Source organism: Sporosarcina sp. P7, from assembly GCF_002743425.1.
Lineage (GTDB): Bacteria > Bacillota > Bacilli > Bacillales_A > Planococcaceae > Sporosarcina.
The window spans coordinates 1-230,686 of the sequence record NZ_PDZF01000002.1 but is presented as its reverse complement, the minus strand read 5'-3'; the positions used below and the strand labels follow the sequence as shown (position 1 = coordinate 230,686).

227 protein-coding genes, 2 riboswitches and 1 other annotated feature (1 of these 230 cut by a window edge) are annotated in these 230,686 nt (G+C 40.9%); of the genes, 16 read left to right on the top strand and 211 right to left on the bottom strand.

Annotated features, from left to right (window positions below; genetic code table 11):
• The 5 genes from CSV60_RS03745 to CSV60_RS03725 form a co-directional block, all read right to left on the bottom strand.
• Positions 1–437: the 5' portion of a YpdA family putative bacillithiol disulfide reductase gene (locus CSV60_RS03745; protein ID WP_099631547.1), read on the bottom strand. It extends 526 nt beyond the left edge of the window; only the first 437 of its 963 coding nucleotides appear in the window; it begins with the start codon at positions 435–437; its stop codon lies off the left edge, out of view.
• A gap of 28 nt (positions 438–465) precedes the next feature.
• Positions 466–1,230, bottom strand: a complete 765-nt coding sequence (locus CSV60_RS03740; protein ID WP_099631546.1) for a metallophosphoesterase — start codon at positions 1,228–1,230, stop codon at positions 466–468.
• A 107-nt stretch (positions 1,231–1,337) separates the two neighbouring features.
• Complete coding sequence (locus tag CSV60_RS03735) at positions 1,338–1,643, bottom strand: hypothetical protein (RefSeq protein WP_099631545.1); 306 nt, start codon at positions 1,641–1,643, stop codon at positions 1,338–1,340.
• Positions 1,644–1,791: 148 nt separating this feature from the next.
• On the bottom strand, positions 1,792–3,231 hold the full coding sequence (locus CSV60_RS03730) for a RecQ family ATP-dependent DNA helicase (protein WP_158232922.1): 1,440 nt from the start codon (positions 3,229–3,231) through the stop codon (positions 1,792–1,794).
• Entirely contained in the window at positions 3,231–4,259 is a 1,029-nt protein-coding gene (locus CSV60_RS03725; protein WP_099631543.1) for a YpbB family protein, read from the bottom strand. Before CSV60_RS03725 ends, CSV60_RS03730 begins: the two co-directional genes overlap by 1 nt.
• Positions 4,260–4,372: 113 nt before the next feature.
• Between CSV60_RS03725 and CSV60_RS03720 the strand changes: the two genes are divergently transcribed.
• Positions 4,373–4,630, top strand: a complete 258-nt coding sequence (locus CSV60_RS03720) for a ferredoxin (RefSeq protein ID WP_099631542.1) — start codon at positions 4,373–4,375, stop codon at positions 4,628–4,630.
• Positions 4,631–5,002: 372 nt separating this feature from the next.
• On the opposite strand, the gene CSV60_RS03715 is transcribed toward CSV60_RS03720, so the two are convergent.
• The 12 genes from CSV60_RS03715 to CSV60_RS03660 form a co-directional block, all read right to left on the bottom strand.
• Positions 5,003–5,584: an ECF transporter S component gene (locus CSV60_RS03715; RefSeq protein ID WP_099636008.1), complete on the bottom strand. Its 582-nt coding sequence runs from the start codon at positions 5,582–5,584 to the stop codon at positions 5,003–5,005.
• Between the two features lie 190 nt (positions 5,585–5,774).
• Positions 5,775–5,909: riboswitch (FMN riboswitch) on the bottom strand.
• Between the two features lie 72 nt (positions 5,910–5,981).
• Complete coding sequence (locus CSV60_RS03710; protein WP_099636007.1) at positions 5,982–7,181, bottom strand: GerMN domain-containing protein; 1,200 nt, start codon at positions 7,179–7,181, stop codon at positions 5,982–5,984.
• 1 nt (position 7,182) lies between these two features.
• A complete protein-coding gene (locus tag CSV60_RS03705; RefSeq protein ID WP_099636006.1) occupies positions 7,183–7,710 on the bottom strand; it encodes an RNA polymerase sigma factor SigX in 528 nt (175 codons plus the stop codon).
• A gap of 45 nt (positions 7,711–7,755) precedes the next feature.
• Positions 7,756–9,546 (bottom strand): ATP-binding protein, encoded by a 1,791-nt coding sequence (locus CSV60_RS03700; RefSeq protein WP_099636005.1) that lies wholly within the window; start codon positions 9,544–9,546, stop codon positions 7,756–7,758.
• Entirely contained in the window at positions 9,543–10,262 is a 720-nt protein-coding gene (locus tag CSV60_RS03695) for a response regulator transcription factor (protein WP_085133365.1), read from the bottom strand. The genes CSV60_RS03700 and CSV60_RS03695 overlap by 4 nt, the downstream gene beginning before the upstream one ends.
• 104 nt (positions 10,263–10,366) lie before the next feature.
• Positions 10,367–11,551: a c-type cytochrome biogenesis protein CcsB gene (gene ccsB, locus CSV60_RS03690; protein WP_099631537.1), complete on the bottom strand. Its 1,185-nt coding sequence runs from the start codon at positions 11,549–11,551 to the stop codon at positions 10,367–10,369.
• The gene (gene resB / locus CSV60_RS03685; RefSeq protein ID WP_099636004.1) at positions 11,542–13,200 is read right to left on the bottom strand and encodes a cytochrome c biogenesis protein ResB; all 1,659 of its coding nucleotides are present in this window, start codon (positions 13,198–13,200) and stop codon (positions 11,542–11,544) included. The genes ccsB and resB overlap by 10 nt, the downstream gene beginning before the upstream one ends.
• 15 nt (positions 13,201–13,215) lie before the next feature.
• Positions 13,216–13,746 (bottom strand): thiol-disulfide oxidoreductase ResA, encoded by a 531-nt coding sequence (gene resA / locus CSV60_RS03680; protein ID WP_099636003.1) that lies wholly within the window; start codon positions 13,744–13,746, stop codon positions 13,216–13,218.
• A gap of 104 nt (positions 13,747–13,850) precedes the next feature.
• On the bottom strand, positions 13,851–14,582 hold the full coding sequence (locus CSV60_RS03675) for a pseudouridine synthase (RefSeq protein ID WP_099636002.1): 732 nt from the start codon (positions 14,580–14,582) through the stop codon (positions 13,851–13,853).
• Between the two features lie 107 nt (positions 14,583–14,689).
• Positions 14,690–15,694: a D-alanyl-D-alanine carboxypeptidase family protein gene (locus CSV60_RS03670; RefSeq protein WP_233189527.1), complete on the bottom strand. Its 1,005-nt coding sequence runs from the start codon at positions 15,692–15,694 to the stop codon at positions 14,690–14,692.
• Positions 15,691–16,302 carry an SMC-Scp complex subunit ScpB gene (gene scpB / locus CSV60_RS03665; RefSeq protein ID WP_369802714.1) on the bottom strand — a complete coding sequence of 204 codons (612 nt, stop codon included), beginning with the start codon at positions 16,300–16,302 and terminating at the stop codon, positions 15,691–15,693. Before scpB ends, CSV60_RS03670 begins: the two co-directional genes overlap by 4 nt.
• 13 nt (positions 16,303–16,315) lie before the next feature.
• Positions 16,316–17,047: a segregation/condensation protein A gene (locus tag CSV60_RS03660; RefSeq protein WP_099631532.1), complete on the bottom strand. Its 732-nt coding sequence runs from the start codon at positions 17,045–17,047 to the stop codon at positions 16,316–16,318.
• A 37-nt stretch (positions 17,048–17,084) separates the two neighbouring features.
• Here CSV60_RS03660 and CSV60_RS03655 point away from each other — a divergent pair, with 37 nt between their 5' ends.
• The gene (locus CSV60_RS03655; RefSeq protein WP_099631531.1) at positions 17,085–17,594 is read left to right on the top strand and encodes a DUF309 domain-containing protein; all 510 of its coding nucleotides are present in this window, start codon (positions 17,085–17,087) and stop codon (positions 17,592–17,594) included.
• Here CSV60_RS03655 and CSV60_RS03650 read toward each other — a convergent pair.
• From CSV60_RS03650 to CSV60_RS03595, 12 genes are all read right to left on the bottom strand, one after another.
• Complete coding sequence (locus CSV60_RS03650) at positions 17,591–17,965, bottom strand: GNAT family N-acetyltransferase (RefSeq protein WP_233189526.1); 375 nt, start codon at positions 17,963–17,965, stop codon at positions 17,591–17,593. The genes CSV60_RS03655 and CSV60_RS03650 overlap by 4 nt on opposite strands.
• A gap of 180 nt (positions 17,966–18,145) precedes the next feature.
• On the bottom strand, positions 18,146–19,471 hold the full coding sequence (gene lysA, locus CSV60_RS03645) for a diaminopimelate decarboxylase (protein ID WP_099636001.1): 1,326 nt from the start codon (positions 19,469–19,471) through the stop codon (positions 18,146–18,148).
• 86 nt (positions 19,472–19,557) lie between these two features.
• Positions 19,558–21,015: a spore germination protein gene (locus CSV60_RS03640; RefSeq protein WP_099631529.1), complete on the bottom strand. Its 1,458-nt coding sequence runs from the start codon at positions 21,013–21,015 to the stop codon at positions 19,558–19,560.
• Position 21,016: 1 nt separating this feature from the next.
• Positions 21,017–21,805 carry a SigF/SigG family RNA polymerase sporulation sigma factor gene (locus tag CSV60_RS03635; protein ID WP_099631528.1) on the bottom strand — a complete coding sequence of 263 codons (789 nt, stop codon included), beginning with the start codon at positions 21,803–21,805 and terminating at the stop codon, positions 21,017–21,019.
• Between the two features lie 3 nt (positions 21,806–21,808).
• Entirely contained in the window at positions 21,809–22,255 is a 447-nt protein-coding gene (spoIIAB, locus tag CSV60_RS03630; RefSeq protein WP_099631527.1) for an anti-sigma F factor, read from the bottom strand.
• Entirely contained in the window at positions 22,245–22,598 is a 354-nt protein-coding gene (locus tag CSV60_RS03625) for an STAS domain-containing protein (protein ID WP_233189525.1), read from the bottom strand. Before CSV60_RS03625 ends, spoIIAB begins: the two co-directional genes overlap by 11 nt.
• Positions 22,599–23,103: 505 nt before the next feature.
• Complete coding sequence (locus tag CSV60_RS03620) at positions 23,104–24,402, bottom strand: pyrimidine-nucleoside phosphorylase (protein ID WP_099636077.1); 1,299 nt, start codon at positions 24,400–24,402, stop codon at positions 23,104–23,106.
• A gap of 7 nt (positions 24,403–24,409) precedes the next feature.
• A complete protein-coding gene (gene deoB / locus CSV60_RS03615) occupies positions 24,410–25,603 on the bottom strand; it encodes a phosphopentomutase (protein ID WP_099636000.1) in 1,194 nt (397 codons plus the stop codon).
• 24 nt (positions 25,604–25,627) lie between these two features.
• Positions 25,628–26,518, bottom strand: a complete 891-nt coding sequence (gene xerD, locus CSV60_RS03610) for a site-specific tyrosine recombinase XerD (RefSeq protein WP_099635999.1) — start codon at positions 26,516–26,518, stop codon at positions 25,628–25,630.
• Between the two features lie 44 nt (positions 26,519–26,562).
• Positions 26,563–27,039 (bottom strand): ferric iron uptake transcriptional regulator, encoded by a 477-nt coding sequence (fur, locus tag CSV60_RS03605; protein WP_099631523.1) that lies wholly within the window; start codon positions 27,037–27,039, stop codon positions 26,563–26,565.
• A 96-nt stretch (positions 27,040–27,135) separates the two neighbouring features.
• Complete coding sequence (locus CSV60_RS03600) at positions 27,136–27,648, bottom strand: hypothetical protein (RefSeq protein ID WP_099635998.1); 513 nt, start codon at positions 27,646–27,648, stop codon at positions 27,136–27,138.
• A 64-nt stretch (positions 27,649–27,712) separates the two neighbouring features.
• Complete coding sequence (locus tag CSV60_RS03595) at positions 27,713–28,246, bottom strand: NUDIX hydrolase (RefSeq protein WP_099631521.1); 534 nt, start codon at positions 28,244–28,246, stop codon at positions 27,713–27,715.
• A gap of 72 nt (positions 28,247–28,318) precedes the next feature.
• On the opposite strand from CSV60_RS03595, the gene CSV60_RS03590 reads away from it, so the two are divergent.
• Positions 28,319–29,218: an aldo/keto reductase gene (locus CSV60_RS03590; protein WP_099635997.1), complete on the top strand. Its 900-nt coding sequence runs from the start codon at positions 28,319–28,321 to the stop codon at positions 29,216–29,218.
• 46 nt (positions 29,219–29,264) lie between these two features.
• Here CSV60_RS03590 and CSV60_RS03585 read toward each other — a convergent pair whose 3' ends face one another.
• The 3 genes from CSV60_RS03585 to CSV60_RS03575 all read right to left on the bottom strand — a co-directional run bounded on the left by CSV60_RS03585 (position 29,265) and on the right by CSV60_RS03575 (position 32,593).
• Positions 29,265–30,620, bottom strand: coding sequence for a nucleobase:cation symporter-2 family protein (locus CSV60_RS03585; protein ID WP_099635996.1), 1,356 nt, complete (start codon positions 30,618–30,620; stop codon positions 29,265–29,267).
• Positions 30,617–31,204: a xanthine phosphoribosyltransferase gene (locus CSV60_RS03580; protein ID WP_099635995.1), complete on the bottom strand. Its 588-nt coding sequence runs from the start codon at positions 31,202–31,204 to the stop codon at positions 30,617–30,619. Before CSV60_RS03580 ends, CSV60_RS03585 begins: the two co-directional genes overlap by 4 nt.
• Positions 31,205–31,334: 130 nt before the next feature.
• Positions 31,335–31,436: riboswitch (purine riboswitch) on the bottom strand.
• Between the two features lie 227 nt (positions 31,437–31,663).
• Positions 31,664–32,593 (bottom strand): AEC family transporter, encoded by a 930-nt coding sequence (locus tag CSV60_RS03575; RefSeq protein WP_099631518.1) that lies wholly within the window; start codon positions 32,591–32,593, stop codon positions 31,664–31,666.
• A gap of 74 nt (positions 32,594–32,667) precedes the next feature.
• On the opposite strand from CSV60_RS03575, the gene CSV60_RS03570 reads away from it, so the two are divergent.
• A complete protein-coding gene (locus tag CSV60_RS03570; RefSeq protein WP_099631517.1) occupies positions 32,668–33,888 on the top strand; it encodes a CynX/NimT family MFS transporter in 1,221 nt (406 codons plus the stop codon).
• A 139-nt stretch (positions 33,889–34,027) separates the two neighbouring features.
• Here the strand turns inward: CSV60_RS03570 and CSV60_RS03565 are convergent, their stop codons facing one another.
• Entirely contained in the window at positions 34,028–34,873 is an 846-nt protein-coding gene (locus tag CSV60_RS03565; protein ID WP_099635994.1) for a VOC family protein, read from the bottom strand.
• Positions 34,874–35,377: 504 nt separating this feature from the next.
• Here CSV60_RS03565 and CSV60_RS03560 point away from each other — a divergent pair.
• Entirely contained in the window at positions 35,378–35,908 is a 531-nt protein-coding gene (locus CSV60_RS03560) for a helix-turn-helix domain-containing protein (RefSeq protein ID WP_099635993.1), read from the top strand.
• Positions 35,909–36,076: 168 nt separating this feature from the next.
• Here the strand turns inward: CSV60_RS03560 and CSV60_RS03555 are convergent, their stop codons facing one another.
• The 3 genes from CSV60_RS03555 to CSV60_RS03545 form a co-directional block, all read right to left on the bottom strand.
• Entirely contained in the window at positions 36,077–36,835 is a 759-nt protein-coding gene (locus tag CSV60_RS03555) for an exodeoxyribonuclease III (RefSeq protein WP_099631021.1), read from the bottom strand.
• 20 nt (positions 36,836–36,855) lie between these two features.
• The gene (locus tag CSV60_RS03550; RefSeq protein ID WP_099635992.1) at positions 36,856–37,767 is read right to left on the bottom strand and encodes a pseudouridine-5'-phosphate glycosidase; all 912 of its coding nucleotides are present in this window, start codon (positions 37,765–37,767) and stop codon (positions 36,856–36,858) included.
• 64 nt (positions 37,768–37,831) lie between these two features.
• A complete protein-coding gene (locus CSV60_RS03545; protein WP_099635991.1) occupies positions 37,832–38,956 on the bottom strand; it encodes an NAD(P)/FAD-dependent oxidoreductase in 1,125 nt (374 codons plus the stop codon).
• A 130-nt stretch (positions 38,957–39,086) separates the two neighbouring features.
• Between CSV60_RS03545 and CSV60_RS03540 the strand changes: the two genes are divergently transcribed.
• Positions 39,087–40,187, top strand: a complete 1,101-nt coding sequence (locus CSV60_RS03540; protein ID WP_369823573.1) for a branched-chain amino acid aminotransferase — start codon at positions 39,087–39,089, stop codon at positions 40,185–40,187.
• A gap of 49 nt (positions 40,188–40,236) precedes the next feature.
• On the opposite strand, the gene CSV60_RS03535 is transcribed toward CSV60_RS03540, so the two are convergent.
• The 9 genes from CSV60_RS03535 to CSV60_RS03495 all read right to left on the bottom strand — a co-directional run bounded on the left by CSV60_RS03535 (position 40,237) and on the right by CSV60_RS03495 (position 50,645).
• On the bottom strand, positions 40,237–41,034 hold the full coding sequence (locus tag CSV60_RS03535) for an ABC transporter ATP-binding protein (RefSeq protein ID WP_099631017.1): 798 nt from the start codon (positions 41,032–41,034) through the stop codon (positions 40,237–40,239).
• Entirely contained in the window at positions 41,009–42,052 is a 1,044-nt protein-coding gene (locus tag CSV60_RS03530; protein WP_099631016.1) for an ABC transporter permease, read from the bottom strand. Before CSV60_RS03530 ends, CSV60_RS03535 begins: the two co-directional genes overlap by 26 nt.
• A gap of 23 nt (positions 42,053–42,075) precedes the next feature.
• The gene (locus tag CSV60_RS03525; protein ID WP_099631015.1) at positions 42,076–43,086 is read right to left on the bottom strand and encodes an ABC transporter substrate-binding protein; all 1,011 of its coding nucleotides are present in this window, start codon (positions 43,084–43,086) and stop codon (positions 42,076–42,078) included.
• 243 nt (positions 43,087–43,329) lie between these two features.
• Entirely contained in the window at positions 43,330–44,079 is a 750-nt protein-coding gene (locus CSV60_RS03520) for an amino acid ABC transporter ATP-binding protein (protein WP_099631014.1), read from the bottom strand.
• 12 nt (positions 44,080–44,091) lie between these two features.
• Complete coding sequence (locus tag CSV60_RS03515; RefSeq protein ID WP_099635989.1) at positions 44,092–44,751, bottom strand: amino acid ABC transporter permease; 660 nt, start codon at positions 44,749–44,751, stop codon at positions 44,092–44,094.
• Between the two features lie 109 nt (positions 44,752–44,860).
• On the bottom strand, positions 44,861–45,664 hold the full coding sequence (locus CSV60_RS03510; RefSeq protein WP_099635988.1) for an amino acid ABC transporter substrate-binding protein: 804 nt from the start codon (positions 45,662–45,664) through the stop codon (positions 44,861–44,863).
• A gap of 165 nt (positions 45,665–45,829) precedes the next feature.
• Entirely contained in the window at positions 45,830–47,221 is a 1,392-nt protein-coding gene (locus CSV60_RS03505) for a SpoVR family protein (RefSeq protein WP_099631011.1), read from the bottom strand.
• On the bottom strand, positions 47,218–48,378 hold the full coding sequence (yhbH, locus tag CSV60_RS03500; RefSeq protein WP_099635987.1) for a sporulation protein YhbH: 1,161 nt from the start codon (positions 48,376–48,378) through the stop codon (positions 47,218–47,220). Before yhbH ends, CSV60_RS03505 begins: the two co-directional genes overlap by 4 nt.
• A gap of 368 nt (positions 48,379–48,746) precedes the next feature.
• Positions 48,747–50,645 carry a PrkA family serine protein kinase gene (locus CSV60_RS03495; protein WP_369803158.1) on the bottom strand — a complete coding sequence of 633 codons (1,899 nt, stop codon included), beginning with the start codon at positions 50,643–50,645 and terminating at the stop codon, positions 48,747–48,749.
• A gap of 160 nt (positions 50,646–50,805) precedes the next feature.
• On the opposite strand from CSV60_RS03495, the gene CSV60_RS03490 reads away from it, so the two are divergent.
• Positions 50,806–51,669, top strand: coding sequence for a YitT family protein (locus CSV60_RS03490; protein WP_099635986.1), 864 nt, complete (start codon positions 50,806–50,808; stop codon positions 51,667–51,669).
• Positions 51,670–51,707: 38 nt separating this feature from the next.
• Here CSV60_RS03490 and purU read toward each other — a convergent pair whose 3' ends face one another.
• The 3 genes from purU to fdhF form a co-directional block, all read right to left on the bottom strand.
• Entirely contained in the window at positions 51,708–52,616 is a 909-nt protein-coding gene (purU, locus tag CSV60_RS03485) for a formyltetrahydrofolate deformylase (protein WP_099631007.1), read from the bottom strand.
• 118 nt (positions 52,617–52,734) lie between these two features.
• Positions 52,735–53,223, bottom strand: a complete 489-nt coding sequence (locus CSV60_RS03480; protein WP_099631006.1) for a helical membrane plugin domain-containing protein — start codon at positions 53,221–53,223, stop codon at positions 52,735–52,737.
• Between the two features lie 18 nt (positions 53,224–53,241).
• Positions 53,242–56,166, bottom strand: a complete 2,925-nt coding sequence (gene fdhF, locus CSV60_RS03475) for a formate dehydrogenase subunit alpha (RefSeq protein WP_099635985.1) — start codon at positions 56,164–56,166, stop codon at positions 53,242–53,244.
• A 261-nt stretch (positions 56,167–56,427) separates the two neighbouring features.
• On the opposite strand from fdhF, the gene CSV60_RS03470 reads away from it, so the two are divergent.
• The 3 genes from CSV60_RS03470 (at position 56,428) to CSV60_RS03460 (ending at position 59,085) form a co-directional block, all read left to right on the top strand.
• Positions 56,428–56,769, top strand: a complete 342-nt coding sequence (locus tag CSV60_RS03470) for a Na-translocating system protein MpsC family protein (RefSeq protein ID WP_099631004.1) — start codon at positions 56,428–56,430, stop codon at positions 56,767–56,769.
• A 14-nt stretch (positions 56,770–56,783) separates the two neighbouring features.
• Positions 56,784–57,599: a formate dehydrogenase accessory sulfurtransferase FdhD gene (gene fdhD / locus CSV60_RS03465; protein WP_099631003.1), complete on the top strand. Its 816-nt coding sequence runs from the start codon at positions 56,784–56,786 to the stop codon at positions 57,597–57,599.
• A 205-nt stretch (positions 57,600–57,804) separates the two neighbouring features.
• A complete protein-coding gene (locus tag CSV60_RS03460; RefSeq protein ID WP_099631002.1) occupies positions 57,805–59,085 on the top strand; it encodes an L-lactate MFS transporter in 1,281 nt (426 codons plus the stop codon).
• A gap of 43 nt (positions 59,086–59,128) precedes the next feature.
• On the opposite strand, the gene ypfJ is transcribed toward CSV60_RS03460, so the two are convergent.
• Positions 59,129–59,971, bottom strand: a complete 843-nt coding sequence (gene ypfJ / locus CSV60_RS03455; protein WP_099635984.1) for a KPN_02809 family neutral zinc metallopeptidase — start codon at positions 59,969–59,971, stop codon at positions 59,129–59,131.
• Positions 59,972–60,188: 217 nt separating this feature from the next.
• On the opposite strand from ypfJ, the gene serC reads away from it, so the two are divergent.
• Positions 60,189–61,283 carry a 3-phosphoserine/phosphohydroxythreonine transaminase gene (gene serC / locus CSV60_RS03450; protein ID WP_099631000.1) on the top strand — a complete coding sequence of 365 codons (1,095 nt, stop codon included), beginning with the start codon at positions 60,189–60,191 and terminating at the stop codon, positions 61,281–61,283.
• A 40-nt stretch (positions 61,284–61,323) separates the two neighbouring features.
• Here the strand turns inward: serC and CSV60_RS03445 are convergent, their stop codons facing one another.
• From CSV60_RS03445 to CSV60_RS03435, 3 genes are all read right to left on the bottom strand, one after another.
• Positions 61,324–62,175 carry an STAS domain-containing protein gene (locus CSV60_RS03445; protein WP_099635983.1) on the bottom strand — a complete coding sequence of 284 codons (852 nt, stop codon included), beginning with the start codon at positions 62,173–62,175 and terminating at the stop codon, positions 61,324–61,326.
• Between the two features lie 30 nt (positions 62,176–62,205).
• The gene (locus CSV60_RS03440) at positions 62,206–62,631 is read right to left on the bottom strand and encodes a hypothetical protein (protein WP_099635982.1); all 426 of its coding nucleotides are present in this window, start codon (positions 62,629–62,631) and stop codon (positions 62,206–62,208) included.
• 85 nt (positions 62,632–62,716) lie between these two features.
• A complete protein-coding gene (locus CSV60_RS03435) occupies positions 62,717–62,974 on the bottom strand; it encodes a YqkE family protein (RefSeq protein ID WP_099630997.1) in 258 nt (85 codons plus the stop codon).
• Positions 62,975–63,172: 198 nt separating this feature from the next.
• Between CSV60_RS03435 and CSV60_RS03430 the strand changes: the two genes are divergently transcribed.
• Both CSV60_RS03430 and CSV60_RS03425 read left to right on the top strand, forming a co-directional pair.
• On the top strand, positions 63,173–63,871 hold the full coding sequence (locus CSV60_RS03430; protein WP_369823576.1) for a beta/alpha barrel domain-containing protein: 699 nt from the start codon (positions 63,173–63,175) through the stop codon (positions 63,869–63,871).
• Positions 63,872–63,892: 21 nt separating this feature from the next.
• On the top strand, positions 63,893–64,819 hold the full coding sequence (locus tag CSV60_RS03425; RefSeq protein WP_099630996.1) for an alpha/beta hydrolase: 927 nt from the start codon (positions 63,893–63,895) through the stop codon (positions 64,817–64,819).
• Between the two features lie 61 nt (positions 64,820–64,880).
• On the opposite strand, the gene CSV60_RS03420 is transcribed toward CSV60_RS03425, so the two are convergent.
• The 6 genes from CSV60_RS03420 to yneA form a co-directional block, all read right to left on the bottom strand.
• Positions 64,881–65,117 (bottom strand): YneF family protein, encoded by a 237-nt coding sequence (locus CSV60_RS03420; RefSeq protein WP_029053123.1) that lies wholly within the window; start codon positions 65,115–65,117, stop codon positions 64,881–64,883.
• Between the two features lie 110 nt (positions 65,118–65,227).
• Positions 65,228–65,668 carry a sporulation inhibitor of replication protein SirA gene (gene sirA / locus CSV60_RS03415; protein WP_099630995.1) on the bottom strand — a complete coding sequence of 147 codons (441 nt, stop codon included), beginning with the start codon at positions 65,666–65,668 and terminating at the stop codon, positions 65,228–65,230.
• A 141-nt stretch (positions 65,669–65,809) separates the two neighbouring features.
• Complete coding sequence (tkt, locus tag CSV60_RS03410; RefSeq protein ID WP_099635981.1) at positions 65,810–67,816, bottom strand: transketolase; 2,007 nt, start codon at positions 67,814–67,816, stop codon at positions 65,810–65,812.
• Between the two features lie 108 nt (positions 67,817–67,924).
• Positions 67,925–68,161, bottom strand: a complete 237-nt coding sequence (locus CSV60_RS03405) for a DUF896 domain-containing protein (protein ID WP_099630993.1) — start codon at positions 68,159–68,161, stop codon at positions 67,925–67,927.
• 67 nt (positions 68,162–68,228) lie between these two features.
• Positions 68,229–68,882, bottom strand: coding sequence for a YneB family resolvase-like protein (locus CSV60_RS03400; RefSeq protein WP_199175229.1), 654 nt, complete (start codon positions 68,880–68,882; stop codon positions 68,229–68,231).
• Positions 68,879–69,208 (bottom strand): cell division suppressor protein YneA, encoded by a 330-nt coding sequence (gene yneA / locus CSV60_RS03395; RefSeq protein ID WP_143565314.1) that lies wholly within the window; start codon positions 69,206–69,208, stop codon positions 68,879–68,881. The genes CSV60_RS03400 and yneA overlap by 4 nt, the downstream gene beginning before the upstream one ends.
• A 192-nt stretch (positions 69,209–69,400) precedes the next feature.
• Here yneA and lexA point away from each other — a divergent pair, with 192 nt between their 5' ends.
• A complete protein-coding gene (gene lexA / locus CSV60_RS03390) occupies positions 69,401–70,021 on the top strand; it encodes a transcriptional repressor LexA (protein WP_099630991.1) in 621 nt (206 codons plus the stop codon).
• Positions 70,022–70,075: 54 nt separating this feature from the next.
• On the opposite strand, the gene CSV60_RS03385 is transcribed toward lexA, so the two are convergent.
• From CSV60_RS03385 to CSV60_RS02785, 121 genes are all read right to left on the bottom strand, one after another.
• On the bottom strand, positions 70,076–71,335 hold the full coding sequence (locus CSV60_RS03385) for a methionine gamma-lyase family protein (protein WP_099630990.1): 1,260 nt from the start codon (positions 71,333–71,335) through the stop codon (positions 70,076–70,078).
• A 94-nt stretch (positions 71,336–71,429) separates the two neighbouring features.
• Positions 71,430–71,654 (bottom strand): RNA chaperone Hfq, encoded by a 225-nt coding sequence (gene hfq, locus CSV60_RS03380; protein ID WP_099630989.1) that lies wholly within the window; start codon positions 71,652–71,654, stop codon positions 71,430–71,432.
• A gap of 40 nt (positions 71,655–71,694) precedes the next feature.
• The gene (miaA, locus tag CSV60_RS03375) at positions 71,695–72,627 is read right to left on the bottom strand and encodes a tRNA (adenosine(37)-N6)-dimethylallyltransferase MiaA (protein ID WP_099635979.1); all 933 of its coding nucleotides are present in this window, start codon (positions 72,625–72,627) and stop codon (positions 71,695–71,697) included.
• Positions 72,611–73,537, bottom strand: coding sequence for an alpha/beta hydrolase (locus tag CSV60_RS03370; protein WP_099635978.1), 927 nt, complete (start codon positions 73,535–73,537; stop codon positions 72,611–72,613). Before CSV60_RS03370 ends, miaA begins: the two co-directional genes overlap by 17 nt.
• Positions 73,534–75,174: a glycerol-3-phosphate dehydrogenase/oxidase gene (locus CSV60_RS03365; protein ID WP_099630986.1), complete on the bottom strand. Its 1,641-nt coding sequence runs from the start codon at positions 75,172–75,174 to the stop codon at positions 73,534–73,536. Before CSV60_RS03365 ends, CSV60_RS03370 begins: the two co-directional genes overlap by 4 nt.
• Positions 75,175–75,201: 27 nt before the next feature.
• Entirely contained in the window at positions 75,202–77,025 is a 1,824-nt protein-coding gene (mutL, locus tag CSV60_RS03360; protein WP_099635977.1) for a DNA mismatch repair endonuclease MutL, read from the bottom strand.
• A 5-nt stretch (positions 77,026–77,030) separates the two neighbouring features.
• Positions 77,031–79,598 (bottom strand): DNA mismatch repair protein MutS, encoded by a 2,568-nt coding sequence (gene mutS / locus CSV60_RS03355; RefSeq protein ID WP_099635976.1) that lies wholly within the window; start codon positions 79,596–79,598, stop codon positions 77,031–77,033.
• Between the two features lie 190 nt (positions 79,599–79,788).
• Positions 79,789–80,289, bottom strand: a complete 501-nt coding sequence (locus CSV60_RS03350) for an immunoglobulin-like domain-containing protein (RefSeq protein ID WP_099635975.1) — start codon at positions 80,287–80,289, stop codon at positions 79,789–79,791.
• A gap of 116 nt (positions 80,290–80,405) precedes the next feature.
• Positions 80,406–80,966, bottom strand: coding sequence for an outer spore coat protein CotE (gene cotE / locus CSV60_RS03345; protein WP_255397300.1), 561 nt, complete (start codon positions 80,964–80,966; stop codon positions 80,406–80,408).
• 117 nt (positions 80,967–81,083) lie between these two features.
• Positions 81,084–81,518, bottom strand: a complete 435-nt coding sequence (locus CSV60_RS03340) for a YlbF/YmcA family competence regulator (protein WP_029053137.1) — start codon at positions 81,516–81,518, stop codon at positions 81,084–81,086.
• Positions 81,518–83,065 carry a tRNA (N6-isopentenyl adenosine(37)-C2)-methylthiotransferase MiaB gene (miaB, locus tag CSV60_RS03335; RefSeq protein WP_099635974.1) on the bottom strand — a complete coding sequence of 516 codons (1,548 nt, stop codon included), beginning with the start codon at positions 83,063–83,065 and terminating at the stop codon, positions 81,518–81,520. The genes CSV60_RS03340 and miaB overlap by 1 nt, the downstream gene beginning before the upstream one ends.
• Positions 83,066–83,215: 150 nt before the next feature.
• On the bottom strand, positions 83,216–83,485 hold the full coding sequence (locus CSV60_RS03330; RefSeq protein ID WP_099630978.1) for a stage V sporulation protein S: 270 nt from the start codon (positions 83,483–83,485) through the stop codon (positions 83,216–83,218).
• Between the two features lie 92 nt (positions 83,486–83,577).
• Positions 83,578–84,375 carry a TIGR00282 family metallophosphoesterase gene (locus tag CSV60_RS03325; RefSeq protein ID WP_099630977.1) on the bottom strand — a complete coding sequence of 266 codons (798 nt, stop codon included), beginning with the start codon at positions 84,373–84,375 and terminating at the stop codon, positions 83,578–83,580.
• Positions 84,376–84,442: 67 nt separating this feature from the next.
• A complete protein-coding gene (gene rny / locus CSV60_RS03320) occupies positions 84,443–86,002 on the bottom strand; it encodes a ribonuclease Y (protein ID WP_099630976.1) in 1,560 nt (519 codons plus the stop codon).
• Positions 86,003–86,555: 553 nt separating this feature from the next.
• Entirely contained in the window at positions 86,556–87,617 is a 1,062-nt protein-coding gene (recA, locus tag CSV60_RS03315) for a recombinase RecA (RefSeq protein ID WP_085133293.1), read from the bottom strand.
• A gap of 166 nt (positions 87,618–87,783) precedes the next feature.
• Entirely contained in the window at positions 87,784–89,040 is a 1,257-nt protein-coding gene (locus CSV60_RS03310; RefSeq protein ID WP_099630975.1) for a competence/damage-inducible protein A, read from the bottom strand.
• A 16-nt stretch (positions 89,041–89,056) separates the two neighbouring features.
• Positions 89,057–89,635 carry a CDP-diacylglycerol--glycerol-3-phosphate 3-phosphatidyltransferase gene (gene pgsA, locus CSV60_RS03305; protein ID WP_099630974.1) on the bottom strand — a complete coding sequence of 193 codons (579 nt, stop codon included), beginning with the start codon at positions 89,633–89,635 and terminating at the stop codon, positions 89,057–89,059.
• Between the two features lie 74 nt (positions 89,636–89,709).
• Positions 89,710–90,519, bottom strand: a complete 810-nt coding sequence (locus CSV60_RS03300; protein ID WP_158233147.1) for a helix-turn-helix domain-containing protein — start codon at positions 90,517–90,519, stop codon at positions 89,710–89,712.
• 27 nt (positions 90,520–90,546) lie between these two features.
• Positions 90,547–91,341: a DUF3388 domain-containing protein gene (locus CSV60_RS03295; protein WP_099630972.1), complete on the bottom strand. Its 795-nt coding sequence runs from the start codon at positions 91,339–91,341 to the stop codon at positions 90,547–90,549.
• A 132-nt stretch (positions 91,342–91,473) separates the two neighbouring features.
• On the bottom strand, positions 91,474–92,202 hold the full coding sequence (ymfI, locus tag CSV60_RS03290) for an elongation factor P 5-aminopentanone reductase (protein ID WP_099635972.1): 729 nt from the start codon (positions 92,200–92,202) through the stop codon (positions 91,474–91,476).
• Between the two features lie 2 nt (positions 92,203–92,204).
• Positions 92,205–93,500, bottom strand: a complete 1,296-nt coding sequence (gene yfmH / locus CSV60_RS03285; protein WP_099635971.1) for an EF-P 5-aminopentanol modification-associated protein YfmH — start codon at positions 93,498–93,500, stop codon at positions 92,205–92,207.
• Entirely contained in the window at positions 93,497–94,771 is a 1,275-nt protein-coding gene (gene yfmF, locus CSV60_RS03280; RefSeq protein ID WP_099630969.1) for an EF-P 5-aminopentanol modification-associated protein YfmF, read from the bottom strand. The genes yfmH and yfmF overlap by 4 nt, the downstream gene beginning before the upstream one ends.
• A gap of 207 nt (positions 94,772–94,978) precedes the next feature.
• The gene (locus CSV60_RS03275) at positions 94,979–95,932 is read right to left on the bottom strand and encodes an ABC transporter permease (RefSeq protein ID WP_099630968.1); all 954 of its coding nucleotides are present in this window, start codon (positions 95,930–95,932) and stop codon (positions 94,979–94,981) included.
• 1 nt (position 95,933) lies between these two features.
• The gene (locus tag CSV60_RS03270; RefSeq protein WP_099635970.1) at positions 95,934–96,980 is read right to left on the bottom strand and encodes an ABC transporter permease; all 1,047 of its coding nucleotides are present in this window, start codon (positions 96,978–96,980) and stop codon (positions 95,934–95,936) included.
• Entirely contained in the window at positions 96,970–98,538 is a 1,569-nt protein-coding gene (locus CSV60_RS03265) for an ABC transporter ATP-binding protein (protein ID WP_099635969.1), read from the bottom strand. The genes CSV60_RS03270 and CSV60_RS03265 overlap by 11 nt, the downstream gene beginning before the upstream one ends.
• Positions 98,539–98,798: 260 nt before the next feature.
• Positions 98,799–99,887, bottom strand: coding sequence for a BMP family lipoprotein (locus tag CSV60_RS03260; RefSeq protein ID WP_099630965.1), 1,089 nt, complete (start codon positions 99,885–99,887; stop codon positions 98,799–98,801).
• Positions 99,888–100,226: 339 nt separating this feature from the next.
• Positions 100,227–102,569 carry a DNA translocase FtsK gene (locus tag CSV60_RS03255; RefSeq protein ID WP_099635968.1) on the bottom strand — a complete coding sequence of 781 codons (2,343 nt, stop codon included), beginning with the start codon at positions 102,567–102,569 and terminating at the stop codon, positions 100,227–100,229.
• Positions 102,570–102,657: 88 nt separating this feature from the next.
• Positions 102,658–104,325 (bottom strand): ribonuclease J, encoded by a 1,668-nt coding sequence (locus CSV60_RS03250; RefSeq protein WP_099635967.1) that lies wholly within the window; start codon positions 104,323–104,325, stop codon positions 102,658–102,660.
• A 113-nt stretch (positions 104,326–104,438) separates the two neighbouring features.
• Positions 104,439–105,329: a 4-hydroxy-tetrahydrodipicolinate synthase gene (gene dapA / locus CSV60_RS03245; protein ID WP_483315700.1), complete on the bottom strand. Its 891-nt coding sequence runs from the start codon at positions 105,327–105,329 to the stop codon at positions 104,439–104,441.
• A gap of 46 nt (positions 105,330–105,375) precedes the next feature.
• Positions 105,376–106,401 (bottom strand): aspartate-semialdehyde dehydrogenase, encoded by a 1,026-nt coding sequence (asd, locus tag CSV60_RS03240; RefSeq protein ID WP_099630961.1) that lies wholly within the window; start codon positions 106,399–106,401, stop codon positions 105,376–105,378.
• Positions 106,402–106,518: 117 nt separating this feature from the next.
• A complete protein-coding gene (locus CSV60_RS03235) occupies positions 106,519–107,109 on the bottom strand; it encodes a dipicolinate synthase subunit B (RefSeq protein WP_099635965.1) in 591 nt (196 codons plus the stop codon).
• Positions 107,082–107,888 carry a hypothetical protein gene (locus CSV60_RS03230; protein ID WP_099635964.1) on the bottom strand — a complete coding sequence of 269 codons (807 nt, stop codon included), beginning with the start codon at positions 107,886–107,888 and terminating at the stop codon, positions 107,082–107,084. Before CSV60_RS03230 ends, CSV60_RS03235 begins: the two co-directional genes overlap by 28 nt.
• On the bottom strand, positions 107,881–108,159 hold the full coding sequence (locus CSV60_RS03225) for a YlmC/YmxH family sporulation protein (RefSeq protein WP_099630958.1): 279 nt from the start codon (positions 108,157–108,159) through the stop codon (positions 107,881–107,883). The genes CSV60_RS03230 and CSV60_RS03225 overlap by 8 nt, the downstream gene beginning before the upstream one ends.
• A 57-nt stretch (positions 108,160–108,216) precedes the next feature.
• Positions 108,217–109,476 carry a M16 family metallopeptidase gene (locus tag CSV60_RS03220; protein WP_099635963.1) on the bottom strand — a complete coding sequence of 420 codons (1,260 nt, stop codon included), beginning with the start codon at positions 109,474–109,476 and terminating at the stop codon, positions 108,217–108,219.
• A 79-nt stretch (positions 109,477–109,555) separates the two neighbouring features.
• Complete coding sequence (pnp, locus tag CSV60_RS03215; RefSeq protein WP_099635962.1) at positions 109,556–111,670, bottom strand: polyribonucleotide nucleotidyltransferase; 2,115 nt, start codon at positions 111,668–111,670, stop codon at positions 109,556–109,558.
• A 140-nt stretch (positions 111,671–111,810) separates the two neighbouring features.
• The gene (rpsO, locus tag CSV60_RS03210; RefSeq protein WP_083035469.1) at positions 111,811–112,080 is read right to left on the bottom strand and encodes a 30S ribosomal protein S15; all 270 of its coding nucleotides are present in this window, start codon (positions 112,078–112,080) and stop codon (positions 111,811–111,813) included.
• 131 nt (positions 112,081–112,211) lie between these two features.
• Positions 112,212–113,150: a riboflavin biosynthesis protein RibF gene (ribF, locus tag CSV60_RS03205; RefSeq protein ID WP_099630955.1), complete on the bottom strand. Its 939-nt coding sequence runs from the start codon at positions 113,148–113,150 to the stop codon at positions 112,212–112,214.
• Positions 113,151–113,162: 12 nt separating this feature from the next.
• The gene (gene truB / locus CSV60_RS03200; RefSeq protein WP_099630954.1) at positions 113,163–114,074 is read right to left on the bottom strand and encodes a tRNA pseudouridine(55) synthase TruB; all 912 of its coding nucleotides are present in this window, start codon (positions 114,072–114,074) and stop codon (positions 113,163–113,165) included.
• A 97-nt stretch (positions 114,075–114,171) separates the two neighbouring features.
• The gene (gene rbfA / locus CSV60_RS03195) at positions 114,172–114,522 is read right to left on the bottom strand and encodes a 30S ribosome-binding factor RbfA (protein ID WP_099630953.1); all 351 of its coding nucleotides are present in this window, start codon (positions 114,520–114,522) and stop codon (positions 114,172–114,174) included.
• Between the two features lie 22 nt (positions 114,523–114,544).
• A complete protein-coding gene (locus CSV60_RS03190) occupies positions 114,545–114,823 on the bottom strand; it encodes a DUF503 domain-containing protein (protein ID WP_099630952.1) in 279 nt (92 codons plus the stop codon).
• Entirely contained in the window at positions 114,820–117,105 is a 2,286-nt protein-coding gene (gene infB / locus CSV60_RS03185; protein WP_099630951.1) for a translation initiation factor IF-2, read from the bottom strand. The genes CSV60_RS03190 and infB overlap by 4 nt, the downstream gene beginning before the upstream one ends.
• A complete protein-coding gene (locus CSV60_RS03180; protein ID WP_099630950.1) occupies positions 117,083–117,433 on the bottom strand; it encodes a YlxQ family RNA-binding protein in 351 nt (116 codons plus the stop codon). Before CSV60_RS03180 ends, infB begins: the two co-directional genes overlap by 23 nt.
• Positions 117,430–117,708: an RNase P modulator RnpM gene (gene rnpM, locus CSV60_RS03175; RefSeq protein ID WP_099631034.1), complete on the bottom strand. Its 279-nt coding sequence runs from the start codon at positions 117,706–117,708 to the stop codon at positions 117,430–117,432. The genes CSV60_RS03180 and rnpM overlap by 4 nt, the downstream gene beginning before the upstream one ends.
• A gap of 21 nt (positions 117,709–117,729) precedes the next feature.
• Positions 117,730–118,923 carry a transcription termination factor NusA gene (gene nusA, locus CSV60_RS03170; RefSeq protein WP_099630949.1) on the bottom strand — a complete coding sequence of 398 codons (1,194 nt, stop codon included), beginning with the start codon at positions 118,921–118,923 and terminating at the stop codon, positions 117,730–117,732.
• An 83-nt stretch (positions 118,924–119,006) separates the two neighbouring features.
• Positions 119,007–119,477 carry a ribosome maturation factor RimP gene (gene rimP / locus CSV60_RS03165; RefSeq protein ID WP_099630948.1) on the bottom strand — a complete coding sequence of 157 codons (471 nt, stop codon included), beginning with the start codon at positions 119,475–119,477 and terminating at the stop codon, positions 119,007–119,009.
• A 141-nt stretch (positions 119,478–119,618) separates the two neighbouring features.
• Positions 119,619–123,926: a PolC-type DNA polymerase III gene (locus CSV60_RS03160; protein WP_099635961.1), complete on the bottom strand. Its 4,308-nt coding sequence runs from the start codon at positions 123,924–123,926 to the stop codon at positions 119,619–119,621.
• A gap of 64 nt (positions 123,927–123,990) precedes the next feature.
• Positions 123,991–125,685 (bottom strand): proline--tRNA ligase, encoded by a 1,695-nt coding sequence (locus tag CSV60_RS03155; protein ID WP_099636075.1) that lies wholly within the window; start codon positions 125,683–125,685, stop codon positions 123,991–123,993.
• 18 nt (positions 125,686–125,703) lie between these two features.
• Positions 125,704–126,963, bottom strand: coding sequence for an RIP metalloprotease RseP (rseP, locus tag CSV60_RS03150; RefSeq protein ID WP_099630946.1), 1,260 nt, complete (start codon positions 126,961–126,963; stop codon positions 125,704–125,706).
• Positions 126,964–126,999: 36 nt separating this feature from the next.
• Positions 127,000–128,154, bottom strand: a complete 1,155-nt coding sequence (gene dxr / locus CSV60_RS03145) for a 1-deoxy-D-xylulose-5-phosphate reductoisomerase (RefSeq protein ID WP_099630945.1) — start codon at positions 128,152–128,154, stop codon at positions 127,000–127,002.
• A gap of 19 nt (positions 128,155–128,173) precedes the next feature.
• Positions 128,174–128,968 carry a phosphatidate cytidylyltransferase gene (locus CSV60_RS03140; protein ID WP_099630944.1) on the bottom strand — a complete coding sequence of 265 codons (795 nt, stop codon included), beginning with the start codon at positions 128,966–128,968 and terminating at the stop codon, positions 128,174–128,176.
• Positions 128,965–129,756: an undecaprenyl pyrophosphate synthase gene (locus tag CSV60_RS03135; protein WP_099630943.1), complete on the bottom strand. Its 792-nt coding sequence runs from the start codon at positions 129,754–129,756 to the stop codon at positions 128,965–128,967. Before CSV60_RS03135 ends, CSV60_RS03140 begins: the two co-directional genes overlap by 4 nt.
• Before the next feature lie 132 nt (positions 129,757–129,888).
• A complete protein-coding gene (frr, locus tag CSV60_RS03130; RefSeq protein WP_099628101.1) occupies positions 129,889–130,446 on the bottom strand; it encodes a ribosome recycling factor in 558 nt (185 codons plus the stop codon).
• A complete protein-coding gene (gene pyrH / locus CSV60_RS03125) occupies positions 130,443–131,171 on the bottom strand; it encodes a UMP kinase (protein WP_099630942.1) in 729 nt (242 codons plus the stop codon). Before pyrH ends, frr begins: the two co-directional genes overlap by 4 nt.
• A gap of 79 nt (positions 131,172–131,250) precedes the next feature.
• A complete protein-coding gene (tsf, locus tag CSV60_RS03120; RefSeq protein WP_099630941.1) occupies positions 131,251–132,138 on the bottom strand; it encodes a translation elongation factor Ts in 888 nt (295 codons plus the stop codon).
• Between the two features lie 98 nt (positions 132,139–132,236).
• Positions 132,237–132,974 (bottom strand): 30S ribosomal protein S2, encoded by a 738-nt coding sequence (gene rpsB / locus CSV60_RS03115; RefSeq protein ID WP_099630940.1) that lies wholly within the window; start codon positions 132,972–132,974, stop codon positions 132,237–132,239.
• Between the two features lie 153 nt (positions 132,975–133,127).
• Complete coding sequence (locus tag CSV60_RS03110) at positions 133,128–133,640, bottom strand: hypothetical protein (RefSeq protein WP_099635960.1); 513 nt, start codon at positions 133,638–133,640, stop codon at positions 133,128–133,130.
• A 4-nt stretch (positions 133,641–133,644) separates the two neighbouring features.
• Complete coding sequence (locus CSV60_RS03105; RefSeq protein WP_099635959.1) at positions 133,645–133,941, bottom strand: RNA polymerase subunit sigma; 297 nt, start codon at positions 133,939–133,941, stop codon at positions 133,645–133,647.
• A complete protein-coding gene (locus CSV60_RS03100) occupies positions 133,938–134,714 on the bottom strand; it encodes a FliA/WhiG family RNA polymerase sigma factor (protein ID WP_099630937.1) in 777 nt (258 codons plus the stop codon). Before CSV60_RS03100 ends, CSV60_RS03105 begins: the two co-directional genes overlap by 4 nt.
• Before the next feature lie 115 nt (positions 134,715–134,829).
• On the bottom strand, positions 134,830–135,324 hold the full coding sequence (locus tag CSV60_RS03095; RefSeq protein WP_099635958.1) for a chemotaxis protein CheD: 495 nt from the start codon (positions 135,322–135,324) through the stop codon (positions 134,830–134,832).
• Positions 135,325–135,957: a chemotaxis protein CheC gene (locus CSV60_RS03090; protein ID WP_099630935.1), complete on the bottom strand. Its 633-nt coding sequence runs from the start codon at positions 135,955–135,957 to the stop codon at positions 135,325–135,327.
• Complete coding sequence (locus tag CSV60_RS03085) at positions 135,947–136,414, bottom strand: chemotaxis protein CheW (protein WP_099635957.1); 468 nt, start codon at positions 136,412–136,414, stop codon at positions 135,947–135,949. The genes CSV60_RS03090 and CSV60_RS03085 overlap by 11 nt, the downstream gene beginning before the upstream one ends.
• A gap of 13 nt (positions 136,415–136,427) precedes the next feature.
• Complete coding sequence (locus tag CSV60_RS03080; protein WP_099635956.1) at positions 136,428–138,497, bottom strand: chemotaxis protein CheA; 2,070 nt, start codon at positions 138,495–138,497, stop codon at positions 136,428–136,430.
• Positions 138,498–138,512: 15 nt separating this feature from the next.
• A complete protein-coding gene (locus tag CSV60_RS03075; protein ID WP_233189528.1) occupies positions 138,513–139,592 on the bottom strand; it encodes a protein-glutamate methylesterase/protein-glutamine glutaminase in 1,080 nt (359 codons plus the stop codon).
• A 52-nt stretch (positions 139,593–139,644) separates the two neighbouring features.
• Entirely contained in the window at positions 139,645–140,511 is an 867-nt protein-coding gene (locus CSV60_RS03070) for a MinD/ParA family protein (RefSeq protein ID WP_099635954.1), read from the bottom strand.
• Positions 140,504–141,616, bottom strand: a complete 1,113-nt coding sequence (gene flhF, locus CSV60_RS03065; protein WP_099630930.1) for a flagellar biosynthesis GTPase FlhF — start codon at positions 141,614–141,616, stop codon at positions 140,504–140,506. The genes CSV60_RS03070 and flhF overlap by 8 nt, the downstream gene beginning before the upstream one ends.
• Positions 141,616–143,646 (bottom strand): flagellar biosynthesis protein FlhA, encoded by a 2,031-nt coding sequence (flhA, locus tag CSV60_RS03060; protein WP_099635953.1) that lies wholly within the window; start codon positions 143,644–143,646, stop codon positions 141,616–141,618. Before flhA ends, flhF begins: the two co-directional genes overlap by 1 nt.
• 24 nt (positions 143,647–143,670) lie before the next feature.
• On the bottom strand, positions 143,671–144,762 hold the full coding sequence (gene flhB / locus CSV60_RS03055) for a flagellar biosynthesis protein FlhB (protein ID WP_099635952.1): 1,092 nt from the start codon (positions 144,760–144,762) through the stop codon (positions 143,671–143,673).
• A complete protein-coding gene (fliR, locus tag CSV60_RS03050; RefSeq protein ID WP_099630927.1) occupies positions 144,755–145,531 on the bottom strand; it encodes a flagellar biosynthetic protein FliR in 777 nt (258 codons plus the stop codon). Before fliR ends, flhB begins: the two co-directional genes overlap by 8 nt.
• 4 nt (positions 145,532–145,535) lie before the next feature.
• On the bottom strand, positions 145,536–145,805 hold the full coding sequence (gene fliQ / locus CSV60_RS03045; protein ID WP_099630926.1) for a flagellar biosynthesis protein FliQ: 270 nt from the start codon (positions 145,803–145,805) through the stop codon (positions 145,536–145,538).
• 11 nt (positions 145,806–145,816) lie between these two features.
• Positions 145,817–146,482 carry a flagellar type III secretion system pore protein FliP gene (gene fliP, locus CSV60_RS03040; protein ID WP_099635951.1) on the bottom strand — a complete coding sequence of 222 codons (666 nt, stop codon included), beginning with the start codon at positions 146,480–146,482 and terminating at the stop codon, positions 145,817–145,819.
• On the bottom strand, positions 146,475–147,140 hold the full coding sequence (locus CSV60_RS03035) for a flagellar biosynthetic protein FliO (protein ID WP_099635950.1): 666 nt from the start codon (positions 147,138–147,140) through the stop codon (positions 146,475–146,477). The genes fliP and CSV60_RS03035 overlap by 8 nt, the downstream gene beginning before the upstream one ends.
• Positions 147,141–147,149: 9 nt before the next feature.
• Positions 147,150–147,512, bottom strand: coding sequence for a response regulator (locus CSV60_RS03030; protein WP_099630924.1), 363 nt, complete (start codon positions 147,510–147,512; stop codon positions 147,150–147,152).
• Between the two features lie 22 nt (positions 147,513–147,534).
• The gene (fliY, locus tag CSV60_RS03025; protein WP_099636074.1) at positions 147,535–148,713 is read right to left on the bottom strand and encodes a flagellar motor switch phosphatase FliY; all 1,179 of its coding nucleotides are present in this window, start codon (positions 148,711–148,713) and stop codon (positions 147,535–147,537) included.
• A complete protein-coding gene (fliM, locus tag CSV60_RS03020) occupies positions 148,706–149,707 on the bottom strand; it encodes a flagellar motor switch protein FliM (RefSeq protein WP_099630923.1) in 1,002 nt (333 codons plus the stop codon). Before fliM ends, fliY begins: the two co-directional genes overlap by 8 nt.
• 48 nt (positions 149,708–149,755) lie before the next feature.
• Entirely contained in the window at positions 149,756–150,187 is a 432-nt protein-coding gene (gene fliL / locus CSV60_RS03015; protein WP_099630922.1) for a flagellar basal body-associated protein FliL, read from the bottom strand.
• Positions 150,177–150,401 carry a flagellar FlbD family protein gene (locus CSV60_RS03010; protein WP_085133241.1) on the bottom strand — a complete coding sequence of 75 codons (225 nt, stop codon included), beginning with the start codon at positions 150,399–150,401 and terminating at the stop codon, positions 150,177–150,179. The genes fliL and CSV60_RS03010 overlap by 11 nt, the downstream gene beginning before the upstream one ends.
• A gap of 54 nt (positions 150,402–150,455) precedes the next feature.
• Complete coding sequence (gene flgG, locus CSV60_RS03005; protein WP_099635949.1) at positions 150,456–151,247, bottom strand: flagellar basal body rod protein FlgG; 792 nt, start codon at positions 151,245–151,247, stop codon at positions 150,456–150,458.
• Between the two features lie 83 nt (positions 151,248–151,330).
• Entirely contained in the window at positions 151,331–151,702 is a 372-nt protein-coding gene (locus CSV60_RS03000; protein ID WP_099635948.1) for a TIGR02530 family flagellar biosynthesis protein, read from the bottom strand.
• Between the two features lie 17 nt (positions 151,703–151,719).
• A complete protein-coding gene (gene flgD, locus CSV60_RS02995) occupies positions 151,720–152,409 on the bottom strand; it encodes a flagellar hook assembly protein FlgD (protein WP_233189524.1) in 690 nt (229 codons plus the stop codon).
• Between the two features lie 3 nt (positions 152,410–152,412).
• On the bottom strand, positions 152,413–153,819 hold the full coding sequence (locus CSV60_RS02990) for a flagellar hook-length control protein FliK (RefSeq protein WP_099635947.1): 1,407 nt from the start codon (positions 153,817–153,819) through the stop codon (positions 152,413–152,415).
• A gap of 29 nt (positions 153,820–153,848) precedes the next feature.
• Positions 153,849–154,460 carry a MotE family protein gene (locus CSV60_RS02985; protein ID WP_099635946.1) on the bottom strand — a complete coding sequence of 204 codons (612 nt, stop codon included), beginning with the start codon at positions 154,458–154,460 and terminating at the stop codon, positions 153,849–153,851.
• 1 nt (position 154,461) lies between these two features.
• The gene (fliJ, locus tag CSV60_RS02980; RefSeq protein ID WP_099635945.1) at positions 154,462–154,914 is read right to left on the bottom strand and encodes a flagellar export protein FliJ; all 453 of its coding nucleotides are present in this window, start codon (positions 154,912–154,914) and stop codon (positions 154,462–154,464) included.
• The gene (gene fliI / locus CSV60_RS02975; protein ID WP_099630916.1) at positions 154,911–156,251 is read right to left on the bottom strand and encodes a flagellar protein export ATPase FliI; all 1,341 of its coding nucleotides are present in this window, start codon (positions 156,249–156,251) and stop codon (positions 154,911–154,913) included. Before fliI ends, fliJ begins: the two co-directional genes overlap by 4 nt.
• Entirely contained in the window at positions 156,248–157,021 is a 774-nt protein-coding gene (gene fliH, locus CSV60_RS02970; RefSeq protein ID WP_158233146.1) for a flagellar assembly protein FliH, read from the bottom strand. The genes fliI and fliH overlap by 4 nt, the downstream gene beginning before the upstream one ends.
• Complete coding sequence (gene fliG, locus CSV60_RS02965) at positions 157,014–158,027, bottom strand: flagellar motor switch protein FliG (protein WP_085133234.1); 1,014 nt, start codon at positions 158,025–158,027, stop codon at positions 157,014–157,016. Before fliG ends, fliH begins: the two co-directional genes overlap by 8 nt.
• A gap of 13 nt (positions 158,028–158,040) precedes the next feature.
• A complete protein-coding gene (gene fliF, locus CSV60_RS02960; RefSeq protein WP_099635943.1) occupies positions 158,041–159,642 on the bottom strand; it encodes a flagellar basal-body MS-ring/collar protein FliF in 1,602 nt (533 codons plus the stop codon).
• A 61-nt stretch (positions 159,643–159,703) separates the two neighbouring features.
• The gene (gene fliE / locus CSV60_RS02955) at positions 159,704–160,012 is read right to left on the bottom strand and encodes a flagellar hook-basal body complex protein FliE (protein WP_099630913.1); all 309 of its coding nucleotides are present in this window, start codon (positions 160,010–160,012) and stop codon (positions 159,704–159,706) included.
• 30 nt (positions 160,013–160,042) lie between these two features.
• A complete protein-coding gene (flgC, locus tag CSV60_RS02950; protein ID WP_099631030.1) occupies positions 160,043–160,504 on the bottom strand; it encodes a flagellar basal body rod protein FlgC in 462 nt (153 codons plus the stop codon).
• Between the two features lie 2 nt (positions 160,505–160,506).
• Positions 160,507–160,896 (bottom strand): flagellar basal body rod protein FlgB, encoded by a 390-nt coding sequence (flgB, locus tag CSV60_RS02945; protein ID WP_099630912.1) that lies wholly within the window; start codon positions 160,894–160,896, stop codon positions 160,507–160,509.
• A 542-nt stretch (positions 160,897–161,438) separates the two neighbouring features.
• Positions 161,439–162,215, bottom strand: coding sequence for a GTP-sensing pleiotropic transcriptional regulator CodY (gene codY / locus CSV60_RS02940; RefSeq protein ID WP_099635942.1), 777 nt, complete (start codon positions 162,213–162,215; stop codon positions 161,439–161,441).
• Positions 162,216–162,301: 86 nt separating this feature from the next.
• Positions 162,302–163,690, bottom strand: a complete 1,389-nt coding sequence (hslU, locus tag CSV60_RS02935; protein ID WP_099636072.1) for an ATP-dependent protease ATPase subunit HslU — start codon at positions 163,688–163,690, stop codon at positions 162,302–162,304.
• A gap of 3 nt (positions 163,691–163,693) precedes the next feature.
• The gene (gene hslV, locus CSV60_RS02930; RefSeq protein WP_099635941.1) at positions 163,694–164,233 is read right to left on the bottom strand and encodes an ATP-dependent protease subunit HslV; all 540 of its coding nucleotides are present in this window, start codon (positions 164,231–164,233) and stop codon (positions 163,694–163,696) included.
• Positions 164,234–164,241: 8 nt separating this feature from the next.
• Complete coding sequence (xerC, locus tag CSV60_RS02925; protein ID WP_099630909.1) at positions 164,242–165,141, bottom strand: tyrosine recombinase XerC; 900 nt, start codon at positions 165,139–165,141, stop codon at positions 164,242–164,244.
• 381 nt (positions 165,142–165,522) lie between these two features.
• Positions 165,523–166,833 (bottom strand): FADH(2)-oxidizing methylenetetrahydrofolate--tRNA-(uracil(54)-C(5))-methyltransferase TrmFO, encoded by a 1,311-nt coding sequence (gene trmFO / locus CSV60_RS02920; RefSeq protein WP_099630908.1) that lies wholly within the window; start codon positions 166,831–166,833, stop codon positions 165,523–165,525.
• 43 nt (positions 166,834–166,876) lie between these two features.
• The gene (gene topA, locus CSV60_RS02915) at positions 166,877–168,952 is read right to left on the bottom strand and encodes a type I DNA topoisomerase (RefSeq protein ID WP_099630907.1); all 2,076 of its coding nucleotides are present in this window, start codon (positions 168,950–168,952) and stop codon (positions 166,877–166,879) included.
• 125 nt (positions 168,953–169,077) lie between these two features.
• The gene (gene dprA, locus CSV60_RS02910) at positions 169,078–169,956 is read right to left on the bottom strand and encodes a DNA-processing protein DprA (protein ID WP_099630906.1); all 879 of its coding nucleotides are present in this window, start codon (positions 169,954–169,956) and stop codon (positions 169,078–169,080) included.
• A 73-nt stretch (positions 169,957–170,029) separates the two neighbouring features.
• Positions 170,030–170,932 (bottom strand): succinate--CoA ligase subunit alpha, encoded by a 903-nt coding sequence (gene sucD / locus CSV60_RS02905; RefSeq protein ID WP_099635940.1) that lies wholly within the window; start codon positions 170,930–170,932, stop codon positions 170,030–170,032.
• 18 nt (positions 170,933–170,950) lie between these two features.
• Positions 170,951–172,111: an ADP-forming succinate--CoA ligase subunit beta gene (gene sucC, locus CSV60_RS02900; protein ID WP_099630904.1), complete on the bottom strand. Its 1,161-nt coding sequence runs from the start codon at positions 172,109–172,111 to the stop codon at positions 170,951–170,953.
• Positions 172,112–172,245: 134 nt separating this feature from the next.
• Positions 172,246–172,533 (bottom strand): EscU/YscU/HrcU family type III secretion system export apparatus switch protein, encoded by a 288-nt coding sequence (locus CSV60_RS02895; protein WP_099630903.1) that lies wholly within the window; start codon positions 172,531–172,533, stop codon positions 172,246–172,248.
• Positions 172,530–174,746 carry a hypothetical protein gene (locus CSV60_RS02890; protein WP_099635939.1) on the bottom strand — a complete coding sequence of 739 codons (2,217 nt, stop codon included), beginning with the start codon at positions 174,744–174,746 and terminating at the stop codon, positions 172,530–172,532. The genes CSV60_RS02895 and CSV60_RS02890 overlap by 4 nt, the downstream gene beginning before the upstream one ends.
• On the bottom strand, positions 174,746–175,516 hold the full coding sequence (locus tag CSV60_RS02885; protein ID WP_099635938.1) for a ribonuclease HII: 771 nt from the start codon (positions 175,514–175,516) through the stop codon (positions 174,746–174,748). The genes CSV60_RS02890 and CSV60_RS02885 overlap by 1 nt, the downstream gene beginning before the upstream one ends.
• A gap of 115 nt (positions 175,517–175,631) precedes the next feature.
• Positions 175,632–176,486, bottom strand: coding sequence for a ribosome biogenesis GTPase YlqF (gene ylqF, locus CSV60_RS02880; RefSeq protein WP_099635937.1), 855 nt, complete (start codon positions 176,484–176,486; stop codon positions 175,632–175,634).
• A gap of 18 nt (positions 176,487–176,504) precedes the next feature.
• Positions 176,505–177,071: a signal peptidase I gene (gene lepB / locus CSV60_RS02875; protein ID WP_369802711.1), complete on the bottom strand. Its 567-nt coding sequence runs from the start codon at positions 177,069–177,071 to the stop codon at positions 176,505–176,507.
• 103 nt (positions 177,072–177,174) lie between these two features.
• Positions 177,175–177,519, bottom strand: a complete 345-nt coding sequence (rplS, locus tag CSV60_RS02870) for a 50S ribosomal protein L19 (RefSeq protein ID WP_099630898.1) — start codon at positions 177,517–177,519, stop codon at positions 177,175–177,177.
• Between the two features lie 127 nt (positions 177,520–177,646).
• The gene (gene trmD / locus CSV60_RS02865) at positions 177,647–178,384 is read right to left on the bottom strand and encodes a tRNA (guanosine(37)-N1)-methyltransferase TrmD (protein WP_143560695.1); all 738 of its coding nucleotides are present in this window, start codon (positions 178,382–178,384) and stop codon (positions 177,647–177,649) included.
• Positions 178,384–178,899 carry a ribosome maturation factor RimM gene (gene rimM, locus CSV60_RS02860; protein WP_099630896.1) on the bottom strand — a complete coding sequence of 172 codons (516 nt, stop codon included), beginning with the start codon at positions 178,897–178,899 and terminating at the stop codon, positions 178,384–178,386. The genes trmD and rimM overlap by 1 nt, the downstream gene beginning before the upstream one ends.
• Before the next feature lie 76 nt (positions 178,900–178,975).
• On the bottom strand, positions 178,976–179,209 hold the full coding sequence (locus tag CSV60_RS02855) for a KH domain-containing protein (protein ID WP_099630895.1): 234 nt from the start codon (positions 179,207–179,209) through the stop codon (positions 178,976–178,978).
• Positions 179,210–179,224: 15 nt separating this feature from the next.
• A complete protein-coding gene (rpsP, locus tag CSV60_RS02850; protein ID WP_029052320.1) occupies positions 179,225–179,497 on the bottom strand; it encodes a 30S ribosomal protein S16 in 273 nt (90 codons plus the stop codon).
• A 92-nt stretch (positions 179,498–179,589) separates the two neighbouring features.
• Positions 179,590–180,945, bottom strand: coding sequence for a signal recognition particle protein (gene ffh / locus CSV60_RS02845; protein ID WP_099630894.1), 1,356 nt, complete (start codon positions 180,943–180,945; stop codon positions 179,590–179,592).
• A 12-nt stretch (positions 180,946–180,957) separates the two neighbouring features.
• A complete protein-coding gene (locus CSV60_RS02840; protein WP_085133213.1) occupies positions 180,958–181,284 on the bottom strand; it encodes a putative DNA-binding protein in 327 nt (108 codons plus the stop codon).
• A 63-nt stretch (positions 181,285–181,347) separates the two neighbouring features.
• Positions 181,348–182,370 carry a signal recognition particle-docking protein FtsY gene (gene ftsY, locus CSV60_RS02835; protein WP_099635936.1) on the bottom strand — a complete coding sequence of 341 codons (1,023 nt, stop codon included), beginning with the start codon at positions 182,368–182,370 and terminating at the stop codon, positions 181,348–181,350.
• Between the two features lie 12 nt (positions 182,371–182,382).
• Positions 182,383–185,940 (bottom strand): chromosome segregation protein SMC, encoded by a 3,558-nt coding sequence (gene smc / locus CSV60_RS02830; RefSeq protein ID WP_158233145.1) that lies wholly within the window; start codon positions 185,938–185,940, stop codon positions 182,383–182,385.
• A 2-nt stretch (positions 185,941–185,942) separates the two neighbouring features.
• Complete coding sequence (gene rnc / locus CSV60_RS02825) at positions 185,943–186,710, bottom strand: ribonuclease III (protein WP_099635934.1); 768 nt, start codon at positions 186,708–186,710, stop codon at positions 185,943–185,945.
• Between the two features lie 106 nt (positions 186,711–186,816).
• Positions 186,817–187,056 (bottom strand): acyl carrier protein, encoded by a 240-nt coding sequence (locus tag CSV60_RS02820; protein WP_085133672.1) that lies wholly within the window; start codon positions 187,054–187,056, stop codon positions 186,817–186,819.
• A 111-nt stretch (positions 187,057–187,167) separates the two neighbouring features.
• The gene (gene fabG, locus CSV60_RS02815; protein ID WP_099631028.1) at positions 187,168–187,914 is read right to left on the bottom strand and encodes a 3-oxoacyl-[acyl-carrier-protein] reductase; all 747 of its coding nucleotides are present in this window, start codon (positions 187,912–187,914) and stop codon (positions 187,168–187,170) included.
• Positions 187,914–188,858 carry an ACP S-malonyltransferase gene (fabD, locus tag CSV60_RS02810; RefSeq protein WP_099635933.1) on the bottom strand — a complete coding sequence of 315 codons (945 nt, stop codon included), beginning with the start codon at positions 188,856–188,858 and terminating at the stop codon, positions 187,914–187,916. The genes fabG and fabD overlap by 1 nt, the downstream gene beginning before the upstream one ends.
• On the bottom strand, positions 188,855–189,847 hold the full coding sequence (plsX, locus tag CSV60_RS02805; RefSeq protein WP_099630889.1) for a phosphate acyltransferase PlsX: 993 nt from the start codon (positions 189,845–189,847) through the stop codon (positions 188,855–188,857). The genes fabD and plsX overlap by 4 nt, the downstream gene beginning before the upstream one ends.
• A 6-nt stretch (positions 189,848–189,853) precedes the next feature.
• Complete coding sequence (fapR, locus tag CSV60_RS02800; RefSeq protein WP_099630888.1) at positions 189,854–190,426, bottom strand: transcription factor FapR; 573 nt, start codon at positions 190,424–190,426, stop codon at positions 189,854–189,856.
• 100 nt (positions 190,427–190,526) lie between these two features.
• Complete coding sequence (recG, locus tag CSV60_RS02795) at positions 190,527–192,566, bottom strand: ATP-dependent DNA helicase RecG (RefSeq protein WP_099635932.1); 2,040 nt, start codon at positions 192,564–192,566, stop codon at positions 190,527–190,529.
• A 118-nt stretch (positions 192,567–192,684) separates the two neighbouring features.
• Positions 192,685–194,340, bottom strand: coding sequence for a DAK2 domain-containing protein (locus tag CSV60_RS02790; protein ID WP_099630886.1), 1,656 nt, complete (start codon positions 194,338–194,340; stop codon positions 192,685–192,687).
• An 18-nt stretch (positions 194,341–194,358) separates the two neighbouring features.
• A complete protein-coding gene (locus CSV60_RS02785) occupies positions 194,359–194,721 on the bottom strand; it encodes an Asp23/Gls24 family envelope stress response protein (RefSeq protein ID WP_099630885.1) in 363 nt (120 codons plus the stop codon).
• Between the two features lie 214 nt (positions 194,722–194,935).
• Between CSV60_RS02785 and rpmB the strand changes: the two genes are divergently transcribed.
• Positions 194,936–195,124, top strand: a complete 189-nt coding sequence (gene rpmB, locus CSV60_RS02780) for a 50S ribosomal protein L28 (protein ID WP_029052334.1) — start codon at positions 194,936–194,938, stop codon at positions 195,122–195,124.
• A gap of 106 nt (positions 195,125–195,230) precedes the next feature.
• Here rpmB and spoVM read toward each other — a convergent pair whose 3' ends face one another.
• The 13 genes from spoVM to gmk all read right to left on the bottom strand — a co-directional run bounded on the left by spoVM (position 195,231) and on the right by gmk (position 207,735).
• Entirely contained in the window at positions 195,231–195,392 is a 162-nt protein-coding gene (gene spoVM, locus CSV60_RS02775; protein ID WP_099630884.1) for a stage V sporulation protein SpoVM, read from the bottom strand.
• A gap of 15 nt (positions 195,393–195,407) precedes the next feature.
• Positions 195,408–196,061, bottom strand: coding sequence for a thiamine diphosphokinase (locus tag CSV60_RS02770; RefSeq protein ID WP_099635931.1), 654 nt, complete (start codon positions 196,059–196,061; stop codon positions 195,408–195,410).
• Positions 196,058–196,726, bottom strand: coding sequence for a ribulose-phosphate 3-epimerase (gene rpe, locus CSV60_RS02765; protein ID WP_099635930.1), 669 nt, complete (start codon positions 196,724–196,726; stop codon positions 196,058–196,060). Before rpe ends, CSV60_RS02770 begins: the two co-directional genes overlap by 4 nt.
• Positions 196,727–196,728: 2 nt before the next feature.
• Entirely contained in the window at positions 196,729–197,610 is an 882-nt protein-coding gene (gene rsgA / locus CSV60_RS02760; RefSeq protein ID WP_099630882.1) for a ribosome small subunit-dependent GTPase A, read from the bottom strand.
• A gap of 12 nt (positions 197,611–197,622) precedes the next feature.
• Positions 197,623–199,617, bottom strand: a complete 1,995-nt coding sequence (gene pknB, locus CSV60_RS02755) for a Stk1 family PASTA domain-containing Ser/Thr kinase (RefSeq protein ID WP_099630881.1) — start codon at positions 199,615–199,617, stop codon at positions 197,623–197,625.
• The gene (locus CSV60_RS02750; protein WP_099635929.1) at positions 199,614–200,372 is read right to left on the bottom strand and encodes a Stp1/IreP family PP2C-type Ser/Thr phosphatase; all 759 of its coding nucleotides are present in this window, start codon (positions 200,370–200,372) and stop codon (positions 199,614–199,616) included. Before CSV60_RS02750 ends, pknB begins: the two co-directional genes overlap by 4 nt.
• A gap of 28 nt (positions 200,373–200,400) precedes the next feature.
• Complete coding sequence (gene rsmB / locus CSV60_RS02745; RefSeq protein ID WP_099635928.1) at positions 200,401–201,741, bottom strand: 16S rRNA (cytosine(967)-C(5))-methyltransferase RsmB; 1,341 nt, start codon at positions 201,739–201,741, stop codon at positions 200,401–200,403.
• Positions 201,738–202,676, bottom strand: coding sequence for a methionyl-tRNA formyltransferase (fmt, locus tag CSV60_RS02740; RefSeq protein WP_099635927.1), 939 nt, complete (start codon positions 202,674–202,676; stop codon positions 201,738–201,740). The genes rsmB and fmt overlap by 4 nt, the downstream gene beginning before the upstream one ends.
• A complete protein-coding gene (gene def, locus CSV60_RS02735; protein ID WP_099635926.1) occupies positions 202,673–203,164 on the bottom strand; it encodes a peptide deformylase in 492 nt (163 codons plus the stop codon). Before def ends, fmt begins: the two co-directional genes overlap by 4 nt.
• A gap of 29 nt (positions 203,165–203,193) precedes the next feature.
• Positions 203,194–205,602, bottom strand: a complete 2,409-nt coding sequence (gene priA / locus CSV60_RS02730) for a primosomal protein N' (RefSeq protein ID WP_099635925.1) — start codon at positions 205,600–205,602, stop codon at positions 203,194–203,196.
• Complete coding sequence (coaBC, locus tag CSV60_RS02725) at positions 205,592–206,812, bottom strand: bifunctional phosphopantothenoylcysteine decarboxylase/phosphopantothenate--cysteine ligase CoaBC (protein WP_099635924.1); 1,221 nt, start codon at positions 206,810–206,812, stop codon at positions 205,592–205,594. Before coaBC ends, priA begins: the two co-directional genes overlap by 11 nt.
• A 77-nt stretch (positions 206,813–206,889) precedes the next feature.
• Positions 206,890–207,114, bottom strand: a complete 225-nt coding sequence (gene rpoZ / locus CSV60_RS02720; RefSeq protein WP_099635923.1) for a DNA-directed RNA polymerase subunit omega — start codon at positions 207,112–207,114, stop codon at positions 206,890–206,892.
• Positions 207,115–207,117: 3 nt separating this feature from the next.
• Positions 207,118–207,735 carry a guanylate kinase gene (gene gmk / locus CSV60_RS02715; protein WP_099635922.1) on the bottom strand — a complete coding sequence of 206 codons (618 nt, stop codon included), beginning with the start codon at positions 207,733–207,735 and terminating at the stop codon, positions 207,118–207,120.
• A 400-nt stretch (positions 207,736–208,135) separates the two neighbouring features.
• On the opposite strand from gmk, the gene CSV60_RS02710 reads away from it, so the two are divergent.
• Positions 208,136–209,821, top strand: a complete 1,686-nt coding sequence (locus CSV60_RS02710; protein WP_099635921.1) for an Rqc2 family fibronectin-binding protein — start codon at positions 208,136–208,138, stop codon at positions 209,819–209,821.
• Between the two features lie 401 nt (positions 209,822–210,222).
• On the opposite strand, the gene pyrE is transcribed toward CSV60_RS02710, so the two are convergent.
• The 19 genes from pyrE to CSV60_RS02615 all read right to left on the bottom strand — a co-directional run bounded on the left by pyrE (position 210,223) and on the right by CSV60_RS02615 (position 229,844).
• Positions 210,223–210,852 carry an orotate phosphoribosyltransferase gene (gene pyrE, locus CSV60_RS02705; protein WP_099635920.1) on the bottom strand — a complete coding sequence of 210 codons (630 nt, stop codon included), beginning with the start codon at positions 210,850–210,852 and terminating at the stop codon, positions 210,223–210,225.
• Entirely contained in the window at positions 210,849–211,562 is a 714-nt protein-coding gene (pyrF, locus tag CSV60_RS02700) for an orotidine-5'-phosphate decarboxylase (RefSeq protein WP_099635919.1), read from the bottom strand. Before pyrF ends, pyrE begins: the two co-directional genes overlap by 4 nt.
• Entirely contained in the window at positions 211,559–212,473 is a 915-nt protein-coding gene (locus CSV60_RS02695) for a dihydroorotate dehydrogenase (protein WP_099635918.1), read from the bottom strand. The genes pyrF and CSV60_RS02695 overlap by 4 nt, the downstream gene beginning before the upstream one ends.
• Positions 212,470–213,249: a dihydroorotate dehydrogenase electron transfer subunit gene (locus tag CSV60_RS02690; protein WP_099635917.1), complete on the bottom strand. Its 780-nt coding sequence runs from the start codon at positions 213,247–213,249 to the stop codon at positions 212,470–212,472. Before CSV60_RS02690 ends, CSV60_RS02695 begins: the two co-directional genes overlap by 4 nt.
• Positions 213,246–216,443 (bottom strand): carbamoyl-phosphate synthase large subunit, encoded by a 3,198-nt coding sequence (gene carB, locus CSV60_RS02685; RefSeq protein WP_099635916.1) that lies wholly within the window; start codon positions 216,441–216,443, stop codon positions 213,246–213,248. Before carB ends, CSV60_RS02690 begins: the two co-directional genes overlap by 4 nt.
• Complete coding sequence (locus tag CSV60_RS02680; RefSeq protein ID WP_099636071.1) at positions 216,436–217,536, bottom strand: carbamoyl phosphate synthase small subunit; 1,101 nt, start codon at positions 217,534–217,536, stop codon at positions 216,436–216,438. Before CSV60_RS02680 ends, carB begins: the two co-directional genes overlap by 8 nt.
• Entirely contained in the window at positions 217,536–218,813 is a 1,278-nt protein-coding gene (locus tag CSV60_RS02675; RefSeq protein WP_099635915.1) for a dihydroorotase, read from the bottom strand. The genes CSV60_RS02680 and CSV60_RS02675 overlap by 1 nt, the downstream gene beginning before the upstream one ends.
• A 1-nt stretch (position 218,814) precedes the next feature.
• Positions 218,815–219,693: an aspartate carbamoyltransferase catalytic subunit gene (locus tag CSV60_RS02670; RefSeq protein WP_099630864.1), complete on the bottom strand. Its 879-nt coding sequence runs from the start codon at positions 219,691–219,693 to the stop codon at positions 218,815–218,817.
• A gap of 54 nt (positions 219,694–219,747) precedes the next feature.
• On the bottom strand, positions 219,748–221,034 hold the full coding sequence (locus CSV60_RS02665; protein WP_099630863.1) for a uracil-xanthine permease family protein: 1,287 nt from the start codon (positions 221,032–221,034) through the stop codon (positions 219,748–219,750).
• 20 nt (positions 221,035–221,054) lie between these two features.
• Positions 221,055–221,603: a bifunctional pyr operon transcriptional regulator/uracil phosphoribosyltransferase PyrR gene (pyrR, locus tag CSV60_RS02660; protein WP_099631026.1), complete on the bottom strand. Its 549-nt coding sequence runs from the start codon at positions 221,601–221,603 to the stop codon at positions 221,055–221,057.
• Positions 221,604–221,829: 226 nt separating this feature from the next.
• Positions 221,830–222,735, bottom strand: a complete 906-nt coding sequence (locus tag CSV60_RS02655) for an RluA family pseudouridine synthase (RefSeq protein WP_099635914.1) — start codon at positions 222,733–222,735, stop codon at positions 221,830–221,832.
• On the bottom strand, positions 222,735–223,211 hold the full coding sequence (lspA, locus tag CSV60_RS02650; RefSeq protein ID WP_099630861.1) for a signal peptidase II: 477 nt from the start codon (positions 223,209–223,211) through the stop codon (positions 222,735–222,737). Before lspA ends, CSV60_RS02655 begins: the two co-directional genes overlap by 1 nt.
• Before the next feature lie 138 nt (positions 223,212–223,349).
• Positions 223,350–226,109, bottom strand: coding sequence for an isoleucine--tRNA ligase (gene ileS, locus CSV60_RS02645; protein WP_099635913.1), 2,760 nt, complete (start codon positions 226,107–226,109; stop codon positions 223,350–223,352).
• A gap of 105 nt (positions 226,110–226,214) precedes the next feature.
• Positions 226,215–226,435, bottom strand: a binding site (T-box leader).
• Between the two features lie 42 nt (positions 226,436–226,477).
• Entirely contained in the window at positions 226,478–227,044 is a 567-nt protein-coding gene (locus tag CSV60_RS02640; protein ID WP_099635912.1) for a DivIVA domain-containing protein, read from the bottom strand.
• Positions 227,045–227,143: 99 nt separating this feature from the next.
• Positions 227,144–227,920, bottom strand: coding sequence for a YlmH family RNA-binding protein (locus CSV60_RS02635; RefSeq protein ID WP_099635911.1), 777 nt, complete (start codon positions 227,918–227,920; stop codon positions 227,144–227,146).
• 69 nt (positions 227,921–227,989) lie between these two features.
• Positions 227,990–228,280, bottom strand: a complete 291-nt coding sequence (locus CSV60_RS02630; RefSeq protein WP_099635910.1) for a YggT family protein — start codon at positions 228,278–228,280, stop codon at positions 227,990–227,992.
• Between the two features lie 65 nt (positions 228,281–228,345).
• Positions 228,346–228,843, bottom strand: coding sequence for a cell division protein SepF (locus CSV60_RS02625; protein WP_143565313.1), 498 nt, complete (start codon positions 228,841–228,843; stop codon positions 228,346–228,348).
• Positions 228,840–229,532, bottom strand: a complete 693-nt coding sequence (locus tag CSV60_RS02620; protein WP_233189523.1) for a YggS family pyridoxal phosphate-dependent enzyme — start codon at positions 229,530–229,532, stop codon at positions 228,840–228,842. Before CSV60_RS02620 ends, CSV60_RS02625 begins: the two co-directional genes overlap by 4 nt.
• Before the next feature lie 66 nt (positions 229,533–229,598).
• The gene (locus CSV60_RS02615) at positions 229,599–229,844 is read right to left on the bottom strand and encodes a PRC-barrel domain-containing protein (protein ID WP_099675178.1); all 246 of its coding nucleotides are present in this window, start codon (positions 229,842–229,844) and stop codon (positions 229,599–229,601) included.
• Between the last annotated feature and the right edge of the window lie 842 nt (positions 229,845–230,686).

The window sequence follows — 230,686 nt, the reverse complement described above, 5'->3', positions numbered from 1 at the left end:
TGATAGACAGTAGGCAAATTCTCTCCTTCGACATGTAAACGATTAGGTTGATCATAATAACCTGTTGCCACCACGACATATTGCGCATCATAGACCGCTTTATTCGTCGTCACGATAAATTTATCATGCTGCTTATTTATATCTTCCACTCGCTCATGACTGTTGATCCGCAAGTTTTCGATTTGTGCAACGGTTCTATAATACACGAGTGCATCATTACGTTTTGGTTTATCTACAGCTGTAATGAATGGCGTCTTGCCTATCGATAATTTCATGCTGGAACTAAAAAAAGTTTGGTGGGTCGGATAATTATAAATCGAATGCACGATATTTCCTTTTTCGATCACTACTACCGACAAACCGATATTTTGCAATTCAATTGCCGCTGACAAGCCACATGGACCGCCCCCGACAATTACTGCATCTACAGAATTCATGACATCTACTCTCCTAATTTCTTGCGTTCTAGTAATGAACTTCCACTACATGACATTCAGGTTTCGCACCGAAACGCAACGGCACCATTGTCGTTCCATAGCCGTTACTAATTAATTTCGCGCAGTTTCCCACCGTCTCGAAGCAACCAAGGTCTTGCATCCCAAAAGGTCCAAGTCTAATCTGACCTCCATGTGTATGGCCGGCAACAGATAAATCCGGTTGTCGATTCTCTTCAAACTTTCGGACAAAAGATGGATTATGTACAGCTAGGATCAGGTGATCATAACCGCTTGCAGAATCCACCGCCTTATCGATCTCTACTTTTCCGTTATTCGGATCTTGCAATCCACATATGCCGAAAGCTGGATGATTCGGTATCGATGTAGTACTGTTGACCAACACTTTGCCACCAACTTGTTTCATCACACGTAGTATATTTTCTGTGCCTACTTCTTGGTCATTATTTCCAAAAATATAGAAAATCGGTCCTATTGAAGCGAGTAATCGCATATTGCGTTCAATTCGCTCAATCGGCACGCCCCCTTCCGCCACATCCCCACCTACGATAACTGCGTCAATAGAACGCGTACGCAAATCATCTATTAGTCGCTTTGGAATACTGCGTTTATGGATATCTGAAATAAAGAACACGTTCAATTTATTAGTTGGGGTCGATGTACTATATAATGTATGGGTAAGCACACGATTCCGATGGGCCAAGGCGTACATATAAGTCAGCATAGTCATCGCTGATAATAAAACTGATAATCCTGCTATTCGAACCTTTTTCATTAGTCAACTCCCATAAAAAAAAGCAAAGCGTTTACTTTGCTTTTGTGTAGTAATTTTCATTAATAGTATAGCAAGATTTCAAGAAAATCCCCACTATTGTACTGCGCTTAGGAAACGGCATGTATGAAATGTGTTGCAGACGGATAAAACCCAACCGACAACTCGACTTTTTCAACAGGTACTTGATCTGGAACATCAGGGGAATAAAGATCCGATAATACATAGAGTAGTATAATAATAGGTATTAAAGTGAAAATTGCCAGAAAAATATTGATGACTTTCACACGACCATATTTTTCTTCTTTCTTCTTTCCATGTACTTCTGCACGGGAAGGAAGTTTATCGACCGTCACTTTTTCTTTAATCTCTTTTCGCTGCTGTTCAAAATCCACTTTATACTGATCGTTTAACATATTTAATTTCTCCTTCACACCGCATAATGTCTGTTGCTATTATATGATGCAATTCCTCTATTCATCCGTGAAAAGTACGTCCGTTCACAAACTCATCTTCTTCTATTATGCCGAATTTTGTCTAGAATGTAAATACACACAGCCTTCTTCAACCTAATAACTGGTGCAGACGTTCATGCCATTGTAACGTTTCAGTTTCTTGTTTAGTTGATGCTTCTGACTTAATCAGCCAGTCATCATCAAGATTTTGACAGTTTGAACAGCAATCCTTTTCTGCCGGCAAAATATTTTCACCGAAAAACTGTACCAATCTTTCACGCAAACAACTATCACTTTTTACATAGCTCTCCATTTCCGCAATTTGCTTCTCTTTCACTTGATATATTTGTTGGATTTGTCGAATAACATTTTCCACATCATATTGTTCCAAATAATAATCAAGTAAACGACTAGCTATTTCCGATAGTCCAGCTTGCTCGGCAGCCAATTGACTCCCCGTGCCTGATTGCAGTAAAGAATGATAATACAAGATTTGCTGTTCATCTGGCAGATCCTCATAAACTATGAACTTTACTTTCTGACTATCACGCTCACTATACAAAAGAGTGACCGCAGCTTTATCCCCGTCACGTCCTGCACGTCCTACTTCTTGAATGTATGCGCTTGGCGTAGCAGGTAGATGTTCATGAATAACTTGCCGGATATCATCTTTATGGATTCCCATACCAAATGCATTGGTAGCACAAATCCACTCGAGCTCACCTTGTATAAATTGTTCTTGAATAATGGATCGTTCATCCTGTTCTTTGCCGCCATGATAACTTGCTGTTGGGATTCCTCTCTCTCGAATTATGGCCGAAAGTTCATCCGCACGTTTTCGTGACGCCACATAAATAACGCCAGGCCCAATCGTCGTAGCTAGTCTTTCACTAATCCACTCAGTCTTTGCCGATTCATTATCCACATGCACAATACGATAGGATATAGCAGGACGATCCATCGGCTGTCGTTGTATGTGAGGATTTCTTAAGCGTAAGTAAGTGATGATGTCCTCTACTACCTTTTTATTCGCAGTAGCAGTTAATGCCAATACAGGTGCTCTTTCTGTGAATGAGAACAGTTCTTTTAGCCGTAAATAGTCGGGCCGAAAGTCAAACCCCCACTCTGAAATACAATGAGCTTCATCTACTACAAAAAAAGCAATATGCAGTTGTTGAACTAGCTGCCGGACATGTTGTTGCATCATCATTTCAGGCGATAAGAAAATAAACTTATACTGCGCCATAGTAGAGAGCGCCAACTCCTTTTCCTTCCTAGATAAAAATGAATTGATAGCGACCACACGTTTTTCTTTATGTTTTCTCAAATTGGCCACTTGATCTTCCATCAACGCAACGAGCGGAGAGATGATGATCACTACTCCTTCAAGCATGTAGGCGGGTAATTGATAGCAAAGTGACTTCCCCATACCCGTTGGAAATATTGCCACAGTATCTCGTCCAGCCAATAACTCCGTAATCACTTCTTGTTGGCCAGGTCGAAATGATTCATAACCAAACTTTTGATGCAATACTTTCTGAAGTTCCATCAGCTCTCTCTCCCTTCCATGATGATGATTAATCGCAGTTGAAAATACGACAATTCCGGGCATTGCTGTTTCAACAAACGCAATCGTTTAGTCTGCAACTGTTCAACATGACGCCAAACCGTAACCATTTGTTCTTTCGTTACAAATTCTTCATATGGAAAGTTATCCATATTGGCCGCTAATTCAATGAAATGATCCTCTATAGTACTCAATTTTAAATTTCGTAGTGAGGCAATTTGCTCCAGCGAATAGCCTCGCTCGTATAGTTTCCGTGTCCGTTCAGCAGATTGCGTCAAATATGTGTCCACTCTGCAGTCCGTTGCTAATTCTGTCAGCAAAGGCATGTTCGGTTGCTGGAGTAGGAAATCGAGCAAGATATGTAATGCTTCTAAATAGTAAAGTTGTATAGTCTTAGCCGATACGTTTAGACTAGCCGCCAGCTGTTCCCAAGTAGACGCGGTAAGCCCGTATCCCGTCAATCGACTAGTCACTATCGTACGTTGCAAATCTGATAATGAGGAATGAATTAGCGCGTGTTCCAATTCTTTTCGCAATGATATGGATAGATTAGTCATGCTATTTGATTGATTACGTAAAAGTCCTTTGATAAATTGCTGGGTAGGCAACTCCTTTTGGATTGGCATGAACATCGTCTCACCGCTGCGTAAATTGGACAACGTCTGTACTAGCAAGGCCAACCGTCTTCCAAACTCTCTTTCACGTCCTCGGTAATTCCAGCCATTAAATCGCCAAATTTCACTACCCGTCGCCATCTGACCTTTTGCTGTCACATAGACGAGTTCATTTATTAAGATCAGTCCGTCAGCCTGCATTCGCTCTAACGCTTGCTGGAATTCGCTTGCCGTCAATTGTGGCAACAATGCATAGTATGATTTAACTTGATAATATTCAACGTCTTGTAACGTCTGCCCTGACCGTTTTCCGCGAAGTATATGATAGACACCTTGCGCTGAACGCTCACCATGGAGGCGTTGAAAGATCGTTAATAAGATTGAATCCAAACTCATTTGCGCGCCCTCCTTGAAGAAATTGCGTATTTTTGTTGAAAAGTGATGAAAACAGCTTTAGAATAGAGTAGATACAAAATAGGTTGAGTGAATGGAAGAAGGGAGAAAGACAAATGTCTAGCAAAAAGTTTACGATTGTCGATCAGGATACGTGTATAGCCTGCGGGGCCTGCGGAGCTGCTGCGCCGGATATCTATGATTATGACGATGAGGGAATTGCATTTGTTATTTTAGATGATAACATGGGAAACACTGAAGTTCCAGAAGAACTGATGGAGGATCTCGAGGATGCATACGATGGCTGCCCTACAGATTCAATTAAAATTGCGGATGAAGCCTTCGAAGGCGATCCATTAAAATATGAAGATTGATTCAGTCCTCACAACACTTCCTCCCATATGGAAGTGTTGTTTTTTATTTGTTGAATAAAATATAGCCGCAACTAGTAAGCGAGTGCATAACAAATTCCCGTATATAGAATAAACTGACGGGATGTTGGGATCAGGATTTTCACTGAAATACGTTCAAAGAGCACAATGCGTAACCCACCGCAGAAAGTGAGTGCACTATGTCCATCCACTACAAACGTAAGTTTCGGTCAAAAAACTCGGTCGACCCCAGCTTGCTCTTTCGGAAAGCGTCTTCAGGTGGCGCTTTCACTCCTTCGTACTCACTTGCCAATCCTCTATTTACAGTAAAAACGCCAGCCTCCCGTATATTCAGGATGACTGGCGTTTATTTGTTTAGAACGATAATTTCTTTTGTTGCTGATTAATCCACTTCTCCATGCTTCTATATAACATCAACGTGATGACTAATAGCATTACGCCTTTGATTAAGTTGAACGGTAAGATCCCCAATACGATCATCTGATACAGCGAATCTCCTGTGACTGCTGGCATACCTAGGAAATATGTGTACATCGGCAAGAACACTAAGTAATTTAATATGCTCATACCTACTGCCATCGCTACTGTACCTGCGATCAAACCTGATGCAAGACCTTTAGCTGAACGATACTTCATAAAGATCCAGTAGATTGGCATAATAAATAATACACCTGTCACAAAGTTTGCGACTTCCCCTACCGGTACGCCTGTTGGACTTCCTGATAAGAACCAATGCATGACGTTTTTCAATAACTCTACGCCTATACCTGCAACAGGTCCCATTGTCATGATAGCCAGTACAGCAGGAATATCACTGAAATCGATCTTCAAAAATCCAGGCATTGCCGGGATTGGAAAGTTGAACTGCATTAACACAGTTGAAATACTTCCCAAAATAGCCACCAAAATTAGCTTACGTAACTTCTTATTATTCATTTGTTCCTCTCTCCTTTTGCGATTCACTTCAAAAGAGGAAAGGCTGGCTCATCCATTGTTCCGCTAAAAATCCCTAAAGCAAATTATGCTTTAGGGAGAATAAAATGCACTGTTAAGAACAGATAAATCACACAAACTTATCCGTCAGGTAACAAGCACCACTTTTGCGTACACAAAAAGATGGCTGCACCTTCACCTTCTCCCATCCAGACTATACTGTCGGCTCCGGAATCTCACCAGAATCAGCTGTTAAGCTCGCGGGCTAAAAGTAGTATTCTACTTCATTTCCGCCGGTCGGGAATTACACCCTGCCCCGAAGATGAATCAATATTTAGTTATGAACCTATTATAACGCAAAAAAACTGTTTTGTAAACTTCACAAGTTTACAAAACAGAATTATTCGTTAATTAAATACTTTGGATTTACACCAATGGGTTTTTCCAATGGCTGAGTGAAATCAAATCCCATCCATTGTTCTTGTGCGACTCGTTCGAATTTTACGTAGTTATCGAAACTTGCCGCTGTCATCAAAATGCCTTCTATCAATTGCAGCGCTTCTTCTTGTTGCATCTTTTCTAAATTAAGTACTTCAGTGAATTTCACGTTAACCATATCTTTTTCTACTTTAACCGTGAAGTCAATTCCTTCAGGGACCAAAGTCGAATACATATCATTCGGTGACTTTTTCATGTCAATCAATGCTTGCTCTACCGTAGGGGAAGTTTTGCCGAAATTAGTGGACAGTACTACTTCCCCATCTGACTTCATGTATCGATAGTATGCTTGATGCGAAACCGTACCTAACAAAGTGATCGGTTCCTCTACTTGACCTACTTGATCCAATGTAATTGCAGAAGCATCTTCTTGTAGCCACACGACTTCATCATACCCTTGAAACGTATCTAGTAGAGACAAATTTAACATCTCAAGTGTCGCACTCGACACGTCATAAGTATGATCTGTGGCAAACTTCATTTGAACTTGATGACCATGTGAAGAAATGATCGCTTTATAAGGATGATATTCTATAAATCCAAGCGCCTCTTCATCTATTTTATTTGCATACTCGTTATAAAGTGTCACTGCATCCGAAGAGCCTCCTAAGCGTTCATGCAAGCTTTCATTCGGTAGTAGGAACGTAACTGGAACAACGGTCGCCTGATCGGTAACAAGGCCAATATGAAACGCTGTGTGATCCACGACATTAGCAGGATAGGCCGCGTACGACAGTGGTGCTGTGACCTGTCTTGTAAACACAGATGCATCACTTGCTTCGCTCGATTGCATTTCTTCATTACTCTCCATCTTGATAGCATCAGCTGAATCTTCCGTCGTTGCTTTATCCATTGATACTTCATTATTCTGTTGAATGAATATCGGCAGGATGATGGTGAGCAATAAAATCGCTGCAACAATTGCAATAAGTGAAGACCATTTAGGTTTGAAAGGCTTTTTTATAGGCTGATTCGCTCCAGAAAGTCTTGAATCACTTTTTAACCGCTGCATAATCTCATCTTTAGAACGCTGATCTTTCACGACCGGCATGTCACGTAAACGTTTCTCGAGATTGTCTTCATTCCATTTATCTCTGCTCATGTCATCTATCCTCCCTGACCGAACCTGCTTCCAATTTCGCCTTTAATGCTTTGATTGCCCGATGTTGTGTCGTTTTCACTTTGCTTTCGGTCCAGCTTAAAACCTCAGCCGTTTCAGCAATCGATAGATCCTGGAAGAACCGCATAAGGATGACCATTTTCTGATCACCCGTACATGTGTGTAACGCTTCAAGCACTTGTTTCTGCTCTTCGCCCGCTTCAACTAAATGTTCGGGCGAGTGGTCTATTGAAATTAATTGCTCTGTTTCCCAATTGAAATGAATATTTGTATGTTTCATGCTGGTCGATTGTTTTCGGAAAAAGTCGATTGAGACATTTTTCGCAATCGCAAATAACCAAGTTTTCTCAGAACTCTTCCCTTCAAAACGGCCGTATGATTTGAGAACACGCACATATACCTCGTGCATCAAATCTTCCGCTACCTCCCGATTGCGAGTCAAATAAGTGAGGAAGTTGAATACGTCACGGTTATAGTCTTCATATAATCGTTGAAAAACGGAGTCATCCATTCAATCCCCTCGCTCTATAGTAGTCGTTTCAATCTAAGAGAAGTTTCATGTGTTTAGTGCATCAAATGGTAGTGAACAAATAAAGATTGTTCCTTTTTCATCTCCACGTGACGCTAAAATTGAACCATTATGGGCTTCCATAATATTTTTTGCGATTGCCAAACCAAGTCCTGTACCGCCTTTTCCTCTTGTTCTAGCTTTATCCGCCTTATAGAAACGCTCAAAAACAAATGGCAAATCTTTTTCAGGAATACCGACACCTGTATCAGCTACTGTTATATCAAGCATTCCGGTAGACCGGTAGACGGATAGTGTCACGGCTCCACCGTCCGGAGTATGACGAATGGCATTGTCAATCAAATTAGTGAATACTTGCTCTAGACGATCTTCATCAGCCGTTATCATTAGGGTATTCAACTCATCTGTTTTCAAAGACAAGTCCACTTTCGCGTCTTTTGCCACTTGTGAGAACTTTGTCACTATACGTTCTAAAAACTCCACAATTGATAGGGGGCTTTTATTCAGTTGAATATAGCCTGACTCCATTCTTGCTAAATTCAACAAGTCCGTGACGAGGCGGCTCATACGCTTGGATTCATCATGAATAATCTGGACCATTTCCATACGTTCTTCTTCAGTGCTCACTACATCATCTATGATGGCTTCACTGTATCCTTGCAACATCGAAATGGGTGTTCGTAATTCATGCGATACGTTTGCGATGAAATCCGAACGTAATTTATCCAGTTTATGTTGTTCCGTCATATCACGAAATACTGCCACCGCTCCACGGATACTATTTTCACTATATAAAGGACTGATAGAGATCACATAAAACTGTCCGCCTAATTCCAACTCGTCTTCCACTTCCTCTGCGAATGAAATGGCATGCTCAAGCATATGGAAAACTTCTTTAGGCAATGGATGATGATTTTTTTGATTGTACCCATACCATTTCTTCAACAGTAACTCAGCTTGCGGGTTTTTCAAAAGAATTGAATAATCTTGATTAAACGTCACGACTGCATCTGTCATAGACGTAAGAATGCTAGAAAGCTGTTCTTTCTCCTGTTTAATCAATTCAATATTATATTTCAGTTGACGTCCCATTTGATTGAAAGCAGTTGCTAACTGACCAATTTCATCATTTTGCGCAACAGGTAAATGCGTATCAAAGTTTCCTTTAGACAACTCAAACGCCGCTTGCTTCATCTTACGCAATGGCAATGTAATCCGTGTAGATAAGAAAAATGCAAAGAACGTAGTCAAAATAAACGCGATGAATGCGGATAGGAAGACGATATTAGTTGTACTTTTCGTCGTACGGTGCACAGCATCGAGGCTTTGGTACATGAGTACACTCGCTTGTTCACCGCTAGCTTGTTCGAATGGATAGGATAGAATCAAAAATTGCTCCATGACGTCTTGCTCAGTCAATGAAGGCAGTATCATTTCTTTCACTTTTTGCTTCCCCGGTTCCGGCGACTCGTATAAACTGCTTTCGGACAGCAATTTATCTTCAATCTCCTCTTTACTTGGGGACGTATGAAATGAATACAAAATATCACCTTGTTGATCCACTACAATGGCATTCGTCTCCATGTCGAGAATATCCTCTATAATTTGGTGCATGGAATCGGCCGTTTGTCCGCTCTGATCATTGACAATTTTACTGATGGTGGCTGCTTCCCTTTGCAAGGATTCTTCTGCTTGTTTCGTATGGAAATTATCTAGAAACTCGAGTAGGAACAGTGTCACGATAAACAAGACAAAGGAAACGAGAAGCAATATGGTGGCCCATAGCTTCCCGACAATTGAATTCCATATTCTCATCATTCGTTTGGAACCTCGAACTTATATCCGACACCCCAAACGGTGACAATCATTTTCGCTGCTCTTTCTGAAACACGGCTCAATTTTTCACGTAGCCGTTTGACGTGTGTATCCACTGTACGCAAATCTCCAAAGAATTCGTAATGCCATACTTCTTTTAGCAATTGTTCACGATCGAATACTTTGTCCGGTGATTTCGCTAGGAAATATAATAACTCATATTCTTTCGGTGTTAAATTAACTTCTTTACCTTCAGCTGTTACACGGTGTGCGTCATGATCAATCGTCAGCTGCGGGAAGACGACTAAATCTTTCGATGTTGTGTTAGACGATACATTCGGAAATGCAACTGAACGTCTGAGCATAGCTTTTACGCGTAAGACTACTTCTCTTGGGCTGAATGGTTTCACGATGTAATCATCTGCACCGCTTTCAAACCCGCTTACACGGTCTGCTTCCTCACCTTTTGCTGTCAATAAAATAACAGGTGTCATAATTTTATTTTCACGCAGTTCAGCTAATACTTCCATGCCATCTTTCTCAGGCATCATAACGTCGAGCAGTATACAATCGTATTGTCCAGCAAACACTTTTTCTAACGCATCGGCTCCATCGACCGCTTCTTCAATTTCATAACCTTCCCTAGATAAATACATATTCAACAGGCGACGAATGCGATCCTCGTCATCCACCACTAAGAGCTTCACAGTTTCTTCCACAATTCATTACCCCTTTCGACAACCTTCTAACACCATTGTACAATTACTGACCTATAAAAAGAAATAAAAAGACTGCATGACAATGAATGTCATGCAGTCGAAGATTATGCGTATGAGTGTAAACCTGCAATAATTAAATTTACAGCAATTAAGTTGAACATGATGATAACAAATCCGATGACAGCAAGCCATGCAGACTTTTTACCTTCCCAACCTTTTGATAAACGCAAGTGAAGGAATGCAGCATAGAACAACCATGTAATGAGTGCCCACACTTCTTTCGGATCCCAACCCCAGAATCGTGACCAGGCTTCATGTGCCCAAATCATGGCGAATATCAACGCACCGAGCGTAAAGACTGGAAAACCAATCAATACAGCACGATAGCCAATTTCATCCATCAGTTGAGAATTCGCCTTCTTCGCTAACGGTTGGAATACCGCGGCAAGAGGCTTGCGTGCAATTAGGCGTAATAATACGTAAAGCACTGACCCTACAGCTATAGACCAAACAAGAGAAGACAGTTTTTGTGCATTGATAATCGGAGGCAACTCAACCCAAGGTGTCATTTTCTCCGGTGTCATAGCTTCATACTCATTCATTCCGAATAATGGAGGTATGTGATACGTAATTTCCGCTGGTGCCTCATCTTTATCTATATACGTGAATTCTGCTTCATAGTTCATGACGTTGAAAGTCGTAGAAGATACAACAAAACCAAGAACTAGAACTAACGTATACATAACCGCTTCTATCCAAAAGCGTGATTTAGATTTTTTTGTCATATCGATATTCTTCACTAAGAATACAAGACCCGCTATCGCACTGATCGCCAGGATCGATTCACCAATAACCGTCGTAATTACGTGAATGAACAACCATTTACTTTGAAGCGCGGGAATTAGTGGAGTGACTTCCGTTGGGAACATCGTTGCATATGAAATAATAATAATCGCAACTGGCAACGCAAATAATCCAAGTGATGGTGTTCGGTAAATAATATATAACATGATGAAAGCCCCTACGAGCATCATGCCGAACGCAGTTGTAAACTCGAACATATTACTAAGCGGTGCATGACCTGACGCAGCCCATCTTGTAAAGAAATAGCCCAAGTGAGAAAGGAACCCGATGATAGTAATAACTAAACCGATCGTTCCCCACTTACTATTATGATAAGCTTTTTCTGATTTCGACTTTTTTATAGCGCCCCCAAAAAAGAGCGTCGCTACTAAATAAGCAACAAATGAAACAAATAATAAGTTACTACTAATGGTAACTAAGTCCATATTTCCTCGTCCCCTTCCTGTTCTGGCTTGTCCAACTCAGGATCCTGACGATCTATATAAGCAGGCAAGTCTGCTGTTTCTCGTAATGTATCCAGCTCTTTACGCAATGAGAACCAGTTTTTGTTCGTATGTGCAGCAATCAATAGATGTCCTTCTGTATCTTCTTGGATCCATACTCTACGGTGTTGCCAGTACATACCTTGAATAACACCAATCATAAATACTAGACCACCGAGTAAGAGGATATATAAAGTTTTATCTTTGCGAATTGTTAAACCGGAAATGTTTCGAGTCTCTGCAGCTGCAAACTTAATCGCATAGTCGTTCTCTTCTACTTCTAGCGTTTGACGAATTGCAACGAAACTCTTTTCACCTTCTGGCTTATCCGGTGTGTTCATTTGAAAAATGAATGCTGGATTATTTGGAACAGGTGACTTTGAATAGGGTTCCCCGTCTTTAATTCCATCATAATCCGGATAAAAACCGAGCATATTGACAGTAGATCCATTTCCAAGATCATATACTTTCGCCGGATCACTTAAATTTACCGTGAATTCTCCCAGAGATTCTTCAGAAGATTTCTTCACCAAATGAAATGTCATGTTTTTAAGCTCGTCCAGTTTATAATCCATCTGGAAAACATTGTATCCATCAAATTTCAATGGTTTGTTGACATTGATAGCGTAATCTTTCACTTTTTTAAGGCTTTCACTACCAGGAAGTGCTCCCTCATCTTGTTTATACAACGTAACATCTGTTGTATACGATTTAGCAATCATACCGTTTTTCTCCAACGCCTCACCGAATACTTCAGCTGCTTCTTCTTTTGTATAATTCTCTAACGTGAATTTTTTATTTTCCAGCACATATCCCGGTGCTCCGACGATATTACGTGTTTCCCCTTCACGAAGCCACATCGCTTCATCAACATAAAAACCCGGAATTCCTCTTAGCAAAACACCAGAAATGAAAATAATTAATCCGACGTGGTTAACATATGGGCCCCAGCGTGAAAAACGATTTTTTTCAGCTAAAATTGCACCATTTTCCCTCTTCACATTGTAACGCATTGCTTGTAGTTTCTCTTCTGCTTTTGCAAGGGATTCCTTCGTATTTCGGACATCGCCTTCCCCGAAAATTCGCTGACGCTTCATAAAGGAAGGATGACGCCGTGTACGTTGCTTTTTAAGTGATTTATAAAGCGGAACCACACGGTCAATACTTGCGATGATAATAGACGTTGCAAGCATACCGACTAGGACTTTAAACCACCAGCTATTATACATATCATAAAATCCTAGCTCATAATAAAGCTTTCCTACCGTACCATACAGACGCTCATAGTATTCCAAATAGCCTTCCGGCGTAGTGGCAGGTACATAGAACTTCTGCGGAAAGATGGTTCCAATTGCTGACGCGATTAATACCGCTGCAATAATACTGACACCAATCTTCACACTGGAGAAGAAGTTCCAAATTTTATCGATAATGGAACTCTTATAGGTTTGGGATCTCCTAGAAGATCCCTCGTAGCGCATATCTACAATATCACTTTTCTTTGCTTTTTCAGATAAGGGACGACCACACTTCTCACAAAGCTCTGTACCATAAGGATTTTCATGCCCGCATTGGCATTTGATTTTGCTCATTGAGTAACAATCTCCTTACTTTGGTTGAATGCTTTCTAAATACTCGTAAATTTGTTGCTCTGTCATTCCCTGTTTAATGACTTTCGTAATCTTTCCTTCTGGATTGATGAGGAAAGTTGTAGGTAATGGTTTGATATTATACAAATCCATAACGGTTTTGTTCTTATCCCATAACATCGGGAATGAAAGGTCCATGTCGTCTCTAAAAAGTTCAATTTTCACTTTCGGTTCTCCTACGTTGACAGTCAGGATATGTACACCCTTCGCTTCAAATTCTTTATAGAGATCCTCCATGTGAGGCATTTCCTTTTTACAAGGTGGACACCATGTGCCCCAGAAGTTCAGGAATACGCCTTGCCCTTTGTAATCCGACAACTGATGTTTATTTCCTTCTAAATCTATAAGCTCGAAATCAGGCGCTGTATCTCCTTCCGCCAAGACTTTTACTTTATCTTTTGAAGTAATTGCGTAGATCATAATCGCAGCTAAAATTAATAGAAGGGCTGTTCTGCTAATTAGCCTGACAGTCTTTTTATTTTTGGCCAATCATGTAACCTCCTGTCTAATTTATATTCCAACTGCTATTATAGCAAAACATAAAATCAGTTGGTCCGGCACTAGTGATAGGTTTGTGAACTTTTGACACTTTCTTAGCCGATCTTCCCTGTTTCTGCTAACACGCGTAGTTGTTTCAATTCATGCCTTGTTAGTTCACGCGCTTCTCCGGCATTCAATCCGCGAGTTGTCAAGTTAGCAAACTCTTCACGCTTTAATTTTTGCACAGGACAATTAATTGCATCGAACATTCTTCGGACTTGACGGTTACGCCCTTCATGGATTGTGATCTCGACAATCGCAGAATTCGTTTTTTTATCTGAGCTCGTCATTTTCACACGCGCAGGAGCAGTACTACCGTCTTCTAGTTCAATTCCCGTCTCCAACTTCTTAAGATCATCACGAGAAGGGATTCCTTTTACTTTAGCCACATATTTCTTTTTAATTTCGAATTTTGGATGAGTCATTAAATACGAGAAATCTCCATCGTTCGTCATCAGCAATACGCCTGATGTATCATAGTCCAGTCTACCGACAGGGAATATTCTCTGGCTGACTTCAGGTATTAGATCCATTACAGTTTTACGACCTTTTTCATCATCTACAGTCGAGATATAACCGCGTGGTTTATAAAGTAGATAATAGACAGGTGTTTCTTTTGTCAGTTGAACGCCTTCTACTTCAATTGTGTCCATTCTGCTAACTTTTGTACCTAGTTCCGTTATGACTTTACCATTCACTTTAACTAAACCGTCCAATATTAGTTTTTCTGACTTTCTTCTTGATGCTACGCCGGCTTGTGCCAATACCTTTTGTAATCTTTCCATGGGTTCCTCCTTGATGTTACATACTGAAAAAATTATGTCACACTTTGGGTCAAATGAAAAGAAGACTGACCTGTGTAGGACAATCTTCGAAATAGTGTGTTTTCTATTCATTTTTCGGTCATGATATCTACCGCTACCGTCTTAATGGGTTCTGTACCTAAATAAATAGACCAATAACCTTTTTTTTGTTGTTCATCTGCTTGTGGAATCTGTAACACATTGGACAACATTTTTTTCTCTTTTTTCGTTAGAAGTACTTTAACAGATTGATCCAACTTTGCAGTCATATGAGGAAATACTTGATACTTCCCTTTTTTCACTGCTGTATACGATTGATATTCGGAAAATACTTGCTGAGATAACTGTTTATGGACTTGCCAATCGTCTCCATTATTTAGCGTAACGACAATGACAGACTTGCCATCCTTTTCAAAATAAGTAGCCAATGTACGTCCCGCTGCTTTTGTGAAACCTGTTTTGCCTGCAACAGCAGTAGGTTCAGATAGCACTAGGCGATGTTTGTTCTGCCAACTGTTTTTACCATGTTCCGTTTCAAAAGGATAGTTCTTTGTTGAAGCTATTTTACGGAATTCCGGATTCTTCATGGCAAAGTACAACATTTTAGCCGTGTCATATGCAGACGCCAGATGATGCTCACCGTGCAAACCGGACGGATTCATAAAATGCGTCTGCTCCAATCCGTGACTTTGCGCCAATTCATTCATTAAATAGACGAATCCTTCAAGTGACCCACCTGCATGTTCAGCCAGTGCCGACGCTGCATCATTACCTGAACGAAGCATGAGGCCGTATAACAGATCTTTCGTCTTCATTACTTGACCCGTTTCGAGATAAATAGATGACCCTTCTGCCGTTGCGGCATCTGAGGAAATGACCGTCTCTTCTTCATGGGGCTTTAACTCCAAAAAAGTATAAGCCGTCCACATTTTAGTTAAACTTGCGATGGGTAGTGGTTCATGTTCATTTGATCCCATCAACAACCTACCATTCTCTCCATCTATTACTGCAAAAGACGAACCTGCCGCCTGACTACTTACGGGATTCATCAATAATCCAACTATCAGTAGAACGATGACCAAAATCTTTCTCAAGCATCATGTCCTCCTTCTTCTGTAATGGAAAATGCCTCTTGGAATTTTGTCATGAATAAATCCGTTTCCTCCGATGTTTCCTGTTCTTCGTCAAGTGACAGCGGGGGCATATCTTCGAGCGATGTCAGTCCAAAACGATCTAGGAAAAAAGTTGTCGTACCATATAAGATAGGCCGGCCAGGTCCATCCATGCGCCCTACTTCCTCTACGAAGCCTTTACCTGCCAATGAAGACAATGCACGCTCAGACTTTACACCACGCAAGTCATCGATCTCTACGCGCGTTACAGGTTGCTTGTAAGCAATGATGGCAAGCACCTCGAGTGCCGCTTGTGTAAACGTAGACGGTTTTGGATCTTCTAACATTCTTTTGATGTCATCTGCCCATTCACTCTTCGTCATTAAGCGGAAACTTCCGCCATAACTTTTTAACGTTATGCCACGTGTGTCATCTTCGTCATATGCCTCTTGTAACAAATTCAGTACTTGTTCTGCTTTTTGCTCTCCGCATTTTAACAATGTGGCTAACTGTGCAAGAGTTAACCCCTCTTCACCTGCAACGAATAAAAAACTTTCCGTCATCCCAATGAAACGGGTTTCGATGTCCATTCCTATCATCCCTTCAGATCAACGAGATTCGTAATTCTTCAAAATTATTACTTTGTCGTACTTTCACTTCTTGCAATTTCATTAGTTCGAGCAATGATAAAAATGTTAATACGAGCTCAGGTACAGTTGTCGTTTCAAAAAGTGCATGGAAATCACATTCTCCACCACATAGTTCTAACTTACTCATGATCGATGACATCTTATCCCCGACAGATTGTTCAGATTTTGTTATACTCGCTGTAAGAGGCAGCTTGAGTTTCTTTCTGTGTAGCATTTTCTGAAATGCACCAATCAAGTCAAAAACATTTAGCTGATCTTCCGTCTCGGTTACAAGCGGTTCACCATAATCCGTTAAGTCTTCAGGCTCCTTGGTGAAATGCTCATCGCGATATGCTGCGGATTCACGAAGAGAGTTGGCCGCTTCTTTAAACTTTCGATATTCCATTAATCGAGCAATCAATTCTTCACGCGGGTCTTCCTCATAACCGAATTCTTCGATGAACGCTTCTTCTTCATTGACCGGCAACAGCATTTTGCTTTTTACTTCAAGCAACGTCGCTGCCAGTACAAGGTATTCACTTAATTCATCCAATCGAAGAACGCGCATGGCATGCAAATGTTCTATGTACTGCTGTGTTAGCTCCGCCATGGGGATGTCATAAATATCAATTTCGAGCCGATTGATCAAATGCAATAACAGATCAAGCGGTCCTTCGAAGACTTCGAGTTTTACACTATAACTCATTTTCACCAACCTACCTAACCAGAAAGGAATGATTCGGATGCACCCTTACTACCATCCTCTTTTTCTACAGTTTATTGTGTATTTCAATGACAATCAAGATTATTTCGAGTGCCATGAAGTGCTGGAGGAATATTGGAAAGAACAAGAGAACTTTTCAAAAGACCATCCGCTAACAGGCTATATTCTTATGGCTACTGGATTATATCATTGGCGCAGAGGAAATACAGCAGGTGCTTCGCGTACTTTGAACAAAGCCATCACACGCTTCCGCGAGATGCCTGTACAATTTGATGACTATCTTAAAGAAGTGTCTATTGCTGAAATCATCATGCAGCTAGAGCATTGTCTTACACGCATTGAAACAGGTGAAGATTTCTATTCATTCCAGCTTCCAATCTCTCCAGGGTTGCAAGTGGAAGCAGAGAAATCCAAGCCACGGATGGTATTACTACCTAAAAACAGCACGTCTGTTATTCATAAGCATATGCAACGAGACAGGTCAGATATTCTTTTACAACGTGAAGAAAAGAAGAAGGGCAGCCGTTAAAGATCTGCGCCTTCTTCTTTTCTTAAACAACTTTGTATAAATGGCTCTGTAAAGTCCGTGCTTTTACAGCCGTATCCTGGATAGATCTCCTGCAATTCCTTCACCATCTTAAAGGCAATTCCTTCTCCACGAAAAGATGGGTTGACCGAAATATGCTGAATAGTGTACACCTTGTCGCTGTCGTTGACTTCTACCCCTATTAATCCGATGTAATCTTCTGCTTCTTTGTAAAGAAATAGCTGCCACTGTTCGTCACACAGATATTGCTGAACAGTCTCTTGTAATTTGCATAACATCTTCTCACTAGGGATATAAGATAAAAAGCCCATAGCAATTTTCTCTTGTGCCTTCTTAAATCGAATAAGATTCAATAGTAACCCCTTCTTTTCAGAAATCCTTTGTACAGTTTACACCATTACACCGTTTTCTTCAACTCGCGCATTATTTATAACGCGGATCAATTACAGGAACAACAAAATACCAATAGATGACTCCCCAAATTATAGCCATCGCAACAATTGAAACGAAAAGAATGACATTTTTCTTTTTCATCAGAAACTCTCCTTCTCATCTGATTGCAACGGAAGGTCTAATTTAATGATGTCTTCGTAAGTTTCGCGTCTTACCACTAACTGATGTTGCCCTTTTTCTACAAAGACAACGGCAGGTCGAGGCAAACGGTTATAATTGCTGGCCATGGAGTACGTGTAGGCTCCTGTACAAAAGACAGCTAGTAAATCACCGGTTTCCACTTTGGGCAAATGGGCTTTTTCAATTAACTTATCACCTGACTCACAGCACTTCCCTGCAACTGTCCATTGCTGGTCATGTGGTTCGTTCATCCGGTTTGCAAGTGCACTAGAATAGTGCGCGTCATATAAAGCCGGGCGAATATTATCAGACATTCCGCCATCTACTGCTACGTATGTACGGACACCCGGCACAACTTTCGTGCTGCCAGCAGAATAAATGGTCGTTCCTGCATCTCCGACAAGCGAGCGGCCGGGTTCAATCCAAATTTCAGGAATTGGATATTCATATTCCTCTGCCATCTTTTTCACTACATCTGCCATTTCCTCTACATAGACAGCTGGCTCAAGCGGCGTATCTTCTTCAGTATAGCGAATACCAAATCCTCCACCCAGATTTAAGACCGGACAGATAAATTGATAATTCTTTCGCCACTCAACCATTCTTTCCATCAACACTTCTGCTGCAAATTTGAATGCATCGGTTTCAAAAATCTGCGAGCCTATATGACAATGCATGCCAAGGAAATAAATGTATTGATGATCGTGCAAAGCTAGGAATGCTTGATTCGTTTGACCATTTTTCAAATCAAAACCAAACTTTGAATCTTCCTGACCTGTCGTAATATAGTCGTGTGTATGTGCTTCAATGCCCGGTGTTACACGGATTAAGACATTCATTGTTTGCTTTCGCTCGTCCGCAATTTCTTTGATCATGTCGATTTCCAAGAAATTGTCGACTACGATGCATCCAATTTTCTCTTCAAATGCATATACTAGTTCTTCTCTGCTTTTATTATTGCCATGGAAATGAATCCGCTCACGTGGGAATCCTGCGGCTACAGCCGTATACAATTCTCCACCTGAAACAACATCAAGAGACAATCCTTGCTGTTCTGCCAGTTGATAAATCGCGATTGAAGAAAAGGCTTTACTCGCATACGCAACTTGTGCTTTAATATCTTTTTTCTCAAAAGTTTCTTTAAATGCCTGCGCACGCTCTTTGAATAACTCTGTATCATAGACCATAACTGGTGTTCCGTATTGTGTAGCCAGTTCTGAAACGTCCACTCCACCGATTGTCAGATGACCGTTTTCATTCACTGCCTGTGTTCCATAAAGATGCATGTCCCATACCCCTCCCGAATTCTCTCAGATAACTTTATCACAAAAAGACGGGAAGTGGCAACGACATGCGGAATGTCTAAATCGTCCTATGACATTCTATCACGGTTCGGCGATTCCGTGATAAACGGCCGTGGATCGTCGATTGTCATAGGGAAACGAATCAACACACGCAACAAAGCTTTCGGGAAGAATGGAGTGAACGGCCACAAATATGGCACATCCATCGGTTTTAATGAACATAAATAATAGTAAATTACAGCAAGTGCTATGAAAAAGCCCGGGGCCCCTAGTAACGCTGTGGAAACTAACAAGAAAACCCTGAACACTTTTGTCGTAATACTTAATTCAAATGACGGAATGGCAAATGTTAAAATAGCACTGACCGCCACGTATAAAACCACTTCCGAAGAGAACAAGCCTACGTCAATCGCCACTTGCCCAATGACGATAGCAGCAACGAGTCCCATCGCGGTCGACAGCGGTGTAGGTGTATGGATTGCGGCCATCCGCAACACTTCTATACCGACATCAGCTATTAACAATTGGACAAATAACGGAACTTCTCCCCATTCATTCGGACCGATATACTTGATTGCTTCTGGAACGAATTGATTTTCGACTGACATCAAATACCAAAACGGCAACATCACTAGACTTAAAAATGTCCCTATGAAGCGTACCATCCGGATGAAAGTACCTATCAAAGGCGCTTGTCTATATTCTTCCGCATGTTGCAGATGATGCACAAGCGTAACAGGTACTAAAATGACGGAAGGAGACGTATCCACGATGATCGCAATATGTCCTTCAAGTAAATGTGCCGCACATATATCCGCACGTTCCGTATACCGAACGAACGGCATCGGATGAAATCCTTGTTTAAATAGAAATTCCTCGAGTGATTTATCGGTCATCGTCAAGCCATCAGTTTTCAATGCATCCAGTCGCTCCCGCACAAAATTTAAATGCCCTTCATTAGCGGCGCCTTTCATGAAGGCAATGGCAATGTCCGTTTTGCCTTTTACGGACGTCTCATGCATTTCAAATCGTAGTTCCGTTGTACGTAAACGTCTTCGAACTAATGCGGTGTTCGTCAGGATGTTTTCCGTAAAACCGTCTCTTGAGCCTCGTATGACTTTTTCCGTATCAGGTTCTTCAGGATTTCTGCCTGGGTATGACCGCACATCAAGTGCGAATGTGAAACCATCTTTCATAATGAATACAGCTAACCCACTTAAAATAACTTTCGCGAGTTGATCTTCATCCTTGACGATTTCCACCGAATGATACGGAAAATAATCCATCATTGCACGGTCAATGTTTTCCACATCTTCACTAGTATATAAATCATTACGATACTGCATTTCTGTCATTAAGGTTGTTAAGACCACTCCATCCACTAAACCGTTCATATACAGAAGAAGTATTTCTTTATCCCATAGGTGGATCAACCGTTTAGTCGCATCATATGTTTCGTCTTTGCCAAACTGGTTGATGAACCACCTTTCCCCTTCTCGTATGGACGTAAATAGTGTATCGGTCAAATTACGGTCTCCTCACCTTCTCGAGCGCTTCTTCGGCATCTGCGCCCATCCATGTTTTCATTTGAGCTAGAATTTTCTTTTCCAACCGTGATACTTGTACTTGTGATATTCCAATACGTTTCGCAATATCACTTTGTGTGTAATCTAAATAATAGCGCATATAAATGATCGTCTGATCACGTTTATTCAACCGAGTAATGACATCCCGTAACGGAATATGGTCGAATACCCTCTCTGATCTATCGTCTCGCAGTTGATCCATTAACGTCAGGCTGTCTCCGTCACTCTCATACAATTGTTCATGCAACGAGGCAGGATCACGGAGCGCATCAGAGGCTAGGATAATATCTTCTTGTTTTACTTCTAATATTTCCGCCATTTCTGAAATGGAGGGTGAACGTCCATTTTTCTTAAAGAAATCATCGGTTGCATGACGAATTTTATAACTTAACTCACGAATGGTACGGCCTACTTTCACCATTCCATCATCACGTAAATAACGTTGTATTTCTCCCACAATCATCGGTACAGCATACGTTGAAAACTTCACCTCATAGGATAAATCGAACTTATCTATTGATTTCATCAAGCCAATACAGCCTATTTGAAATAAATCTTCTAAATCCGCACCACGCGAAGCAAAGCGTTGAACGATGGACCACACAAGTCTTGTATTGCCTTCTACCATCATTCGCCTAGCTTCTTTGTCACCCGCTTGTGATTCTTTGATGAGTTCTCGCATTTTTTCTTGTGACAACAGAGCGTGTTGCTTCTCAACAGATGCTTCCATACGTCACCTCATTCTACTTACTTCTGTGACCGGAGAAAAATTCTTCTCAAATGTCACGATTGTCCCATTTCCAAGGGTAGAATCTACACGGATACCGTCCGAGAAACTTTCCATAATCGTAAAGCCCATACCAGAGCGCTCCATTTGTGGTTTGGTCGTAAACATCGGCTCCATTGCTTGCTCAATGTCAAAGATACCCATTCCCTCATCTGTGACCGTCATTTTAACTGAGCGGTCATCAATTGACGCATGGATCTTCACCATACTTTTACCATCGCATTCGTAACCGTGGATAATAGCATTCGTAACAGCTTCCGAAACAATTGTTTTAAATTCCGAAATTTCTTCCAGTGTCGGATCCAATGGTGCAATAAAACAGGTGAGTGCCATTCTGGCAAGTGCTTCATTTTGTTCTATCGCTAGAAACGACAAGGTCATTTCATTTTTCATGTACAACCCCTCCGATTTCGTCGATTGCTTCTTCGACTGTACATATTCTGACGACATCACCAAGACCCGAAAATTGAAATAGTTTCTGCATTGTCGGAGATGGATTCAATATGAGCGTTTCTCCGTTAACAGGAACTAGATCGCGCATTCTTCCAAGAATAAGTCCGATCCCTGCGCTGTCCATGAAGCCTAGTTGGTAGAGGTCCCAGATGATTGCACGCGTCTTTCCCGTGAATATAGCGGTAGATACTTCTTCTCTAATTTGATTGGCTTCGTGGTTATCGAGTTCTCCTGCTAGCGTGATTAAGACAATGCCATTTTCCAGTTGTGTAATAGTTGACATGTGTAGATACGCCTCCTTCATGAAGGCATTGTCGCACATTTAGAACGGTCATCCTTTAGTTTTGACAAAACTAGTCAGCTGTCCCTAAAACTTCTTACGTTGTGACAGAAATTAAATGGGTTGGTAAGTATTAATCAACGTTCCAAGCGGACCCTTCCATAGGTTCACAGCGTTCAAGCTAACCTCTCTAAAACGCTGCCACAAAGAACGGCATTTTGGAGAAAGTGCGAAGCAGTTAGATCTCTTCTATGCACTCGCTGTCTTTCACTTACTAGCAACTGAAGTGCCGCGTTTAATTGGAATAACACGAATATACATTCTTCACTGACTAGCTAAAGATACCCGTTAGCCTTGCACTGAATTCACAGCGAGCCTCTCCTACGCTCCTACCTCGAGCTACACAAGAGTATGTACAGTTGAATTTGTTTTTACACATGAACGACAAAAAAGCCATGTGCCCTGGAAGAACCAATTTCTTGGTGTGCTTCAGGCACATGGCTTTTATTCAGTATAAGGAATGTATAAGCGGTGGTGCTTCAGTTTTTTCCTTTGTGATATGCATATGAGTTTGCAGTAATTTGATCGAGTCATCCACTTGTTCCGTGTTTGCATGGAGAATAGCAAGTGTCTCCCCAACTTCTACAAAGTCACCTATTTTCTTACGTAGTACAATCCCGACCGCAAGATCTATGACGTCTTCTTTTGTTGCACGACCGGCGCCAAGAAGCATGGCAGATACGCCTATTTCATCGGCATCGATCATGGATACATAGCCACTTTTACTAGCCGGAACTTCAATTTGATACTGTGCTTGCGGCAATAGATTGGTATTCTCTATAATTTTTTCGTTGCCGCCTTGTGCTTTGATTAACTCGCCGAACAAGCGCAGTGCGTCACCATTTTCTACGACGTTCTGCAGTTGTTTGCGTGCGTCTTCTTCAGTTTCTGCTTTGTTCGCTGCAAGCAACATCTTGCTACCAAGAACTAGACACAACTCCGTTAGATCAGCTGGACCTTTTCCTTGTAGTGTATCAATAGCTTCCCTTACTTCAAGTGCATTACCTATAGCAAATCCTAGTGGTTGGCTCATATCCGAAATAACAGCACTTGTGTTTCTTCCCACTTCATTTCCGATCGCAGTCATGGCATCTGCCAGTCGTTTTGATTCTTCTACTGTTTTCATAAAGGCTCCCGCGCCTGTCTTGACGTCTAATACGATAGCATCTGCGCCCGCCGCTAGCTTTTTACTCATGATAGAGCTTGCAATCAGCGGAATGCTATTGACGGTCGCTGTGACATCCCTCAACGCATATAGTTTTTTATCAGCTGGCGTCAAATTACCACTTTGGCCAATTACAGCGATCTTCAAATCATTGACCTGTTGAATAAATTGTTCCGTTGAAATCTCTACGTGGAAGCCGTCTATTGCTTCTAGCTTATCCAGTGTGCCACCTGTATGGCCTAGTCCTCGACCACTCATTTTAGCAACCGGTACACCGCACGCTGCGACAAGTGGTGCTAAGATCAGTGTCGTAGTATCTCCTACTCCGCCCGTTGAGTGTTTGTCTACCTTCACTCCTTCAATTGCAGATAAATCGATTTGATCACCAGACTCCGCCATGGCCATCGTTAAATAGCCTTGTTCTTCTGTAGTCATCCCCTTAAAGTAAATGGCCATCAAGAAAGCACTCGCCTGATAATCAGGGATTGAGCCATCTGTATAACCCGTCACAAAAAACTCAATCTGTTCTTTAGTTAGTTCTTCTCCGTCTCGCTTGTTTTCAATGATATCTACCATGCGCAGCATACAATTAGTCCTCCTTCACCAATGCAGACAAGAAACTCTCACCATGTTCAGGCATTTCTACTTGGAAGTTCTCAGCAATTGTCGCTCCGACGTCAGAGAACGTTTTACGGATGGGCAATTGCCCTGCTCCTTTATTTGAAGGGGAATAGACGAGTAACGGTACATATTCTCTTGTATGATCCGTTCCTTCATGAACTGGGTCATTCCCGTGGTCTGCTGTGATGATCAGTAAATCGTCTGGTTGCATGGCATCGATAATTTCAGGCAAACGTGCATCAAATTCTTCAAGTGCCTTACCGTAACCAATCGGATCGCGACGGTGACCATATAATGCATCGAAGTCTACGAGATTAACGAAACTGAGGCCTTCAAACTCTTTTTCCATCACCGCAACTAACTTATCTACACCGTCCATGTTTCCTGTTGTCCGGACTGCTTCCGTCACGCCCTCACCATTGTAAATATCGGCAATTTTACCGATGGCGATTACGTCAAAACCTTTATCCTGCAATTCATTCATTACCGTTTTCCCAAATGGCTTCAATGCATAATCATGACGATTTGTAGTTCGTGTGAATGTACCCGGTTCCCCAATAAACGGACGCGCAATCACGCGACCTACTAAAAATTCGGGTTGCAACGTAAGTTCTCTTGCGATTTCACAAATACGATATTGCTCTTCAATTGGAATAATTTCTTCATGTGCTGCAATTTGCAGTACAGGGTCACCAGACGTGTAAACGATGAGAGCGCCCGTCTTCATATGCTCTTCGCCTAGTTCTTCGATAATTTCCGTACCGCTTGCCGGTTTATTTCCGATAACTTTTCTACCCGTTTTCAATTCCAATTCATCTATTAATTCTTTTGGAAAACCATTCGGATACACTTTGAATGCATCATCGATACGCAAGCCCATGATTTCCCAGTGGCCTGTCATCGTATCTTTACCGACAGATGCTTCTTGCATTTTTGTGTAATATCCTTGCGCTTCTTTTTGAGGTGCAAGTCCTTTAATCGGTGCAATATTCGCCAGACCGAGACGTTCCAAGTTGGGTAGTTTCAGTCCGTTCATCTCTTCACCGATATGTCCAAGCGTATTAGATCCAACATCACCAAAAGCTTCAGCATCAGGTGCTTCGCCGATTCCTACTGAGTCAAGTACGATTAAATGAATACGATTATAACGAAATTTTTCCATATGAAAACCTCCAGTAATAGTAGTTTACGCTCTCGGATGATATTGACTGTAGACATCTTTCAAGCGTTTTTTGCTGACATGCGTGTAAAGTTGCGTTGTGGAAATATCGGCATGTCCGAGCATTTCCTGAACGGCGCGCAAGTCAGCCCCATTTTCAATCAAATGTGTGGCAAATGAGTGACGCAATAAATGCGGTGAAATGACTTTCTGAATTCCCGCCTTTACTCCTGCTTCTTTCAAGATCTTCCAACAGCCTTGTCTCGTCAGCCGTCTGCCATGCATGTTGAGGAACAAGGCTTCCGTATCACTGATGAACTTGGGACGCCCTTCATTTAAATACAACGTACAGGCGTCGATTGCAGAACGTCCAAGTGGTACTATTCGTTCTTTGCTACCTTTTCCAAATACCCGCACAAAACCCATGGTCAAATGAAGATCAGCCAAATCAATCGCTATCAATTCACTTACCCGCATTCCAGTCCCATATAACAATTCAAGCAATGCAATATCGCGCATACCTTGTGAAGTATTGCCATCAACGGCCTGGATCAATCGGTCAATTTCAGGTATAGAGAGGACATCCGGCAACTTTTGTTCGATTTTAGGCAATTCGATATGAATCGTGCAATCATGTGTCGTGACTTGTTCTCTCACTAAAAATTGATGAAATGAACGAATGGAGGAAATGTGTCGGGAAAGGGTACGACTAGATTTACCACTATCTTTCAACTTCTGCAGATACTGTAGAACCATCGCGCGTTCGATAGAATTAACTGTTTCTAAATTTAAACTTGCGATGAAACGAATATAGGCTATCAGGTCGCGTTGATACGACTTCACCGTATTTTGGGCTAATTGTCTTTCAACTGTTAAAAAGTGCACATAATCTTCTAACGCAAACTGCGCATCTTTCATAGACTTTCCTCCTTTCTTTTGTAAAAAGTAAAAAAGGACAGCGCTTAGGCCATCCCATTGTCTTCTTGTTCTTTCTCTTCGTCTTTCGTTTTACAACGTTTACAAATTCCATGGAACGTCAACCAATGATCTTTGACTGTAAAACCATAACGACCTTCTACGACCTTTTCTACTTCGCCAAGCAAGTCTTCCTGAATTTCATCAACCGTACCACATTCCAGACAAATTAAGTGATGGTGGAACCTCGCAGCACCTTCTTCTCGTAAATCATAACGTGCTACCCCATCGCCAAAATTAATTTTATCGACAACTTTTAGTTCAGTTAATAATTCTAATGTACGATATACAGTCGCCAGACCAATATCTGGAGCTTTTTCTTTTACTAGCAAAAATACATCTTCTGCACTTAAATGGTCTTCTTCATTTTCCAGAAGAACTGCTACAGTCGCTTCACGCTGAGGCGTCAACTTGTAGCTGGCCCCGTGCAATTGCTTCTTGATTCGTTCGATTCGGCTTTCCATACGACGCCCCCCTCAAATTGTTTCCATTATACCAAACTGTCGTTCCAGATGACAATAGAAAGGAAAGGTTCAGTTCATTATAGTGTGTAGTGGATATTACTTAATAAAATGATAGATCGATAGTTCCAGTATCTGTGTGATTAATAATAATGCAATTAATGGAGGCACAGCAGTTAATGGACGATCTTTCTTGCTGGCCGGTGTAGCGAAAAATGGCGGGTTCAACACCGAACATAAAATCAAAAACAACAAACAGCTGATTAATTGAAATGGAAACCACCAAATCGTATAGGATACCATTTTTAAGCCTGTCGACAATAAATATGTGGATGATAGACCAAAAAAAGCACATTTAATTGCACCGAGAAACATAGTGATAAAACGGACTCTTTTATATTTAGACAGAATGATGGCTAACAGAATAAAGCTCAATGTCACCACAACAGGCGACCACAAAGCCGCTTCGGATCCCTTCACTACACGTTGATCATATAACCCAATGATCTGCTCTAGTGACGTGATCGGCCACTCTCTAAATAATAAAGCCCCTCCTATATAACTAATTGCGAGTATAACGAATAAATATACAAAAGACAATGATCGAGCCATAAATAGGACACCTCCGCATCGTTTCTATAACATATGCTTGTCCGTCCAGAAATAGCTCAATCCTTTATAGGTTTTTTACATACCAGACAGCCGCAACCGTCTTGGCATCATAAATCCGTTCATTCGCAATCAATTCCTCTGCCTCTTCAACGGTTACTTCCAGTACTTCAATGAATTCATCTTCATCCCCTGTCGCAGGCTGTTCCACTTTCTCAAGCTCTTTTGCCACATATAAATGAATGATTTCATCCGCGAAGCCTGGTGAAGTTGAGAAAGTCTGCAAATATTCGAATGAATTAGCACGGTAACCTGTCTCTTCTTCCAGTTCACGAATTGCCGTCAGTTTAGGTTCTTCCCCAAGCTCAATCTTTCCCGCAGGTATTTCTAGCATCGTTCGTTCCAAAGGCTTTCTGTACTGTTCAACTAACACGAGCTTTTTATCTTCAGTCAAGGCGATAATCGCCACGGCTCCTGGATGTTTTACTAATTCTCTTTTTGCTAGTTTTCCATCAGGCAATTCTACTTCGTCTACTTGCACCGAAATGATTTTACCTGTAAAAATTTGTTCTGTTGAGAGGGTAATTTCTTCAAACTTCATCCAGCACTCAACCCTTTCCATTGGTTTTATATCCCGTTTTCATTGTACCATGAAACCAAAGGAGTGAAGCACATGAAGAAGCGTACAATAGGTTCTAGTAATTTACTTGTTTCCGAACTTGGATTAGGGTGCATGTCATTACCGACTGAACTTGAAGCGGCTCGTTCCGTACTCGATGAAGCAGTGGATCATGGCATCAACTATTTCGATACAGCCGATCTGTATGATAGAGGAATAAATGAAGAACTTATAGGAAAAGTATTGAAGGAAAAACGTCAAGAGTTGATCATCGCGACGAAAGTCGGTAACAAGTGGAATGGGGAAGATTCCTGGACATGGGATCCTTCAAAAGCCTATATAATGAACGCTGTAAAACAAAGTTTACGACGATTACAACTCGATTATCTCGATTTGTACCAACTTCACGGTGGTACGATGGAAGATGATGCTGAAGAAACAATCGAGGCGTTTGAAACATTAAAGAAAGAAGGCATCATACGTGAATACGGTATCTCAAGTATCCGCCCCACTGTCATCGAACGTTTCCTGAATACTAGCCATGCAGTTTCTGTCATGATGCAGTATAGCTTGCTCGATCGACGTCCTGAAGAATATTTTTCTATGATTACGGAAAAAGGTGCATCTGTTGTCACGAGAGGAATACTAGCAAAAGGCCTACTGACGAATGAAGGCATGGACCGTGCGAAGAAAATGAGTGGCTTCGTTTCTTACACATCGTCTGAGTTACAGCAGACAATTCAATCGCTTTCGGAGGGAACAAACGACTTACATGCATACGCTCTTGCCTTTGCACTTAAAGAGCCTGCTGTGGCCTCTGCTTTGATTGGTGCTAGGACACAACAACAGCTTCGGGAGTCATTAAGAGCTTATGACACGCCAATCGATCCACAATTGCTGACGATGGTAACAAACAAAACAGAGCAACATCTATATGATCAGCATCGCGTATAAGATAACAAAAAGAGCAACTGCAAAAAAGCAGTTGCTCTTTTTGTTGTTATTTATGATTAGCTGTTGCACTAACCAAGACAGAAGATGATCCTTCTTTAATGCTACGTGACGTAGACTCCGCTTGACGTGCTTGTTCGACCGCTTGCTTCTTTTTTGAAGGCAGCATATTGAAAATGATATTTAAGAAGATAGCCGTAATACTTCCGAGTACAATCCCATTACTTGTTAAGATCTGTACACTTTCTGGCAATTCCTTGAATAGATCCGGTACAACCGAAACGCCAAGTCCGATCCCGATAGAACACGCTACGATCATTGCATTATCTTGAGTTTTTGAAATAACAGGACTCAACATCTTAATTCCTTGAGAAACAACCATTCCGAACATAGCAACCATAGCCCCCCCAAGTACTGCCGCAGGAACAATCGTTGCAAGAGCGGCTACTTTCGGCAAGAATCCTAAAGAAATCAGCATGATCGCGGTAACCAATATTACACGGCGTGACTTCACACCAGATAATTGCATTAAACCCACGTTTTGTGAAAATGTCGTGTAAGGAAATGCGTTGAAAATACCTCCAATAATGGAAGCTAAACCTTCTGCACGATAGCCGCTTTCCAACATTTTTTGATCGATTTCTTTTTCACAAATATCACCGAGCGCAAAGTATACTCCGGTGGATTCTACGAGTGACACCATCGCAACCAATGTCATAATGGCAATCGGTAGCAAATGGAACGTAGGTGTTGCTAGATAAAACGGCATGACCATATGAACATAAGAAGCATCTTGTACGTTGGAAAAATCTACGATGCCGAGGAATATCGCCGCGATCGTACCCACGACTAATCCCAACAAAATAGCAATAGACTGCATAAAACCTGAAGTGAATCGGAACAGTAAGACAATGAATAATAACGTTCCAAATGAAAGTAAAATATTTGTCATTGAGCCAAAGTCTTCAGCCCCTTGTCCGCCACCCATATTATTGATCGCAACAGGAATCAATGTGATTCCAATAATTGTTACGACAGAACCCGTAACGATTGGAGGGAAGAATTTCACAAGACTTCCGAAGAAGCGGCTAATGAAGAAAATGATTACGCCCGAAGCAATAACTGCACCGTAAATGGCCGAAATTCCATAATCATTGCCGATCAAAATCATAGGGCCTACAGCTGTGAACGTACACCCAAGGACGACAGGTAGACCAACACCAAAATATTTATTACGTGAAATTTGCAACAACGTAGCGATACCACACATTAAAATATCAATTGAAACAAGATATGTCAGCTGTGTGGGAGTTAACCCTATGGCATTCCCCACAATAAGCGGTACCAATACCGCGCCTGCATACATAGCTAGTAAATGCTGAAAACCTAGCAGTGTTGTTTTCATCCGTTATTTTCCTCCCCGACGAATTGGACTTGACCGTTTTTCAGTGACTGAAGCTCAGCCAGTGACTCTAAACGTACGCCTTCTTTACGAATCAAATCTCCACCTGGTTGGAAGCATTTTTCGATGACAATTCCAACACCAGCGATAGTCGCACCTGCTTGTTTGGCGATATCTATGAGTCCGAGTGCAGCTTGTCCATTCGCAAGGAAATCATCAATGAGTAAAACCGTATCTTCATTTGAAATAAAATCTTTAGAAACCGAAATATCATTCGATTCTTTCTTAGTGAAAGAATACACTTTCGCGGAGTATAAATGATCCGTCAATGTAAGTGATTTACGTTTTCTGGCAAACACTACCGGAACGCCCAATATCATTCCTGCCATTGTCGCTGGAGCAATACCTGAAGATTCAATCGTGATTATTCTCGTGATGTTTTGATCGCTAAATCGTATAACAAACTCTTTTCCGATTTCCTGCATCAGTAATGGATCAATTTGATGATTCAAAAAAGAATCTACTTTTAATACCTCTTCCGATAATACTTTACCTTCTTGTCGAATCTTGTTTTTTAACAACTCCACACCGTTGTGCTCCCTTCATTTTTCCGAATAAAAAAAGCGTATATGCCATACTCCCATATAACAACTATGAGAGAGCGGCATGTACGCTTTTAAAAATGAAAAAGCAATTTCTTGTCGAACGACAAAGAAAGCTGCTTTTCATTCTCCCCATAGTCGGTCTATTTTCGGTAAACCGGTAGAAACTTACGGGCCATATCCCCGTGATTATATGAGTCTTATTTAACTGAATGCTAACAGTATAGCATGATTCGACAAATTTTCAATACGAATATTTGCCAATTAGTTTGATAGCTTCAAGCTGGCAAGCACATGGACATATTATTGACAAAAAGGTGGCGTAAATTGGGATAAATAGTAATTTCAAGAGAAGGCATTGCATTGAAGCGTCTCCTCAGTAGTGCCAATCGCTTACCAACACCCACGCCAGACTCTCTTTGTAATAAACTCCCCGTTTTTTACTTACCCGAAAAATAGTGAGGAAAGATAAATTACTACGCCTACTGTAAAGCTACTAGCTACGGTATTGAACAGGACGATCTGGGCTGCTAGCTCAGACTCTACATCATATTCCAATGCCAGCGTTGAGCTGTTTCTTGACGTTGGAAATGAGCTGGCGATCCAGAGTGACTGGGCCGTGACACCGTCTATTCTTAACAGTAAAATCAACAGCAACGCCACAGTTGGTGAAATAATGAGTCTGCCGATAGCGCTTAGGTAGATCAAACGGTTCCATAGCGTTTTCACCTTAATCTGCGCTAACTGCGCGCCTAGTGTAATGAGCGCAATGGCGATGAAAGCATCCGATAAATGACTAATCGGCAACTCGATAAATTGTGGCAGGTGGATATTTGTTAAATTAAGCACAGCACCTAGCCACAATGCATGAATAATCGGCATTCGAAGAAACTGCTTCACGATGTCTTTTCCCGATTGCGTGGAAGACACGAGATTATACAATCCATACGAGTACGTCAGTAAGTTCTGATAGACAATCAACACGATCTGAATGGACACTCCGAGTGGATTGGCATGAAAGACTAGCTGACTGACGGGTAATCCATAGTTTCCAGAATTGATCAACACAATACTGTTTTTCATTACGGCGGTTTGCTGGCGGTTTAAACGCAAGAATTTACTAAATATATGGCCAGTAATTATTAAAGCGGATGTGAATAATACGACAAACATTAATACATCGAGTAGGATGTCTATATCAATAACAGTATGATATAAGTTCATAAACACAGCGGCAGGTATTAGACAGTATGTAAGAATATTCCCTAACGCCTTAACATTAAAAGTAAACTTTATTTGTAAAAACACGCCAATTGCTAATAAAATGAGCATCGGTGTGATAACATTTACAAAGACTATGAGTAAGTACTCCATAAAGGAATCTCCTTTCTGCTGATTCAGCGATATACTTCTCAGAACAATCTTCAAGGAATACAGGAGGCTTCATGATGGAAACAGAACGACCAAGCAAACATTTACATTTCCCTAAAAGTCAGTGGGTGCTGTTAGTGGGTATTTTATTTTTAGCTGCTACCATCCGTTCTCCACTAACTTCTGTCGGACCTATTATTGGAAACATTCGCGATCAACTGCAAATCTCCAATTCATTGGCTGGATTTCTAACGACAATCCCACTACTGGCATTTGCCATTGTATCACCTTTTACACCACGCATTGCAAAACGGTTTGGCATGTCGCGAACACTTTTCTATGCAATGATTATTTTACTAATAGGAATTGTCATGCGTTCTGTCGGCAATAGTATCTTGCTACTGATCGGCACATTTTTAATTGGTGTCGGAATTGCCTTTGCAAACGTCTTATTACCAAGCCTTCTTAAACTGAGCTTTCCCTTCCATATTGGATTAATGACAGGGTTGTACTCTGTTTCTATGAGTATATCTGCAACGCTAGCTTCTGGTATCGCTTCTCCAATCGCCAATGAAACTGTCTACGGCTGGCAAGGTGCTCTAGGAATTTGGGGAGTCATTACATTGTTAGCTATTATCGTATGGATTCCTCAAATACGTAAAAAGAAAGAGGTTATCAAAACAGTTCAGAAAAACAAGAAGACGGGACCTGCTCGGCCTATTTGGCGCTCGCCACTAGCCTGGAGCATCACAGTTTTCATGGGACTGCAATCGTTCCTATTTTATACGACAGCTTCATGGATTCCAGTTGTGTTGCAAACAAATGGCATGACTGCTGATGCTGCTGGATGGATGTTAGCCCTTGTCCAACTCGCACAATTGCCTATGATGTTTATCATACCAGTGGTTGCGGATAAAGTACGTGATCAACGTGTTCTGGTCGTAGCTGTTTTCGCTTGTTATGTAATTGGCTATGGTGGTGTACAATTCGGAAGCGAAAGCCTGACTGCACTTTGGATGATTTTCATCGGACTAGGAGGCGGTTCAGCATTCGGCCTCGCTATGATGTTCTTCACTTTACGTACCCATACACCAGACCAGGCAGCTTCAATTTCCGGAATGGCGCAGTCGATTGGCTATTTACTCGCGTCTATTGGTCCTGTGTTGTTCGGTATTCTTCATGACTTTACGGGTTCATGGACAGCGCCACTATATACCTTCATAGTTGTCGCAACCATACTATTTATAAGTGGAATGTACGCAGGCAAAAAGCGTTTGATTTCGCTTGAACCAAAATAACATGCGTAAAAAAAGCAAGTGCTTTCGAGGTTAATGTCTTAGGTTACTAGTACAAAACGCATTTCAATAATAAATACGAAGAGCCCCAATTCATCTGCGAATTGGGGCTCTTCGTTTGAGGCGGGATAAGTGTGGAAATTTACACGGTTAATTGAATTTTATTTCCTGATGGATCTTCAATCACAAACAACTCACCTTCAACCGTATACGAAATACCTAGGTTCTGTAATTGTTCCATTACATTCGATCTTTCAGCTTCGTCTGGGAAAACAAGCGAGTACCAATTTATACCCACACTATTTTTCTGTGGTTTGGGAGCACCTACTCCTTGCCATGTATTTAAGGCAATATGATGATGATAATCGCCCGTTGAAATAAAAATAGCTTGAGGATAATGGCTTACAACTGTAAAACCTAGTCCCCTCGTGTAAAATTCTTCTGCCTTTTGAAGATCGGCTACATGCAAATGAATGTGGCCCATTATCGTATCAGCCGGCAACCCGTTCCATTCCAAATCACTTACTGCCAGAAGACTTTCCCCATCCAATGGGTCAGACACCATCTTGACTTCTCCATTAGACCAACTCCATTCAGAAGATGGCCGATCTATATACACTTCAATACCATTTCCGTCTGGATCCGAAATGTAGAGTGCTTCACTTACCAGGTGATCCGATGCTCCGAATCGAGAACCTGTCTTAGATAAATGGCGTAAAAAGGCGGATAAGTCAGCCCTTGTCGGTAACAAAAGTGCAAAGTGGAATAAACCAGATCTCCTTTCCTCCTTGGGCAGTACATCAACCGGCTGTTCAATCGTTAATAATCCTGTTTTTCCGTCTGCTGTTAAAACCGCTTTTCGATTTGTTTGCTCCAGTACTTGAAATCCGATAACCTGTTGGTAAAATTCAAGAGCTACATCCAAATTCATTACATTTATATTAACTTGTCCAACAAATGTATTAGGTTTATTATGAAAGTTTTTCATTTTTATAATCTCCCTCTTCTATCTTGTATCGTTTCTAATGTGCGTAATCTAAATTTTTATCCGCTTCCTATTACATATCACTCGATCAATACCAAAGTTTACTTCTATGAGTTTGGACTTTGAAGATCATATTTAAACTGGTTGGCATCATTTCAAGTTACTATTATATCTCTTTAAGGATATTATATCTCTATAGGTGAACATTAATTGTAAAAAAAATAATTATTTATCCTATTTCATCTGATTTTCAGCATCGTAAAATACTTGGTTTACACATACCTCCTCGCTTCTCTAAAACAAATATATCTATAAACATATATTTACTTCATAACACTTACTATTCTTTCTTGCATCACGTCAATATATTTATTGTGAGTATTTAACTCATTTTTTAATATTCGCATGTGAATATTAATTCTCTATAGGATAACATCAAATGAAAGATAGCGTCAAGATAGTTGTGCTATTATATACATACATAACAATACTCTTGGAGGGATCCATGTGGAAATCGGCTCAAAAATACGAGATATACGGAAAAGAAAGAAAATAACCATCGCACAGATGAGCGAACAAATAGGACTTTCAAAAGGGTTTATAAGCAACATCGAAAATGATAATACATCCCCCTCCCTTAATACGTTGCAAGAAATCGCTCGCTTTCTAGACGTCCCGCTTCCTTATTTGCTGCTAGAGAAAAAGAAGCATATGAAAGTCATTAGGAAAGCTGATCGGGTATACACAACGTTTAACGGTATAAAAATTGAACATATTACTACGCAAAGTGGTCTGCGAATGATGCACGTTGAATTACCACCCGGTACATCGACCGGTGAAGCGATCGCCCACGAAGGTGAAGAGAGCCATGTCGTACTAAAAGGCACGGTTCTTGCTGCACAAGGCGAAGATTCTGTTATTGCAGAGGAAGGCGATTCATTTAGTTGGAATGCTAGCGTACCTCACTTTGTAAAAAACATCGGAGAAGATGAGGCAGTCTTACTTATCGCCGTCTACTCCGAGGATAAAAGTACATGACACCTTTCTGTTCCTTCTCCGGCACACTATTCCAAATTCAATCTTGTACCGGCAACTGGAATGGATTCAATTAATAAATCGCACCACAAGGTAAACTTGTGATGCGATTTATTATTTTCAGCTATTGTACCTCTCAACTGAACAACTTAACCCGAGAGGTACTTGCTCTCATTTTAGTTCTAATTCTGTAGAAATCGGACAATGATCACTGCCCATAATTTCTGAATGAATAGCTGTTGTTTGCAAGGCTGACTGGAGACGCTCTGAAATAATAATGTAATCGATACGCCAGCCGATATTTCGTGCCCGTACATCGCGCATATAAGACCACCATGTATAGTTATCTTTTAGATCGGGATACATAAAGCGAAACGTATCAATGAATCCGGCATCTAACAGCCGCGTCATTTTCCCGCGTTCTTCATTCGTAAATCCCGAATTGCCAATATTAGATTTAACGTTACGAATATCAATTTCTTCATGTGCCACGTTCAAATCTCCACAATAGATAACGGGCTTGATGGCATCCAATGACTGCAAATGCTCAAGTAATTCATCTTCCCACGCCAGTCGAAATGATAATCGCGCTAAGTCCCGTTGTGAATTGGGCGTATAACAATTAACGAGAAAGAACTCTTCAAATTCTAGCGTTAGCACTCGTCCTTCTACTTCGTGGTCTAGATCATTCAATCCATAGCGTACAGAAAGAGGGGATTTCTTCGTAAAGACTGCGGTACCTGAATATCCCTTTTTCGCTGCATAGTTCCAGTAGGATTCATACCCATCGAAAGAAAGGTCGATTTGTCCTTCTTGACATTTGATCTCTTGGACACAAAATATATCTGCCTGTACTTGTTCAAAAAAGTCACTAAAACCTTTTTTTACGCATGCCCTAATACCGTTCACGTTCCAAGATACTACTTTCAATTTTACACAACCCGTCTAAATTAATTGCCGTTAAAACTCACTGCTAGTTTTGCTGCAAGTTCAGCGTTTGACTTCACTAAGGCGATATTGGCCTCCAGACTTTTACCGCCTGTCATTTCCTGAACCTTTTTTAACATATGTGGTGTAAGATACTTTCCGCTAATGCCCATTTGTTCAGCTTCTTTAAGTGCATCTGAAACCAATCCATCCATATACTCCTGATCCATTGCATATTCTTCAGGAATCGGATTCGCGATAATCGCGCTACCCTCCAAGCCTAAATTCCATTTAACGCGCAACATCTCTGCCATCATATCGATTTCATCTATCCGGTAGTCTACATGATGTGCGCTGCTTCTTGCGTAAAAGGCGGGGAATATGTCTGTTTTATACCCCATGACTGGAACACCTTTTGTTTCCAAATACTCAAGTGTTTTACCGAGATCCAAAATAGATTTCGCTCCTGAACAAACAACAGCTACATTTGTACGTGCGAACTCTTCAAGATCTGCAGAAATATCCATCGTTTGTTCCACACCTCTATGCACACCGCCAATGGCCCCAGTCGTGAATACGCGTATTCTCGCTAAGTCAGCAAAGAACATCGATGCAGCAACCGTCGTTGCACCTGGTTTTTTAGTAGCAATTAAGTAACTAATATCGCGTCTAGAAGCTTTGACAACACCTTTGCTATCTCCGAACCGTTCTAGCTCTTCATCAGATAGACCTATTTTTATTTTACCGTCCATAATTGCAATTGTTGCCGGAACCGCACCATGATCGCGCACAATCTGCTGAACTTCCCGTGCAGCTTTCACATTTTCAGGATATGGCATGCCATACGTAATAATTGTGGATTCCAATGCGACTAGCGGCTTGCCATATTTCATCGCTTCTTTCACTTCTTCTGAATACGAAACATATCTTCTCATTATGAATCTTCCCCTTTACCGTTCAATCGCTATATATTCATAATAATCATTATACGCACTTTATTCAATGTTCATCGGCAATTATTTGGTTAATAGAGTAGCTTTCTAAGTCCCATCCAGTCTCCTCGCCTAGTACTAGCTGGGATAAAAGCTTGCCGAGAAGAGGTCCTACTGTTAAACCAGATGAACCAAGACCGTTAGCCATCCAAACTTGCGGGTGATCAGGTAGTTGACCGATGACCGGCATAAAATTCGGTGTATGTGGACGAATACCCACACGGACTTCAGCCAGTACTGCTTCGCTCAGTAAAGGTGCAATGGGTAGAGCATTCGACAACACCTGCAGTATCCCACCAGTGGTCGGTTGAATATTGAAATCATCTGTATCCTCATGTGTTGCGCCCGCAACGAATCTGCCATCTCGGAATGGCACGAGGTACTGAGTACCAGGTGGCATGATGACTGGCCATTCCCCTGACGCTACATGATTTGATTGTAAATGGAGTATTTGTGCTTTCTGTCCTGTCACTTGCAGCTTCTTACCTAAGGGCTCTGTAAATTCACTAGCCCAGGCACCTGACGCTACGATGATTTGATCTCCCTCAATAATTTGCCCCCCGACCATAACACCACAGACTTTTCCTTCTTTTATGTACGGCGATGCAGAGCCTTTTATACTTTGAACACCACGTTGAACTGCCACACGCTCCATTGCTTTAAGTAGTTGATCCCCTTCTACTTTGGCAGCACCTGAAATACGAACAGCTGAATATTCCTCAGATAAAATCGGAAAATAGCTAGCGAGCTGTATTGTATCCAGTAATTCCACTTCCCCGATCTCAGGAGATTGTTCTTTCCTTATATTTAACAACTCGACTTTCTTCTCCAAACGATCTAACTCAGTATGAATCGCCAAGGCACCCACTTTCTTATATCCTGTTTCCACTTCGCCATGCTTTTCTAATGACCGAATGAATTCAGGATAATACGCAGCACCAGCTGATGCTAGGGCATACCATGCTTTGTTTCGTCTTTGAGATGCCCACGGACAAATAATGCCTGCCGCGGCTTTTGTAGCCTGTCCTGGCTCTTGCCTATCGATTAGTACGACTTCTGCTTGTTGGTCGGATAAATGATAAGCAGCGGAAGCACCAACGATACCCCCGCCTATAATTAATACTTTTCTCATGAAAATTTGCTCCTTTATATAATAGTTTTTAAAATCGACAAACTTTTCACTTTATTTTTTCTGAAAAAGCAGTATAATTACACTATTCGGAATTGAACTTTCGGAATATTCTATATCTTGAGGAGTTTTGATGATTATGACGAGATTACCTATGCAAATTCAACTAGCACAAAATAAAAAAGAAAAGCCAGATCCTAGCACTTTAGTTTTTGGGAAAACATTTACAGACCACATGCTCATTATAGACTATGAGGAAGGCAAAGGTTGGCATAATCATCGCATTACTCCTTACGCACCTTTAACACTCGATCCAGCTGCAATCGTTTTACATTACGGTCAAACGGTTTTTGAAGGAATGAAGGCATATCGTTCAGAAGATGGAACCATCCGTTTGTTCCGTCCAGATCAAAATATGAAGCGTTTGAATTATTCGCTCGATCGTCTATGTATGCCACGGATTGATGAAAAGAACGCATTGTACGCGCTGAACCAATTGTTGCAAATCGAGCAGGATTGGATTCCTACACTAGAAGGAACATCATTATATATCCGCCCATTTGTCATTGCAACAGAAGCCTTCCTAGGTGTAGCGCCAGCTAAAAAATATCAATTTTTCATGATTCTGTCCCCTGTTGGCTCTTACTATAAAGAAGGGATTCATCCAGTTAAAATCCTCGTCGAAAATGAATTCGTCCGTGCTGCAAAAGGCGGAACGGGTAGCGCTAAAACTGCTGGCAACTACGCAGCGGCTTTAAAGGCACAGGAGACAGCAGACAAACAAGGCTACTCACAAGTTTTATGGCTCGATAGTGTCGAGCGTAAATACGTGGAAGAAGTAGGAAGTATGAATATTTTTTTCAAGATCAACGGTGAAATTGTAACGCCTGCAATCAACGGCAGTATTCTTGAGGGAATTACACGAAAATCCATTTTACAGTTGCTAAGACATTGGAATATGCCAGTTGCAGAGCGTCAAATCTCAATGGATGAAATCCGATCTGCCTATGAAAGCGGTGAACTTGAAGAAGTATTCGGTACAGGCACAGCTGCTGTTATTTCTCCAGTCGGCGAACTGAATTGGGATGGTTATAAAATGATCATTGGCAACGGTGAAACAGGGGAACTATCTACCCGTCTATATAACACGTTAACGAATATCCAAACAGGCAAAGAAATAGATCCATTTGGTTGGGTATATGAAATTAAGAAACGTATGGCACGGCTTGCTTAAGACATTGAAAAGCCCCCGTTTTCCACAACTGGAAAGCGGGGGCTGTTGTTTATACAGAAAGTAAAGCTGCATCATTCGTAAGTTGTTCTCCACGAATACGCTGAAATTCATCCATCAATTTCGCAATAGTTAAATGCTGTTTCTGTTCTTCTTCTACCTCAAGAATAATTTGGCCTTTATCCATCATAATTAAGCGATTTCCAAGGTCAAGTGCCTGTTGCATGTTATGCGTTACCATTAACGTCGTCAGCCGATCCTTCTCAACTAATCGTTTCGTTAAATCGGTGATTAACTCTGCGCGGGACGGATCGAGTGCTGCGGTATGCTCATCCAACAACAAAATAGAAGGTTGCGTAAAGGTCGCCATCAATAATGACAACGCTTGACGTTCACCACCGGACAATAGTCCAACATTCGCTGTCATCCGATTTTCAAGATTCAAATGCAATGTTTCCAGTGAGGTTCGGAATAAGTCTTTCCGTTTCTTATCTACTCCACGATGCAATGAACGCCGTCGATTGCGAGAATAAGCCATCGCCAAATTTTCTTCAATCGTCATCGTCGGTGCTGTACCTGACATCGGATCTTGGAATACTCGTCCTATCATTTTGGATCGTTTGAACTCTGCCAAACGTGTAACATCTTTGTTATTGATATAAATAGAACCAAAATCCGGTGTCAATGCGCCGGATATCATATTCATCATGGTAGATTTTCCTGCACCGTTACTCCCTATGACTGTTACGAAATCACCCGGTTGTAAATGTAAGTTAATTTGGTCCAGCGCTACTTTCTCATCCGGAGTCGATTCATTAAATACTTTATTGACTTGATCCAGTTTCAACAACGCTATGACCTCCTTGTGATGATTTCATCGCCATTCGTTCAGATTGTCTTTTCGCTTTACGCGCTTTTTCCCGTCTTTTTTCGAGAATCTGCGGAATAATTAATGCCGCAATTACGATGACTGCAGTAATTAATTTCATATCACCTGAATCGAGAATCTTCACTTTCAATGACAGTCCGAGTACGATTCTATAGATTACGGCACCAATGACGACGGCCATTGTTGTACGGAAAATGGTTTTCGTCCCGAATATCGCTTCACCGATAATAACAGAAGCTAATCCGATGATGATCATACCAATTCCCATTCCATTATCAGCGAATTTTCCATACTGTGCAATCAATGAACCTGCGAAAGCAACTAGTGCATTGGAAATTCCTAATCCGAGAATAACAAGAGTATCTGTATTGGCAGAGAAACTACGAATCATTTTTTTATTATCACCAGTTGCACGGATGGCTAAACCAACTTCGGTTTGCAAAAACCAGTCCGCTATGAATTTAATGAGAACCACAACTAGGATCATCAAAACTAATGTTCCCCAAGTCGATGGTAAATGTTCCAAACCAAGTCCCATTAGGAAACCATTGATGGTTTCATCAACTCCAAGAGTACTCCAGAAACCTTGGAACTTACTGAAAATCGTTTCTGAATTTAAAAGCGGAATATTCGGACGACCCACTGAATTTTCTGTCGTCAGTCCCATTATCCGAAGGTTTATCGAGTAAAGAGCTATCATCATGAGGATTCCGGATAGAAGTGGATTGATTTTTCCTTTGGTATGTAATAAACCAGTTATACACCCAGCAAAAAAGCCAACCAGGATTGCGGTAAGTGTTGCAACAAGTGGATGATAATCAAATACAATCATCGTAGCCGCTACTGCTGCGCCTGTTACAAAACTTCCGTCCACTGTTAAATCTGGAAAATCAAGCACCCGGAATGTTAGATACACTCCGAGTGCCATGATCGCATAGATGATACCCTGCTCAACTGAGCCAAATACAGCTGAAAACATGCAAGATCATCTCCTAATTTTATTTATTTTGCAATCTCGGCATTCCACTCATCTTGAATCTTCAAACCGATTGCGTCTGCAGTCTCTTCATTCATCACTAGCTTCAAGTTCTGTGGTAATTGGACAGGTAATGATTCAGGCGTTTCTTCACCTTTTAGAATCTTTACTGCCATTTCACCCGCTTCATATCCGATATCGTAATACTCAAAGCCGTATGCTCCAAGTCCACCACGTTTCACAGAATCAAATTCACCCACCATCATCGGAATCTTATTGTCATTCGCAACAGAGATGACTGATTCAAGTGCTGATACTACAGTGTTATCCGTAATGATATAAAATGAATCTACTGAACCAATCAAAGATTCGGCTGCTTGCTTTACATCTGCTGAAGTTGCAACGGATGCTTCTACAACTTCCATATCCATATCTGCAAGAATTCCTTTTACATGATCCACTTGTAGGCGAGAGTTTTGCTCCCCTGAGTTAAATATCATTCCTACTTTTTTTGCACCCACGTTTTCTTTCAAGAACTTCATTGTGTTTGGAATGGCATCAGGATGATTATCAGTAGTGCCTGTAACATTGCCGCCTGGCTCTTCATTGGATGCAACAAGTTCCGCTGCTACTGCATCTGTAACTGATGTGAAGATGATCGGAATGTCTTGTGTCGCGCTAGCTGCCGCTTGTGCACTTGGTGTAGAGTTAGCAAATATTAAATCGACGCCTGCGCCTGCCAAGTTGTTTGCAATGGTTGAGTTGGAACTATTATCATTTTGCGCATTTTGCTTATCGTATTCTACATTCAATCCAGCATCTTCAATTGCCTTTTGAAACCCTTCAAACGCCGCATCTAAAGACGGGTGTTCAACAATTTGTGTCACACCAATTATGTATTTTTCTTCAGTGCTTGCTTTATCATTATTCTTATCATCTGCTACAGGATCAGATGACTCCCCTTTTCCACCACACGCAGCAAGAATGAGCACAATACTAAATAGTGCTACTGCATAAGTCACCCAATGTTTCTTCATGTAAATCCCCCTCGACTATGATCTATTACCCTTTCGATGTATGTAGAAAAGATAATAATTATACGTAATCGTACCCTTTACAATGTTATTCGTCAATGCATTATTCAATATTTTGTGTTAATTCTCAAAAGTTAATGAACTACCTGATATAATTCTCCATATATTAAGATAACTTACAGGAAAACAAATTAATCTACATAAAAAATAGTGACGCGATTATACCATTCGCATCACTATTTTTGGTTATTTATTTAACTCGTAATTCAGGAATCTCTTTGTACGTAATTCTTTCGGTGATTTGATTACTTCATCTGGAGTACCCGCTTCAACAATCTTTCCATCGTCCATAAAGATCACATGATTAGCCACATTGCTTGCGAATTCCATCTCATGCGTCACCACAATCATCGTCATATGCTCTTCCGCAAGATTTCTCATCACTTCCAATACTTCTTTCGTCAATTGCGGATCTAAAGCGGAAGTCGGTTCATCGAATAATAAAATATCCGGATTCATCATCAACGCTCTCGCAATCGCAACACGTTGTTTCTGACCACCCGAAAGTCTCGAAGGTAATTCATCAGCCTTTGAAGCCAACCCCACTTTTTCTAGCAATTCGATACTTCTATGCCCATAATCTTCGACTTTTTCTTTCTTCACCAGTTTCGGTGCTAGTTCCAAGTTCTGCTTTACAGTTAAATGAGGAAATAGGTTAAATTGTTGAAATACCATTCCCATTTTGGAGTTGATCATTTTACTATCGGTAGGATTTGTGTAAATGCCATCTTTAACTAGGTAATCTCCATCCACGATAATACTACCGCCACCAACTTGCTCCAATTGAATTAGACTTCTTAACATTGTACTCTTTCCAGAACCCGAAGGTCCGATAATTGCCATGACATCATTTTTTTGAACATCAAACGATATATCCTTCAATACTTCCAATGGACCGAATGATTTCTGTAAGTTGCGTACTTCTATGAAAGACATAATTTCCTCTCCTCATTCGTATTGCAGCTTTCTTTCTAAATACTTGAAGACTATAGTCAATCCGAATGCAATCAGCAGGTAGATCCCAGCTGCAATGAAGAACGGTATGATTGTGAAGTCTCTGTTTACGACTGTTTGCGCATAGTGTAGAAGTTCTGGAACTGCTACCGCATATAATAGCGCCGTATCCTTTACTAACGATACCGATTCATTTGCAATAGGTGGTAGCGTTACACGAAACATCTGTGGTAGGATGACGCGCACAGTCGTTTGCCATTTCGATAATCCAAGTACTTGCGAAGCTTCGTATTGCCCTTTATCAATGGAGATCAAACCACCTCGGAATATTTCAGCAAAGTACGCTGAATAGTTCAAAATGAACGCTAGTGTAGCTGCTACAAAACGATCAAGAACTAAATACTCACCAATTACCGGCAGAAGTGGTAAACCAAATACAAAGAACAATAGCTGTAATAACAAAGGAGTCCCACGCATGACGTATATAAAAGTCTGCGCCAAATAAGAAATTGGTTTAATACTACTTCTTACGGCAAGTGTCAGCAAGAATCCGAGTGGAATAGATAAGACGATCGCTATTACAAATAATAGTACAGTCGCTTTCGCTCCTTCCAACATAGGAATCAGCATAGACATAAAATATTCATAACTCATTAGTTAATTCCTCCAAAAAACCATTCAAGATTTTATGTACTTCTCTTACAATACGCATACCAACGGAAGTCGCAAATGCAACTTCCGTTGACATAACTTATTCTACAACTCAACGAAGAACTTTGTCTTCTCCGAACCATTTTGTGGAGATTTCAGCTGAAGTACCATCTTCATTCATCGTATCCAATGCTTTTTGAAGATTTTCAAGCAATTCTTCATTGCCTTTCTTCACTCCAACGCCATATTCTTCCACTGCCAATGATCCGTCAAGTTTCGTAAAGACCCCTTCTTCAGTTGTCATATAGTAATCAATGACGACTTCATCAAGTACTACTGCATCTAGACGACCTGTTTTCAAATCTGTTAACGCTAGAACATTGTCTGCAAATTCTGTGATGTTTTTTATTTTTTCGTGGATTGGGTGACTTTCTAATGCTGGTCCGGCAGATGATAATGCTTGGACACCTACAGTTTTTCCATCTAGGTCTTCAATTGTTTTCACATCAGAATCTACTAACGTCACAACGACTTGATTATTATCCAAATAAGGCTTCGTGAATAATACTTTTTCTTGACGTTCTTTTGTGATGGTATAGCCGTTCCAAATTAAATCGATTCTTCCACTGCTAAGTTCTGTTTCCTTCGTTTTCCAGTCAATAGGCTGGAATTTTGCAGTAGCACCCATATGCTCAGCCGCTGCTGTTGCCATGTCAATATCGAAACCTACTAAATTATTTTTATCGTCACGGAATCCCATAGGTGCAAATTTGTCATCTACACCGATGATAATTTCTTTCGTTTCTTTGTTATCTGCATCCGCGGGTGATTTGCCCCCCTCAGACGACTTGCCCGAACATCCAGCCAGCAGTAGGAATAATGCTGCAAATAATAAAGCAATGGTTGTCTTTTTCATTATTTTTCCTCTTTTCTTAATTCTTTAGTACGTTAATGAGTTAGTATACTATAAAAATAACATTAGATGCACGAAATGAAAAGTAGTAAAATGAAAAAACTGAAGGTAATCTCCATATGTCTGGAGTTATCTTCAGTCTACGAATAATCTGTGTCTATTTTTTTGTTATTTACTTCTCCTAAACACTTTGTGCCCATCGTATGAAAAGACCAAAGGTTTGTTCTCAAGTATTGTTTCGATATGCACGATACGTCCCCACAGTTGATGAATATGCGGTAAAACATGTTCCAAGTACGGGAGATCAAGTTCAGTGTCTTCATAGCGGTGAACAAGATACAATTCCCCATTTCGCATATAATCTCCATCGTCTACTACTATATAAGGAAAGCCACCGTTCACTCTCTGTCCAATTAGTTGATTCCGAACAGCATCGGTCTGTTTATCAGAGATTTTGTATTGGTCTTCCTGCTTTTGAAACACGTACAGATCTTCTTGTTTAATTAGGTCATCGGTCAAATAATTTCGAATGAACGATGTGTCATTTTCAATTTCACGCGCTTCAAATATTTTTTCGCGTCCCGTCACCATCTCTTCACCACGTGAAGTAGCTTCCTTAGCTAGTATATCGTACCGTTTCTCTATATCTTCATATATTTTGACACCGAGGTAATATGGATTAATTGAAGTCTTGGAAGGCTGCAGAACACTAGCATTAAGTTTTGCGAACTCAATTGTCTCTGAAGGCGTTAAATCCATTTGTCGAAGAATCGTTTGATGCCAATAAGATGCCCAACCTTCATTCATGATTTTCGTTTCCAACTGTGGCCAAAAATAAAGCATCTCTTCACGTAACATCGTCAGAATGTCCGCTTGCCATTCCGTTAGATTACGACTGTTTTCAAGAATAAATAATAGGATGTCTTTTTCTGGTTCTTTCGGATTCTTTTTGTGCATTTCAATCGCTTGTTGTCCAGGTATTTTCCGTTGATCAAGGTCCCATAAATCTTCATATGCGCTTCTTCGGGGTTGTTGGTCAATAAAAGATGACGGAATGATGTCCCGCATCATACTTGGATCCACATGTTCTTGAATGGCTAATACCGCGTCAAGAAATGTTTCCACACATTTCTTACCATAGCGTACTTCATAGTCCGCAATTCGTTCGGCTGTAGCTGCCATGCTTTCAACCATGTCTTTACGCGTTTTTGAAAAATAGGTATTATTTTTGAAGAAATCACAATGCGCCAATACATGCGCAATGATTAATTTATTTTGAATTAAACTATTCGTATTCAATAAAAATGCGTAACACGGATTTGAATTGATAACGAGCTCATATATCTTGCTTAATCCGATATCATATTGCAACTTCATCTTATGGAATTGCTTACCAAAACTCCAATGTGTAAAACGCGTAGGCATTCCATAGGCACCAAATGTATACAGTATATCTGCTGGACAAATCTCATACCTCATCGGATAAAAGTCGAGTCCAAATCCACTGGCAATCTCCGTGATCTCATCTATTGCATAATATAATGCCTGTTGATCAGTCAGCGTAATCCCTCCGTTCGCTTTTCGAAGAACTTCTTGAGCGCATAGTAGACATCGCGGTTTTTTTGCAAAATATAATAATTGAATTTGGGATGTTCAATTGATTTATACGCGGACATCAACGTGGACATTCTACGATGCTCATTGACTTCGGCATAACCAAACATATTCGATATCGCCAATAATTCATCCACGTGTTCCAAACATTTCTTATTGTCACTTGTCATATTTTCCCCGTCCGAAAAGTGGACAGGATAGATATTATAACTAGTGGGTGGATAAAATTCTTTAATAACTTCCAATGCTTTACTATAAGCTGATGAACATCTGGTTCCGCCACTTTCCCCTTTGTTGAAGAAATTTTCCTCAGATACTACTTTCGCTTCCGTATGGTGCGCAATGAATTCGATTTCTACCGTCTCATACTTTGTCCGTAAAAACTTCGTCATCCAAAAGAAGAAACTTCGTGCCATATATTTCTCAAATTTGCCCATTGAACCACTCGTGTCCATCATGGCGATGACAACCGCTTTAGACTGTGGTTTCTCTACGGGATTCCATGTTTTAAATCGTAGATCGTCTTCCAGAATCGGTGCGACCTCAGCTTTCCCATTTATCGCATTACGTTTAATGGCAGATAACAATGTTCGTTTTTTATCAATATTACCGATTAATCCTTTTTTACGAATGTCTGTGAAATCAATGTCTTCAAGCGTTGTTACCGATTGTTCTTTCTGCTCTAAGTCCGGTAGCTCCAATTCTTTAAAGAACATCTCTTCCAACTCTTCTATCGAGACCTCTGTTTCATAGATATCTTGCCCTGGTTGATCACCCGCTTCTTTTCCTTCACCTGGCTGTGCTTTCTTTTCTCCTTGCGCCACTACGTCCCCTACCGCACTGTCGCCATCACCTTGACCAACATGCTTGGACTTGTCGTGGTTGTAGCGAATTTTAAATTCATCTAATGAGCGAATTGGTATTTTGACCATGTCTTTTCCATTTGATAGTATAATGTTCTCTTCACTGATTAAGTCAGGTAAGTTACTTTTTAGTACTTCATTTATTTTATCTAGGTGGCGTTGCTGATCTTGGTGGCCTTTGCGATGGAGAGACCAATTTTCTTCAGTGACAACGAATCGACTTTTCTGGTTTTCTTCCACTCGTATCCCCGCCTATCTCTCGAACAATTTGTTTCCTTATCATATGCGGCAGCTGATTGAATATTTACAAAACGGCAACAAAACTAAAAAGAGACCTCGTGTATTGAGGTCTCTGAATTCAAGATTCACTAGCTGGAATTAGACTTAGGCAGTGGATTTGGGTAATAATTTATTGACGTGTATTAAAGCTAGGCTTGTGTTCGTTTTCCGACTTGAACTTAGACATGACTTGAAATAAGTATAGTCACAACAAAAATACACACTACCTATGATGACTAGTTTAAGTCATTACGCCGAGCGGCAAGCTTTTCAAGCTGTAGTTGCAACCCCAACGTAGACATTAATTCTATTCATATTTCCTAATCGGCTTACCGATTTAACAAACTTCCAACGTAACGCAGAAGATCGTTTGCTGAGACGGAATTGTAGCCATGTTCGTCTACTAGGCGCGCTACGACTTCATTCATCTTCTTCAATTGTGTCTCGTCGGGTGTAGTAGATGTTGTAGTAATCTTCACGACGTCCTTTAGATCGGTGAATAATTTTTTCTGAATTGCTTCACGCAAGCGGTCATGGGAACGGTAGTCGAAGCGCTGGTGTTTTCTAGCGTATGCGGAGATACGAATAAGGATTTCTTCACGGAATGCCTTTTTCGCATTTTCCGAAATTCCTATCTGCTCTTCTAACGAACGCATCAACTTTTCATCAGGGTTAATTTCCTCTCCCGTCAGCGTGTCGCGTAGTTTATTTTTATTGCAGTATGCTTCGACGTTATCCAAGTAATTATCCATTAAAGTTTTTGCAGACTCTTCATAAGAATAAACAAAAGCTTTCTGAACTTCTTTTTTCGCGATTTCGTCATACTCTTTACGCGCCATTGAAATATAATTCATATACGTGTCACGGTCCTCACTTGAAATGGAGGCGTGTTGATCGAAGCCATCTTTTAACGCACGTAATACGTCTAGTGCATTGATACTTGGGACTTCTTTTCGGATAATCGCTGAAGAAATACGATTGATGACGTAGCGTGGATCGATTCCGTCCATACCTTCATCTATAAATTCGTTCTTCAGTTCTTCCGCATCTGCATCGTTAAACCCTTCAACATTCTGTCCATCATACAGGCGCAATTTCTTTAATCGATCGATGCCTTGTTTTTTCGACGCTTTCAAACGTGTCAAAACAGAAAAAATAGCAGCCACTCGCAATGCATGCGGCGCAATGTGGACGTGAGCCATATCACTGTCACGAATCATTTTTTCATAGATCTTTTCTTCCGCACTTACTTTCAGATTGTATGGAACAGGAATGACGATTAATCTTGAATGAAGTGCTTCGTTCTTTTTATTACTAATAAATGAACGATATTCCGTTTCATTAGTATGAGCAACGATTAGTTCATCTGCACTAATCAGCGCAAACCTTCCTGCTTTAAAGTTTCCTTCTTGTGTTAAGGATAATAAATGCCAAAGAAACTTTTCATCGAGTTTCAGCATCTCTTGGAATTCCATCATGCCACGATTCGCTTTATTCAATTCCCCATCAAATCGGTACGCACGTGGATCTGACTCTGAACCATATTCAGCAATTGTGGAGAAGTCTATACTTCCGGTTAAATCAGCAATGTCTTGTGACTTCGGATCGGATGGTGTAAATGTTCCAATCCCAACACGGCGATCTTCCGAGAACAGAATGCGTTCCACTAGTACATTTTCAATTTTACCTTCAAATTCTTCTTCCAGTCGCAATTGATTTAAAGGAGATAAACTACCTTCGATTCGTATACCATACTCTTCAAAAAATGACTTCCTTAAAGATTCCGGAATCAAGTGTAAAGGGTCTTCATGCATCGGACACCCCTTAATAGCATAAACCGCTCCTTCATCCGTTCGAGAATAGGCTTCTAGCCCACGTTTTAACATCGTCACAATAGTAGATTTACCACCACTAACAGGTCCCATCAATAACAATACACGCTTCTTTACATCCAAACGCTTTGCTGCTGGATGAAAATATTCTTCTACTAAACGTTCGATAGACTCTTCCAGACCAAATAACTCTTCATCAAAGAAATTATAAATTTTCTTGCCGTCTCTTTTTTCAATTCCTGCACTTTTTATCATTTCATAAATACGAGAATGAGCGGTCTGTGCAACTTCTTTCCGCTCTTTTATTAATTCCAGATATTCCAAAAATGTACCTTCCCACTTCAACTGATTTTCTTCTTTGCGATAATTATGCAACTGACGAATGATATCCAACATATCTCCTCCAATTAGGCTATGATGTATTATCTTATGTTCATGAAGTGTAAAAGATTCATCACGTACATTGGAAGAAAAATTGAAAAGCTTATATTGCCACTACTTTCTTTTTTAAAATTCCGTTAAGATAGAATAAACACGTTTGAAAAAGGGGAGTTTTATGAGCAAACAACATAAAAAGGAAACTGTAGGACATATACTTAGACGCTACTTATTCATCTCAATTGGTGTCGTAATTACAGCAGTTGCGTTAGATTTATTTTTAATCCCTAACTCCGTAATTGACGGTGGCATCATCGGCATCGCACTCATATTGAATTTCATCTCTGGAGTACCTTTTGGGATTTTGATTTTGATCTTAAACTTGCCCTTCTTATTTTTCGGGTATAAACATATCGGCAAGAACTTCTTCTTCTCCTCTTCCTATTCGATTGCTTTGCTTGCCATTGTGGAATTCCCACTTAAAACTCTAGGTCCATTTGTAACAGACTCACTGTTAGCTACAGTCTTTGGAGGATTATTGCTAGGGGCGGGTGTCGGAACCATCATACGGAATGGCGGGGCGCTTGACGGAACGGAGATTCTCGGCATTTTACTTACAAAAAAAATCCCCTACAGTGTTGGGGAATTCGTGATGTTCTTCAACCTCTTCATATTTGGATGGGCAGGCTTTGTACTCGGACCAGAAAAAGCGATGTACTCGATCATTACATACTATATCGCTTCAAAAGCGATCGACATTGTGATCCAAGGCTTAGACGAAACCAAGGCTGTCTTTATTATTTCCGATGAATACCATGAGCTTAAGGAGGCGATTCGTCTGCGACTCGGCCGCAGCGTTACCATGTTGCACGGTCGCGGCGGCTATACAGACAATGAAAAAGACGTGATCTATGTAGTCGTGACAAGGCTAGAAATTTCCAAGCTTAAACAAATCACTACTGATATAGACCCTAATGCTTTTCTGACCATCATGAATACACATGAAACGCATGGAGCGACCTTCAAATCACCTATACATTAAAGAAACCGCCACTCATTCAAGTGGCGGTTTCGTGTCTCTTAATGGAAGACAATGGTTTTATTGTTCTCTACAATTACTCGATCTTCAAGATGCCACTTTACTGCACGCGCAAGAACACGTCGTTCGATAGTGCGGCCAATCTTCTTCAATTGAACAATATCGTCCCGGTGATCCACACGCTCGATATCTTGTTCAATGATTGGACCTTCATCTAAGTCATTCGTTACATAATGTGACGTTGCCCCAATCAGTTTTACACCGCGTCCAAATGCTCTTTCATAAGGACGTGCACCGATGAAGGCTGGTAAGAAGGAATGATGGATATTGATAATCTGATTCGGGAAGTGACGGACGAATTCAGGTGTAAGTATTTGCATATAGCGTGCTAACACGAGTACATCTACGTCGTATTCTTCCATTAACTTCACTTGCTGTCTCTCTACATCTTGACGTATGTCCTTGTTCGCCGGGATGTAATGGAAAGGTATACCAAGTGCTTCAACCATTCCGCGCGCATCTTCATGGTTACTGATCACTACAACGATATCAGTATTTAAATCACCATTCTGCCATTCCCATAGTAATTCCATTAAACAATACGGTTCTTTGGAAACGAAAATGGCCGTTCGCTTTAGTTCCACTGCGTATGAAAAGCGATAGTCCATCTCATGTTGTTTCGCAATGTACTTGAAATCCTCTTCTATTTCTTCTTTTTTATCCAATAAATTGTCTAAATGGAAGGCGATACGTAGATAGAACGTGCCACCCTCCGGATCCGTTGAGTATTGGCTAGATTCTACGATATTGGCTTCGTATTGCAGCAAAAATGTTGAGACTGCGGATACAATTCCTGGTTTATCGGGGCATTGTATAAGCAGTCTACCGATGTTTTTCTGTGCTGTTGATTGTTCTTCTAAATGTGTTGCAATTTTACTTTGGGCTGACATGTTTTCATCTCCTACAAATAATGTTACTGAAAGAATAAGTTCCCCAGCCAGAATGGCCAGGGATCGGGTGAACTCTTCTAATACAGTATGAAGCAAAGTGACGCTTTTCGCAAAAATCTTATTCCACTGGTTTTTCTAAACCTCTGCCCATCCCTTTTAGGAAGTTCATACCGAATGTTAACGCCCGATTGATATCAGGATCGTTAATGGATTTCATCAGTTGTAAAACACCTGTTTTCTGACCTTCTTCATTTGCTTGCTCAGCTTCAGATAATCCGTTTTGAACACTTTTTGAGAGTTGCTGAATTGTAGCTGGATCTAATGCCGTCAGAATTCCTGCACCCGCCATTAAATTATTGAGCATGTTTGTAACAGGTTCTCTTGATACTTGTTCTAACGCTATGCCTGTAATCTTTTCCTTTGAATGAAGCATTGCTTGTAGTGCGTCTAACGCACCAATCTTATGCAACTCACCCGTGATCTCCATAATTTTCTGCAAAGACTCTTCCTGTTCAGCAATTTTTTTCTGCAGTTCATCCAACTTATCTTGCTGTATTTCCAGTTCGGATCGTTCTTTTCTTTTAATCGAAGTTATGGGTGCCGCCATTGATCTTCACCTCACTAATCATTGATCTGTTAATTGGACATATCCTGGTCGATTCCACTTCCGCTCCACTTCTACACCGTTTTGCGGATGACGTTTCTTATCACGGTGGTTACTCTTAGGTAGTGGATTATCCCCTTGCTTTTCAAGTACTTCCATGCGAACCTTTGTCTGCTTGTAAGCCGGTGTATTCGTGCGTTCATCTGTAGCAGGCCCTGTTAGGAAATTGATTGCAGATTGCTTCTCTACTGAGTTCATCGGTAAGAATAATTCATTTTTTCGTACTCTGTCCGTGACAAGTGCGGGCAGTTTCAACGCACCATATGGAGAAATGAGTCTTACATAAGTACCTGTGACTACACCACGTTCTTTTGCTAATTCAGGAGAAATCTCTACAAATATATTGGGAACTTTCTCTTGAATACCATCTGATTTGTTCGTCATATTTCCTTCATGGAAATGTTCAAGCATACGACCATTATTGATATGAAGATCAAACTCTTCAGGGAATTTTACTGGTTCAACCCAATCCGATAATGCAAAGCGAGCTTTCTTATCTGGGAAATTAAAGCCGTCTGTATAAAGAAGTGGCGTACTAACCCCCTCTAGACTTCCCCAAAGGAAACTACCCCAACCTTCCAACATGTCGTAAGAAGCTTCTTTGAAAATAGGACTCAAACTTGCCATCTCAGCAAAGATGTCCCCTGGGTGTGTGTAATTCCAATCAGCGCCTAAGCGATTTGCAACTTCTTGGATGATCCACCAATCTTGACGGGAGTCACCTTTATTCGGTAATGCCTTATAAAGTCGTTGAACACGACGTTCTGTATTTGTAAATGTACCATCTTTTTCAAGTGAAGGCACTGCAGGTAAAATGACGTCTGCGTATTGTGCTGTACGTGAGAAGAAAATATCTTGGACAACAAGGAAATCGAGCTTCGACAGTACATCATGTACATAGTTTGCATTCGAGTCCACTAGTGCCATATCTTCCCCTACAATATACATCCCCTTCATAACCCCATCATCAATCGAATGAAGCATTTGAATATTATCAAGACCCGGCTTACCCTCTATCTCTACACCATAAGCGCGTTCAAATTTTTCGCGTGCGGCATCGTCTGTAATATGTTGATAGCCAGGCAACCACCCCGGCAAACTTCCCATATCGCATGCACCTTGTACGTTGTTATGACCACGTAACGGATAAGCACCAGCGCCTGGACGGCGGTAATTTCCTGATGCCAGTAATAAATTGGATATGGCAGCTGAAGTGTCTGAACCTCCTGTATTTTGTGTAACTCCCATTCCCCATAAGATACATGTACCATCCGCATCACGAATCATTTCAGCTGTTTGAATCAATACTTCTTTTGAAACGCCTGTTACTTGTTCTGCATATTCGAGTGTATAGCGTTTCAATACTTCATTAAAGTCATCAAAATGAAGGACATTTTCCTCAATAAACTGCTGATCATGCCAACCTTGGTCGATTAAGTATTTGGTCACTGCCATAAGCCATACTTGATCGGTTCCTTGTTGTGGTGTCATAAAGATATCTGCACGTTCAGCCATTTCATGCTTTCTGAGATCAGCTACGATTAACTTTTGACCGTGTAGCTTATGTGCGCGCTTTACACGCGTCGCGAGAACGGGATGACCTTCTGCAGGATTGGCACCTACAATGATGACCAATCCTGCTTCAGCAATATCTTTAATAGTTCCAGCGTCACCACCCATTCCAACTGTACGGAATAACCCATCTGTCGCAGGTGACTGGCAATAGCGGGAACAATTGTCCACGTTATTTGTACCGAACACTTGTCGAGCAAATTTTTGAATGACATAGTTCTCTTCATTGGTAATTTTGGATGAGGAGATGACACCAATTCCATCTTTGCCATGCTCGTCACGGATTTGACCTAGATTTTTCGCGACTAGATCTAACGCTTCTTGCCATGATGCTTCAACAAAATCGTCACCTTTACGAATAAGAGGCGTTGTAATGCGTTCTTCACTGTTCACGAAATCCCAACCGAACTTCCCTTTGACACAAGTAGAAATCTGGTTGACAGGTGCCTCGGAAACCGGTTGAATTTTTAATATCGTACGATCTTTCGTCCAGACTTCGAAAGAACAACCTACTCCACAAAATGTGCAGACTGTTTTGGTTTTATTGATTGTGGATTCTCTCATCGCGGATTCAACATCGGAAATCGCCATGATACTGCTATAACCTGGTTCTACATCCTTAATCAAATCAATCATAGGCTCCATCAACTCGTCACTCATCTTCGTCATAAATCCAGCTTCACCTAGCATCGTTTTTTCCATCAAGGCATTGCATGGACAAACCGTAATACAATGACCGCAGCCTACGCAAGAAGAATCATTAATCTTCGCACCGCCATCCCATAGAACAATCGGACGATCCCGTTCCCAGTCGATTGAAAGTGTCTCATTTACTTGTAAGTTTTGACATACTTCCACGCACTGTCCGCATGCGATACATTGATTTGGATCGTAACGATAGAACGGATGTGTGAAATCCACCGCATCTTTTGAACATTTCGGTTCGTAGGGATATTTTTGTTCTTCCACTTCCAAAAGTGCCACGGTATTATGTACTTTACAGTTTCCATTATTGTTATCGCAAACCGTACAATATAGTAAATGATTTTCTAATATCCGATCCATTGCTTCCGTCTGCGCTTCCTTTGCACGCGGAGACGCTAATTTGACATCCATGCCGTCGACGGCTTGTGTTGAACAAGCACGTGTTAATTGGCCATTCACTTCGACGATGCACGTATCACACGTTTGTATCGGATCGACTTCCGGCAAATAACATATTTGAGGGTGCTCAATCTTATTTGCATTGATGATTTGAATGAGCGTCGACCCTGGTTCGAAATTATACATCTTATTATTGATTGAAATTGACATACAGGCGTCCTCCTTCTCAAATAAAAAAATCCACCATAAAAAAACCGTTAAGACGGTATTTTCTATGGTGGAATAGTTTCTTAACAGGACTTGCTAAAGAACCAATCCATACTTACTATTACATGTAGGTTGATGAACATCTAGCAATCACATACTAGATTTCCATCTATTATGTATTTAGTATAAAGTAATAAAGCGTATAATACAATGACCACATTAAAACAATTTGACTATTCTGCAAACGAAAAGAGGAAGTGCCCTATGAAGAAAGTTCATGAATTTAATGATATCATCCGTAAATTACGAAAAGACTTATTCGGAAAAGGTCCCGAACGAATTCATACAATATTTATAGATAATATGGTGGTTTCTACTCTCTATGGTAATTTGACTCCCACTGAAAAGTTCATAGCGGGAACGCCAGAGGGAAAAGAGATGGTGCATCGTGCACGAACTAGCATGATTCAGGCAGTATATGCAAAAGAACCACCTGTAGCATTGGAAGAATTAGTCGAGGCGAAGTTTCTGCATTTATTCAGCGATTTTAAAATTGATGATGATATTGCAGTTTCAGTATTTTTATTCGATCGATCGATTGACTGAAGGGAGAAAAGATTATGAAACAGCAACAACAACGATCCATTATTCGATTTCAGGATGGAAAAGTTTTTGAAAAAGCAGATCAGGTCGCTGTTGAATATGCAATCACAATTAAACTAAACCACAAAGAATTTGCGACGATCGTATGTACTCCGGAATATATTGAGGATATGACTGTGGGCTTCTTGGCTTCAGAAGGAATCGTACCTAAGTGGGAACAAATCAAAGATATTCGACTTGATCTTGAAAATGGCTTCATTTACATCGATACGGATAAAGTCTACCCTTTCTTTGAACAATTGCAGAATAAACGGTATATCACATCTTGTTGCGGCATGAGCAGACAAGGCTATATCTTTGCAAATGATGCACTGACAGCGAAAAAGATGGATAGTATTTCTGTTCAACTGATACCTGCACAAATATTTTCCTTGATGAATCAATTGGAAGAACAGGCAGAAATGTTCCGCCATACTGGTGGTGTACACAATGCTGCTTTGTGCGCTCCAGATCAATTATTATTATCCCGTATGGATATCGGCCGCCATAATGCGTTAGATAAAATTTATGGACACTGTCTGAGGAACGATATTTCTGTGCGAGATAAAATCATTGTGTTCAGCGGACGAATCTCCTCCGAAATATTACTTAAAGTCGCTAAAATTGGTTGTGAAATTGTATTATCAAAGTCTGCACCTACTGAATTAGCTTTGAGTTTAGCTGACGATTTAGGAATAACGACGGTTGGATTCATTCGTGGAAGATCTTTTAATGTGTACACACATCCTGAAAGAATCGTCATGGATACCACTAATCTTTTTTCGATTCCATGAAAATGTAATATTGACAATTTTGTGAATTACTAATATTATACTCCTTAATCACTTCTTACATTCCAGTAATTGTTTAATTATATTCCTTTTATTGTAATTTTATGACCAGGTAGTGTGTCAACTATTCTTTTACAATACCGATTAGACAAATTTTTGTTACTGGAATTGGAGCTGTGGAAGAATATTGTTAAAAGGAGGACTACGAATGAGAAAAACGAAGAACAGATGGCTGATCGCGTTATCTGCAGTAGGTATTCACATTTCTATCGGATCTGTTTATGCCTGGAGTAACTTCACTAATCCACTCATTGAAGAATTTGGATGGACCACAAGCCAAGTACAGCTGACGTTTAGTATAGCTATTTTATTTCTTGGTTTATCAGCTGCTTTTTTAGGCCATTTTGTAGAGAAATATGGTCCAAGAAAAGCAGGGTTACTTGCAGCTGTGTTCTTCGGAGTGGGCGTGACAGGTTCCGGACTCGCGGTAGGAATGTCTTCATTACCGTTGCTGTATATTTTTTACGGTATGCTAGGCGGAATTGGCTTAGGGGTAGGCTATATTGCACCCGTTTCTACACTCGTCAAATGGTTCCCTGATCGCAGGGGGCTCGCTACGGGACTGGCCATCATGGGATTTGGGTTTGCTGCAGCCATCAGTAGTCCGATCATGGAATACTTGATCAGCAATGTCGGATTACAGAACACTTTTTATATTCTCGGTGTATCGTACTTCTTAATTATGTTACTTTCTTCCCTGTATCTAGAAAAACCAGAAGAAGGATGGGCACCGCCTGGATTTATTGAAAAAGTTCGTTTAGGTAAAACGGAAGTTAAAGAAGATCTTTCTCAGTTAACAGCAAATCAAGCAGTTAAAACAAAACGCTTTTATTATTTATGGCTAATGTTGTTTATTAATGTGACTTGCGGTATCGCCATTCTCTCGGCTGCCAAACCAATGGCGATTGATAGTATTGGCATGACGACTATTCAGGCAGCCGCATTAGTTGGTGTGCTAGGCATCTTTAACGGGGCCGGCAGACTTGGCTGGGCTGCGATTTCGGATTATATCGGTCGTCCCAATACGTATACCACGTTCTTTGTCATTCAACTTGTCCTATTTGCCATTTTACCATTCACCACGAACGCAATTATATTCCAAGTGATTCTAGCCGTGATCTATACATGCTACGGAGGGGGGTTCGCCTCTATCCCGGCATATATTGGTGATATTTTTGGAACGAGACAACTTGGGGCCATCCACGGTTATATTTTAACTGCATGGTCTGCGGCTGGAGTGGCTGGACCGATGTTTGCTGCATGGATGAAAGATACAACAGGCAGTTACGAAAGCAGCTTATTATTTTTCGCCGGCTTGTTCGCAGTGGCTCTACTAATTTCCTTACTCATTCGAGTGGATATTAAAAGACTACGCAATGAAAGAGAAGGAATTATGCCAGTTGAACCCGCTATAGCCGCAACAAAATAAAAACTCGCGAACGTCACTTCGAAAGGAATGACGTTCGCGAGATTTATTTTTCCGTTTGATTAAAGGTGTCTCCACCCTCAATAGTGCCTAATTCAAAACCCCGTTCGAACCAGTACATTCGTTGTTTTGCTGTACCGTGTGTGAAACTCTCTGGAACAACATACCCTCTCGCGCGTTTTTGAATCGTATCGTCACCAACCGCACTCGCGGCAGTAATTGCTTCCTGTAAATCTCCTTGCTCCAAGTATCCTCGTCCTTTTGCATGATGTGCCCAGACTCCCGCAAAATAATCTGCTTGCAATTCAAATCTTACTAAATATTTATTAAATTCCTTTTCACTCATTTTTTGACGTAGCGGCATCACTTGATCTGAAATTCCAAGGAGCGTTTGCACATGGTGCCCTACTTCATGGGCTACTACATAGGCCATGGCAAAATCACCGGGTGCTTTAAATGAACTCTGTAATTCATTATAAAATGCTAAGTCAATATACAGTTTTTGATCACCCGGGCAATAAAATGGCCCTGCAGCTGCACTTCCGTAGCCACAAGCTGTATCCACTTGTCCTGAATAAAGAACTAACTTAGGGTTCTCATATTGAATTCCTTGTTGAGCGAATAACTCCGACCAAATATCTTCTGTATCTGCAAGCACAACCGAAACAAAATCCGCCAATTCTTTATCTTGTGCAGTTTCCACGTATGGTTGTTCAGGGACTGCTGAACTATTATCTAATAAGTCTGTTGGATTTCCACCCAAAATGAGAAATAATATAATACCAACAATTCCAAGACCACCCCCGCCTAATGCAATCGCACCGCCTCCGCCACTCCTTCCTCTTCGATCCTCTACATTTGAACTTTTTCTGCGTCCATCTGTTTTCATACTCTCTCCCTCGTTTCGGCTTTATGTGAGCTGAACTTTACATCACTATGTAGTAGCTACTTGACTTCAATTTACCCTATTTCTCACCGAAACAAACAAGACAACCCTCTTAATTGATTGGACGAATTGTTGCGAATTGGCAGTTAGCTATTCCCCATGTATGATTTTTCATATATACTTTACTTTAGAGTTGTAAACTAATGAAGGAGTGATTTTTTTGATTGAGCAAAAGTCCGTCTATAATTTTAACGCGGGTCCATCCGCACTTCCACGCGAAGTTCTTGAAAAAGCACAAGCTGAACTAGTGGATTTCGAAGAATCTGGAATGTCTATTATGGAAATGAGTCACCGCAGTGCTACCTATGAACAAGTACATAATCAAGCAATTGAGCGTTTACGTTCTTTATTCTCAATTCCTGAAAACTATGAAGTACTATTCTTGCAAGGCGGAGCTAGTCTACAATTTGCAATGGTGCCAATGAATTTCTTATCAGAAGGGAAAAAAGCTAGCTACATTATGTCTGGTGCATGGTCAGATAAAGCACTTAAAGAAGCAAAGACAATCGGTGAAGTATACGAAGCAGCTTCTACAAAAAATACAAATTATAATCGCGTCCCATCTTCTGATGAAATTACATTTAAAGAGACGGATGCCTACGTGCACATCACTTCAAATAACACGATATTCGGCACCCAATTCCATGAGTTCCCTTCTACTGGAAATGTTCCGTTAATAGCAGATATGTCTAGTGATATTCTGTCAAGACCACTTGACGTCAGTCAATTCGGAATGATTTATGCAGGTGCACAAAAAAACCTCGGACCTTCGGGCGTTACAGTTGCGATTATCCGCAAAGACTTGTTGGACAAAGCGAATAGTGAAATTCCAACTATATTGAAATACCAAACACATTCATCAAGTAATTCTTTATATAACACTCCCCCATCTTTCGGTATTTACATGTTGGGTGAAGTTCTTGGTTGGATGCAACAACAAGGCGGCATTGAGAAGATTGCAGAGCGCAATGAAGAAAAAGCGAATCTGATCTATGACGCGATCGATAACAGCAACGGTTTCTATACAGGACATGCTGAAAAAGGAAGTCGTTCATTAATGAACATCACGTTCCGTGTAGCGGATGAAGAGTTGGAAAAACAATTCTTAGAAGAGGCTAAAGAGGCGGGATTCGTTGGGCTGAATGGTCACCGTTCCGTAGGCGGATGTCGTGCTTCTACTTACAACGCAGTACCATTTGAAGCTTGTCTGGCTTTACAGAAATTCATGCTGGATTTTCAAGAAAAACATAAATAAAACCTAAAAAGCCAAGTCACTTTATAAGTGACTTGGCTTTTTACTGCTCCACAATTAAAAATTCTTTTTGAAATGCTAATTGTAAAGAACTAAATGTTTGGATATTTTTAAAGTCTAAACCAAGCTCTGTCGATGCTTGAGCAATTGCCGGTAAAATCCCCGTAATTGTGCATCTCGTCCCTAATAGAGATAACACTTTTGTCACTTGAAAAATCTGCTGGGCTACATGTGTATCAATAACGGTCACACCCGATAAATCAATGAATAAGTGTTCAATACCAGACTCTAAACTTTTCTCTGGAATGCTTTCCAACATACTTTGTGCACGCAGTTCATCCAACTCTCCAATTAGCGGTACCACGCCAATTTCGTCAGTAATTTTGATGACGGGAGAGCTTAATTCATTAATTAAGCTTTGTTGGATATCGAACTTGCCACTAATATATTCATTGTAGGCTTCTGCGAAACTAAAGTAGATCTGATCAAATGCATTATTAATGGTTTCACTCCAGCGCATATAATCATCAATTGTAATTTCGTCTTTATGGACCAAATAAAATTCTTTTACGAAGCGCCAATATGTTAAACGAACATTACTCAAAGCTTGAATTACATCTTCTATAGGTGTATTACTTTTCACTCTGCTACGGGCGACAACCGCTGCCCATTTTATTTTATTCTTCTCAAAGATTTCAGGATCATCAAGTAAACTGCTGATGACTGTTAAATTTGTGAGTTTATTTTGTTCCCGAAGTGTTTGTTCCATTTCTGGATGTGCAGTTATCGAATAAATAGAGTTTTTTTCCACTTTTCTCATTGCTAGCCAAGAAGTTGTAATTTCAGGTAGCTTTGCTAGTAAATACTCATAAAGCTTAACATCGAGCTGTTTCATCTTACATCCCCCTGGATACATTCCTCTATGTTATCGAATGTATATAATTAATTGATTAGATTCAAAGTCAAATATATTTAATATGACCCCGAGAACCGTTATGTATTTGTATATAGATTCATAATACGTGATTCCGTATTCTTTTTCATATTGCGCAATTGGAAACATATACTGTTCGTCAGTTGGGTTCGGCAAAAATTTCCAGGGTCTTGGAGACTCCTTGGATTTTTCCGCATACACATCTAATAATGTAGTATAAAAACTTTCTACCATTTCCTTAGGTAAATCATAAGATATAATAGAATCTACTGTTTCAACAGTTTCTAGATTTTTTTGCAACCAATAAACAATTGCATGCTCAATAGGTGCTGAATGAACACGTTTCAAAAGGCTTTCAGATATAAGTTCTTTTTGAAGATGTAGTTTCTTATGATACGTAATATACAAAAACTTCATTTCTTCATCTCCTGTGTAAAAGACCTTTTTATCAAACATTTATATGACAAGTATACCAATTCCCACACCTACTGTTCTAGTATTCTTAATACTTTGTTCCGTCATATCCGTATTCCTCCAGTAATTCTTCAAAACTTTTATTTTTTTCACGTTCTTTTCGCTCTTGAATGCGTTTTTCTTTTTCTTGTTCTAGTTTTATTTCTTCTTCCACTTTCATCTCTCGTTTCATTCCTTTTAATTTAGCTAACATATCATCACTTACTAAATCTGAAAGTGAAGTTGCAGAATCATCTATGATATGGTTGCTCCGATTATTTGATACTTTTCGTTGTTTTTTTGACATACTAATCACTACTTTCTATTTGATAAAGAGTTGCACATTATTGTTATATCAAGTTAATTGGCAAGGTTTTTACATTGCCCTTATTCACTTATTTTACGTACAATAGATTGAAGGAGGGATGTTTATGTATAGTTTACCAAAGAACGTAACGTTAATCGAGGTTGGACCACGCGATGGTTTACAAAATGAAAACACAGTATCCCAACTGATCAAAAATTAGCTTTTATACACGCTTTACAGCGGGCAGATATACATGAAATGGAAGTTACTTCTTTTGTATCGCCTAAGTGGGTTTCTCAAATGTCAGACTCCAAAGAAATTATGAATCGGGTAAGCAAACAAGGCAGGCAACTTGTTCTCACACCGAATGCACATGGTGTGGAGAATGCCCTAAAAGCTGGTGCAGATAGTATGGCGGTGTTTTTAGGCGTAAGTGACACATTCAACCAACATAATATCAATCAATCCACTACAGAAAGCACGGAGACACTACGACCAATTATCAATCGGCTCAAAAATAATCATCAGTTTGTGAGAGCCTGTCTTTCTACAGCATTTCACTGTCCGTATGAAGGTTTCATTCCACTTGAAAAAACTCTAGCTCTTTGTAAGAAGTTTGTCGATATGGGTGTAGATGAATTAAGTGTGGCAGATACTGATAGTATGGCAAATCCTTTAGCCAGTTTTACACTGTTTCATGAACTGAAAAAGCAATTTCCAGACATTTTGCTCACAGCACATTTCCATGATACCTATAAATTTGGGTTGGCTAATAATTACGCCTCTATGCAAGCAGGGATTGATATAGACAAAATACGTGCAGCAGTGGATGAAGTTGCACCTTATCTATCACGTCCTATTGAAACAACCATGTATAACTTATATAGGAGAAAATAGTAAATAGGAAGGAGGATTTTGTTGAGACGTAGAGTAATGTATATTTTCGGTATCACGTCAAGTGTTTTTACGGCGCTTCTAACATTTTTCGGGATACTTGTCACTAATCGTCTAATGTATTTAAAAACCAAAGACTCAGAAGTTATTTTGCAGCGCGAGATGATTGCTAAACGCTTTGATCGTCAGTGGTTTGAAACTATTAGAAAAGATGACATTTGGATCCCTTCACCTAACGGCTATAACTTACGCGCGATTTTCTTGCGGCCTTTGGATACAACGCGAACGGTTGTCATTTGCCATGGCGTAACAGAAAACAAAGTGAATTCCATCAAATATGCACGTCTGTTTGAACGTTTAGGATTTAATTCTGTTATTTTTGATCATCGGCGGCATGGTGACTCTGGTGGAAAAACAACAAGTTTTGGATTCTATGAAAAAATGGACCTGAAAGAAGTTGTAACAGCTGTTCGTAAACGTGTAGGTAAGCGCGCTTTAATTGGCATACACGGTGAATCCATGGGAGCCGCCACTACGCTTTTGTACGCAGGTACCTATGAAGATGAGGCAGATTTCTATATAGCCGATTGTCCATTCTCGGATTTCTCAGAGCAACTATTGCATATCATTCGTACGGAGATGCCGTTTAAGACTTCTATGAGTTTGCGAATCGCCAATTTATTTTTAAAAATTCGTGATGGCTATACTTCAGCGGCGGTTTCCCCCCGCGAAGTAATGAAGTTTATTGATAAACCCGTGTTATTCATCCACAGCATGGAAGACACGTTCATTTTGCCGCAAATGACGGAAGAGTTATACGAATTAAAAGAAGGCGATAAAATGATGAAGCTTTTTGCGAAAGGAGCACATGCCAAATCGTATAATGATAACCCCGATGAATATTTACAAACGGTTCAAAGGTTTTTGAATCGCTTCCGTTTATATTCATGACAATATAATAGAAAATAAAAAATCTCCGTGTCAGCGAACTTGCTAATCACGGAGTTTTACTTTATTTTTTTTTGGCTGGCTTGTCTTGAACCTTGTTCATTTGAGCCATCATTTGATTAATTTTCTTTTGAGAAGGTTTCTGTCCCATTTGCATCATCATCATACGTAACATTTGTTCATTAATTGGCGGATTGTCCTTCAAATAATTCATCATATATTTACGTGCTATGAAAAAGCCGAGAGCTACTCCGCCGATCAAAGCGACGACGATCAATAAAATTGCTATCCATAAAGTCATTACTGCCAAACCTCCCTCATAAAAATAGTTCGATTACATACTACCAAGAAGGATTATACAACATAGCAGCAGTGAATAGCAATGACTGTATGCAAATTGTGCGGAAGTTTTTACATCATCGAATTTTCTAGTATCATGCGTTCAGAGTGTTTAAGTGGTTTGAGCCACCCACATTCTTCCTGTTCATTCATCACGGCAAAAAAACGATCTGTTGAAGAGGATAGCGCTACAAATAGATCTAGATCCAACATCCGTGATCCTTGACAATACACTTGTATACTATGCGTACCCATTTTGATGAAGACTTCTCCTTTGATTAAGTGTGTCAAACGGTATTCATTATGATATGAATCCAGTTCATCAAAACTTTTCGCCAAGTTATTCTGAATGATATGATCAAGTTCTCTTTGATTTAATTGATCACATAAATATTCAATTTCATGATAGTTCGTAGAAGGACCTACTGTTAGTAGCTCAAATAATAAACGTTCACGCCCCATTATGAAGGATTGATACGCTGACTTAATTTTAAAAATTTCATACTTCCTCATAAAGAACACCTCCTACTATCTATCATAGAACTTGTCCTTAGTAAATCGTGTCAGTTTGCGGAAAACTTCCTCACTATTATTGTCGTAAAGCTGCGCAAAAAAACACACGGCTCTTTAATAAAAGCCGCGCGTTAGGTCAGTTTATTTATTTACTAGATTTGTCATTTCCTTCACGACATTTTCAACCGTAAAGCCATACTTTTCAATGACTAAGTCGCCTGGTGCACTTGCACCGAATGTATCAATTGCCATGACAGTTCCTTCATCGCCTGAGTATTTATGCCACCCGAGAGAAGCGCCCATCTCAATCGCCACTCTTTTCTTGATGTTCTTTGGCAGAACAGAATCTTTATATGCTTGATCCTGCTTCTCAAATAGATCCCAAGAAGGCATGGAGATAACACTAACGTCGATACCTTGCTCTTTAAGAGCTTTCTGTGCCTCAACCGCAAGACTTACTTCCGAGCCACTTGCAAGTAGTAAACCGTCTGCTTGCTCTTTAGTAGCAGATGATATGACATACGCACCTTTTGGTACATATTCCATCGCAAGTTCTTGTGATTTAGGCAATACTTCAAGGTTTTGTCTAGACAATACTAGGACAGTTGGCGTGTCTTTTGAAGTGGTAGCAATATGCCATGCCGCAGATGTTTCATTTCCATCAGCAGGGCGGATGATAGACAATCCAGGCATCGCACGTAATGAAGCCAATTGCTCCACAGGTTCATGAGTAGGTCCGTCTTCACCGACAGCCACGCTGTCATGTGTGAAGACATAAGTCACAGGTAAGCCCATCAATGCGGACAGACGAATAGCAGGACGTACATAATCACTAAACACGAAGAATGTTCCGCCAAACACTTTCACCCCGCCATGGAGAGCCATGCCGTTTAAAGCCGTCCCCATCGCGAATTCACGAACACCAAACCATATATTACGGCCCGCATAGTTGTCTACAGTAAAATCACCTGCATTCTTAATCGTCGTCTTGTTTGAACCTGCAAGGTCCGCACTACCGCCGAATAAAGCTGGAACTGCTTTCGCTAATGCATTGATTGACTCACCGGATGCTGAACGAGTCGCTACAGAAGCACCCGCTTCATAAACTGGCATTTGTTCTTTCAAATCAGTTGGCAGTTCATTTGCAATCGCTTGTTTGAACTGTGCCGCCAATTCTTTATGCTCGTTTTCGTAGCTTGCGAATAAATCATTCCATTGTTGCTCTGACTGAACACCCAGTTGATCCGTTGCTGAATTAAAACGGTCATAGACTTCTTCAGGAACGTGGAAGTCCTCTTCGAATGTCCACTTGTAATACTCTTTCGTAAGTGCCATTTCATCTTCACCTAATGGCGCACCGTGTGCATCTGCTTTACCAGATTTGTTTGGTGAACCATAGCCGATCACAGTTTTCACTTCAATGATTGTTGGCCCACCGGTATTGCCTTTTGCTTTTTCGATTGCATCAGAAACTGATTTTGTATCATTGCCGTCTTCTACTCGTGCGTAGTTCCAGCCATATGATTCAAAGCGTTTTCTAATGTTCTCAGAGAATGACATATCCAAATCGCCATCTAAAGAAATATCGTTACTGTCATAAAGTACGATTAGTTTGTTTAACTGAAGGTGACCTGCCATCGAGATTGCCTCTGCTGCTACACCTTCCATCAAATCACCATCTCCACACAGTGCATATGTGTAGTGATCTACAATATCGAAACCTGGCTTGTTATAAGTTGCTGCAAGATGTTTTTCAGCCATTGCCATACCTACAGACATACCAATTCCTTGTCCAAGTGGTCCAGTAGTTGCTTCAACTCCCACTGTATGTCCATATTCCGGATGTCCTGGTGTCTTTGAATCCCATTGTCTGAAATTTTTCAAGTCATCAATCGTCAGACCATAGCCACTTAAATGCAACAAGCTATAGAGTAACATCGAGCCGTGTCCTGCCGAAAGTACAAAGCGATCACGATTGAACCATTGTGGATTTGATGGATTGTGGTGTAAATGTTGCGTCCATAGTGTATAAGCCATTGGCGCTGCGCCCATCGGTAATCCGGGGTGACCAGAATTTGCTTTTTCAATCGCATCGATTGATAATGTTCGGATTGTCGTTATTGCCAGTTGATCGATTTTTTCGGTCATGCTGTACATCCTTTCCGTCCTGTCTCATATGAGTGTTTTATAGTAGATATTCCTTCTCTAGTGTAGTCAATTCCACGGTTAATTACAATGTTAATCCTTTACCTATCATCAATTTAGTGGTTTTTGATTCGCTCTAGCTTGTTTGACTTTTTCAGGTGTTACGTCATTTCCTTCTGGGTCCATTACTTTGACCGATTCGATAGTTTCACGCATACTGGAACGGAATGTTTCCAAGTATTCCTTTCTGAGCTGGGTCTGTTCTTTTGCTTCCTCGATCGATAATCCTGTTGTTTTCTTTTTATTTGCTAATTCATTAATACGTTTTATTTTTTTTTCTGAGAGCATCTTTAAAAACCTCCATAAGTTAGTCGTTTAATAAAATGTAAACAACCTGGAGGAAAAGTGCAACCTATTAGTGTTCTTGTGCCACAAACTCTTTATATCTTCTATGAACCGTGGCCTTGCTGACAGCATGACCTAATCCATTTAACACGTTTGCAATTTCTTCATATGTAAGACCTTTGTTACGAAGCGAGACAATTTCTTCTATCGGAAGCTCAAGTCTTTCACGCCCCACTCCTTGGTCAATATTTCGCAAATTCTTCGATGGATCATAGCCCCTGTCAACAGCACGCTTCATCCCTCTACGTATTTTTGCATTATGTAGTTTGCGTTGGTATTCTTCTACGATTGCCAGAATTTCCAACAACATCGAGTCCATTTCATTCAATTCTATCGTACCGTTTGAATGATTGGTAATCACGATCGTTTCACTTTTGGCAATTACATGCAATATCGCGACTCTTGCATTGCCCCGCCCTAATCGTGTTTCGTCTTGAATGAATACTGCATCCACTGAACCGTTTTGAATTCGATCCAACATGGACAGAAGACCTTCACGATCCATGTCATATCCACTCTGACGATCTGTATAGATTCCAACGCAATCATATGATAATTCAGCAGCTAATTTTTCTAGTTCTTCTTGCTGCCTTACAATAGATTGTTCTTGTGTTTCTTTTTCCGTACTCACTCGGCAGTATATTACACATTTCTTTTCCATCATTTAGATCCCACTCCTATTTCAGCTACTCGAATATCTGTTTGTTTATTAATTTTAACAGGCACACGCAGTAATTCACCTGAAACGATTTGATCCGTAGGTAATTCATTTAAAGAACGTACCTGTTCGATCCAGTGGGTAGTTGGTATATCTTCCGAGTAATTGGAAGCCAACTGCCACAGTGTATCTCCTTCATTAATAACGATCTCCATATAGTGATCTTCCTCAGCCATTTTATCGAATTGAACCCAAGCAAATGATACACAAATTACTAATAATACTGCAAAATAATAATTATTTTTAATAAATTCTTTAATAATCTCCATCATAACTCCTCCTCTAATTTACGCTTTTAGAATACATGTTCGGAATACCTGTTCTTAATTATAAGAGAACATATGATTCTATGTCAAGTAAAATTAGAACCTTTGTTTGATTAGTAATCGAACACATGTTATACTATATTCAAAATAGTGGTTCAGTATTCCATTGCTTGCAAACTAGTAGAAGAGGTGAATCTGTTGAAGAAAATATCAAAGAGACAAGAAGAAATACTTGCGTTTATAAAAGAAGAAGTACGTTTAAAAGGGTATCCCCCTTCCGTTCGTGAAATTGGAGAAGCTGTCGGTCTTGCATCAAGTTCAACGGTCCACGGTCATTTATCACGACTCGAAAGTAAAGGTTTCATACGGAGAGACCCTACAAAACCTCGCGCCATTGAAATATTGGATCCAGAGGGATTGGACGAGTTAAAAAGTGGTGTTATGCATGTACCGTTGATCGGTAAAGTTACAGCAGGTAATCCAATTACGACGATTGAAAATATTGAAGAGTACTTTCCTTTGCCGGATACATTCGGTTCATCTGAGGATGAAGTCTTCATGTTGGAGATTGTAGGGGATAGCATGATCGAAGCGGGCATCCTAAACGGAGACCGCGTGATTGTCAGGCAAACGCATTCCGCAAGTAATGGTGAAATTGTCGTGGCTATGACAGAAGAAGATGAGGCAACAGTCAAACGTTTCTTTAAAGAGAAAGACTATTTCCGACTCCAACCGGAAAACTCCTCTATGGAGCCAATCATTGTAGATCAAGTTTCTATACTAGGAAAAGTGATCGGTGTATTCCGTATGATTCATTAATGATCAAAAAAGTGTATCGAGAAACCTCAATAGGTTTTCGATACACTTTTTTCTTTATACCAATTTCTTTTCAAGTAATTGTTCCATAGAATCTAGTACTGCGGATTTTATATGCTCGTAAGTCAATCCTCCTTGAATATATGCCGTATATGGTGGCCTAATCGGACCGTCAGCTGTCAATTCAATACTAGAGCCTTGAATGAACGTTCCCGCGGCCATGATGACGTCATCAGCATAACCAGGCATATAGGAAGGCTCCGGTGCATATTGGGCATTGATTGGTGAATTTTGCTGAATCATTTGGCAGAATGCAATCATTTGTTTAGCGTTCTTAAAATTCACGGATTGAATTAAATCTGTTCGAAGCTCACTGTAATGCGGAGTCGTGTCCATACCAAAGCTGCCTAAAAATGCGGATGTGAATAGCGCACCTTTAACGGCCTGACTGACTACGTGTGGTGCCAAGAAGAAACCTTGATACATCTCCAGTAACGTATCGAGAGAGGCTCCTGCTTCAGCCCCTAGACCGGGAGATGTCATACGATATGCACACTTCTCAACCAAGTCTTTCTTACCGGCTATATAACCACCTGTTCTGGCAAGTCCACCACCTGGATTTTTAATGAGTGAGCCCGCCATAAGATCTGCTCCAACCTCAACAGGCTCTTTCATTTCCACGAATTCTCCATAGCAATTATCTACAAAGATTACAACGTCCTCTTTCATGTTACGGATTTCCTTAATAATCGCTTCAATTTCATGGATTCTGAATGATGGATTGCTTGAATAGCCTTTAGAACGTTGAATCGCCACGATTTTCGTCTTCGATGAAATCATTTCTTTTGCTTTTTCAAAATCAACTGAGCCATCTTCTTTCAAATCAATATGCCGATAAGAAATTTGAAAATCCTCTAGTGAACCTGTGTCTTTGCCATTTCCCGAAACGATAGACTCCAACGTATCGTATGGTTTACCTGTGATATATAGAAGTTCATCACCCGGGCGCAATATTCCAAACAAGCTAATCGTAATTGCATGTGTACCGGAAATGATTTGATTTCTTACGAGACAGTCTTCCGCACCGAATACATCTGAGTATACTTTTTCCAATACATCACGACCGCTGTCATCATAGCCATACCCAGTTGAGCCCGATAAATGAAAGTCGCTTACATGATTTTGTTTGAATGCTTGTAAGACTTTTCTTTGGTTAAAAAACGCAATTTCTTCTACCGTCTTCACATACGGAGCGATTAGTTCTTCCGCTTCTTGTGATCTAGTTAGTAATTCTTCATTAATGGGGGTAATTTGCATGTGTAGTACCTCATTTCATTTTGTCATATCCTATTTTAGCAGATGGAGTCTATATACCAAACGAAAGACAACAAAAAAACAGGCAAGCGCCTGTTTATAGTTCATCTTTTAAAATTACTGGTTTTGCAGGAGAATATGTGGAAATTGCATGCTTATAAATAAGTTGTTGCTTACCTTCCGTTTCCAGTAAAACCGTATAATTATCATACGACTTAATTAGACCTTTTAACTGAAAACCATTCAATAAAAAAATCGTAACAAATGTGTTATTCTTCCGTAAAGTATTTAAAAACGTATCTTGCATATTTCCTTGTGCCATTCAATTGCCTCCTTGTCACTGTTATGTAGTTATTCCATACTCACTTCTCAAAATCCTTTATTATCTTACAGGTTGTTTGAAAAATTTCTTCCTCTGACTGATTAGCATCTACCCACTGAACAGGCAACTTATTCCGAAAGTATGTCAGCTGCCTCTTTGCGTAATTACGTGTGTTTTTCATTACCGCCTCTATTGCCTGCTCTTTTGTCAATTGGCCGTTAAAGTAGGAAATGAGTTCTTTATAACCTATCGCTTGTACTGATTGGGTTTGACGAATACCTTTATTCCAGAGTTGCTTTACTTCATTGAACAATCCCACCTGAATCATTTGTTCCACACGCAGATCGATTCGTTTATACAGTAATTCTCGCGGAAGATCTAATCCAATAATTAAGGAATGATACATGGGTTGATTTCCTTGCTGCTGTTCATGATCTTGTTTTGTTTGACCCGTCACTTCAAGGATTTCTAGCGCACGTACTAGACGTCTATGATTATTTGGGTGTATTTTTTCCGAACTTTTCGGATCCAATTCTGCAAGTCGTGCATGTAATACATCCGCGCCTTCTGATTCAAGTTCCTGTTCTAAGCGCGCTCGCACTGCAGGATCAGCCGCTTGTTCTGTAAATCGATAATCAAACAAAACGGACTGAACATACATTCCACTACCTCCGACAATAATAGGTAGTTTTCCGCGAGATTGAATATCCGCTATCCATTGTCTGACTGCTTGTTGATATTCCGCTACAGAAAACGATTCAGTTGGTTCTTTTACATCAAAGAAATGGTGCGGGATTCCTTGCATTTCAGAACGATGTATTTTTGCTGTACCGATATTTAATTCTTTGTATACTTGCATGGCATCTCCATTAATGATTTCCCCATTAAATGAATTTGCAAGTGCTATGCTAAGTGCTGTCTTCCCTGAAGCAGTCGGTCCTACGACTGCTAGTACATCAACGGGTAGGTTCATGTCGTTTCATCCATTCTACGATAGTCGTATACACATGTTTATAGTTGGTTTCCTGAAGCATTTCATGTCTTCCGCCTTCATAGAGCACGACAGTGACTTGCTGTTGATTCGCTTTATCAAATTGTTTGGCTACTTTCCAAACACCTTTCGCACGGTCTCCTACTAAATCATCTGTACCTGAGAGTAATAATATCGGCAGTTCATCTGGAATGTTCAATAAGAATTCGGGCGCTTCCAAAGAATTTAATCCTTCTAGCAATACACGAAACATTTGTGCTGTAGGCACGAATCCACATGCTTCGTCTGCTTGATATTCCGTTACACTTTCTACATTGCGTGATAACCATGCAAATTCCCCTTCATCAGGAAATTGTTTGGAGTAATTGCCAAAGACCAAACCATTTAAAAACTCATCCGGTTGCTCTTTAGGTAATGTATTTTCTCTGTACGTAGCTAGTGCAATCGCAGCATGTGCCATGAGTTCGGAATTGGTCCCAGTACCCAATAAGACCACTTTACTAACCGTTGAACCGTATAGCTGTATATAACGTCTTGCAACGAACGAACCCATACTATGTCCGATTAGTACTACAGGAAGCTCGGGGTATTGCTGTTTATAGGATTGATTCACTTCAAACGCATCGTCTACCAATTGGTCGAATGAAGTAGAGTCACCGAGATAGCCGTATACATAGCCATTTTCTACAGCTGTCTTCCCGTGACCCCTCTGGTCATGTAACGTCACGACATACCCTTGTGATCGCAAGTACTGTGCGAATCTTTCATAGCGACGGCTATGTTCAGCCAGTCCGTGAATGATATGCACACGGCCAATCGGATTTGTTTTAGGTATATAACTTATACTATACACTTTAATGCCGTCACGCATTTCTATCCATTGATCTGTCATGAACTTGCACTTCCTTTCGCTTCCGCAACCGCATTTTTTAAATCATTTTCATAGATGGTTTTCTCGCTTTCCGTATAGTGCAGTAACTTTGCCATGTAGTTTGTTACTTGTGTCGCCAATGATTCCACCACATCAATTTGGAAATATAAATCCCCTTTTCTACGGATAAAGAAATCACTTGGCGATGTGACCATTTCGCAATGAATACTATATAAAATCTCTGCACGTAAACTTATTGGCAAATTATTCTTTTCCGCTGAAATCGCATGAGCGAATTGGAACACTTGGTCACTATTTCTTCCATAAAATGAAGCAAGACGCGCTCCTTGCTGTGAAGTTAAGCCGAACAATGGTGCTCTTTTAGCTTGCAGATCAATAAATTGCTTTAAAGCTTCATCGTCTATGAAATCGCTTCCTGAAACGGTGATATTCTTTGTTTCACATCGCTTAATAGATGGTTTTTCTAGCTGTTCATCAATTCGATCCACTACGACTTCCGCCATCTGTCGGTAGCCTGTTAACTTTCCTCCTGCAATCGTCAGCATTCCAGGAACTGTTTCCCACAATTCATCTCTTCGTGATATTTCAGATGCATTCTTGCCTTCTTGTGCAATCAATGGGCGGATTCCAGCCCATGTAGATTCCACATGTTGACGTTGCAGATGAATACTTGGAAAGGTTTCGCGAACCGCATCGATGATGTAGCGTATATCATCTTCTGTCGCTATCGGATGCTGTTTATCATCCGTATAAAATGTATCCGTCGTACCAATATACGTTTTATTATCGCGTGGAATGGCGAATAACATCCGGCCATCTGAGTTATCAAAATATACTGCTTGCTGTAACGGGAAAATAGATTGATCTACTACGATATGGACGCCTTTTGTGCTATGCAATTGTTTCGTTTGCTTGCTGTTGATTTTCTTCTGCAACTCGTCAACCCATGGACCTGCTGCGTTGATCACCATAGAAGCCGCTACGGAGAATCGTTCACCGGTTAGTTGATCACTTAAGACCGCTCCCACGACACGATCCTTCTCAAAGTTGAATTGTTCGCACTTCATATAATTCAGGCATAGCGCACCTTTTTCTGCCGCTTTCTTTAGTACCTCAATCGTCAAACGCGCATCATCAGTCTGATACTCCACATAATGCCCGCCACCTTTTAACTGTTCCTTTTTCAGTAATGGTTCAAGTTCGGCCGTTTCTTCTTTCGTTAGCATTTCACGTCGTTCAGTGGGCTTAACACCTGCTAGTAAATCATAAACGAGAAGTCCAGCAGAAGTAGAGTACTTGCCATACGTTCCTTTTTGATAGATCGGCAATAGCATCGGTCTGGCCTTCGTGATATTACGAGAATTACGGAAGACGATTTCCCGTTCCCTTCCCGTTTCTGCTACTATTTTCACTTCTAGTTGTTTTAAATAACGCAAACCACCATGTATCAGCTTTGTTGAACGGCTAGATGTACCCGCCGCAAAATCTTGCATATCAATTAGGGCAACCGAAAATCCTCTAGCAGCCGCATCCAATGCGATACCCGCACCTGTAATTCCTCCACCGATAACTAATACATCGAATGAAAAGGTTCTCAAGTCCTGAATTCTGCTTGATCTTTCTAATGTAGAAAACATACAATCGCTCCTCTCTGATACGCACTGTTACATCACTCTTTTAAACATTTTCTCTAGTTCATACGTTGTAAAATGAATCAATACCGGACGACCATGTGGACATGTATAGGGATTATGACAAGCCCCTAGATCAGTGAGCAGTCGTTCCATGTCTTCTTGTCTTAAGTAATAATTTGCTTTGATAGATTTTTTACAACTCATCATAATTGCACTTTCTTCACGCAATTTCTCGACATCTACTTTGCGTTTCTCGAGTACTTGCTCAATCATTTCTTCTATAATCGAAGTAGCTTGTCCTTCAGGGAACCATGAGGGATACTCTTTCACTGTATATGTCGCTGGACCGAACGCTTCCAAAAACACCCCGACTTCTTCTAGTGCACTCTTACACTCTTCGATCTTCACTTGCTCATCAGCCGAGTAGTGAAAAACAAGTGGCAAAAGTAATTGCTGACGTTCACCCGCATCCACCTGACCAAGCTTCACTTTAAAATATTCATATTTGATTCGCTCTTGCGCTGCATGCTGATCAATCAAATAAAATCCATCTTCATTTTGTGCCACTATATATGTCCCATGAACTTGTCCTACAGGTACAATGAAAGGAAAATGATTCATGTCCTGCTGTTTCTGCTCAACGACAGGCTCTTCGGGCACCGATTCTTCCTGCGACTCAAAAACGGCTTCAGGGAAGACAGGTGAAGGTTGTTCTATAGTAGGTTCTTCCACAGGCGTAATGGTTGGCTGAGTTTCATGTTCATGTAACGGAATCGTTACTTCCGGCCGGCGATAAGGTGGCGTCCAAATTGTCTGCTGCTCTGAGTCTCTTTTTATAGGCTTTTCTTTTTTTACTGCGTCGGGAATAATAGTGACTCCTTGAATAGCCTCTTTGATGGCTTCCTTTATCAAAGAAAATAATTCGCCTTCTTTACTGATACGGATATGGCGCTTCGCAGGATGAACGTTGACATCTGTTAAAATGGGATCTGCTGTAATATCAATGACTGCAATCGGAAACCTTCCAATCGGCAAGTACGTATGCATTGCATCAATAGCTGCCTGAGTCCCTGCATAGCTTTTAACCCAACGGCCATTCATTAGAAGTGAAATATAATTTTTTGATGCGCGTGTCATCTCAGGAAGTGTAATAAAACCCTTCACTTTGAAATCAGCATCTTCTTTTTGAAACGGTATCATTTTACGTGCAACCGCGACACCATATATATCTGATAATACCCGTAATAAGTCTCCTGAACCTGATGTTCTAAGAATTTCATGATGATCGTGAGTTAACGTAAAAGATATAGTAGGATGACTTAGTGCTAATCGATTTAATAAATCTATCGTATGTCCAAGTTCCGTCTGAATTGTTTTCATATATTTCAAACGTGCCGGTGTATTAAAGAATACATGTTGTATGTGAAAGTCTGTACCTTTTCGTAATGCTCCTGGTTCGTATTTCAGAACTTTACCGCCTTCAATTTCCACTACAGCCCCTTCAACACCATCCGAGGTCCATAACGATACTTTTGATACTGCAGCGATACTTGCTAATGCTTCTCCACGGAAGCCTAGTGTACGGATTCGAAATAGATCATGCTCATTAGATATTTTACTGGTAGCATGCCTTTCAAAACAGCGGATCGCGTCTTCTTCAGACATCCCTTTGCCGTTATCGGTCACACGAATCGAAGTTAAACCTGCCTCAATAAGAGATACTTCTATCTTGGTACTTTGCGCATCAATCGCATTCTCCACTAACTCCTTGACGATAGAAGCAGGACGTTCCACCACTTCCCCCGCCGCAATTTTATTGGCCAGTGTGTCTTCCATGATGTGAATTTGATTCATCCGCTTCACCCCTTCTTCTCTGTTGTCAAGCGTTCTTTCCACTCCATTATTTTTTGCATAGTTTGCATAGGTGTCATATTCATCAAATCGACTGCTTCAATTTCATTAAGTAATTTTTGAGTTTCCACTGAAAATGTCGGTTCACTATCAGTCTCAAACAAAGCCAACTGCTCCGAAACCGAAGACACACCTTTTGTTGAGCTGTCTTCCTCAAATCGTTGTAATAAGGTTTTTGCACGTCCAACCACGTCTGCAGGGAGACCCGCAAGTTCGGCTACATGAATCCCGTAGCTTCGATCAGCAGCACCTGGTAGTACTTTGTGCAAAAACACGACTTTACCATTTTGCTCTTTCGCCGCGACATGGACATTCAACAACCGATCCAAAACGTTTTCTAGTTGTGTCAGTTCATGATAATGCGTGGAAAACAATGTGTTAGCACCGATTTCTTCGTGAATATACTCCATCATCGCTTGTGCGAGAGCCATCCCGTCATACGTGGACGTTCCGCGCCCAATCTCGTCAAACAACAAAAGGCTGTGGGACGACGCATGGGCCAATGCATATTGAGACTCCATCATTTCCATCATGAATGTACTCTGTCCAGACGCTACATCATCTGCGGCCCCAATTCGTGTAAAGATTTGATCTGTAATAGGCAGTATAGCCTTTTCACAAGGGACGAAACAACCGATTTGAGCCATCACTACAGTCAAAGCGACTTGGCGCATATACGTACTTTTACCGGACATATTCGGACCTGTAATCAGTAACATATTTTCATCTTCAGCTAGCGTACAAGAATTCGGTGTATATAATGAATGGCTCATCATTTTCTCAACAACAGGATGTCGACCATTTTGAATGTCAACAGCCTTTCCTGTATGAAATTCTGGTCGGACATATTGATTCTTTTCGGATACTTTAGCAAATGACAGCAAAACATCTAGTTCACTAATAACAGAGGCTAGTTGTTGAATTCTTTGCACATCGCCCTTCACTTGGTCACGAATCGACTGAAATAAGTCAAGTTCCAATGTCTGGCTATCTGCTTCCGCATTTAGAATCAGTTCTTCTTTTTCTTTTAGCTCCGTTGTTATATATCGCTCCGCATTTGCGAGTGTCTGCTTACGTTCATAGCGTGATAAGTCAGCTAAATGAATATTGGACTTGGTAATTTCAATATAATATCCAAAAATCCGATTATAACCGATCTTCAACGTTTTAATTCCTGTTAGCTGCCGCTCTTTTTGCTCCAGCTGCGCTAGCCATGTCTTTCCGTTACGAGATGCATTACGAAGTTCGTCCAGCTTTTCATGATAGCCGTCTAGAATGAGTCCACCTTCTTTACTGGATATCGGTGGGTTTACTGCAATAGCATCCGTCAACAATTGGAATGTTTCCCCGCAAGGATCCATTCGATCAGCAAATCGCTGTAACATCGGTCGCTTTGATTCTTCAAGCAATTGTTTTAGTTTAGGTATATGTGACAATGAGTTTCGTAACTGTGCAAGATCACGTGCACTTGCACTGCCCATGGAAATTCTTCCCGCAAGACGTTCTACATCATATACATCCTGCAATTCTTCCAGTAATTCTTCACGCAAGAAATACTCATCCAGTAAGTTGTTTACCGTTTCTAGACGTTCTTCAATCGCTTGGCGCTGCGCCAAAGGCTGGTGAATCCACATCCGTAATTTCCTCGCACCCATCGCAGTAACGGTTTCATCAAGCACCCAGAACAACGTGCCTTCTTTTTTACCCGAACGAATAGTTTGCACGAGTTCCAAATTCCGCATGGAGTTCGCATCAATCGATAACTTTGCATCTTTCTCTATATAGATGAAAGGTCGAATATGACCAAAAACCATCTTTTGCATACGGAGTAGATATGATTGCAACTTACGGCAGACTTCCTGCAACTCTTCTGGCAGATGCTCATATGTATCGTGAGCAATGGATCCTGAATGCTCCGTATCTTCTATTGAAAGCATGATTTCGCGACTTTCAAACAGTTCCGCCAGCATCACATGAAGTTGTTGATCCACAACAATTTCCTTCATGCTAAGGGCTTCTATTTCTGCTAGTAACGTGCGCTCGCTTCCTTCAATCAACTCTACTTTTCCTTCTCCAGTGCCAACATCAAGGTAAGCTAATGCATAACATTGATTTCCCAAGCTATCGATGGCACCGATAAAATGATTGGCTTCGACATCAATTGTTTTACCTTCTGTTAATGTCCCAGGTGTAATCACTTTCACGACTTCACGTTTCACAATTCCCTTTACGTTGCGCGGATCTTCCATTTGTTCACATATCGCTACTTTATGACCCTTGTGGATTAATGTTTCAATATATCCTGTTGCGGAGTGATAAGGTATGCCGCACATTGGTATACGTTCCTTTGCGCCAGAGTCCCTACTCGTTAATGTGATTTCTAATAATGCAGATGCGTTGACGGCATCCTCAAAAAACATTTCATAGAAGTCCCCTAAACGGAAGAATAAAAATGCGTCTGTATGTTGTTCTTTAATTTTCAAATATTGTTTCATCATTGGTGTATGTTCAGACATGGTAAACCCTCTTTTTCTCGCTCATTTTCTATACATTATACCAAACACCCTAGGAGTTAACGAATCAAAAGGGGTTGAAGTAATTTTAAAAGGAGAATAGACATAGGTCATCAACTAAATATATCTTTTAATGAAAACTATCTTAGCTTTTGATTAGCTGAGATAGTTCATGATTATCTATATTCCACAATCATTCTGTTTCGTGTTTAGAAGTCACTATAAATGGTACAGCAAGTGTGACTGTAAAATAGGGAGCGACAGGTTTCAAAAAGATTTTCACTAAGCGATACTGACCAGGTACGAGTGTCACTCCAATAGTTTCTACAGAAAAAGAATGTTGAGTTCCTTCTCCTGGCGCAAGCAATTTACCCAAATTAGTAAATTTAGAATCTTCATAGAATACGGAATCAGAATGTGTCAGAGTGTACCATTTGTCATTTTTCCGTACTTCTATTTGATAGTATTCACCATACTCATAAATGGTTTGACTGTCATTCTTTAATATCGTGCGGAACAACGGCGTTCCTTCCTCGTATTGATGTTCTACCATTAGGAATGTCAGACCTTGCTCATTCGCCATTAATGTCTGTTCGGGTGAAGGAGCAGTAAGAGTTTGAATTTCATTTCCTTTCGCGCATCCTGTCAGCAGTATCAAGACAGATAGAAGTGTAAGCCATTTTATCTTTACCATAGGATCTCCTCCTATCTATAGACTACATTTATTGTTACAAAACTCACTTGACCTGCATCATATTCTTCTACTCAACGTAAAAAAACAAATAAAAAAAGCCGGTGAATACCCGGCTTTTAGAATGGTGAATCTTTACGTTGTGGCGGTTGGTGTGGTCTCTCTTTATTCGGCACTTCATTATTCTTTTTTTCCTCCATCACAATAGACGAAGATTCTGATTCTAGTATCGGCCAATCCTCATCATATGGATGAGGATGGATGGTTACAGAGACTTTTGTTTCACCAATCATCTCAACCAATAATTCTCTTTCAATGGAAATTGAGAAGTTTTGACCACATTCAGAAATACTTGCCTCTGTACAATTCGGATGCTGTAATACCGTGACAATCGTTTCTTCTTTAGCAGATGTCGGCTCATCGCGGTAATGCAATGCGATTTTATCCTTATAAGGAATCGATTCAGTAAAGACGGACGTTTTGGAATGATCATGATGTGAGTACCAAACATTGACATCAAAACTACCTGTTACTTCCACATGCGAGCCGACTTTCTTTGCTTGTTGCGTGTGATTGATCACCCAGCAACCCAATATGCTGGAAGGACGATTAGGTGGCTTCAGCAGCTCAGTTGTTTCCGATCGATGCTTCCCTTTGGCAATAACAGCTTTCGTTACAATTTGTCGTAAGTTTTTCAGTTTTCTTCCTCCTTCTTTGGCTTCTATCCATCCTATGCAACAGCTGCCCAGAAATTGAAAAAAATCGGCAAGGAATTTTATCCTTAACCGATTTTTTATTTAAGAAAGTGATTTTTTTTGAGTATTCTCTACGTATGATCCTGTTTCTCCACGTAATAGATCGCCGCCAGTAGACTCGATAATCTCATCCGTCACGCTGTTTGCAATCGTATTCGAAACCAATTGAAGCAAGTTATTCACTTCATCTTGTGACTGTTTAAATTCTTGTACCAATGGAATCGCATCAATTTCACCTTGAACTTGTTCGATTTTCTTTTCAATCGCTTTTAACGCTCGTTCTTTTTCGTAGTTTTGGAAATTCACTGCTTGGGTTTGAAGAGATTTCATACTAGCAATTTTTTCACGTACTTTTTGGTTTTCATTGATTTGCGCTTCTGCACGTTTATAAAACTCTACTTCTTCCGTGTTTGCCAACATATGTGCCAAATCGCGTGCTTTTTCTATAATTTCGTCTTTCGTAAACTTCTTCTCCATTATCCCATCACCTTTTCTTGTCGGACTACTCCAATGAATTCACCATTGAGTGACCAAGATTTTGCTTCTTTAATACGAACTTCTACAATTTCACCAATTACAGAACGCGGCGCTACAAAATTCACTAGTTTACTTTTTTCTGTATAGCCCGCAAGTACATCGGGATTTCTTTTACTTTCCCCTTCAACTAGCACTTTAACAATTTGTCCTTCGTAAGGCTTCATTGCTTCAGCAGACATATCGTTCACTAGCTTGTTAAGACGTTGCAGGCGTTCCTTCTTCACTTCCATTGGTATATTATCTTGCATCTTAGCTGCTGGCGTACCTTCGCGTGGTGAATAAATGTATGTAAACGCCATATCAAAACCAACTTCACGATACAGAGACATCGTTTCCTGAAATTGTTCTTCTGTTTCATTTGGGAAGCCTACGATAATATCCGTTGTGAGTGATAGATTAGGTATTGCGGTTCTAATTTTATCCACCAGTTCCAAATAACTTTCCCGCGTGTATTTACGAGCCATAATCTTCAGCATTTCAGATGAGCCCGATTGTACAGGCAAATGAATATGATCTACCAAGTTCCCACCCTTTGCTAGGACTTCAATCAAATGGTCGTCGAAGTCGCGAGGATGACTTGTAGTAAAGCGAATTCTTGGGATATCAATTAACCGTAACTCATCCATCAGATCACCTAGACGATACGTAATATCACCGAAATCTTTTCCGTATGCATTTACATTTTGCCCTAGTAAGGTAACTTCTTTATACCCTTGTGCGGCTAATTGGCGAACTTCTTGAATGATATCTGCTGGGCGTCTGCTACGCTCTTTACCGCGCGTATATGGCACGATACAGTACGTACAGAACTTATCGCATCCATACATGATATTCACCCATGCTTTAATCTTACCGTGACGGACTTTTGGCAAATCCTCGATCACGTCGCCTTCTTTGGACCACACTTCAATGACCATCTCTTTAGACATATACGCTTCATGTAAGATATTTGGCAAGCGATGGATGTTATGTGTTCCGAAAATCAAATCCACTTGATCATACGTTTTTAAGATTTTATTTACAACAGATTCTTCTTGTGACATGCAGCCACATACTCCGATTAGTAAGTCTGGGTTTGTCAGTTTGAGTGGTTTATAATGCCCTAATTCTCCAAACACTTTGTTTTCCGCATTTTCACGGATTGCACATGTATTGAGTAGTATGACATCAGCTTCTTTTACATTTTCAGTAGCATCATATCCTAATGCCATGAGAATACCAGCTATTACTTCCGTATCATGTTCGTTCATTTGACAACCAAATGTTCGAATAAAGAATTTACGACCTTGTCCCATTCCTTTAAAGCGCTGATCTATTTGAAAGTTATCGTGATATTCCACTTCTTCTTTCCCGCGTTTTTTTGCGTCTTTTAGAGAAGGCCCGCTATACACAGACTCGAAATATTTGCTATAGTCTTTTTCTATAATGTCTCGTTTCGATTTGTCATTTGTTACGAGTCCAGCTTGCAAGCGCTGTTCTTCATTCATTGCAGAAGCCCCTTTCTATTACTTATCGGGAAATAAGCATACCTGATGTTATTATACTGAACTTTTGTATGATATGACAGCAAAGCGGATAAAATGTCGCTGGTTTGTCATGAAAAAAAGACCACAGATGGATTCGTGGTCTTTTGTATTCTACTTACGTTCCTTTTTTTCAACGAAAAGTTTGAGCGCTGTTCTAGCTTCTCCGTTGATTTCGATATCGGTAAAGGCAGGTGCGCAAACTAGATCGCCTCCACTTGGTGCTACGAATCCTCTTGCGATAGCAATTGCTTTTACTGCTTGATTTAATGCACCAGCACCGACCGCTTGGATCTCGGCAAAGCCTTGTTCACGGATAACTGCAACCAATGCTCCTGCTACTGAGTTCGGATTTGAGCGAGATGATACTTTCAAGGGACTCACGATATTTCCTCCTTATTTTGCAATGTCTATGGAACGCGTATATTCCATACGACATCCTATGATAGGCAAGGAGGATTTAGACACCTAGATAATTAGTTTTTGAACGGATGATCTTCGTTAATTCGGATTCTTTCAATCTTGAGCGCTTTACCGGTTTTGTCATCCAATTCCACAAACATGCCGTTTAGCTGTGGTCTTCCACTTTTCGGTACTTCAAAGCGGGTTGGCAAGTTGGTATAGAAGCGGTACAATACATCCTCTTTTTTCATTCCTAAAATTTCATCATACGGGCCGGTCATCCCTGCATCTGTTAAATATGCAGTACCCCCTGGCAAAATTCGTTCGTCTGCAGTTTGGACATGTGTATGTGTCCCCACAACGACAGATACTTTTCCGTCCAAGTGCCATCCCATTGCAATCTTTTCACTTGTTGCTTCTGCATGAAAGTCTACAAAAACCAATGGTGATGTTTGCAAGGCTTCTTCTACTAGTTCATCTGCTTTAGCAAATGGGTCATCATGTGGCGGTAAAAATGTGCGACCATGTAAATTAATTACGGATAGTGTAACCCCATTTTTCGTAATGGACGTCATGCCTTTACCAGGTGCTTGTTCTGAGAAGTTGGCAGGACGAATCAAGTAATCCACTTCGTCAATGAAATCATAAATTTCACGTTGATCCCATGTATGGTTTCCCATCGTAATGACATCTACTCCCGAATGCAATAAATCATGATAAATGGATTTTGTAATCCCTCTGCCTGAAGCTGCATTTTCACCATTCGCAATAATTACGTCCGCTTGATATTTTCGCTTCAAACGCGATACATAATCCATTACCATTTCTCTTCCCATAGATCCTACAATATCTCCAATAAATAGTACTTTCATTTGTAATAACCTCTTTCCAAAATGAAAACAGCTTCCAAACGAATCGGAAGCTGTTTTGTGTTAGGTATTATTTTGCATACTCTACTGCGCGGGTCTCCCGTATGACCGTCACTTTGATATGCCCTGGGTAGTTTAATTCTTCCTCGATTTGTTTTCGTATATCACGCGCTAAGCGATGTGCGGTAATATCATCAATCTGTTCAGGACGAACAATGATTCGTACTTCCCGTCCAGCCTGAATGGCAAATGATTTCTCCACACCTTCGTATGATTCCGAAATTTCTTCGAGCTTTTGCAGACGTTTAATATAGTTTTCCAATGTTTCACTGCGAGCACCTGGTCTTGCTGCAGATAATGCATCTGCCGCAGCTACAAGCACTGCAATAACAGAGGTAGCCTCTTCATCACCGTGATGGGAAGCTATACTGTTAATAACAACTGGATGTTCCTTATATTTCACTGCCAACTCTTTACCGATCTGCACGTGACTGCCTTCCACTTCATGGTCAATCGCTTTACCGATATCATGTAGTAAACCAGCACGTCTAGCAAGTGTTACGTCTTCGCCAAGCTCTGCTGCCAGTAAACCTGTTAAATAGGCTACTTCAATAGAGTGTTTCAAGACGTTCTGTCCGTAACTCGTACGGAAGTGCAAACGACCAAGAATTTTAATCATATCTGGATGCAAGTTGTGGACACCTACATCAAATGTAGTTTGTTCTCCTTTTTCCCGGATTAACTCGTCCACTTCTCTTCTGGATTTGTCGACCATTTCTTCGATACGTGCAGGATGAATTCGTCCATCCTGAACCAATTTCTCCAAGGCCAATCTTGCCGTTTCTCTTCGAACTGGATCAAAACCAGACAGAATAACGGCTTCTGGCGTATCGTCAATAATCAAATCAATGCCTGTTAGCGTCTCAAGTGTACGAATATTTCGTCCTTCACGACCAATGATGCGACCTTTCATCTCATCATTCGGCAAATTAACAACGGAAACTGTAGTTTCTGCCACATGATCTGCCGCAAATCGTTGCAATGCCAGTGATAGAATTTCACGTGCTTTACGCTCAGATTCCTCTTTAGCCCGTTGCTCAGATTCTTTTGTCATAACAGCAATATCCGTAGAAAGCTCTTCTTCTACATCTTCCAAGATGATTCGCTTTGCCTCATCTTTTGTTAAAGAAGAAATTCTTTCCAATTCGGTCTTCTGTGTAGTAACGAGTTGTTCCGCTTTGCGTTCCATCTCTTCAATATGCTGTTGTCTTTCTAATAGCGCATCTTCTTTGCGCTCTAGACCTGCTTCTCTTTTATTGAGCGCATCATCCTTGCGATCAAGGTTTTCTTCACGCTGTAAGAGACGGTTTTCCTGTTTCTGTAATTCCGTCCTTCTCTCACGGACTTCTGTTTCTGCTTCAATCCGCAGTTCGTGAGTTTCATCTTTCGCTTCTAACAGTGCCTCTTTCTTTACTGACTCCGCTTCACGCTTCGCCTCTTCGACGAGTTGGTTGGCAGTATGTTTGGCACCAGTTACTTTTGAATCATTCACATTTTTCAATATAAAAAAGCTAACAACTGCACCGACGATGAGACTTAGCAAAACGGAGATGAGTATTTCAATACCCATTGAGGTCACCTCCTCCTGCTTATTCTTTTCTTTTCAGTCGGCTCGTATAATCAATTTTGCCACGGCGAATACATTCACTTTACTAGTTACCGAAGCTTCCCGGTAATGTCCCGATGATCTGTGAAAACGCCTAAGGCTTAACTTAATCCAACGGGTAGTAGAAAACCTGCTGTTTCGGGACTAATTTTCTATTGATGTCACTACTTTTTACTTATTCTTTTCATTTTGCTGAATTAAGTTAAAATCAACATACCGCCAAAAACAATTGATTGGTTTGTTAAATATAGGACGTATATAATACGCCACTTTAATTGTATAGTTGTATTTTTATTGTGTCAAGGAATGATGAAGGAAAATTCATTCCTATAGATGCTTTTTGTTTTGTTTGCAAGAGTCTTTCCACTTTATATTTCACTTATTCATTCAAAAAATATTTTAGTTCCATAAAGGCAAAAAGTATGTCATTCCCAAGCTCATGATCTAAACAGGTCGACAAGAATAATTTTTATAAAAAAACCGCCAATAAATTGGCGGCTTTGCTAACATATACGACTTACTTCTCTTCTGAAAGTGTAAGTAAATCATCAAGCTCGTCTTCTTCATCATGGGCTGCAATCACATAGTTTGTTGCATTCAAACCGTATGATTCACGAATCTTGGACGCAATTTCATCACGCATTTTCAAGTTTTCCTTCAAGAATTGTTTTGCGTTTTCACGACCTTGACCTAAGCGCTCGCCTTCATAAGAATACCAAGCACCACTCTTTTGGACTACTTCCAATTCAGATCCCAAATCTAGAATTTCACCTTCTTTTGAAATCCCTTCACCATACATGATGTCTACTTCCGCTGTACGGAAAGGTGGAGCTACTTTGTTTTTGACGACGCGAATCCTTGTTTTATTCCCCATAATATCGTTGGCTTGCTTGATCGCCTCACCTCTACGTACTTCCAGACGAACAGACGCATAGAACTTCAATGCTCGTCCACCTGGCGTTACTTCCGGATTACCAAACATGACGCCTACTTTTTCACGAATCTGGTTAATGAAGACCGCAATAGTATTTGACTTATTAATAGCACCAGAAAGTTTACGCAATGCTTGAGACATCAAACGAGCTTGCAAACCAACGTGCGCGTCACCCATCTCGCCTTCGATTTCAGCTTTTGGTACAAGTGCTGCTACCGAGTCCACTACCACGATATCTACAGCACCTGAACGAACAAGTGCCTCCGCAATTTCCAATGCTTGCTCACCTGTATCCGGCTGTGATAATAGCAACTCGTCAATATTGACACCTAGCTTTTGTGCATAGACAGGATCTAGTGCGTGTTCTGCATCAATAAATGCCGCAGTACCACCGCTTGCTTGCACTTCTGCAATTGCATGCAATGAAACGGTTGTTTTACCGGAACTTTCCGGTCCATATATTTCAATTACTCGTCCACGTGGATATCCGCCTATTCCTAGCGCTGCATCCAAAGCTAATGAACCTGATGATGATGTATCAATTTGAAGATCTGTTTTTTCTCCCATTTTCATGACAGAACCTTTACCGAATTGTTTCTCTATTTGTTTTAATGCCATATCTAATGCCGCTTTACGATTGCTCAATTACAATTCCTCCTCAAACTCTTTTTCTACTCTTATTATACCTTTTCCCGACAGAATACACAAGAATTAAACGAACGGGCATTCGATAAATTGGTTATAGAAATTGAAAAACAAGCGTAAAAAGCTAGGAAGAATGAATTTTTGCTAGCTAATTCAATAGCAAAATTCAATACTTCAGTTCTTTCTTCTCTTTGATTGTCTGAATGAGATAATGTAAAGCAAATTGAACAGAACGTTTACGATTTACATTACGGGAACCTGACAGCTGAAGTCTATAGGATGTTGTCTTCACACCTTCTGCTGCAATGCCAATCCAAACTGTACCGGCTGGTTGACCATCATGTGGTTCAGGGCCTGCAGCGCCAGTCAGACTCACTCCAAATGTTGTTGTGAATCTTTCTCTAACGCTTTCAGCCATCGATTCCGCACACTCTGCACTGACAATGCCATGGTAATCAAGTAATGATGGTAGAATACCCAATTGCTCAATCTTCATCTCTTTATTATACACCACAAGGCCACCTTTAAGTGCATTGCCTATTCCCGCTTCTGAACCAAGCTCCGCCATAAACATTCCGGTTGTGAGGCTTTCTGCCGCAGAGATAGTCCAGTCATTTTGAAGCAATAATTCAGTCGTTTTGGAAGCCAGCGTATCATCATCCACACCATAGATAAACTCCCCTACAATAGAACGGATTTCCTGTTCCACAGGTGCTATCAATTTCTGCGCTTCTTCTTCTGTTTTGGCTTTTGCGGTAATACGTAGGTTAACCATACCCGGTGAAGCAAGTGGTGCAATTGTTGGATTGGTCTGCTTCTCAAGAATAGACTGGATACGGACTTCCAATTCCGACTCGCCAATTCCTTGCAACTTCAATACCTTTGAAGAGATTACATCTTGTTTACCGTATACACCAAGTAAGTATGGAATCGCCTCTTGTTCAAACATGGGCTCCATTTCGTGAGGTGGCCCCGGTAGCAAAATATACTGCTTACCGTCTTTGCCTATCGCTATACCTGGTGCCATACCATTTCGATTTGGCAATACTGTAGAACCTTTTAAAACAAGAGCTTGCTGTTTATTATTTTCAGTCATCACTTTTCCCACACGGGTAAAATAATCTTCGATCGTTTTCATCGCATCGTCATCAGATATAAGCGTACAACCCAATTCACTTGCAATAGTTTGCTTTGTTAAGTCATCCTTTGTCGGCCCGAGACCGCCACTAAAGATCAGGATGTCTGCACGTTGCTGAGCTAACTGAATGGCTTGTGACAAGCGTTTAGGATTATCCCCTACAACCGTGTGGCAATATACATCTATTCCAGCTTCAGCTAATTTAGCCGATATGAACCTAGCGTTGGTATTCGTGATTTGTCCCAGAAGAAGTTCAGATCCTACCGCAATAATTTCTGCTTTCATGAATACACTCCACTCCTCACATTGACTCCACTAAAATTTTACGATTTTTAACAAAGTAATCGACACCTGACCATACTGTAAATACTAATGCGATGTACAACATGATGTTTCCGAATGGAATACCAATAACTTCGAAGAAAATATTATGCAATAAAAGAAATGATATCGCTAGTAGTTGCGTAACTGTTTTAATTTTACCTAACTGGTTCGCTGCTACTACTTCCCCACCACCCGCTAAAATCAAACGTAATCCTGTAACCGCAAATTCTCTACTAATGATAACGATGACTATCCATGCAGGAGCCGCCCCCATCTCCACTAATAAAATAAAAGCAGCCGAGACTAGTAGCTTATCTGCTAACGGATCCAAAAATTTCCCCATATTTGTTACTAAGTTGTTTTTCCTTGCTAAGTATCCATCTAGCCAGTCAGTTGTAGAAGCTATGATGAAGATAATCGCGCCCACCAAATGTTCAACAGGCATTTCTACTCCACCTAGCCGAATCATTCCCCATCCAAAATCCACTGTAAGAAACAGGATGAAGACAGGGATCATAAATACTCTAGAGAGTGTAATTTTATTTGGTAAATTCATTACTTGTCCGCCTTTCTAACGGTAAAATCTATTTATAAAGAATAAAATAGCCACCTTTTTAGATGACTATTTTATTATGGTTTTTTTAACACAATGTTTTGTGGTACAAGGTCTGTTGGGTAATCTACACGTTGTCCATTAACAGTCAGTTCCGCGTTTTCGTAATTACCAACTCGGATTCTCAAACTTTCCGCATCGTTCGCTTGTATTTCGATTGTTTCGCCTTCTTGTACTACTCGGGCACCACTTGGTTTCGGCATTCGTTCGTTGCCATCTTGATCCGTTACTGAAATCCAAGATCTCCCCGTAGTCTTGATAACGACTGTGATATTTTCGGAGTCTGATAATTTGAATGTAGACGTTTCACCTATAGTAGAAGCGTGTTCAAATGGTTGCTTAGATTGCCCAATTTCACCTGAATCCCCTTGTGGATCAGCTATTACCGAAGAACCGGGCTCTGTTGATTCATTACCTATCTCCGGATCTGTTGCCTTGTCTCTTAGTAAAGTATAAACAATTACAAAAATCATAATAATTAATAGTGCTACAAGTATTTTTGGCATTGCTTCTTTTAATTGGTCACTCTGCTTTGAAACCGCACTACGTTGCATAGTCGCCGGCACAACTTTTTCCTGTTTTTCTTGCACTGCTGGTTCATACTCATCCTGATAAAGACTCAGAATTTCATCCGCATCCAAGTCAACCGCTTCCGCATACTCTTTAATAAAAACACGTACGTAAAAAGCACCCGGAATAATTTGAAAATCCTCATTTTCAATTGCTGACAGATAACGTTGTTGGATTTTCGTACTGTCTTGCAGATCTTCTAGAGTCAATCCTTTTAAAATCCTCGCTTCTTTTAAGCGAGCACCTATTCCGATCAAATTCAACACCCACCTAACTCATTTCAATCAATTAAACATATTAAAGCCACCCATAGGGTTACGGTTGGATAGCGGATCATTTTTCTCTAAAATCTCATAAGTAATTTCTTGGTCTACTGTTGTCCGCAACTCTATGATAATATCAAAATCTTCAATTGTATATTCGGATTGTTTCACAAACATATCCGGATGCTCAACCACTTTAATTGTCGGCAAGCCCATAATTTCACGCACTAATTGCATATGACGTTCGTCGGAAGTTTTTCGTGTCACGATCCCATCAAGTATGAAGATGTTATCGTCCGAGAATTCATCCCCCATCATACTCGTCCTAATTGTTTGTTTAATCATCGTAGAAGATAAAAATACCCATTTTTTATTGGCACAAACACTCGCCGCTACTACGGATTCTGTTTTTCCTACGCGCGGCATTCCACGGACACCGATTAGTTTATGACCATCTTGTTTGAAGATCTCTGCTAAAAAGTCCACTAAGATTCCAAGCTCACTTCTTATAAACTGATACGTTCTCCGGTCATCGGTACCGCGCTGAATATAATGTCCATGCCGAACAGCCAATACATCACGCAATTTAGGTTCTCTGATCTTATGGATGACAATCGCATCCATAGTAGAAGCGATCAGCTCAAAACGTTTAATCTGCTGGTCATGATCGGTGTGAACGAGCATACCACGGTATCTGCCATCTACCCCATTAATCGTCACAATATCTACACGCAACATACCAAGTAAGGAAGCAATATCTCCTAGTAATCCAGGCCGATTGACTTGCAACTCATATTCGACATACCATTGTCCCATTCAACACACTCCTTCATAAAAATACTTTTTCCAGAATGCACAAGTATGCACTTAGTTCTATAATAGCGGATAGCCAAAGTGAATAAAAGAAAAAAAGAAAAGGACAACAGGCATTGTCCTTCTCCAAAGGCTTTACATATACCAACCACCATTGATTTGAATTATTTCACCTGTCATATAATCTGCTTTGCCACTCAACATAAATTCGACCATATTCGCTATTTCCTGCGGTGTCCCCACTGACAAAAGCGGAATTTGTTCAAGCACCATCTGACGTTCCTCCGCGGAAAACTCTTGATTCATGCGGGTGTCGATCCAACCTGGGGCAATTGCATTTACCCGTATGCCAGAAAAGGCGGATTCCTTTGCATATGCTTTGACAAAGGCATGCTGGGCACCTTTAACTGCAGAATACATTACTTCACCTGCTGCGCCTGTACTACCCCATATCGATCCGATGAATACAATATAGGAGACATCTTGCTTGCGCAGTTTTTCAGATAACAGTGCAATTAAACGAGCCGGATTCTGCACATGGACTTGCCATAATTCCGACATTTCCAGTTCGCTTGTCTCCGATAACAGTTTGACAACTGCCTGACCGTTGGCTACAATAATTGCTTGAACGCTTTGAATGCTACCCGCCAATTTCTCTGCCGCTAATTCTACTCTAAAATCAGCTTGCACACTACGGAATTGCTGGTTGGGATAATTCTCTTCTAACTCATAACGCAATAGATCGAGCTGGTTTTCATTTGCATTATAGTGCATATACAAAGACCAGCCCGCTTTTGCTAGTTGTTTGCAGATCACTTCCCCAATTCCTCCGGAAGCCCCTAAAACGAGTGCGAAACGCGTCATACTCATTGCGTCTTCGGTGGCATGACTTTAAAGATTGTATAGCTATTGTCATCGGAAAACATTGCAAATGCTTCTTTTAGTTTATCCATCGATAACTTCTCTAAAGTCGGTACGACATCGAATAAATTCATTTCGTTAAATTCATATCGCGTGTATTGATTGGCGATAAATTCAATGGAATTCAATGAACGCATAAATTGACCAATTTTTTTCCTACGCATTCTATTCAAATCTTCTTCAAGCACAGGCCAATTTGATTTTGCGTCTTTAATCGTATGACGAATCAGTTTTTCTAAGCGCTCCGGCTCATCTGTATCGGAACCGACCATCGCAAAACCGTAGCCTTCTTCCATGGTAAATTCATATGAGTACGATTCATCAACTAAGCCTTCCGCATTTGCTTTTTCATAAAATGCAGACGTGCGACCGAATAGACTATCTAATACGAGGTTTGCTGACAATTCCGCTTCAAGCATCTCTTGCCCCTGTAAATCTACCTTGTTACATTTCATACCGATATTCAATTTCGGTTTTGAAACGTCCATCGTCAATGTACGTTCAGATACATCAACCTCTGTTGACTCGGTCGGAAATTGGCGTTCAATCGCCTCTGGTTTATCGAATGATTTCTTTGCTTGATCCTCTTTGATAAATTCCATCATTTCCTCCGGCTTTACTGCTCCGACGATAAACAGTAACATGTTGGACGGATGGTAGAACGTCTCATAACATGTATATAAATGTTCCGCTGTGATGTCCTGAATCGACTCAACAGTTCCCGCAATGTCAATCTTCACTGGGTGGTTTTCATAGAGATTTTCAATTGTGCCGAAATATAGGCGCCAGTCAGGCTGGTCGTCATACATGGTAATTTCCTGGGCAATGATGCCTTTCTCTTTATCAACAGTTTGCTTGGTGAAATATGGTTGTTGAACAAAATCGAGTAATATTTTGGTGTTTTCTTTTAGTTTATTGGTTGCAGAAAAAAGATAAGCCGTTCTTCCAAATGTTGTATAAGCATTGGCAGAAGCACCATTTAAACTAAACTTCTGAAAAACATCTCCATCTTCTTTCTCAAACATTTTGTGCTCTAGAAAATGGGCAATCCCATCAGGTACTGTAATAAGTTCATCTTTGCCATGTGGTTTGAACGTACGATCAATAGACCCGTATTTCGTCGTAAACGTTACAAATGTTTTAGAAAATCCACGTTTCGGTAATATAACCACTTTCAACCCATTATCAAGTGTTTCAGTATAAATCTTCTCTTGTAGTTGATCAAAATTTACTTCTTTCATTCGGAAACATCCTCCTTACCTGACAGCAAATACACAATTTCCAATTGAATGGTCTTTGCCATCTCCTTTACGTCTTCCAATGTGACCGATTCCCACTTTTCGATTAATCGTTCAGCCGAGAAGTTCTCGTCTAATTCTTTATATTGATCAAAAATTTCAATCTGACTGCGGGCCGAATCGTTTGCACTCAAGATACTGTTTTCTAGAAGTGCGACTGTCTGACTTAACTCAACTTCTGTACTTTCACCATTTTGTAATGCCGTAAGTTGCTCAAGAATTAGCTTGACAGCTTTTTCTTCCAAGTCCGCATCAATACCTGCTGTGACGTAGACGATACCGTAATGCGAAGCAAATGCACTATTCGCATAGTATGCCATACTTTCCTTTTCTCGCACATTCATGAATAGTTTACTGTGGGCAAAGCCTCCGAAAACCCCATTGGTTACTTGCATCTTATGGTAATCCGGATGATGGAAAGATACCGGTGTATGGAAACCAAGATGAAGTTTACCTTGTTTCATGTCTTGTTTTTCTCTCACTGTATTCACGGAATCTGACACTTTCACATCCGGTAATTCATTTTGTTTCACTGCATCTCTAGCCGCAAACGGTAGGAACTGCTTAATTTGCTTAATGATATCATTTTCATCTATATCGCCTACTACATAAATATCAATCAAATCATTATTCATCATATCTTCGTATGTAGCATAAAGACTTTCATTAGTAATTTCCGACACCGCAGTTTCTGTACCATAAGCCGAAATGGATGCTGGGTGATCTGGTCTCATGATTTCAAGCATACGTTTCTGTGCAAAACGTGTTTTGTCGTCATAAATAGAACGAATCCGATCACGGACATTACGTTTTTCCCTTTCTGTAACGTCAGGATCAAATGCTTTATTCGATACATTCGGATCAAACACTACAGAACGAATCAATTGCCATAACTGTTTAAAGATATCTTCCCCTGCAAAAAATTCATCATTTACACATTCCGTATAAAGTGAAACCATGTGTTGAGAACTTCTCTTGGAGACGTCCGTAAATAATACCGTACCGTATAACTCGTCAAGCGCCTTGCGCATGGAACCTACTGTTGGATACTGCTTCGTTGAATCCTCCATTACATTCGCCAACACCGCACGTTCAGAGGCTTTCTTTTGATCCAGTGGTGCTTTCCACTTAATTGTCACATTAACTGTTTTAAACTGTTCCGTTTTACGTATATACAAATGTACACCATTTTGTAATTTTGTTTTATTGAACATACAAACACCTCGTTTACCTTATTATATGTATTCCTAGTCTCACTATACATTTTAGCCTGTCATTTGGAAAATGATACAACTTTCGCGCACTGAAGATCGTGTTTAGCTAAGACTGAAACGGAAGTTGAAAGAAATTCCGAGTAATTTTCCTACAACCTTAGAAAAGCTACCTGAAGAATTCGTATCTCCAGATAGCTTTTCTAACATTTATCTATTTCCTTTAACGTAAGGTTTACCAAGTGCTTTTGGTGCTTTCGCTTTTCCAAGGAATCCAGCAAGAGCTAGGATAGTTAAAACGTAAGGGAATATATGGAAGTATACTGATGGGATATCTGCTAGTAACTTAATACTGGAAGAACTGATTGCTAGCGCCTGCGCGAATCCGAAGAATAGCGCAGCACCTAAAGCTCCCAGTGGATGCCATTTCCCAAAGATCATTGCTGCTAAAGCCATAAATCCTTGTCCATTAATTGTTGCATGCCCGAAATCATTCGTGATGGTCTGTGAATAAACTGCCCCACCAATTCCAGCTAGGCCGCCAGAAATTAGTACTGCAATATAGCGGATTTTTGTTACTTTGATGCCCATTGTGTCTGCCGCCATCGGATGTTCTCCTACTGAGCGAAGACGCAAACCAAATGGTGTCTTATAAATAACAAACCATGCGATAAACGCTACGACGATCGCCATAATTGAAGAGCCATAAACTAACTTAAAGAACATGGGGCCAATGATTGGAATATCTTCTAAAAACGGCACGTTGAATCTCGGGATTTTTTGTTGAATAAAATCTGTTTGACCTTTGCCGAAAATCATTTTTACCGAAAATAATGCGATAGCCAGACCTAACATGTTAATTGCAACACCTGACACTACTTGATCCGCCCGGAACGAGATAGACGCTACAGCGTGAAGTGTTGCAAATAGAGCTGAAACGAGCATTGCCACAAGTAACGCAATCCAAGGTGTCCAGGCGCCAAAGGTATCCGCAAAAAACAAGTTGAATAAGATACCAATGAATGCCCCCATAATCATAAGGCCTTCCAATCCGATATTGATCACTCCGGATCGTTCAGAGAATACACCGCCAATTGCTGTGAAAATAAGAGGAGCTGCAGAAGCAATTGTTATAGGTATGATAAAGTATAATACATCTAACATGTTACTTCTCCTCCTTCTTATTACGCAAACGTATGAGTCCTACACGGATGATGTATCCACAGGCAACAAAGAAAATCACCAATGCTATAATAATTGAAACAATTTCTACTGGAATTCCTGCTTCGTTCGGCATATTATTCGCACCATATTTCAATGAGCCGAATAATGTGGCTCCGAAGATGACACCAAGTGGCGTATTCGCACCAAGCAAGGCTACGGCGATTCCATCAAAACCGATTCCTGTAAAGCCACCCATGGAGGACATATTACCAAACGTACCAAGCGCCTCCATTGCGCCTCCAAGTCCAGCAAAAGCACCCGAAATGACCATTGCAAAAACAATATTCTTGTTTGCGCTCATACCCGCATAGCGAGCAGCATTATCGTTATATCCAACAGACTTTAACTCAAATCCAGTCTTTGTTTTCTCTAAAATGAACCACATGACAACAACCATAGCCAATGCTACGAATATTCCGTAGTGCAATGTAGAATAGTCCGTTAGATTAGATAAGAACTCTGACCGAAGCGAAGCCGATTGATGGATACGCTCCAATTTGAATCCACCACCGGAGAGTGTTTTAATTAATGCGTTCACCACGTGTAAGGCAATATAGTTCATCATGATGGTGACAATAACCTCATGCACTTTCAATGTCGCCTTTAAAATACCCGGCACAAGCCCCCACAGCGCTCCAGCGGCAGCTGCTGCTATCAGTGCGAAAGGTAAATGAATAATTTTTGGTAGATCGAATGCCATCCCTACATAAGCTGCAGCAAACCAGCCAACGATCAATTGTCCTTCAACACCAATATTGAAAAGTCCAGTTCTGAATGCAAATGCCACTGCAAGTCCGGCAAGTATGTATGGACTAATTTGACGAATGGTTTCACCAATTGCATAAGAATCACCAAAAATACCATTCCATAATGCTATATAGCCTGTGATTGGATTATAGTCACTGATCAACATCACGACAGCGCCTACTAAGAGTCCTAGAAGGATCGAAATTATTGGGACAAGTATATTGATCATTCTATTCGACATGATGTTCATCACCATCTTTCTCAGCGGCTAGCACCTTTTTCTCAGCAACATCTTTTGAATGACCTGCCATCATTAATCCTAGGGCTTGTTCCGTTGTCTCTTGAGGTATTACGGTACCTACAATAGTCCCATCATAAATAACGGCGATTTTATCAGAAACGTTCATGACTTCATCTAACTCAAACGTAATGAGTAAAACTGCTTTTCCCTTATCACGTTGTTCAATCAAACGGCGATGAATAAACTCGATTGCTCCCACATCCAAACCACGTGTAGGTAATGCGGCAATTAGTAAATCCGGATTTCTCATAATTTCCCGTCCGATGATGAGCTTTTGCTGATTTCCTCCGGATAACGCCCTCGCTAATTCGTGTGCTCCTTGGGTTCTGACATCATACTCTTTGATCAGTTCTCCTGCTCTTTCATTGATCTCTTTATAATTCATGATTCCGCCTTTAGATAATGGTTCATGATAATACGATTGCAACGCGCTATTATACGCTACCGAAAAGTCTAATATAAGTCCATGCTTGTGGCGGTCTTGCGGAATATGTCCAATACCGGTTTCGGTGATTTTTCGCGGTTTTTTATTTGTGACATCTTCATCATTGATAAAAATCTTACCGCTCTTCACTTTAGTTAAGCCCGTGATTGCTTCGATTAACTCCGATTGACCGTTACCATCAATGCCAGCAATCCCAACAATTTCACCGCGTCGTACTGAAAGGTTAAGGCCTTTTAATTTAGCAACACCACGATAGTCATTCACTTGAAGATTTTCTATCTTCAATACTTCTTCAGTCGGTTGGGATGGACCTTTTTCTGTTTTAAATGTGACTTGACGTCCTACCATCAACGTCGCCAACTCTTCGGGATTCGTTTCCGATGTAATAACAGTACCAATTCCTTTACCTTTGCGGATGACAGTAACTTTGTCTGAGACGTTCATGATTTCCGCCAGTTTATGGGTGATCAAGATGATGGATTTTCCTTCTGCTACGAGCTTTTTCATGATATTCAATAATTCATCAATTTCCTGAGGCGTTAGTGATGCAGTAGGTTCATCAAATATTAGAATATCTGCTCCACGATAAAGTGTCTTAAGAATTTCGACACGTTGTTGCATACCAACTGAAATATCCTCGATTTTGGCGTAAGGATCCACATCGAGACCATACATCCTAGAAATTTCTGCAACTTTTTTTGCAGAATCCTTAATGTTAATAACTCCAGATTTAGTTGGCTCACTACCTAAAATAATGTTTTCGGTTACAGTTAAATTCTCCACCAACATAAAGTGTTGATGCACCATCCCAATTCCGAGATCGTTCGCCACGTTCGGATCAGTGATTGCTACATTTTCGCCACGGACACGGATTTCTCCACCATCCGGTTGATACAAACCAAACAACACATTCATTAAGGTAGATTTCCCCGCACCGTTTTCACCCAGCAATGCGTGAATTTCGCCTTTCTCCAGTTGTAATGTAATATGATCATTTGCATAGAAATTTCCAAACCTTTTTGAAACATCTAGCATCTCAATTACATAATTCATCCCCATCACTTCCTTGCCTATAATTGAATTCAATAGAATTAAGTAGCACAACTCTTATCTTTAATAATACGTGATAAAGCCCCTATATGAAAAGTTGAAAGCTTTGCCATTTTTTATAAGTAGCCTGCCGATATTTTATTTTATTAATCTTAAAAATTAATAAAATAAAAGTTCCAGAACAAATATCAAGGAGCCTTTATTTTATTAACTCAATGAAATGAAGGCCGGATATTAAATCGGCCTTCAGTTATTTAATGACCTTATTTCTTCTTTTCTACAAACTCTGGTACTTCAATTTCACCATTTGCAATCTTTTGTGCATGTTCATCAATTTGATCCAAAACGTCCTGTGGAATAGCGCCACGTGAATCAGCAAGACCTAAACCATTATCTGAAAGGCCGTAGACTTTTGTTTCACCACCAGGGAAGTTACCAGCCATCGATAAATCAGCAATGTCTTTAACTGCTACGTCTACACGCTTCAACATAGATGTAAGTGTAACGTTGGCATCTCCCACTTTTCCTTCTTCATACTGGTCAGAGTCAACACCGATTACCCAAACGTATGCATCTTTATCTGCTTGCTTACGTTCTTTCGCTTCTGAGAATACACCGTTACCTGTTCCGCCTGCAGCGTGGAAAATAATGTCTACGCCTGAAGAATACATACGGCCCGCCTCAGCTTTACCAAGTTCTGCTTTATCAAATGCACCTACATATTTTGAATCTACTTTGATTTCAGGCTTAACTGATTTGACACCTTCAAGGAATCCAGCTTCAAAACGCTCGATTACAGGATTGTCCATGCCACCAATGAAACCAATCTTATTTGATTTTGTCATTAATCCAGCTGCGACACCAGCTAAGTATCCGCCTTCTTGTTCTTTAAAGAGGATGCTAGCTACGTTTGGAGCATCTACTTCACCATCAATAATTGAGAACTGAGTATCTTTTTGTTGCGCTGCAATATCTTCAATTGCATCTTCCATTAAGAAACCTACTCCGTAAATGAGGTTAAAGTCACGACGAGCCAAGTTGTTAAGGTTTGTTGTATAATCTTCTGGGCCAGTTGACTGAAGGTAATCGTAGCCGCCAGTCCCCTTTTCCCATCCTTGTTCTTCTCCAAACTCTTTAACGCCTTTCCATGCAGATTGGTTGAATGATTTATCATCAATTCCTCCAACATCAGTTACCATAGCAATTGAAAATTCGCTTTTCTCACCGTTGTCCCCTGTTGCCGGCTTTTCACCCGCATTGTTTTTGCCTTTATCGTCAGAGCCACATGCTGCTAACATTGTACCTGCGGCTAACACTAAAGACATCGCTAGACCAAATTTTCTTTTTTTCATCAATAATGACCTCCCCTGGCTAATTTTGGTATTATGTTAGGACGTTGTACGTCTTATACCCCTATCGACATTACTTTTTACTTGAAAACTGAATATTGTTAGTGAAATATTCGGGAATTTTTTACCCCGCCCGTATATGATGTTCATGATAACAGTGATGAAGTTACATTACATGGTAGCGCTTTCGGTTCTACTAAATATCGGATGACGGACTCTATTTCAATAGCCTGCAATGATAATTTCCTTCTGCCTTCACTATAACATTTACTTAGGTAGAAGGAAATATCTAGCCAAAATCACGAATAACTTTGACTTATCAAAATAAGAACGAAAGAAGACTTACATTTCCAGCTCAGATTTATTGAGTAGTACATGTCTTGGCTTACTGCCTTCAGGCGGCCCAACCACACCCCGTGCTTCCATTTGATCCACTATACGTGCAGCTCTAGCATAACCGACTCGGAAACGACGCTGGATCATCGATACGGACGCGGTTTGCATCTCCACTACCATTTGTACCGCTTCATCATATAACTCATCGGTTTCTTCATGGGGTGCTAATACTTCAACCTCCGTCGGAATCATCTCTTCTTGATACTGAGCTTTTTGCTGTTCGATAACAAAATCTACTACAGCTTCGACCTCTTCATCCGAGACAAATGCGCCTTGAATACGCGTAGGTTTTGAAGCGCCCGCAGGCAGGAATAACATATCTCCCCGTCCCAATAACTTCTCGGCACCGCCACCGTCCAAAATAGTTCGAGAATCGATGGCTGAAGAGACAGCAAATGCAATTCGTGACGGAATGTTTGCCTTAATGATTCCTGTAATGACATCAACACTTGGTCGTTGAGTAGCGATAATTAAGTGAATCCCGGCGGCCCTCGCCATCTGTGCGAGACGTGTAATGGAATCTTCTACGTCACTTGATGCCACCATCATTAAGTCTGCCAGTTCATCGACGATAACAACAATATATGGCATGCGAGGATGTTTCTCATCATGTTCTTCATTCCACTGTTCAATATGGTTATTATACCCTTCAATGTTCCGTGTGCCGGTATGGGAGAATAACTCATATCTGCGCTCCATCTCCGATACAACACGTTGCAACGCTTGCGCCGCTTTTCTCGGATCCGTAACGACAGGCGCCAACAAATGTGGAATACCATTAAATACGTTCAACTCTACCATTTTCGGATCGATCATCATCATTTTCACTTCATGTGGTTTCGCCCGCATGATAATACTCATAATGATGCCGTTGACACAAACACTTTTACCACTGCCCGTGGCACCCGCAATTAATACGTGGGGCATTTTATTGAGTTCTGTCATCATGGCTTGTCCTGTCACATCACGGCCTAAACCTACTAGCAACTTGGATTCATGAGAATTATTTTCTTTAGATTCCAACACTTCACGTAAACTTACCATCGCCACTGCATTGTTCGGTACTTCGATTCCAACTGCTGACTTACCAGGGATTGGTGCTTCAATACGAATACCACTAGCTGCCAATGCCAATGCAATATCATCCGCCAAACTAACAATGCGACTTACTTTTACACCTGTATCAGGTAGGATTTCATATTTAGTGACTGCTGGTCCTAAGTGGACTTGTGTCACTCGTGCTTTGACGCCAAAGCTTAGGAACGTTTTCTCTAGTTTCTTGGCGTTTGCCTGAATTAAATTATATTCTCCAGACTGATCACTTGCTACAGGTGGTTCCAATAGATTGGTGGATGGCAAAATATACGATTCGTTTTCTTGTTCTCCGCCCATTACTGGATAATCAACCGTAGGATCTTTAGGATCAAGGGTTGTGTCTACTTTATCTATCGATTCCCTTTCTTGTACAACTTCTGGTTGTACAGCCTGTTCGATTTTTGCCGTGAAGCTAGAGATAATTGGTTCACTGACCGGTTCTGGATGTTCTTGTACTGATTCCATTTCAGCAGTGTTTACTAGTTTTGGCTTACTCTTTCTATTACTGCGCGCACTTTCTTTACGTTTTTCTTCAGGTGACTTGACAGGTTTCTTTTCTCTCGCCATCCATTTGTTCTTGATACTATTCATCAAGATAGGTGTTTGTTCGACCAAGATGGGAATCAAAGCCTTTCCCGTCAATAAGATCATGCCAATGAGCAGTAACAATACACCAGCCACTGTAGCGCCTGATGAATCAACCAGTGAATAAAACATCGCGAATAGTACAGCGCCTATCATACCGCCACCTAGCGTCCCCGTTTGGTCATGTATACCATCATTGGTGATGAGAACTTTCCATGTTTCCTTCAGTGCGGAATTTGACATCAGAACCTTGCTTTCATACAATGTCTGAAATAAATGAACATGACTGAACAACAGCATACTACCTAAAATGAATAAACAACCGATGACGATTCGGTGCTTATATCCGCCGATTTGTCTCTTGATCATGAAAATCAATGCTTGCACAATAATCAAAAATGGCAATGCAACATACCAATTACCAAATAAGAATCTAGAGAAAGCCGATAACCCTCGACCGATTACGCCGTATTCAAAGATCATGATAATTGCGATACCGATTAAAATGACCCCTAAAATTTCAAACCAGAGCGGTTGCATTTGACTTTGCTGTTTTTTCTGTTGTCTTTTCTTCGCTGGTGCTCTCTTTTTAGCACGTTTCTTCGCCATTTGCTAACCCCCTTTCTGAAAAAAAGATTTCCAGCCATAAAGGCATGGAAATCCAATTGTTCTTTAATTAGTCAACAAACAATATGGATCAGTATTCCATGATAATTGGGATAATCATCGGGCGACGTTTTGTTTGCTGATATAAATACGAACTCAATGTCTCACGGATCTCTTGTTTAATGTTTGTCCATTCAAATGTTTCTTTATTCACGTACTTCTCGACAATTTTAGTAATCAGTTTTGTCGCTTCTTCAAATAATTCCTCTGACTCACGTACATAGACAAACCCTCGTGAGACGACTTCAGGACCTGCAGCGATTCGTTTTTGCTTTCTGTTCAATGTCACCACGACTGTAAAGATCCCGTCCTGCGATAACAGCTTACGGTCACGCAACACGATGTTTCCTACATCTCCTACACCAATACCATCGATCAAGACGTTACCAGCCTGGACTCTACCCGCCATGCGAAGCTTTTCATTCTTGAATTCAACAATGTCGCCTTTATCCGCAATGAAGATACGGCTCTTAGGTAGACCAACTTCTTGAGCGAGCTTGGAGTGTGCAATCAGCATACGATATTCCCCTTGAATCGGAATAAAATATTGAGGTCGCATTAAGTTTAACATCATTTTCAAATCTTCAGCAGAACCGTGACCGGAGACGTGTACATTTCGTGTGGACGTCAGTACAGTCGCTCCAGCCTTTGCTAATTCATTCATCATCTTGTACATGGAAATTTCCATAACGGGTGACGGCGTGAATGTAATCAAGACCGTATCTGAACTTTTGATATTAATTTCTCTATGATGTTTACGGACGATTTTTTCCAATGCTTCTAGTGGCTCACCTTGGTTACCTGTTACAATGATTACGATATCCTGATCATCATAGCGCTCCATGTCTTTAACTGGAATTACAATATCTTCTTCCACTTGTAAATAACCTAATTTTAACCCGACCTCAAAGTAGCTTTCTAAACTTTTACCAACAACTGCAACTTTCTTTTTCTGTGCTGCTGCCTGATCTAGTACTTGCTGAATACGAATGAAGTTTGATGCATACAACGCTACTAAAATTCTTCCTTGTGCTTCGTGGAATGTTTTAAAAAGACGTTTTTCGATTACAGACTCAGATGTCGTATAACCTGGACGCTCTGCTTCTGTAGAGTCGGACATCAAGATAAAGACTCCTTCTTCACCAAGTGTAGCCATTTTCGCAATATCAGGGCGATATTTGCCTTTTGCTGCTTGGTCGAATTTGAATTCCCCTGTATTGACGATTGCACCTTCACTTGTATGGAAGACAATTCCTAAAGAATCCGGAATACTATGCGTTGTGTAAAAGAATGTCACATGCGTACGCTTGAAGTTCATTCGGCTTTTGCTTGTCACTTCGAAGAAGCGGACATTAGATGGTGCCGGCATTTTTTTCAAATGTTCTTTCGCCAAAGCCAATGTCAACTTTGTACCGTAGACAGGAGCTTGTACTTTCTGTAATAAATACGCAATAGACCCAATTGCATCTTCATGACCATGAGTTAAGAATATTCCTTTGATCCGATCTTTATTCTCTTCAAGATACGTCATGTCAGGTATTACAAAGTCAATACCTAGCATTTCCGTTTCTGGGAACATTAACCCCGAATCCATAACAAATAGTTCGTCGTCGATTTCAACGACATACATAGACTTTCCAATTTCCCCTACTCCACCTAGTGGAATCACTCTAATTAATTCATTTTGTATTTTCGTCACATTGTTTCCTCCTATATTCTATTCCCGCCCACAACGACTAAACACCATTATACGAGATAGTAGGCGTTCAGTACAAACAAAAAAAGCCGGAATGGTCGTCCGGCTTTTATTTATTACAGAATCCGTGTTCTTTTTTCAAATTTTTCAAGCGCTTCGTCGATGATCGCGACTTCATTTTCATCCATTGCCACAAGTGGTAAACGAACGCCACCTGTTGGTACACCTGCTTTTTCCAGCGCATATTTCACAGGCACAGGATTCGGCATCGAGAACAATGCTCTGAATACCGGTAATAATGAACGATGAAGTTCCGCGGCTTCTTTTATGTTGCCATTTTGGAAAGCTTGAATCATTTCTTGCATTTCATTTCCTACTATGTGTGCAGAAACTGAAATAATTCCTCTACCGCCAATTGCAAGCAATGGCAAAGTTAATCCGTCGTCACCACTGTACACTTCAAAATCGTCCGCGGTTCCTTCAATGATTTCTGCCATCTGCTCCAAATTTCCACTTGCTTCTTTGATTGCTTTAATATTATCGATTTTCGATAATGCAATAACGGTTTCTGGAAGCAAATTGACGATGGAACGACTTGGAATATTATATAACAATACAGGCAATGTTGTAACGTTAGCAATTTTTGAAAAGTGTGCATACATACCTTTTTGGTCTGGCTTATTATAATAAGGTGTCACGAGCATGATTCCGTCAGCCCCTGATCGCTCGGCAGCCTTAGTCAGCTCTATGGATTCCGCAGTATTGTTTGTCCCTGTACCTGCAATCACTGGAATACGCTTATTCACAACCTTTACTACAAAATCCAGTAATTCCTTCTTCTCCGTAACAGTTAGCGTCGGTGATTCACCAGTTGTACCGCTTACGATGACAGAATCTGTCCCATTTGCGATCAAATGCTCAAGCAAGCTGGTTGTTTGGGCGTAATCAATCGTACCGTCAGGAGAAAAAGGAGTGACCATTGCTGTCCCTACATTTCCAAGTTGCACATTGACCATTCCTTTTCGTTATCATTCTTAATTCTACTTACACAATTTATTTTATAAGTGCCTCGGCGATTTGCACGGAGTTTAATGCAGCACCTTTTAATAAGTTATCCGATACAATCCATAGGTGGAATCCTTTGCTGTTATCTAAATCTTTACGGATTCTTCCTACAAATACTTCATCTTTATCCTCTGCATAAAGTGGCATTGGATAGAGCTGTGAAGCCGGATCATCTTGCAAGACAATTCCTGGGGCATTTTCGATCAATGCCTGGATATCTTTCACTGTGACGTCGTCTTGATCAATTTCAATGTAAACGGATTCTGAATGTCCGGATACAACTGGTAATCTGACACACGTTGCTGCTACTGCCATGTTTTGATCGCCGAATATTTTCTTTGTTTCATTGATCATTTTCAGTTCTTCCAATGTATAGCCCGACTCATCAAATGAATCAATTTGTGGAATCGCATTGAATGCGATTGGATAATGACGTTTTGCAGAAGCGGATGGTAATACTTCTGCTTCAATTTCACTACGATCCGTGAATTGCTTGCTTTGTTCCGCTAGTTCATCAATCGCTTCCACACCGGCACCTGAGACTGCCTGGTAAGTAGATACGATGAGCTTGCTCAGTCCATATTGATCTTTAATAGGCTTAAGCGCTGCTACCATCTGAATGGTAGAACAATTTGGATTCGCAATGATTCCTGAATGGTTTTTCAACTCTTGTGGATTCACTTCTGGAACGACAAGTGGCGTATTAGGGTCCATGCGGAATGCGCTTGTGTTATCAATTACAACCGCTCCGCTTTTCACTGCGTCTTGTGCAAACTTCTCGGAAATACTTCCACCGGCACTAAAGAATGCAATGTCGATACCTTCAAAAGCTTCCGGCGTTGTTTCTTGTACAACGTACGTTTTTCCACCCGCTATGATTTCATTGCCCGCTGAACGTTTAGATGCTAGTAACTTAATGGAAGTGGCAGGGAAATTACGTTCCACCAATTTCTCAAGTATTTTTGTACCTACCGCTCCGGTCGCGCCAACAATTGCAACAGTAACACTCTTCATCTATATCTTCCTTTCAATTATTAACAAGCAATAGTAGGGACAGATTGTCATGTCCTCGTCTCGTTAATTGTGATTGAACGAATTATAACATATATTGAAGAATTTAAAAATCTATTTTCATGCATTATTATGAATTATTAGTAACGGTTGTAATTGTTTACTTTCTATCGCGGATGCAACAGTAGCAGGTAATAATGAGAAATCCGATATTAAGGAGTTCGGTTTTTTTATGCAATCATCCTGACCGAATGGAATAAAAAAGACGTGTTTCATATTCAATAACTTCATGAGATTCATTCCGTTAAGTCCTAGTGCGTCATTTGTAGAAATACCAAGTACTACCGGTTTACCATTACGCAATGTTGCTTTAGCTGCCATCAAAACAGGTGAATCAGTAGCAGCATTTGCTAACCTACTCATGGAATTACCCGTAAGCGGTGAAATTACCATGCAGTCAAGCGGATTGGATGGTCCGAATGGTTCTGCTTCAACAATACTTGTCACTACCTTCTCGCCTGTCGCTTCTTCTATTCGTTTAATCCACTCTTCACCTGTACCAAAACGCGTTGCAGCATGAAGAACTGAATGTGTAATAATTGGAACGACAATCGCTCCCTCTTTTTGCAACGAAGCGATCATCGGAAGCAGTTGGTCGTATGTGCAGTGTGAAGCAGTGATGCCTAATCCGATTCGTTTTCCTTTGAGCATTTAGTTCCCCTTTCGTCTATACTTATTCTCAAAATCGCGTCAACTAATACAGCAGCCGCATCCTCAGGAAAATGCTTCCCGGGCAATTTGAGGTGTATCGTATAGTATTCAGCGGAATTGGAATGCTTTAGGCACCCAGGTGTTGAAGAGACATCAAATACATGAACAGTACCGCTTTGATTTGTATCGAGCCATGGAGCTGGAATAGTGTTAACTAAGTATCCATGTGTGAATGTTGTGGCATCATGGAGTTTTAGAGTGTTATATCCAAACACCTCTGCTTCCGCCAATTGTCCGTCAGCACGTGCAACGATGGTGACAGTGGCCTGCAATTGATACAATGTATGGGCAATTGCTTTTCCTACTCTGCCAAATCCAGCAATATAAAAATGCTTACCTGCAATCTGTCGTTTGGTATGTTCATAAAAGACATGAACGAATGCTTCTGCAGTCAATTGAGCATTTCTCCAAATGAATTGCTCATTTTCTAGATAATTCGTATGCGTTATACCTTTCTCAGCAAGCTCTTGTCTCCATTTCGCTGAAGTATTACCGGAATAAACAGAAGAGCCTTTTTTCAAATAGTCTACGGGTATGCTTTGTTCCATCATCAACAAAGGAAGTAGAAGATGATCAGGCTTTGTATCTATCAAAGTTTGCTTTAACTGTTCATCAAACGTATCAGAACATATATACTCACTGTCAATTCCTGATTTTACCAATAGTTCATTCGCAATGCGCAAACGTTGATCGGTGCCTACTACAAGCCATTTAGTCATATTCTTCCACTTCCTTTCTATTCAGTTCATGCGTTTTGCCAAATAAAATCCGATCTTCGCCCACCAACACAATTTCATGCCAAGGAATATATTCAATTATATCTTGATCTTTTTGCCTAAAAAGAGTTTTTCCTAATTTTTTCCGTATTTCAAATCCGATGATTGCTCCTGTTTTGCGGTCGAACAGCAAATCTGTTTCTGCCAAGAAGCCATACCTCATGCCTTCTTCTACTTGAATCAGCTCTTTTTGTGCCAGTTCTGATAATTTCATGAAAGCCCTCCCCTATAAAGATCTCTTTCATCATATGTATCAGAGGCGAGAAGTCGACTAGTTCTGCAATTTTTTTAATTGCTGAATACTTGATTTAGGCGCGATAATGGATAGTGCACGATCACTTTCTAACATTTGCTGTCCCAGTCGATAGACATTTCGTTTTTCAACATTCTCAATATGTTCAACGACTTCATTGATCGTCTGATGTTTGCCAAGCACTAATTCATTGCGTCCATTCCTATACATACGCGATTCAGAGCTTTCCAAACCAAGAACAAAACTACCTTTAAGTTGTTCTTTGGCATTTCGCAATTCTTTATCTGTTAGACCATCATGGAGTACTTCCGCAATGACCTGATCAATTGTGCGATACGTCTCTAAAATGTTTTCCGGAGAGGTTCCGCAATAAATCACAAAGGAGCCAGCATTTTTATATGCGGCATAATATGTGTGAATCGAATAGGCTAGACCGCGATTCTCTCGAACTTCCTGAAATAACCTAGATGACATCGTTCCGCCGAGGATACTATCAAATAAGCTTAACTCGTAAATTTTATCGTGAGTCGAAGGCAGAGAAGGATAACCAAAGCATACATGAGCTTGTTCAATATTTTTTGTTTTGATGATTTGTTGTGCTGTAAAATTCGGTACTTTTTCGTCTTTTATCGAAACAGAAGCCTGGTCTTTACTTTGATAGCTTCCGAAGTTTGCTTCAATCAGCTTGATTAAACGCTCATCATAATTTCCTGCAATGGAAATTACCAAGTTTTCGGGACCATAATGTTTCACCATGAATTCTTCAACCATTTCTTTCGTAAATGACTTTATTGTTTCAATCCTTCCACCTACAGGCTTTCCAATTGCATCCTCTGAGAACATTCCGGCCCATAATCTTTCGTCCACATCTTCATCAGGCATGTCTTCAACAGAAGATATTTCATCCAGAATGACAGATTTTTCTTTTTCCATCTCTTCTTCTTTGAATTGAGAATGGAAAAACATATCAGATAAAACAGTTAATGCGTATGAAGCATGATGACTTAAGACTGTAGTGTAATAGCAAGTCATTTCTTTAGAAGTAAAGGCATTTAGATCGCCCCCAATCTGATCAAACTGCTCAGCAATCATTCGTGCACTTCTTGTGTCCGTTCCCTTGAACAACATATGTTCAATAAAATGGGCAATGCCCTCTTGCTCTTTAGTTTCATTGGCTGAACCTGCATGCACCCAGACACCGATTGCCACGGACTGTAAATGCGGCATTTTTTCATGGATAATGCGTACACCATTTGAACAATTATATTTTTGAATCACAGACTTCACTCCTTATTGTAAGAACAAAAAGCCTCCTTCGCCGCAACTTGTGCAGGAAGAGGCTTTTTTCACGAATTGATTACTCTTTGTTAGCTTGTTCTTGTTCTTTTTCTTCCTGAATGACTACTTTTCGTGAAAGATTCACTCGACCTTGTCTGTCGATTTCAATTACCTTTACAAATAGTTCATCATCCAATTTTAATACATCTTCTACTTCTTTCGTACGTGCTTCCTGAATCTCAGAAATATGAAGTAAGCCGTCTTTGCCCGGGAAGATTTCCAAGAATGCACCGAACTTCTCAATACGCTTAACTTTCGCCAAGTAGTACTCGCCTACTTTTGCTTCACGCACAATATTTTCGATCATATTCTTAGCTTTTTCATTCATTTCAGAGTTTGGCGACGAAATATAAATCGTTCCATCTTGCTCTGTATCGATTTTCACTTGAGTTTCTTCAATAATTTTATTAATGACTTTTCCACCTGGTCCGATCACATCACGAATCTTATCGGGTTTGATATGGATGACTATAATCTTCGGTGCGTACTCAGATAATTCTTCACGAGTTGAAGATATTGTCGTCAACATATGATCAAGAATTTTGATACGACCAATTTTCGCTTGCTCAAGAGATTCTTCCAAAATCTGACGGGATAAACCATCAATTTTGATATCCATTTGAAGAGCAGTAATACCATTATTAGTACCTGCTACTTTAAAGTCCATATCGCCTAAATGGTCTTCCATTCCTTGAATATCTGACAGAATGGAATAGTCTTCTTCTTTTTTGATCAATCCCATAGCAATTCCAGCTACAGGTGCTTTGAGTGGTACACCAGCGTCCATCATAGCCATTGTAGAGGCACAAATTGATGCTTGTGAAGAGGAACCATTAGACTCCAATACTTCTGCAACTAGACGCATTGTGTAAGGGAATTCCACTTCATCGGGAAGCATAGGCTGTAATGCCCGCTCTCCCAATGCACCGTGACCAATTTCACGACGACCTGGACCACGAATCGGACCTGTTTCACCGACACTAAAGTTCGGGAAATTATAATGATGCATGAAGCGCTTAGACTCATCTGAACCTAGACCATCAATAATCTGATTTTCACCGAGCGCCCCTAATGTACATACACTTAGTACTTGTGTTTGTCCACGTGTGAATAATGCAGAACCATGAGTGCGAGGTAAGATCCCAGTTTCGGATGATAGTGGACGAATTTCGTCAAGCGAACGACCATCTGGACGAACTTTGTCGACTGTAATTAGACGACGTACTTCATCTTTCACCATTTGCTCAAGAACCGCTTTCACTTGCTTGATAGTCTCTTCGTCAGCTTCTGTGTAATGCTCAAGTACAGCTGCCTTCACTTCATTGATCGCTTCCTCACGTGCATGCTTTTCTTCAGTTTGGATTGCTGTCATTAGTTCGTTTTCACAACGATCTTTTACTTCTTTACTGATGTCTGCATCCAATGTGAACAATTCGATTTCGAACTTTGGTTTGCCAATTTCAGCTACAATTTTCTCTTGGAATTCGACTAATTTCTTAATTTGATCGTGACCAAACATAATTGCTTCTAACATGATCTCTTCAGAAACTTCTTTAGCTCCTGCTTCGACCATATTGATTGCATGTTTTGTTCCCGCAACGACTAAATCAAGTTCTGATGTTTCAAGCTGACTCGGTGTAGGATTGATGATGAATTCTCCATCTATACGACCTATTTGAACGCCTGCGATTGGTCCATCAAATGGAATATCTGAGATAGATAAAGCCAAAGAAGAACCAATCATAGCTGAAATTTCAGATGAACAATCCTGATCCACTGACATAACAAGTGAAATTACTTGGACGTCGTTACGGAAGCCTTCAGGGAATAATGGTCTTATCGGACGGTCAATCAACCGACTAGTCAATACTGCATTTTCTGAAGGACGTCCTTCGCGCTTGATAAATCCTCCTGGGATTTTACCAACCGAGTACATGCGTTCTTCATAATTCACTGTAAGTGGGAAGAAATCTAGAGGTTTTGGTTTCTTAGAAGCTGTTACCGTGGAAAGTACTGTTGTTTCGCCATAGCGAACGAGCACCGCACCGTTAGCTTGCTTTGCAAGTTGGCCGGCTTCGATTGTAAGCGTACGTCCTGCCCAATCGAGTGTATAAACTTTTTTCTGTTCTGACATTGTAGAACTCCTCTCTATTGTAAAACTGTATACATCCTTGTATGTAATTATTCATAGTGTATCAAACGTGATACATATATGCGAAATATTTCATCTTAATTCCATAGAAAAAAGCGGGCAAAGCCCGCTTCTCAGTCTTATTAACGGCGTAAGCCAAGTGATGCAATAAGATCACGGTAACGTTGAACGTTAGTTTCACGTAGATATCTCAATAGACGACGACGTGTACCAACCATTTTGTACAAACCACGACGTGAGTGGTGATCTTTCTTGTGAGTACGTAAGTGGCTGTTCAGGTTATTGATCTCTTCAGTAAGGATAGCAATCTGAACATCAGCAGATCCAGTATCATTTTCATGAGTCTTGAATTCGTTAATCAATTCAGCTTTGCGCTCTTGTGTAATAGCCATCCTTTTCACCTCCTAAATAAAAGTATCCCCGTCCCCCGAGCAAACGTTGGTGACTCGTGTTGCCAAGAAGAGGTTCGTGTAATGAACACTATTGTATCATATCACGGCATTATGTCAGTTGCAACAACCAACTAGTCGGTTAATAAGTCCTTTGCCGTTTGCTTATCTTTTCCAATTTGCATTTTTAATGCATCAAGTGAATCGAATTTTTGTTCCGAACGTATACGGTACAACCATTCAATTGCCATTTTTTGTCCGTACAGATCCATATTGACGTCCAGCAGATGTACTTCAGCTGTAGGAATTCGATGTTCTGGATCATGAAAGGTTGGCTTTACACCCATATTGCAGACACCGCGGTACCATGTATCTCCTATCAGGCAACGCACGGCATACACACCACTAGCGGGAACTACATGTTCTTCGGCAGTTTGGATATTAGCTGTAGGGAAACCTAACTGACGTCCCCGTTTTTCTCCATGTATTACTTCACCCATTGTACGGAATGGACGACCGAGAAGTACCGCTGCCGCTTCTACATCACCATTAGATAATAGTTGGCGAATTTCCGTGGAAGATACTTTGTTGTCTTGATTGAAAGTCACTTTAGAAATGACTGTTGTCCCAAACTCACCTTCCGATAGCTCCTGCATATCTTTCATCGTCCCAGAACCCTTTGAACCAAATGTAAAATCGAAGCCGGCCGTAACATGTTTAACACCAAGTCCTTTGATAAAGATATCGATAAATCTTTGCGGTGAAAGACTAGCCAATTCCCAATCAAAACTGACGATGAATAGAGTATCCACACCAAGAGATTCAAGCACCCTGATTTTTTCTTCAATCGGTGTAATATATCCAACATTTTTTCCTGAAAACAACTGTGATGGATGGGGGTCGAACGTCATGACAGCTGTCTCGATCGATAAATCATCTGCAACTTTTTTAGCACTGCGAATGACTTCCTGATGTCCTTTATGTACACCATCAAAAAATCCAATAGCTAACGAAGAAGCAAGATGTTGTCGAATATTTATCGAATCCGGATACCGTAATCTATAGATTTTCATTTCTATCTCTCCTTACTCACTAGCTAGCAGCATTTTTTCCGGTTTCATTAAACCGGGCTTTGTTGGATGTTTTTGATAGATTGCCAACACACGACCTTCGAACATCATCATGATAGAAGGGTGATCAGTTAGCAGTGGTACTGCGGGAAGCACTTGACCATTTCGTATAGATTCCAATGATGCTGCATCGATTTCAAGTTGTGGAAAATCAGTCAATACATCTTCGATAGGACGCAAAATTGTCTGTAATTGATCTAACTCCATCACTTGTGCTACTTCTTCGAGAGTTTTACAATGTGATTCGTCAAAATTACCTGAAATAGTTCGGACTAAGGAATCCATATGTGCTGGATATCCAAGCAGTTCGCCAATTTGCACAGCTAACGTTCGGATATAAGTTCCTTTACCACAACGTACTCTAATGGAAAACATTACTTCTTCGCCACTAAAAAGTTGATCTTCATTCAATAAATCCATTTGATAGATCTGCACTTTACGAACAGGACGTTCTACATCAATGCCTTTCCTCGCATATTCATACAGACGTCTGCCGTTTACTTTTACCGCTGAATACATAGGTGGGATTTGAGTGATTTCACCTGTTAGTTGCTCTAATGCTTCTACAATTTGATTCCTGGTGAATTCTTTTTGTGTTAAATCACTTATTACAGTCTCGCCTTGCGCGTCTTCTGTTTCCGTTGAGCGCCCTATAGAAACGGTTGCGATATACTCTTTACCTGCATCTGTAATATATGAAGCGACTTTTGTGGCTCTTCCTATACATATAGGCAAGACACCTTCTACTTCAGGATCCAACGTGCCTGTATGTCCGACTTTTTTTGTCCGTAATATCTTTCGTAACTTAAAGACACAGTCATGCGACGTCATACCTTTCTCTTTCCATAAAGGTAGAATACCGTTCATCTTACCCCTTCTTCCTAAATTCATTCAGAAAAACTTGCTCTATGTAAGAAGGGAGGAAGTCATGCCGCCTAAGCGACTATGAACTTCCTCCTCGTGTTTATTGTTCATTTTCGTCTTTTACTTTGCGGATCAAACTTTCAATCCGATTACCGTAAGCGACTGATTCATCGATTTCGAATTCAATTTCGGGTGTTTTGCGAAGGCGGATTCTCTGACCAATTTCTGATCGAATGAAACCTTTTGCTTTGGAAAGCCCAAGTAACGAATCTTCCTTTTCTTTATCTGTTCCTAGAACAGAAATAAAGATTTTCGCTTGTTGTAAATCTCCAGTTACATCAACACCGGTCACCGTCACAAATCCGATACGTGGATCTTTCAGTTTTTGGCCGATAATATCGCCCAATTCCTTCTTCATTTGCTCTGCTATACGATTAGCACGCACTGACATGGCAATTCACCTCGTTCTTTGCTCATAAGTAGTCAACTGTACACGTAGTCATTTCCCAATCAGGATTGGATTCAAACAGACGAATCGCACGTCTCACTTCCCGTTCCGCGGCGTCTTTGGAAGATGCCACGGCAACTAATGCGAATGTAGTACGTTGCCATAGATCTTGATGATCGATTTCTGCAACCGATACATTATAGGAGTTTTTCACCCGATCCCTCATCCTATTCAGAACGGCTCGCTTTTCTTTTAAAGAAGCCGCTGCTGGGATGTAGAAAGAACATTCCGCGTAAACAATCATACTCTTTTAATTTCTTCCATAACGTACGCTTCGATGATATCTCCTTCTTTGACATCATTGAATTTTTTAATTGTAATACCACATTCATAGCCTTTTGCAACTTCTTTCGCATCATCTTTGAAACGCTTCAATGTATCCAATTCGCCTTCAAAGACTACAATGTTATCGCGCAAAACACGAACGCCAGCATCTCTTGTGATTTTGCCATCGATTACATAGCTTCCTGCAATCGTTCCGATCTTAGATACTTTAAATGTTTCACGAACTTCTGCCTGACCTATTACTTTCTCCTCATACTCCGGATCAAGTAGGCCTGTCATAGCTGATTCGATTTCTTCAATTACTTTATAAATAACACGGTGCAGACGAATATCTACGCCTTCTGCTTCAGCGGCACGTTTTGCATTGGTATCAGGACGTACGTTAAATCCAATAACGATCGCGTTAGATGCAGCTGCCAAAGATATATCGGACTCATTGATCGCCCCTGCGCCAGTGTGAATAATTTTTACATTAACGCCTTCTACTTCAATCTTCATTAGAGAAGCCGCCATTGCCTCAACCGCACCTTGTACGTCTGCTTTAACAATTAAGTTCAATTCTTTCATTTCGCCTTGTTTCATTTGATCAAACAAGTTATCGAGTGTTACACGTGTTTTCTCCACACGCTGTTCTTGAAGCGCTTCTCCAGCACGTGATTCAGCGATTTGACGAGCCGTTTTTTCATCCTTAAATACGACGAAACGGTCTCCTGCAAATGGAACATCACTCAACCCAGTAATTTCTACTGGTGTTGAAGGACCTGCCTCTTTTACGCGACGACCAAGGTCACTGACCATTGCACGAACACGGCCGTACGTATTCCCGACAACAATTGGATCTCCTACATGCAATGTACCATTTTGCACAAGCAAAGTAGCTACAGAACCTTTTCCTTTGTCGAGTTGCGCTTCAATTACAGTACCTCTAGCTCTAATGGAAGTATCAGCAGTAAATTCGCCTACTTCTGCAACTAATAGAACCATTTCGAGTAACTGATCAATTCCCTCACCTTTTAGTGCAGAAATTGGTACGAAAATCGTATCGCCGCCCCAGTCTTCTGCGACTAAACCGTGTTCAGTTAATTCCTGCATAACGCGGTCAGGATTTGCAGAAGGTTTATCCATTTTGTTAACTGCAACAATGATTGGAACTTCTGCTGCTTTTGCATGGTTGATCGCTTCAATTGTTTGTGGCATAACACCGTCATCGGCTGCTACAACTAAGATTGTCAAGTCCGTAACTTTCGCACCGCGCGCTCTCATCGTTGTGAAAGCTTCGTGGCCTGGTGTATCAAGGAATGTGATTTTCTTGTCGTTAGCTGTAATTTGGTATGCACCAATATGCTGAGTAATGCCACCCGCTTCACCTTGCGTTACTTTAGTGTTACGAATAGAGTCAAGCAACGTCGTTTTACCATGGTCAACGTGACCCATAATTGTGACAACTGGTGGTCTTTCTGTTAGTTCACCTTGTACTTCTTCTTCCTCTTCAGGATCTTCGAAGTAGATCTCCAAGTCTGTTACGTCAATGCGGATCTCTTCTTCTACTTCAACGTCGTATTCCGCACAAATTAACTCAATTGCATCTTTATCTAATTCTTGGTTAATGGTTGCCATTACACCAAGCATGAACAACTTTTTGATGATTTCAGAAGGTTCTTTACCTAATTTTTTAGCTAGCTCACCCACTGATAATGACTCATAAAAAGTAATTTTATCCGGTAATGGTATTTCAATCTTTTGTGCAGGTACCGCCGGACGGTATCTACGGCGACCTTGATTAATCCCGCGTGCTGGTGGTCTACCACCGCGCCCCCCGCCTGGACGTCCGCCTCCGCCAGCTGGACGTGCTGAACCTGCACCCTGCTGACGTGGTGGTTGCGAGCTACCCGCTTTCGGTGCGGATGTAGATTGTCCTTGAGGACGAGTGGAAGCTGGACGGTTAGATCCGCCTTGGCTACTTGCAGGTCGGTTAGTACCTTGCGCGCCAGTTGGTTTATTTGTGTTGTTTGGACGATCTGTTCTCTGGTTTGCTGGTTTGCTCGCTGGCTTAACTGTAGCAGTTTTCGCCTCCGGCTTTTTAAGATCACCAAACTTCTCATCTAATTTTGCAATAGATACTGGATCCAGTTCTTCCATATGGCTCTTTATTACAATATTACTTTTACTTAATTCAGCAGCAATATCTCGACTTGTTTTGCCTATTGATCTGGCATATTCATGTACTTTCATTTTCGTCATTAGCCCACCTCCGATTATATTCATTGAGAAGCTCGGATAACTTTTTTGCGAATCCTTTATCTGTTAGTGCCAAAACGACTCGAGCTTCTTTTCCAATTGCATGCCCGAGTTCTTCACGGCTTCCAAATACATGCTTCTCAACGTTGTACGTATTACATTTATTCGTTAATTTTTTCATTGTGTTCTTTGATGCATCATCAGATAGGATAACCAGATGCGCTTCGCCTGCACGAACTGACTGTACGACTAAATCTTCACCCGTTACAATTTTACGTGCACGTGCCGCCATACCAAGCAATTGATAAATAGGTATCGAATCTTTTGTCATTTAATCGCCTCTCGACGAATTGCATGCAAAAGGTCTTCGTATACTTCTTCCGGTACTTTGACATTCAATTGATGTTCAATCGAGTGTTGCTTACGTGCTTTTTCTACGGCATCCTCCGTTTTGGAAACGTATGTACCGCGGCCTGACTTCTTTCCTGTCAAATCCACGGATACTTCGCCTTCTTTCGTACGGACAATTCGAATCATTTCTTTTTTAGGTAACATGTCACCAGTCGCTGCACATTTACGCAAAGGGATTTTTCGATTGTTCGCCATCAGCATGCAATCCTTTCCAAATCAATCTTCTTTGTCTTCATCTGCGTATAAATCAAAATCTTCAGCTGATTCAGCTGGCGTTTCATCTTCATACTCATAAGCTTCTAGGAACTCATCTGCACTACCATCTACCTCTTCTACTGGCACTGCAAGAGATTCCTCACGGGGATAGATCCCTAATTCTCTGGCATCCGTTTCACTTTTGATATCAATTTTCCAACCCGTTAATTTAGCAGCCAATCTTGCATTCTGGCCTCTTTTCCCGATTGCCAAGGAGAGTTGGTAATCTGGTACAACAACAGTAGTAGAACGCTCTTCTTCATTTACTTGTACATCAATAACTTTTGAAGGGCTTAAAGCATTTGCGACGAAGATGACCGGATCTTCAGACCACTCTACGATATCTACTTTTTCGCCATTCAATTCGTTCGAAATAGTTTGGACACGTGCTCCTCTTGAACCTACACAGGAACCTACTGGATCCACTTCTTCGTTTGTTGTATAGACAGAGATTTTTGAGCGATCGCCCGCTTCACGTGCAATCGATTTGATTTCTACTGTACCATCATATATTTCAGGCACTTCAAGTTCAAATAAACGCCGTAATAGACCTGGATGTGTTCTGGAAACAAAGACTTGAGGTCCACGTGCTGTTCTTTCTACTTTTGTAATGTATACTTTGATGCGATCGTGGGGTGCATATGATTCTGTTTGAATTTGTTCGCTTGACGGTAACACCGCTTCCACTTTCCCTAATCCAACGAATAGGTTTTTCGGATCCATACGCTCTACGATTCCGTTGACGATATCTTCTTCACGATCGATATACTCTTCATAGATCAAACCGCGTTCAGCTTCACGAACACGCTGGGTTACAACTTGCTTAGCAGTCTGGGCAGCAATTCGTCCAAAGTCACGCGGTGTGACTTCTTCCTCAACGACATCATGTAGTTCATATACTGGATTGATGAGTTGTGCATCTTCCAATGAAATTTGTAATCGCTCGTCTTCTACTTCTTCTACTACATCTTTACGTGAATAGACAGCCATTGTGCCTTTGTTTAAATTCAAGTCCACACGCACGTTTTGTGCTTGGTTAAAATTTCGTTTGTACGCTGTCACAAGCGCTGCTTCAATTGCATCGACTATTACGTCTCTTGAAATACCTTTTTGCTGTTCAAGAGCTGTCAGTGCGTCGAGTAGCTCACTACTCATGTTCATCACTCCTACATTCCAATTGTTGTTGCCCTTGGTTCCTCAGTCACTAGCGCAAGGCTAGACAGAGGTTGTTTTTCGCTTTAAAAATCAATTGCCAGTCGTGCGAATGCAATTTTTGTTTTGTCAATTTCCACTAGTACTTTTCTCGTCTTGATCCGTATTTCCACTTTTGCATGTTCCGGTCCGTACCCGAGTAAATACCCCTCGAATTCTTTCATTCCATCAATCGGTTCATACGTTTTGATGAACACGTATTGGCCCACGGATTTTTCAAAATCTTCATCTTTTTTCAAAGGTCTTTCCGCCCCGGGAGAAGACACTTCAAGGAAGTAATTTTGCGAAATCGGATCCACAACGTCTAGTTCCTCGCTAAGTTTATTACTAACAGCCGCACACTGATCTATGTCAATATTACCTTCAGGTGTATCGATGTAGACGCGTAAAAACCAATCGCGACCTTCTTTCAAGAACTCAACATCAACCAGTTCAAGACCCAATTCTTCAACGATCGGCCTTGCTAACTGTTCGACTTCCTCTATAATTTTACTCATATGGTATCCCTCCCGAAATTCAAAATAACAACAGAAAAGAGCGGGAAGCCCCACTCTTTTCCGCAAGACGTATAGCAAAAGTTGTTTTAATCGTATCACAAGGCCATTTACAATGCAACTGAAGCAACCGCTGCAAGCCCATTAGAATAGGGATAGTTGGTTCGCTTCAGGCATCCCTTCCAAGCAACCGAGGTTATCCAAATACTCCACAACCGTTTTAGAAACTCGACCTCTCTTCTGGAAGTCTTCTTTCGATAAAAATTCACCGTCTTTTCTCGCCTCAACAATCGTCTTTGCAACGTTAGTTCCTAGTGAAGGAATCGAGTTAAATGGCGGAATCAGTTTATTGTCTTCAATAAGAAACTGTGTCGCATCCGATTTATAGAGATCAGGTTTCGCAAATGTAAATCCTCGTTCAACCATTTCCAACGCTATTTCCAAAACAACTACTAAGCTCTTCTCTTTCGGAAGTGCGTCCAATCCTTTGGCGTTGATCTCTTTAACTTTCGCTCGAATACTTGCAGAACCTTTACACATCGTCACCAAATCGAAGTCGGTCGCTCGAACGGTGAAGTACGTCGCATAATACATAATTGGATGATGCACTTTGAAGTATGCGATTCGTAGTGCCATTAATACATATGCTGCGGCGTGAGCTTTCGGGAACATGTACTTGATTTTTTTACACGATCCGATATACCAACCTGGAACTTTATTCTCTTTCATTGCTTCTTCAAATTCGGGAGTCAATCCTTTTCCTTTACGTACAGATTCCATAATCTTAAATGCAAGTGAAGGTTCAAGTCCCTGATAGATCAAATAAACCATAATATCGTCACGACAGCCAATCACTTCTGATAGCTGACAAGTTTTATTCTGGATTAATTCCTGTGCATTACCAAGCCAAACATCCGTACCGTGTGACAAACCGGATATCTGTATTAATTCAGAGAAAGTAGACGGCTTCGTTTCTTCTAACATTTGTCGCACAAATCGTGTTCCAAATTCCGGCACGCCAAGAGTTCCTGTTTTGCAATCAATTTGTTCTTCTGTTACGCCAAGAGAAGACGTACCACTAAACAATTCCATAACGCCTTTATCGTCGGGCGGAATAGTCATCGCATCGATGCCTGATAAATCTTCCAACATTTTAATCATCGTCGGATCATCATGCCCTAGAATATCTAATTTCAATAAATTATTATCGATGGAGTGGAAATCAAAGTGTGTTGTCTTCCAGCTTGATTCTAGATCATTCGCTGGGAATTGAATCGGTGTAAAATCAAAAATGTCCATTGTATCAGGCACTACAATAATCCCACCAGGGTGTTGTCCTGTATTTCGTTTCACGCCTGAGCACCCTTGTACAAGCCGGTCAATTTCCGCACCACGCATTTGGATATCGTTATCATTCATATACCCTCGAACATATCCATATGCAGTTTTTTCAGCTACTGTACCTATTGTTCCTGCACGAAACACATAATCTTCTCCGAACAGCTCTTTTGTATAGTTATGCGCATGCGCCTGATACTCACCACTGAAGTTCAAATCGATATCTGGAACCTTATCACCCGCGAACCCAAGGAAGGTTTCGAACGGGATATCCTGACCATCTTTTTTGAACATCGTCTGGCAATTTGGGCATGCTTTATCTGGCAAATCATATCCTGAACCAACTGAACCATCATCAAAAAATTCATATGTTTTACATGACGGACAAACATAATGTGGCGCCAACGGATTCACTTCAGTGATTTCCATCATGGTTGCAACAAATGAGGAGCCGACAGATCCCCGCGAACCAACTAGATAGCCATCGTCTAATGACTTTTTCACCAGCTTATGCGAAATTAGATAAATAACTGAGAAACCATTATCAATAATAGACGTTAATTCCTTTATGATTCGCGCTTCAACGATCTCTGGCAATGTTTCACCGTATATTTGATGTGCCATAGAATACGTCAGATCACGTACTTCGTCTTCCGCCCCTTCAATGGTAGGTGTATACAGGTCATCTTTAATTGGTTTCACATCACCAATACGTTCTACAATTTTCAATGGATTGTCTACTACAATCTCTTTTGCTACGTCTTCACCTAAAAACTCAAATTCTTTCAACATTTCGTCTGTCGTACGGAAGTGAACTTCAGGTAGCGAGTGTCGATTTAACGGATTTGCTCCACCTTGTGAACGAACAAGAACTTTCCGGTAGGTCGCATCCGTCTCATTTAAGTAATGCACATTCCCTGTTGCACAAACTGGCAATCCCGTTTTTTTACCAAGCTTGATCATCTTCCGCATAATATCCTCGAGGTTCCACTCATCTCGTATTAAATCGAGTTCGAGTAAATGCGAGTAGACGGGCTTTGGATGAAGTTCCAAATAGTCATAAAAGCTTGCAATTTCTTCTACTTCTTCCATCGGCTTTTGCATTAACCCTTCAAATACTTCACCTTTATCACAGCCTGAACCCACGATTATCCCTTTTCTATATTTCACAAGTAACGAACGCGGTATACGGGGCACGCGATAGAAAAAGTCCATATGCGAAATAGATACGAGCTTAAATAAGTTTTTCAGCCCTTCATCATCTGTCGCAAGTAAAGTACAATGTGAAGGTCGTGAGCGTTTATAAGCATCCCCTTCACCAATATTCTTATTTAGATCATCCAGCCACTTGATACCTTTTTCTTGTGTCTCCGATAGCAGGCGTAAAAACAGATACGCAGTAGCTTCTGTATCGTAAATGGCGCGGTGATGCTGTGTTAATTCAATATCGAATTTTTTAGCCAATGTGTTCAAACGGTGATTTCGCAGTTCGGGATAAAGGAAACGAGATAGCTCCAATGTATCGATGACCGGATAAGCGATTGTTTCTATTTTTGCGCGCTTACATGAAGCATAAAAGAAGCCCATATCAAACGAAGCATTATGTGCAATCAACACTGCATCCCCGATAAACTCTATAAACTCTGCCATTACATCTTCAACTTCTGGTGCATTTTCTACCATGTCATCTGTAATGCCCGTCAGATTCGTCGTCACGGACGACAACGGATGATGCGGATTGGCAAAGCGTTCAAACCGATCAATGATTTCTCCATCTTTCACTCGTACAGCTGCAAGCTCGATAATCGTGTCGTACACAGCTGATAAGCCTGTAGTCTCGACGTCAAATACAACGTACGTATCTGTTTCAAGCAGACGGTGTTGCTCTTCATAGACAATCGGAACACCGTCATCCACCAGATTGATTTCCAAGCCAAACAACACTTTAATACCATGTTTTTTACCAGCGTTATAAGCATCAGGGAAAGACTGAACGTTCGCATGATCAGTTATCGCAATCGCTGGATGTCCCCATTTAGCTGCTTGTGCCACTAATGCTGGCGCTGAAACGACTGCATCCATTTGACTCATGGATGTGTGCGCATGTAATTCCACACGTTTCTGTCCATCAGGCGCTTTGTCTATTCGTTCAATAGTGGGAATAACGGCAATATCTTGCGCCATCATGATTAAGTCACGTACGAATGTATCGTTCTGTATACCACCGCGAGCTCTTACCCACATACCCTTTTTAAAGGAATTCATAATTTCTGCATCTTCATTATCACGCGAAAACATTTTGACTAAGATTGAATCGGTGTAGTCTGTTACTTTCAGTGTCAATAATGAACGGCCACTTCGCAACTCTCGTACTTCCGCATCAAATACAAAACCTTCAATAATCAAACGTCTTTCTTCATCTTGTATTTCATGGATCGGAATAACTGGCTCGCCTGCTTTGATCGGTGTACCAAGAGATAATACTCTGTCAGAATCACCTTGCTCGCTTTTCATCGTTTCACGTTGTTGCAACTGATGGTACGCTTGCTTGGATAACAGGTCTTCTTCCTGCTGCTTTTGCGAAAGAAATTGCTGACGTTCTTCTTCTGCGTTATGGCATTCAACAATCGATACATCGAACATATACTTTGGAAAACCGAATTGCTGATAGAGTGACGATAATATATCCACATATTTATTTTTTAATGTTTGACACTCTAAATCGTTTGAGCAAGTAAGCAATAATTTCTCGCCGTGTATCTTAGGCTTTTGTTCCACTAAACATTGACGTATAGGAGGAGATATATCAGCTAGCTCATCTACGATTAGTGGCCAATAATCTATGATTAATTGTTCATTCACTTCATTTTTTCTAACTTCCATTTCAATATGGACATTCGCAATAGCTGCGAACGATTCATGAACACGTTGTTGCATAATTTGGAATACTTCGATAGGTAACACTTCATCGAGTGTTATATTGAATTTCCACACTCTTGTTTTCTTCTGTATAGTTACACGATTTAACTCACCGTTTTGAAAATAGGTCATGAACTGATCATCTGTCAGTCCGGTCTGTTGCAGCAAAGTTAAAAACTTTTGAGCGGCATCCATCTAAATTTCCTCCATTCTATCGCGAAAAGAAGGGAAGTTCCGTTAACGGACTCCCCTTCTTGGATTAATCTGCACTAAAGAAGGATTGTAACTTTTCCAACACTTCTTCTTTTTGCCAATCTATTGACTCGCCACTATGGCGGTACATAACCTCCACAATGCCCTCATTTGCTCTTTTACCAATTATAATGCGTACTGGCAAACCAATCAAGTCAGCATCAGCGAATTTCACACCCGCACGTTCAGCACGATCATCATATAACACATCGTATCGATACGATTCTAGAACAGCATATAACTCATCCGCCAGCTGCGTTTGTACTTCATCCTTAACATTCGTTGTAATCAAATGAATATCAAAAGGTGCTAAATGCTTCGGCCACTTCAATCCTTTTTCATCATTGAACTGCTCGGCAATTGTAGCCAGTAACCGAGAGATTCCGAGACTATAACTTCCCATAATGAAAGGCTTTTTTCTGCCATGTTCATTGAGGAATGTTCCTTTCATCTGTTCACTGAAGACGGTGCCTAATTTTCGTAAATGTCCCACGCCTATTCCTTCAGTGAATTTAATCGTACCTATTCCATCAGGAGAACTGTCCCCTTCTTGAACGAAACGAATATCTACATAATCATCAATAGCAAAATCACGTTCAGGATTGACATTCAATAAGTGATAGTCGTCCATATTCGCTCCGGCTACTACGTTCACCATTGCTTTGACTGCATGATCGGCATATACCCTTACACCAATCGGTAGTTTCACAGGCCCAATCGAACCGGCATGACAGCCTAATAATTCTTCAATCTGTTGTTCTGTTGCCAGCTCCATATGTTTCACATGTAGAAACCGCTTCAATTTATATTCATTGACGCTATGATCGCCTCGACAAATGACCATAACAAAATCATTGTCCACTTTATACACCAATGATTTGATTATACGCTCCGTACTAACTGATAAAAATGAAGCGAGATCTTCAATCGTTCGTTGATTCGGAGTCGAAATTTTTATCATCTCTAACTGCTTTTCATCGGACGGCTCGTATTCTACGTGGACTTCGGCAAACTCCATATTCGCAGCGTAGGAAGAACTATCGCTATATGCTATTTGATCTTCTCCGTTTTCGGTTAACGCTATGAACTCATGGGAACCTGTTCCACCATCCGATATTACCATGCGGAAATGCATACCAAGACGGGTTAGCATATTGGTGTATGCCTGCATGACTTCTAAATACTTTTCATCCAAACTCTCTTGCGTTGAATGGAATGAATAGGCATCTTTTCTAATGAATTCTCTGCTATGAAGTAAACCCGCACGTGGCTTTATTTCATCACGGAATTTTGTTTTGATTTGAAAAATTGTTAATGGTAACTTTTTATACGATTGAACTTCATCACGCAGTAGGTCAATGATTGCTTCTTCATCGCTTGAGCTCAAAGCCAATTGATTGGTCTGTCTGTCAGCGACATGGAACATTTCCCTGCCGTATGAATCCCATCGTTCAGTTTCCTTTAGAATACTTGAGCTTTGCAACGCAGGCAAAGAAATTTCCACGCCTTCAATAGCTTCCATTTCCTGCCGGATAATCGATTCGATTTTTCTAAATACTTTTTGTGCAAGAGTTAAATATGTGTAAACACCATTGGCATTCTGTCTAATATAACCTGCCCGCAGTAATAACTGATGCGAACGCATCTCTATTTCAGATGGATTTTCACGCATTGTGGGTATAAACGTTTTCGATTGTTTCATCATATACTTCCACCTTTTTTAGAAGAAAAATCGTTGGATGTCATTCCATGTCACAACAAGCATCAACACCATTAATAACATGATACCTACAAAATGCACCATACCTTCTTTTTGTTTATCAATCGGTTTACCCCTTAAGCCTTCAAACAAGAAGAACAATAGTCTTCCGCCGTCCAACGCAGGTAATGGCAGTAAGTTCATGATCCCTAGATTGATACTTAGCACAGCGCCCCAATTCATTAAATTGAAAATACCGTGTTGAGCCACTTCTTCTGTCGCTTTATAGATTCCTACTGGACCCGACAGTGCGTCTATTGTGAACTGACCCGTAATGAGCATACCTAATAATTCAAAGATCTTCACAGTCCATGAATAAGTCTGCTCGGCTCCGAACACTATGGATTTAATAAATCCTTTTTCTAATGGACTTGAATACATAACACCAATTTGACCAAATTCCTGTCCAGCATCTTCCACCGTATCAGGTACTACATCCAAAACCACTTGCTTACCCGCCCGATCTACTTCAATTGACATCGGGACTCCGGCGCTTTTTTGGATTGCTTCGGAAAACTTCATCCAGGAATCAATCGACTTACCGTCGACTCCTGTGATTAAGTCACCTTTTTTCATACCAGCCATCTCCGCCGGCGTATCCGACTTCACTTCCGAAATAATCGGTTCATTGGTTGGTACACCATTCATTAAACCAAGAGCTAGAAATATGAAAAACGCCAAGATGAAATTGAAAAGCGGCCCTGCAAATATTGCCAATGCTCTGCTTCCCAATGATTTGGACTCAAATTGACGATCGTAGGGAGCGATTAATGTCTCCTGCCCTTTTTCAATAATCAAAGCTGTTCTAGAAATTTTCAGATGAACCAATTGTCCATCTTCGTCATATCCTTCAATATATAATTTTTTATCGAGATCGGATGACTCAACTTCCACGTTTAAAATATTCGGATTGGAAACATTTCGATTTAAGTAAATCTTTTCTATTTCGTCTTGAGCATTCAATAATAATCCTACACGGTAACCTGGCTGTAATTCAACTGTATCGAAATCTTCACCAGCCATCCGTACATATCCCCCTATAGGTAATAGGCGGATTGTGTATTGCGTTTCACCTTTGCGGATCGCTAAAATTTTAGGTCCCATTCCAATAGCGAACTCTCGAACCATGATGCCAGCTTTCTTGGCAAACAAGAAATGACCAAACTCATGAAATGCTACAAGTGTCCCGAATATTACTATAAACGCAATAACCGTTTCCATTCAGTAACCACCTTCACCGGCTATAATAGCCTGAAATTAATCTTGATACTTCACTATACCATAGACTTTTTTTCGCGTATTGCGATCTGTCTCCAAAATTTCTTCCAAATCGGGATTTTGAATAGTTTGATGCTGCTGCATTATGTCTTCAATGATTTCTTCGATTTGCAAGAAAGGAATATGACCTTCCATGAACAGTTGAACCGCCACTTCATTTGCCGCATTCATCGCTGTAGGCATAGTGCCTCCTTCCCTACCTGCATCATATGCAAGTGACAAGGCTTTAAATCGTTTATAATCCATTTTTTCGAAATGTAACTTGCCAATTTCATCGAGACGAAGACGTTTAGCATCAGCCATTTGAATACGATCCGGATAGGTAAGTGCGTATTGAATCGGAACACGCATATCTGGTGAACCTAGTTGCGCCATGACACTTGTATCTTCAAACTCCACCATCGAGTGGATAATACTTTCTTTATGTAGTAGACATTCTATTTGATCATATGGCATCGCAAATAAATGATGGGCTTCTATCACTTCCAACCCTTTGTTCATCATCGTTGCTGAGTCGATAGTTAGTTTATTACCCATCGACCAGTTTGGATGCGCGAGTGCTTGTTCTACTGTAACGTGCTGAAGTTGATCCCGCGTGTAGTCCCTAAAGCTTCCACCAGATGCTGTTAATATCAAATTTGTGACTCTCTTCGGATTCTCACCATTTAACGACTGGAATAATGCAGAGTGTTCACTATCTACTGGAACAAGTGGAACATTATGACGTTGTGCTGCTTCTACGACAAGATTACCGGCTGCCACCAGTGTTTCTTTATTCGCAATGGCAATCGTCATGCCGGCTTTGATCGCCGCAAGTGTCGGTCTTAGTCCTACACTACCAATTACTGAGTTTAGCAAGACATCTGCTTCCAGTCCAACTGCCGCTTCAATTAATCCTTCATCACCATGAACGAATTGAATTTTAGGAAATTCTTTTTTTAGGCGCTCTGCATCCGCCGCTTCTAAAACAGAAACTAATTTGGGTTGAAATCTTGTAATGATTTCACTTGTTTTTTGTATATTTCTTCCTGCCGACATCGCTGTTAATTCAAAGCGATCAGGATGAGCTGCAATAATGCTTAATGTTTGAGTCCCGATTGAACCCGTGGCACCAAGCAAATTGATTTTCTTCATATTATGAACTTCCTTTCCATTATCCTATGAATTGAACAAAGTGAAGCAACGGGAGTACAAACAGTAAACTGTCAAATCGGTCCAAAACGCCTCCATGTCCAGGCAGCAGCTTCCCTGAATCTTTCACGTTATAGAAACGTTTCAGTGCTGATTCAACTAAGTCACCCATTTGTCCTACAATTGATGCCACTATTGTAATGAGAATAAACGACACGAATGACGTGGCGATAGGGTAGAACATATTATAAATCAACGTAATCACGACCGCAGAAATTATCCCTCCAATAAATCCTTCAATCGTTTTATTAGGTGAAATATCCGGCCATAATTTTCGTTTTCCTATTTTACGTCCAACAAAATACGCACCAGAATCTGTTGACCAGATAATGAGTAATGCGTAGCCTATGTACTCTAAACCGAATAGTCGAGTTTCGATCAAATAATAAAAACCAATACCAACATACAGCGCACTAATTGCACTGAATGCAATATCTTCGAATGTCCATTTATTTTTCATTATTACAGTATAAACCAATAACAATAATATCAATACATAGATCATTTCAAGCTTTTCTAAACTCAGGAAACTTTCAACCTGTTCTGTCCACCTTGATGGTAGTAAAATGACGAGCAGAAGTAACCAAGAGAGTAATCCGCCGATAGAAAAAAGAGACATATTACGCATACGCAGTAGTTCGTATAAACCAATCGTAGATATCGCAAAAATCATCATTATAAACGGTAATCCACCAATGATAATCAATGGCACAAAAAACACGAGAGCTACAATAGCAGTGATGATTCTTTGCTTCATCTTTTCTGATCTCCTTCCAAGCTTCCAAAGCGTCGATTTCTTTTTTGGAAATCTTCTATTGCTTGTAAAAAGCAGTCTTCATCGTAATCTGGCCATAATACATCCGTAAAAATGAATTCCGCATAGGCAAGTTGCCATAGCATAAAATTAGACAAACGTACTTCACCACTTGTGCGAATTAGTAGGTCAGGTTCCGGCAAATGGGCTGTCATTAGCTTGGATTCAATTAAACCTTCATCAATTTCCTCCACTTTTAATGTTCCGGAAGCCACTTCTTCTGCCATCTCTTTCATTGCATGAACCAGTTCTACTCTACTCCCATAATTCATAGCAAAATTCAAAATTAACCCTTTATTTTCTTTAGTTTGTTCCATTGCTTTCTTAATCGCTTTTTCTGTATGGCTCGGAAGCGCATCCATATCTCCGATCATTTCCACTTTGATGCCTTTTTCCATTAACTCAGGCAAATACGTATTAAGAAACTCGCCCGGAAGATTCATTAAAAAGTCAATTTCCATCCTGGGCCGCTTCCAATTTTCGGTTGAAAATGCATAGAGGGTGAGTGCTTTTACACCCATGGCATTTGCAAAATTGGTAATTTGCCGAACCGTTTTCATTCCTTCATGGTGGCCTGCAATTCGTGGCATTTTACGTTGCTTCGCCCATCTACCGTTTCCATCCATGATAATCGCCACATGGTTAGGAATTTGTCTATTTTTAACGGCTTCAATCCGTTCGTCCAGCAACTGAATGTCTGCCGTTTTTTTTCCCATTAGTTTTCTAAGCATAGCGTTCCCCCACTTGGCTCAATTCGGATACTCCTACTGACTATCCTACCAAATTGCATGGTAAATAGCATGCAAAAGAAAGAAAAGAGCGTCCTAAAAGTAGGACGCTCCTCCTTATAGAAAGTTCTGTACTCAGATTTCCAAGATTTCATTTTCTTTATCTTTTGCAGTTTGGTCAATCTTTTCGATAAATTCATCTGTCATCTTTTGTACTTGTTCATTGTAACGGCGTAATTCATCTTCAGTAATTTCTGCATCTTTTTCAAGCTTCTTCAAATCTTCATTGCTGTCACGACGAACATTACGAATCGCCACTTTTGCATCTTCCGCTTCACGTTTTACATCTTTCACTAAATCTTTACGACGCTCTTCTGTAAGTGCAGGTACAGCTAAGCGAATAACTGATCCATCGTTAGACGGTGTGATTCCGATGTCTGATTTCATGATGGCTTTTTCGATTTCACTAATTGTAGTCTTATCATAAGGCTGAACTACTAACAAACGTGGTTCTGGCACAGAAATTCCAGCCATTTGGTTTAATGGTGTAGGTGCTCCATAATAAATAACAGAGATTCTGTCTAATAAGCTCGCGTTAGCTCTACCAGCACGAATAGATGCCAACTGTCTTGAATAGGCACTATGCGCTTTATCCATACGTTCTCTCGTCTGATCCATTACTTCTTTTGTCATTGCTTATTCCTCCTGACGACCGTCCCGATTTCATCACCTAGTACGGCTTTTTTAATATTACCATTATCCATAATTGAGAATACTACGAGCGGGATATCATTGTCCATACATAGAGTCGAAGCAGTGGAATCCATCACTTCAAGTCCTTGACTAATCACTTCAAGATAGGACAGTTCTAAGTATTTAGTAGCTGTGGAGTCCTTCATCGGATCAGCAGAATACACACCGTCAACGTTGTTCTTCGCCATTAAAATGACATCCGCTTCGATTTCAGCAGCACGCAGGGCAGCCGTTGTGTCTGTGGAGAAATAAGGATTACCCGTTCCTGCCGCAAATATTACGACACGTTTTTTCTCTAGATGACGGATTGCTTTCCGACGTATGTAAGGTTCAGCTACTTGTCTCATGTCAATGGAAGACATTACTCGTGTTTCTGGTCCTAGCTTTTCAAGGGCATCCTGAAGAGCAAGTGAGTTCATAACCGTTGCAAGCATTCCCATGTAGTCAGCTGTTGTACGGTCCATTCCCATTTCACTTCCGACTTTACCACGCCAAATGTTTCCGCCACCTACTACTACTGCTACTTCTACACCAAGTTCTACTACTTCTTTCACTTGGCTTGCAACTGATTTAACAACTTCCGGAGACAATCCGAAGCCTTGGTCTCCAGCTAATGCTTCCCCACTTAATTTTAACACGATGCGCTTATATTTTGGAATACTCATGTTGGCCCTCCTGCAATTTCCTATTCTCAAAAAAGAGGAACACATGATGGATGTGCCCCTCTGTACGATTGGATTATACTTAGTTACCTTTTACTTGGCTCATTACTTCGTCTGCAAAGTTGTCTTCACGCTTTTCAATACCTTCGCCTACTTCATAACGAATAAACTCTACTAATGTTCCGCCAGTTGTTTTCACGAAATCGCGAACTTTTTGATCAGAATTCTTAACGAAAGCTTGATCCAAGACACAGATTTCCTCGAAATATTTTCCAAGACGTCCTTCTACCATTTTCGCTACGATATTTTCTGGCTTACCTTCGTTTAAAGCTTGCTCAGTCAATACATTACGCTCTTTTTCTACTTCGTCAGCAGATACTTCGTCGCGTGAAATGTATTTTGGATTCATTGCTGCGATATGCATTGCTACATCTTTCGCTGCCTCAGAATCTGTTGAACCTTCAAGAACAGTCAACACGGCAATACGTCCGCCCATGTGTAGGTAAGGACCGAAAGCGTCTTGATCTGTTTTCTCACGGATTACAAAACGGCGAAGAGTAATTTTCTCTCCAATTTTAGCTACTGCGTTTGAAATGTGTTCAGACACTGTCAAACCGTTGTCTAATTTCGCTGCGTTAGCTTCTTCTACTGAAGCAGGTTTCGTTGCAAGTAAGAACTCAGAAATTTCCTTAACAAGAGTTTGGAAGCCTTCGTTTTTTGCTACGAAGTCTGTCTCAGCATTCACTTCAAGTATAACTGCATCATTACCTTGAACTAAAATGTTTGCAACACCTTCAGCTGCAATACGATCTGCTTTTTTCGCTGCACTTGAAAGGCCTTTTTCACGCATATACTCCATTGCTGCAGTCATGTCACCGTCTACTTTAGTTAATGCCTTTTTGCAGTCCATCATACCTGCGCCTGTTTTTTCACGAAGTTCTTTAACCATTTGGGCTGTAATTGTTGCCATTTGAAAATTCCTCCTATTAGATATCATTTAAAATTTCTTTTTGCTTTAAAAAGAGACGATAAGGGGTACGCCACTTATCGTCTCATCATTTACTCATTTCAGTCTGCAGTAACAGTTGCTGTTTCGTTTACTGTTTCAGCTACTTCGTCGTCTTCACCTTGACGGGATTCAATCAAAGCATCTGCCATTTTGCTTGTAAGTAAACGTACTGCGCGGATTGCATCGTCGTTCGCAGGGATGACATAGTCGATTTCGTCCGGATCACAGTTAGTATCAACGATTCCAACGAGTGGAATATTCAATTTGATTGCTTCAGCTACCGCGATACGCTCTTTACGTGGATCTACGATAAAGATTACATCAGGCAAGCCTTTCATGTCACGGATACCGCCTAGGAATTTCACAAGACGCTCGTGTTCTTTATTTAATTGAGAAACTTCTTTTTTAGGAAGTACGTCGAACGTGCCATCCTCTTCCATTTTCTCAATAGCTTTCATACGCGCTACACGTTTTTGAATAGTACCGAAGTTCGTCAATGTTCCACCCAACCAACGTTGGTTGATGTAATACATTCCAGCACGTTCTGCTTCTTCTTTGATTGCTTCTTGTGCTTGTTTCTTCGTACCTACGAAAAGAACTTTACCACCATCAGCACCGACTTGGCGCATGAAGTTGTAAGCTTCCTCTAATTTTTTGACCGTTTTTTGAAGGTCGATAATATAGATGCCGTTACGCTCCACGAAAATAAATTTCTTCATTTTTGGATTCCAACGACGTGTTTGGTGTCCGAAATGTACACCAGCTTCTAACAATTGTTTCATTGAGATTACTGACATGTTTAATTCCTCCTATTGGTTTTTTGTCCTCCGCGTACTTCCTACGAATAAGTGACCATAATGGCACCCACTCATTCATCCGCACGCGTGTGTAGTAAGACCATCTATTAAATTAACACAACTCTACGTTGTTTGCAACTACTGTGTGTAACTTCAGTCAAACTTAATTATCAATTCGATTTCCGTCCTACCTTTTTTCAACTTTCTTGCAATATCCTCTATTGATTTACCTTCGGCATACAGCTGTTTGGCTTTTTCTTTGTCGTCCAGGTCGTCAAATGATTTTGAATGTAGTTCTGAATTCTTTTCTTTCACATTCTTTTCAGTTTCCACCGTCTTTTGGTAGGAACGTAAAGCGAAATGTAAAGGAACCGGATGTGGCTTCTGTCTCGAATCAGACACTTCTGTTATTGACTGTTCGCTTGGAGCTGAGTTTGTGGTGGGCTTCATTTGATCACCCGTTCGTTGATTCAATTGATGAATCAAACGATCGTTTTCTTCTTTGATTTCCCCTAGATAAGCTAATATGGATTGATCCATTTCTTTCATAAGACGTTGTTGCTTTTTCTCCAGATTATTAAATTTTGTAATTTTTACGTACAGCAATGTCATGACCATAAATCCGATAATTTGTAAGATGAACAAAAGAGCTAGTAGAATTCCCATACTATTATCCACTGTAATCAACAAACGAACCTTTAAACGGATGCTTGGCTTGCTGTTGTTCTTTCTCTTTTTTTTCTTGTTGTTGTTGTGACTCTTCGCTAGGCTGTTGATGATCTCCATCCATTTTTGCATATGGAGATGATTTTAAAACCGTTTCCTTGCTTTTTAAGGCTTGTTTTTCTGTTTGCAAATTGGCACTGTCTTGAGCAAGTTGAGACTGTTGCTGCTTTCGCTCCGCTATTTTACCTGCCTCAAATGTCTTCGGGATAGCAATTTGAAGTTCGATAGCTTTCAAACTCATAAAATCCCTCCGTCGGTAATTTCAGCCGCCAACAGCGACCGTAACTTAAATAATGCTTTTGAATGTATTTGTGAGATTCTCGATGTAGATAAGCTTAAAATTTCTCCAATTTCTGTTAGCGTCATATCTTCCTGGTAAAACAAACTAAGTACCAATTGTTCATTTTCATTTAGTTCTTTGATTTTCGTTATCAAGTCTTCAATCAATTCGCCTTTGACCGCTTGTTGTTCAGGTGTTTTCGTTTGATCATCCTGCAATACAAAGGTTTGATCGTGATCATCTTCATCATTCATTTTTTCATCAATGGACAATACATTGGCAAAATACTGTTCATGCATAGTTTGATAGACTTGATCTGTTGTAACGCCTAAATGATCTGCTACTTCCTCGGGTGTCACCGTTCGCAAGTAGGACTGTTCGAGCTTACTAATTTCTTCATCCATTTTCTTAGTTTTTTCTCTTAGGGAACGTGATAACCAATCTTCTTTTCTTAAACCATCTATAATTGTACCCCGAATCCGGAATGAAGCGTATGTGTCGAATTTCAAATCACGCGAAGGATCAAATTTCGTTAACGCGTCGAAAAGCCCTTGATAACCAAGAGATTTGATTTCATCACGTGATACGTTTTTCGGCAGTCCAGCACTGATTCGTTGGACGTGATAATTCACAAGAGGTGTATACATTCGTACTAGCATATCACCTGCATCAGGATCACGGTTTTCGATCCATAACTTCCACTGATGTCGTTCAGTTACATCTTGATTTGTCATCGAATTCACGCCTTTCCTGTCAGGTTCCTTCTACCGATTTTATGTCTTATGTATAAGTATAGCAAATCACAATAGATAAAGGCGACTAATGTATTAGCCGCCTTCGTTTGTACTGTTAAATTTCCTGCGTTCCAGCATTGACGGTACGAACAAACAGGATACTCGTAGCAGGATCAAATTCAATTGTACGTCCACTGGATCCGCCTGTAGCTTCTGCGACAATCGGGATTGAATATCTTTTCAATTCTTTTTTTACCGCTTCTACATTGCGAGGACCTATACGGATCGTATCATTTGAACCGAACTGAAACATTTGTGCTCCACCCGCAATTTTCGCTTTGATGCTGAAAGGTCTAACTCCTTCAGATTTTAAAAGTTCCAACATTGCATGAATGCCCGTATCTGCGAATTTCGCTACATTTAGTTTTGTTGACTTACCCAACTCGCTATCAGGCAACATGACATGCACCATACCTGCTATTTTTTTCGAAGAATCATACAGTACTACACCAACACACGAACCCAGTCCTGATGTGCGAATCGTATGAGGGGATTTTGCGATATTCATATCAGCAATCCCTACACGCACTACTGTTTGAACGCTTGCCATCTATAAGACACCCAACGAACTAAATATCGTGCGATATGAGGGTGGATCAGGTAATAAAAAGAAGTGCCCCGCTAAACTTGACACACCCTGTTCCCCTTCTTGTAATATTTCCGTCTCAATGACGATAACTTCATCACTGTACTGGGATACTTCGATCAGGCCGAAGCTAACAATGGCACCCACCATGTCAATACTTAATGAAGGTACAGTTGGATAGATATTTAATGATGTAAAATCAGAGAGCGCCGACAAATAGGAACCTGACAATATATTCCCCAACTCTTGTAGCGCAGAAGCACCCATTCCCAAATCATCTACATCCGTAAATGTAAATGCCGCATCCCCTGTCAATTTGCGAATAAATTGTGTAGCAGATTCAATAGTCAGTACAAAAAACATCGTGCCCGTCAAATCACCTTCAATACGTAAAAAGATACCCGCCACCACTTTTTCCGTACCACCTGCTAAATCAAACATTTCATCAAACGTAACCAGCTCCACGTTAGGTACACGCATGTCAATTTTCTGACCTAACAGTTGAGATAATGAAGTTGCAGCATGTGCTGCTCCAATATTCCCGATTTCCTTTAAGACATCCAGATGCATCTCGGTGATGTCATTTTTAGAATTCATCCGTATTCCCCTTCTTTATCGGTTGCAGTACTTTTTCCAGATTTAACATAACCAATAATCGCTTATCAACTTTCGCTACTCCTGAAATGAATTCGGATTCCACAGATCCCACTACTTCCGGCTGAGGACCTATTGCGCTTGTCGGAACATCCATTACATCATTCGCATCGTCCACAATTAATCCTACTTCTGCACCCGCATGCGAAACGATAATAATGCAGCTTGTCTCATCAAACTCTTTATACTCCATATCAAAACGTTCACGTAAGTCTACAACTGGCGTCACTACGCCACGTAAATTTAACACGCCTTTAACATAAGAAGGCATACGGGGAACACGTGTAATCGACAGCGATTTCTCGATGGATTCTACTACGTCTAAGCCAATCGCATATTCTTTATTCATCAATTGAAAGACAATTACTTTCATTTCGCTTACTTCCGTTACTTTTGTCATGTCATCACCTCGATTATTTAATCAATGCATTACAGTCAACAATTAATGCGACTTGACCATTTCCTAGAATCGTAGCACCAGATATCGCAAAGACACTCTGCAAGTATTCACCGAGAGACTTCAAAACGATTTCTTGTTGGCCAATAAATGAATCTACGACTAACCCTGCTAAACTGTCACCTTTACGAACGATCACAATAGATTGGAACTCATCTTCTTCATTACTTCTATTCTTCATTTCAAATATGTCTTTTAAGTCTACCAACGGTACAATGGTTCCACGGAAATCGATGACTGGCTGATTATGGGCATTTAAAATATCAGACTTCTGAATAATGGCAGTTTCAATTATAGACGACAACGGAATTGCATAAATTTCTTCATCCAACTCTACTAACATTACAGAGATAATAGAAAGAGTTAGAGGTAATTGCACCTGGAATAACGATCCTTTTCCTTCAGTGGAATCAATCGAAATATGTCCGCCAAGAGATTCAATAGTGTTTTTTACAACGTCCAAACCAACGCCGCGACCTGATACATCTGTAATGGAAGCGGCAGTGGAAAACCCTGAAGCTAATATCAATTCCGCTACTTGCTTATTTGTCAATGTATCCGCAGCTTCCGGACTGATAATGCCCCGTTCAATCGCTTTACTAACTACGCGTTCACGATTTACACCCGCTCCATCATCCTCAAGCTCAATAAATACATGGTTACCCGAATGATAGGCTCGTAATGTCACAGTTCCAGTCTCTGGCTTGCCATTCGCAATTCGCTCTTCCGGCATTTCAATACCGTGATCTAGAGCATTTCGAATCAAATGAACAAGGGGGTCTCCTATTTCGTCGATAACGGTACGGTCAAGCTCTGTTTCAGCGCCGACAATTTCTAAATCAATTTTCTTATTCAGGTCACGCGCCAATTGCCGAACCATTTTGGGGAATCTATTGAAGACTGTTTCTACAGGTACCATTCGCATGTTCAAAATGATGTTTTGCAAGTCTCCTGATACCCGAGTCATTCTTTCTACTGATTCATTCAATTCCGGGTTATGCAATTCACTGGCAATCGATTGAAGGCGTCCACGGTCAATGACCAGTTCTTCAAATAAATTCATTAAAATATCAAGTCGATCAATATTGACCCGTATCGTTTTATTGGAATTGGAAGTAGTGGTCTTTTTGGTCTTTATAGTTTCTTTAGGCGTTTCGTTGGTTGTTGCGGCTTTAGTAACAGGTACGACTGTTGTTTCGACCACACTAGGTTCTGGGTCACATGTATTCAATGAGGCTTGCTTGTACTTCTGCACGTATTCATCCGTGATGTGTGTAATATGTACGTTTTCTATTTCAGAAACTTTCAGTACTTTCGCCTTTAAATCTGCAGCATCTTCTTGGGTTAATAAGACAATCGTAAAGTTCTGATCAAAATCCTCATTTTCTAATTGTTCTACTGTAGGAACCGTTTTGATGACTTCGCCTGACTTTTCCAAAATTTCAAAAGTCATGAATACACGAGCAACTTTCAACAAGCAATCATCACGTAATGTGACAGTGATCTCTAATGCATTAAAGCCTTGTTCAGCAGATTGAGAAATAACCGTTAATTCAAACTCATCATAAGGAATTCCTCTCGAAGTGACGACCTCCATTGAAACTTCCTCGGCTGTTGCTGCAGGCTCGTTCGTTACATCTACTGGTTGTCCTGCTTCAATGCGATTGAGAATGTCTACTAAATTACTCACGTCTTTTTTTCCATCGCCACCTGATTCAATGTCTTGTACCATTAGTTCAAGATCATCCACTGCTTCAAATACCACATCTAAAATCTCCGTTGAAACCTGGATCTTTGAGTTTCGAATCGCATCAAGGACGTTCTCCATCTTATGTGTTAAATCTGCAATATCTTCATATCCCATTGTCGCCGACATTCCTTTAAGCGTATGTGCAGCTCTAAAGACTTCATTGACAATGGCCAAATCATCCGGATTATTTTCTAACGCTAGCAACTGTTCACTACAAGCTTGCAAGTGTTCTTTACTTTCTTCTATGAACATATCCAAATACTGACTTACATCCATTGTAAAGCCCCCTAGTTACTTCAAATTTTCTATTATCGCATCAGCGATTTGTTGTATATCTTTGATTTCGTCACTGAGACCTGCATCAATTATAGCTTTGGGCATGCCATATACAACGGACGTGTTTTTAGATTCCGCTATAGTAAACGTTTTACATGATGCACGTAATAACTCCATACCTTCTTTACCGTCATAACCCATCCCTGTCATGATAGCCGTTATATACCCAAGTTCTTTATGTGTTGCTGCTGATTCCAATAACACATTTACCGCTGGGCGATGTCCTGAACGCGGCGCTTCGTCTCCGTCTAATACGATTTTATAGCCCGTTCTAGATTTCTCAAACTTCAAATGCAAGCCGCCTGGTGCAATATAGGCTGTACCATTTTCGATCGGTTCACCATGTTCTGCTTCTTTAACGATTATTTCACTCAAATTATTCAGTCGTTCGGCCAATGACTTGGTGAAGCCAGGTGGCATATGCTGAACAATTAGAATTGGATGTGGGAAGTTCGCTGGAAACTTTGTAATGACTTCCTGCAAGGCCCTTGGTCCTCCGGTCGATGTACCTATTATAACAAATCGTTTAGCAATAAGTGTATTTTTTTTAGGTATGTTTACTGTTTTTATAGGATGTGTCGAAGTGCTTCTACTTTCATTTACAGTATTTTGTTTGCTTGGCGTTGGTGTATGACGGTTATTTGTGGATGTTATTTGACGCGTTAGTGTGTGAATTACCACATTTGAAGCAGCAAATACTTTCTCCACAATTTCTTGTTCGATTTCATGAAGATTTAACGAAATAGCTCCGCCAGGTTTTGCTATCACGTCGACAGCACCGTATTCTATCGCTAGAACTGCATTTTCTGTATTATGTTTTGTCGTACTTGATAATATCACCACAGGGATTGGCATGTGATCCATAATAAACTTTAAAGCTTCCAGTCCATTCATCACAGGCATTTCAATATCCATTGTAAGGACATCTGGTTGAAGATTGCGAACCTTTTCCACTGCATCTTTGCCATTTCTAGCGATGCCGATGACTTCCATCATGGGGTGTTTATTCAACATATCAGAGATTAACTTCCGCATAAAAGCTGAGTCGTCTACAACAAGAACGCGTTTTTTCTTTGCAGTAATCACATTACATACGCCCCTTTAGAAAAACACCTTTGATTTTATCTATGAATCCAGAAGTTTCAATAGAAGTGCTCGGTTTGTTGCTGTGTAAAAATGTATCTGTTATTGCCAACATTCGCTTGCTAATTTTTGAATTGGGATATAATTTGACAAAAGGGATCTGAGCATTTACTGCATTACGTACATGAATGTCATCTGGCAAAAATCCTAAAACACTAGTATCTATGGATAAAAACTTTCGCATAGCCAACTGAAGCCGTGCGACGGAATCACGTCCATCTTGCTCTTTTAGAACACGGTTACTCACTATGTGAATAGATTTATTCGCATCTTGCAGACATATAAACTTAATCATTGAATACGCATCCGTAATAGAAGTTGGCTCCGGTGTCGCTATTAATATAATCTCATCCATCGCCAAGATTAAATCAATTGAACTCTTCGTTGCTCCTGCACCCATATCAAATAAAATAACATCATATTCCATCTGTAAAATAGAAAATGCCTCAATCAATCGATCAAACATTTCACCTGACCACTCCACCACATTCTCCAGTCCGGAACCACCTGCTATAAACGCAAGATTGTCTTCAATAGGAGTCACAACGCTCTGCAATGGTTGTTTATCAGACAAGTAATCTTTTAGATGAAACATTGGCGTAGCCCCAAATAATATATGAATATTCCCCATCCCAATATCCATATCCACAATTAATACTTTCTTCCCTTTCGCTACGAGTCCGTAAGAGAAATTAGCAGTGAAATTCGATTTGCCTACTCCGCCTTTTCCACTAACAATGGCAATTGAGCGAGCTACTTGTCTTTGACTTTTCATCATTTTTAGTCGAAGTGCTTCCGCCTGGTCATGCATGTGAATCACCTGCTAATAGAAGGTCCACTATCTTTTCCAAACTGGCTTCTGTCAAATCTTCAGGTACCTCTTGTCCGTCTGTGTAGTAGGATACACCTATACCATATTTCAGAATTAAATTAATTATAGATCCGACCGAATCGGTTTCATCTGTCTTAGTAAATATAAATTTCTCGATTGGGAAATTAGTAAATTGTCTAATGATGGTATCCATATCCTGTTCCTTTGATGTGGTAGATAACACAAGAAATGTTTCCATATCCAAAGAGAAATCAATGAGTTTCGATAAATCATCGACAAATTTTGCTTCTTTATAATTTCGGCCCGCTGTGTCGATAAATATGAGATCGAGATCTTTTAACTTTTCGATTGCGGTACGGAAATCTTCTTCACTATAAACGATTTCAACTGGAGCCTGAAGTAAATTGGCATATGTGCGCAATTGTTCAATTGCTGCAATTCGATACGTATCGGTCGTAATGAAACCAACTTTCTTTTTTTCTTCCAGTAAGGCACGTGCGGCAATTTTCGCAATGGTCGTGGTTTTTCCTACGCCAGTCGGCCCTAGTACATTAATAAACTGCTTCTGATAAGTGATTCCACCGAAAGGTATGTCGTGAAGTTGATCGCTGAACCATGTTCTAATCAATTCCATTTGCTGTTCTTCAGTAAAATCGATCTTGTCTTGCTTCATTCGATTGAAAACTAGATTACCAATCTCTGTAATATATTTACTTTCCACACCTTGCATCTGTAATTTCTTCAATATGGGTAATAGTTCATCGGGATATTTTTCAAATGCACGATCCACTGGCTGAATATCTTTTAGCATTTGTTTGATCTCCCGCATTTCTTGTTCAATTTGTTCAACAGACTCTGTCTCCGCAATGGGTTGCACAGAATGAACTCGTGATTCATAGATACGTTCTGCGTTCGTTTTATCATAGCTTGCAACTACTTCTACTGATCGTTTACGAAACAGCCCCAAAAAACCTTTTGTTTTCGTGACGTTTGAACTGAGGATGATCGCGTCGTCTCCAAAATCTTCACGGACTTTCGCCATAGCATCAACCATTGTAGATGCTGTATACTTTTTCATTTTCATTAAATATCCACCACCCCTACACTTTGCACTTCCACTGATGCTTCCAATTCATTATAAGACAGTATAGGTATCTGTGGGAAATACCGCTCCGTGATTTGACGTAAGTACATACGAATGGCAGGTGAACATAAAATGACAGGAGATTGGTCCAGTATAGCTACCCGTTCGATTTCTTGCGCAATTCGTTCCAAGATTATTTGAGATTGTGATGGGTCTATTGAAAGAAAGTTTCCTTGTTCAGTTTGTTGAATACTATCCGCAATGAGTTTCTCTACTTTTCCAGCGACTGTTAATACTTTTAACGCCCCATTACCTACAACAAATTGACCTGTGATCTGACGTGCCAATGATTGTCTGACGTATTCTGTCAGAACATCTACATCGGACGTGTACTTCGAATAGTCTGCGAGTGTCTCAAAAATGATAGGTAAATTACGGACGGAAACTTGTTCGTTCAATAATTTAGCAAGCACTTTTTGAATCTCGCCAATTGATAATGGAGTCGGTGTAAGTTCATCAACCAAAATCGGATATGTTTCATGTACGTGATCGACCAGTTGTTTGGTTTCCTGACGTCCAAGTAAGTCGGATGCATTGGCACGAATGACTTCAGTCAAATGAGTAGATACAACACTTGGTGGATCCACGACTGTGTAACCCATGATTTCTGCTTCTTCTTTCGCTTCTTCAGTAATCCATTTCGCTGGCAATCCAAACGAAGGTTCAATAGTATCTATTCCTTCTATTAAATCTTCACCGCCTGGGCTCATGGCTAGATAATGATCTAACAATAGTTCACCCCTAGCCATTTCATTCCCTTTGATTTTGATTCTGTATTCGTTCGGTTGTAATTGTATATTATCCCGAATACGAACGACTGGAATGACGAGACCAAGTTCAATCGCTAACTGACGTCGAATCATAACGACTCGATCCAGCAAATCCCCACCCTGGGTTGCATCTACAAGAGGGATGAGACCATAACCGAATTCAAACTCAATCGGGTCGACATTCAAGAGGTCAACGACATTTTCAGGCCGCTTCAACCCTTCAGTCTCTACATTTTCTTCTATCTCCAATAATTCATTTGGGTCTTCATCTACTTTACGTGACATCATAAATGCCCCCATTGCCAGTGCACCCGCGATGGGAATGGTTAAGATGTCATTAATCGGTGTAGCAAGGCCTAGTAAAAAAATTGTAATAGATGCTACGTAAAGTAATTTTGGTTGTCCTAATAATTGATTCGTAATATCCGTGCCTAAGTTTCCTTCTGAAGCAGCACGGGTAACTACAATACCCGTTGCCGTAGAAATCAACAGTGCTGGTATTTGTGAAACAATCCCATCCCCGACAGTGAGTGTAGAGAATTGAACTGCTGCTTCCGCAAACGGCAATCCCATCTGTACAACGCCAATAATCATACCGACCAATAAGTTGATCATAACGATAATGATTCCGGCAATGGCATCCCCTTTAACAAATTTTGTCGCACCGTCCATCGCACCATAGAAATCAGCTTCGTTACTCACTTTTTCACGACGTGTGCGAGCTTCTATATCGGAAATCATTCCTGCGTTTAAGTCGGCATCAATACTCATTTGCTTACCTGGCATTGCATCAAGAGTAAAACGTGCAGCAACTTCGGAAACACGCTCCGAACCTTTTGTTATAACAATAAACTGAATGATGATTAATATAACAAAAACTACTAGTCCTACAACAATATTTCCACCCGTAACGAATGTACCAAAAGTGTCAACTACTCCACCCGCATCACCTTCCGAAAGAATCGCACGTGTTGTAGAAACGTTAAGACCTAGACGGAATAATGTAAGTAATAATAACAATGATGGGAAGATAGAGAATTGCAGTGCTTCCTGCATATTCATAGCAGTTAGTAAAACCATCAACCCAAGTGTAATATTGATAATAATCAAGAAACTTAATAACCAAGGTGGTAATGGGATGACAAGCATCGCAATGATCATAATAACCGCCGCGAGTACTCCTATATCTCTAAACTGCATGCCATCCCTACTTTCTTCAATAACTTATATTTTCTTTTGAATACGATATACATACGCTAGAATTTCTGCGATTGCTTTAAAGAATTGCTCCGGTATTCGATCTCCAATATCTACCTCATCATACATAGCACGTGCTAGAGGTCGATTTTCTACCATTACAATATCGTGCTCCGACGCAATCATTTTAATTTTTTGTGCGACAAAATCTGCACCTTTCCCAACGACGATTGGTGAATCCATCTGATCTTCATCGTACTTTAGCGCAATGGCATAGTGAGTAGGATTGGTGATTACTACGTCCGCTTCAGGGATCTCTTGCATCATCCGACGCATGGCCATTTCACGCTGACGTTGTCTAATACGGGATTTGATAAGCGGGTCACCGTCCATATTTTTACTTTCATCTTTAATATCTTGTTTAGACATTTTAAGATTTTTTTCATAGTCAAATTTCTGATAAAGAAAGTCCAAGATAGAAATAAACAATAATACCAATGATGCGATAATCCCCATCATTCCGACTAACTTTGCTACAGTCACCAATGTTACTTGCGGTGTCTTAAATGCCAAGTCCAGCACTTGGTCCAGATTACTCCATACAATAAGGGTTGTAACGGTCCCAATAAAAGAAATTTTTAATATGGATTTCAATAACTCTACAATTGCACGAATAGAAAAGATTCGCTTTAATCCTTTAATTGGATCTATTTTCTTTAAATCAAACTTCAATGTCTCTGCGGTAAATAAGAGACCAAATTGTAGCAAATTCGCTGCAACACTTGCAACAACTGCTATTAACATAATTGGCAATAAAATGATCGCCATTTGTTTAATAACGCTTATGTATACTAACATGACTTGTTCTTCATCCAGCGATTTGATAGGGATAAAGTGTGTAAAAGATTCACGGAAAAACACAAAGAAATTATCCCGCATAAAACCTGCGGCAAAGAACATAAAGGTAAAAATAGAGAAAAGTACTATAGCAGCTGTTACGTCTTGACTTTTTAGTACTTGGCCTTTCTTCCTAGAATCTTCCCGCTTTTTCGGAGTAGCTTTTTCCGTCTTCTCACCGGCAAAGAATTGTAAATCTAGCCTTAGTAACAAGTTAGCCACCCCCAAGCAGTATCATCAGATTTCTCATCGTCACAATCATAATTTCAAACATTTTCTTCATTACGATTATAAAGACACTAGACATCGTAACGATTACTAAGAAACTGACACCAATTTTAATTGGAAACCCCACTACAAAAATATTTAATTGTGGTACGGCACGTGCAGTAATCCCGAGTGCCAAATCGACAAGAAATAACGTAGCTACTACTGGAATCGCCATTTGAAACGCAATCGCAAAAGATTTCGCAAAGGTCAAAACGATAAATTCTGCCATGTTAGGACTACCAAAAGGCGGCCACATAGACGTGATCGGGACAAACTCGTAGCTGTAAAATATCCCATCCAACAGCAAATGATGACCATTGACTACTAATAACAATAAAATCGCTAACGAATTAAGAAATTGCCCTAGCAATGGTGACTGCGCACCCGTTTGGGGATCAATAACGTTCGCAATAGCAAATCCCATCTGAAAATCAATAAATCCACCAGCCACTTGAATGGCTGACATAATAATAAAAGCGGCAATGCCGATTGATAAGCCGACAACCGCTTCTTTAAGTACAAGTAATATGTATTGACCATCGATTACCAGTTCGGGCATCGTGATAGAGTAAGACATCATCCAGGCCAGTATTGCCCCAAATAATAATCGTTGCGTAGCTGGAATGGTCTTGTAAGAGAATAATGGCAGTGTTACGAAGAAAGAAGTAACACGGGTTAGTATAAGTAAAAATGCGGGCAACGACGGAATAAGTTCATTCATTTAATCACCCAACGTACCTAGAGAGATTGGAAAAGATTTCACTAGCATAGCCGGTGACATAGGATAACATCCAAGGTCCAAAAAATATGATAGCAACCATAACCGCTATGATTTTCGGCACGAATGCCAATGTCTGTTCTTGAATTTGTGTAGTTGCCTGAAAGATACTTACGGCAAGCCCCGTTACTAACGCTACGATTAAGAGAGGTCCCGAAGCGAGGAGAATAACCCAAACTGACCGTTCTGCAATGGATATAACAAATTCACTCGTCATTCAAATCCCCCCTAAAAGCTTTGTAGCAATGACTGGATAATGAGATACCAACCGTCAACTAGTACAAATAATAATATCTTGAATGGTAATGAAATCATAACGGGTGGAAGCATCATCATACCCATAGACATAAGCACACTGGCTACGATCATATCGATAACGAGAAAGGGAATGAAAATCATAAAGCCCATTTGAAATGCTGTCTTAATTTCACTGAGGGCGAAAGCAGGCACCATCATAGTTAGCGGAATATCTTCAATTGTATCCGGTCGCTCCATCTGGTTATAGCGCATGAATAATTCTAAATCTTTCTGTCTTGTATGTTGGCTCATAAATTCTTTGAATGGCACACTGACCCGCTCGTATGCTTCGTCCAAACTGATTTCTTCATCAAACAAAGGTGTTAATGCTTCTTCATTCACTTGAGATAATACAGGCGACATGATGAAGAACGTCAGAAATAATGCTAACCCAACCAAAACTTGGTTAGGAGGCATTTGCTGTGTAGCTAGCGCCGTCCGAACAAATGACAGGACGATAATGATCCTAGCAAACGAAGTCATCAAGATTAAAATTGCTGGTGCAAGTGACAATACCGTAAGTAATAGCAACATCTTAATGGAAGTTGAGACATTGGTGGGATCACTGTCAGAGAATGTACCCAGAAAATCAACCATCGCGGTCGCTCTCCTTCCGATTAAAATGTTTTAATTGCTCTTTTCTATCAGATTTGATTTCATTCATTTTGGTAGAAAACAATTGACTAAAAGTGGCTTCTTCAGAAGGTGTTTGCTCAGCCTTTGAATAAAATCGAGTATACAGTTTTGAAAATAGTCCCTTCTGAACTTCATCACTTTGGTCATAACGTGCAAGTAATTCAGCAATTTCATCAGGATCTTCTATTTCCTTTAGCAACTGTACATTTTCTCCAACACCGACCACAAAATAGTGATTGCCCATTTTCACTAGTTGAATGGACTTATTTTGACCTAATGGAACGCCGCCCATATTCGTCATCAGTCGATTCGAGTCGAAGTTTCTATTACGTTTGTTCATGAAGCGCAGTAACCACACGAGTAAACCAATTACAAATACAAAAGCAAAAAGAGTTCGAATATAATCTTTCGCTGTGGGACCTTTAGGCTCGTCCAATTCATTATTGGTTACTAGTTTTTTATCACTTTCTGTAGCAGGAGCTTTCTCTTCGCAGTCTTTATCTTTTCCAATACAGTCTGATACGCTGACATTAGGATTTGTTTCTGCATGTGCAAATGGTGTGATAGTAAAGCACAGAAAGAATAGTAGTAAACAATAGATAACTCGTTTCACATTCATCTGTTGCTCTTAGCTCAACGCTTTGTCGATCGCTTCAATCACACGGTCCGCCTGAAATGGTTTAACGATAAAGTCTTTTGCTCCAGCTTGAATTGCATCGATTACCATTGCTTGTTGGCCCATTGCAGAACACATGATGATGGTTGCAGATGGATTAGTACTTTTAATTGCTTTTAATGCCGCAATGCCATCCATTTCAGGCATCGTGATATCCATTGTAACCAAATCCGGCTTCAACTCATTATACTTTTCAATAGCTTGAGCACCGTCTGCTGCCTCTCCTACTACTTCATAATTATTCTTTGTTAAAATATCCTTGATCATCATGCGCATAAATGCCGCGTCGTCTACTACTAAAATTCGTTTTCCCATTCATATTCCCTCCAAGTATCTTCTATCGTAAATTATTTAATCGATCCATTTGACTTAAAATATCCGTAATACGGACTCCGAAGTTTTCGTCAATGACTACGACTTCTCCTTTTGCAATATAGCGATTATTGACTAATATATCGACCGGCTCCCCTGCCAATTTATCTAGTTCAATAATTGAACCACCAGACATTTCTAGTATTTCCTTAACAGAACGTTTCGTACGTCCTAATTCTACTGTTACTTGAAGCGGTATATCAAGTAGCAAATCCAAATTATTTGATTCTTCTTTTTTTAAAGAAGGTGCTTGGAAACTCGCAAACTCTGCTTGCTGAACATGCACTGGCTCCTGAGTCTGACGTGGTGTTGCGGTTTGTTGACTTGGTGGTGCTTGATATGCAGATTGCGGCTGTTGCATTGGCGTATGCTCTGGTGCATATGTCGCTTCTGGTTCCGAATATTGTGGTGCCTGTGGACTAGGTGGTACTTCCATCATAGTAGCCGCTTCTTCTTCCCCCATTAGAGAAGACACTAATTTTTTACCGAACTCCAATGGGAACAATTGCATAATATCAGAATCAATCAACTCACCAACTTTCAAATTGAAAGACACACGAATTAATAAATTATGCGCAGGAATATTTTCGGTTCCCTGATCTACTTGAATATTCATCAAATCAATAGTGGGCGGTGAAATGTCTACTTTTTTATTGAAGATGGTAGACATCGAAGTCGCTGAAGATCCCATCATTTGATTCATTGCTTCTTGCACTGCACTCAAATGAATTTCACTTAACTCTTGATTTGGAGTAATACCGTCTCCTCCAAGCATTAAATCTGCAATAATTGCCGCATCACTTTGTTTGATCACCAACAGATTGACACCGCTTAATCCTTCAGTATATTCCACCTTGATTGCTACATACGGATGGACAAAATCCCCCTCCAAATTATCACGTTGGATTAGCGACAGCTGTGGTGTTGTGATTTCTACCTTTTGACCCAATAAAGCAGAAAGTGCTGTTGCTGAACTACCGAACGAGATATTACCAATTTCACCTAAAGCATCTTGCTCCATTTCGGTCAAGTAATCGCTAATATCGATAGTTTCCGATTCAGGTTCGTCTACTTGGATAGGTTCCAGAGTTTCACCCCGTAACAACGCTTCAATCTCTTCCTGTGAGAGAATATTATCACTCATCATCGTCATCCTCTCCCGTAGTCAATATTTCCAGTATTTGAACAGCCATACGATTACGTAATTTCCCCGGCTGTGCTGTGAATTTAGGCTTTTCCCCTATTCTTATTGTTAAAGGTTCCTCAATGCTTGTATCCAATGAAATCACATCACCAAGCTGCAAGTGCAAGAAATCTTCAATAGAGATCTGGCCTTTCCCAAGGTCAGCAACTATAGGGAGTGTTGCATTTTTAATTCGTCTTTCCAATTCGACACTTTGCTCAGCGGTAGGTTCTTTCTTATTCGTCTGCATCCAGTACTGCACAGAAAGATTCGGAATAATAGGTTCCAACACAACGTGCGGGATACACATGTTGATCATACCGCTAGATTCACCAATCATAATATTGAATGAAATCACGACCACGGTTTCGTTCGGTGAAATCATTTGAAGAAATTGGGGATTGACTTCCATTTCCGTTAAATACGGATCGATATCAATTAACCCGGACCAAGCTTCACGTAAGCTATCAAATGAACGTTCAAACAAATTCGTCAAGATCTTCGTTTCAATTTCTGTCATATTGTCCGTTTTTCCTGAACTCGATCCAAAACCACCCATCAATCGTTCCAACATCGAGTAGGCGACATTTGGATTGACTTCCATCAAAATATTCCCTTCAAGGGGGGATACATCAAATATATTGATCAATGTCATATTGGGTATCGAGCTGATGAATTCTTCAAACGGAATCTGGTCTACTGACATGACATTAATTTGTACATACGTACGCAGCTGAGCGGAGAAGTACGTCGTCAGTAATCTGGCGAAGTTTTCATGGATCCTAGTCAAACTCCGAATCTGATCCTTAGAGAAACGAAGTGCACGCTTAAAATCATAGACACGTACTTTTCTCGTTTCTTCTTCTTTCTTCATTTCTTCTGCTGACATTTCACCCGTCGATAAAGCTGACAGCAGCGCATCTATTTCATTTTGGGACAGTACATCTCCCGACATAGGCCCACCTCCCATCGCGCACATTTCTCTTGTAGATCATTCCGGCCGTCACTGGATGATATATGAGACAATATACACCTTCTGTATTTCACCATCTTGCATCAGCTCGTTTAGCTTCGCTTTAATAGTATCTTCAAATTGCTGTTTCCCTGCTTTTCCTTCAAGGTCTTTCGCTGTCATTTCAGACAGTTCTTGAATAGCGAGGTTCTTCACTTGGAAATCACGCTTCGTTAATTCCTCCGCTGCTTTTTTACTGTCTGTCTGGATTTTTAGGGATATACGGACAAAATTACGGCCAGACAAATTCGTCGTAATTTCTTCCATATCCACTGACGCCTCAATAATTTCATCAATTGACGGTGCTTTTTCCTCTCCGTCACTATCCTTATTGAAATTCAATATCAATACGACCGCCACGACACCGATCAACGTAATACTCACTAAGATAATTAATGAAATCGTCAATAATTTATTCTTCATCTTCTTCATCACCTCGGATATGCGGATTGGATAGCAGCTGGACCGCTTGATAAAATTCAATGATTCGGTTATTTACTTCGTCAGCTGAATCAAGCACGACATATTTTGACCCAGTCGTCAACGTGATGGTCGTATCTGGAAACGACTCGACTCTCTCTATGTACAATGCGTTTAACGTAAAAGTCGTTCGATTCAATCTCGTCACTTTAATCATATGTAAGGGGCCAGGCCAAGGCCGGCCCGACCCTCCTTCTCAAACTATACTATGTTATCGTTTCAAGTTTACTAGTTCTTGTAAAATCTCGTCTGATGTCGTGATGATCCGTGTGTTGGCTTGGAAACCACGTTGTGCAACTATCATTTCTGTGAATTCTTCGGATAGGTCTACGTTGGACATTTCTAGGGAGCCGGATTTTATTGCGCCAAATCCAGGGTCTTGGGCAATCCCATCAGTAGGTTCACCAGAGTTTGTGGTTTCACTATATAAATTCCCACCGTTTTTTAATAAACCGCCTGGGTTTGCAAAAACACTCATTTGTATCTGTTGACTGGAATCCAAACCACCCCCCTCATCTACATAAGAGATAGTACCATCTTGACCTATTGAAACACTTGAAGCGGTGGGTGGTATGTTAATAGGAGTGGATGCTCCAATCACATATCTACCATCCCCATCAACCAAATTTCCATCTTGATCAAGATAGAAGTTTCCGGCTCTCGTATACAATGTCCCTTCCTCACCATCTTGTAGTGCAAAGAAACCATCGCCTTCAATAGCTAAATCTAAAGTGTTTCCTGTGAATTGAGTGGAACCTGCACTATGAATAGTATCAATAGCGGCTAATTGTGAACCTAAACCAACCTGTTTAGGATTCACACCACCTCGAGTATCTCCAGGTCCAGTAGCCCCCGCCACAGTCTGAGAATACAAATCCTTAAAAACCGTACGTCCCTTCTTAAAGCCATACGTATTCACGTTTGCGATATTGTTACCAATTACATCTAGTTTCGTTTGGAAGTTCTTTAATCCAGAAATTCCTGAGTACATTGAGCGAATCATAAATAGTTTCCCCTCTCGGTTTTAGAGTGCACCGCGTCAATCAGTCGGCGGTGCGATGGCATCCTGTTAAGGTCCTGCCGTGTTTAGCTGAGTAGTATCGTGCCATCAATATTGGTAAAAAGTTGGTCCTTCGCTTCCATGCGGTTCATCGCGGTGATGACGGTTGAGTTTTTTGCACTGACAATGAGTGCGGCTTGATCAGTCAACACGAGTGAATCGCGGATTCCCTTCCTCTTCGCCTCGTTTACTTTTTCTGAGATGTGCGCCCATTCTGCATCGGTCATTTGAATGCCTCGTTCTTGCAGCCGATCGTTAGCATGTTTACTGATCTTTAGTTTTTCAGGCTGCGTTGCTTGCTGTAAATGTTCGAGAAATGACTGCTTTGACTGTGCTTGTATTTGTCCTTGGCGTATGGGTGGTGGTGATGGAATGCGATGGATATCAATCTTGTTCATAACATCGCCCCATTCAATTATTCACTTATAGTAGTAAATTGATTTCCTTCAATTTTCGTGCCGTCTTGCAACACATAATGCAGACTACCTTCTTTATTCGTAACCGATACGACTTTCCCTCTACGTTCTTCTTCGCCTTCCATATAGCCTATTGTCTTACCAATTAACATACTGGCTTGTACTAGGCTGCTTGGTTGACCGACTGCTCCAGTTCCTGAACTAGATCCATTTCCCATTACTTCCGAAATGTTTCCAGGCGAGAGTTCTTTGCCATCCGCCATCATAAAGATTACTGAACCATTCATATACTTAATAGACTGTATAACGCCAGTCCCTTCATTAATAATCGGCTTGTCGTCTTGACCTTTTTTATCTGATACTTCATGCCAACGAATTTCTTTACCTACAAAGCTATTGTACTGAATTAACTGACTCTGGTTTTGTGAATCCGCGAACTTTTCAAATGCCTTTGCCAAGTTCATGGTTTGTTCCAATGATGAAAATTGCGCCATTTGTGCGACAAACTCGGTATCTTTCATCGGATTGGTTGGATCTTGGTTAGCCATCTGGGCAATTAAGATTTTCATAAAAGCGTCTTTCCCCATCGTATCGGGTCCTGTTTTCCGTTGATCTCGTTGCTTGTTGACTAAATACATCGATTCAGTAATCGCATTTTTCGTTGTTGCTGAATTTGTTCCTTCTGGCAATTTTTACGCCTCCAATTCAATCATGAATTCTTGGAATGTTTGTTCTTGTTCATCCGGATTTTCATTTTGTTCGGTAGCTTGTTCTTTTTGTTGGTGATTCTGCTTATTGAATGCCTGTTCTCGATCGCTCTTCGATGGATCTTGCAGCGTTTGTGATAGGTCAATTCGGTCAACTTGCAGATTTTGTTGATTGAAAGCTTGACGCAACTGATGCATCTGGCTATCGAGCATTTCACGTGCCATTGCAGTAGATGCCAAGATTCTCGCAGTCATTACACCGTTTATCTCCAATAATTCAATACGAATTTGTCCGAGATGTTCCGGATACAGTTTGACTGAAATACGATTCATTCCATTCGTCTGGCCAAAGTTTGCTCGGTTCAAAATGGCTTGGAATTCCCGCATCAATGCCTCACTTCGGCTTTCCGGTACTTTCTCTGTAGCATTCATTTGGTATACTGGTCTAGTTTCAGTAGTAGCGACAGCTGACAATGGAGCCACTGTTTCACTTGGCTTTGACTGGTGATTTTGCTGCTCGGTATCTGCGCTCATTTGTTCTGTCGAAATTCGAATGAAGTTTTGCATAGTTGGTGGAATTTGTACAGAGTGTTTCACTTCAGGTTGTATGATCTTTTGTTCTAACTGACTTGCGATTTGTGAAAAAATCGGCTGGATCGTTTTCACGAGATCTACTTGCTTTGTAAACAAATCCATCTTAGCTGCTGCCAGTTCAACTGCTTTAAGCAATGCGATCAATTCTACTGCGGATTTTGGCGGTAATTGTCCCATAGCTTCTTTAATTTTTTCAGTTGGTAATTGTTGTAACACATCGAGCACAAACCATATGTCTCCTGTTGCTGCTAACTGATCAAACTGTTCTTTGGTCATACCGGCATCTTCTAGGACGTTTGTAATCGTTTCTATTAGTTTATCAGGTTCTTCGCTAATTTGATGTGCTAATTGTTGCAGACTAGGAAACTTCTGCAAATTTACTATATTCGTTAATTTCATTTCAACATCTTCATTTAACAAAACTGGAATGTTTTGAAGCTGTTCTTCTTCTACTATTCCAGATAACATTTTTTTGACAGTCGCTTCATTTACTAACTGTGTTTGAAGCAGTTTAGACTCTTTTTCTAGCTGCGCTACAACGGGTGACCTAACAGATTGCTTCAACGCCTCAACCATTCCTTCTAACTTTTCTAAGGAGTCGGTGTTGAGAACATCTTCTACTAATGTAGTTAGCTCTGAATTAGTACCCACTATTTGTTGCTTCGCCGGAACAGAAATAGCAGACATGAGACCCTGAAACACCCTTCCAAATCCTTCACTCTCATTATTTACTGTAGGAATAGATGATTTCAAAGGCATCCCTGAAGAACTCACATTCATTAATAGTCCTAAATTCACTTTTTTCACCTCCCTCAAATACCATTATACTACTTTGTAAGCATAGAAGTATATTTAGCTGCATCTTCAGGGGACATTTTCTCTAGGATAGTCGCTAAAGTAGCGGGCTTTAGACTAGATAATATTTGGACAGCTTCTGCATCACCCATTTTTGTAATAACAGGGGCTGAAGATTTGGCCGACATTTGCTCGTAAGTCGTTACAATTTCTTTGAAATCACGCTTAGATTCACTTTGCGCAAGTTTTAATTTCTCGATTTCTTCATTCAATTTTTCTTTTTCTATTACTAGCGTTTCGTTCGAATCTTTCACTTGTGCAAGTTCATCTTGAACTTCAAATAATTGCGCTTCTTTTTCTTGAATTTCTGCCTGAAGTGAAATGACACGTTCTTCTAATATTTGATCTCCTTCGACCTTTTCCTCAGGTGCTTTTTGTTCAAGGAATGGAATTTTTGATGTCCACTCTTTCGCCTGATCGAAGACGTTAACATCAGCTACTTTGGCTATGATTAAAACGACAGCCGTTGTGAACATAAGAGGTATGATGATCCATGCGAGCAATATTTGGAAAAAGCCAATAGACTTTTTGCTTTGCCCTACAACTAATTCCTCAGCCTCTTTTTTCTTTTTCAATTTAGCCACTTTACCACCCGTCTTCTCTTGAACGAAACTTCATCGTCGATAGTTCGTCAATTCGATTTATCTCTACGTGTTCCATTTCGGCATCATATTGTTCTTTCCCAATTTTCTTCATTTTTTCAAACTTCTTCACTTCGATATTTTTCTCCAGCAATTGTGATTCATACCAATTCATTTTCGAACGAGACTTCATCACTTCTTGCTGAATATGGTCAATCGTTAGGTCAAGTGTATTAATGAATCGGGAGTAACTGTGCAAATCATCGATGGAAAAACCTGTTGTCATTCGTTGTTGCTGTTCTTCTAAGACTGTTTCTTTCTTTTTCATCTGGTCATACAGTTGTGTTGCAATTTTTTCAAATTCTTCAATCGCCTCTTTATAAGCCATTTCTGTTTCATCACGTTCTTGTTCCCGTAAATTCAGCACTTTATCAAAACGATAATGGAAAGAAGTCATCTACGTTCTCCTCCTCCAGAAGCTAACGCAATCATTTCATTTACCGTATCTTCCAATTGGATATTCTCATTAAACTTCTGTTTTAGAAAGTCGGTAATGATTGGTTCATATTCAATCGCTTCATCGATTTCGCGTGACGTCCCTTTTTTATATGCACCAATATTAATTAAGTCCTCAGATTTATCGTAGGCATAATACAGTTCGCGTAATTTTGCGGCCGCTTTCAAATGGTCAGGATCTGCAATGTGATTCATCAGACGACTGACACTTTTCAAAATATTGATCGCGGGGTACTGACCTTTATTGGCAAGCGTACGATCCAAGACTATATGACCGTCAAGAATGCCTCGCACAGCATCCGCTATCGGCTCATTCATATCATCACCATCAACTAGCACCGTGTAGAATGCAGTGATCGCTCCTTTTTCATTAGTTCCACTACGTTCCAAAAGTTTCGGTAAAATAGCGAAAACGGAGGGCGTATAGCCTCGCGTTGCAGGCGGTTCACCTACCGCTAGACCAATCTCACGCTGCGCCATGGCTACGCGTGTGACTGAGTCCATCATCAACATAACGTTCAGACCTTTATCCCGGAAGTACTCTGCAATAGCTGTTGCTGTCATGGCGCCTTTAATTCGCATAAGTGCGGGCTGATCAGAAGTCGCTGCAACTACGATTGTTCTTTTTAAACCTTCTGGTCCTAGGTCTCTATCGATAAACTCACGGACTTCACGGCCACGTTCTCCTATAAGGGCGATAACGTTAATATCCGCTTCTGTATTGCGTGCAATCATCCCTAACAATGTACTTTTACCAACACCCGAACCTGCGAAAATCCCTACACGCTGACCGCTACCCACCGTTAACATTCCATCGATGGCTTTCACCCCTACAGCTAACTTGTCGTTAATAGTAGGACGTGTCAAAACGTTCGGTGGACTGTTTTCTGTACGAACAGTTGCCAAACCTTTAGGTAACGCGCTTGAATCAATAGGTTTCCCTAAAGAGTCGAGGACTTTTCCTAATAGATTCATACCTACTTTCACTTCAAGAGGCTTACCTAATGTTTCGACTAAGCAGCCACTTGAAATATTGCGTATATCGGTGTAAGGCATCAGCATGACAATTTCTTCCCTAAATCCTACAACTTCTGCTTGAATTAGAGAACGTCCCCCTTCAGGAACATTCAAATGGATGAAACATACATCTCCGATCGACGATTCAGGACCTTCAGATTCTATTAATAATCCTACAACCCGTATTACCCGACCATATTTTTTCAATGTGTTGATGTTTGGAATGATTGGAATTAAATCTTCGGCTTTCTTCAAATTCACACACCATCTTCCATGATTTTCACCAATTGCTCTTTCAGTTCATTCAGTTGCTCATCTACACTTACTACGATTCGACCATGGTTCGTTTCGATAAAACAATCTGTTGCATTGAAATCTTCATTGACGAAAATAAGGAATGGAGTTTCGGGCGGAAAGATTGAAGCAAGTTCAGAGCGATGTGTCGTTACCATTTTAAACTGTTCAGTCGGTACGAATAATTTTACCTCTTTGCTCTCTTGCGCTTCCTTAATCCCTTTACGTACGATTGATAAATACGTCTCGTCGTCTTCCTCTAACGCTTTATTAATTATTCGTTCCGCCGAGTGCATTCCGATATTCAAAATTACTCGTTCTTGATTGATTAAATATTGCGTTGCGTTCTCGTAAGATAATGTAGTAGTTTCGTTCGCAGCCTCTACCATTTCACGCATTTCCGCTATTGCTTTATTGCGCCCATCATCGAATCCGACTTGAAACCCTTCATCATATGCCCGTTGTTGCAGTTCTTCTTTTTCACTCTCCCAAGCTGCATGCATCGATTCGATATCCGCTGCTGCTTGATCCAATCGCTGTTTAATTTCGGTATCTACAATATTCTTTCGTTGCTCCATCTCTTGCAACAAGCGATTGCGTTCCATAAACATCTCGCCTGTGCTAACTGGCTCCTCCACTGTCTCAGCGGGTTCCATCGATTGCAAATTGCGTATGGATATTGCTTTTGTGGGACGTTGATTCATTACAGTTCGCTCGGAACGAAACAGATTAGACAATGATGTCATCTCCTCCACCACGCGCTATGATGATTTCTCCGGCATCTTCAAGTCTGCGAATGATTCCTACAATTCGAGACTGCGCTTCCTCCACGTCACGAAGTCGAACAGGACCCATTACATCCATTTCTTCCTTGAAAGATTCTGCCATACGTTGTGACATGTTCTTGAATAATATATCTTTCACTTCTTCACTGGATACTTTCATCGCTAAAATCAAGTCTTCATTTTCACAGTCACGGATGACACGTTGAATTGAGCGGTTATCCAACGTGATAATATCTTCGAAAACAAACATTCTTTTGCGAATTTCTTCGGCTAGCTCAGGATCTTGAATTTCAAGAGCATCCAGAATCGTTTTCTCTGTCGAACGATCTACGCCATTTAACACTTCAACGACTGCGTCTACGCCACCTGTTTCGGTAAAGTCTTGAGTTACAGTAGATGATAATTTTCGTTCAAGTACTGCTTCTATCTCACTGATTACTTCAGGTGAGGTTGATTCCATAGTAGCTATTCGTTTGGCAATATCCGCTTGCATTTCTTGCGGAAGCTGCGACAAGATTAATCCTGCTTGCTCCGCTTCCAAATAAGACAAAATTAATGCAATTGTCTGCGGATGTTCATTTTGGATAAAGTTTAGTATTTGCGATGGTTCCGCGCGTCTTGCAAAATCAAACGGACGCACTTGGAGTGAAGATGTCAGACGGTTAATGATTGCTTGGGCATGTTCTTTTCCGAGTGCTTTTTCAAGTACAGTCTTGGCATAGCCAATCCCCCCCTGAGAAATATAATCCTGCGCAAGAGCGATATTATGAAATTCTTCAATAATTTCTTCTTTTACAGAGGATTCAACTTTTTTCACACCGGAAATCTCCAACGTCAGTTGCTCAATCTCTTCTTCATTCAAATGCTTATAGACTGAAGCCGACACCTCAGGCCCCAATGAGATAAGCAAAAGAGCAGCTTTTTGTTTTCCTGACATGTCTTTATCTTTCTTAACCAACTAAACCCCTCCGTTACTCCTTGGCGATCCATGTTCGCAATAATTTCGCAAACTCTTCTGGTTTATCCTTAGCCATTTTTTCTAGTTGTTTTCTACGAGCTGTCGCTTCTGTCTCTTGTTCCATATTGATGTCATCGACTTGTACGGAATCAAATTGAGTCTGAGCTTGTTCCATTGCCAACTCTTCTTCCATTTCTGCTTCGTTGCGTCTCTTGCGCACGAACAATACAACAAGAACAATGACTGCAAGTAGCAAGACACCGCCAATCAAATATACCCACCAAGGGATGACAGTCTTAGTATCTTCAAACGCAACGTTTTTCCCTTTTAATGGTTGAACCGAAACGGCTATTTTCTCAGCTAGTATTTCATCGGTTAATTCTCCAGCTACTTCTTTGTCCAATGAAGTACGTACTATTGTCTCTAAAATTCGTTCAACATCTTGTCGCACTTCTGGAGCCAATGAAGTTGGATCATCAGCAGTAGGCGGTTCAATCATAACTTGTATACCGATATTGCTTATCTTGTATGGGCTCTCTACTATATCTTTTCTAATTCTATTTACTTCATTATTAATTGTTTCTTCTAGACGTTCGTAATCACCGTTTCCGCCTTCACCTTCAACATACGTAGTACGACTATCAGTCGGATCTTCCGCTTCAGGTGTACCGCCTACTGCAGGATTCGTACCCGAGAATGATTCAGTTATCCGTTGTACACTTAATGCAATACCTTCCATGTTTTCTGGATCGACAGGCGTCACAAGGTTCTCTTCACGTTGTTCTTTCTTAAAGTCGATATCTGTCGTAACAGACACAACTACTTTATCTTGTCCCATCAACGTACCGAGCATCATTTGAACCTGTCGTTGTAAGTCACGCTCGATCGTCTTTTTCACGTCCATTTGATCCGTCACATTAGCCCCGTAAGAATTTCCTGAATCTTTTAGATCAAAGTACTCAAAATATTGGTTCTGGATGACGATATTCTCATTAGATAGATTAGGCAAGCTCTTTGATACTAAATTATAAAGTGCTGTAATTTGTTGCTCTGAAAAGTTTTGTCCGGGATTCGTCTTTAACATGATCGCTGCACTAGCTTCTGATGTTGTGTCATTTACGAAAATTCCCTCTGTCGGTAAGGTAAGCATTACTTTTGCGTCCTTAATACCTTCTATACCCTTTATTAGATTAGCTAATTCTGTTTGCATCGCAGCAAGCTTAATCATATTAAATTCATTATCGGTAGTACCAAACCCCGCATTATCCGAGAAGAATGAATAATCGATTAGACCGGAACCTGGAAATCCTTCTGCCGCCAGTGATACACGTAGATTATCCAGTTGTTTTTCAGGTACCGAAATTGCAGTACCGCCCGGTTCCACCAGGTAAGGTACTCCTTGTCCATCTAGGACTTCTTTTATACGTCCAATCTCAGATGGCGATACTTCTGAATAAAGCGTTACATATGTGGTACGGGACATAGTCATTGTTAAAAAAACCGCCAGCGTAATAATGCCAGCCGCTATCGTTATATATATAATTTTTTGATTCTTTGTTCGACTTCCCCAGAAAGCTTTGAGATCCGCCCTGAGCTTTGTCAATCTTTCTTTCATTCTAATCCCCCGGTCAGCCTCACTAGGCGCAATTCCATTTACGCCTAGTGCTTTCTATCAATTAGACAGGCATTCTAATGATTTCTTGGTATGCTTCTACCACTTTATTACGCACTTCCATTGTTGCATTGAATGCGATACTCGCCTTTTGTGCCGAGATCATCACATTATGTAAATCGACATCTTCACCTTTTACAAGTTTTGCTGTCATAGTATCCGAGACCTTTTGTGTTTCATTTACTTGATGAATCGCGTCGTTTAACATTGCCGAGAAATTCTGTTGAGCTTCAAAAGGTGTTTTTTGTGCTTTAACTTCAGGTTGCTGGATTGACATAGCAGGCATAGCACCTGTAATTGATTGTATTGCCATCTAGTTCACTCCTAATAGAATACCAGTATATTATTTTCCGATTTCCAATGCTTTCATTAACATAGATTTATTTGCATTCAACGCTGTTACATTCGCTTCATACGATCTAGTTGCAGACATTAAATCAATCATTTCGCGTAAAGGGTCGATATTTGGCATTTCCACATACCCTTCTTCATTCGCATCTGGATGAGAGGGATCAAATACCAATTTGAATGGAGTCTCCCGATCTTCTTTCACACGTGTTACGGCCACTCCATTTCCTGCATTCCCATGTGAGTGAACTCCCTTTGCCGCTTGCAAAAATGAAGAAAACTGTCCTTCCTTCGGTTGTAACGTGACGGTTTTTCTTCTATACGGCTGCCACTCGCCATCTACTTGCTTGGCCCGAGTTGAATCAACATTCGCCATATTTGAAGAAATGACATCCATACGTAAGCGTTGAGCAGTCAATGCAGAAGCCGATGAATTCAGACTATGAAATATACTCATCATCAACGTCCCCCTTTAATAACACTTTGTAATGAATTGAATTTCCCATTTAATCGCTCTATTAGCGCTGAATTATAAATTTGATTTGCCGCTAAGTCTGCCTGTTGTTTGTCCATATCCACGCCATTGCGATCTTGTCGGTAACGGAAGTTTGATACGTCGAATGTTTTACTTGGCGTGGAATGTGTAAAGTCTAAATGCTTGGAGTCGGTCTTATATGCTTCTAGAACTTTACTATTCTCATTAGAAAACACTTCTTTAAAGTTAACATTTTTAGTTTTATAGTTAGGTGTGTCTACATTCGCTATATTTTGCGAGATTGCTTTTCCTTTCGCAGACGAGTAATTCAATCCTTTTTCAAGCAGGTTGATGGTACCACCATAAATCTCCATCGTTTCCCCACCCTTCCCTCATTTAGTTCATTTTTCGCGATTTTTCTCAGAACTCTACTTATTTCATACTATTCTTTGATACTATATTAAATAAATAATATACTCTATTTTTCTACTACTCTATTGTAGCGGAGACTAATGATTTTTGTCCAATGTTTTATAATATTTTTTATAGTGCAAAGTAACTACTTTGTATATTTCATAGTAATAAATACATTACTACTAATTACTTAGTAACATATAAATTCGTTTTTTATATAATTAGTAAGTGCTGTTTTATATGTTACTTTGAGTCTCTTTGGCATAATTTGTCGTATTATGTAAATTAAAGTGCGATATCAAATATTATAAATTTCCCCACTATCCTTCCTTCTACTCATTTTAATAATTGAATGACTATTCCCTACGTAGTATACAAAACAAGATGAGTCCGGTTCAGTAAAAGTGTTTATTTATTGAGAAAAATAAAAAACCGAAGAAAATCCGTAATTACGGATATTCCTTCAGTTTCTACACACTATTCTTCAAAGTGGTATTTATTATTATGAATTGTGTTTTTCAAGCTCTTCTAAGAATTTATCGTTCAATACTTTAATATACGTACCTTTCATTCCTAAAGAACGCGATTCAATAACGCCAGCACTTTCAAGTTTACGGAGCGCATTGACGATTACTGAACGTGTAATTCCCACACGGTCGGCAATTTTAGACGCTACAAGCAATCCTTCGTTTCCGTCTAACTCTTTGAAGATATGCTCAATCGCTTCATGCTCACTGTAAGACAATGAGTTGATCGCCATTTGTACAACCGCTTTGCTACGCGCTTCATGTTCAATTTCCTCGGACTTTTCACGTAAGATTTCCATACCTACTACTGTTGCACCATATTCAGCAAGGATTAGATCATCTTCAGTAAAACCATCTCTTAATCGCGCAAGAATTAAAGTACCTAAGCGCTCGCCACCACCAATGATAGGTACGATCGTAGTTAAACCTTCTTGGAATAGTTCTTTGTTTTCGACAGGGAAAACTGTATGTTCGCTCTCAATATCGATATTTGGAGACGTTTCATTAATCTGGAACAAACGAGTTGTATACTCTTCAGGAAATTTACGGTCTTCAAACATCTTTTTCATGCGATCATTATCAATTTGGTGATGAATTTCTAAACCAAGTAATTTACCTTTTCTACTCACGATAAACGCATTACAATCAATTACATCGCTCAGCTCTTCTGCCATCTCTTTAAAGTTAACAGGACCGCCTGCACCTTTTTGTAACATTGCATTGATTTTTCTTGTTTTAACTAATAAACTCATTTCTATTGTTCCTCCTCAAGGATTTCTTCTGACTTTAATGAATATTCTAAAGGTTTTCAATCGTTAAATAAACTATTACGACTTCCTTATAGAATAAAATGTGACAAATCTTTGTTCTTTACAATTCCATCCAGCTTTTCATCCACGTATGCTGGTGTAATCTTGATAGATGCAGGTCCGATTTCTGCTGCTTCGAATGATAAATCCTCTAACAACTTCTCCAAAATCGTATGCAATCTTCTTGCGCCAATATTTTCTGTTTCATTATTTACTTCAAATGCGATTTCAGCCAGTTTACTGATCGCTTCATCCGTAAATTCAATTTCAACCTCTTCTGTTGCAAGAAGGCGTTCATATTGTTTTAATAAAGAAAAATCCGGTTCACGTAATATGCGCTCAAAATCATCTTTTTTCAATTTGTCCAATTCTACACGAATTGGGAATCTACCTTGTAACTCAGGAATAATATCGGACGGCTTCGACATATGGAATGCTCCAGCAGCAATGAACAATATATAATCTGTCTTAACAGCGCCATACTTTGTTGTGACTGTAGAACCTTCAACAATCGGCAAAATATCACGTTGTACACCTTCACGGGAGACTTCCCCAGAAGACTTTTGATTGCTACTAGCTATTTTATCCATCTCGTCTAGGAAAATAATTCCCGCCTGTTCAGTTAATTCGATTCCCTTACGTGCCACTTCATCTTGATCAATTAACTTATCCGCTTCTTCCGCTTCCAGCACAATTCTTGCATCTTTTACTTTCATACGACGCTGAATTTTCTTCTTCGGCATAAGCGAAGATAAAGCGTCTTGCATACCCGATATTTGATCCATACCAGACCCTTGCAACGCATCAAATAAAGAGGGTTGTTGCGCTTGTACTTCTACCGTCACCATTTTTTCTTCGATGCTACCATTCGCAAGTTGTTCAGCGATGTCTGAACGCTTTCGTCTAATTTCGGATTGATCTTCTTTTTGTTCGGGTTCAGGTTGTGTTTTTTGACCGAAAAACATTTCGAAAGGGTTTTGACCTTCAGTATTCTTTTTCGCTTCAGGGACCAATAGCTTTACTAAACGTTCTTCCGCTAACTTTTGGGACTGCTCTTTTACGGCTTCACGCATATCTTCTTTTACCATTCGTACTCCGACTTCGGTTAAATCGCGAATCATTGACTCTACATCTCGTCCTACATATCCGACTTCCGTAAACTTTGTTGCTTCGACCTTTACGAAAGGTGCATGAATTAACTTGGCAATTCTTCGAGCAATTTCTGTCTTCCCGACACCAGTAGGCCCAATCATCAAAATGTTTTTCGGAATGATCTCTTCTTGTTCCTCAGCAGACAATTGCATACGACGATAACGATTACGCATAGCAACCGCAACAGCCTTTTTAGCTTTTTCCTGCCCAATAATATAACGATTTAAATACGCTGTTAGCGCTTTAGGAGTCATTTCCTGCTTCATCACTTAAAGCACCTCCACGATAATATCATGATTAGTAAACACACAAATATCGGCAGCTGTCTCAAGTGAAATTTTAGCTATTTCTTCCGCCGTTAATTCATGGCTGTGCTTCTTCAGTGCACGTCCAGCCGCTAGTGCATAATTGCCTCCGGAACCGATTGCCAATACCCCATCATCCGGCTCTATTACTTCACCAGTACCTGAAACAAGTAATAGTGTATTTTCATCCATAACGAGTAACAGTGCTTCTAACTTACGTAAGATCCTATCGCCACGCCATTCTTTAGCAAGTTCAACTGACGCGCGTTGAAGATTTCCATCGTATTCATTGAGTTTAGCCTCAAATAAGTCAAATAGCGTAAATGCATCCGCTACGGAACCAGCAAAACCAGCTAAGACTTTGCCGTTGAATAATCTACGAACTTTCTTCGCTGTGTGCTTCATGACGACCGACTCGCCCATCGTCACTTGCCCATCACCTGACATTGCACATTGCCCATCATGATGAATAGCAAATATCGTTGTTGCATGAAATTTCATTATATTTCCTCCTAAGCACGAGGGTGCGTTTGTAAATAAGTTTGGCGTAAGTGTTCATTTGTGACATGGGTATAGACTTGAGTTGAAGATAAATGGCTATGTCCCAGCAGCTCTTGTACTGACCGTAGATCCGCACCTGCGCCAAGCAAATGTGTCGCAAACGTATGGCGAATCATATGTGGCGTAATATTAGTATGCAAGGACGCTCTCTTCATTAAGTCATCTAATACATAGCGCACGCCACGATCCGTCAAAGGATCTCCACGTAAATTGACAAACAGTTTTGTATGCTTCTTTTGCTTTATCAATTGTGGCCGACTACTGTCTATATAGTTCTGCAATGCTTCCCCTGCAAAACTTCCAAATGGCACAAAACGTTCTTTCCGTCCTTTACCCATTACTTTTACAATTCCTAAATAATGATCCACATCTTGCACTTCGATTTCTACTAGTTCCCCAACACGGATTCCCGTCGCATAAAGCAACTCGAGTAAAGCACGATCACGCAAAGAGCGAAAATCCTCACCCGTCGTAACTTCAAAAAGCTTTTCCAACTCTTGCTGATAGAAAAAAGCAGGAAGGCGTTCTTCTTGCTTCGGATGATACAATAATCGAAATGCTTGATCTTCAATCCCGTAACGAGCATTAATGAATGTAAAAAATGACCGAATGGCTGATATTTTCCTGGAAATGCTTGTTCTTGCATACGAACGATTATATAAACGTGTAACATATAATCTAGCTACAGGATAGTCGACGTCTTCCAACTTCCCAATTCCCTCTTCTTGCAGAAACAATAAAAAATCCCGAAGGTCTTTTTCATACTCCGCGACCGTGTAGGATGAGTAGTTTTTCTCTAGTCGAATATAGGATACATATTCTTCTGCCAATTGTTTTATTTCAGGAATCATTTTATCACCTCAATACGAATTGATCATCGTACAACGTGCACCTGAAAATACGAAAGATTGTTGATTATATATAGTGCGATATAAACTATCAAAGCCGAATGTAGTCCATTAAACACTATACATTAGCAAGGATTATTGGGCAACTTTGAAAAACTGATTCTTTATCATTTTTAAATTAAAGAACCATTTCCGTCACATAACAGTCAAATTACTTTAATACTAAGTAATTATTTATCATACTGTTCATCATTTCCCTAATTGTAAGACGTTATACCAACTAGAAAGTTGCACAATGCGACCACAACAAAAAACTGAAGATAAAACTCCGATTAGATGGAGTCCTAACTTCAGTTCGTCTTTAAGTTGTTAAAGTAAAGTTTTTTATAATTTTGTCGTAGATTTAAATTCTTGTAATGCATCCAATGCGCGTGTCGCATGTTTGTCCGCTCGTTCGGCTTTTGTTCTATAGCGCCTATTCAGCTCAGGGAATAATCCGAAGTTGATGTTAATCGGCTGGAAGTTATTTGGATCAGCTTCCGTAATATAACGCGCCATGCTGCCAAGTGCCGTTTCTCTTGGAAATCGGACCGGTCTCTTGCCTTTTGCCAATTGTGCCGCATTAATACCTGCAATCAATCCTGATCCTGCTGATTCAACATAGCCTTCTACCCCTGTTACTTGACCGGCAAATAGGATGGTTGGTTGTGATTTCAGTTGATATGTGCAGTTCAATACTCTAGGGGAGTTGATGAATGTATTACGATGCATTACGCCGTAACGTACGATATCCACATTTTCTAATCCAGGTATCAGTTTCAATACTTCTTTCTGGGCTCCCCATTTTAGATGCGTCTGAAATCCTACTAGGTTATATAATGTTCCCGCTGCGTTGTCCTGGCGTAACTGAACAACTGCTATTGGTTCTTTTCCTGTTTTAGGGTCTTCAAGTCCAACCGGTTTTAAAGGACCGAATAACATCGTTTTCACACCGCGCTTCGCCATCTCTTCAATTGGCATACATCCTTCAAAGTAAAGTTCTTTCTCAAAATCTTTTAAAGGCGCCACTTCAGCTGATGTTAAAGCCTCATAGAAACGCTCGAATTCCTCCGCGTTCATAGGACAGTTTAAATAGGCTGCTTCACCTTTATCATAGCGTGATTTCAAATAAACTTTATCCATATCAATGGAATCAGCCTCTACGATGGGAGCCGCAGCATCATAGAAATATAAATAATCCTCACCAGTTAGCTGTCTAATTTCTTCAGCTAATGCTGGAGATGTTAATGGACCAGATGCGATTACCGTAATTCCTTCCGGTACTTTTTTCACTTCTTCATTGATCACTTCTATATTCGGATGATTCCGGACCTTCTCAGTGACGTTGCCAGCGAATTCGTGTCGATCTACTGCAAGCGCTCCGCCAGCAGGTACCGCGCAATCATCCGCCGCTTGAATAATCAATGAATTTAATTGGCGCATCTCTTCTTTGATGACACCTACTGCGTTTGTCAGATTATTCGCACGTAACGAGTTACTGCATACTAACTCCGCAAATTTATCTGTATGATGGGCAGGGGTTTGCTTCACAGGACGCATTTCGAATAATTTCACTTGAACTCCCCTATTAGCTAATTGCCAAGCTGCCTCACTTCCAGCCAACCCTGCACCGATCACATTTACAATTTGCGTCATTTCAACTACCTCTTTCTCATTATGTTGAATTATTTCTAACTTACTAGTTTTGTGGTTCTTCCTTATAATCACATTCCGTACATTGGATTTGAACACCTTTTTTCAATCGTTTTTCGACCATTGTGTGCTGACATTTCGGACACGGTCTTGAGATTGGTTTATCCCATGAAACATAGTCACATTCAGGATATTGATCACAACCAAAGAAAATTCTCTTCGTCTTACTTTTTCGCTCGACGACTTCGCCTTCTTTACACTTTGGACATTTTACACCAATTGGTTTGATAATGGCCTTCGTATTACGACAATCTGGGAAGTTGGAGCATGCCATGAATTTTCCGTAACGGCCCATCTTGTAAACCATTGGAGAACTACATTTCTCACAATCTTCACCCGCTGGCTCATCTTTGATTTCAATCTTTTCCATTTCGGCATCTGCTACTTCTACGTGCTTTTCGAAATCACGATAGAAATCATCGATCACTGTACGCCATTCGATCGTACCTTCTTCCACATGGTCAAGACGTTGTTCCATCTGCCTCGTAAATTCGATGTCAATGATATCAGGGAAGTATTGATTAACTGCCTGATGAACGATTACTCCAAGTTCTGTCGGAATAAACCGCTTGGCATCTAGTGTGACATAGCCACGCTTTTGAATGGTGTCAAGAGTAGGTGCATACGTAGAAGGTCTCCCTATACCTAGCTCCTCAAGCGTCTTCACTAAACGCGCCTCCGAATATCTAGGCGGTGGCTGTGTGAAATGCTGTTTCGGATCCACGTCTGCATATTTAATACGCTCACCTTCTTCAAGTGGCGGTAATATATTTTCTTTCTCTTCTTGTTGATCATCATTGCCTTCAATATATACTTTCATAAACCCCGGGAATTTCACTTGAGATCCCGATGCTCTAAAACGGATATCTCCATTTAAGAAATCTGCAGTCACTGTATCCAAAACAGCCGGTGCCATTTGACTAGCGATGAGACGTTCCCAAATTAGTTTATAAAGACGATGTTGGTCTCTTGTTAAAAACGCTTTCATGGCATCCGGGGGACGCATAGCTGAAGTAGGTCTTACTGCTTCGTGCGCATCCTGCGTCTTCGCTTTAGCTTTCGTTTTTTTCGTACTAGTTGAAATAAACTCTTCACCGTACATCGTATGGATGAATGACTTCACTTCTTCTCTTGCGGTATCAGAAATTCTCGTCGAGTCGGTACGCATATAAGTAATTAAACCAACTGTACCTTCTTTTCCAATCGCAATTCCTTCATATAATTGTTGCGCAAGCATCATCGTCTTCCTTGCGCGGAAGTTCAGCTTGCGTGCTGCCTCCTGCTGAAGTGATGATGTAGTGAACGGCAACGCTGGATTACGTTTACGTTCTTTCTTCACTACTGTGGATACTTCGAATTCGTCCGGTTTTATCGAATTGACGATTTTTTCCACTTGTTCTTGATTCGTTAGTTTCACTCTCTCAACTGCATCGCCGTAAAATTGCCCTTCAAACGTTTTATCATCTTTAGTGAATTGTGAAGTGATGGACCAATACTCTTCAGGCTCAAATGCATTGATTTCATTTTCCCGATCGATAATCAAACGCAAAGCAACTGATTGCACACGCCCCGCGGATAATCCTTTCTTAACTTTCTTCCAAAGAATCGGACTGATGTTATAGCCTACTAGTCTATCCAAAATCCTTCTTGCTTGCTGCGCATCTACTAAATCCATATCAATTGGACGGGGGTGTTTAAATGATTCTTTAATTGCCTCTTTTGTAATTTCATTGAACACCACGCGGCAATCTGATTCTATATCTACACCTAATTGATGTGATAAATGCCAAGCTATCGCTTCTCCTTCGCGATCCGGGTCAGCTGCGAGGAAAACTTTCTTCGCTTTTTTCGCTTCTTTTTTCAAATCTTGAAGTATCGGTCCTTTACCTCGGATTGTAATATACTTCGGTTCATAATTATTTTCGGTATCTACACCCATTTGACTGCGGGGTAAATCGCGTAAATGACCGAGTGATGCACTGACTTTATACTTCTTTCCTAAGTAACGTTCAATCGTTTTCGCTTTAGCAGGCGATTCCACTATTACTAAGTAATCTGCCATATCGTTCCCTCCTCAGAGAGATTTCTTTATATTTATTCAGCAAAAGAATATCTGTTGCAAAATGTATAACAGTTTTTGAAATAAAGCAACCCTTTAAACATTTTACAAAAAGAGGATATTCCTATTTACCGTAAAGAATCGATAATCTGATAACCACTCCACAACGGCTTGGCCCCTTCATCTAACAGCTTATTTGGACCTACTGAAAGAGGAGAATCTATGGCCCCAGGTACTGCAAATATTTCTTTTCCATGATCAAGAGCATGCTCAACTGTACTCATCGTTCCACTTCTTTCGACAGATTCTGTAATGACTAGCACGTTAGATAAACCACTGATAATCCGATTGCGCATAGGAAATGTCCACTTGGCTGGCGGAAAGTATGGTGGATATTCCGTCACAAGTAAATGATTTTCCGCCATTTCTTCAGCTATTTTTTGATTCCTTTTCGGATACATGTGAGAAAATCCATGACCTAATACGCCAATTGTTTCCCCGCCATAGTCGATCGCAGCTTGATGCGCCATCGTGTCAGCTCCGGCTGCTAAGCCTGAAACAATTGGGATCTGACGGTCGACGAGTGGTGGCACAATAAATTCCAGCGCCATTTTGGAATAGCTTGTAGCTGTACGGGAGCCAATTATTCCTACACGGGGATGTTTTTTCAATAAAAGTCTATTCCCTTTCGTATAAAGAACCGATGGCGGATCACATAATTGCTTTAATTCTTCGGGATAATTCGAATGATAGTATGTGATGGGTATCACATGGTTTTTCTTCAGCATATCTACTATAGGGAGACAGGAAATTTCTTTATATTTCGCTGGGAATTGCTTCGTTCTTTCTAGGGACAAATTAAAAATATACGACCATTGAAAGGCCGAGTAAGAATGTAGATCCTCTAATAAAGGGTTCTCTTGCAATAGCTTCGTAAAACGATTAAAAGGTACAGGATGGATATAATGTACGTACAGTAAATGTAGTTGTTGATTAGTATAGAGCATCGAATTCTCCTTTGTTCGACACTACAAGCAAGAGCACGAAAAAAGGAGTAGCAATTAAGCTACTCCTTTTAGTTTACTTCGTTTTACATTTCTCGTATAGTCCTTTTTCTTTCAGGACTTTGATTAACGTTTCACCTATGACTGAAGGTGTATCTGCAACTTGAACATCCGCTGCTTGTAGGGCTTTGATTTTATCAGCAGCTGTACCTTTACCACCGGAAATTATAGCACCTGCGTGTCCCATACGCTTGCCTTCAGGTGCAGTTTGACCACCGATAAAGCCTACTACAGGCTTCGTCATATTTTCTTTGATCCAAGCGGCTGCTTCTTCCTCTGCAGTACCACCAATTTCACCGATCATGACGACTGCATAAGTTTCTGGATCTTCATTGAACGCTTCCAAGACATCGATAAAGTTTGTACCATTTACCGGGTCTCCACCAATTCCGACAGCTGTAGTTTGACCAATGCCTTCTTGAGTTAACTGGTGAACTGCTTCATAAGTCAGTGTACCTGAACGAGAAACTACGCCCACATGCCCTTTAGTATGAATATAACCTGGCATAATACCGATTTTCGTCTCGTCTGCCGTAATAACGCCTGGACAGTTTGGACCAATCAATCGTGTCTTTTTGCCTTCCATATAACGTTTCACTTTGATCATATCTAAGACTGGAATATGCTCCGTAATACAGATTGTCATGTCTAGTCCTGCGTCGACGCCTTCCATAATGGCATCTGCCGCATACGGTGCAGGTACATAAATAATGGAAACTGTTGCACCTGTTTCTTTTACTGCTTCTTCCACAGTGTCAAATACCGGCACACCTTCCGCCGTCTGACCGCCTTTACCAGGCGTTACGCCAGCGACAATTTTCGTACCATATTCCAACATTTGCTGTGTGTGGAACAGGGCAGTGGAACCTGTAATTCCTTGTACAATTACTTTTGTATCTTTATTCACATAAATACTCATGATTTGTACCTGCCTTTCTTATCCTATCAACTCAACGATTTTTTTCGCGCCCTCTGCCATAGAATCCGCTGCAACGATATTGATGCCGGATTCTTGTAGCAAGGCTTTCCCGCGTTCTACATTCGTTCCTTCAAGACGTACGACAAGAGGTACTTGAAGACCAACTTCTTTAGCTGCCTCAATAACACCTTCAGCAATTACGTCACATTTCATTATTCCACCAAAGATATTAACGAAAATACCTTTAACTTTTGGATCGGATAAAATGATTTTGAAAGCGGCTGCTACTTTTTCTTTCTTTGCACCGCCCCCAACATCTAAGAAGTTAGCGGGTTCTCCGCCGTAGTAGTGGATCGTATCCATTGTAGCCATCGCTAAACCGGCTCCATTTACCATGCAGCCAATGTTTCCGTCAAGAGAAATATAGCTCAGGTCATACTTCGATGCTTCAATTTCTTTCGGATCCTCTTCATCAAAGTCGCGTAATTCCATAATATCTTTATGACGGAATGTAGCATTGTCATCAAAGTTGAATTTCGCATCCAGTGCAAGTACACGCTGGTCTTTTGTAACAACCAAAGGATTAATTTCAACAATCGATGCATCTTTTTCGCTGAACACTTTATATAACCCTAAGAAAAAGCTGACTGCTTTATTGATTAAGTTGCTAGGAATTTCCATATTAAACGCCATACGACGTGCTTGGAAAGGAACCAATCCAACTACTGGGTCGATTACTTCATAGAAAATCTTTTCGGGATTATTTTCTGCCACTTCTTCGATTTCCACGCCGCCTTCTGCAGATCCCATCAACGTAACTCGATCTGTTGCGCGGTCAACGACAAGACCAATATAAAATTCTTTTTCGATATCAATTCCTTCTTCAACAAGAAGACGCTTTATTTCTTGTCCTTTAGGACCTGTTTGGTGTGTTACGAGTTGCTTGCCAATTAAATCGGCTGCTACTGCACGCACTTCGTCAAGAGTTTTTACAATTTTGACTCCACCTGCTTTACCTCGTCCACCTGCATGTATTTGGGCTTTTACCACAATAGGTACTGTACCGATCTCTTTTGCCACTGCCATTGCTTCTTTTGGAGAAAACGCGACACGGCCTTTTGAAACAGCTACTCCGTAATCTCTCAATAACTGCTTCCCTTGATATTCATGGATGTTCATACGTACTGCCTCCATTCGTTTTACAATTGCTTGATGTTCAACTACTGCTTTATTGTAATCAAACTGTCACACATTGTCCAAGAATCGCTATTGCAAATCAAAATTCTTTAATTTCCAACAATTTAAATATGCGCTTACTTCACACTACCTTTTTCACGATCTAAACGATAAATATAGGCAAATACTTCCGATACCGCTTGATATAGTTCTTCAGGTATCGTTTCGTTGACATTTAATTGACCAAGCAATTCCAGCAGACTCGGATCTTGTTGTACGGGAATAGCATGTTCTTGCGCACGCTCGAGAATATTCTCCGCAATTTTTCCTTTTCCTTTAGCTATTACTTTCGGGGCATCCGAAACTTCAGGGTCATAGGATAGTGCAATGGCCTCTTTTCTAGTAAAACGTTGTTCTTCTCTCATATTTTGAAATCTACTCCTCCCTCATCTGATTGGAAGGTACTAGCTGATAATTTGACCTCTTGCTGTTTTTCCGTGAATGGTTTAAAAGTAATACCCGACAGTTTATAGCCGACTCCTTCAAGACCTTCTTTTAATTGATCTTGAAAATCGATCCCTACTACTTTTAAGGAAGGTATATCATTAAAAATCGTCAAGTTTACCACTTTGTCTTGCACATTCATATCAACCAAAGTCGTCGACAGTGATTCCAATTCCAAATAAAATAATATTCGCGCAAAGGCCGGGTCAATTTTTCCGTTTTCTTTCATTCGACTATTCCATTGCAACGTAGCATCGATTTTCTTGCCGAACATTTCGAGAGGTAGTTGCATGATCAGCTGTTGTTGTGCGCCTAAATCCCCTGACTGTAGTAAAGTCCCATTCATGCGAAGCACCATTGCCTCTGCTGCATCACGCAGTGGCGGGGATAACGAAGGATCCTGTAGCATGCTCAGTAACTGTGGTTTTAATGTGCTAGCCAAATGTGCGATATCAGGTTCTTTCCCCCCGAGCATCGCCTCGTAATTCACGCCTAGTGTACTTAATACATGTTGTATAGCCTCTTTCATGACCACACCGTTCATCGCCTGTGACACTTGAGCTTCAGCTGTCTGGATCAGTTGTTTTACTAGAATATTCCCCGATTTTTCGGCCGTTTGCATTAATGCACGAATTGCCTCATCCGCTTGATCAAATGGTAGTAAGAGTGACTGGACTGACTGTTGCACTTCCTTCATGACCGTTTGCTGCTGAACTGGCACATCCTGCCTGCTCGCTTGATGGATCAATGTGTGACTAAGTTGTTCAACTAATGCTGTTTTTGCTCCCTCTGTCACTGGTTGTTGCACAAATTGATTCAATATATTTTGCAATGCTTGTTTCATCGATTCAGGTAAAGCGGAATTACTACTCAGCTGTTGTGTTAGGTGCTGCATATTCACTTTGATTGTTTCTTGGTCAGATACTGGCGATTGGCTTATTTGACTTATGGCCGCTTGGACCGCTTGCACAGTTGCAGGGATAACTGTAGCTTGTTGCGCAATGCTACTTGGTGCTAACGGCGCGGTTGTTGGTGTTGCAGTGGCTTGAGTCAATACTTTAGTGAATTGCTCAACGATAGTAGCTTTGGAACTAGCTGTCAGCGGCTGTTCGTTCAACTGATTAATTACAGTCCGCAACGTGTTTTTCATATGTTCCGGAAGTGCTACGTTGGGTAGTTGTTGCGTGATATTTTGCACAAGCGCTTTTATTGTTTGTTGATTTGCAGCAGGCGTTTGACTCAGTTGACTCACTAAAGAATGTATAGCTTTATTGGAATCACTTTGATTTACCATGTCGTCAGTAGCATAGCCAGTTTGTGTATTTGCTTTTGTGACCAGCTCAGCCATCACTTGTGGCAAATTGGCCAACGATGTTTGAGCAGGCAATATAGCGGCATTTTTCAATAACTGTAGCGCGGTAAATCGATCTGCTTGAGTAGCTTGTGGATTTAGCAGTTGGGCTACACTTTGATTCAGCAGTTCTTTCCCTATCACGGTGCTTAAAGGAGAAGAAAGAGATTGAATGGTCGCCAGAAGCTGCTCACGCATCGCTGAAGGGAGATTAGAGTCACTTTGTACGCCAGCTAGCAAAGTCTTCAATTGCTGCGTAATCGTGCTTGTCTGAACTTGTAAGAGTGATTGAAATATAGCTGGCGTGAAAGGTAGTTTCGCTTCAGCGATTTTACCGAGCGTCGCTAGTGCCTCCGCTTTCATTCCATCCGGTAATGATTTCAGAAGACTGACAGCCTCTAGTATATTTTCTTTTGTCATAGGAATTTTTTGCTTAATAATTGTCGCGAGTATATCTTTCATTTCCTGTGTTTTAGGTACATGTAATGACTCCATTAACTGGGTTAGTTGTGATGACTGGCTTTCTCCACGCATCGGTCCAGAAATGACCTGTAACTGTAATTCAGGTTCAGTGCCATTGACCTTGAAGTAATAATGATCTCCTGCTTGCATCGGCACTTCCAATTTAGCATATAACTGCTGATTTCCAACTTGCACTTGCGCCATTTGACCAGGAAATAATTGTGTAACCTTTCCGTGTATCATTTGTCCTTCTTTTAGAGATAACGGTTGGGTTTCCGTAATAGCCCTTGCAGATGTAGCAGATAATGAATGTAAATTCATTATCGATCCCTCCACATCGTTTTAATCGGTTCGAAAGATTTGCGATGATGTTCACAAAGTCCATGCGTTTCAAGTCCTTGTAGATGTTTCGCCGTTCCATATCCGGCATTTTCATTAAATCCATACCAAGGGAACTCCTCGTGTAATTCAATCATTAGAGCGTCACGTGTTGTTTTCGCTAATATAGAAGCTGCTGCGATAGTTAAGCTTTTTTCATCTCCTTTTATGACGGAGTAACACAGGCATGCTGTCTGTAGATTCATTGCGTCTGCTATCACTACATGGGGCGCTACCCGAAGTTCACTTATAGCTATCTCCATCGATTCCTTTGTTGCTTGGTAAATATTCAATTCATCAATTACTTTAACAGGCTGCACGTGTATAGCGTACGCCACGGCCTGTTCTTTAATCAGTCGGGCGAATTCTTCTCTTTTCTCCTTAGAAACTTTTTTCGAGTCGTCTAATCCAATTAGGGCAGTGCAATCCTCAGGTAGTATAACGGCAGCTGTAACTACCGGCCCCGCTAACGGTCCTCTTCCCGCCTCGTCAATTCCTGCAATCAATACAACGCGTGAAGATCTATATGAATTGTCAAAGGCTATTTTCTTTTGAAATTCTTGAATAATCGCTTGTTTTTTTTCGTATCGAGTGCGCCATTGACTAATTGCTTGCTGGACGCCTTTTCTACTGTCCGCTTCAAGTTCTGTAAGCCAATCATTCGGTTCTTGTAACTCTGCTAATTGATTTTTTATTTGCTGTATCGTTGTCATTTTCTTCACCTGTCCATCTAAAATATGATTGTCTAAGTAGTATATCGGTTTCTACATGATTTTTTCGACAAAAAAGCAACGGTTCGGAAACAGAGTTCCAAGCCGTTGCTTCTAGTCATTCGAATTCTTCAGGGAAATCGAATGTTAATTTACCTACTTGCTGGTCACGGATGTCTTGTACGATCATTTCTGCAACTTTGTCATAGTCAATTTCTCCACCAACCGTATATACTTTTCGACGTTCACCAATTTTATTAAACAATGATTGAATATTATCGCCCACCGTTGTCATTTCATAACGCTGTGCTAGTCTTTCAGGATAATGCGACTCTAAAAATCGAAGTCCATATACTGCAAGCTCTTCCATATTCAATACCGAGTCCTTAATGGCGCCTGTTAACGCTAACTTATACCCTACATTCTGGTCTTCAAACTTCGGCCAAAGGACTCCCGGCGTATCAAGAAGTTCTAATTCTTTCTCAAATTTGATCCATTGTTGCGCTTTGGTTACACCTGGCTTATTTCCAGTTTTAGCGATATTTTTCTTCGCTAATCGGTTAATCAAAGTAGATTTTCCTACATTGGGAATGCCGACAATCATTGCACGGATGGCCCCTGGACGTATGCCTCGCTGCTTCATGCGGTCATATTTCGGCTGCAGGATTTCTTTAGCGGCCTTGGTGACTGTTTGGAGACCTTTCCCTTCAAATGAATTGATCGCCACTGTGCGTAAGCCTTGATTTTCAAAGTAGGCAATCCAACGTTTAGTTTGAACTTCATCCGCCAAGTCCATTTTATTCAAAATAAGCAATCTTGGTTTTTGCTGGGTTACTTCGTCTATCATTGGATTACGTGAGGAAAGTGGCAATCTAGCATCAATTAATTCAAATACAATATCAACTAACTTAAGTTTTTCTGAGACTTCTCGTCTCGCTTTCGCCATATGGCCCGGAAACCATTGAATAGTCATTCGAATCGTCTCCTTTCATTATTTCACAAGACCAAAATCTTTAATCGGCCAGAATACTACACTGGTACTACCGATGACTTCATCGATTGAGACTGCACCTATATGTCTAGAATCTTTACTTTTCCGACGATTATCACCCATTACAAATATGTGATCTTCAGGCACTGTTTCTGCATCGATTTGCGGTACATCTTGTAGTGTAAAATCTTCCGTCAGCGTACCATCTTGTACTTCCGATTTATATTGATCAAGGTACGGCTCTTCATATGCTTTACCATTTACATAGAGTACATCATCTTTATATTCCACTGTATCGCCTGGCAGTCCAATTACACGTTTAATATAATCTTTCTGCTCGGGTGCATGGAATACTACGATATCAAAACGATGCGGTTCACCAATCGTATAACCGATTTTATTAACGATCATGCGGTCACCATGTTCCAACGTTGGCATCATAGAAATACCGTCAACGACGATTGGTGTGAATAAAAAGATACGAATAATGGCGGCTAATCCAAATGCGATCAATAATGCTTTAATCCATTCCAGTCCTTCACTTCTCGTTTTTTTCTCTTCCATCAATCCAGCCTCCTGCCCTGTCTGTTTTTATTGTACAGCCAATTGTCTTTCTGAGCAAAAAGAAAGGAGGCCAAATGCAAGGCCCCCTTCGTTTCTGTTTATCTTATTAGCGGAGTTCTTTGATACGCGCTGCTTTACCACGTAGTTTACGTAGGTAGTACAACTTCGCACGACGAACTTTACCGCGACGAGTTACTTCAATTTGAGCTAGCTTAGGCGTGTGTAATGGGAATGTACGTTCCACTCCAACACCATTTGAAATTTTACGTACAGTGAAAGTTTCGCTGATTCCGCCACCGCGACGTTTGATAACAATACCTTCGAATAACTGAATACGCTCACGAGTTCCCTCGATGATCTTCACGTGCAAGCGAAGTGTATCGCCAGGACGGAATGAAGGGTGTTCAGTGCGCAACTGTTCTTTTGTAATATCTGCAATTAGTTTTTGCATGTTTTTTCTCTCCTTCTTTTCTGATGCTCTTGCACGTTTTGCTTTGCAGCGGAACAACAGTAAAATAGACGCTCTTAAAAAGCGCTTAATAAATCATAGCACACGCCTGTTAACGAATCAAGCAAATTTAGTCTCTTTTTTGTATCCATTGCTGATAGAGCTTTTTCTGATAATCTGTTAAGGGTGCTTCTTGCAATAATTCTGGACGACGCTGTGCCGTGCGAAGGAATGCCTGCTCTTCCCTCCACTTATCAATCTCTGCATGATTGCCCGACAACAGCACAGGAGGCACTTCAAAGCCGTTGAAAGTAGCGGGTCGAGTGTATTGTGGATGTTCTAGCATACCCGTTGAAAACGAATCGTGGACAGCCGATTGATCGTTTCCTAGCACGTCAGGGAGTAGCCTCACTACACTATCAATGATGGCCATAGAAGCTACCTCACCACCCGTTAATACAAAATCGCCAAGTGAAATTTCATCCGTAACCAAATGTTCACGGATTCTTTCATCGTATCCTTCATAGTGACCACAAATGAAAACAAGATGTTGCTCTTTCGCTAGTTCTTCCGCTTTCTTCTGCGTGAACCGTTCGCCTTGCGGACACATTAAGATAACGCGCGGCTTACTACTGCTTGAACTTGTGACAGCATCTACAGCCGCAAAGAGAGGCTCGGGTTTTAGTACCATTCCCGCGCCACCACCGTACGGATAATCATCCACTTTTCTATGTTTGTTTGTTGCGTAGTCACGAAAATCTGTAACCTTAAACGATGCGGCTTGTTGTTCTTGCGCTTTTTTCATGATTGAAGAATGAAATACACCTTCAAACATCTCGGGGAACAAAGAGAGCACATCGATTTTCATCATGAAAGCAACCCATCCATCAATTCAATTTTGATAATTTGCTTATCTATATCCACATCTTTTACCACATCTTCGATATACGGGATATAATGCGGCTTGCCTTCAGCAGGCGTTACCTCCCATACATCATTTGCGCCTGTTTCGATAATTTCAGAAACCGTACCGATCTCGTCTCCCGTTTCTGTAATCACGCGGCACCCAATGATTTCATGATGGTAAAATTCATTTTCTCCGAGTTCTGTCAATTCTTTCTCCGAGACCTTGATTACGCCATCTCGGAACTTCTCGACGTCATTAATATTCGGATAGCCTTCAAACATAAGTAAATCAAAGTTTTTATGCTTCCGATGACTGATCACCTTCACGAATGTAGGTGCTTTGCTTTTCGGCATGAAGATCGCGAGCTCACTTCCCACTTCATATCGCTCATCTGGGAAATCTGTTTTGGACATTACACGTACTTCACCTTTAATACCATGTGTATTAACAATCGTGCCTACATTAAACCATTCCATTATTTCGCCTCCATTATATGAGTAAAAGTATTTATACGTGCAAAAAAGGAAGGAACCGAGGCTCCTTCCTTTTGGATCAATCCAAGATATCCAAATACACTTTTTTGCCGTGGTGGCTGCCTGCTGCTGAGTAAACAATCGTACGGATCGCTTTTGCCACACGACCTTGTTTCCCGATCACTTTACCCATATCCTCCGCATTCACTGATAACTGATAAACGACTCGTTGAGACTGTTCTTCAGATACCACTTTCACGTCGTCCGGGTAATCGACTAACGGTTTTACAACTGTTTCAATCAGCTGCTTCATGTCCACCCCTCCAAATTACTTGCTGTATTTAGCGTTATGGAATTTTTCCATGATACCTTGTTCTGAGAACAAGTTACGAACTGTATCAGATGGTTTAGCTCCATCTTGAAGCCATTTCAAAGCCAATTCTTCGTTGATTTCAACTGTTGCTGGCTTTGTAAGCGGGTTGTATGTACCAACCTGATCGATTTGACGGCCGTCACGTGGTGCACGTGCATCAGCTACTACAATACGATAAAAAGGAGATCTTTTAGCTCCCATACGTTTTAGACGAATTTTAACTGCCATTATTATCTACACCTCCGAATAGTTTCACACAAGATAGTATATTACCAAGTTTTTATTTGTTTGTAAAGGGTTTTTTCTTAACACCCTCTATTTTATTTAAAAAACGCATCAAAACCAGGCATTTTACCTTTTTTCTTACCTTTTTGTTGCATGTTGGTCATTTGCTTAACCATTTTTTTCATTTCTTCAAACTGCTTTAGCAAACGGTTGACTTCCTGGGTAGAAGTTCCTGATCCTGTAGCAATTCTTTTTTTTCGGCTCGCATTAATAATTTCTGGGTTTTCCCGTTCTGCAAGCGTCATGGAATAAATGACGGCTTCTACACGCCCCATTTGACTCTCATCCACTTTGGCATTGTCGAGTCCTTTGATCTTGTTTGCACCCGGCATCATTTTTAAAATTTCGTCGAGTGGTCCCATTTTTTTCACCTGTTGCATTTGATCAAGAAAATCGTCAAGTGTAAAGCTTTGTGTGCGCAATTTCTGCTCTAACTCTTTCGCTTTATCCTCATCCACGTTTTCTTGTGCTTTTTCAATCAAAGACATGACATCGCCCATGCCAAGTATTCGTGACGCCATACGTTCTGGATGGAATGGTTCAAGTGCATCCATCTTCTCACCCATACCGACAAATTTGATAGGCTTTTCAGTAACGGTACGAATTGATAACGCTGCACCACCACGTGTATCCCCATCAAGTTTTGTCAAAATGACGCCAGTGATTCCGATTGTCTCATCGAAACTTTTTGCCACGTTGACAGCGTCTTGACCTGTCATGGCATCCACTACGAGGAATACTTCATCAGGATTCGTTAACTCTCGAATATCTTTCAATTCTTGCATAAGTTCTTCATCTACATGGAGTCTACCTGCAGTATCAATGATTACGACGTCATTATGCTCACGTTCTGCCTCTTCCATTGCTTTGCGAGCAATTTCAACAGGAGACTGATCGGTACCCATAGAAAATACAGGCACAGTGATTTGTTTACCTAAGGTTTCGAGTTGTTGGATCGCTGCTGGGCGATATATATCTGCCGCTACAAGCAAAGGTTTCTTATTATGTTTTTTACGTAAAACTGTAGCCAATTTACCGGTAGTTGTTGTTTTACCAGCACCTTGCAAACCTACCATCATGATGACCGTAGGCGATTTACGCGCGAATTGAATGGGATTTTGTTCTCCACCCATTAGATTCGTTAATTCGTCTTTTACGATTTTTACCACTTGCTGACCAGGTGTCAAACTCTTCATTACATCCTGACCTACTGAGCGCTCGCTGACCGTCTTGACAAATTGTTTAACGACTTTCAAGTTAACGTCTGCTTCAATTAGTGCAAAACGTACTTCACGCATCATTTCTTTTACGTCAGCTTCGTTAATTTTACCTTTGCCCGTAATTTTGTTCATTGTTACTTGCAGGCGTTCGGCTAGACCTTCAAATGCCATAGACAATCCCCCCTATTCAAAGTCTTTTAAGGTATGTAGCAATTTCATGAAGCGATTTGAATTTTCGGTAGGCACCATTTCTTCTAGCAACTCTACAATTTCAAGTCGACCTTCATGTTTTTCGAACAGATTGAGTTTCTTCTCGTAATCTTCGAGCATTGCCTCAGTCCGTTTCACATTGTCATACACAGCCTGTCTCGATACACCATATTGTTCAGCGATTTCACCGAGAGAAAGATCATCTAAATAATATAATTGCATATATAAACGTTGTTTGTCAGTTAATAATGATTGATAAAAATCAAAGAGGAAGTTCACTCTTGTCGTTTTTTCAAGCAAGATCACGACCCCCTTCAGTCACTATTATATAGTATCGCGCATGTGTATTGCCGTCAAGTACTTTTACTTGTCTTCTTCGATTTCAGCTTCATGATCATCTGTTTCTTCCATTTCTAATCCGTTCGCAAATAATCCATAGACATATTTCTCCGGGTCGAAAGGTTGTAAATCATCGATGCCTTCACCAAGGCCAACAAACTTCACCGGAATTTCGAGCTTATTGCGAATCGCGAGCACGATACCACCTTTCGCTGTACCGTCTAGTTTCGTCAATACAATACCCGTAACATTCGTTACTTCGTTAAATGTCTGCGCTTGAATTAATGCGTTCTGTCCAGTTGTCGCATCCAATGCCAACAATACTTCATGAGGGGCCCCCTCAATTTCGCGGCCAATAACGCGATGTACTTTTTCCAGCTCATTCATCAAGTTCACTTTATTTTGTAAGCGACCTGCTGTATCACAGATTAAAACATCCACGTTACGCTTCTTAGCTGCTTTCACCGCATCAAAAATAACGGCAGCTGGATCCGAACCTTCCGCCTGGCGTACGACTTCTACGCCCGTACGCTCTCCCCAGACAACAAGCTGTTCAATGGCACCTGCGCGGAATGTATCTCCAGCAGCTAACATAACGGTTTTCCCTTCTTTTTTAAGGCGGGCAGCCATTTTACCAATCGTTGTCGTTTTACCCACACCATTCACGCCAACCATCAAAATTACGTTTAGTCTATCTTCTTTGATATCCAATTCACTGGTAACTGCTTCACCTGAATTATAAATTTCTACAAGCTTCTCAGAAATCAATGACTGCATACCTGTCGTGTTTTTAATATTCTTACGTTGCACTTCTTCTTTTAGTAAATCAATTAATTCCATTACGGTTTCAAAACCAACATCCGCTTGAAGTAATAATTCTTCCAGTTCTTCGAAGAATTCTTCATCGACGACACGGAATCTAAACACTAAATCGTTTACTTTGGATGTAAATGAATCGCGTGTCTTGGTCAGTCCATCTTTAAACTTCTCCGCTACCGCTTCGTTTGTTCCTGATATTTTATCTTTAATCTTCTTGAAGAAAGACATTCATTTCACTCCTTAGCTACTGATTTCTTCTGCCACTTCAGATAGTTTAACAGAAAGCAATTTCGAAACACCTGATTCTTGCATCGTAATGCCGTATAGGACGTCTGCACCCTCCATCGTGCCTTTTCGATGTGTGATCACGATGAATTGCGTCTGATCCGAAACTTTCTTTAAATAATTACTATATCGTACCACATTCGCTTCATCCAGTGCTGCTTCCACTTCATCTAATATGCAAAAGGGTACAGGCCGAACTTCTAGAATAGAGAACAGCAAGGAAATAACAGTTAACGCACGTTCCCCGCCAGATAATAAACGCAAATTCTGCAACTTCTTTCCTGGAGGTCGTGCCATGATATCAATTCCGGTAGTCAGTAAATTGGTTGGATCCGTTAAAACAAGATCCGCTTCTCCCCCACCGAACATATCCTTAAACACGCGGCGAAAATGGCTGCGGATTGCTTCAAACGTCGTCTCGAAGCGACTCTTCATTTCCTGATCCATTTCCGCCATAGCTTCTTGTAACGTATTTTTAGCTTCGACCAAGTCATTCCGTTGTGATTGTAAAAACTCATGACGCTCAGATACTTCTTCGAATTCCTGAATTGCATTCGGGTTGACAGGTCCTATTATAGCTAGTTGTTGCTTACAATCTTCTACCGTCTTGCGTAGTAGCGGAATATCCAATGATTCAAAATGCAATTCATTCGGTCGTAAGCCATACTCTTCATCCAGTCGATCTTTGACCGTTTCAAACTGTGTTTCAAGCCTGGATAATTGAATCCTCAGTGTGTTCAAGCGTTCGGAAATAATACCTGCCTGTTGTCTGATCATTTTTATACGCTCTTCATGATCACGAACACGTGTAGCTTGCTGAACACGCTTAGCTTTTTCTATCTCAATCGTTTGTTGCAAGTGTTTTTTTGTATCATTTGCTTGCTGACTCTGCTTCTCTATTTCTTCAGGTGTTAATTCCTTACCGATCACAAACTCCTGCACATAGTGCTGTTCTTCTCGCAAGCGGCTAATTGTCAACTCCAACTCATCTATTTGAGTGATGGTTTCCAAAATACTGCTTGAATGATAGGCGTTCTGCTCTTTTAATACAGCACTTTTTTGCTGTAAGTCATGTAATCTCTTCTGTAATGACTGTTGTTCTTCACGTCTATTCTCTACTAGTCTCTCTAAACCTTCTAGCTTTTCTAACGTCTCTTGAAGTTCACTTTTCAATACTTCATGCCGAGTTTGTAAATTTCGTTTTTTGGTCGATAACTGCTTTTCTGCAGAGACTGTGTCAGTACGTCCGATTTCAATTGTGGATATTTCCATTTCGACAGAACGCAATTCCATTTCGGTTTCTTGTAATGATGCATGAATGATGGACTTTTTCTGTTGGGTTTCCTCTAACTTTACGCGCAATTGATCACGAAGATGTAAACTCGCACCCACTAAATTACGAGTTTCAGACGTTTGTGCAGTAGCCTGTTGAATAGATTCATCCATTTTTTGCAGTTGATTGGTAAGAGTCTCAAGCTCAGCCTTGCGGGAAAATAGCGTGGTCTGCCCTTTGGCACCGCCACCGGTCAATGAACCGCCTGCGTTTATAATATCCCCATCAAGTGTCACTATGCGAAAGCGGTGTCCTATCGTTTTAGCTAAACCTGATGCAGCTTCAAGATCATTCGCAATAATCGTCTGACCCAATAAGTTTTTGGCAACCGACTCATATGCCGCAGACGTTTGAATGAGTTCAAATGCCGTACCGATGAAGCCCTGCTGTTGGGAGAGTACATGTCGGCTATTTATAGGAAGCTCACGCGGCTTTAAGATATCCATAGGAAGAAACGTAGCGCGACCGAAGTTTTTCGTTTTTAAATAACCGATGGCTTGTCTTGCATCATGCTCAGTCGTGGTAATGATGTGTTGCATAGCACCGCCAAGGGCTGTTTCGATTGCCTTTGTGTAGGCTGGCTCTGTCTTAATGAGTTCTACTACAGCTCCTTCGATCCCTTGTATACGTTGTTGTTTCTTTGCATGAAGTACTTCTTTGACACCAGAATAGAACCCCGAAAAATCCTTTTCAAGACTTTCTAGGGCACGGAGTCTTCCTTGCATTTCGGATTGTTTACGCAATGCTTTCTGCAGAATTTGCTGTTGCGTAGATAGACGTTGCTCTTCTTCTGTTAATTGTTGCTGACAAGCTCTAGCTGACTTTTCTAGCTCATCTAGCTGTTTCTGAACAGTCTTTTTTTGCTCGTTTTTTTCTTGCTGGTCTTTAGCTAATTGTCGCTTGCGTTCGGAAAGTAATGTAGTCTGAACTGTAATCTTTTCTGTAGAAGACTTTTCTCCCTGAAGCCGCTCCTCTACATGCCTGATTTCACTGCGCACAGTGGCCTCTTCATTGAGGCGCTCAATATAAACTGATTTCAACTGTTCAATTTGCTGTTCTGTTTCTTTTAATGAACTGTTTAGCATGGCCGTGACTTGCTTACTTTCTTTCGTCACTTCTTCAAGTTCATGCTGAGCAGTTTTCTGCTTCATCTGCATAGCACGATGTTTATCTTTTGCCATTCGTTGAGTGTCTTCTGCTGATTGCAGCTCTTGTCTAATACGCTCCACTTGCTGCTTCGTATTGCGGGTCTTTTCAACGGACAGCAATCTTCTACCTTCCCACTTTTCAGCTTCTGCTGTCTGTTTAATCAATTCATTTTGGAACTCATCCAGTTGAAGCTCTACTGTCATAAGAACCTTCTTATCAATATCCAGATCGTTTTCATATTGTGTAAGAGTATCCGAAATCTTTCGCTGTTCAGTTTCATCATTTTTCACAACTGCCGCTTTTTCAGAAATCTGCTGTTGCAAAGTAGAAGCGTCGTGATGGAGTAAACGAACATCTGCCTCTCGAAGTTCAGAACGCAAATTTGAAGCTTTACGAGCCGAACCTGCTTCTTTTTCAAGAGGAACAAGTCGATCATCAATTTCTTTCAATATATCCAGTACACGATCTAAATTATCGGTCGTCTCAAATAATTTATGCTCCGCTTGCTGTTTATGGGTTTTATACTTCAAGACACCTGCCGCTTCGTCAAAGACATTGCGTCTTTCATCAGCACGGCTATTCAAGATCTCATCTACCCGACCTTGCGAAATAATGGAGAATGCTTCTTTACCCAATCCCGAATCCATAAATAGCGTGGTGATGTCCTTTAACCTACAGGTCTGGCCGTTCAGAAGATATGCACTATCTCCAGATCGAAAAACCCTTCTAGTTACACTGATTTCCGTGTAATCAAGCGGAAATAGATTTTGAGTATTATCCAAAATGAGTGTGACTTCTGCAAAATTAACTGCTTTCCGTGAGTCACTGCCTGCAAAAATAACGTCTTCCATTTTACTGCCACGCAATGATTTTGCAGATTGTTCACCGAGCACCCAACGAATCGCATCAATAATATTACTCTTTCCACTTCCGTTAGGTCCTACGATGGCCGTTACTCCTGGTACAAAGTCTATATGGATTTTTTCCGCGAAAGATTTAAAGCCTGCGATTTCCAGCCTCTTCAAAAACACGATTAGTTCTCCCCTTCGGTTGTCTGCATCAATAAATGTTCTATCGCACGACGGGCAGCTTCCTGTTCGGCTTCTTTCTTGGACTTACCAATTCCTTTTCCAAGTGGTTGTTCATTCAGATTAACTACTGTAACAAACTTTTTCGCATGTGCAGGACCTTTTTCTTCAATGACTTCATACTGAAGGGGTCCGTTATTTTTTTGTTGCACCAATTCTTGCAGGCGACTCTTATAATCTGTCACATGCGAAAAAGCTCCGATACTAATTTTCGGAAAAACGATTCGCTTTAGAAACTCTTCAACGACTTCCATGCCTTGATCCAAGTAAAGCGCACCGATATACGCTTCAAATACATCTGCTAATAACGCAGGGCGCATTCTCCCACCAGTTAGTTCTTCCCCCTTACCAAGAAGAATATAGTCTCCAAAGTTCAATTCATTTGAAAACTTAACAAGTGATGGCTCACAAACAATCGCTGCACGAAGTTTCGTCAGTTCCCCTTCGCTTTTTGCCGGTTCTGTTCGGAATAAAAATTTAGATACCCCAAGTTCTAATACAGCATCTCCAAGGAATTCCAATCGTTCATTATCGGAAAATTTCTTGCGACGATGTTCATTGACATAGGATGAATGGGTAAATGCATTATACAATAGATTCTCATCCTGAAATTGAACACCTAGTTTCTGCTGGAGTGTACTAAATTTCTCGCGTACAGCTTGTGGCAATGTAGGGTGTGATACGTTTTCTTTCAAAGTTCTCTTATTTTTCATAAACTACTCTGCCTCTCATCTATTAATAGTCTGTACACACTTAGAAAGCGAAAAGAGACGCTTTCCTCTTTTCAGATGAAAGGAAGAAAGTGTCTCACAAAAAAGGTCATTCGCCTACTTTTGCTGTAATGTACGTTACTGCATCTCCGACAGTTGCAATTTTCTCTGCATCATCATCAGAAATTTCCGTTTCAAACTCATCTTCAAATTCCATAACAAGTTCTACTACATCTAGTGAATCAGCTCCAAGATCCTCACGGAAAGAAGCTTCAGGTTTTACTTCGCTTTCATCGACACCTAGACGGTCGACAACTACTTTTGTTACGCGCTCAAGTACTGTTGACAACATAGTCACCTCCTCTCAAGGCCAAAGTCGGCTCATTAGCTACTATTGAATTATAGAGGTTAGCCCCCTCGTTACGCAACCATAAATAGCGCTTTCAGAGAAGTAGTTCTTTTACATCACCATGCCGCCATCTACATTGATAGTCTGACCCGTAATATATTTTGCTTCGTCGGATAGTAAGAATGCCACAACGCTCGCTACATCTTCCGCACTTCCAAGCTTACCTAAAGGGATCGTTGACAATAATTGCTCTTTCATATCATCGCCCAACTCATCTGTCATATCCGTTGTGATGAATCCTGGAGCAACAGCATTTACTAAAATATTACGTGCCGCCAATTCTTTTGCAGTTGTTTTCGTCAATCCAATAACTCCTGCTTTTGCTGCCACGTAATTTGCTTGCCCTGCATTTCCTACAACTCCTACAACAGAAGCCAGATTGACGATTCTCCCTGCACGCTGACGCATCATTTGGCGCGTAACAGCCTTAGTGCATAGGAAAACACCCTTTAAATTAATGGACAATACATCATCCCACTCGTCTTCTTTCATGCGCATCAATAAATTATCTCGCGTGATGCCAGCGTTATTGACGAGGAGATCAATGCTACCGAATTGTTTAATCGTCTCATCCATCATAGCTTTCACTTGATCAGCATTAGAGACATTTGCTTGAAATACGAGCGCTTCTCCGCCCGCAGAGCGAATTTCGGCTGCTACAGTCTCTGCTCGATCTTGGCTACCGCTATAGTTGACGACTACTTTAGCACCTTCAGACGCTAAGCGTAAAGCGACAGTGCGCCCAATCCCTCTAGATGCTCCTGTGACTACTGCTGTTTTCCCATCGAATCTTCCCATCATGACCATCCTTTCGCCTCTTCAAGCAACTTTTCAAGCGTTTCTTCATCATATACTGGGTATACTTTTGCTGTACGGTCTATTTTACGGATTAATCCACTCAATACTTTTCCAGGTCCACACTCTATGAAACGGGTAACACCCAGTTCAAGTAATTTTTCAACAGACTCTTCCCAGCGTACCGGTGAATACAATTGTTCAACTAGTAATTTTTTTATTTCGTCCTGCTTCGTTACTTGATCTGCCGTAACGTTTGCGATGATAGGAATTTCAGCATCCTTCATTTCAATACCTTCAAGCGTCTTTTGTAACTCTCCAGCCGCTGGTTGCATTAGAACTGAGTGGAAAGGTCCGCTTACATTCAATGGCAATGCACGTTTCGCACCCGCTTCTTTCAAGGCTGTACACGCCTTATCCACACCCTCTTTTGCACCGGAAATAACAATTTGGCCGGGGCAATTTAAGTTGGCTGGTTGTACAGGATGTCCGGACTCTGTGATGTTCGCTGTAATTGACTCCAAAACATCACGATCCATTCCAAGTATGGCCGCCATAGCACCTTTACCTGCAGGTACAGCTTCATTCATATACAGACCTCTTTTATGAACAGCAACTACTGCATCCTCAAATGAAAGAACGTTGGATTCAACAAGAGCCGTATACTCACCCAGACTGTGTCCTGCTGTATAATCTGGTATAATGCCTTCTTCTTCCAAACGCGCAGCGATCATTGCACCTACCGTGAGTAGAGCCGGTTGAGCATTATAAGTCAACGTCAATTCATCTTGAGGGCCTTCTAGCATCAATGCACTCAGTTCAAATCCAAGAGCTTCGTCAGCCTTTCGCATGAATTCCTTACACGCTTCGTTCTTCTCTGTGAATACTTTCCCCATCCCTACAGCTTGTGAGCCTTGTCCCGGAAAAACAAATGCGAGTTTACTCAAGATTCCTCTTCCTCTCCGATTGTTTTTTTCATTGTTTCGCATACTTCGTATTGTACCATGGTTCTCGCTTGGCGAACTGCATTAAAAAATGCATTGGCATTCGACGAACCATGCGCTTTGATGACAGGATGGTTCAAACCAAATAAACCTGCTCCACCATACTCCGAGTAATCCATCTTATTTTTTAAAACCTTTAGATCATCTTTCACTAATCCAGCCGCAAGCTTAGTTTTTAACGAAGACATGAACACTTCTTTGATCATGGAAAACACATTCATTGCAGTACCTTCAATAGTTTTCAACACCATATTACCCGTAAAGCCATCTGTGACCACAACATCTGCCACGCCATTCAATAAATCACGCGACTCCACATTGCCGATAAAGTTTATGGGTGCAGCTTGTAACTCTTCATAGGCATATTTTGTAAGCTCATTCCCTTTTCCAGCTTCTGTTCCGATATTTAATAATCCTACACGCGGCTTATCAATTCCGCGCACTTTCTCCGCGTAGATACTACCCATGACGGCAAACTGCGCCAACTGCGAAGGTTTACTATCTGAATTCGCTCCAGCATCCAACAACACGAAGCCGCTGCCGTCAATCGTCGGTAAAGTCGGTGCTAGTGCTGGTCTTTGAATCCCTTCCAAGCGACCTACGATAAAGAGTCCCGCCGACATGAGAGCACCTGTATTACCGGCTGACACACATGCCTGCGCTTCTCCATCTTTTACGGCTTGCGCCATACGGACCATGGAAGCATCTTTTTTCTTTCGAATTGCACGCACAGGCTCATCATCAGGTTCAATGACTTCGGAGCAGTGTACTACTTGAAGGCGTGGATGAGTTTCGAGAAATGGTGCCATTTTTTGCTCATCACCAAATATATGTATCCTAATGTCATCAAATGCATGAAGACTCTGTAATACACCCTTCACAATCTCCCCGGGTGCATTGTCTCCACCCATTGCGTCTACTGCAATAATCATATGTAATTACCCGCCTTTTTTTGTTGTACGATACATCTGAAACTCTCCCGAGAAAACAGGCTCACTTTCTACTGTCGACAGGACGTCGACGACCGTACTTTTATTTTTCAAGGTTTCCTTGCGCACAGTAGCACGACACACTACGCGATCACCGGCTCTAACTGGCTTTTGGAAGTGCAGTGAGGAACGAACCGTCAATGCCAAGTCATCATCCAAGACTGCTACAGCTAATGAATTCGCCTGTGCAAATAAATGATGACCTCTGGCAATACCATTTCGTTTAAACACATGCACTTCTTTTACATCAAAAATTGAAATGGCTTTATTATCCAATTCCGCATCAATAATTTCACCAAAAATTTCTTCGGCTTGCATAGACTTCACTGTACCTAACATTTGTTGCGACGCTACGGATTTCAATCGCTCTCGCAATTCCGGAATACGACATTCTAGCCGATCCAGCCGCACGGTTTGGATGCTCACAGAAAAATGCCTGGCAATGTCTTCATCTGTCAGGAATGGATCTTCTTCAAGCAGCGTTACGAGTAATTGTTGCCTCTCCTGTTTAGGAACTCTCAATTACTACACCCCTTTAGATTAGCACTTGGTATTAATACTAAGTATATAAAGAGGTAAATGAGATTGCAAGAGGTTATCGAATATACTACGTTCACATCTATCAGTCTATCCGCTTATCAGTGAGTGCACCCGATTGCTCAAGACGTCCGCGTAACGTTGCGTACTCGTCATTTGTCCAAAACGCATCCGAATTCAACAAGCGTTCCGCATCATCACGCGCTATTGAGAGTGCCTTGAAATCATGGACCAAGTCAGCCATTTTAAACTCTGGCATTCCACTCTGTTTCTTGCCAAAAATATCTCCTGCCCCGCGTAGCTCCAAATCTTTTTCAGCTAAAATAAATCCGTCGTTCGTTTCCGTCATCGATTGCATGCGCATCTTTCCTTCTTCTGTTGACGGATTAGCGAGCAATACGCAATACGACTGATCTGATCCTCGCCCTACACGTCCCCTTAATTGGTGTAACTGAGCCAGACCGAATCTTGTTGCATCATAAATCAACATGAAAGTTGCGTTCGGCACATTGACACCTACCTCTACTACTGTCGTGGAAACAAGGATATTTAACTGTCCTTCACTGAATTCCCTCATGACCTGATCCTTTTCGGCTGGAGGTAATCGACCGTGCATCAAACCCACATTATAGCGTCCACCAAAATAATTACTCAATTCGGCATGTACTTCGACTGCATTTTGGACATCCAATTTATCAGATTCCTCGATCAAAGGACAAATGACATACGCCTGCCTTCCTGCACGTAACTCTTTCTCCATTTTCTGTAACACAGGTAGTAAGGAGTCTTCTTTCAACCAATGTGTTTCGATTTCTTTTCGTCCTGCCGGTAGTTCATCTAAGATCGAAACGTCCATTTCACCAAATACCGTAATCGCTAATGTTCTCGGAATAGGAGTCGCTGTCATGAATAGTACATCGGGGTTTAAGCCCTTATCTCGCAAAACACGACGTTGTTGCACTCCGAAACGGTGTTGTTCATCCGTCACAACAAAGCCTAGTTTATGAAACTGCACTTCAGGTTGGATGAGTGCATGCGTTCCGATTAGCAAGTCAATATCCCCGGTTTCCAAGCGTTCCAACAACTCTTTTCTTGCTTTCGCTTTTGTAGATCCAGCAAGAAAAGCAACAGTCACACCGAATGGTTCGAACCAGTTGGCTAATAATTCAGCGTGTTGTTCAGCCAATATTTCCGTCGGTGCCATCAATGCGCCCTGGAATCCTGCAGTAACCGCTGCATATAGCGCTATGGCTGCGACAGCTGTCTTACCTGACCCCACATCCCCTTGCAGTAAACGATTCATACGGAGTGGTGATTTCAGCTCTGCACATAATTCATTCACCACACGTTTTTGCGCATTTGTTAATTCGAACGGCAATGTACTAATGAACTTCTTCAATAAATTCAAATCATATTGAATGACAAGTCCTTTTTCCTGTTCTTTGCGCAACTTTTTCATTCCTTGAATTTTCAACTGAAACAGCAATAATTCTTCATAAACAAAACGTCTACGGGCATGCTTAACATCTTCAGCTTTAGTTGGGAAGTGGACCATCTCCAATGCCTCAGCTATAGAAGGTAGCTTGTATACTTCCAGCATCTCACGCGGTAGTGTCTCTTCTATATCTTTGGCAGTTAAGTCTATGACTGTACGCATATAACGACGAAACGTTTTTTGATGCATAATTCCCTTCAAACTATAAACCGGCTCAAAATCAGTCTGCTCACCGGCATGTAAACGATTCACCGTAATCGTCTGACGACCACGGTCCCATGCACCGGTAACATTTATTTGCATTCCTGTGAGCAGACGATCCTTTAAGTAATGCTGATTGAAAAATACAGCTTTCACCAAATGATGGCCGACCAATAAACGGACTTGCATTCTGGAGCGATTTTTCCCGGAATAAAATACTGTCGGTTCGGACTCTACCCGACCTTCCACTGTGACACGCTCGCCATGCGGTGTTTCAGTCAAATCTGTCATACGAAAATCTTCATGGCGATATGGGAAAGTATATAACAAATCTTCAATCGTCAGAATTCCCAGCTTTCCGAATTGTTCAGTTGTCGTTTTGCCTATTCCTTTTACTGTACCTACACTGTTTTTAAAGATGTTCTCCACGTGAAAATTACCTCCTTTCCATACCTTGTTGGAAAACGAATGTTCCTCTTTTTTAGTTTACCATGAAAAGACAGGATAATAAAAACGTTGCCCCCACTTACAGGACAACGTAATGTATTTATTCAACAGAGATAATATATGGATAGAGCGGCTGTTTTCCAGCGTACACTTCTATATCCACATGCTCGAATTGTTCTTCGATATAGCTACTGATCATTTCTGCTTCTTCATGTGTCACATCTTCACCATAAATAATCGTGACAATCTCATCTTCTTCATCGATCATGGAAGAAATGAGGTTCTTCGTTACATCCTCTAAAGAAGAATTAGAGCTAGTGATTTTCCCTTGTGCGATTCCCATGAAGTCATCTTTATGAATCGTTACACCATCAATCGATGTGTCACGAACAGCATAAGTGACCTGACCAGTTTTAATAGTAGAAGCCGCTTGTAACATTGCTTTCGCGTTCTTCTCGACTGTCGCTTCGGGGTTAAATGCCAAAATAGCCGCTAAACCTTCCGGAACGGATTTCGTTGCCACAACTGCCGCTTCAATTTCCAACACTTCAGCCGCTTGCTCAGCCGCCATAATGATGTTTTTATTATTTGGCAAGATCAATACGCGTTCCGCACCGATTTCCTGAATCGCTTTGACGATATCTTCCGTAGATGGATTCATCGTCTGACCGCCTTCAATCACGGCAGATGCCCCGATACTTTTCAGTAGTTCTGCGATACCTTCACCCATCGAAACCGTTACAATTGCGTATTTATGCTGAACCGGCTTTGCTGTCGACGCTTCATCCCGATTCATAATATCACTGTGTTGCTCACGCATATTATCGATCTTCATCTTCGTCAATGAACCATATTTCTGTCCATAAGATAAAGCATCTCCAGGTTCTTCAGTGTGAATATGTACTTTTACTACTTCATCATCTGAAATGACGAGCAGTGAGTCACCTAGTTCGCTTAAGTCTTGACGGAATGTTGCCTCGTCAAATGGTTTGTCGAGCAACTTACCCGAATCCAATTTGACCATGAATTCCGTACAGTAGCCGAACTCGATGTCTTCTGAGTTCATGAAACCTTGTATACTGCGGTGATGCTCATTCATCACTAGGTCATCCATTGAGTGCATAACCACCTTCTCAGGTAAGTCCTCACCTTTTAGGCATGCCAAAAATCCTTCATATACATATACGAGACCTTGTCCACCACTGTCTACTACTCCGACTTCTTTTAGAACCGGCAATAGATCAGGCGTCCGTTTCAAAGATTCCTTGGCCTCTTCTACAATAATTTCTAGTAACGCTGTTAAATCCGCTGTTTCTTCTATATGCTCAACAGCTGCATTGGCTGCATCCTTAGCGACTGTCAAAATGGTTCCTTCTACAGGTTTCATAACAGCTTTATAAGCTGTATCTACACCATATTTAAGTGCTTCCGCAAATTGTTTTACATTTACTTCTGCTTCATTCTCAATTTGCTTGCTGAATCCTCTAAATAGCTGGGATAAAATCACTCCAGAATTCCCACGGGCACCCATTAGCAATCCTTTTGAAAATGCCTGTGCCGTCAAGCCAATATGTTGTTGCGCATTTCTTTCTGTTTCTTTCGCACCGGATGTCATGGATAAATTCATATTCGTTCCCGTATCACCATCTGGCACCGGGAATACATTTAAAGAATCCACATAATCGGCATTTTGATGAAGATGATGCGCACCCATTTCTACCATCTTCGCAAATTGCAATCCATTGATTGAAGTCATTGACTTAAAGGCCTCCTTTTACACGTTCGTTACACGAACTCCCTGAACAAAAATATTTATTGAACTTACTGATAAACCTAACGTGGTTTTCACTATATATTGCACTTTTGATTGTACTTGATAGGCCACTTCAGTAATTTTCGTGCCATAGCTCATGATGACGTAGATATCGATATGGAATGCATCTCCCTCGTTACGAACAATTACGCCACGAGAATAGTTTTCTTTGCGAAGAATTTCTGTAAGCCCATCGCGAATTTGGTGCTGAGAAGCCATCCCCACAATTCCATAACACTCGACCGCAGCCTCTCCGACCACTTGTGCAATTACATCATTTGTAATATCTATCGTACCATGCTCATTTCTCAGTTCGATTGACATTCCTCTTCTCCTCCCATCTCTAGACACATCATACGTACATTATACGGGAATTCATCAGGAATGAAAGTATTGAAACCGTTAAAATATAGTGTAAAGGAAAAAACCTTGAAAGTATCAAAAAAAATTGTTGCATCGATACGAAGCTTATGATAAAGTACTATGGTATGCGAATTGTAACGTGAATCGCTAAATAAATTCACGAGGAGGAACTAAAATGGCTAAACAATGTGTTATTACTGGACGTAAAGCTCGTTCTGGAAACACTCGTTCACACGCTTTGAACTCTAGCAAGCGCACTTGGGGCGCTAACCTTCAAAAAGTTAGAATCCTAATCGATGGCAAACCTAAACGCGTTTGGGTATCTGCAAGAGCTTTGAAATCAGGCAAAGTACAACGAGTATAATAATCTAAAGCTGAAAGCGCCTGGGTAGCCTCGACAGATGTTGGAGGAATTGCCATCAAGGCGCTTTTTTGCTTAACTAAAAAAAGAAAAAACACAAAGCACCTTCTTAGGCGCTTTGTGATTTTTCTTTTTTGCGTTTTTTTGTCTTGGTGGCTTTTGGATTGGCAGCAACGGTTGTTTTTGTACGGCTGTCCTTTTGGAAAGCTACTGCGCACTTTCTTACAATGTTACTGACAAACTTCGGAAGCGTGAATGTGTATACTCGCAAATCCCCCAACTCCTTTCAGGAATCTGAACTCCTTACCATTAAGCATATGCCTTCACGGAAAGAGATAGTACAAACATCCGCCACTGTTTCATTACTTGTAAACCGTGTTACCCCCATTTCTAATCGTTCATTCACCGTTTCATATTTGAATCCTGTCAACGTCAACCCTGTCACTACGGGGCCAAACGAGAAAAAGGAAGTGTATGGATAGCGCGCGTCTTTCTTTACACGTCTCACGCCAGGAAGCATGACACGGATATCATTCGTAGTATTGTGTATCTTGAATTTCACTTTACGATTTTCCGCTTGCATGCGATACAATAAATGCAAAGCAGACTGTAAGTGATCCAAGCGACCACCCGTCACGCCGGTCAAAATAATATAATTAGGTTCATATGCAAGCGCTCGCTGTACAGCCAGTTCCGTGTCTGTCTCATCTTTGTCTTCATTCGCACGATGGACAATTTCTACGTTCGAGTTGATTTGTTTTAACTGTTCTTCCGTCACAGAATCGAAGTCGCCAACTGCTTCATTGGGCTGAATGCCTTTTTCCAATAAATACAAAGCACCGCGATCTACACCGATGTACACAGTATCTTCTTGAACGTATTCAGCTAAGTCAACCACTTCCTCTATAGGGCCTGCTGCACACACGATAGCATATTTCATTTCGCCATCACACTCTCACCTGCTGATTTAATAGCTTGGAGTGCTTTTGCCCGGTCTTCTTTCCCATAGATTGCTGAACCTGCAACAAAAATAGTCGCACCCGCTTCCACACAAGGTTTGATTGTTTCTTCGTTGATACCCCCATCAATCTCGATTTCAATAGAAAGATTTCGTTCTTTGATAATATCGGAGAGTTGCTTCACTTTTGGTAAGACGGAATGAATAAACGACTGTCCACCAAAACCTGGATTGACTGTCATGAACAATACCATATCAATATCTTCAAGGACATGCATGATTTGCTCAACCGGTGTATGAGGATTCAATACTACACCTGGTTTCGCACCTGTCGATTTAATTAATTGGAGTGTTCTATGCAAGTGTGGACATGCTTCTACGTGTACAGTAATATAATCTGCACCCGCCGCCGCAAAGTCCTCGATATAAGCATCTGGATTTTCAATCATCAAATGGACATCTAGCGGTAACTCCGTCAATGGTCGCAACGCTTCGACGACAATGGGACCCATCGTGATATTCGGTACGAAATGTCCGTCCATTACATCGATGTGAATTAATTCAGCTCCTGCTTTTTCTACTTCTTTCACTTCTTCACCAAGTCTAGCAAAGTCTGCGGCTAAAATAGATGGTGCAATTTTTATCATAATCAATACCTCGGCTTTCTATCCGTAATTTCTTGCAAGAACAGTAAGTAATTTTCGTAGCGACCTTCCAAAATGATTCCTTTTTCTACTTGTGCTTTAACTGCACAACCCGGTTCTTTGACATGAAGACATCCTCTAAATTTACAACCTTCACCCGCTTCTGAGATCTCCACAAAATAATCCCGCAGTTCTTCTTTTTCGATATGTTCAAAATCGAGAGAGCTAAACCCAGGTGTATCGGCTACCAAGCCATCCGCCACTTCCAATAACTCTACATGGCGTGTAGTGTGTTTCCCCCGTCCAAGCGCGTCGGAGATCACACCGGTTTTTAGTTGCAATTCAGGTAATAACGTATTTAATAACGTGGATTTGCCCACTCCGGACTGACCTGCTAGTACAGTAGTTTTACCACTAAAATACGGGCGCAGTGTTTCGAGTAATGAATGCTTGTTCTCGACATTACGCAAAACGGTATAACCGATATGTTGATAATACGCGAGATTTTTTTCATTTTCTTCTAGTGTATTAGGGTTGGCGATATCTTCTTTAGAAATATACAAAATTGGTTCTAATTGATGTGATTCAATGACTGTCAAGAAACGATCGAGTAAACGAAGACTCATATTGGGTTCCACGACCGAAAAGACCAGTAATACTTGATCTACATTGGCAATGGGCGGTCTGACTAACTCGCTTTTCCTCTCATGGACATCTGTAATCGTCGCATCATTGGCTCCGTCAGGTACATACGTAACGAAGTCTCCTACCAAGGGATTAATTTTCTTTAATCGAAAAACGCCCCGGCTTTTACATTGAATTAAATTCCCATTCTGTTCTACATAATAAAAGCCACTGATTGCTTTACGAATTTGGCCTTCAGCCATCGAACTCCTCCTCTATTCTAAATCTGTATAGTTGAATTTATCTTCTTCAATCACCGTTTGATCACGCATGATTTTATATCCTCCGCGCTCGCCTTCAAGAAGTTCGATCGTAATCTTACGTGTCGTATCTTCTGTAATCTCAAATTCCTCGACAGGATCATTCATCGTGTGTGTGCGATCCTGTATATAAATCTGGACTTTCTGAGGAATCGGCTCCAATTGAGGTTTCGGTTCTGTTTCTGAATCTATTTCATCTCCATCATCTTCATCCGTTGATTCTTCAGGATAGTCATACGGGATCATCACGGTCTTCACCAACAATTTAATCGGCTTGGATGCAGGCCCTTTCGAAACTACGACATCCACCCGTTCCCCTTTCTCCATTTTTTCCCCTTTGGAAGGTTTCTGAGAAACGACATATCCTTTATCCACTTTATCTGAATGTTCCTCACTGACGATGTGAATTTTCAGGCCGGATTTCTTCGCATACTCTTCTAGTTGTTTTGCAGACATACCCGATAAATCATCAAGAGATTGCAACTCTTTGCCTTTACTTACAGTGAAGATTAACTCTGTTTCCTCAGGGATAACAGACTGATCCGCTTCAGGTTGCTGGCTAAGAATCGTTCCTTTTGGCTCATCCGAATAGACTTCAACTGATTCAATAGGTAAAAATCCGTAGCCATCTAAAAAGCGTTTAGTCGCTTCAAAGTTACGGCCCGTATAATCACTAAGTACCATAGGATCTTTCCCGGCGCTAATAAATAATTTCACACCGTCTCCTTCTTTACGTTTCTTTCCCGCTTGAGGTACTGTTTTAATAACTTGTCCTGCTGTGTACTCGTCGGACGTCTCTTCAAAACGCTCATCTATAACAAAGCCCTCTTTTTCGAGTATCTCTGTCGCAACAAGCTCTTCTTCCCCCACTACTTCAGGTACGATAATCTCTTTTGGTTTCATCATCATAACCAAAAAGAATGCCAGTATCGCAAGTAGCAGAATACTACTTACTAATACATACGGCCATTTCTTCTTTTTCTTTTTCACAGGTGCTACTAATTCGGGTTTTACAGGATCTATTTTCATTGTGTCTTCCACAACAGCGGATTTCGCAACGTCTTTAATAACAGGAATAGCCATTGTCTTATCATCATCAAACGGCAAGGCGAATTTTCTTTCATTCAATCGTTCTGGAGATAAAACAGTTAGTAAATCATCATACATGTCATCTGCAGTCGTGTAGCGATAGAATGAATCTTTAGCTGTTGCCTTTAAAATGACGTTTTCTACACTTTGAGGTATTTCAGGATACTGTTCACGGACGGATGGTGTTTCTTCTTGCAAGTGCTTTAATGCAATCGCTACCGCTGTCTCCGCTGAAAACGGCAATTCCCCTGTCAGTAATTCATAAAATACAATACCGAGTGAATAGATATCTGATCGTTTCGTAGCCATACCGCCTCTGGCTTGTTCAGGAGACAGATAATGGACAGTTCCAATAACAGAGTTTGTCTTCGTATGTGCCGTTGAATTTAAAGCCATGGCAATTCCAAAGTCTGTTATTTTTACGTCATCTTCACCGTTCATCAAAATATTTTGAGGTTTAATATCTCGATGAACAATACCGTTATGATGAGCGTGTGATATGGCAGATACAAGCTGCTTCATAATAGATACAGCATGGTCCGCCGATAATGCGCCGTGGGTATGGATATAGTCTTTTAGTGTTTTGCCGGCTATGTATTCCATCACTAAGTAATGGAGTTCGTCTTCTTGACCGACATCGAAAATATTTACAATATTGGGATGTGTCAGGCTCGTAGCAGAAAGTGCTTCGCGCTGAAACCGTTTTTTCAATTCATCTTCATTGGAAAAATCATAATGCAATACCTTGATTGCTACATCGCGGTCGAGAATGATATCATGCGCCATGTAAACTCTGGACATACCTCCGTCACCGATCACCCGAATAATTTCGTATCGCTTACCGATTCGTTTTCCAATCATACCGGAGTCACCTCAATTTCAGGTATAGCCAGCAATATTACTGTAATATTGTCTTCCCCACCACGCTGGTTCGCCAAGTCAATGAACTCATCTGCTTTGTCTGCTAAAGAACTTTGCTTCGACATAATATCGAGCATAGTTTCCTTTTCGACTTTATTGCTTAAACCATCTGTACAAAGTAATACATACGACTGTGACAATAATGAAAATGAGTAGCGATCAGGTACAATAGATTTCTCTGAACCGACCGCTTTCATAATCCAATTCCGTTGCGGATGGACTTCGGCTTCTTGTTCCGTAATTTCTCCGCTATCAATCAACACATTAACAAAAGAATGGTCCTTTGTTATTTGGCGAATTGCTTTGCCTGTCACTTGATAAATTCGGCTGTCGCCCACATGAAAAACTACACAGTGATCATCCAATATTAGTGCAAGGTCTAGCGTAGTACCCATGCCTTTATACGTGGCATCTGCTTGGGCAGTTGTATACAATAACTGGTTAATATCGACCACCGCATCATACAACAAGTCAATCCAATCCTGCTTTGTTACGACTTCTTCGTCGGCGGACATGAATCGCTCGCCTATCATACGCACCGCTGTGGAACTGGCATAATCTCCGCCTTTATGACCGCCCATTCCATCAGCAATAACTGCAAGTACCGTCTGCATTTCAGGATGAACGAATACGGCGGCTTCATCTTCATTGACAGTTCGCTTTCGTCCTGTGTCTGACCGTATTTCATATTCCATAGGCTACCCTCCATTCCAATTGGTCAGGTTAGTGAATTCTTTGTAACGTCGCTACAAAGAAACCGTCAGTTTGATGGTCTTGTGGTAATATTTGTAAGTATTGATATTCATTGTCATCTTCCTGAATATGGTGCGGGACGAGTGCAAAGTCAGGTTGCTCTCTCAAGAACCATTCCACTATCTCTTCATTTTCTGACTTATCAATCGTGCATGTACTATATACTAAAAGTCCGTCTTTTTTGACCAACTGACAGGCAACTTCAAGTAGTTCTTTTTGAATGACTGTCAGATTTTCAATATCTTGTAAAGTTTTTTTATATTTAATTTCAGGCTTTCTGCGAATAACCCCTAGCCCGCTACACGGCGCATCTACTAACACCCTGTCGAAAGATTGAGGTTCATATGTTTTCAATAACTCTCGGCTATCCCCACTATTTGTATGAATGGAAGTCAACCCGAGACGCTCTGCATTTTGTTCAATTAATCGTAATTTATGGGGGTGCAGATCATGTGCTTGAATTTCCCCATCGTTTTTCATACGTTCTGCAATATGTGTGGTCTTGCCGCCGGGAGCCGCACACATATCCAGTACACGCATACCTGGCTCCACTTGTAATGCGATAGCCGGAAGCATAGAACTTTCGTCTTGAATGGTCAGCAAACCTTGTTTAAACACTTCTGTGGAAGCGAGATTACCTGACTCTACTTGGATACTGCTGTCAGAAAGAGTGCCAGCTATTGCAGTAATCCCTTCTTTTTTCAGCAAGCCGATTACTTCACCTATATTGGTTTTCGTTCTATTGATTCGAGCAGTGGTGATGGGTGGCTGATTATTGACAACTGCCGCAGCGGTTGCTTCTTCCATGCCGTATTGCTCAATCCATCTTCGGATCAACCATTCAGGGTGACTTGTCTCTATAGATAAACGAGTAACAGGATCTTCTATTTCATCTAAAGAAGGTACGCCTTCACGCAAAATCGAGCGCAATATACCATTGACCATAGATGAAACACCTTTGTGTCCACGCTTATTCGCAATTTTCACTGCTTCATTGACAACGGCGTGCTCAGGAATTTTAGATAAGTAAATGATTTGATAAACGGACAGACGAAGTAGCTGTCGTACCCATGGTTGTAGTTTCCCTCTAACAAATGGTGCTAAATAATAATCCAGTGTCATTTGTTGTTGTAATGTACCGTAAGTTAGTTCCGTCAATAACGCACGGTCTTTTGGTTGAAGATCATAAATTTCAATCGTTTTATGAAGCAATAAATTACTATACGCTTGCTCTTCTTCAATTTGCATCAACATAGATAATGCCGCGTCACGTACATTACCGCGCCAAATTTTCTTTTTATAATTTGTCATTCAAACGTGTCTCCCACTTGCCATTTGGATCCGATTCCATTTAAGAATACGGTAGCTGTCATTCGTTTTTTTCCTGCTGGTTGTAAATCGGTAATTGCTAATGCTCCTTCACCTGTCTGCACAATAATACGGTCCTTTTCCAAACCGATAATTTCTCCAGGTGGTGCATCTGAAACTTGTTCTTCCAACTGGGTCCACCAAATTTTCACTTGATCACCAGCAAACTTTGTATAGGCGACAGGCCAAGGGTGTAACCCCCGTACTTGGTTATAGATGGATCTAGCTGAGTTTGTCCAATCAATTCGTTCCTGTTCTCTCGAGATGTTTCTAGCAAACGTTACTTGCGTCTCATCCTGTACTATACGCTCATTCGTGCCTTCAATAATCGATGGTAATGTTTCTTTTAATAATGTTGTTCCTGCTACAGATAGTTTTGCAAACATTGTTCCCGTATCATCTGTTTCATCAATTGGAGTGGTAACTTGTGAAATGATATCACCTGCATCCAGTTTCTCTGCCATGTACATGATCGTGACACCCGTTTCCTTTTGGCCATCGATAACAGCCTGATGAATCGGTGCGCCTCCACGATAGTTAGGTAATAAAGAAGCATGAACATTTATACAACCGAGTTTAGGCGCCTCGAGAAGATCATTCGGAAGCAATTGACCGAATGCAGCGGTTATTATTAAATCAGGTTGTAGTTCGAGGATTTCTTGCAACTCTACGGAGCCTTTTAGCTTCTCAGGCTGAATGATAGGAAGTCCTAAACGTACTGCTTCTTCCTTTACAGGGGGTGGAGTCAACACGCGCTTACGACCAACCGGACGATCCGGTTGTGTCACGACGGCAAGAATCTCATATCCTTCATTATATAGCATCTTCAAAACACCTACAGAAAATTCAGGCGTCCCCATAAAAATGATTTTTGTCATTCGTCATCCTCCTCTTCATCTTCGAATTCAGATGGATCGACGACGCGTTGAATCTTCTTATCAAATAGAACGCCGTTCAAATGATCGATCTCATGTAAGATTGCACGCGCTTCATAGCCTTCTGCTTCTAATTCATATAACTTACCACTACGTTCTTGTGCTTCAATCCTTACGTGGAAAGGGCGCTCCACTTCTCCGAACAATCCAGGGAAACTTAAGCACCCTTCCACTTCTACTTCAGATCCACCAGTCGCTGTGACGACAGGATTGATCATTTCGATAATATCTTGTCCTTCATCGAAGTCTACTATTGCCACACGAATCGATTTACCAACTTGTGGAGCAGCTATACCCACACCGTCATGTTCAATCATCGTTTCATGCATATTATCTAGTAAGATACCCAATTCATCATCAAATACAGTCACTTCCTCACATGGAGTCGTGAGAATAGATGATGGGTGCTTAACAATATTTAATATAGTCAAAATTATTTCCTCATTTCTTCGTAGCAAGGTCAAAAGATCGATGTTGGTTCACGGTTAATCGACATGGCCAAGCCATCTTTTGCCCAACTTGTTTTGTAGTGTTTCAAAAGTTGTTGCAGAACCGGTATAAGTGCGGGTTCACGTTTGTATTTTATCAAACTTTGGTACCGATATCTATTGTTGAGACGACTGATAGCAGCTGCTGTCGGTCCAATGATGACTGTACCTTGTGATAGTCGCTCCGCCATAAATTCAGTGCCTTTGTGTGCATAGTCAGCTGCTTTTAATACATCTTCATGACTAAACTGTACAACCGTCACGTAATAGTACGGTGGATAACCCAGTTGTCTTCTTCTATCCATTTCCATTTCGTAAAAAGGTACATAATCTTGTGTTTTGGATAATTCAATCGCGTAGTGCTCAGGGTCATATGTCTGAATGACCACTTCACCAGGTAATTGATCACGACCGGCTCTACCACTCACCTGTGTCAATAATTGGAATGTTTTCTCGGCAGCGCGGAAATCGGCCAAATGGAGCGATGTGTCAGCTGCCAATACGCCTACTAAAGTTATTCGCGGAAAATCGAGTCCTTTAGCTATCATTTGTGTTCCAAGTAAAATATCTGCTTTTCCTTCACCAAAATCATATAGCAAACGTTCATGGGCGCCTTTTGTATTCGTCGTATCAATATCCATCCGAATTACGCGGGCTTCAGGTACCAATTTATATAATTCTTCTTGCGCTTTTTGGGTTCCAGTTCCAAAGAATCGAATATGCTCACTTGTACATTCCGGACATTCGGAAGGTACTCGTTCTTCATGGCCACAATAATGGCATTTTAAACTTTCACTGGCACGATGGTATGTCAATGAAATATCACAGTTTGGACATTCGACAACTGTTCCGCAATCACGGCAGAGAACGAAGCTCGAAAACCCACGTTTATTAAGTAGCAAGACAATTTGTTCTTTCCTTGCTAATCGTTCGCGAATCCCTTCAGCAAGCGCTACAGAAAACATTGAACGGTTTCCTACTTTTAGTTCTTCTCGCATATCTACCACTTCAACACTTGGCAAAGACTGGTTATTGGCTCGTTTGGATAATGTTAATAATGAATACACCCCTTTGGAAGCTCTAGCATATGATTCCAATGACGGTGTCGCACTTCCTAATATAACAGGACATCGATAGTATTCAGCACGCCAAATCGCTACATCACGTGCATGATACCTAGGTGACTCTTCTTGTTTATAGGTAGTCTCGTGTTCTTCATCGAGAATTAGTAATCCTAAATTCGTGAAGGGAGCAAATACCGCTGAACGTGCACCAATTGCAACTTTCACTTCACCACGATGGATTCGGCGCCATTCATCATACTTTTCACCCGCAGATAAACCGCTATGCAAAACCGCAACTAATTCCCCAAACCGCCCTTTAAATCTAGCCGTCATTTGAGGTGTCAATGCGATCTCAGGCACTAGCACAATCGCTTCTTTCCCTTGCTTCAACACGTGATCAATAGCCTGTAAATAAACTTCTGTCTTACCGCTTCCTGTAATACCATGAAGTAAAAAGGTTTCCTGAACGTTGTTGTCACTCGACTGTTCAATAGCGGAAAGAGCTACTTGCTGTTCGTCTGTTAGTTGTTCCGGCTTGCCACTATCTTGCATTTTGGGTGTTTCTAATTCTCGGTACACTTCCACTTGTGATTGTTCCACTATCTTTTTATCTACAAGTGATTTCAACACAGTAGCGGTAACGCCGGATTCATTGAGGATTTTACTCGCTTCTATTGATTCTGTCGGATGCTGCAACAGCCAACTAAGTAGTTCTTGTTGTTTTTTTGCATTTGGATGTACTTCTTCTAACGCCATTTCAAGTTGCTTTGCATCCGGCACATGAATCATTCGCACTTTTTTCATTTTGGTTTTCTGTTTGATTGCCGTATCAATTTCGACAATTCCTAGTTCATTATATTTCTTTACTTCATTTAATAAATTCGCATCTTGAAGTGCCTTTAAGGTGACTTGTTTGCGATTGCCTAAAAACGCGCGGAATGATTCATCAAGCTCATCTGGTTTGATCACAGTCATAATCTTTTCATATTTGGCACGCATAGCTGCAGGTAGCATGACTTGCAGTGCATCGATTTCATAGGCGATCGTTTCCGTTGCCAACCACTTCGACAAAGCTAATAATTCCGCAGACAGCACTGGCTCTAAATCTATAATCTCCGCAAGCGGTTTAATTTTATTTGGGTCTAGTTCGCTTTCTTCTTTGATCCCCGTTACATAGCCTGCTACTTTTCGTGGACCAAAAGGTACTTTTACTCGTAAACCTGGCTCCATCACATGTTCCCAATCAATAGGTACTACATAATCAAATGGCCGGTCAATCGGGTAGGCCGCTACATCTACAATAACTTCAGCGATCATGCAGTTTACTACTTTCATGCTGAAGAATGGTTTCAAATAACCGTTCGGCCAGTTGAGTTTTTGGCATGGCGGCAAAAGGAATAGTTTCTCCTTCTCTAGAAATCAATGTCACAACATTTGTTTCACTACCAAAACCGCCACCAGGATCCGTGACATCGTTGACGATAATATAATCTAGATTTTTAGATTCTAATTTTTTCTGTCCGTAGGCAATCGCATCCGTCGTTTCAGCTGCAAAGCCAATTAGTAATTGATTTTCTTTGCGCTTCCCAAGTGTTTTTAGGATGTCGGTCGTCCGCTCTAATTCAAGTACATCATCGCCATCTTTTTTCTTCATTTTTTGATCATGTATGTTTTTCGGTCGATAATCTGCAACAGCTGCTGATTTTACTACAATGGACGCATCATCATACTGACTGATTACAGCATCGAACATTTCAGCAGCACTTTCTACATGGATCACATCGACACCTGATGGAACCGATAGCTCGACCGGTCCTGAAATGAGTACTGTATGTGCACCTAGCTTCTGTGCTGCCTCTGCCATTGCGTAGCCCATTTTGCCACTTGAAAAATTAGATACATAGCGGACAGGATCTATACGTTCACGAGTTGGACCAGCTGTAATCACAACTTTTTTACCACGTAAAGGTTGGTAAGATGCTTCATTGAAATGCTTGCAAATTAACTCCGTAATTTTTTCGGGTTCTTCCAATCGACCCTTACCTACATAACCGCAAGCTAAAAAGCCTTCTGACGGTTCGATAAACTGATAGCCATCCCTATGCAATTGATCAATATTACGCATGACAGCGGGATGGGCATACATATGTACATTCATTGCAGGCGCAATCCAAACGTCTGCTTGTGTTGCAAGTAAAATAGTCGTCACCATATCATCTGCAATTCCGTGTGCAAGCTTGCCAATTACATTAGCTGTAGCAGGCGCAACGACCACTAAATCTGCCCAGTCTGCTAAATCAATGTGCGCAATGACACGGGAATCTTTTTCATCAAATGTATCAAAGTACACATCATTGCGTGACATTACTTGAAAGGATAGGGGTTGAACAAATTCTTTCGCGGAATCAGTCATCACGACTTTTACATTCGCGCCTGCTTGACTTAATTTGCTGACGAGTGCAACAGCTTTATAAACCGCAATCCCACCTGTTACGCAGAGTAAAATGTTTTTATTATCTATCTTCATGGAACCCTCGTCCTTTCTAAAAATAATAAACTCCCTGAGAACGGTTGAATTCTAAGGGAGTTGTTTTTTATTTCAAATCAAACTTCATCATCATAAATAATTGATTCATCTGCTGCTACGTTGATTAAGACGCCCGCTGCCACTTCTTCAAGAGCCCTACCAACACTTTTTACTGAACGGTATGAATGAAGTGATTCGTCCTGTTTTTCTTGTAGTTCACGTGCACGCTTTGCTGCCAGTGTAACCAGAGTGTATTTTGAATCAACTTTTCCTTTTAGTGAATCAACTGATGGATATAACATAGTTTATTCTCCCTCCAACATTTGTAAGTATCTCTTTTCCACACGTTCTCTTCTGCAATGCTCTGCCGTGACGATTGCATTGATTCGATCACATGCTTTGGAGACCTCGTCGTTCTCTACTACATAATCGTAAAGATGCATCATTTCGAGTTCTTCTCTTGCTTTTAATACACGGTCTGCAATAATGTCAGATGCTTCCGTACCTCTCCCAATCAAACGAGTTTCTAGATCACTTAAACTTGGAGGTGCCAAGAAAATAAATAAGCCGTTTGGTACTTTTTCACGTACTTGGGCTGCACCGACTACTTCAATTTCAAGGAATACGTCACGACCAGCGTCGAGCGTTGCGTTAACGTAGTCGAGTGGAGTTCCGTAGTAGTTCCCTACATATTCCGCATATTCGAGAAGCTTTCCTTCTCCGATCATTTCTTCAAATACTTCTTTTGATCGGAAGAAATAGTCAACGCCGTCAACTTCACCTTCGCGCGGGTTTCTAGTAGTCATGGATATGGAGTATTCGTAGTTGGTGTCCGGACTTGTAAATAATTCTTTTCGTACGGTTCCTTTTCCGACGCCGGATGGACCAGAAAGGACGATTAGGAGTCCTCGATGTTTGTACATGTAATCCCTCTTTGTTATGTATTCATTAGCACGTCATACCTAACTATAACCTATACACCAGACAATTAAAGCAGATAGCACCGTTGATTTCCGTTCCAGGTGGGACGCTTTCCGCGGGCATGGCTTGAGCCTCCTCGTCCGCTTCGCTACCTGCGGGGTCTCAAGGCTCATGCTCATAACGCTTCGCTTATAATCGCAGAAGTAATTGCTATTCCCGCAGGAGTCGCCCACCTGAAACGAAAATCAACTAGATATCCTATATTTTTAAAATTGAAAGAAGTATTAATACAAAATTGTCTGATTAGACTACGTAGGCCCATGTGTGCAATCTGTTCATATTATACCATAATCATACGATGAGTGCTAAAATGGAACAAAACGATATGAAAGAGGAATCCGTATGGCATTTGATGGTTTATTTACAAGAGCAATAGTAAGCGAATTGCAGCAACTGAAGACGGGGCGGATTTCGAAGATTCATCAGCCGAATTCACAGGAAATCATTTTTCAAGTCCGAGCTAATAATAAAAATCATAAATTATTAGTATCGCTACACCCTTCATTTTCACGATTACAGTTGACTGATGAAGTGTTAACGAATCCTTCTGAGCCACCGTTGTTTTGTATGGTATTACGCAAGCAACTTGAAGGTGGAATGATTACATCAATTGAACAGCATGAGAATGACCGGATTGTGAATATTCACGTCCAGGCTCGAAACGAATTGGGGGACCAAATCGAACGGAAGCTAGTCATTGAAATCATGGGGCGACACAGTAACTTAATTTTACTCGACGCTTCACGAGATATGATTATTGACAGTATGAAACATTTACCGCCTTCCGTTAATAGTTACCGGACTGTTTTACCTGGACAGCCATATATTCCAGCACCACCACAAGACAAAGTAGACCCGTTCAAAGTAACCGAGACGGAATTCAATACAATAGTAGATTCTTTACAAGAACCAAAGGATATTGTACAGCATTTCGCAGGCTTTTCTCCATTAACAGCTGCGGAATTGCTATATCGTTTACAGGATGATAATCAATCATTTACTGTGTGGCGATCATTTCTTGAGAGTTTCAGCTTACGTACAATGAAACCCACTACCGTGGAAAACGATAGAAAAACTTTGTTTTCCGCAACTGCATTAACCCATGCACAAGGAATCACTCAATCGTTCTCCACTTTAGGTGAGTTGCTGGACAAAGTCTATTTTGCTAGGGCAGAACGGGAACGCGTAAAATCCCAAGCTATCGATCTAGAGCGTTGGTTATCAAATGAGATTGCCAAATTGGAAAACAAAACAAAGAAACTTCAAAAAGAACAAGAGACAGCGCAAGACTTGGATACATTGAAATTATACGGTGAATTATTGACTGCGAACAGCTACATGCTGCATAAAGGCGATAAAGAAGTGACTGTAGAGAATTATTATGAACAAGGCACAACCGTCACAATTCCACTCGATCCAAGAAAATCACCAATTGATAACGCACAACGCTACTTCTCGCGTTACTCAAAAGCAAAAACAGCATTGATTCGAATTGCAGAACAGCTTGAAAAAACTAAAGACGACATCGAATACTTCGAAATGGTCAGACAGCAAGTATATCAAGCTTCACCAATCGATATTGAAGAAATTCGTCAAGAACTAGTAGAACTTGGGTTCATGCGTGCTCGTAGAAGTAAAAAGAAAGTAAAACTACAGAAACCGAAACCGGAAGCATTCGTTTCTTCCACTGGCATTCCGATCTCAGTAGGGAAAAATAACAAACAAAACGACTACCTGACATTCAAACTTGCCGCTCGGGATCACATATGGCTTCACACAAAAGACATACCAGGCTCACACGTCGTCATTCACGACACCGATCCAGACGTCCAAACAATTGAAGAAGCAGCCGCACTCTCTGCATACTTCAGCAAAGCCCGGGAATCATCTTCCGTCCCAGTCGATTACACGCAAATTCGTCATGTGAAAAAGCCTTCAGGAGCAAAACCAGGCTTCGTCATTTACTTTGAACAGAAAACTGTGTTCGTTACACCTGACGAAGATTTAGTACGTAAATTACGGAAATAATGCACTGTATGGCTATATGTTTTGAACATCTTAAGACAGAAGTGAATTCCTTTTATTATAGGTTTCTGTTCTGTCTTTTTTCTTTAAAGATGCATCATCGTTCCACATTAAAAAATGACACCAGTTGATCGAAAGTGGAAGGCGGCGAGTGCAAAGATGTGCTCCTAACACTACGCTTTTACTCGCAAAAGTCGTTCTACGTGACGGCTCTTCCCGCGGGAATAGCAATTACTTCTGCTATTATAAGCGAAGCGTTATGAGCATGAGCCTTGAGACCCTGGACTGATGCTCGCAGGAAAGCATCCGCCTGGAACGTCGATCAACGTTGCCCAACCACTCACCACTCTTTCTTCTAGAAAGCAAAACGGCTCCCATTACGGGAACCGTTTTTATTTATTTACTTACAGCGTGCCAAGCTTCAACTTCGTATGCCATTCCATCAATTCATTCATAGACTCTTCCTTAACCGCGCCTTCTTCCTTCGCTACTTCAGCAAGTGCCGCAAAGTTTGTCAAGCTATGATAAGAAAGATTCGCCTCCGCAAACTTTTCGTCAGCCTTTTGCAACTCATATGTAAAGATCGAGACGATCCCACATACTTCCACGTCCTCTGCAATCAATGCATTCGCTGCATTTAAGCTACTTCCACCAGTCGAGATTAAATCTTCAATAATAACAGCCTTCGCATTCGCCTCGATTTTCCCCTCGATTTGACGGCTCTTGCCATGTGCTTTAGCTGTAGATCGGATATAAACCATAGGCAATTTCAAAATATCTGCAACCCACGCTGCGTGGGGGATGCCTGCCGTCGCCGTTCCTGCAATTACAGTAGTTTCAGGATAATGAACGCGGATCAATGCCGCAAGCCCTTCAGCAATTTCTTTACGCCCTACCGGATCTGCCATTGTCAAGCGGTTATCACAGTAGATAGGTGACTCGATCCCAGAGGCCCAAATGAACGGCTCTTCTGGATTAATTGCTACTGCTCCTACACTTAAAAGGATTTGTGCAACTTCTTTTTCTCTCGTCATGATGTCATTCCCTCCCACAATGTCTTTACATGTTGATATGCTTCAAGCGGATTATCAGCTCCTGTAATGGCACGGCCCACTACGATATGTGTAGAGCCTTCCTGTCTTGCTTTTGCTGGGGTGGCCACGCGCTTCTGGTCGTGGACATCACCTTGTGCCATGCGAATGCCAGGTGTCACTTTGAAGAAATCCTTGCCGCATACTTCTTCAATAATTTTCGCTTCCTGTACTGAACAAACCACGCCGTCCAACTGTGCGGATGAAGCCAATTTTGCGTAATGCTCCACAGATTCACGAAGCGGTACACGAATTAATTGTTCTTCGTTCACTTGTCGTTCATCTGTTGACGTCAGTTGAGTCACAGCAATTAATGCAGGACGCTGAACTCCCACAGCAGTTCCAGCGTAAAGTCCTTCAAGTGCCGCTTCCATCATTGTCTTCCCGCCAGCCGCATGTACGTTGACCATATCCACTTCAAGTGAAGCCAATACTTTCATTGCTGATTTTACCGTATTCGGGATATCATGCAATTTCAAATCTAAAAAGATGGAATATCCCTCTTCTTTCAATCGTGCAATCATAGCGGGGCCTTCTTTATAGTACAATTCCATTCCTACTTTGACATTGACTGAGTGATCAAAGGCTTGTAAGAAATCGAATGTCTTTTCAGCTGAATCAAAATCTAATGCGATAATTGGGGAGTGGTTCATACACGATGGCTCCTTCCAACTAATTCAGAAATATGATCGATTCCTAGTTCATCCAATTTAGCAGGTAGTTGCTCGATTATTGTTGGACAAATAAATGGGTCAACGAAGTTCGCTGTACCTACTGCTACTGCACTTGCGCCGGCAGACATAAAGTCCACAACATCTTGTACACATGTTACGCCACCCATTCCAATGATTGGAATATTAACCACTTGGCTTACTTCATAGACCATGCGAATCGCAACTGGCTTAATTGCAGGTCCAGATAAGCCGCCTGTTTTATTCGCAATCACCGGCTTACCTGTTTTTTCATCTAGACGCATGCCAACCAATGTATTAATCATCGTAATTCCATCTGCTCCGCCTGCTTCTACCGCCAATGCCATCGCTTTAATATCCGTGACATTCGGTGATAGTTTCACATACACAGGAACAGATGAAACAGCTTTTACAGCCGCTGTCAGTTCTTTTGCTATTTCAGGATCCGTTCCAAACAGGATCCCGCCACATTTGACGTTTGGACAAGAGATATTCAATTCGAGCGCATGCACGTTTGATGCTTTTGAAATTTGTTTCGCCACTTCAACGTAATCTGCAGTTTCAGATCCCGCAACGTTCGCTATAATTGGAACATCGAATTTCTCTAACCATGGTAATTCATTAGTCAACACGCCTTGAAGCCCAGGGTTTTGAAGACCGATAGCATTTAACATCCCTGAAGAAGTTTCAGCTACACGTGGTGTAGGGTTACCATAACGCATTTCTTCCGTTGTCGCTTTAATCATGATAGCTCCGAGCTGGGACAAATCGTACAGATTACCGTACTCCTTACCAAAACCGAAACAGCCAGATGCAGGCATAATGGGATTTTTCAATTCGAGTCCTGGCAATGTAACCGCTAATCTATTCATATCTGCACCACCCCTGCTGGAAATACTGGTCCATCTGAACATACTTTGACATATGCCTGATCTGTCGCATTTTCATTCGTATGACAGACGCAAGCAAAACAAGCACCGATACCGCAACCCATACGTTGTTCAAAAGATAAGAATCCTTTTTTATGCACATACGCTTTTTGTACGGCATCAAGCATCGGCATAGGTCCACAACTATAAAACGTTTCGAAGTCATGAGATAATTCACTCATGACGTTCGTAACAAATCCTTGTGTACCGTTACTGCCATCCACTGTTGCTATATATGTTTCGCCTAAAGCAGCAAATTCTTCTTCATAGAAAACTACTTGATTCGATTCGAAACCAAGTATATGAATGCATTTCACGCCTTTTGCTGTTAGCTGTTTTGACAATTCATAGAGTGGAGGCACACCGATCCCGCCACCAATCAATACAGCTGTTTGACCAGCCGTTGTTTCTTCAACTGGGAAGCCATTTCCTAGAGGTCCTAGTACATTAACTGTATCTCCCTCACGTTTTTCAGATAAGAGCGATGTACCTCGACCCTCTGCGCGATAAATGATGGTCATTTCATTTTTCTCGGGATTAATTTCAGCAACTGAAATTGGACGTCGCAATAATAGTTCAAATGAATCCGACACTCGGATATGGACAAACTGGCCCGGAGAAGTAATTTCTCCGACCAGCTTGCCTGTTAATTTCATCTCAAAAATGTTTTTCGCAATTTCCCGCTGTGATCCGACAGTCATTAAATCTTGGATGATCATTGAACCACCTGCGGCTGTGGCATTGCATCCGTCTGGAATGTCATGGACTCGATGACGGATAACATCGCGGCAGCTGTATCAATCGAAGTTAAACAAGGAACACCATTCTCCACTGTTTCGCGGCGAATTCTAAAGCCATCTCGTGCGGGTTGTTTTCCTTTAGTCAATGTGTTGATGACCAATTGTGCTTGTCCTTTTTGGATCACATCGATCAACGTCGGACCTTCTGTGCCAATTTTACCTACTGTTTTCACTTCGATATTTTCTGCTTCGAGTACTTTGGCAGTACCTTCTGTTGCCACAATACGATAGCCAGTTTCAATGAAACGTTTTGCAATATCTACAATTTCTTCTTTATCTTTATCGGAAACTGTCATTAACACGGTACCGTATTCTTTTACTTCCATTCCAGCTGCTACTAAGCCTTTATACAATGCTTTTTCTAATGTTATATCTTTACCCATTACTTCACCTGTTGATTTCATTTCAGGCCCGAGTGTAATGTCTACACGACGAAGTTTTGCGAAAGAGAAGACCGGTACTTTGACATAGACGCCTGCTGGTGCTTCTGCAAGTCCGTCGGTATAGCCTTGTTCTAAGATGGATTTCCCCAAGATAGCTTGAGTTGCGACATTTGCCATCGGAATATTCGTGATTTTACTTAAGAATGGTACTGTACGGCTAGAACGCGGGTTCACTTCGATTACATACACCTGTCCTTCCGAAATAACGAACTGGATATTCATTAAACCACGAATTTTAAGCCCAAGAGCCAAACGTTTCGTATAGTCAGCAATCGTTTCGATCATGGACTGTGAAAGGTTTTGCGGAGGATAGACTGCAATTGAGTCACCTGAGTGAACGCCTGCACGTTCGATATGCTCCATGATGCCAGGAATCAAAACTGTTTCACCGTCGCAAATTGCATCGACTTCAATTTCCGTTCCTGTTAAGTAACGGTCGATCAATACCGGATGTTCAGGACTAGCTTTTACCGCGTTCTCCATGTATTGAAGTAATTCCTCTTCATAGTAGACGATTTCCATTGCACGGCCACCTAGTACATATGACGGGCGGACTAAGACTGGATAGCCAATTTCTTTTGCAATAACGACTGCTTCTGGAACTGATAAAGCGGTCTTTCCAAGTGGTTGTGGCACACCAATTTCATGCAAAGCACTCTCAAATTTATCACGATTTTCCGCACGGTCAATATCTTCAAGTGATGTACCAAGAATTTTTACTCCGCGTGCTTCCAATTCATCAGCCAAGTTGATCGCTGTCTGGCCACCGAACTGTACGATGACGCCTTCAGGTTGCTCAAGATCCACGATATGCATGACGTCTTCAATTGTTAACGGTTCGAAATATAACTTATCGGAGATGGAGAAGTCGGTCGAAACGGTTTCAGGATTGTTATTGACGATGATCGCTTCATAACCTGATTGTTGTATAGCCCATACACAATGCACTGTCGCATAGTCGAACTCTACACCTTGCCCAATTCGGATTGGACCTGAACCTAAAACAATCACGCTCTTCTTATCCGTTTTTACAGATTCATTTTCGTCTTCGTACGTACCATAAAAGTACGGTGTATCGGATTCATATTCCCCAGCGCAAGTATCCACTTTCTTATAGACAGGAACTAGCCCTTGTTCTTGTCTCCAGTCGTATACTTCACGTTCTGTTGTCTTCCATAACTTCGCAATCGTCATGTCTGGGAATCCAAGACGTTTTGCTTTATAACCAATGGCTTTATCGTATGGATTATCTTTCAATATCTCTTCATAACGTACAATGTTTTCGAATTTACGCAAGAAGAATAAATCAATTGCACTCCATTCGTGTAATGTTTCAATTGTTACACCGCGACGTAATGCTTCTCCGATGAAGAATAGACGCTCGTCGCCTGCTTTGCGAATTCGTTGTTCGATCCATTCATCAGACATCTCACCACCGCCTGGAAGTGACAAATCGAATTGACCTGTTTCCAATGATCGAACAGCCTTCATGATGGACTCTTCAAATGTACGGCCCATCGCCATTACTTCCCCTGTCGCTTTCATCTGTGTACCCAAGTTACGCTTCGCTGATTCAAACTTATCGAAAGGCCAACGTGGAATTTTAGTGACTACATAGTCCAGTGTCGGCTCAAAGCAAGCATACGTATTACCTGTTACCGGATTCATCATTTCATCCAACGTCAATCCGACAGCAATTTTCGCCGCTAGTTTTGCAATTGGATAACCCGTTGCTTTGGAAGCTAATGCAGATGAACGACTAACACGCGGGTTCACTTCAATAATGTAATAATCAAAGCTATGTGGATCAAGTGCTAGCTGTACGTTACAGCCACCTTCGATTTTTAACTCACGAATGATGTTTAACGATACGTTACGAAGCATCTGGTTTTCACGGTCCGTCAACGTTTGGCATGGCGCCGTTACAATAGAATCTCCTGTATGAATACCGACAGCATCGACGTTCTCCATATTACAAACGACAATTGCATTATCTGCCGAGTCACGCATTACCTCATATTCGATTTCCTTGAAGCCTGCGATGGATTTCTCTAGAAGACACTGTGTAACTGGGCTATATTTCAAACCACTTGCTACGATTTCTTCTAAATCTTCATCATTGTGACAAATTCCTCCACCTGTACCACCTAGCGTGAATGCAGGACGAACGATAACTGGATAACCAATTTCATTGACGAATGCATAGGCTTCATCAATATTATGGATAATCTCACTGTCTGGAACAGGTTCACCCATTTCATTCATTAATGTACGGAACAAATCACGGTCTTCCGCTTTATGAATCGCATCCAACTTAGTACCTAAAATCTCAATTCCTAATTCGTCAAGGATCCCTGATTCATGTAATTCAATAGCCATGTTTAAACCAGTTTGTCCACCTAATGTCGCAAGTAGTGCATCCGGGCGTTCTTTACGGATGATGCGGCTAACGAATTCAAGTGTGATAGGCTCGATATATACTTTATCTGCCATTTCTGTGTCAGTCATAATGGTTGCAGGGTTAGAGTTGATAAGAATAACTCGGTATCCTTCTTCTTTAAGAGATAAACAGGCTTGTGTACCTGCATAGTCAAATTCTGCTGCTTGTCCAATTACAATCGGACCTGAACCAATCACGAGGATGGATTTTATGTCAGTACGTTTAGGCATTAGTATTCTCCTTTCGGTTGCTTGCAGTCATCAATTGAATGAAACGTTCGAATATATAGCTAGAATCTTGTGGTCCTGGTGATGCTTCCGGGTGGAACTGAACAGTGAATGCATCAAGCTTCTCACTTCGAAGCCCTTCAATACACTTATCATTCAATGCAATATGTGTCACTTCGAGACCCGTTCCTGCTAAAGAGTCTTCAAGTACTTCATATCCATGACTTTGTGATGTGAGATCGGTACGATTCGTAATCAAGTCTTTTACTGGATAGTTGCCGCCAATATGACTGTTCTTCATCTTCGCCGTTTTAGCACCGCATGCTAGTGCGAATAATTGATGACCAAGTCCGATACCGAAGATAGGCTTCTTGCCTAGTAATTCTTTGATAGTTTCGACTGCCCCTTCTACATCCTCAGGGTTTCCTGGTCCATTTGATAATAAAATACCATCTGGGAACAATGCTAATATTTCTTTTGCCGATATATCATAAGGTACAACGATGACATCGCAATCTTTTTTATTTAATTCGCGTAAAATACCATGTTTAATGCCATAGTCAATAACGACGACACGCTTACCTAAGCCTGGGGATGGATATGGACGTTTTGTAGATACTTTCGCAACCAAATCTTTTGGCAGTTCGTATTGTTGAAGTTCTGCAACAGTTGAATCGGTATCGATCTCTTCTCCTGCAGCTGTTAATTTACCGCGTAGCGCACCTTTTTCACGTAATAGACGCGTTAGTTTACGAGTATCAATCTCCTGGATACCTGGGATTCCTTTTAATATTAACAAGTCTCCTAGTGACATGCCGCTCCGGAAATTTGAAGGCTCTTCTGTTAGCTCTCTAACGACTAAGCCGTTGATTGCTAAGTCGATAGATTCATAATCGTCTCGGTTAATTCCGTAGTTACCGATCAATGGATATGTCATTACGATAATTTGTCCACAACCTGAAGGACTTGAAATTGTCTCCTGATAGCCTGTCATACCTGTTGCAAATACCGTTTCCCCTATCGAAGCACTTTCTGCTCCGAATGCCCTTCCTTCAAAAATGGAACCGTCTTCCAATACTAAGTATCTTTTTGTCATCATTGACCATCCTTCCATACGATGTTCCCACCGAAAATTGTCATTACAGGCCATCCAGCGCATTCTACTCCGTCAAATGGTGTGTTCTTACCTTTTGAAACAAATGTCGTACGATCGATTTTTTGTTGCTTTTCTAGATCCAGTAATACGAGATCTGCTTCAGCTCCTACTTCAAGCTTACCGTATGGCAAGTTGAACACTTCGGCAGGTTTTACTGTCATCCAGTCAAGAAGTTGTTTGAGTGTCCAATATCCTGGCTTTACGAAGTTTGTATATAGTAAGGGAAATGCTGTTTCTAATCCTGTGATGCCGAATGGTGCTTTTGCAATACCTACTGCTTTTTCATCTGCTGTATGCGGTGCGTGATCGGTTGCGATACAGTCCAATGTCCCATCCATCAAGCCTTCACGTAATGCACCGCGGTCTTCGATGGCGCGTAGTGGCGGATTCATCTTCCAGTCCGCATCGTCTCCGGGTACATCATCTTCTGTTAATAACAAATGGTGGGGGCTGACTTCTGCTGTCACATGAATACCAGCTTTTTTTGCGTCACGGATTACGCGAACTGATTCTTTCGTGCTAACATGACAAACGTGGTAATGTGCGCCTGCCGCTTCTGCTAGTAAAATATCTCGTGCAATATGTACGGATTCTGCAATAGAAGGAATTCCTGGTAGTCCAAGTTCTTTATTACGTTTCCCTTCATGCATTGCCCCACCATAGATTAGTGTGTTGTCTTCGCAGTGTGTCACAATAGCCATATCGATCTTCGCTGCTTCTTGCATTGCTTCATACATCATGCCAGCTTCTTGTACACCTACGCCATCGTCCGTGAACGCAAATGCGCCGTGTTCTTTTAATTCAGACAGATTGGTACGTTCTTTTCCCGCTTCTCTGATGGTGATGGACGCATAAGGGAGCACACGAATCTTAGCATGATCTTTAATTAATGTGTTGATTTTTTCAAGATTTTCTTTTGTGTCTGGTACTGGACGTGTATTCGGCATTGGACAAATGGTTGTATATCCGCCTTTTGCAGCTGAATGGGTACCTGTTTCAATTGTTTCTTTATGTTCTCCACCCGGCTCGCGCAAATGAACGTGTACATCGATGAACCCTGGTGATACAAGTAACCCTTTTCCTTCAATTACTTCACATCCGGCTGTACCTAGTTGATTACCAATTTCCAAAATCTTTCCGTCTGCAATTTTAATGTCCGTTTCGACGATCCGGCCTTCCTCGTTTACCATTTGCACTTGTTGAATTAACGTGTTCATATTACTTCCGCCCCTTCAAAATAAGTTCTAGAACAGCTGCCCGAATATAGACGCCGTTTTCTACCTGTTTAAAAATTCGTGATTGCGGACTCTCTATTAAACTATCCGCTATTTCTACATCACGATTCACTGGAGCTGGATGCATGATGATTGCACCTTTTTTCATTCTTGCAGCCCGTTCTATAGTGAGACCATATTGCTCATGATAAGCAGCTTTCGTATAAGCCATCTCTGTATTGTGACGTTCGTGTTGTACTCGAAGCAGCATGACGACATCACTCGTTTCAATCACTTCATCCCAGTTGTCAACACTGTCGAATTCTCCCGCCCATTCCGGTGGGCAGAGGAACGTGACTTCGGCTCCGAGCTTCCGCAAAGCTTCCGCATTTGAGCGAGCTACCCGACTGTGGGCGATATCCCCTGCAATCAATACCTTTAGTCCTGCAAAGTGTCCGAATTCCTCTTGAATCGTGAAGATGTCGAGCAAAGATTGCGTCGGATGCTGACCTGACCCATCTCCTGCATTAATGATGGCAACATTCGTACGTTTTATCAATTCTTCATAGAAACCATCGGCTGGATGACGAATGACTAGAGCATCCAACCCAATTGCTTCCAACGTCCTAATCGTATCATACAAAGATTCTCCTTTTAAAGTACTCGAGAAACTCGTCTCAAAAGGAATGATTTGCGCTCCTACTTTACGTTCTGCCATTTCAAAACTCGTTTTCGTTCTCGTACTAGGTTCAAAAAACAAGTTGCAGACGGTATATGTTCCAGGCAATTCCCTGAAGCCCAGCCGCTTAAAAATCGCTGCCCTATCGAGTATGAGCATGATCTCTTCAACTGTCAGGTCTTTCATTGAAACTAAATGTTCCATCAGATGTTCCTCCTTCACGAAATGCAAGTAATTCATGCACGAACTGCTTTTTTTCTATTCTTCCCGATCCATCAAAGTATCATCTGTTTTACCTGGCAACACGAGATTTAACAGAACGCCGACAATTGCTGACAGTGCCATACCGCCGATTTGGAATGTTTCACTTATATTGACAGTCGCTCCACCGATTCCGATGACTAGGATGATGGACGCGATAACTAGATTTCGTTGATTATCAAAATCGATCTTGTGGTCGATAAGCATCCGTATTCCTGATGAAGCGATGATACCGAACAACAGAATGGATATCCCCCCAAGTACTGCTGTAGGAATCGTAGCGATCAACGCCATAATTTTGCCTATGAAGGAGAAGAGTATCGCAAATACCGCAGCCCCCATGATCACATACACACTATAAACCCGCGTGATAGCAAGTACACCGATATTTTCTCCATACGTAGTTTTAGGTGGTCCTCCGACTAGTCCACTCATAAGCGTGCCCAGTCCATCACCAAGCAATGATCTGTGTAATCCAGGACTTTCAATATAGTTGCGATCTACTACTTTACCTAGTACCAACTGGTGTCCTATATGCTCAGAGATCGTGACAATCGCTATTGGCACCATAATGATCAGAAGTGTCGGTGTTACGACAAATTCATAATCCACACCAGGAATCAGCATCTCCGGTACCGCAAACCACTTGGCTTCTACAACTTTGCTGAAATCTAGAATACCGATGAACGCAGAGTAGATGTACCCCACTACGATTCCTATAAGTACTGGCATCAAGCTGATAATTCCTTTAAAGAACATTAAGCAAAATACTGCAGAAGCAAGTGTTACTAGAGCCGCCGAAAAGTGTAAGCCGCTATAAACATCCGCTCCGTCAACATTGATCGTGCTGGCCATATTTACGGCTGTCGGTGCGAGCGCCAATCCAATCACCATTATGACCGGTCCCACAACGATGGGTGGCAATAATTTCATGATCCAGTTATAGCCTGTTTTATAAATCAGTAACGATATAATCGCATAGACCAATGCTACGAACATACTACCTATCATTGCACTGCCGATACCGCCAGATTGCGTCGCCATCTGAATGGGTACAATAAAAGCGAATGAAGAGCCTAGATAGGCCGGAACTTGAAACTTCGTCACAATAATAAATACAATGGTTGCAATCCCACTCGTTAATAGCGCAATAGCAGGGCTTAAGCCTACTAATTGTGGTACCAAGATTGTCGCGCCAAACATAGCGAACATATGTTGCAAACTCAGTACCAGCCAACGAATAGGTTGCGGTTTTTCATGTACATCCAATACTTTTACACTCATCTATCATTTCTCCCAGCTTTTTATAATGTGCGTGTGTGAATCTTGACTCCATCCGTTCCATCTTTTTCGATCATACTGACTACTACCCGTTCTTCATTTGAGGTCGGGATATTCTTACCAACAAAATCTGGACGAATCGGTAGTTCTCGATGACCTCGATCTACTAAGACAGCCAGCTGTATGGAAGAAGGTCTTCCCAAGTCCATAATGGCATCTAGTGCAGCACGAACCGTTCTGCCTGTATAAAGAACATCGTCGACCAAAATGACTTTTTGATCCGCTACATTATGTTCGATATCGACTTGTTGTACAAATGCTTCTCCTTGCTGGTTCTTTAATTGAAGATCATCCCGGTACAATGTGATATCCAATTCACCGGTTTTGATAGGTTTACCTTCGATTAGTTCAATCTTATCCGCTAAGCGTTTCGCTAAGATTGCCCCTCTTGTTTTAATACCAACTAGGATGCAGTGATCAATACCTCGGTTTTTTTCGATAATTTCATGGGCAATACGTGTGACCGCCCGCGTGATGGCTTGTTCGTCTAGTATTTCTGCTTTTTCCGTCATATCAATAAGTCCCCTTTCTCTCTTACCTTTTTCCATAAAAAAACCCTCCAGTCAGAGTAGACTGGAGGGCGGACGTGCAGAAAAAAGCATACATCGATACTTACCGCAGTAAGTTATCATGTAATTCCGTGCAACCTTCCCAGCCTCACAGGACTGACGTTAAAGGTATCGCTATTCAATTGCTTATTAGAGTATACATCCCTTACTAAACGTTTGTCAACGCCTATTAAGAACGTAATTCATTTAGTAACTGTTGGAAATTTTCAGGCAATGGTGCAGTGAACTCCATATATTCATCTGTCGCAGGGTGATTAAAACCAACAGTTCCCGCATGTAGTACTTGTCCGCCAAAATCGATTGTTTTTCTTTGACCGTATTTCGGATCTCCTACAAGAGGATACCCAATATATCTCATATGCACACGAATTTGGTGAGTTCTACCTGTTTCAAGACGACATTCAACCAATGTATACGCGCCAAAACGTTCTAGAACCTTAAAGTGTGTAACAGCATTTTTCCCGTCATCCACGACCGCCATTCGTTGACGATCACGCTTGTCACGTCCGATTGGTGCATCTATTGTGCCGTTATCATGCGGAATATGTCCGTGAACTAAAGCAGTATATACCCGATTAACCGATTTTGCGACGAGCTGATTAACTAATGAAACATGCGCTTTATCATTTTTTGCTACCATCAATAACCCCGAAGTATCTTTATCAATACGGTGTACGATACCCGGTCGCATGATACCATTGATGCCTGATAAATCTGTCACTTGGTACATCAATCCATTAACTAGAGTACCACTTACATGCCCCGCCGATGGATGAACCACCATTCCTACAGGTTTGTTGACAACCAATACATCTTGATCCTCGTATACGATTTCAAGTTGTAAATTTTCAGCTTCAACATCATACTCCTCGATTTCTGGCTGCTCGACAGTAAGCTTATCGGCTGTCTTGACTTTATAGTTCGGCTTAACTGCACTGCCATTTACCTTAACATGTTCTTCTTTCACCCATTGCTGGATTTGTGTACGGGACCAGTCCGGTTGAAGGGTAGCCAATGCTTTATCGATTCGATTGCCTGTAAGTTCTTCAGTTATTTCATATTCAATTCTTTCCATTAGGACACCTTTTTCTTTTTCTTTTTTTCGTCAAGTATTACGTGTAACAAAATAAGTATGACAGCAATTGTCAGTGCGGCATCCGCCACATTAAATATCGGAAAATCATAATGTATAACAGGAATCAATACGCTGATGAAATCCACTACTTCTCCCCTTACTAGTCGATCGATAAAGTTTCCAATCGCACCGCCTAGCAATAGCATCAGACTCATACCTAGTAGTCGGTCCTTTTTACCTTCTGTATGGAAGAAGTAAACAATAGCTACTACTACTACAATGGTCACTATAAAAAATAACCACATCTTCCCTTCAAGCATCCCCCATGCAGCACCACGGTTACGGTGAGAGAGCAACGCAATATAAGGATCTAGAACAGAAATATATTCACCTAACTCCATATTTTTTACGACTAGCCATTTCGTCAATTGATCCAAGCCAATGACCAGTGCTGCGATTGCATAATAAACGATCACTTCATTACCCTCCGTCCAGCTAATTTCTTCTTTAGTTTACCACAAAAACACGTCTTTCATTATGTTTGTTAGTTCAACGATTCAAAAAAGCCATCATCATCCACGAATGAATGATGATGGCTGCGACATCAAAATTACTTACGCATAATTTTCTTTCACAACAGTCGCGCATCGTGTACATAGTGTTGAATGTTCTGCATCTTCTCCAACCGTTTTAGAGATTGTCCAGCAACGCTCACATTTTTCACCTTCAGCAGGTTCTACCAAGACCGTTGCATGATCTAGTTTCAATGCATTCGGTAAATCTGCATCTGTACTCTCTTCAAAGTCCGAGACGATGAAGAATTGTGCAAAGTCGATATCATCAGCTTGCAATATGCCGCGTTGAATTTCAGGCAACACAACAGTCACTTTTGCCTCCAATGATTTCCCAATTACTTTCGCGTTTCGCGCTTCCTCAAGAGCTTTCAAGACATCATCACGGATCTCCATCAAGTTATCGAAGCGCTCACGAAGCGTGTCCGCTACTTCACCTTTATGATCAGCTTCAGGCATATCCGTCAATTGGACACTATCTTCTTCAACGTACTGAATGTTTTTCCACATTTCATCTGCAGTGTGTGGCAAGATGGGTGTGATGAGCTTGACAAGTGTAATCAATGTATTATACATCACTGACTGCATTGCACGACGATCTGGATGATCCGCAGCTTCGATATAGACCACATCTTTCGCAATATCCAAGTAAAGTGAACTTAGTACACCTGTACAGAAATTATTGATTGCGTGGTAGACCGTAGGGAAAGCATACTGATCGTACGCTGTAAGAACTTCCTCGATCAAATCCTGCAACTTCACGTAGACATACTGATCAATTGCACGCATATCATCAAATGCTACACGATTTGTAGCCGGATTAAAGTCGGCTACGTTACCATGCAAGAAGCGAATTGTATTACGGATCTTACGATAAACTTCCGAAACTTGCTTAAAGTTCGAATCAGATACACGAACATCAGCTGTATAGTCTACAGACGATACCCAAAGACGTACGATATCCGCACCAAGCTGATTGATCACTTTCGAAGGGACGATGACATTCCCTAGAGACTTGCTCATCTTTCGACCATTTTTGTCCAATGTGAAACCATGGCTCAAGATGCCTTTATATGGTGCAATACCATTGATGGCTACGCTCGTTGTCAATGAAGAGTTGAACCAACCACGATATTGATCGGAACCTTCAAGATATAAATCTGCTGGGTAACGGAGATCGTCACGTTCTTCCAGTACACCTTGATGTGTAGTACCCGAGTCGAACCAGACATCCATAATATCGGTTTCTTTCGTGAATTCGCCATTCGGGCTTCCTTCATGTGTATAGCCTTCTGGCAATAGTTCTTTAGCAGAACGTTCGAACCAGACATTTGATCCATTCTCGCGGAATAAATCTGCTACATGACTGACCGTTTCATCTGTAAGAATGACCTCACCATTTTCCGCATAGAATACCGGAATCGGAACACCCCATACGCGCTGACGAGAAATACACCAGTCGCCACGGTCACGGACCATATTGAATAAACGTGTTTCTCCCCAAGCTGGCGTGAACGAAGTAGTTCGGATGGCTTCGAGTAAATCACTTCTGAAAGTTTCAATAGAAGCGAACCATTGTGCAGTCGCACGGTAGATAACCGGCTTCTTCGTACGCCAATCATGCGGATACGAGTGAGTGAAGAATGACAATTTTTGAAGCGCTCCGACTTCTTCCAGCTTTTCAGTCACCGCTTTATTCGCATCCTCATAGAACATACCTGTGAAAAATGGTGCTTCATCTGTCATGACACCGCGGTCATCAACCGGAGATAATGCATCGATTCCATATTGCTTGCTCACGTAGAAGTCATCTTCACCATGACCTGGTGCTGTATGGACACAGCCTGTACCTGCATCTGCCGTAACATGCTCACCTAACATGATTAATGAATCACGATCATAAAACGGATGCCTAGCAACAATTCGGTCTAGTTCTACGCCTTGAATTTCTTTTTCGATCGTGTACTCTTCCCATTCAAGCTCTTTCGCCAAATACTCGACTAAGTCCTTTGCAATTACAAACTTCTCATTCTGTACGTTTACTACAACATACGTAAATTTAGGATGAACGGAAATTCCTAAGTTTGCAGGAATGGTCCAAGGTGTTGTTGTCCAGATTAGGAACTTCACATCATGCTCCAGTACACCTTTCCCATCCGAGATTGGGAAGCTGACATATATGGAGGGAGACTTTTTATCCTGATATTCAATTTCCGCTTCCGCCAAAGCAGTTTCACTTGAAGGAGACCAGTAGACAGGTTTTAGTCCTTTATAGATGTATCCTTTTTTAGCCATTTCACCAAACACTTGTATTTGACGTGATTCAAATTCAGGCTTCAGTGTGATGTATGGATTCTCCCAATCTCCACGAACCCCTAAACGCTTAAACTGCGTTCGCTGATTGTCAATTTGTTGTAGGGCATACTCTTCACACATTTTACGGAATTCAGCAGTACTCATTTTTTTGCGATCAATCTTTTTATTTACAAGTGCTTGCTCAATCGGCAAACCATGTGTATCCCAACCTGGAACATATGGTGCGTGGAATCCAGACATCGATTTATAACGAATGATAAAGTCTTTTAACACTTTGTTCAGTGCGTGACCCATGTGTAAGTCACCGTTCGCATAAGGCGGTCCATCATGCAATATGAAGAACGGACGGTCTGCGGTACGTTCTTGAACTTGCTGATAGATATTCTTCTCATTCCACTCTTCCTGTATTTTCGGCTCATTATTTGGCAAATTTCCACGCATAGGGAAATCAGTTTTCGGCATAAGCAATGTATCTTTATATTCCATTATAATTCCTCCTTAAAATATGGGTAATTCTTTTTATTGCTATAGAAATGAATTCGGCTAGCTCAAGCGCTCAACTGCTTAAGAAATCAGAAAAACCCCATCCCAAAAAGGGACGAGGTTCATTCTCGCGGTACCACCCTACTTGCAATCGCATAAAGCAATTGCCGCTTAGACACTAGTAACGGCAGTGTGAGACCGAGAACCAAGATCTATATAAAGGTTCTAGCTCAGGAGTGATTTTCGTTTTTGATTCACCACCGGGCTTACACCATCCCCGGCTCGCTATGGGCAAAATCAGAAAGTACTTTTTCCGTCAACGCTTCTTCGTTTCAATTTACTTTTCATTATAAAAATGTGTTCGAAAGTTGTCAAGCTTCTTTCGTCTGCTTGACTAGTTCTTCATCTAAACTGTCTACATTCGGAATATCCAACTCTTGCTCAGCTACACTTTCGACACTGGAGGTATCCAATTCATACTTTAACAAGTCATCCCAGTCTTCAGTATTGATCATGTCTAGCTGTGCTTCTACCATCATCTTGAAACGGCTTTTGAATACTTTTGACTGTTTCTTTAACACTTCAACTTCTAGTGCAATCTTTCTTGCCTGCGCAAGTGCGTCGTTAACAAGGCGGTCCGCATTCTTTTCTGCTTCAGAAATGATTAACTTTGATTCTTGAATAGCATTTTTTCGAACATCTTCTGCAGCCTCTTGTGCAATCAGAATGGATTTTTGCATCGTTTCTTCTATTAAATTAAAGTGAGTAATCTTCACTTCATTATCAGAAACCGTTTTTTCAAGTTCTTCATTTTTCTTCAGGACGTTTTCATAATCCTTCATCAATTGTTCTAAAAATGCATTCACTTCATCTTCATCATAGCCACGAAATTTCGTATTAAACGTTTTGTTATGTATATCCGTAGGGGTTAAAGCCATAATACGCTTACTCCTTTCAGTATGCTTACATAGTTTACAGTGTGATTGTGTTTACTACTTGATTAAACACTACTTTTCTTAATTTATCAAGGATTCAATTCATACTAGTGCACCAATCATCACTCGAATTTTATCTTTCTTTGTACGTCCTTCGATACTCGTGATTCTAAAGCGGCCATACCCTCTAATTGACAGGACATCATATTCTTCCACTTCAAACGCTTGTTGGTCAATCATAGCCCAATTCACTTTAACTTTCTCCGCCTTAATAAGTGATGAAGCTTTAGCTCTTGAACTGTTTGTTAATGTTGCTACGATGTTATCCAAACGCAATGAACTAACGATATGCAGATCTTCTGTCCACTCTTCTTTTACGTTAATAAAATCTTCTGTGTTCAGGACTGGCTCTACTGAAATTTTCACTTTACCTACTTGCGTGAAATGGACGTGAATGTATTCAGATACTTCCTGAGCAACCGCAAATTGCACTGTCTCTTCAGTTAGTCGAATATCACCAAATCGTGAACGCTCAATTCCAACAGACAGTAAGGAACCAAGGAGCTCGGAATGTTTCATTGTGACGAATTTTTGTGGATAATTCACTTTATATACACTGATTTGAAAATCCTCTTTAGTTGGGGTGTAATAATCTGGATAGATTAGCACACGCTGTCGTTCAGCCTCGTTAAAGCCACCTTCTGCTGTCAAAGTGAGATCTGAATTCCTCACCATGGATTCCGTTATGAACCGCTGACGTGGATCCATAAACTCTGTTAGCTTGGGTGCATACGTATCTTCCACTTCTTTCACCCAACTATTCACTTTTTCAATAAATGGTTGTTCTTCTTTACGAAAATGTTGAAATATTGAATCCATTCTATTTCTTCTCCTTATATAAAAAAATCCTCACCTTGTGAGGATTTCCAAATTCAGTTTAGGATATACTTAACTTACTAATGCTTGGAAGATCATCAAATATATCTGTCCAATCCCTCTGCTGATTAATTGTAAAGACAACAATGCGACAATCGGTGAAAAATCAATCATACCAAATGGAGGTATGAACTTACGGAAAAAGCCTAAATAGGGTTCAGCTAATTTCCCTATAAGCTGCCCAAATTTTGTTTCTCTTGTGGAAGGAACCCATGACATTAAAATATAAATGACCAACAGAATAGAATATAATTGCAAGGCCCCAGAAATAAATAAATACGAGTTGTTTAATAATGCGATCATAATAACATGTACACCTCATTCAAATTGTTCAACTTTCATTGGTTGAAAGCTCTAAGTTTCGTAGCCTATCGTTCTTGTTGTTCAGATAGAAACTCCGTAATTTTACCAGCTACTTCTACGTTGTCAGGTGCACATAGGAATATATCTGCGCCAATTCGTTGAATGTCGCCACCGAGGGCATAAACTGTACCACTTAAGAAATCAATGATACGAAATCCTTGATCACGCTCTATCTGCTGTAAGTTCACGACGACAGAACGGCGATTCTTCAGATGTTCTGCAATGTCCTCTACTTCTGCATAAGAACGCGGCTCCAGTAGAATGACTTTTGATGATTTTTGAAGACTTTGTAGACTAATCACAGGGGCTTGTGTAGATGAAGGTTTTTGCGGAGAGGCTTGAAGACGACCATTGACAGCTCGTTTCTTACCACCTAGCTTCTTCATCTCTTTGCGAGCCATTGCTTGTTCACCTTTTGTAAGTTTACTTTGAGGTTTCGGTTGTTGAACTAAATCTTCTTCCTGTACCCAAAACATTTTTTCCAATCGTTTTTTAAGGCTCATTCAGTTTCCTCGCTTTCTGATCCGGCCAATGCAGTGCCGATGCGTATATGAGTTGCACCTTCTTCTATTGCGATTGTAAAGTCATTGGACATACCCATGGACAGTTTTGTACACGGTGCATAGGGTAATCCTTTTGTTGCGATTCGATCTCGTAGTTCACGTAGAGAACGAAATGTGTTGCGAACTACTGATTCATCATCCGTGTTTGGTGCCATCGTCATCAGTCCAATTACATGAATGTTTTCATAAGCCGCCAATTGTTCAAAAAATAGATCTACTTCATCCGGGGTAATACCTGATTTAGACTTTTCACCTGAAACATTGACTTGTACAAAACAATCTAGCGGCTTACTTGCCCGCTTGTTCACTTCTTTCGCAAGGCTCATACGGTCAAGCGAATGAAGGCAGTCAATCGTGTCGATTAATTCTTTTACTTTGCGCGTCTGTAAGTTACCAATAAAATGCCAATTGACTGGATCTTCAATCGTTTCTTGTTTATCAAGCAATCCTTCGAGGCGATTTTCTCCTAAGTTCTTAATCCCAATATCTAGTAGCGATTGCGCTCTAGCGGAAGATACTTGCTTCGTGACGGCTATTAACGTGATGTCATCCGAGCTGCGATTTGACGTTTCACATGCTTCGTTTATTTGATTTTGTATAGTTTCTAGTCGTTGTTCTATTTGTCCCATATTATCACTACTTTTCATCAGCTTTATTTCATTGTATCAATTTGGGCACTATATATCAACGATAAGTCATTTATTGAGCCTTTTATTCTCAATCAAGATAATATCTTTACCAATCGTCATGACGTCATTGTAATTGATTTTTTGAACACCTTTTGACTTGCTGTCTGAGAAAAAGGAGCGTTCAAGTTCTCCTATATGAAGTTGCGCAATTTCTCCTTTTTCGATGTCAATTGTGGCATCTTGAACAAAACCGAGGAAAGACCCTTTTTTCAGTTCAATCACTTCTTTTTTCTGTAAGCTGGAAAAACGCATAGTTTCCCCTCCTTCTTTCATACTATGCATAGGGCGTTTTAATGAGAACGTGAAAAAATGCTCGACGAATTAGAAAGTTCCTAGAGAGAGGAGACATTGGATAGTGGTTTGGGATTTCTGTTGCAGAGATGGACGCTTTCCGGGGGCACAATCTTGAGCCGCTTCCACCGCTACGTGCAAAGATGTGCTCCTAACGCTTCGCTTCTACTCGCAAAAGCCGTACTTCGCAACGGCTCTCGCTCAGTCCAGGGTCTCAAGATTGTGCTGATCCCCAGGAGTCGCCACCTCTTCCACTGCAATCCTACCGTGAGACTGCGATTAGTTTTAAACGTCATTGAAATTGGCTAGTGACTTAGTGGCGCCTTATTACTTATTTAAATTCAAAATCTGTAAAGGCCTGAAGCTCAATGAGCGCTTACAACGCAGGTATGATCACTTAATTGTTTCTAAGAGCGTTCACCTAATGAATATGATCGCTTGTTGAGATTATTGAGCGGTCGTGAAGTTGCTATGATCACTTAGACGAATCTATGAGCGCTTGCGTATTTGGTTTGGGTTTGGGTTTGGGTTTGGGTTTGGGTTTGACTATATCTCCTCCCATCTATATCCAGAAAAAAACAAAAGTGAATCGGAGTGGAAGGCGGCGACTCGGGGAGGATCAGCCCGACAGGTGAGACAACCAAAGGGAGCTACGCGACCTGGTTGGCTCACCGCGGGCCCTTCCGAACTGAACTGCACCCCAAAACTTGGACACATTCAAAAGAAAAAGGATGTGGTTCAAGTGAGAAAAATACATGTAGAAGATAAGATTCAAGCGGTTAAACGATACATTGAAGGTAATG

Bases quoted from the DNA above. Each gene is read 5' to 3' on its own strand.
- CSV60_RS03740 (WP_099631546.1), bottom strand. From the start codon at position 1,230: ATGAAAAAGGTTCGAATAGCAGGATTATCAGTTTTATTATCAGCGATG.
- CSV60_RS03735 (WP_099631545.1), bottom strand. From the start codon at position 1,643: ATGTTAAACGATCAGTATAAAGTGGATTTTGAACAGCAGCGAAAAGAG.
- CSV60_RS03730 (WP_158232922.1), bottom strand. From the start codon at position 3,231: ATGGAACTTCAGAAAGTATTGCATCAAAAGTTTGGTTATGAATCATTT.
- CSV60_RS03725 (WP_099631543.1), bottom strand. From the start codon at position 4,259: ATGAGTTTGGATTCAATCTTATTAACGATCTTTCAACGCCTCCATGGT.
- CSV60_RS03720 (WP_099631542.1), top strand. From the start codon at position 4,373: ATGTCTAGCAAAAAGTTTACGATTGTCGATCAGGATACGTGTATAGCC.
- CSV60_RS03715 (WP_099636008.1), bottom strand. From the start codon at position 5,584: ATGAATAATAAGAAGTTACGTAAGCTAATTTTGGTGGCTATTTTGGGA.
- CSV60_RS03710 (WP_099636007.1), bottom strand. From the start codon at position 7,181: ATGAGCAGAGATAAATGGAATGAAGACAATCTCGAGAAACGTTTACGT.
- CSV60_RS03705 (WP_099636006.1), bottom strand. From the start codon at position 7,710: ATGGATGACTCCGTTTTTCAACGATTATATGAAGACTATAACCGTGAC.
- CSV60_RS03700 (WP_099636005.1), bottom strand. From the start codon at position 9,546: ATGATGAGAATATGGAATTCAATTGTCGGGAAGCTATGGGCCACCATA.
- ccsB (WP_099631537.1), bottom strand. From the start codon at position 11,551: ATGGACTTAGTTACCATTAGTAGTAACTTATTATTTGTTTCATTTGTT.
- resB (WP_099636004.1), bottom strand. From the start codon at position 13,200: ATGAGCAAAATCAAATGCCAATGCGGGCATGAAAATCCTTATGGTACA.
- CSV60_RS03675 (WP_099636002.1), bottom strand. From the start codon at position 14,582: ATGGAAAGATTACAAAAGGTATTGGCACAAGCCGGCGTAGCATCAAGA.
- scpB (WP_369802714.1), bottom strand. From the start codon at position 16,302: ATGGACATCGAAACCCGTTTCATTGGGATGACGGAAAGTTTTTTATTC.
- CSV60_RS03660 (WP_099631532.1), bottom strand. From the start codon at position 17,047: ATGAGTTATAGTGTAAAACTCGAAGTCTTCGAAGGACCGCTTGATCTG.
- CSV60_RS03655 (WP_099631531.1), top strand. From the start codon at position 17,085: ATGCACCCTTACTACCATCCTCTTTTTCTACAGTTTATTGTGTATTTC.
- lysA (WP_099636001.1), bottom strand. From the start codon at position 19,471: ATGCATCTTTATGGAACACAGGCAGTGAATGAAAACGGTCATCTGACA.
- CSV60_RS03635 (WP_099631528.1), bottom strand. From the start codon at position 21,805: ATGGAAGCATCTGTTGAGAAGCAACACGCTCTGTTGTCACAAGAAAAA.
- spoIIAB (WP_099631527.1), bottom strand. From the start codon at position 22,255: ATGAAAAATGAAATGACCTTGTCGTTTCTAGCGATAGAACAAAATGAA.
- CSV60_RS03625 (WP_233189525.1), bottom strand. From the start codon at position 22,598: ATGTCAACTATTACACAACTGGAAAATGGCATTGTCTTAATCACGCTA.
- deoB (WP_099636000.1), bottom strand. From the start codon at position 25,603: ATGGAAAAATTTCGTTATAATCGTATTCATTTAATCGTACTTGACTCA.
- xerD (WP_099635999.1), bottom strand. From the start codon at position 26,518: ATGAAAGATGCGCAGTTTGCGTTAGAAGATTATGTGCACTTTTTAACA.
- fur (WP_099631523.1), bottom strand. From the start codon at position 27,039: ATGGAAAGCCGAATCGAACGAATCAAGAAGCAATTGCACGGGGCCAGC.
- CSV60_RS03600 (WP_099635998.1), bottom strand. From the start codon at position 27,648: ATGGCTCGATCATTGTCTTTTGTATATTTATTCGTTATACTCGCAATT.
- CSV60_RS03595 (WP_099631521.1), bottom strand. From the start codon at position 28,246: ATGAAGTTTGAAGAAATTACCCTCTCAACAGAACAAATTTTTACAGGT.
- CSV60_RS03590 (WP_099635997.1), top strand. From the start codon at position 28,319: ATGAAGAAGCGTACAATAGGTTCTAGTAATTTACTTGTTTCCGAACTT.
- CSV60_RS03585 (WP_099635996.1), bottom strand. From the start codon at position 30,620: ATGAAAACAACACTGCTAGGTTTTCAGCATTTACTAGCTATGTATGCA.
- CSV60_RS03575 (WP_099631518.1), bottom strand. From the start codon at position 32,593: ATGGAGTACTTACTCATAGTCTTTGTAAATGTTATCACACCGATGCTC.
- CSV60_RS03570 (WP_099631517.1), top strand. From the start codon at position 32,668: ATGGAAACAGAACGACCAAGCAAACATTTACATTTCCCTAAAAGTCAG.
- CSV60_RS03565 (WP_099635994.1), bottom strand. From the start codon at position 34,873: ATGAAAAACTTTCATAATAAACCTAATACATTTGTTGGACAAGTTAAT.
- CSV60_RS03550 (WP_099635992.1), bottom strand. From the start codon at position 37,767: ATGAGAAGATATGTTTCGTATTCAGAAGAAGTGAAAGAAGCGATGAAA.
- CSV60_RS03545 (WP_099635991.1), bottom strand. From the start codon at position 38,956: ATGAGAAAAGTATTAATTATAGGCGGGGGTATCGTTGGTGCTTCCGCT.
- CSV60_RS03540 (WP_369823573.1), top strand. From the start codon at position 39,087: ATGATTATGACGAGATTACCTATGCAAATTCAACTAGCACAAAATAAA.
- CSV60_RS03530 (WP_099631016.1), bottom strand. From the start codon at position 42,052: ATGTTTTCAGCTGTATTTGGCTCAGTTGAGCAGGGTATCATCTATGCG.
- CSV60_RS03525 (WP_099631015.1), bottom strand. From the start codon at position 43,086: ATGAAGAAACATTGGGTGACTTATGCAGTAGCACTATTTAGTATTGTG.
- CSV60_RS03520 (WP_099631014.1), bottom strand. From the start codon at position 44,079: ATGTCTTTCATAGAAGTACGCAACTTACAGAAATCATTCGGTCCATTG.
- CSV60_RS03515 (WP_099635989.1), bottom strand. From the start codon at position 44,751: ATGAGTTATGAATATTTTATGTCTATGCTGATTCCTATGTTGGAAGGA.
- CSV60_RS03510 (WP_099635988.1), bottom strand. From the start codon at position 45,664: ATGAAAAAGACAACCATTGCTTTATTATTTGCAGCATTATTCCTACTG.
- CSV60_RS03495 (WP_369803158.1), bottom strand. From the start codon at position 50,645: ATGTTGGATATCATTCGTCAGTTGCATAATTATCGCAAAGAAGAAAAT.
- CSV60_RS03490 (WP_099635986.1), top strand. From the start codon at position 50,806: ATGAGCAAACAACATAAAAAGGAAACTGTAGGACATATACTTAGACGC.
- purU (WP_099631007.1), bottom strand. From the start codon at position 52,616: ATGTCAGCCCAAAGTAAAATTGCAACACATTTAGAAGAACAATCAACA.
- CSV60_RS03480 (WP_099631006.1), bottom strand. From the start codon at position 53,223: ATGGCGGCACCCATAACTTCGATTAAAAGAAAAGAACGATCCGAACTG.
- fdhF (WP_099635985.1), bottom strand. From the start codon at position 56,166: ATGTCAATTTCAATCAATAATAAGATGTATAATTTCGAACCAGGGTCG.
- CSV60_RS03470 (WP_099631004.1), top strand. From the start codon at position 56,428: ATGAAGAAAGTTCATGAATTTAATGATATCATCCGTAAATTACGAAAA.
- fdhD (WP_099631003.1), top strand. From the start codon at position 56,784: ATGAAACAGCAACAACAACGATCCATTATTCGATTTCAGGATGGAAAA.
- CSV60_RS03460 (WP_099631002.1), top strand. From the start codon at position 57,805: ATGAGAAAAACGAAGAACAGATGGCTGATCGCGTTATCTGCAGTAGGT.
- ypfJ (WP_099635984.1), bottom strand. From the start codon at position 59,971: ATGAAAACAGATGGACGCAGAAAAAGTTCAAATGTAGAGGATCGAAGA.
- CSV60_RS03445 (WP_099635983.1), bottom strand. From the start codon at position 62,175: ATGAAACAGCTCGATGTTAAGCTTTATGAGTATTTACTAGCAAAGCTA.
- CSV60_RS03440 (WP_099635982.1), bottom strand. From the start codon at position 62,631: ATGAAGTTTTTGTATATTACGTATCATAAGAAACTACATCTTCAAAAA.
- CSV60_RS03435 (WP_099630997.1), bottom strand. From the start codon at position 62,974: ATGTCAAAAAAACAACGAAAAGTATCAAATAATCGGAGCAACCATATC.
- CSV60_RS03420 (WP_029053123.1), bottom strand. From the start codon at position 65,117: ATGACTTTATGGATAGCAATTTTATTGATCGTCGTCGCTTTGATCGGC.
- sirA (WP_099630995.1), bottom strand. From the start codon at position 65,668: ATGAGGAAGTATGAAATTTTTAAAATTAAGTCAGCGTATCAATCCTTC.
- tkt (WP_099635981.1), bottom strand. From the start codon at position 67,816: ATGACCGAAAAAATCGATCAACTGGCAATAACGACAATCCGAACATTA.
- CSV60_RS03405 (WP_099630993.1), bottom strand. From the start codon at position 68,161: ATGCTCTCAGAAAAAAAAATAAAACGTATTAATGAATTAGCAAATAAA.
- CSV60_RS03400 (WP_199175229.1), bottom strand. From the start codon at position 68,882: ATGATGGAAAAGAAATGTGTAATATACTGCCGAGTGAGTACGGAAAAA.
- yneA (WP_143565314.1), bottom strand. From the start codon at position 69,208: ATGATGGAGATTATTAAAGAATTTATTAAAAATAATTATTATTTTGCA.
- CSV60_RS03385 (WP_099630990.1), bottom strand. From the start codon at position 71,335: ATGCAAATTACCCCCATTAATGAAGAATTACTAACTAGATCACAAGAA.
- hfq (WP_099630989.1), bottom strand. From the start codon at position 71,654: ATGGCACAAGGAAATATGCAAGATACGTTTTTAAATACTTTACGGAAG.
- miaA (WP_099635979.1), bottom strand. From the start codon at position 72,627: ATGAACCTACCCGTTGATGTACTAGCAGTCGTAGGACCGACTGCTTCA.
- CSV60_RS03370 (WP_099635978.1), bottom strand. From the start codon at position 73,537: ATGACAGATCAATGGATAGAAATGCGTGACGGCATTAAAGTGTATAGT.
- CSV60_RS03365 (WP_099630986.1), bottom strand. From the start codon at position 75,174: ATGTTTTCTACATTAGAAAGATCAAGCAGAATTCAGGACTTGAGAACC.
- mutL (WP_099635977.1), bottom strand. From the start codon at position 77,025: ATGAATCAAATTCACATCATGGAAGACACACTGGCCAATAAAATTGCG.
- mutS (WP_099635976.1), bottom strand. From the start codon at position 79,598: ATGTCTGAACATACACCAATGATGAAACAATATTTGAAAATTAAAGAA.
- CSV60_RS03350 (WP_099635975.1), bottom strand. From the start codon at position 80,289: ATGGTAAAGATAAAATGGCTTACACTTCTATCTGTCTTGATACTGCTG.
- CSV60_RS03340 (WP_029053137.1), bottom strand. From the start codon at position 81,518: ATGGAGAAGAAGTTTACGAAAGACGAAATTATAGAAAAAGCACGCGAT.
- miaB (WP_099635974.1), bottom strand. From the start codon at position 83,065: ATGAATGAAGAACAGCGCTTGCAAGCTGGACTCGTAACAAATGACAAA.
- CSV60_RS03325 (WP_099630977.1), bottom strand. From the start codon at position 84,375: ATGAAAGTACTATTTATTGGAGATATTGTAGGATCTATGGGAAGAGAA.
- rny (WP_099630976.1), bottom strand. From the start codon at position 86,002: ATGGGTATTGAAATACTCATCTCCGTTTTGCTAAGTCTCATCGTCGGT.
- CSV60_RS03310 (WP_099630975.1), bottom strand. From the start codon at position 89,040: ATGAAAGCAGAAATTATTGCGGTAGGATCTGAACTTCTTCTGGGACAA.
- pgsA (WP_099630974.1), bottom strand. From the start codon at position 89,635: ATGAATTTACCAAATAAAATTACACTCTCTAGAGTATTTATGATCCCT.
- CSV60_RS03295 (WP_099630972.1), bottom strand. From the start codon at position 91,341: ATGGGACAATGGTATGTCGAATATGAGTTGCAAGTCAATCGGCCTGGA.
- ymfI (WP_099635972.1), bottom strand. From the start codon at position 92,202: ATGACGCGTTTCGCACTCGTTTTAGGGGCTTCCGGAGGAATTGGGGAA.
- yfmH (WP_099635971.1), bottom strand. From the start codon at position 93,500: ATGAAAGAAGTAAATTTTGATCAACTACAAGAGAAGATTTATACTGAA.
- yfmF (WP_099630969.1), bottom strand. From the start codon at position 94,771: ATGTTCAATAAAACAAAATTACAAAATGGTGTACATTTGTATATACGT.
- CSV60_RS03275 (WP_099630968.1), bottom strand. From the start codon at position 95,932: ATGTTAGATGTATTATACTTTATCATACCTATAACAATTGCTTCTGCA.
- CSV60_RS03270 (WP_099635970.1), bottom strand. From the start codon at position 96,980: ATGTCGAATAGAATGATCAATATACTTGTCCCAATAATTTCGATCCTT.
- CSV60_RS03265 (WP_099635969.1), bottom strand. From the start codon at position 98,538: ATGAATTATGTAATTGAGATGCTAGATGTTTCAAAAAGGTTTGGAAAT.
- CSV60_RS03260 (WP_099630965.1), bottom strand. From the start codon at position 99,887: ATGAAAAAAAGAAAATTTGGTCTAGCGATGTCTTTAGTGTTAGCCGCA.
- CSV60_RS03255 (WP_099635968.1), bottom strand. From the start codon at position 102,569: ATGGCGAAGAAACGTGCTAAAAAGAGAGCACCAGCGAAGAAAAGACAA.
- asd (WP_099630961.1), bottom strand. From the start codon at position 106,401: ATGAAGAGTGTTACTGTTGCAATTGTTGGCGCGACCGGAGCGGTAGGT.
- CSV60_RS03235 (WP_099635965.1), bottom strand. From the start codon at position 107,109: ATGCTCAAAGGAAAACGAATCGGATTAGGCATCACTGCTTCACACTGC.
- CSV60_RS03230 (WP_099635964.1), bottom strand. From the start codon at position 107,888: ATGACTAAATGGCTTGTAGTAGGCACCGATCAACGTTTGCGCATTGCG.
- CSV60_RS03225 (WP_099630958.1), bottom strand. From the start codon at position 108,159: ATGAAATTATCAGAACTGGCACAAAAAGAGCTGATTCAAGTAGAAGAA.
- pnp (WP_099635962.1), bottom strand. From the start codon at position 111,670: ATGTCAGAACAGAAAAAAGTTTATACACTCGATTGGGCAGGACGTACG.
- rpsO (WP_083035469.1), bottom strand. From the start codon at position 112,080: ATGGCTATTACACAAGAGCGCAAAGCTGAATTGATTAACGAATTCAAG.
- ribF (WP_099630955.1), bottom strand. From the start codon at position 113,150: ATGAAAATCTATAGATTACGGTATCCGGATTCGATAAATATTCGACAA.
- truB (WP_099630954.1), bottom strand. From the start codon at position 114,074: ATGAACGGTATTCTACCTTTATGGAAAGAGAAAGGTATGACGTCGCAT.
- rbfA (WP_099630953.1), bottom strand. From the start codon at position 114,522: ATGTCAGTGCGTGCTAATCGTATAGCAGAGCAAATGAAGAAGGAATTG.
- CSV60_RS03190 (WP_099630952.1), bottom strand. From the start codon at position 114,823: ATGATTGTTTACGCGGAATGTTCTTTCTACATCCCAGCAGCGGCTTCT.
- infB (WP_099630951.1), bottom strand. From the start codon at position 117,105: ATGACGAAAATGAAAGTACATGAATATGCCAGATCAATAGGCAAAACA.
- CSV60_RS03180 (WP_099630950.1), bottom strand. From the start codon at position 117,433: ATGACAAAAGATTCGATACCTATTTATCAATTGCTTGGTATGGCGGCA.
- rnpM (WP_099631034.1), bottom strand. From the start codon at position 117,708: ATGGCGAACAATCGAAAAATCCCTTTGCGTAAATGTGCAGCGACTGGT.
- nusA (WP_099630949.1), bottom strand. From the start codon at position 118,923: ATGAGTAGTGAGCTACTCGACGCACTGACAGCTCTTGAACAGCAAAAA.
- rimP (WP_099630948.1), bottom strand. From the start codon at position 119,477: ATGAGTAAAATTATAGAGGAAGTCGAACAGTTAGCAAGGCCGATCGTT.
- CSV60_RS03160 (WP_099635961.1), bottom strand. From the start codon at position 123,926: ATGGATGCCGCTCAAAAGTTTTTAACTTTGCTGCAACAGACCGGACTG.
- CSV60_RS03155 (WP_099636075.1), bottom strand. From the start codon at position 125,685: ATGAAACAATCGAAAACGTTTATACCCACAATGCGTGAAAATCCATCT.
- rseP (WP_099630946.1), bottom strand. From the start codon at position 126,963: ATGGAAACGGTTATTGCGTTTATAGTAATATTCGGGACACTTGTAGCA.
- dxr (WP_099630945.1), bottom strand. From the start codon at position 128,154: ATGAAGAAAATCAATTTGCTTGGTGCCACGGGTTCAATCGGGACTCAA.
- CSV60_RS03140 (WP_099630944.1), bottom strand. From the start codon at position 128,968: ATGAAGCAAAGAATCATCACTGCTATTGTAGCTCTCGTGTTTTTTGTG.
- CSV60_RS03135 (WP_099630943.1), bottom strand. From the start codon at position 129,756: ATGCTTAGAAAACTAATGGGAAAAAAAACGGCAGACATTCAGTTGCTG.
- frr (WP_099628101.1), bottom strand. From the start codon at position 130,446: ATGACAAAAGAAGTAATGGATCAGACGAGAGAACGTATGGATAAAGCG.
- pyrH (WP_099630942.1), bottom strand. From the start codon at position 131,171: ATGAGTATTCCAAAATATAAGCGCATCGTGTTAAAATTAAGTGGGGAA.
- tsf (WP_099630941.1), bottom strand. From the start codon at position 132,138: ATGGCAACAATTACAGCCCAAATGGTTAAAGAACTTCGTGAAAAAACA.
- rpsB (WP_099630940.1), bottom strand. From the start codon at position 132,974: ATGTCAGTAATCTCAATGAAACAATTGTTAGAAGCTGGTGTACATTTC.
- CSV60_RS03110 (WP_099635960.1), bottom strand. From the start codon at position 133,640: ATGGGAATTCTACTAGCTCTTTTGTTCATCTTACAAATTATCGGATTT.
- CSV60_RS03105 (WP_099635959.1), bottom strand. From the start codon at position 133,941: ATGAGTTTGAAAGCTATCGAACTTCAAATTGCTATCCCGAAGACATTT.
- CSV60_RS03100 (WP_099630937.1), bottom strand. From the start codon at position 134,714: ATGACAAATCAAGATGTAACTGAACGACATCAGTGGAAGTTATGGATC.
- CSV60_RS03095 (WP_099635958.1), bottom strand. From the start codon at position 135,324: ATGGCAAGCGTTCAAACAGTAGTGCGTGTAGGGATTGCTGATATGAAT.
- CSV60_RS03090 (WP_099630935.1), bottom strand. From the start codon at position 135,957: ATGAATTCTAAAAATGACATCACCGAGATGCATCTGGATGTCTTAAAG.
- CSV60_RS03085 (WP_099635957.1), bottom strand. From the start codon at position 136,414: ATGACAAAAGTAACGGAAGTAAGCGAAATGAAAGTAATTGTCTTTCAA.
- CSV60_RS03080 (WP_099635956.1), bottom strand. From the start codon at position 138,497: ATGGATGTAAGTCAGTATTTGGATATGTTCATAGAAGAAAGTAAAGAA.
- CSV60_RS03075 (WP_233189528.1), bottom strand. From the start codon at position 139,592: ATGCGGAAGTTAATCTCTGATATGTTGAATAAACACCCCATGATGGAA.
- CSV60_RS03070 (WP_099635954.1), bottom strand. From the start codon at position 140,511: ATGCATGACCAGGCGGAAGCACTTCGACTAAAAATGATGAAAAGTCAA.
- flhF (WP_099630930.1), bottom strand. From the start codon at position 141,616: ATGAAAATGAAAAAGTATACAGCATCTACAATGGTTGATGCTATGGCG.
- flhA (WP_099635953.1), bottom strand. From the start codon at position 143,646: ATGCAGTTTAGAGATATAGGAGTACTCGCGGCGGTTATTATGATCATT.
- fliR (WP_099630927.1), bottom strand. From the start codon at position 145,531: ATGAATGAACTTATTCCGTCGTTGCCCGCATTTTTACTTATACTAACC.
- fliQ (WP_099630926.1), bottom strand. From the start codon at position 145,805: ATGACGAGTGAATTTGTTATATCCATTGCAGAACGGTCAGTTTGGGTT.
- fliP (WP_099635951.1), bottom strand. From the start codon at position 146,482: ATGGTTGATTTTCTGGGTACATTCTCTGACAGTGATCCCACCAATGTC.
- CSV60_RS03035 (WP_099635950.1), bottom strand. From the start codon at position 147,140: ATGAATGTGAAACGAGTTATCTATTGTTTACTACTATTCTTTCTGTGC.
- CSV60_RS03030 (WP_099630924.1), bottom strand. From the start codon at position 147,512: ATGGGAAAACGAATTTTAGTAGTAGACGACGCGGCATTTATGCGCATG.
- fliY (WP_099636074.1), bottom strand. From the start codon at position 148,713: ATGAGTGATAATATTCTCTCACAGGAAGAGATTGAAGCGTTGTTACGG.
- fliM (WP_099630923.1), bottom strand. From the start codon at position 149,707: ATGTCGGGAGATGTACTGTCCCAAAATGAAATAGATGCGCTGCTGTCA.
- fliL (WP_099630922.1), bottom strand. From the start codon at position 150,187: ATGAAGAATAAATTATTGACGATTTCATTAATTATCTTAGTGAGTATT.
- CSV60_RS03010 (WP_085133241.1), bottom strand. From the start codon at position 150,401: ATGATTAAAGTGACGAGATTGAATCGAACGACTTTTACGTTAAACGCA.
- flgG (WP_099635949.1), bottom strand. From the start codon at position 151,247: ATGATTCGCTCAATGTACTCAGGAATTTCTGGATTAAAGAACTTCCAA.
- CSV60_RS03000 (WP_099635948.1), bottom strand. From the start codon at position 151,702: ATGAACAAGATTGATATCCATCGCATTCCATCACCACCACCCATACGC.
- fliJ (WP_099635945.1), bottom strand. From the start codon at position 154,914: ATGACTTCTTTCCATTATCGTTTTGATAAAGTGCTGAATTTACGGGAA.
- fliF (WP_099635943.1), bottom strand. From the start codon at position 159,642: ATGAAAGAAAGATTGACAAAGCTCAGGGCGGATCTCAAAGCTTTCTGG.
- fliE (WP_099630913.1), bottom strand. From the start codon at position 160,012: ATGGCAATACAATCAATTACAGGTGCTATGCCTGCTATGTCAATCCAG.
- flgC (WP_099631030.1), bottom strand. From the start codon at position 160,504: ATGAGTATATTTCATAGTCTGAATTCATCGGCTTCTGCATTGACTGCT.
- flgB (WP_099630912.1), bottom strand. From the start codon at position 160,896: ATGGAGATTTATGGTGGTACCATCAACCTGCTTGAAAAAGGATTGAAT.
- codY (WP_099635942.1), bottom strand. From the start codon at position 162,215: ATGAGTTTATTAGTTAAAACAAGAAAAATCAATGCAATGTTACAAAAA.
- hslU (WP_099636072.1), bottom strand. From the start codon at position 163,690: ATGAAGCAGGAAATGACTCCTAAAGCGCTAACAGCGTATTTAAATCGT.
- xerC (WP_099630909.1), bottom strand. From the start codon at position 165,141: ATGATTCCTGAAATAAAACAATTGGCAGAAGAATATGTATCCTATATT.
- trmFO (WP_099630908.1), bottom strand. From the start codon at position 166,833: ATGACGCAAATTGTAAATGTGATCGGTGCAGGGTTGGCTGGAAGTGAG.
- topA (WP_099630907.1), bottom strand. From the start codon at position 168,952: ATGGCAGATTACTTAGTAATAGTGGAATCGCCTGCTAAAGCGAAAACG.
- dprA (WP_099630906.1), bottom strand. From the start codon at position 169,956: ATGCTCTATACTAATCAACAACTACATTTACTGTACGTACATTATATC.
- sucD (WP_099635940.1), bottom strand. From the start codon at position 170,932: ATGAGTATTTATGTGAATAAAGATACAAAAGTAATTGTACAAGGAATT.
- sucC (WP_099630904.1), bottom strand. From the start codon at position 172,111: ATGAACATCCATGAATATCAAGGGAAGCAGTTATTGAGAGATTACGGA.
- CSV60_RS02895 (WP_099630903.1), bottom strand. From the start codon at position 172,533: ATGAGAGAAGAACAACGTTTTACTAGAAAAGAGGCCATTGCACTATCC.
- CSV60_RS02890 (WP_099635939.1), bottom strand. From the start codon at position 174,746: ATGAATTTACATTCATTATCTGCTACATCTGCAAGGGCTATTACGGAA.
- CSV60_RS02885 (WP_099635938.1), bottom strand. From the start codon at position 175,516: ATGACAACGATACAGCAAATAAAAAATCAATTAGCAGAGTTACAAGAA.
- ylqF (WP_099635937.1), bottom strand. From the start codon at position 176,486: ATGACTATTCAATGGTTTCCGGGCCATATGGCGAAAGCGAGACGAGAA.
- rplS (WP_099630898.1), bottom strand. From the start codon at position 177,519: ATGCAAAAACTAATTGCAGATATTACAAAAGAACAGTTGCGCACTGAA.
- trmD (WP_143560695.1), bottom strand. From the start codon at position 178,384: ATGAAAATCGATGTGCTCTCTTTGTTCCCCGAGATGTTTGAAGGTGTA.
- rimM (WP_099630896.1), bottom strand. From the start codon at position 178,899: ATGGAATGGTTTAATGTAGGCACGATTGTTAATACACATGGTATTAAA.
- CSV60_RS02855 (WP_099630895.1), bottom strand. From the start codon at position 179,209: ATGAAGCAGCTGATTGAAACAGTTGTAAAACCGTTAGTCGATTACCCG.
- rpsP (WP_029052320.1), bottom strand. From the start codon at position 179,497: ATGGCAGTTAAAATTCGTCTAAAACGTATGGGAGCTAAAAGATCTCCT.
- ffh (WP_099630894.1), bottom strand. From the start codon at position 180,945: ATGGCATTTGAAGGTCTAGCCGAACGCCTGCAAGTAACAATGAACAAA.
- ftsY (WP_099635936.1), bottom strand. From the start codon at position 182,370: ATGTCTTTCTTCAAGAAGATTAAAGATAAAATATCAGGAACAAACGAA.
- rnc (WP_099635934.1), bottom strand. From the start codon at position 186,710: ATGAAAAATAAGAGAACTTTGAAAGAAAACGTATCACACCCTACATTG.
- fabG (WP_099631028.1), bottom strand. From the start codon at position 187,914: ATGGGAAGATTCGATGGGAAAACAGCAGTAGTCACAGGAGCATCTAGA.
- plsX (WP_099630889.1), bottom strand. From the start codon at position 189,847: ATGATTATTGCAGTAGACGCAATGGGTGGAGACAATGCACCCGGGGAG.
- CSV60_RS02790 (WP_099630886.1), bottom strand. From the start codon at position 194,340: ATGACTTCAATCAATGGATTGCAATTTGCGAAGATGGTAGAAATGGGT.
- CSV60_RS02785 (WP_099630885.1), bottom strand. From the start codon at position 194,721: ATGTCAATCGAACTGAGAAATGAGCATGGTACGATAGATATTACAAAT.
- rpmB (WP_029052334.1), top strand. From the start codon at position 194,936: ATGGCTAAACAATGTGTTATTACTGGACGTAAAGCTCGTTCTGGAAAC.
- CSV60_RS02770 (WP_099635931.1), bottom strand. From the start codon at position 196,061: ATGAAATATGCTATCGTGTGTGCAGCAGGCCCTATAGAGGAAGTGGTT.
- rpe (WP_099635930.1), bottom strand. From the start codon at position 196,726: ATGATAAAAATTGCACCATCTATTTTAGCCGCAGACTTTGCTAGACTT.
- rsgA (WP_099630882.1), bottom strand. From the start codon at position 197,610: ATGGCTGAAGGCCAAATTCGTAAAGCAATCAGTGGCTTTTATTATGTA.
- pknB (WP_099630881.1), bottom strand. From the start codon at position 199,617: ATGATTGGAAAACGAATCGGTAAGCGATACGAAATTATTCGGGTGATC.
- CSV60_RS02750 (WP_099635929.1), bottom strand. From the start codon at position 200,372: ATGGAATATGAAATACGGTCAGACACAGGACGAAAGCGAACTGTCAAT.
- rsmB (WP_099635928.1), bottom strand. From the start codon at position 201,741: ATGACAAATTATAAAAAGAAAATTTGGCGCGGTAATGTACGTGACGCG.
- fmt (WP_099635927.1), bottom strand. From the start codon at position 202,676: ATGACAAAAATCATTTTTATGGGGACGCCTGAATTTTCTGTAGGTGTT.
- priA (WP_099635925.1), bottom strand. From the start codon at position 205,602: ATGATCGCTGAAGTTATTGTAGATGTAGCGGCCTACCCGATTGACCGG.
- coaBC (WP_099635924.1), bottom strand. From the start codon at position 206,812: ATGAAGATAGATAATAAAAACATTTTACTCTGCGTAACAGGTGGGATT.
- rpoZ (WP_099635923.1), bottom strand. From the start codon at position 207,114: ATGTTATATCCATCAGTTGATTCACTAAAAGGAAAAGTTGATTCAAAA.
- gmk (WP_099635922.1), bottom strand. From the start codon at position 207,735: ATGTACAAACATCGAGGACTCCTAATCGTCCTTTCTGGTCCATCCGGC.
- CSV60_RS02710 (WP_099635921.1), top strand. From the start codon at position 208,136: ATGGCATTTGATGGTTTATTTACAAGAGCAATAGTAAGCGAATTGCAG.
- pyrE (WP_099635920.1), bottom strand. From the start codon at position 210,852: ATGACGAGAGAAAAAGAAGTTGCACAAATCCTTTTAAGTGTAGGAGCA.
- pyrF (WP_099635919.1), bottom strand. From the start codon at position 211,562: ATGAACCACTCCCCAATTATCGCATTAGATTTTGATTCAGCTGAAAAG.
- CSV60_RS02695 (WP_099635918.1), bottom strand. From the start codon at position 212,473: ATGAATAGATTAGCGGTTACATTGCCAGGACTCGAATTGAAAAATCCC.
- CSV60_RS02690 (WP_099635917.1), bottom strand. From the start codon at position 213,249: ATGATCATCCAAGATTTAATGACTGTCGGATCACAGCGGGAAATTGCG.
- carB (WP_099635916.1), bottom strand. From the start codon at position 216,443: ATGCCTAAACGTACTGACATAAAATCCATCCTCGTGATTGGTTCAGGT.
- CSV60_RS02680 (WP_099636071.1), bottom strand. From the start codon at position 217,536: ATGACAAAAAGATACTTAGTATTGGAAGACGGTTCCATTTTTGAAGGA.
- CSV60_RS02675 (WP_099635915.1), bottom strand. From the start codon at position 218,813: ATGAACACGTTAATTCAACAAGTGCAAATGGTAAACGAGGAAGGCCGG.
- CSV60_RS02670 (WP_099630864.1), bottom strand. From the start codon at position 219,693: ATGGAACATTTAGTTTCAATGAAAGACCTGACAGTTGAAGAGATCATG.
- CSV60_RS02665 (WP_099630863.1), bottom strand. From the start codon at position 221,034: ATGAGTGTAAAAGTATTGGATGTACATGAAAAACCGCAACCTATTCGT.
- pyrR (WP_099631026.1), bottom strand. From the start codon at position 221,603: ATGACGGAAAAAGCAGAAATACTAGACGAACAAGCCATCACGCGGGCG.
- CSV60_RS02655 (WP_099635914.1), bottom strand. From the start codon at position 222,735: ATGGAAAGAATTGAATATGAAATAACTGAAGAACTTACAGGCAATCGA.
- ileS (WP_099635913.1), bottom strand. From the start codon at position 226,109: ATGGAATATAAAGATACATTGCTTATGCCGAAAACTGATTTCCCTATG.
- CSV60_RS02640 (WP_099635912.1), bottom strand. From the start codon at position 227,044: ATGGCTTTAACCCCTACGGATATACATAACAAAACGTTTAATACGAAA.
- CSV60_RS02635 (WP_099635911.1), bottom strand. From the start codon at position 227,920: ATGGATTCAATATTTCAACATTTTCGTAAAGAAGAACAACCATTTATT.
- CSV60_RS02630 (WP_099635910.1), bottom strand. From the start codon at position 228,280: ATGATCGCATTATTAAACAACTCGTATTTATTTATTTCTGGGGCCTTG.
- CSV60_RS02625 (WP_143565313.1), bottom strand. From the start codon at position 228,843: ATGAGCCTTAAAAAACGATTGGAAAAAATGTTTTGGGTACAGGAAGAA.
- CSV60_RS02620 (WP_233189523.1), bottom strand. From the start codon at position 229,532: ATGGGACAAATAGAACAACGACTAGAAACTATACAAAATCAAATAAAC.
- CSV60_RS02615 (WP_099675178.1), bottom strand. From the start codon at position 229,844: ATGCGTTTTTCCAGCTTACAGAAAAAAGAAGTGATTGAACTGAAAAAA.